Genomic DNA, 227092 nt, shown 5'->3' on the forward strand with positions numbered 1-227092 from the left:
CACACCGCCGACGTCTTCCTCGACGGGGTACGCATACCCGGCCGCTGCCTGCTCGGCGGACGAGACGCCCTGCTGGAACGCCTGGACCGGGCCCGCTCCGGTCAGCGGGTCACCGGACAGGCCGCGATGCGCACCTTCGAGCTGTCCCGACCCACCGTCGGCGCCCAGGCGCTCGGCGTGGCCCGGGCCGCTTACGAGTACGCCCTCGACTACGCGAAGGACCGGGTCCAGTTCGGACGCCCGATCATCGAGAACCAGGCGGTCGCGTTCGCGCTGGCCGACATGCGGATGGAGATCGACGCGGCGCGGCTGCTGGTCTGGCGGGCCTCGTGGATGGGCCGCAACAACCGCCCGTTCACAGCGGGCGAAGGGTCGATGTCCAAGCTCAAGGCCGGCGAGGTGGCGGTGTCGGTCACCGAGAAGGCAGTGCAACTGCTCGGCGGAGCCGGCTTCCTGCGTGACCACCCGGTCGAGCGCTGGTACCGGGACGCCAAGATCTACACCATCTTCGAGGGCACCTCGGAGATCCAACGACTGGTCATCTCCCGGGCGATCTCCGGGATGCAGATCCGCTGACCACCGTCGGCCCAGCCCCTCCTCGACCGGGGTCGGGCCGACGGTGGCCCGGATTCCACGATCTGTGCCGTCTTTGTCACCCCGCGCCGACGCCAACTGGGCCTTCAGCCGCGCCCAGTGCATGATCAAGGAAAGAAGCCCTGATGGACGGGCCGGCCGCCGCCCCGTCCGCGCACCACCCCGAGGAGGTCTGCGGCATGGACCTGCCGTTCATCGTTGCCACGCTGACCCGTCGCGGGCTGCTCACCCCCGGCAGCCCGGTCCGGGTCGCCTCGCAGCTCAACGCGTTGCGGACGTGGGGGTGGAGCCTGGCGGGCGAGCTACGCCAAGCAGCCGCCCGGGACCCGGGCCGTCCCGCCGTCATCGACGAGGACGGCGTCGAGCTGACCTACCACGACCTGCTCGACCGGGCCGAACGGATGGCCCGCTCGATGCGGGCCGGGCTCGGCGTACAGGCCGGCGACCGGATCGGCGTGCTCTGCCGCAACCACCACGGGCTGATCGAGACGATCGTCGCCGCCACAGTGCTCGGCGTCGACGCGGTACTGGTCAACACCGGGCTCAGCGCCGCCCAGCTGGGCACCGTCGCCGAGGAGCAGCGGCTGCGGCTCCTCGTGCACGACGACGAGTTCGCCGAGCGGGTCCTCGGCCTCCCCGCCGAGCTGCCCCGGCTCGACGAACGCGCCCGCGAGGAGTTGGTGGCCGGGGCGTTGCCGGGTGACCTGCACCCGCCCGAGCGCGACGGCCGGATCATCGTGCTCACCTCCGGCACCACCGGTACGCCCAAGGGCGCCCGCCGGCCGACGCCCAGCGGCTTCGGCCCACTGGTGTCCATCATCGACCGCATTCCCCTGCACGCCCGGGACCGGGTGATGATCGCCGCGCCGATCTTCCACACCTGGGGATTCGCCGCCCTTCAGGTCTGCCTGGCACTACGGGCCACCATCGTGCTGCACCGCCGCTTCGACCCGGCCGTCACGCTCGCCGCCCTGACCGCGCACCGGTGCGACGCGCTCTTCGCCGTACCGGTGATGGTGCAGCGGCTGCTGGAGGTGCCGCCGCCGGACCCCCGCCCCACGCTCACTGTCGTCGCGGTCAGCGGCTCGGCCCTGCCCGGCGGGCTGGCCCCCAAGTTCATGGACGTGTACGGAGACGTCCTCTACAACCTCTACGGCTCCACCGAGGTCTCCTGGGCCTCCATCGCCGCCCCGCAGGACCTGCGTCAGGCACCCACCACCGCTGGCCGTCCACCCCACGGCACCCGGCTGGAGCTGCTCGACGACGACGGCCAACCCGTACCGGACGGACGGGTCGGGCGGATCTTCGTCGGCAACGAGATGCTCTTCGAGGGCTACACCTCAGGTGCCAGCCGGGAAACCCACGACGGCCTGCTCGACACCGGCGACCTCGGCCGACTCAACGCCGACGGGCTGCTCTTCGTCGACGGCCGGGCCGACGACATGATCGTCTCTGGCGGCGAGAACCTCTTCCCGTCCGAGGTGGAGGACCTGCTCGCGCAACTGCCACAGGTCCGCGAGGCGGCCGTGATCGGCGTGCCCGACCCCGAGTACGGTCAGCGCCTCTCCGCGTTCCTCGCCCTGCACCCCGGCGAGACCCTCGACCCCGAGGCGGTCCGCGAGTACGTCCGGCACTTCCTGGCCCGGTTCAGCGTCCCCCGAGACGTGATCTTCGTGAAGTACCTGCCCCGCAACGCCACCGGCAAGGTGCTCACCCGAGAACTGCGCCGCTACTACGGCTGACGGTGGCGAGGCGCGTCGCTCACGGAAACCCGACCACCGGCCGGGGGTTGCCTGAGGTCAGCCGGGAATCGTGATCCGATCCTCGATCGCGGCGGCGGCGATGTCGGTGCGGTGCTGCGAGCCGGCCAACTCCACCCCGTCCACCAGCGCGTACGCGGCGTCCCGCGCGGCGGCCAGGTCGGGGCCGGTGGCCGTACCGCAGAGGACCCGGCCGCCGGCGGAGAGCAACGCGCCGTCGCTGGCCCGGCGGGCGGTGCCCGCGTGGATGATGCCCGGACGGTCCGCACCGGTGATCACGTCGCCGGTGCGCGGCGCAGCCGGATAACCCGCCGAGGCGAGGACCACTGTCACGGCGCTGCCGTCCCGCCACCGCAGCGGCGGGTGCTCGGCCAACTTGCCGGTCGCCGCGGCATGAAGCAGCCCACCCAGCGGGGTCTCCAGCAGCGCGAGCACCACCTGGGTCTCCGGGTCACCGAAGCGCGCGTTGAACTCGATCACCCGAGGGCCGGCGGCGGTGATCGCGAGCCCGACGTAGAGCAGGCCGGCGAACGGGGTGCCCCGGCGACGCATCTCCGCGAGCGTCGGGTGGACCACGTCGCGCATGACGTCGTCGACCAGGCCGGGCGGGGTCCAGGCCAGCGGCGCGTACGCCCCCATGCCACCGGTGTTCGGCCCGGTGTCGCCGTCACCGAGCCGCTTGAAGTCCTGAGCCGGCACCAGCGGCAACGCCGCCTCGCCGTCGGTGACCACGAAGAGGCTGACCTCCGGGCCGTCGAGGAACTCCTCGACCACGACACGTCCACACTCGTTGGCGTGCGCCAACGCGGCGACCCGGTCACCGGTCACCACCACGCCCTTGCCGGCGGCGAGCCCGTCGTCCTTCACCACGTACGGCGCGCCGAACTCGTCCAGCGCCCGGGCGGTGCTCTCCTCGTCCGCGCAGACGTACGCGCGGGCGGTCGGCACGCCGGCGGCAGTCATCGCGTCCTTGGCGAACGCCTTGGAGCCCTCCAGCTGGGCTGCCGCGCCGGATGGACCGAACACGGCGATGCCCTTGGCTCGTACCGCATCGGCGACCCCGGCGACCAGTGGCGCCTCGGGCCCGACCACCACCAGGTCAGCCGCCACCTCCACGGCCAACGCCGCCACCGCGGCCGGATCTGTCGGAGTGACCGCTCGCAGCTCAGCCACGCCAGCGATCCCCGGATTACCCGGCGCCGCGACAACCGCAGAAACCCCCGAGTCCGCCACCAACCCGAGCGCAAGCGCATGCTCGCGCCCACCACCACCCACCAAGAGAACCCGCACGCCCGAGATCCTACTGTCCCCCCACCGAGCCCCGTTGATCCCCGTAGGGGCCTCGGTGATCAAGAGGTTTGCGTCAGCGGTGGACTCGTTCTTGACGGGAACCTCTTGATCACCTTCGCTGGGCGACCGCGATTGCTTGGCGGACCGCGTGGGGGATGTAGGTGGGGTGGAGGGTGTCCTGCCAGGTGAAACGGAGGATGGTCCAGCCGGCGTTGACCAGGCGGTTCTGGCGACGGCGATCGGCGTAGACGGCCTCCGGGGCACCGTGCGCGTCTCGGCCGTCCGCTTCGGCGATCAGCCTTGGGCCGCGCCAGCCCAGGTCGCCAATTCCGAGCAGATAGCCGTCATCGTCGCGCACTTCCAACTGCAGCGTGTCCGGGGGCACCCGGCCGTCCACGCACCGCAGCCGGCTACGCGTCTCCAGTGGCGACTGCGCCCGCCCGTCCGCCTCGGCGAGACACGCGCGTGCCATGACCGCGCCCCGACGTCCCCGGATCAGGTTCGGGATGGCCGCCAGGTGTGCCGGACCGATGCGGCCCCGGTTGAGAGCTGAGTCGAGGACCGAGATCGCTGGATAACGATCAACCCGAAGGATGACGTCTGAGACGGTGCGAAGCGGAGAGGTCACCGGGATGCCCGCAACCTTGACGATGTCGCCGGGACCGACGGTCACCTGATGCACCGTCAACCACGGCACCGGAGGGCGCTGGGGTCGGGGTTGATCGACTGGCACCGAGACGTGGACCTGGCCTGTCCGCCGAAGGCCCGCGATGCCGTGCAACTCCAACGCGGAGTCCAAGACAGCGAAGGCGCCTGGGCCGAGGCTCATGGCCGCAGCGCGGATTCGCGCCCGTCGACGCGTCGAATCACTCAACTCCGCTTCTGGAACGAAGCATCCACGGAGAACCCGCTGCCACCTGCCGGAACGGTGTAACTGTCGGACCTGGTCCCTGGTCAGGCCAGCATTCAATGCCTGATCCAGGGTGACCATGCCGTCCTGCCCGGCCGCAATGTGACGAAGAAGTTGATGTGCGTCCACACCAACACCCTGCCCACCCGCCCCACCCGAGCGAAGCCCCTGTGGACAACCCGCAAACCCCTGTGGACAACCCCCTGATCGCCTCGTTGATCAAGAGCTTTAGGTCAATCTCGCGGGGGAATCTGACGCAAACTTCTTGATCACCGAGGCGATCGGGCGAAGGAGGGTGGGGTGGGGTGGGGTGGGGTGGGGTGGGGTGGGGTTAGGGGAGGAGGGGGTGGAGGACTACGTTTTCTTCTCGGCCTGGGCCTACGCCTACGACGCTCACCCTCGTGTTGCAGAGTTCTTCGACCCTCGCGATGTAGCGGCGGGCGTTCTCCGGGAGGTCGTCAATGGTGCGGGCCTTGGTGATGTCCTCCCACCAGCCGTCGAGTTCCTCGAAGACGGGCTTGGCGTGGTGGAAGTCCGTCTGGCTCATCGGCATGTCGTCGACCCGGACGCCGTTGATCTCGTAGCCGACGCAGATCGGCACCTTGGGCAGGCCGGTGAGCACGTCCAGCTTGGTGATGACCAGGTCGGTGACGCCGTTCAGGCGGCAGGCGTACCGGGCGACGACCGCGTCGAACCACCCGCACCGGCGCTCCCGCCCGGTGGTGGTGCCGTACTCCGCGCCGATCTTGCGCAGGTGGTCACCGTTGGCGTCGAACAGCTCGGTCGGGAACGGCCCGGCACCCACCCGTGTGGTGTACGCCTTGCTCACCGCGATGACCTTGTTGATCGCGGTCGGCGGGATGCCCGCGCCGACGCAGGCGCCACCGGCGGTCGGGTTCGACGAGGTCACGAAGGGGTAGGTGCCGTGGTCCATGTCGAGCATGGTGGCCTGGGCGCCTTCCAGCAGCACCGTCTCGCCCCGGTCCAGGGCGTCCCAGAGCATCGCCCGGGTCTCCGCGATGTACGGCTTGAGCCGTTCCGCGTACGCCAGGTACTCCTCGACGGTCGCCTCAAGGTCGATCGCCTTGCGGTTGTAGACCTTGAACAGGATCTGGTTCTTCTCGCGCAGCGCGAGTTCCAGCTTCTTGCGCAGGATGCCCGGGTCGAGCAGGTCCTGGAGGCGGATGCCGATCCGGGCGACCTTGTCGCCGTACGCCGGGCCGATGCCGCGGCCGGTGGTGCCGATCCGGGACGAGCCGAGGTAGCGCTCGATGACCCGGTCCAGCGCCCGGTGGTGCGGCATGATCAGGTGCGCGTCACCGGAGATCCGCAGCCGGGACACGTCGACGCCGCGCTCCGCCAAGCCGTCGATCTCGGCGAGCAGCACCTTCGGGTCGACCACCACACCGTTGCCGATGACGATCATCGCGTCCGGCGAGAGCGCGCCGGACGGCATCAGGTGCAGCGCGTACTTCTGGCCGTCCGGGGTGATCACCGTGTGCCCGGCGTTGTTGCCGCCGGAGTAGCGCACGACGTAGTCGACCCGCTCACCCAGCAGGTCGGTAACCTTGCCCTTGCCCTCGTCGCCCCACTGAGCGCCGAGGAGCACGATCGCTGGCATCTTTTCCGCCTCCAGAAGGCTCGGGTGCCAGGTGGCGACCGTTCGGCGAGCCCGGGGTGTCAGGTTAACAAGTAGTGACGGCGTGGCCGGCAGGGGTCGCGTCGAGAGGCAGGAGGCTCCTTCCGTGTACGACGTGGTGCTGCTCACCCTCGGTTCGGAGCGGGACGCTCCCGGGGGCTGTGGCAGCGGCGGGGCCTGCTGCGGCGGCGCGACCGGGGCCGACACCGCCCCGACGAGCCAGACCGACACCGGCCAGGCCGACAGCAGCCAGACCGACACCGGCCAGGCCAGCAGCAGCCAGACCGACTCCGGCCAGGCGAACACCGATCAGGCCAGCAGCGGCCAGACCGACACCGGGCAGTGCGCGACGGAACGGCCACGGGTGCCGGTGCTGGCCTGCGCCGACGCGCTGAACGCCCGGGGTGCCCGGGTGGAGACGGTCACCGCCCGCTCCGACGCGGAGATCGACGCGGTGCTGGCCCGGCTCGACGGCCCGGCCCGCCCGGACGGCCTCACCTGGCCGGACCCGGACAGTAAGACCCGGCTGGTCGTCGCCACGGCCAGCGACGGGCAGTTGCGCGCCGTGCTGCGCCGGCTGGTCAAGCGGTACGCCCCGGCTCCGAGCAAGCGCCCGGCGGATCTGCCCGGCAACCGGACCCTGCCGGACCTGCCGCCGGTGGCCGTACTTCCGCTCGACGCGGCCCGTGGCGGCACCCACCGGGACCTGGCCGCGCAGCTCGGGCTGCCCCGTGACCCGGCGGCGGTGGCCGCCGCGGTGCTGGACGGCACGCCGCGCCGGTTGGACCTGCTGCGCAACGACGGCGGCTCGGTGACCCTGGACGGCGCGCTCCTCGGCGCGGCCGACGACGCCGGCCGGCCGCTGCACTGGCGCGCCCGGGTGGAGGTCGACGACACCATCCTCACTGACGGTGCGGAACCGCTGCTGGCCTGCGCGGTCGGCAACGCCGGCGGGTACGCGACGCTCAACGACGTGACGCTGCTGACCGCGCCGGACCCGGCCGACGGCCAGGTCGAGGTCGCGGTGGCCGTGCCGGTGGTCGTCCGCTCGGCGTGGGGGCGCAAGCGGGTACGCCTCGAAGTTCGGCGGGCCCGTGGGCGGGCGGTGTCGGTACTGCCCAGGGAGAGCAAGGTGCCGTACCTCGACGATGGTGTCGAGGGCGAGCTGACCCGTAAGCGTTCCTGGTGGGTCGAACCGGGCGCCTGGGCGGTCTGGTCGATCTGACCTCGACCGCACCGACCGGCCGACCTGCCTGCGCCGATCGGCCCTGTTGGGCGATTGGGCCTATCCTCGCAGGAGGACTGGGGAGGGCCGTAATGGACGAGAACGCCGACCGGGCGCAGGTGCCCGGCCAGCAGCCGGTGCCGGAGCGGGACGTCGAACCACTCTGGCCGCCAGATCCGGGCGACCGGGGCGCGGTGCCGCCGTGGGCTGCGGTCGCCGAGCAGCGGGGTGGGCCGTCGTCGGTCACACCACCGGTCACGCCACCGGTGGCCGCGCCGCCGATCGGGCGACCGCCGGTTCCCGGCCAGCCCGGCGCTGCGGCCCAGTCGCCGCCCTCGCCGTCGGACTACCCGTCGCTCACCGGCGCCGTCCCGGCGCCCGGGGGGTGGGGGCCCAGCGGCCCGTCCGGCACGGGGTCGGGTTGGGCGCCGGCGCAGCCGAGTTGGCCGCCGCCGACCGGCCCGGCCGCCGCGTCACCGCCCGCTCCGCCAGTGACCGGTGCCCAGCCGACGCCGCCTTCGAGCGGCCCCGGGAGCAACGGTGGGCCAGCTGGCGCCGGCATCCCGGCTGCCGCTGCGACACCGAGCACCACCTCCGCGCCGAGGGACGGCCGTGCCGCCGCGAGCGACGCGGGCAGTGCCGCGCCCGATGCGGCCAGCCAGGCCGGCGAGGCGGCGCAGGTACAACCCGGCGATCGGGGTCCGACCGCCGCGCCGATCACCCCGGGCGCCGTCGACCTGAACCTGCCGTTCACCCTGGACCAGCCGACCGCCGCCGCCGACCGCCCCGGCGCATCGGCACCCGCCGACCGCCCCACCACGGCCGCAGCCACCGACCGGCCCATAACAGCGGCCGCCGCGTCCGCCGCCAGACCGAACGCCACCGACAGCCCGACGGCCGCCGGCCCCGCGCCGGCAGACTCCTCGGCCGCAGCCCTCGCGGCGGCCGGGCCGGCACCGCAGCCCGGTGGGCCCGTGCCCCAGGCTGGCGGGCCGACACCACAGACTGGCCGGCCGACACCACAAAATGGCGGGCCGACACCACAGAATGGCGGGCCGACACCACAAATTGGCGGGACCGCGCCGCAGGCTGGTGGGCCCGCACCACAGCCCGGCCAGCCGGTGCAGCAGGCTGGCGGGCCCGCTGCGGACGGGCCGGCAGACGGGCCGGCGCGGCCGATTGCCGAGTCGCCGTGGGCGTACCCGCCGCAACGCCCGGCCGGACCGGCCGCGCCCGCTCAGGACGAGGCCGGCGCGACGCCTCCGATTCCGCCTCCGCCAGTCGTCCCGCACGCCGGTCCCGCGCAGGCACACCCCGGGCACCCGTTCACCCCGACCATCCCCGGCCAGGCCGGCCCGGCGCAGATTCCGCCGCCGCCGGACGTGACGCAGTTCAGCAACCCACAGCACGGCCTTGCCGCACCGCAGCACGCTCCCGGGCAGGCCGGGGCGCCGACCCCACCGCCCGGGCCGTTCCCGCCCTCGCCGGGTTGGTACCCGCCGCCCTGGCAGCAGGGCTCGCCCGGCGGCACGCCCGGGCAGCCGCACCAGGAGGCCGACGGGGTGACCCGGATGCCGGCCCCCGCGTACCCGGACGCGACGGCGTACCCGGACGCGAGCTGGACACCGGACACCACCGCCGCGCCGACCGCCGAGGACTTCGCCCGACGCCGCCAGGTTCGACCCGCCGACCCGGTGGCGACCATGGGTGTACGCGCGGTGGTCAACAAGATGGGCCTGCTCCGGCTCTCTCCGGGGCGGCACGAGCAGGAGCTCAAGCGGGACATCGAGATGGTGCGTCGCAACTTCGGCGGCCTGCGGCAGGTGACAGTGGTCAATCCGAAGGGCGGCGCCGGTAAGACGGTGGCCATTCTGCTGCTCGCGATGACGTTCGGTCAGAAGCGCGGCGGCTACGTGCTGGCCTGGGACAACAACGAGACCCAGGGCACCCTCGGGATGCGCGCGCAGCAGGACTTCCACTCCCGCACGGTGCGGGACATGCTGCGTGACCTCGGGCAGTTCCAGGGCGCGCACGGGCGGGTCGGCGACCTGTCGCAGTACGTCCGCTCGCAGGGCGAGGGGATGTTCGACGTCCTGGCCTCGGACGAGTCGGCCACCGGTGGCGAGATGTTGACGGCTGCCGCGTTCGCCGAGATCCGTGAGGTGGTCAGCCGGTTCTACAAGTTGATCTTCGTGGACACCGGGAACAACGTCCGGGCGCAGAACTGGCAGGCGTCGATGGATGCCACCGACCAGTTGGTGGTCACCATGTCGGCCCGTAACGACTCCGCCGAGACTGCCGCCCGGATGCTCGACCACCTGGAGCAGAGCGGCCGGCAACGGCTGGTCCGCCAGGCAGTGACGGTGGTGTCGATGCCACCGTCCCGCAAGGAGATCGACCTGCCGGCCATCCAGGAGCACTTCGCGGCCCGCACCCGGGCGGTGCTGCTGGCCCCGTACGAGCGGCTCATCGACAGCGGCGAGCCGATCCGGTACGGCGGGCTCTCCTCGGCCACCCGGGACGCCTGGCTGAAGATCGCCGCCGCGGTCGCCGAAGGGTTGTAACCCGCCGACGGCCGGCCCGATGTCGGGCCGGCCGCCGGGGCGGGGTCAGTTGCTCGCCAGCGCGTCCGCCGCTTCCGGGTCGCAGTCGCGCAGGAACTGGGCACAGCGGGCCGCCTCGTCGGCCTCGCCGATCTCGTCCGCGGCGCGGGACAGCACGTAGAGGCAGCGGAGAAAGCCCCGGTTGGGCTCGTGTGACCACGGCACCGGGCCGTGCCCCTTCCAACCACTGCGGCGCAGCTGGTCAAGGCCCCGGTGGTAGCCGGTGCGGGCGTACGCGTACGCCGTCACCACCTGGCCCTGCGCGAACGCCCGCGCCGCGAGCTCCGCCCAGGCCGCGCTGTAGGTCGGGAAGCCGGCCGCCACGTTGGCGTACGCCTCATCGGTGCCGGCCTCGTCGGCGGCGGCCAGGGCGGCGTCGGCCTCGTCGTTCACGGGCAGGCGGGTGGCCGGTGGCTCTGGCAAAAGGTTCTGCATCGCCCCATTCAACCCGCTGGACAGGGCGACACGCGAGCGGGTCGGCCGACGTGTCCCGCTGAACGGCTGAGGAGTTGGTCACGCCTGCGGCCTATGCCGCTGCCTGGTGTTTTCCACTACAACTAATGGTCCGGAGCCTCCCCAGGAACCGGTTATGCAGGAGCCCGGTGGCCACGACCACCGGGCTCCTGTCGGTTCCACCCCTGGCCCGAGGTTTGACCGGCCCCGGTGGAGGGGCAGGATGGCCGGGTGCCGACTCCACCTCCCGCGGACGTCATCGAGCCGCACCTGCACGCCGGTGAGATCCAGACCCGCGCCGAGTTCGACCAACAGCTGACCACCGGTCGGCTGACCGGGCTGACCGTGCAGGGCCTGCGGCTCGACCTCGCGCCGGTGCCCGACCTGACCAGCGTCGACGTCGCCGGCACCCTCTTCGTCGGTTGCCGGTTCGCGTCCCGGGACGTGGGCGCCGACCTGGTCCGGCGTGGCGCGAACGTGGTGCCGCCGTTCTCCGGGTTGCCGTACCCGACCCAGCCGACGCACCTCTACACCCCGGACGACCTGGCCGCCGGGTTCGCCGAGGGCGGGTTCACCGGGATGTACGACACCCGGGTGTACGACCACTACCGGGCGCACGGCGGCGCGTTGCCGGACGTAAAGGAGGCGCTGGGTCAGCGGCTGCACGACCACGGCGTGGACAACGCGCTGACCGACGCCACCCGGGTCTGGCTGGCCGCACACGGGCCGCAGTCGGTGGTGGGCATCATGGGCGGGCACGCGGTGCGGCGCGGCAGTCCCGCGTACCGGATGGCGGCCGTGCTGGGTTGGGAGCTGGCGCGGGCCGACCGGCTGGTGGTGACCGGCGGCGGCCCGGGTGTGATGGAGGCCGCGAACCTCGGCGCCTACCTGGCGGACCGGCCGGCGAGCGATGTGACGGCCGCGATCGACCTGCTGGCCACCGCCCCCGACTTCACCGACCACCACCGGTACACGGCCACGGCGCTGACGGTCCGCGAGCGCTACGCGGGGGTGCCCCGGCAACGTGGCGACGACCTGGGCTGGGCGCGTGCGGGTGGTCTGGCCATCCCGACCTGGCTGTACGGGCACGAGCCGGCGAACCTGTTTGCCGGGCGGATCGCGAAGTACTTCTCGAACGCGATCCGGGAGGACACCATCCTGCGGCTCGCCCGGGGCGGCATCGTCTTCGCGCCCGGGCGGGCGGGCACGGTGCAGGAGGTGTTCCAGGCGGCCACCAAGACCTACTACGGCACCGACGGGGCCAGCGGCGCGTACATCTTCCTGGACCGCGACTACTGGACGGTCGAGCTCCCGGTGGAGGCGCTGTTGCGCCCGCTGCTGGCCGCGTCCTCGTTCGGTGACCTGTCGTCGACGATCCACCTGACCGACGACGTTCGCGAGGCCGTACGCCTGCTGACGACCTGACGACGACGGCCGGCGCCCCAGGTGGGGAGCCGGCCGTCGGTGGGACGTCGTTACCTGGTCATCGTGGTGCCGGTCGAGCGCAGGTGCTCGCAGGCCTCGACGACCCGGGCGGCCAGGCCGGCCTCGGCGGCCTTGCCCCAGGCGCGCGGGTCGTACTGCTTCTTGTTGCCGACCTCGCCGTCGATCTTCAGCACGCCGTCGTAGTTGCGGAGCATGTGGTCCGCGACGGGGCGGGTGAAGGCGTACTGGGTGTCGGTGTCGATGTTCATCTTCACCACGCCGTAGTCCAGAGCCTCGCGGATCTCGCTCAGCAGGGAGCCCGAGCCGCCGTGGAAGACCAGGCTGAGCGGCTTGTCCTTGCCGTACTTGGCGCCGACCGCCTCCTGGATCTGGTTGAGGATCTCCGGGCGCAGCTTGACGTTGCCCGGCTTGTAGACGCCGTGCACGTTGCCGAAGGTCAGCGCCGCCATGTAGCGGCCCTTCTCGCCGAGGCCGAGCGCCTCGACCATGGCCAGGCCGTCATCGGTGGTGGTGTAGAGCTTGTCGTTGATGGCGTTCTCGACGCCGTCCTCCTCGCCACCGACGACGCCGACCTCGATCTCAAGGACGATCTTGGCCTTGGCGGCCTCGTCGAGCAGCTGCGCGGCGATCTCAAGGTTCTCCGCGACCGGCACGGCCGAGCCGTCCCACATGTGCGACTGGTACAGCGGCTCCTCGCCGCGCTTCACCCGCTCCTGCGAGATGCCCATCAGCGGACGGACGAACTTGTCCAGCTTGTCCTTCGGGCAGTGGTCGGTGTGCAGGGCGATGTTGACCGAGTACTTCTTGGCGACCTCGTGCGCGTACGCGGCGAACGCGACCGCGCCGGTGACCATGTCCTTGATCGAGGGGCCGGAGAGGTATTCGGCGCCACCGGTGGAGACCTGGATGATGCCGTCGCTCTCCGCGTCGGCGAAACCCTTGAGCGCCGCGTTCAGCGTCTGGGAGGAGGTCACGTTGATCGCGGGGTACGCGTACCGGCCAGCCTTGGCGCGGTCCAGCATCTCCGCGTAAGCCTCGGGGGAAGCGATGGGCATGTGATGTGCTCCTTACTTACCACTCTCGGCCGTGCTGGCCGCTGTTCTTCATTTGTGCGCCGGACCGCGCTGTCCTCCGCCCCGAAGTATCCCGTAGGTGAGGTGCGCCGGAACAACCGACCCGGGTGCTGGCAGTTCACCGCCGGTCCAGGTTGTCCGGCACGATGACGCTGATCAGCCAGGTCACCACGGTCATCACGATGGCTCCCCAGAACGCCGGCCAGAATCCGTCCACCTGGAACGGCAGGTCGAGCCCGCGGGCGATCCGGTCGGTGAGCAGGAACAGCAACGCGTTGACCACCAGCGCGAACAGGCCCAGGGTCAGCAGGTAGAACACACAACCGACGACCCGGATCACCGGCTTGAGCACCGCGTTGATCACGCCGAAGATCAGGGCTACCACGATCAGGGTGAGGACGGTGTTGCCACCCGAGCGACCGTGCACGTCGACACCGGGGACGATCAGCGTGGTTATCCACAACGCGACTGCGGTGATCGCCAGTCTGATGAGGAAGCCCACGGCACCATCCTGGCACCGGGTCGCGTCGCCGAGGGCTGATTCCGCCTACTCCGCTTCCGGGCGGTGCGCCGGCCCAACCCGTACGGTGGGTGGAAACCGTGCCCCGAGCCCCCCGGGAGGGATGATGGGTCAGCCCGACGAGGACTTCACCCCCGGCGACCACCTCGCGCCCGACGAACGCGACCCCGAGGCGGACCCGGCCGACGCGGTCGAGCAGGCCACCATCGCCGGCCCGGCCGACGTCGACAGTGAGCCGCACCGCGGCCTGGAGGTCGACGACTGGGACGCGATGGAGCAGGCCCGGGTGGTCACCGGGGACGAGGACGACTACCGCTGACTCCGTCGCGGGGTCAGCTGCCCGTTGCGACACTGGTGCTCAGCCGTTCGGGTCATTAGACAAATATCGATCCGACGGGGGGTTACCGAAGGAGTCCGGGCGTCCCTAGGTTGGACGAGCGCCACCTGTACCCCCACGGGAGGACCCCAATGCTCAAGCACTCGCTCCGCTGGCTGACCGGGCTCGGCGCCACAGGCGCGTTGATCGCCGCCTCCGCCGCCCCCGCCGTCGCCGCACCCACGATCGAGCCCTACTTCCAGGACGCCACCCTGGCCGTCGGCTCGGAAGCGACCATCCGCGGCCTGTTGCTGTACGCCGACGAGCCGACGGTCCTCACCGACGTCTCCGTGCGGTACGACTACCGCTCTCTGGCCAACAAGATCACTGTGACTCCTGCCGACGGTCAGGAGTGCACCGCGCCGGAGCCGGGCGTTCTCGTCTGCACGGAACCCTCCGATGTCGTCCTGTACGAGATGCCGCCGCTCGGCAGCGGGATCTACCGCAACGGGGCCAAGCGGGTGCACCTCGGCCTCACCGAAGATGCGCAGCTCGGCGACTCCGGCGACGTAGCGGTCAGCTTCCAGGCGGCCGGCGGGCGGCGCGGCAGCTACACCTCCCGGGTCCGGGTCGGCGAGGGGGTCGACCTGGCCGGCGGGCCGTTCACCAGCCTCTCCGCCAAGCCGGGTGGGAAGTTCACGGTACCGCTGGTCGTGGCAAACGCCGGCGACAAGACCGTCAACGGATTCGTCGCGGTCTTCGACCTCCCCTACTCGATCCGAACCAAGGACCGGTTCAGCAACTGCCGCTACTCCGACGACCACCTCGTCTCCTGCCAGTTCGACGAGGACATCCCGGTGGGTACCGGGCTGGCCACCACGCTGAACCTCGAACTCGCCAAGGACACCTACGCGCCGGCCAACCACTCCGGCTACGCCCAGTTCATGACCACTGCCGACTTCGAGGACCTGACCCGGGTGCGGGCGGCCGTCGGCGCACAGGCGGCCACCCCCGGCGGCGGCCCGAAACTGACTCTGGCCGAGGCACCCGGCAGGGTGCGGCAGGCCGACCAGACCGACGTCGGCCCGGGTTACGACTACACCGGGTGGACCATCAAGGCCACCGGCAGGAACGGCACCGACCTCGCGGCGATCGGCGCCACGCTCAAGGGCACTGTCGGCGCCGTCGTCACGGCGACCGTCGGCTTCCGGAACAACGGCCCGGCGACGCTCGACCGAACGAACGGAGACTTCGAGGCCGCCACCCACACCGACGTCGAGCTACCGCCGGGCACCACCGCCGTCGAGGTCCCCGCCAACTGCTGGTTGCGGCAGGACACCACCCGCACGTACCTGTGCGCCTCGGAGATGCTCCTGGTGGCCGGGCAGACCTACACCATGAAGTTCCGGCTGCGCATCGACAAGGTCATCCCCAACGCCCGGGGCGCGGTGCGGGTCAACGCGCCGTGCGAGTGCCCCGCCGGCGGCGGCTTCCAGGACGAAATCAAACCGGCCAACGACAGGGCCACCATCGTGGTCAACGCGGCCCAGGGCGGCGGGGGCCAAGGCGACGGCGATGGAGGCGGTGGCGGCGGTTCGCTGCCCATCACCGGCGCCCCCACCGACCTGATCGCCGGCATCGGCGCCCTGCTACTCGTCACCGGTGTGGGCTGCTACCTGCTCGCCCGACGCCAAGGCAGCCGCTTCGCCGCCTGATTGGATCCGCTCGCTCGACCGACGCAGTTGAGCTGGACCCGGACCATGGTCTCCTGGACCAGATCCTGGGCCTGGTGTGGTTCGCCGGTCAGCATCACCGCGTACCGCAGTAGCGGGGCCAGCCGCGTGTCCGCGAACTCCTCGTACGTCACCGCACCTCCCGAGGGCTCCTGCCTCAGATGACGGAGGCGGACCGACCGAACATTGCGGTGACTCTGATCAACCTTTTGGTTCGTCTTGCTCAGCGGGTGGCTTTGGGGGCTGCAGTCAGCCTTAGCAATTCCTTAAGATCCGCAGGCTCCACCTGATCCCCCAACTGGAGGAACCCCCCTCATGCTCACCCACTCCACCCGGCGTTGGCTCGCCGGACTGGGCGTAGCAGGCGCGTTCGTCGCCGCAGCCGCCAGCCCGGCCGTCGCCGCCAAGGAGGCGCCCATCGAACTGGGCGTCTATTTCAGCGACACCACAATTGCCGCAGGGTCCGAAGGCAAGATCGACTCCCCCCTCCTGTTCGCCTCCGAGCCGGTGGTGGTCGAAGGCCTCACTGTCACCTACGACTACCGGGACCTGAGCGGTGTCGTCCAGGTCAAGCCCGAATCGTCGAGCTTCGACTGCAAGTCGCCGGAGGCCGGTGTTCTGGTCTGCACCGACCCCTTCGAGATCGGTCTCGAGGAGTGGGCCTTCGGCGGCCTCTTCGAGGTGGCCCTGACGCCGGCCGCGAAGGCTGCCGACGGCGACACCGGCAACCTCAAGGTCACGGTCAGCGCCGAGGGCCTCGCTCCGGCCAGCCACACCGCCAAGCTGCGGATCGGCGAGGGCGTCGACCTGGCCGCCCCGGGCGAGGAGACCAACATCTCGTCCGCTCCTGGCGGCACGTTCAGCGCTCCGCTGACGCTCAGCAACGCTGGCAAGACCGCCGCCAAGGGAGCGGTCGCGGTCTTCGACCTGGACTACGCGATCCGCCCCGAGAAGCAGTACAGCAACTGCACCTACGAGGACGGTCACCTGCGGACCTGCGCCTTCGACGAGGTAACCGCCGCCGGAGCGGCCCGCTCGGTTTCGCTGTCCTACGTGCTCGGCAAGGACACCTACGCGCCGGGCAGCGAGTACGGCTACTACAACTGGATGACGATCGCCGAGTTCGAGGACTTCAACTCCTACCTCGAGGCCGGGGGCATCTCGGTTGGGAAGCCCGGCAACGGTCCGGTCCTGAGCCTTCCGGAGGTCCCGTCCAAGATGGGGGCGCGCGGCTTCCAGGCTGACACCGACCCGATGAACAACTGGTCCGGCATGTCCGTCAAGGTCACCGGCAAGAACGGCACGGACCTGGTGGCGGCCGGCGGCCAGCTGACCGGCAAGGCCGGCGACGTGGTCATGGCCTCCGTCGGAGTTCGCAACGACGGACCGGCCGCGCTTGACTTCGGTCGCTCGGGCACGCCGGTCACCAAGATTGACATCGCCGTTCCGGAGGGCACCACCGCAGTCGAGGTTCCCGAGTTCTGCGCGCCGCTCGACGGCGACCAGCAGGACTGGGAGAACGCCGGCAAGCCGGGCGCGAAGCTCTACCGCTGCTACCCGGACATCTTCATCGGTGTCGGCGAGAAGCAGCTGGTCGACATCGGCCTCCGGATCGACAAGGTGATCGCAAACGCGGCGGGCACCGTCACCATCAACGCCAAGTGCGAGTGCGAGGGCTTCACCGACGACCTGAAGCCGGCCAACGACGTCGCCAAGATCCTGGTCAACGCGGCCGGCGGCACGGGCGGTGGCGACGGCGACGGCGACGGCGACGGCGGCTCGCTGCCGATCACCGGTCAGTCCACCGGGCTGATCGCCGGCCTCGGCGCGCTGCTGCTCGCCGCGGGCGTCGGCGGCTACCTGGTGGCCAAGCGCCGCCGGACCCGCTTCGTCGCCTGACCCACCCCGCACCACCGGTGCCCCGTCGACCACCACGGTCGGCGGGGCACCGTCGTTGGACCCCACGGCGCGGGCGGGTGGTGACGGGCCGGTCCGGCGCGGCCGAAACCTTGGGCTTCGGTACCCTTTGTGGCCGTGGACACAGCTGAGAAGACCCGCGCTCTCGTGGAGAGCGTCGCCCTGAACCCGCTCGATCCCAAGGACCTGTTGCAGACCTTCGGGCTGATCGGCGTGTGGGTGATCCTCTTCGCCGAGACCGGCCTGCTGGTGGGCTTCTTCTTCCCGGGTGACTCGCTGCTGTTCCTCGCCGGGGTCGCCTCGTCACCGGTGGCGGACGCGATCTTCGGCGACGGCACCCGCCTCTCCCTTGCCGGCCTGCTGATCGGTGGTCCGATCTGCGCGATCGTCGGCGCACAGCTGGGGCACTGGCTCGGCGCGCGGTACGGCCGGCCGATGTTCGAGCGGCCGAACTCCCGGCTCTTCAAGAAGGAGTACGTGGAGAAGGCCGAGTACTACTTCCAGAAGTTCGGCCCGGCGAAGGCCGTCGTGCTCGCGCGCTTCATTCCGATCGTCCGGACGTTCCTCAACCCGGTCGCGGGCGCGCTCGGCATGCCGGCCAAGAAGTTCCTGCTCTGGAACATCGTCGGCGCGGTGCTCTGGGTGGACGGCATCCTGCTGATCGGCTACCTACTTGCCGAGCAGATCTACCAGGCCATCGGCGACAAGATCGACCACTACATCCTGCCGGTGGTGGCCCTGATCATTCTGATCTCGGTGCTGCCGATCTTCTTCGAGTTCCTGCGCGACCGGCGGGCTCGTAAGCGCGGCGAGGCGGTCGCGGTGGTCGCGGCGGCCAGTGCCGCCGGCGCCGTGGAGGCGGCCCGCGAGGCGTTCGACCACGACGGGCACCAGCACGGCCGTCAGCGCCCGGAGCACGGTCAGGACCGTTGAGCGGTACGACGACGGCCGGCCCCCTGGTGAGGGGGTCGGCCGTCGGCATGTCGAGCCCGGCCTCCGGCGGTGCGGCCGGGGACGAGCAGGTATCAACCCCCGGTGGCGCCACCCCTGGCTCGCCACCGGACCGCCGCCCCGGCTCGGGACGGCGTGCAGTGCCTACGTCAGCGGGCCTTCTTGGTGGCCCGCTTACGCGGCGGGGTCAGCAGGTCGGCGATCGTGGCGATCGCACTCGGGACCAGGCTGTAGTAGGCCCAGACACCGCGCTTCTCCCGCTGCAACAAGCCAGCCTCGGTGAGGATACGCAGGTGATGACTGACCGTCGGCTGAGAGAGGCCGAGCGGCGCCGTCAGGTCACAGACGCACGCCTCGCCCTCGGGGGCCGACTGGATCAGGCTGAGCAGCCGCAACCGAGCAGGATCAGCAAGGGCCTTGAGGACCCCGGCGAGACGCTCGGCATCGGCACGTTCGATCGGCTCGCCGTTTAGCGGCGAGATCTGAGGCATAGTCATTTCGGCCAACGCAGTTCCCACGTATTCCATCCTTCCACCAGCAGCATCGATCCGCCTGCATATCAGCAGATCCGAATCGGCAGACTTTTACGCCACAAGGCCGAGGTCAGCCAACGTATAGGCCGCCCGGTACGGCAATCCGGCGGCTCGCACCGCGTCGCCGGCGCCTCGATCAACAATAACCACCACGCCCACGACTTCCGCCCCGGCCTCGCGAAGCGCTTCGACAGCGGTCAAAACACTTCCGCCCGTCGTGGATGTGTCCTCCACCGCCAACACTCGGCGGCCAGCCACCTCCGGTCCCTCGATCCGCCGCTGAAGACCGTGAGCCTTGCCCGCCTTGCGCACCACAAAGGCGTCCAGAGCCCGGCCGGTCGGAGCGGCGGCGTGCAGCATCGAGAGCGCGACAGGGTCCGCGCCCAGGGTGAGGCCCCCGACGGCGTCGAACTCCCAGTCGGCGGTGAGGTCGAGCATCACCCGGCCGACCAGAGGAGCGGCCTGGTGATGGAGCGTGACGCGGCGCAGATCCACGTACCAGTCTGCCTCGCGCCCCGACGAGAGCACGACCCGTCCGTGGACGACAGCCAGGTCGGTAATGAATTTACGCAGGTCGTCGTGGTCCCCCATGGCGATAGAGGTTACTGCGCAACTCTGAACGCTGCGTGCGGGGTCCACCCTGATCAGCCCTCAGGGGAACCGATGACTGGCGATGTTCGACTACGCTCAGCAACTGGCCCGACAGCGGCGCGCCAACGCCGTCCCACCACTCGCTGGGGTTCGGCGGGCCGGTCGAAGCTCAGCGCTCGTCGCGACCGATCCGGCCGCGGGTGTCCCGAGCGACCGCCTGGAGCAGCCACCGCGGCGCGTGTCGCATGCCTGCGACGACCACCTTGTACTTCCACGCCGGGATGCTGACCATCTTGCCTTTGCGCAGGTCACGCAGGGCTTCGTCCACCACATCCTCGGCCCGCAGCCACAGCCACTCCGGCGTCTTGGACATGTTGATGCCAGCCCGCTGATGGAATTCGGTGCGCGTGTAGCCGGGGCAGAGAGCCATCACCTGAACGCCGAACGGCCGCGCCGACTGCCCGACGGACTCACTGAAGTTGGTGACCCACGCCTTGCTGGCGGAGTACGTCGATCCGGGCATGGCCGTACCGAAACCGGCGACCGAAGAGACATTTATCACTGCCCCATTTCGCCGTTCAGTCATCGGTCGCAGCGCCGCCAGGGTCAACCGCATGACCGCGTGCACGTTGAGTCGCAACAGTCGTGCCTCGTCCTCAGCAGTCGAGCGCAGGAACGGTTTGTTCAGGCTGATCCCCGCATTGTTGACCAGCAGGTGCACCGGGCTGCCGTCGGCGAGCCGCTGTTCCACGATGGCGCAGCCGTCGTCGGTGGACAGATCCGCCGGGATCGTCTCCACCTCGCGTCCGTACGTGGAACCCAGCTCGGTGGCCAATTCGGTAAGCCGCGCCGCGTCGCGGGCAACGAGCACCAGGTGCCAGCCGTCGGCGGCCAGTCGTCGCGTGAACGCCGCGCCGATGCCGGCGGTGGCCCCGGTGATCAGGGCTCGGCGCTCGGCAGTCGTGGGGTCGAGCGTCACGGAGTGGTCCTCACCTGGGCGGGAACGGGGGCGTATGCGGCCCCGACGGGGGCTGGTGCGGGGCGGGCGTGAACATGGGCGGTGCGGTTGGCGCCGTCGAGCGGTGGCGGCCGAACCAGCTGTTCGCCGTCGGCAGCGCCAGCAGCGTAGCTACTACAAGGTAACCGAGCGCCTGTGCGACGGAAAGCCCGGCGTTGAGCGGGATCCACCAGGACGGGTACGCGTCGCCGATCAGACCCAGCAACTCGGCGAGAGCCTGCTCGCCGGAGCCCAGTTGCAGTGGCGCGGACCGTTCGCCGACGACAACCGCGACGCTGCAGCAGCCGGCCAGCAGGCCGAGCCCGCTGACCACCCAGGTCGCCACCCGGACACCGTTGCGACCGGTCAGCAGCCCGAGGGCCAGGCCGGCGAGCAGCGGCGCGGAGAGCACCGCAACCACCGCGGACAGCACCGCTGACGCGCGGAGCAGAGTCACCACGTCGTCGATCTGCTCCGGGCTCGCCGAGGTGTCGCGGGCGGCGGAGCGGAACGCGTCGACCGTCCCGCCCAGCACCACCAGGTCGGCCACTGCGTACGCGAGCGCGGCTACAGCCATCACCAACAGCACTGTCGCGGCCGACAGGACGGCGGCGGGCCGGCGGGCCGGTGCCGATTCCGGGTACGACACGACGAATCCCTCCGGTAGGCGTCGGGTTGCAACCTACTCGGAGGGATCGTCGGCGTCGTGCTTATCGAGCCGTCAGCTGGTCGGCGGCGGGGTTGACCCGGGCCGATCCGTGGGCGGCGTGTCGTCCGGCCGGTTCGCGGCCGGTGGCGGCGGGTAGCTCGGCTCCCCACTCGACGGATAACCCGGCTCACCCGATGCCTGCGGGTAGCCCGGCTGGCCGGGCGCCTGCGGGTTACCCGGGTAGCTGGCGCCCGGGGTCGGCGGCTCCCAGCCCGCGGTGGGCTTGCGGAAGAACGGGTTCGCCTTCGGCAGCGCCAGCAGGACCAGCGCCGCGATCAGCGCGATCAGGCTGAGCACGCCGAGCAGGAGGCTGACCGGAGTGACCCAGGAGGGCAGGGCCTCCTCCAGGCGACGCTGGATCTCCTCCGGGCTCGGCCCGTCGCCGGTAGTCCCGCCACCGGTGTTGAAACCGCCGGCCGCGTTGCTGAGCAGGCCACCGCCCACGCAGCAGACCATGATGCCGCCGACGATCCAGGTGGTGATCCGGGCGCCGTTGCGGCCCTGGTTGTTGAACAGGGCCAGCACGCCCAGCACGACCGCGAGCAGCAGCAGGACGATGCTCCCGCCGATGCCGATGACGGCGAAGACGTCGGCCACCTGTTCACCGTCGGTGGCGCTGCCCTCGTACGCCGCACGGAGCGCGTCCCGCGTCTTGCTGAAGGTGCTGAGCGTGATGATCAGACTGATCACCTGGAGTGCCAGGAACAGGAAGAGCAGGTAACTGGAAATCGACACAATGGATGGCCGCTGACGGGCCGGCGTGCTCTGGGAATCGACCACGATTCTCCTTCCCTAAGATCGCGCCCACACCGTATCGACAACCGGCCAGTTCGGCATGCCGTGACGAGCCCGGCGCGTCCGCCCGGTCCGGCTCAGCGGGCCTCAGGCACGGGGCGGGCGGATCGTCAGGTCGGCGGGGTCGAGCAGGTCTCCGCGGGCGACCCGCCAGCCCTCTTCGCCGTACGCCTCGAAGGAGAGCCGCGCGGCGCCACCGGACTGGTAGTCGTGGTAGCGCATCGTCCCGGTCGACGGCAACTCGGTCTCTCCGGTGGCGGTGTAACGCGCCTGCCCGGTCTCGGCCCAGGTGTAGCGCCGCCCGCCGAGTTCGATGGTCGGGGCGCCCGGAGTGACGGTGGCGCCCGGCTCGGCGGTCCAGAGCACCAGCTCGAGTTCGGGGCCGTCCTCCACGGAGAGCCGGTGGCGGGTGCCGGAGTCGTCGTCGAGGAGGTGCTGCACCCAGCTCCAGTCGCCCTCGATTAGGCGGATCGTGGCGCTCACCGCGTACTCCCGCTCGCGGATCCGCACGCGGTCGCCAGGAGTCAGGCGGAGCGGGCCGTCGCGCGGCGGCTCGGCCGGCCGGCCGTCGGGCCGGCCCGTCGCCCGCCGGCGGGCCCGCCCGACGACCCCGACCACCGCGACTACGGCAACAGCCGCCACCAGGCACGTCACAAGCGCGTCCACCCGACCACCTCCCCAGGTACGTCGGCGCAGACGGTAACAACCCTCGGCACCAGGAAGGCCCGCGCTGTGGCCGACAGCTCAGCTAACGGAGGCCGTCGGGTCCGTCCTCGGGTGGCGTCGTCGGCGGGCCGGTCGGACGCGGCGCGGTGGCCGGTGGGCTCACGGCTCGCAACGTACGGCGCGGCGTCGGCGACCGGCACAACCAATCGGACAGCAACGACCGACGATTGGATCATGCTGCGGCGAGCCGCCGACTGGCGTAGGTGCCCAGGGTTTCGCGATCCATCACACAGCCGACAAAGGTGGTGAATTCGCTCGGGTCGTCCCGCAGCGACGTCCAGGCCGCTCGGGCCGCCTCCGGGTCGACCCGCTCCAACAGCGTGGCCGCGTACGCCCGGCCGGCGGGTGTGCCGTCGGCCAGCACCCGGTCGAGCTGGCGGCGTACCTCCTCGGGGTGGTCGCTGAGGGCGGCCTCGACCCGGTGGTACGCCTCGGTCACCGGCAACAGCGTGCCCGCGATCCCCACCCCACCAAAAGCCAGCGTGTCAGCCGCCACCAACTCGTCGACGGCCGCGGCCAATTCGCGCTCCCAAGCCTTCCGCATCCCAAACATGCCTCCACCCTTTCCCCGTCCGCACCCACTCCACCCCGTTAATCAAGAGGTTTGCGCCATGAGCGGACTCTCTCCTGACACAGCCGCCTTCTTCAGGCGCCAGGTGGTGGGGGTCAGTAGCCGCGCCACTCTGCGCGGGCATAGTCGAGGACCCTCGGTTGGAGCAGGGTGCTGGGGGGCACGTTCAGGCGGGCGCGGTCGGCGGGAAAGGCCGCCGCCGCCCGCAGCACGTCCGGGTCGAGGAAACGCAGCCGGGGCGCGTCGGCCGGCAGTTCCAGCACCGGCGGGACGGTTCCCGCCGTGGCGAGCAGGAAACCCCAGTCGCCGAAGGACGGTACGTCGACGTGGTACGGCACTGTGGCGAAGCCGGCTTCCCGCACCGACGCATCGATCGACCAGTATGAGCGGGGCGCGAAGTACGGCGAGCCGGACTGCACCACCAGCCGTCCCTGCTCCGCGAGCACCGACCTGATCAGCGCGTAGAACTCGACGGTGTAGAGCTTGGCGGTGGCCGTCTCGTCCGGGTCGGGCAGGTCGGCGACCACCACGTCGAAGCGCTCGGCGGCGGTGCGCAGCCAGCCGAACGCGTCAGTGTTCAGCACCCGTACGCGGGGGTCGTCGAGCGAGCCGCCGTTGAGCGCCCGCAGCTGCGGCACGGTGCTGGCCAGCGCCACCACCGCCGGGTCGAGGTCGACCACTGTCACCCGACGGACGTCCGGGTATCGCAGGATCTCCCGGACGGCGAGGCCGTCGCCGGCACCGAGAACCAGTACGTCGCCGCGCGGGCCGCCCATCGCCGGATGCACCAGCGCCTCGTGGTAGCGGTACTCGTCGACCGAGCTGAACTGGAGATCACCGTTGAGGAACAACCGCAGGTCGGTGTCGGCGTGGCCGACCTCCCGCACCGACCGGGTCAGCACGATCTCCTGGTACCGGGAGCGTTCGGCGTACACCACGGGGTCCCGGTAGAGCTGCTGCCGGGCGGTCACCTCGAAGTCGGCGGCGGTCACCCAGGCGTACCCCAGGCAGAGCGCGACCACGACAGAGCCGGCGCCGAGGACGAGCCGGGCCCGGCGGCTCAGCTCCCTTCGGAACACCGTGCAGACCAGGGCGAGACCGGCCACCGCGTTCACCGCGCCGACCACCAGAGCACCCTTGAGCTGGCCGAAGACGGGGATCAACAGGAACGGGAAGGCGAGCCCGCCGAGCAGCGCGCCGACGTAGTCGGCGGCGAACAGGTCGGCCACCGCACTGCCGGCGGCCTGCTCGCGGATGCGCTGCAGCATCACCATCAGCAGCGGAATCTCCGCGCCGATCAGCAGGCCCAGCACGAAGGCGGTGCCGACCAGCGCCGGGCCGTACAGGTCGAGCCAGGCGAAGGCGGCGTAGAGGCCGAGCACGGACAGACCACCGAGCAGGGCCAGGGTCAGTTCGATCACCGCGAACGCAGCGGCGGCCCGGGGCTGCAACGGCTTCGCGACCAGCGCGCCGACCCCCATCGCGAAAACCATCACGCCGAGCACGATCGACGCCTGCCCGATGGTGTCGCCGATCAGGTAGCTGCCGAGCGCGACCAGGGCCAGCTCGTAGACCAGCCCGCAGGCGGCGCAGACGAAGACCGCGACCAGCACCGCCGCGCGGGCCAGCCGCCAGTGCGGCCGGGCCTCGGTGCCGCCGTCGAGCACCGGCGGCGCCCCGGTGCTCATGACTGCCCCGGGTACGGCCGGCTGGCACCGCCCGGTCGCGGTCCCCCGGTCATCAGAGGATCGCGGCGGCGATGATCGCGCCGGTGGCCAGGTGCACCACTGCCGACACCCACACGGCGGGGTGCGGCTCCGGGTCGACCAGCAGCTCGCCGAGCCGGCCCGGGGTCACCGCGTCGAGCAGCAGGAACGCGGCGGCCATGATGACCAGACCGACGATCCCGTACGCCGCCGCGCCGACCAGCCCCAGGGCGAAGTCGTCGTCGCTGGCGACGATCGCCGCGACCACGATGGTGCCGACGCCGAGCAGGTTGGACGCGAGCAGCAGCGCCGCGTTGCGGTTACGCTCGGTCCAGATCAGTTCGTGGAGCCTGCCAGGAGTGGTCAGGTCGACCAGCGCGTAGCCGACGCCCATGAGGACGACGCCGACCGCGCCGAAGGCGAGGGTGGCCAGCAGGTCGGTGACGAGGTTCTGCACGGAGGGGCTCCAGGTGAAGGGTCGGGCGTCGGGCTACTTGCCGGCGCCGGGGCCGCCGCCCCGAACGCTGCTGCCGCGTCCCCAGCCCCAGTACGACCCGACGGTCGAGTGGTAGCGGGGGTGAGCGGTGTCCATGTCCTCGAGCAGGATCACCGAGCCGGCGGCGATCGGCAGGATCACCACCGAGTCGTCGTCGTAGCGCAGGTAGACGCCGCTGCCGTCGGCGTACCGGTCGGACGGCTTCCACGCGTCGGTCAGTTCCTTGGCGACAGTGGCCGGTGACTTGGACGAGGTGTACGCGGTCGCTTCCCGGCCGATGTCCCGGCTGGCCGCTCGCGAATACTTGTCCTGCACGTAGGCGCGCGGGGAGAAGGTGCCGTTGACAAGCGCGAAGGTCGCGACCAGCACGCCGACCACGGCGGCCGCCGCGCCCACCACGAACCAGCGTCGGTACGTCATCGCAGTGCCACCACCGTCTCGGTCAGGACCAGCTCATTGGTCTGGGGGTACGCGTGCCAGGTACGCCAGCCGACCGACCGGTGCGGCAGGTCGGTGCGCACGGCCAGCGCGGTGACCGCGTCCGGGTCACCGGGAAAGACTCCGACCAGGGCGTACGGGTCGTCGGCCAGGTCGGCGCGGAGCCCGGCGATCCGGGTGTGCAAATCACCGTCGGTGGGGCGCAGCACGCTGGCGGTGAAGCGGTAGCCGCCCGCCTCGTCGTGCAGGGCGCCGGGTAGGTGCGGCGGTCGACCAGGCAGGCAGGCGACCGTCTCGGTGAGTCCGGCCGCACCGCCGGGTTCGGCCAGCACTACCTGGTGGGACGCGCCGAGCAGGCGCAGCCGCAGCCGGACGTCCCCGGGCAGCGTGAGGTCGCGGACGTGCAGCGCGGGCCGCTCCGGGCCGCCGAGTGCCAGGCTCAGGTCGGCGGCGCAGGTGTCGACGTACTGGGTGTGGAGGCTCACCAACACGTCAGCTGGCCTCCGGCCCGGCCTGCGGGTACACCATCACGTCGGCGCGGTGCAACTGCTCGCCCCGGGCGACCTCCCAGCCGGCCTGGCCGTACGCCTCGAAGGAAAGCCGTTCGCCGCCCTGGGCCCGGTAGTCGTGGTATCGAAGGGTGCCACTGGGGTCGAGGCCGGTGCTGCCGGTGGCCGTGAAGCAGGCCTGACCGGACTCCTCCGAGGCGTAGCGGCGGCCGGCAAAGTCGAGGGTGGACGCACCCGGGGTGATCGTGGCGGCCGGCTCGGCGGTCCACAGCACCAGCTCCAGGTCCGGGTCCTCCTCCACGGAGAGCCAGCGCTTGTCGCCCTCGACGGTGTCCAGCAGGTGCTCGGCCCAGCTCCAGCCGCCCTCATTCAGATGCACCGAGCCCCGGACCGCGTACGACACCCGGCGGATCTCGACGATGTCGCCGGGCTTGAGCCTGCGCGGGTCGCCGCGGAGCGCGTCACTGTCGGTGTCCCGGAACGGGTCTACGGGTGCCGCCGGTCGGGCGGCAGTACGGCCCTTGCGTACCGCCACCACCGCCACCACGACCCCGGCGACTCCGATCAGACACCCCAGCGTCGTCACCAGGTAAGCCACGGGACCGTTCATGCCGACCACCTCCCAAGTGCGTCGGCGGGAACGGTAACAACCCCGCGCACCTGGAGAAACACATCATTGTCTGGTGATACGGCAGCTACGGAGCGTCCCGGTGGGGCGCCGGTGGGGGCGCAGAACGGGTCGGGCCGACCCCGCCTGCGAGGCGGGATCGGCCCGGGTGCGACGGATCAGGCGGCGGTTACGGAGAGGGTGTTGGTTTCGGTGGCGCGGTCCACCTTCACCGTTTCGCCGTCGCGGATCTGGCCGGACAGGAGGGCCTTCGCCAGTTGGTCTCCGATTGCGGTCTGGACCAGGCGACGGAGCGGTCGCGCACCGTAGATCGGGTCGTAGCCGTGCTCGGCCAGCCACTGACGGGCGGACTCGGCGACGTCCAGTGCCAGTCGGCGGTCCGCAAGACGGTTTCGCATCCGGTCCAGCTGGATGTCGACGATGGAGCGCAGGTCGTCCCCGCGCAGCGAGGCGAAGACCACGATGTCGTCCAGCCGGTTGAGGAACTCCGGCTTGAAGTGCGACCGGACCACGGCCAGCACACCCTCCCGGCGCTGCTCGTCGGCGAGCGTCAGGTCGCTGATCACCGACGACCCGAGGTTGGACGTGAGGATCAGGATCGCGTTGCGGAAGTCCACAGTGCGGCCCTGGCCGTCGGTGAGCCGGCCGTCGTCGAGCACCTGGAGCAGCACGTCGAAGACGTCCGGGTGGGCCTTCTCCACCTCGTCCAGCAGCACCACCGAGTACGGCCGTCGGCGCACCGCCTCGGTGAGCTGACCACCCTCGTTGTAACCGACGTAGCCGGGCGGGGCACCGACCAGGCGAGCGACCGAGTGCTTCTCGCCGTACTCGCTCATGTCGATGCGGACCATGGCCCGCTCGTCGTCGAAGAGGAACTCGGCGAGAGCCTTGGCCAGCTCGGTCTTGCCGACGCCGGTGGGGCCGAGGAAGAGGAAGCTGCCGGTCGGGCGATCCGGGTCGGCGATACCGGCCCGGGCACGGCGTACCGCGTCGGAAACCGCGCCGACCGCTTCGGCCTGGCCGACCACCCGGCCGCCCAGCGACTCCTCCATCCGCAGCAGCTTGGCCGTCTCACCCTCCAGCAGGCGGCCGGCGGGGATGCCGGTCCAGGAGGCGACCACCGCGGCGATGTCGTCCGCGCCGACCTCCTCCTTGAGCATCGCGCCGTCGGCCTGGAGCTGGGCCAGCTCCTCCTCGGCCTGCTTCAGCTCGACCTTCAGGGCGGGAATCCGGCCGTAGCGCAGCTCGGCGGCGCGTTCCAGCTCGCCGTCCCGCTCCGCCCGCTCGGCCTCACCGCCGAGGCGTTCCAACTCCTCCTTGGCGGTGGAGAGCTTGGTGATGTGGCTCTTCTCCGTCTGCCAGCGTTCGGAGAGCACTGTGAGCTGCTCGCGCTTGTCGGCCAACTCCTTGCGGAGCCGCTCCAACCGCTGGGCCGAGGCGGCGTCCGGCTCCTTGGCCAGGGCCATCTCCTCGATCTCCAACCGGCGGACCGCCCGCTCGATCTCGTCCACCTCGACCGGACGGGAGTCGATCTCCATCCGGAGCCGGGACGCGGACTCGTCGACCAGGTCGATCGCCTTGTCCGGCAGGAACCGGTCGGTGATGTAACGGTCGGACAGCGTCGCGGCGGCCACCAGCGCGGCGTCGGTGATCCGTACGCCGTGGTGGACCTCGTAGCGCTCCTTGAGCCCGCGCAGGATGCCGATGGTGTCCTCGATGGTGGGCTCACCGACCAGCACCGGCTGGAAACGGCGCTCCAGCGCCGGGTCCTTCTCGATGTGCTCGCGGTACTCGTCCAACGTGGTGGCGCCCACCATCCGCAGCTCACCACGGGCCAGCATCGGCTTGAGCATGTTGCCGGCGTCCATCGAGCCCTCGCCCTTGCCGGCGCCGACGACGGTGTGCAGCTCGTCGAGGAAGGTGATGACCTGCCCGTTGGAGTTCTTGATCTCCTCCAGGACGGACTTCAGTCGCTCCTCGAACTGGCCGCGGTACTGCGCGCCGGCGACCATCGCGCCGAGGTCCAGCGAGATCAGCTTCTTGTCGCGCAGGGACTCGGGCACGTCGCCGGTGACGATCCGCTGGGCCAGGCCCTCGACGATCGCGGTCTTGCCGACGCCGGGCTCACCGATCAGCACCGGGTTGTTCTTGGTACGCCGCGAGAGCACCTGGATGACCCGACGGATCTCGGAGTCCCGGCCGATGACCGGGTCGATCTTGCCGTCCCGGGCGCTGGCGGTGAGGTCGACGCCGTACTTGGTGAGAGCCTGGTAGGTCTGCTCGGGGTCGGCGGTGGTGACCCGACGGTCCCCACCGCGAACGGTCGGGAAGGCGGCGACCAAAGCCTCCTCGGTTGCACCGGCGGTCTTCAGCGCGCCGGACACCGCTCCGCCCACCCGGGCCAGGCCGGCGAGCAGGTGCTCGGTGGAGGTGTACTCGTCGCCCAGCGGCCGGGCGATCTGCTCGGCGGCGCCGATGGCGTTGACGAACTCCCGAGCCAACGTCGGCTCGGCGATGCTGGAGCCGCGGGCGGCCGGCAGGTTGTCGACCGCGCGCTGGGCGGCCTGGCGCAGCTCGGTCGGGTCGGCCCCGACGGCGCGCAGCAGGCCGGTGGCGGTCGAGCCGTCGGTGTCCAGGAGTGACAGGAGCAGGTGCCACGGCTCCACCGTGGCGTGACCACGCTGGTTGGCCAGCGCGACAGCGCCCGTGATGGTTTCGCGGCTCTTGGTGGTGAGTCTTTCGGTGTTCATGGGCTCCCCCGGATCGGCGTTGTCCATTGGGTTGGACACAACCAGAGTTGAGCGTATTCCGCTCAACCTTAGCGCGTGACGCCCGTCACTCCCGGCGCCGCCACCGCCAGTCGAACTCGCCGGCCGCCGGGGGCGGGCCGGGCAGCGGGTCCGCGTCCGGCACCGACGACAGGCCGGCCAGCAGGACCGCGAGCTGCCGGCGGCGCAGTTGGCGGGTCCGCTCCGGATCGGGTACGCGGACCGCGGCGCACGCCTCCAACAACAACCCCAGATCGTGTACGACAGCGTCGGGGCGGAGCCGCCCGCTGGCGTGGGCCCGATCGAACAGGGCGGTGGCCAACTCACCGGCGCGCATCGCGTCCCGGCCCATCTCCTCGGTCGGGGTGAAGGTGCCGGCCAGGTGGACGGTGAGCGAGTGCACGTCGGCGTCGACCACCCGGGCCAGGAAATCGGTGAACGCGGCCCAGTCGTCCGGCTCGGCGAGGGCGGTCTCGGCCTCCGCGACGTACCGGCGCAGCCCGTCGTGGCAGAGCTGACGCAGCAGGTCCTCCTTGCCCGCGTACCGCCGGTAGAGCGCGCTGATGCCGACGCCGGCGCGTTCGGCGACGGCGGCGATCGGGGCCTTCGGGTCGTCGAGGAAGACGGCGCGGGCGGCTTCGAGGATCACCTCGTCGTTGCGGGCGGCCTGGGCGCGGCGACCGCCCAGCGTCTTGCCGGAAGTCGTTGACATGCCCTCAGCCTAACAGTGGAACGGATCGTTCCGGTCTGATATCGTGATTGCAGAACGAAACATTCCGTTCCGAAGGAGTTCCGGCATGAGCGACACCGCGATCCGCCCGTTCCGCGTCGAGATCCCGCAGACCGCCCTCGACGATTTGGCCGACCGGCTGGGCCGCACCATCTGGCCCGCCCACCTGACCGGCACCGGCGACTCGTACGGGATGAGCACCGACCGGGTGCGCGCCCTCGTCGACCGGTGGCGGGGCGAGTTCGACTGGCGTGCCGTCGAGGCCCGCCTGAACGCTCACCCGCAGTTCGTCACCGAGATCGACGGCGAGCGGATCCACTTCCTGCACGTCCGGTCGTCCCGGCCGGACGCCACAGCCCTGGTGCTCACCCACGGCTGGCCCGGCTCGGTGCTGGAGTACCTCGACGTGATCGCCCCGCTCACCGAGCCGACCGACCCGGACGCGCCGGCCTTCCACGTGGTCGTCCCGTCACTGCCGGGCTTCGGCTTCTCCGGCCCGACCCGCGGCGCCGGCTGGAACCGGTTCCGCATCGCCCGCGCCTGGGCCGAGCTGATGGACCGCCTGGGGTACGCCAGCTACGGCGCAGTCGGCAACGACGCAGGCTCGATGATCGCGCCGGAGCTGGGCCGGGTCGATCCGGAGCGGGTGCTCGGCGTACACGTCACCCAGCTCTTCTCGTTCCCCTCCGGCGACCCGGCCGAGTTCGCCGGGCTCTCCGAGGCCGACCAGGCGGCGCTCGGGCACCTCCAGTGGTTCTACGAGAACAAGTTCTCCTTCAATCAGGTGCACAGTCAGCAGCCGCAGACCCTGGCGTTCGCGCTGGCCGACTCGCCGGTGGGGCTGCTCGCCTGGAACGCCCAGCTCTTCGACGAGAGCCTGGACGCCGACTTCATCCTGGCCAACGTGACGCTCTACTGGTTCACCGGCACGGCCGCCTCGGCGATCCGGCTCTACTGGGAGGACGCGCACGCCGGCGAGCCGCCGACCGAGCCGACCACCGCTCCGACCGCGCTGGCCATGTTCCCCGGCGACTTCCAGTCCATCCGCCGCTTCGCCGAGCGGGACCACGCGAACATCGTCCGGTGGACGGCGTACGAGGCCGACGTCGACGGCCGGGGGAGACGTCGGCGGCCACTACGCAGCCCACCAGGCCACCGAGGTGCTGGTCACCGACATCCGCGAGTTCTTCGCCAGCCTCCGCTGACCCGAATTGACCGGTGCCCGCTCCGCTCGACCGGGGCGGGCACCGACCGCTTGATCCACTCGACTTTCAGAAAGTCGCGGTATCCGCACCGCCAGGACACCGCGACATCTTGAAAACCGAGTCGATCACGGTGGACGGCTCTCTCCTAGGGGCTGTCCGTCCAAGATCTGCGCTCTGTTCACGAAGCGGTAGCCTTGGAGGGTGCGAGTACGTGTCGAGCAGACCGCCTTACCCGGGATCGGGGTACGTCACGATCTGGTGACGGAGTCTGGACGCCGCCTGGGCGTCGTTTCCCACCGCAACGGCCGCCGTGATCTCGTCCTCTACGATCCCGACGACCCCGACGCGTGCCAGGCCGACATTCCGCTGACCGACGACGAGGCCGAAGCTCTGGCCGACATCCTCGGCGCGTCGCTGATGCTCGGCCAGCTCTCCGGGCTCCGCGAGCAGGCCGCCGGTCTGCTCACCGAGCAGATCGCCATCACGGCCGGTTCCCCGTACGTCAACCGGAGGCTCGGCGACACCAAGGCGCGTACCCGCACCAGCGCCTCCATCGTGGCGGTGCTGCGCGAAGGCGAAGTCATCGTCTCGCCACTCCCCTCCTTCCGCTTCGCGGCCGGCGACGTGGTGGTCGTTGTCGGGACCCGTAGGGGTCTCGACGGCGTGTCCGCCATCCTCGCCGACAGTGACCCGGACGGCTGAGGCGGATGCACGATTCCACCACTCTGCTCGTCGAAGTCGGCGCGCTGCTGCTGCTTCTTGGCGTCCTCGGTCGGCTGAGCCGCCGGGTAGGTCTGTCACCAATCCCTCTCTACCTGCTCGCCGGGCTGGCCTTCGGGCACGGCGGGCTACTCCCGCTGGGTGCCAGCGAGGAATTCTTCGCGGTGGGCGCCGAGATCGGCGTCATCCTGCTGCTGGTGATGCTCGGCCTGGAGTACTCGGCCAACGAACTGGTCGGCAACCTCCGGTCGGCGGCCCCGGCAGGGCTGATCGACGGCGTGTTCAACGCGCTGCCCGGCGCGGCCTTCGCCCTGCTGCTCGGCTGGGACTGGGTCGCCGCCCTGGTCCTCGGCGGCATCACCTGGGTCTCCTCCTCCGGCGTGATCGCCAAGGTCCTCGCCGACCTGGGACGGCTCGGTAACCGGGAAACCCCGGTGATCCTCTCGGTCCTCGTGATCGAGGACCTGGCGATGGCGCTCTACCTGCCGCTGGTCACCGCCGTCCTGGCCGGCACCGGCCTGCTCGGTGGCGGCATCGCACTCGCCGTCGCGGTGGGCACGGTGCTGCTCGTGCTGGTGGTCGCCATCCGGTACGGCCACCTCATCTCCTCTGCCCTGTCGGCGAAGGACCCGGAGGCGCTGCTGCTCGGCGTACTCGGTCTGACCCTGCTGATCGCCGGGCTCGCGGCGAAGCTCCAGGTGTCGGCGGCGGTCGGCGCGTTCCTGGTCGGCATCGCGCTCTCCGGCCCGGTGGCGCACCACGCGACCGAGTTGCTCTCGCCGCTGCGGGACCTGTTCGCGGCGGTGTTCTTCGTCTTCTTCGGCCTGGTCACCGACCCACGGGACATCCCGCCGGTGCTGCTGCCGGCGCTCGCGTTGGCAGTGGTCACCATGGCGACGAAGACCCTCACCGGTTACCTCGCCGCCCGCCGGGTCGGCATCGCGGAACCCGGTCGATGGCGGGCCGGCCTGGCACTCGTACCGCGAGGTGAGTTCTCCATCGTCATCGCCGGGCTCGCGGTCGCCGCCGGAAGTGTCGAGCCGCGGTTGGCAGCGCTGGCCGCGACGTACGTTCTGATCACCGTGGTGACCGGGCCGATCCTGGCCCGACTGCCCGACTTCCCGTGGTTCAAGCGGTGGCTGCGCAACCGCGCGGCGGCCCAGCGGCAGGAGCGGATTCCGGTCGCCGACTCACTCCACTGAGCTCCACCTGAACGCCGCGGCTGCGTGGGTCGCACCCTCGCGACGGTGGAAGACGCTGGCCACATCGACCAACTGGTCTTCATCGGGTCGCGCCGCGAAGAGTGCGACGTCCTCGTGCCACAGGGGCATCATCGGCCGCGCTGTCGATGCAATGGACCCGCCCATGCCAACGGTTGCGGAATTGCTCCCGACGGGGACTACCGCAGCACCCGACGGCGGGTTACCGTTTCGCCCCAGCAGCCACGGTCCGCAGGCAGCGTTGCCAGACGCGGGCGAGAGCGGAAGGTTGGCCGGTGAGCGTGCAGGAGTCGACGTTCCACGGCTTCGCCAACCCCGTCGATCCGACTCCGGCGGAGTTGCGAGCTTGGGCGTACAAGCCCGATTCGGTGCCGTTGGCCTCGATGCCACCCGACTGGGACCTGCTGGTCTCCGGCGACCGACTGGTGTTGACGCTCTTCGAGTTAGCCATGGATCCCACCTGCCCGGCCCGACGTTTCGCGCTGCACTGCCTCTACATCTACGCGGCCGACGGCATCCGGACGAACTTCCGCGCCCACCCCAAGCGCCGCTTCCGCAAGCTCGTCGAACAGGCCGAGCGGGACGGCGACGACCTGATGAGGATCTGGGCGCACAACGGCCGGGTGCTACTGGCCCGACCCGAGCTCTTCGTCTATCGGGACTGGTGCGAGGGCGGCCTGGTCCGCGAAAACCGCCGCCTCGGCTGAACTGGATCGACCCGTTCATTGCGTCGATCTTGCACTTTCTGTCCCGACCTATTACACGAAGCTACACATTTCGTCATCCCTAAGTGCAAGATCGCCGCGCCCCGAACGGGCCGGGACCCCCCGTGGGTCCCGGCCCGCACGTCGGTCACCGGTCAGTCCTGCTTGCGTTCCGTCTCGGCTCGGCCCCGTTCGCCGGCACGGTCGCCGTCTTCGGCGAACCGGCCCGCGATGATCCGGTCCCGGTAGGTCCCCTCGGCGACCTTGTCGAACTTCTCGCGGACGGTCTCGGCCAGGTTCTCCAACCGGTCCTCCGTCTGCTGGGCCATCTTCTTCGCCGGCTCCGCCATCGCTCCCCCTCGCCATGCCGGTAGGTCCGGATTAAGCCGATTGGACCCTTATCGACAGGCTAACCGAAGCGGCCCGGACCGCGCCGGGAATCCAGCGCGGTCCGGGCCGAGAAGACAGATCCGGGTGAGCGGCAGGTCAGCGATCGGGCGTGCGGCGGGGGCGCCACACCACCAGGGCGGTGGACGTGCGGTTGGTCGGCACCAGATCCCGGCCCGGGAAGCGGGCCAGCGACTCCAGCTCCGCCACCCGGCGGTACGCGGCGTCCAGCTCCGCCTCCAGCCGAGCCACCCGCTGCTGCGCCTGCTCCAGCAGCCGCTCCAGCCCGATGATCCGCTTGACGCCGGCCAGGTTGATCCCGTCGTCCTGGCTGAGCCGCTGCACCTCGCGCAGCAGCACCACGTCGCGGACGCTGTAGCGGCGCCCGCCACCAGCCGCCCGGCCGGGCTGCACCAGCCCCAGTCGGTCGTACTGGCGCAGGGTCTGTGGGTGCATCCCCGCCATCCGCGCCGCAACCGAGATCATCAGCACCTTGGCCTCGTAGGCAGGGTCGCCCGAACCGAGGAACTCGCCCGACATCCCGCTCACCTCCGCGTCCATTCCACCGGACTAACTGGCTCGACGCACCCGTGCGTCGAGATGTTCCCGGGCCGCCGGCGGGGTCTGCTCGGCGAACGACTCCAGCGCCGTGCGCGCCTCGTCCGACAACCGGGCCGGCACCACCACGTCCAGCGTGACAAGCAGGTCACCGGCCTGCCCGTCGCGGCGGACCACACCCTTGCCCCGGGCCCGCAGCACCCGCCCGCTCGGCGTCCCCGGCGGAACCCGCAGGGTCACCGCGCCGTCGAGCGTGGGCACCTTCAGGTCCGTGCCGAGCACGGCCTCCGCGAAGGTGACCGGCACGGTCAGCGTCAGGTCGTCTCCGGTACGCCCAAACAACTCGTCCGGCCGAACCTTGACGTGCACGAAGAGGTCGCCGGCCGGGCCGCCGCGCTCGCCCGGCTCGCCGCGCCCGGCCAGCCGGATGCGTTGACCGTCGGCCACACCGGCCGGGAAGCGCACGTTCATGGTGCGGGTCTTGGTGACACCGCCGCTGCCGTGGCACTCCGGGCACTTCTCCTCGACCACGGTGCCGACGCCCTGGCAGTTGCGGCACGGCTCGGAGAAGCTGAACGACCCCTGGTTGCGGGTGGTCACGCCGGCACCATGACAGACCGGGCAGGTACTCGGCTGGGTGCCGGGCTTGGCCCCGTTGCCGTGGCAGGTGTCACAGACTCCGGGCGCGCGCAGCGTCAGGGGCAGCGTCACTCCACGCACCGCGTCGCCGAAGTCCAGCGCCACCTCGGTCTCGACGTCCCGGCCACGGGCCGGACCGCGTGGTGCGGCCTGCCCACCGGCCTGACCGCCGCTGAAGATCGAGCTGAACAGGTCCTGGAAGCCGGCGCCGCCGAAGCGACGATCGCCGCCCCCGCCGCCGCCGAACATGTCGGAGACGTCGAACGGCATGCCGCCCGGCTGACCCCCACCCCGGGCGTTGCGACGGAACGCGCCCGAGCCGAAGAGCGAACGCATCTCGTCGTACTCGCGACGGCGGCCGCTGTCCGACAGCACGTTGTACGCCTCGGACGCGGCTTTGAACCGCTCCTCGGCCTTCAGGTCGCCCGGGTTGTGGTCCGGGTGCGACTCCCGGGCCACCTTGCGGTACGCCTTCTTGATGTCATCCGCGGAGGCGGCCTTGTCCACGCCGAGCACGGCGTAGAAGTCCTTCTCGATCCAGTCCTTCGAACTCACCGGTCCACCTCCTTCCGACCCTGGTGGCCCGGCCGTCCCGCCCACCGCTGAGCGGTGGGCGGGACGGCCCGGTCACTGTCTGGCACTATTCCGGATCCGCGACCGCGACCAGCGCGGGGCGCAGCAGCCGCTCACCGAGCTGGTAGCCGCGTCGCATGACCTGTACGCAGGTCGGCTCGCTGACGTCGGCCGAGGTCTGGTGCGCGACCGCCTCGTGCCGGGTCGGATCGAACGGGTCGCCCTGCTCGCCGAAGGCGTTCAGGCCGAACTTGCCCAGCGCGGTGGTGAGTTGTTCCGCCACCGTGCCGAACGGCCCGACCAGGTCGCCGTGTTCCCGGGCCCGGTCCAGGTCGTCCAGGATCGGCAGCAGCGCGGCCAGTATCGAGCCGGTCGCCTGCTCCTGTACGAGGCTGCGGTCTCGGTCGACCCGCTTGCGGTAGTTGGCGTACTCCGCCGACACCCGCTGCAGATCCCTGGTCCGCTCGTCGAGCTCGGCCCGGAGCGCCTCCAACTCGGCGCCGAGCGAGGTGCCCGCGCCGCCGCCGTCCACCGGCTGCGCCGGGGCGTCCACCACCGGCGGACCGGACGGCTCCGGCCCGTCGGTGGAGTTGACCTCGACCTCGATCTCGTCGACCACGACCTCGGCGTCCTCGACCAGGCCCTCGGCCGGCACACCGGTCTCCGCGTCGGTGGCGGTCCCCTCCGGCTCGGCGGTGTCGACGAGCTTGCGGTTGTTGCGGATGACGACCCGCTCCCCGTCGCCGGTCGGCTCCGTGGTCGCGGAGCCACCCGGCGTCGACCCGGTGTCGCCCGGGTCGGCGGCTCGTGGCTTCTGCGTCATGCGGCTACCTCATCCCCTTCGCGGTGGAAACGTGTCGGAGGCCGACGGTCACTTCTTGCCGTCCTCGTCCACGATTTCCGCGTCGACCACGTCGTCGGCGCCGCCGGCCTGCGCGCCGGTCGCACCGGTCGCACCGGTCGCACCCGGGCCGGGCTCGCCACCCGGCTGCTGACCCTGCTCGGCCTGAGACGAGTAGAGCAGCGAACCGGCCTGCTGGGAGACCTGAGCGAGCTTCTCGTGCGCCGACTTGATCTTCTCGATGTCCTGACCGCCGAGGGCGCCACGCAGCTCACCGAGCGCCTCGTTGAGCTGCTCGCGGTTCTCGCTGGGCAGCTTGTCGCCGCTCTCGGCGAGGAACTTCTCGGTCTGCCACTGGAGCGCCTCGGCCACGTTGCGGGTCTCGGCGTCGTCGCGGCGGCGCTTGTCCTCCTCCGCGTGCTCCTCGGCGTCCCGGCGCATCCGCTCGATGTCGTCCTTCGGCAGCGAGGAGCCGCCGGTGATCGTCATCTTCTGTTCCTTGCCGGTGCCCAGGTCCTTGGCGTGCACGTTGACGATGCCGTTGGCGTCGATGTCGAAGGCGACCTCGATCTGCGGCACACCACGCGGCGCCGGCGGGAGGCCGGTCAGCTCGAAGGTGCCGAGCTTCTTGTTGTACGCCGCGATCTCCCGCTCACCCTGGAACACCTGGATCAGCACCGACGGCTGGTTGTCGTCCGCCGTGGTGAAGACCTCGGAACGCTTGGTCGGGATGGTGGTGTTGCGCTCGATCAGCTTGGTGAAGATGCCGCCCTTGGTCTCGATGCCCAGGCTCAGCGGGGTCACGTCGAGCAGCAGGACGTCCTTGACCTCACCCTTGAGCACACCGGCCTGGAGGGCGGCGCCGACGGCGACCACCTCGTCCGGGTTGACGCCCTTGTTGGGGTCGCGACCGGTGAGCTGCTTGACCAGGTCGGTCACGGCGGGCATCCGGGTCGAACCGCCGACCAGGATCACGTGCTCGACGTCGGAGATCTTGATCCCGGCGTCCTTCACTGCCTGCTCGAACGGGCCCTTGCACCGGTCCAGCAGGTCCTGCGTCATCCGCTGGAACTCGGCGCGGCTGAGCGTCACGTCGAGGTGCAGCGGGCCGGCCGCGCCGGCGGTGATGTACGGCAGGTTGATGTTGGTGGTGGTGGCGGCGGACAGCTCGATCTTGGCCTTCTCGGCGGCCTCGCGGAGCCGCTGGAGGGCCATCTTGTCCTGGCTGAGATCGATGCCGTGCTCACCACGGAACGTCTTGACCAGGTGGTCGATGATCCGCTGGTCCCAGTCGTCGCCACCGAGCTGGTTGTCACCGCTGGTGGACTTGACCTCGACGACGCCCTCGGCAAGCTCCAGCAGCGACACGTCGAAGGTGCCACCGCCGAGGTCGAAGACCAGGACGGTCTGCTCCTTGGAGCCCTTGTCCAGCCCGTACGCCAGGGCGGCCGCGGTCGGCTCGTTGACGATCCGCAGCACGTTGAAGCCGGCGATCTCACCGGCCTCCTTCGTGGCCTGGCGCTGGCTGTCGTTGAAGTAGGCCGGAACGGTGATCACCGCGTCGGTGATCTGCTCTCCCAGGTACGCCTCCGCGTCCCGCTTGAGCTTCATCAGCGTCCGGGCCGAGATCTCCTGCGGGGTGTACTTCTTGCCGTCGATGTCGACGGACCAGTTCGTGCCGACCTCGCGCTTGACCGAACGGATCGTCCGATCCGGGTTGGTAACCGCTTGGCGCTTGGCGACCTCACCGACGAGCACCTCGCCGTTGCGGGCGAACGCGACGATCGAAGGAGTCGTCCGCGACCCCTCAGCGTTGGCGATGACGGTGGGCTCACCGCCCTCGAGAACGCTGACGCAGGAGTTCGTCGTGCCGAGGTCGATACCGACCGCACGTGCCATCTTCGCTTCCTCGCTTCGTAAGGTTGTGCAGGTGACGGGCGTCGCCCGTGGGCTGCTGGCGAGCACCGCCCGCAGCGGGCCCCACCACAAGTTGAGTGAACTTGACTCAATAGTGCCACGCGTTGGCCAATCGTCAAGTTGACTTGAGTCAACCCGACGCAACCCAGCCGTTATTACCGTCCGGTTGTCTTCCCTTGCATCGGTCGGGCACGCTTTAGCGGTGACGACGCACGGCGATCCCGCCACCCGTTCCGGTGCGCCCGCCGTCGCAGCCCGCGCCGACCCGCCGGACGCCGCGGAGGAGCCGCCCGCCACCACCGGGGACGACAGCCTCCCCGGCGCACTGTCGGGCCTCCGGGAGGCGATCGGCGCGACCCGGTATCCCCTCGCGCTGCCCTCTGCCAACTCTGCCCGGCACACCGCCACCGCACTCACCGACCAACTCGACGACTACCTGCTGCCCCGGCTCGCCCGGTTGGACGCCCCACTGCTCGTGGTGGTCGGCGGCTCCACCGGCGCGGGTAAGTCGACCCTGGTCAACAGCCTGGTCAAGGCCCGGGTCAGTGCCGCCGGCGTGCTCCGGCCGACCACCCGCTCCCCGGTGCTGGTCTGCAACCCGTCGGACGCGGCCTGGTTCCGGCAGGGTGACCTCCTGCCCGGGCTGACCCGCACCACCGAGCCGAGCGGCGATCCGCGCGCCCTGCACCTCGTCACCGCCCCGGCCCTGCCCGCCGGGCTGGCCTTCCTCGACGCGCCCGACATCGACTCGGTCGTCGACGCCAACCGGGCGCTCGCCACCCAACTGCTGGCCGCCGCCGATCTGTGGCTCTTCGTCACCACCGCCGCCCGGTACGCCGACGCGGTGCCCTGGGAGCTGCTGCGCAGTGCCCGGGCGCGCGGCGCGGTGATCGCCATGGTGCTGGACCGGGTGCCCGCCGAGGCCACCGACGAGATCGCCGCGCACCTGACCGAGATGCTCACCGAGCAGGATCTCGGCCGGGCGCCGCTGTTCGTGTTGCCCGAGACCTGGGTCGACGGTCAGGGGCTGCTGCCCGAGGGAGTCACCGCCCCACTGGCCGACTGGTTCGCCCGGTTGGCCGCCGACGTGGACGCGCGGGCGGCGGTGGTCCGCCAGACCCTCGACGGGGCGCTGGCGGCACTCCATCCCACCGTGGAAGATCTGGCCGACGCCGCCGACGAACAGCTCGCCGCCGCCGACGGGCTGGACGAACGGGTCCGGGCCGCGTACCGGGGTGCCGAGCGCACCGTCGAGCAGGGGCTCCAGGACGGCCGGCTGCTCCGGGGTGAGGTGCTCGCCCGCTGGCAGGAGTTCGTCGGCACCGGCGAGCTGTTCCGCACGCTGGAGGCACGGATCGGCCGCCTGCGGGACCGGGTCGTGGCCGCCGTCACCGGTCGGCCGGCGCCCGCCGCCGAGCTGCGCAACGCCATCGAGTCGCAGCTGGTGACGCTGCTGCGCGGGGTGGCCTCGGAGGCTGCCGAATCCGCGTACACCGGGTGGAACGCACACCCGGCCGGCGCCGGGCTGCTCGACCCGGCGCTCGCCCACCCGAGCGACGACCTACCCGAACGCGCCGAGCGCATGGTCCGGGACTGGCAGCGCGGAGTGCTGGAGCTGGTCCGGGTCGAGGGCGGTGACAAGCGGTTCGTGGCCCGCACCGCCGCGTACGCGGTGAACGCCACCGGGCTGGCCGTGATGATCGCCGTCTTCGCCTCCACCGCGTTCATCCCGACCGGGCTGGAGCTGGCCACCGGGGCCGGCACCACTGTCGCCGCGCAGGCCGTCCTCCAGGCGATCTTCGGCGACCAGGCGGTGCGTACCCTCGCCGCCAAGGCCCGCACCGACCTGCTGGAGCGGGTGCGGACGCTGCTCGACACGGAGGCCGACCGGTTCTTGAGCCGTACCGCCGACGCACGCCCCGCCGAGGACGCCGGCGACGGGCTGCGCCGGGCCGCCGGCCGGGTCGAGCTGGCCCGGCACCGCAGCGGCCTGTCCGTCGCCGACGAGGAGGGTTCCCGGTGAGCAACATCGCCGGCCGGGTACGCGAGGTTTTCCGCGGGGATCAGCGGGTCGACGCCGACGCGCTGATCGCCCGCCTGGACGCGGTACGCCGGTTCCTGACCGCCGTGGACGGTCTGCTGCCGGACGCCGACCTGGTGCCCGCGCACACAGTGGTCGAACGGGCCGGCACCCGGCTCGCACTGTCCCGGGACCACACAGTGGTCGCCCTGGCCGGTGCCACGGGCAGCGGCAAGTCCAGCCTCTTCAACGCATTGGCCCAACTGGAACTCTCGCCGGTCGGGGTCCGCCGGCCGACCACCGGCGTCACCCACGCCTGCGTGTGGGGGCCTCTGGAGGGCGCCAACCATCTGCTCGACTGGATCGGCGTACTGCCCCGACACCGTTTCGTCCGGGAGAGCGCCCTGGACGCCGACGACGAGACGGCCCTGCACGGGCTGATCCTGCTCGACCTGCCCGACTTCGACTCCGTGCAGCGATCGCACCGGCTCGAGGTGGACCGACTCCTGGGCCTGGTCGACCAGGTGGTCTGGGTGGTCGACCCACAGAAGTACGCCGACCGGGTCATCCACGACAGCTACCTGCGCGAGTTCCACAGGCACCGCGAGGTGACAGTGGTCGTGCTCAACCAGGCCGACCGGCTGCCCCCGGCCGAGGTGCCCCGGGTCCTGGACGACCTGCGTCGGCTGCTCGACACGGACGGGCTGACCGGGGTGCCCCTGCTGGCCACCACCGCCATCGATCCGGCCGGGATGGTCGGGCTGCGCAACGCGCTGGAGCGCACTGTCGCCGAGCGGCAGGCCGCGTTGCGCCGGCTCGCGGGTGACGTCGACACTGTCGTCGCCGGCTTGGACGAGCTGGTCGGTTCGGCCCGGCCGGCGGACGGGCCGGACGACACAGCCGTCAACGGGCTGAACCGGGCGCTGGCCGGGGCGGCCGGGGTGCCGGCGGTGACCGAGGCCGTGGAGCGGGCGTACCGGCACCGGGCCGGCGCGGCCACCGGCTGGCCCGTGGTGCGGGGCTGGCGGCGGTTGCGGCCCGACCCGCTGCGTCGGCTGCACCTGCCCGGCCCGACCGGCGACCAGGCCGACCCGGCGGAGAGCCTGGTCGCGGCCACCTCGGTACCGGACCCGACGGCCGCCCAGCGCTCGGCGCTCGGCCTCGCCATCCGCGCGGTGGCCGACCGGGCCGCCGGTGACCTGCCCGCCGCCTGGCCCGGCGCGGTGACCTCCGCCGCCCGGTCCCGCCTCGGCGACCTGCCGGACGCCCTGGACCGCACGATCGCCGGCACCGACCTCGGCCTCGACCGTCGCCCGCTGTGGTGGCGGGTCGTCGGCGGTGTGCAGTGGTTGGTCACCCTCGCCGCCGTGGTCGGGCTGGGCTGGCTGGTGCTCGGCTACGCGCTGCGGGCGCTCGGCCTGCCCGCGCTGGACAACCCGATGGTCGGCCAGGTGCCGCTGCCGACCGTGCTGCTGCTCGGCGGCCTGCTGGCCGGGCTGCTGGTGGCGGCGTTGACCCGGCCGGTGGTGCGCTGGGCCGCCCGGCGCGCCCGGGCCCGGGCCGACCAGCGGCTGACGGCGCGGGTCGCCCAGGTGGGCGACGAGTACGTGCTGACACCGGTACGGATCGTGCTCGGCTCGTACGCGCAGGCACGCGACGCGCTGCGGGACGCCGCACGCCGCTGACGCTCCGCGCGGCTCGCTACCGCTCTGCGTACGCCTCAGGCGGCGTAGGGTCGGAGCATGGCCACGCCTCAGACCCCCTACGACGCGGTGCTGCACGCCGCACGCGACGTGACCAAGCTGGAGTCCGCCCTCGACGCCGAGATGCTCGGCAGCGCCCTGCTGGGCAGTGTCTACGCGATCGCGGAGACCGACCGCGACGCCGCCGTACGGGAGTTCGTCACCGGCTTCCTCGCCGCCACCGCCCGCCGCAGGGTCACGGCGGCGACCACCATCCGGCAGGTCTTCGCCACGCTCGTCCCGACCGCCGAGGGCACCGATCGGGTGCGCCCGGGCAGCCAGGCGCCCACCTGGACGGCCCAGCTCGGCCGGGTGCACCTCACCGGCACCTGGGCGTACGGAGACGTGTACGGCGACCAGACCTCCTACCTCGCGACCTTCGCCTACGACGACGAGTCGGGCGGCTCGGAGCACGCGTTGGTGGCCCTGGTGGACCACAACATCGGGATCACCAAGGACATTTTCGTGGGCGGGCCGGCCGAACGGATCCTGGACCAGGTCCGGCAGATGTGCGCCGACGACGAGCTAACCTGGTTCCGTACCGAAGATCCAGCCCGGTTCCGGGGCGAGGTGGCTCGCCATCTGGCGGTCACCGACGACCTGGGCGAGTTGCCCGGCGAGGGGTCACTCGCCACCGACCGAGCGTTGGTCGGGGCCAGGCTGGCGATACTGCCCACCGCGGCCGACCCGACCGGTCCGGCGGAGGTCGAGCCACTCTCCGCTGCCGAGCGCACCGACCTGGTCCGACGGTTCCTCGCCGCGCCGGAGGCCGCCCGCTTCGGGCTGGACGCCGTCGACGGCCCGGAGTTGGCCTCCCTGCACTTCTGCCTGAGCCTGCTGCTGGACCACTCGGCGAGCTTCCCGGACGCCGATCCGATGCGCTGGAGTCCCGCGGTGTCCGGGCTCTTCCTACTCGACTGGGTGCACCGCCGGGCCGTGCTGGACATGGACGACGCGGCGATGCTCCCCCGGGTGCTGCGGGCCTGGGCGCGGTACGCGTCGCGCCAGCGCGGGCTGCCTGAGGCGGCGGCGACGCGCACCGACGAGGCGATCGAGGAGATGGTGCCGGAGTTCGCCCGCCTCTACTCGACCGGTGAGCGGCGCAGCGCGGCCACCGCCGCGGTGGCGCAACTGATGGCCGACGGGGTTGACCCGGACGACCCGGCCGCGCTGGACGCGTGGATCGAGGCGAACCGCCACCGCCTCGCCGACGACGGCGCGTGACGGCGTCGGAGGGTGGGCGGCTACGAGCCGCCCACCCGGGGCGGGTCAGCACAGCGGACCCTGGATCGGGCTAGCGCAGCAGGCCGAAGATCACGGCGGCGATCAGGGCGCCGAGCGCAGCTCCGGTCAGCACCTGCGCCACCGTGTGGTCCCGCAGCCGTACCCGGGACCAGCCGACCACCGCCAGCAGCGGTACGGCGACGACCAGCCGCGTCCCGAAGGTCAGCATCAGGATGACCAGCGTGCCGGCGGCCACCGCCGAGTGGATCGACATCTTCCACCAGTGGCTGACCGACACAGCGACGACGAGGCCGACGAGGCCGGACACCGCCAGTGCCAGCACCGGGCGGGGCGCGCCGAGCACGGCGAGAAGGGCGAGCCCCGCCGCGACCGAACCGAGGCCGACCAACAGCGGCGCCCGGCGCTGCTCCCGGCGGCCGACGTGGTGGTCGGTGAGCCGGCCACGGCGTACCCCGCCGACGATGTAGGCGAACGGAATGCCGGTGACGAAGAGAGTGGCGAGCAGACCCCAGACGAGGCCCTGACCGGGGCGGCTGGCGCTGTGCCAGCTCACCGTGATGATCAGCAGCGACACGAGCACCGCCGGGGCGGTCACCTCGGTGACCAGCCGGGCGATCCGCAACCCCGGGCCGGGCCTGGTGGTGACCGGGCGGGGTTCCGCACCGCCGCCCACGCCGCCCCCTCCGGTACGCGCCTACCGCCGGACGCCGCCGGACGGGCCGCGCCTGATCGTCACCGTACCGTCGGAGACACCGCCGGGTACGTCGGTCCGGCCAGTGGCACCGGGCTGACGCGGGGCTTCGAGGCGACGGCCGACGGCGACGGGACCGCCGGGCTGGGTCGGCGGGTCGGTATCGCGGGCGGCGTGGGTGTGGGGGCCGGGACGGACCGGGTGCTGGTCGGCACGGCGGTCGCGGTCGCGTCGTCGGTCGGCGTGGGTGTCGGCCCCAGCGTCGGGTCCAGCGTGGGCGTCGGGTCCACCGTCAGGGTCGGGCTCGGATCGGGATCGGCCGAGTCGGTCGGGTCCGGGTCGGTCGGGTCCGGGCCCGGCGGATCGGTCGGGTCCGGGTCGGTGGGGTCCGGGCCCGGCGGATCGGTGGGGTCCGGGTCGGTGGGGTCCGGGCCTGGCGGATCGGTCGGGTCGGGGTCGGTCGGGGGTGGCGGAACGACGGGCGGGGGTACCGGCGGCGAGGTGCTCCGCGTCGGTCTCGGTGCCACCGGCGGGGCGGTCGTCCGCCGGGCGGGCCCGGGGTCGGCAGCGGCGGAGCCTTCCCGTGGACGCGACGGAGCGGCCGGCAGCCAGCCGCTGGTCGGGCCGACGCTGGGTGTGCCGAGCGGGGGAAGCGGTGGTTGGGTGGTCACCGGCATTGGGATCACCACCGGCCCGACGGACGGGGTCGGCATGAACGGGGTGCTGCTGTCCGGTAGGGCGGTGCTGCCCGGGGTGGCCGAGCCCGCGCTGATCGCGGCGAGGATGGGCATCGACGCCGTGCCGGCCAGCAGCGCGACGGTGAGCAGGTAACCGCGGGAGGGGCCACCCGCGCCGGGGGCCCGGTGGACACCGACCACCCGGCGATAGCCGCCAGCCGACCGGTGCCGACCAAGCGCTGGTGTGCCGGGACCGTCACCTGGCTCGTACACCGCACACCCCTAGTCGTCGGCCGTCGGAGGACATGGATGGACGCCGCCCGGGGGCAAAAACCCGACAAACAACCCGATAGGCGCGATCCTGCGGGAATCAGCCTCGCCCAGTCACAGTGGGTCAGCCAACCTCCACCGCGTGTCGACACGCGGTGCTGCCCGAACGGTGACGAATCGTGCCGCAACGCATGGGAAACGCGGGCCGGCATGATGGCGACAAACGGCGTCAAAGCAGGGGCGGCCGGATTGCGGAGGCAGGCGTACTGTGGGCGCGCTCACCTGCTCTGCGAATATGGAGCACGACGGCAACGCAGCCGTGACCTCCGCGCACCCTCGCGGCAGGCGCGGTTGAGCGCCGGCGCTCCCGATCCGGGTTCGGCCAGAACCCGGATCACGCCGTGCGGCAACCCCCACCGGGGCTAGGCGCGGCCGCCAGGAACCGGTCCGGCAGCAGCCGGGCAGGCGCACGAGTTGCGCGGCCGGGTGACCCCCCGGTGCCGACGCAGACACGACAGGGAGAGACCGATGGCAAAGGGCGACCCCGGGGGCACCACCCGCAGCAGGCGGGCTGCATCCCGCTCCAGAAAGGGCGCGGCCGGCGACCCCGCGCTGGTGCAGCTACTCACCCCCGACGGCGAGCGGATCGACAGCGCCACCGGGCCGGACGGCACCGAGTACCGCGTCGACTTCACCGACGAGGAATACCGCGGTCTCTACCGGGACCTGGTGCTGGTCCGGAAGCTGGACGCCGAGGCGACCGCTCTCCAGCGTCAGGGCGAGCTGGGCCTCTGGGCCAGCCTGCTCGGCCAGGAGGCCGCCCAGGTCGGCTCCGGGCGGGCGCTGCGTACCCAGGACATGGCCTTCCCGACCTACCGGGAGCACGGCGTCCTCTACTGCCGGGGCATCGACCCGATCATGCCGCTCGGCCTGTTCCGCGGCGTCGACCAGGGCGGCTGGGACCCGAACGAGTTCAAGTTCAACATGTACACCATCGTCATCGGCGCGCAGACCCTGCATGCGACCGGCTACGCGATGGGGATCACCATCGACGGCAAGACCGGCACCGACGACGGCGAGGCGGCGATCGCCTACTTCGGCGACGGCGCCACCAGCCAGGGCGACGTGAACGAGGCGTTCGTCTGGGCCAGCGTGTTCAACGCGCCGCTGGTCTTCTTCTGCCAGAACAACCAGTACGCGATCTCCGAGCCGCTGGAGCGGCAGACCCGTGTCCCGCTCTACCAGCGGGCCGCCGGCTTCGGCTTCCCAGGCGTACGGGTGGACGGCAACGACGTGCTCGCCACGTACGCGGTCACCCGCACCGCGCTGGACAACGCCCGCCTCGGGCAGGGCCCGAGCCTGATCGAGGCGTACACCTACCGGATGGGTGCGCACACCACCTCCGACGACCCGACCCGCTACCGCATTGCCAGCGAGGTCGAGGCGTGGCAGGCCAAGGACCCGATCGCCCGGGTCAAGGCCTTCCTGGAGAAGCAGCAGATCGCCGACGCGGGCTTCTTCGCCGAGGTCGACGAGCAGGCCCGCCGCGAGTCGGTGCACCTGCGCGAGCGGGTGCTCGAGATGCCGAACCCGGAGCCGGTGACGATGTTCGACCACGTCTACCCCAACGGGTCTCCGCTGCTCGACGAGCAGCGCGCGAAGTTCAGCCGCTACATGGAGTCGTTCGAGGGGAGCGCCCACTGATGGCCACGGAGACGCTCACCATCGGCAAGGCCCTCAACACCGGTCTGCGCCGCGCCCTGGAGAACGACCCCAAGGTCATCATCATGGGCGAGGACGTCGGCAAGCTCGGCGGCGTCTTCCGGATCACCGACGGTCTCCAGAAGGACTTCGGCGACCAGCGGGTGATCGACACCCCGTTGGCCGAGTCCGGCATCATCGGCACCGCTGTCGGTCTGGCCATCCGCGGCTACCGGCCGGTCTGTGAGATCCAGTTCGACGGCTTCGTCTACCCCGCGTACGACCAGATCGTGTCGCAGGTGGCGAAGATGCACTACCGCTCGGGGGGCAGGCTCAGCATCCCCATGGTGATCCGGATCCCGTTCGGCGGCGGCATCGGCGCTGTCGAGCACCACTCCGAGTCGCCGGAGGCGTACTTCGCGCACACCGCCGGCCTGAAAGTGGTGACCTGCTCCAACCCGCAGGACGCGTACGTGATGATCCAGCAGGCCATCGCCTCGGACGACCCGATCGTCTTCCTGGAGCCCAAGCGGCGCTACTGGGAGAAGGGCCAGGTCGACCTGGACGCGCCGCTGTCCGACGCGTACCCCCTGCACTCGGCCCGGGTCGTGCGGCCCGGCACCGACGTCACCGTGCTGGCCTACGGCCCGATGGTGCGGACCTGCCTGGAGGCGGCGACCGCCGCCGCCGAGGACGGCCGGGAGCTGGAGGTCATCGACCTGCGCTCGCTCTCGCCGCTGGACCTGACCGCGGCGTACGAGTCGGTGAAGCGCACCGGCCGTGCGGTCGTGGTGCACGAGGCACCGTCCAACATCGGCCTCGGCGCCGAGTTGGCCGCCCGGATCACCGAGGAGTGCTTCTACTCCCTGGAGTCGCCCGTGCTGCGGGTGACCGGCTTCGACACCCCCTACCCGGCCGCCCGGGTGGAGGAGGAGTACCTACCCGACCTCGACCGGGTGCTCGATGCCGTCGACCGCACCTTCGGCTGGTGAGCGACATGTCCCGGATCAAGACGTTCAACCTGCCCGACCTGGGCGAGGGGCTGACCGAGGGCGAGATCCTGGCCTGGCTGGTCAAGGTCGGCGACACCATCGAGCTGAACCAGCCGATCGTCGAGGTGGAGACGGCGAAGGCGGCCGTGGAGATCCCGGCGAAGTGGGCCGGCCAGGTGCAGGCGATCCACCACCCGGAGGGCACCACTGTCGAGGTCGGTACGCCGATCATCGCGATCGACACCGACCCGGGTGCCGGGCCGCTGGAGGCGCAGTCGACCACGGCCACGCCCAGCGGCGATCTGCCCACCCCGTCGGCTGCCTCGCTGGCGGCGGTGGAGGTGGCACCGGCCGAGGGCATGATCGAGCCCGGCCTGATCGGCGGTGCGGCCCCGGGCGGGCGGACGGCGGTGCTGGTCGGCTACGGCCCGCGTACCACCGCCGCGAAGCGCCGCCCCCGCAAGGGAGCGGTCCCGGCGCAGGCCGTGGCGCCGGTCACCACCCCTGCTGGGGTCGATCATGGAGTTGTGGTGGGTGACAAACCAGCCGCCACCTCCACGATTCCGGCACCAGAGGTCCATGATCGACGCGGTGGGGCGAGTGGCGGCGGGGCGGTGCTGGCCAAGCCGCCGGTGCGCAAGCTCGCCAAGGATCTCGGGGTCGACCTTGGCACGTTGACCGGGTCGGGGCCGCTTGGCTCGATCACCCGGGAGGACGTGCAGCAGGCGGCGAGCGGTGCGAGCGTGGTGGTTGCCGAGCCGATCGCGGCGACGACAGCGCCCAGCTTCGGCGCGGACCGGGAGCAGCGCATCCCGGTCAAGGGCGTCCGCAAGCTGACCGCCGAGAACATGTCCCGCTCGGCGTTCACCGCCCCGCACGTGACGGAGTTCCTGACCGTCGACGTGACCCGGGCGATGAAGGCCCTGGACCGGCTGCGTGGCCGGCGGGAGTGGCGCGACGTACGGGTCTCGCCGCTACTGCTGGTGGCGAAGGCGGTGCTGCTGGCGGTGCAACGGCATCCAATGGTCAACTCGACCTGGGCGGGCGACGAGATCGTGGTCAAGGAGTACGTCAACCTCGGCATCGCGGCGGCCACCGAGCGCGGTCTGATCGTGCCGAACGTCAAGGACGCCGGCCGGCTCTCGCTACGGGAGTTGGCGGACGCGCTGACCGACCTGGTGCAGACGGCGAAGTCCGGCCGCACCTCGCCGGCGGCCATGTCCGGCGGCACCCTGACCATCACCAACGTCGGCGTGTTCGGGGTGGACACCGGCACACCGATCCTGCCGCCGGGCGAGTCCGCGATCCTGGCCTTCGGCGCGGTGCGGGAGATGCCCTGGGTGCACAAGGGCAAGGTCAAGGTTCGCCAGGTCACCACGCTGGGGCTGAGCTTCGACCACCGGATCATCGACGGTGAGCTGGGCTCGAAGTTCCTGCGGGACGTCGGGGACTTCCTCACGGATCCGGAGGCGGCGCTGCTCGCCTGGACCTGATCGTTCGAACGCCAGCCACGGCCGGTGTGCCACGGGTTAACGCCCGGCACACCGGCCGTGTCCGTTGGGCGACGAAACCATCGGCCAGGTGGCCTGTTGACCTTTGATTGTTAGGCAGGTGTCCCAGCTCACCTAATAATCGATGGAAGTTCGCCGGCTTCTGCTGTTGAATAGAGGCATCAGGGGCTGACAACCGAATAGCTAGGGGGACCCACCAATGAGCATGATCGAGCGAATCCGCAACCACCGCGACGCGACCCGCCGCGCCCGTGCCATCGAGCACGCGCTGCGCTCGGCGAACTCGCCGGCGGTTCGCGAGGAGATCCTCGTCATCGCCCAGCGTCACATGAGCTGACGCTCCACGACATTCCTCACCTCCTCCAGATCGATGGCCCACCCGGCCCACCGGGTGGGCCATCGGCGTTTCCCAACCACCACCACCGGGATTCCGCCCTGCCGCAGCGCCCGGTACGGTGGGCTTCGGTCGCCGCCCGCCGACCCGGCAGAGGCCGAGCCGACAAAGCTGCTCGACATCAACCGGCCACGGTGAGTGACGGCCAGTGCTCCTTGGACGTGTCGTGCCACCACCCGATACCGTGCGGGGAGCCGGCACAGCGGTACGCCGGTGACGCCGGCAGCCACGCCGAGGAGACCGATCGGCACCGGCGAGCCGACATGTGATGGAGGAGGCGCACCCATGACGTCCGAGGGCCCGCACCGCCCCGGCCAAGAGCCGGACGAGGTGTCACCGGGCGCCGGCGGACCGGCGCCGTACGGCGACCGCCCGGCGCAGCCGGACAACGGCCAGAACGCCGCCGGCCCCGACCTGGGCTGGGCACCCCCGCCCCCGACGCGGCCCAGCCCGTCGACGCCGGCATGGGCGACCCAGTCCGAGCAGCCGCCGGCCCCCGCCTGGGGTGCCGCCGCCGCTGGGCAGCCCAACGACCCGGCGCAGCCCGCCTGGGCCGCCGGCGGTGGCGCGAGCGAGCCGCCGCAGCAGCAGCCCGGCGCGTGGCCCGGCAACGACAGCACGCCGGCCCCGGCGCAGCCCGACCCCTGGGCCGCGCAGCAGCAGGGCTGGACGCCCGCCGAGCAGGGCGCACCCGCACCGGCCTGGACCCCGAACACCCCCGCTGAGCAGCCGGACTGGGTTCAGGCGCAGCCAGCCGCACGGGGTGCCGCGCAGGTTCCCCCGGCCACCGCCGCCTGGCCCGCCCAGGAGGACCCGGCCAGCGGCTGGGGCGGCGCGGCGCAGGCCAGCCCGCCCCCCGCCGACTGGCGGGCGACCGAATCTCCGCAATCCGATGCACCGCAGGCCGCCGGCTGGTCCGGCGGCGGCCAGCAGGACCAGGCCGCTGGCAACGGCGGCTGGCCCGCCGGCGCCGCCCGCGACGACCAGCCGGTGTGGACGCCGGCGGAGCAGTCGCCACCGACCTGGGGCCAGCCCGCCGAAGCGACCGAGCAGCCCGCCCCCGGCTGGGGTCAGGCCGCCCAGCCGAACCCGACCCGTGGCGCCGCCCAGGTCCCGGCCCCGACGACGAACTGGCCCGCGCAGGACGATCCGGCCAACTCCGGCGGGTGGGCCGCGCAGCAGCAGCAGGCGCAGCCCGCACTGTGGAACGACGGCAGCGACGCGCGGCAGGACCAGCCCGCGCGGCCGGCCGCCTGGGGTGAGGCCGAGGGCCGTCCGCAGCAGCCCGACTGGGTGCTCTCCCAACCGGAGCAGCCGACCGAGCGGCCGGAGCAGGCAGGGTGGACCCCGGCAGAGCCGAGCAACCTCCCCGCCCGCGCCAGCGCCAGCGTGCCCACCAGCGGCGGTGCGCCCAACTGGGCCAACGGACCGGACAACGCCGCCCAGGGCAACTCCGGCGGCGTGCCGGAGGTCGAGCCGTGGGCCCCCGGTGAGGTGTGGGGTCGCGCGGAGGCCGAGGCTTCCGCCCAGTCCCGCGGCGGTTGGGAGGCGGACCGAGGCGACGAGGCACCGGCCTACCAGCCCGGGCCCGCGCCGGGCATCTCCCCGGCCAACGCGGTGCCGCTGCCCCCGCAGGAGCAGCGCGTCCCGGGTGCCAGCCTGGCTGCCGTTCCGCCGGCCGACTACGCGCCCCAGGCCCAGTTCGCACCGATCCCCGAGCAGCCCGCCTACGCCGAGCGGGAGACCCCGGACGCCGCCGCCGCCCAGTACGGTGGCCGCCCCGAGGACGTCTCCGCGAGCGGCGCTGTGGTGCCCGCCCCGCGTACCTCTCCGGAGTCCGGAGCGGGCCGCGCGGTCGTACCGGTGTCGGACGCCGAGTCGGCAGCTGGCGCAGCGGCCCGGGCCACGGCGAGCGCTTCGGTGCCGCTGGCCAGCCGGGTGATGCCCCCGACCGACCAGGCCATCCGACCGACCGGCACGGCCACCCCGCAACCCCGGGTGTACGGCCGTCCGGCACGATCGGAGCCGGAGGCCGAGCCGGAGCCGGAGGCGTTCCAGGGCGACTCGGGCGCCGAGCGCCAGGGTGCTCCGGAGTGGCAGAACGACGCGCCACGGCAGGCCACGCCCGACTGGCAGCACGAGGGGCAGCGACAGATCGCTCCCGACTGGCAGAACGAGGCGCAGCGGCAGCAGTCCGCACCCGACTGGCAGAACGAGGCGCAGCGGCAGGCTGGGCCCGGCTGGGGCAGCGAGTCCCCGGCCGATCCGCGCTTCGACGACCGGCAGCCCGCACCGAACGCGTTCAACGAGGCCCCGTCGGCGCCGCCGGCGTTCCCGCCGGGTGTGCCGTCCTTCGTCGACGCCCCGGGCAACAACAGGCCGGTGAACGGCACCCGCCCGCACTCCGGTGCCGAGCCGCCGGCGGACCAGTTCGGCGGCCCCGGGTCGCCTGCCGCCGGTGCCGCCACTGTGAACGGGGCGGCGACCTTCGGTGCGCCGAACTTCGGTGGGCCGGGCTCCGGCGCGCCGGGCTTCGGTGGGCCGGCGACCGAACCGGCGCCGGGCGGCGGCTTCCCGCCGTCGTTCCCGCCACCGCCGCAGCCCGCGCCGTCCTGGGGCCAGGAGGCCGGCCAGGCGGACCAGGGCCGGTTCGACTCGTTCAAGCCGGACGCCGACGAGCCGAAGGTGGAGCCACCGACGCCGAAGGTACGCAACGGCAGGGTGCTGGCCGCGGTGCTGATCGCCGCGATGCTCATCCTGGCGGTGCCGCTCGGCCTGCTGCTGCTGCTCGGCAAGGTCGGCGGGAACGACACGCCGGCCTTCGACCCGGCGGTCGGCACCTGCGTGAAGCAGTCCGGGCAGGGCGGCGCCTCGGCGGCGGACTGCGGCGAGGCGGGCGCGTTCACGATCGTCTCGAAGGTGGACGCCAAGGAGAAGTGCACCGACACGACGCAGCCCCACGTGGTGCTGCCGGGTGAGGGCACCAACCGGGTGCTCTGCCTGAAGCCGGCCACGAAGTAGCTGCACCGCCGGCGGGGTCACGGGCAACCGTGACCCCGCCGTCGTCGTACCCGCGCCTTCTGCGTCGGGCAGAATTTGGTAGTGGAACGTGAGCTGGCGGCGGCGCTGGAGCCGATCTTGTCCGATCTTGGGAAGCCTGGCGGGGTGCAGCCCGATCTTCGCGATGAGCCGTGGCGAGAGGAACCACAGACCGCCAGTGCCTTCCTCTACGCCCCGGACGGTTCCGGCCGAGGGATCTCGATCGACCTCGGCCTACCCACCGTGACACAGGTCGTCGCGCTCGCCGACCAGGTTCAGGAGTGGGCAGTGGAGGCACTGTGGTCACTGCGCCGTGCCACCAACTGGCCGCCCTGTCCCCAGCATCCCGAGAGCCACCCCTTGGCAGCGGTAGTGCGCGCCGACCGAGCGGTCTGGATCTGTCCCACAGTTGGGACCGAGATCAGCGAGATTGGGACGTTAACTAGCTAGGGCCTATGGCGGAGTAGTTGGCCTTGGCGTCTCCCGCCAGCGCGCCGCGATCCTGGTTGACCGCCCTGACTTTCCGCCCCCGATGGAGACGTTGACCGTCGGCCGCATCTGGGACGGAGCCCAGGTCCGCGAGTACGCCGCGAAGCGCCGGGAACGCAACGAAGGCGGCGCAGGCTAGGACGCTTGTCATACGGGTCACGGCGGCTGGGCCCACGGGGCGTGGCAGGCTGGCAGGCATGGGAACGACAGCGCGTGTACGTGCCCCCGAGCTACGGGGCCGGCAGTGGCTCAACACCGGCGGCCGGAATCTCACTTTGCAGGACCTTCGCGGCAAGATCGTCATTGCGGATTTTTGGACGTTCTGTTGTATCAACTGCCTGCACGTGCTCGATGAGCTGCGCCCGCTGGAGGAGAAGTACGGCGACGTGCTCGTCGTGATCGGCGTGCACTCGCCGAAGTTCGAGCATGAGAAGGACGCCGACGCGCTCGCCGCCGCGGTGGAGCGGTACGGGGTGCACCACCCCGTACTCGACGATCCTGAGCTGGACATGTGGCAGCAGTACGCGGCCCGGGCCTGGCCGACCCTGTCGGTGATCGACCCCGAGGGTTACGTGGTGGCCACCATGGCCGGCGAGGGGCACGCCGAGGGGCTGGCCCGACTGATCGACGAGTTGATCGCCACCCACGAGGCCAAGGGCACCCTGCACCGGGGGAACGGCCCGTACGTCCCGCCGCCGGCACCGGAGACCGCGCTGCGCTTCCCGGGCAAGGCGGCGCTGCTGCCCAACGGCAACGTGCTGGTCTCGGACTCGGCCCGGCACTCAGTGGTCGAGGTCGACCGGGACGGCGAGACGCCGGTGCGTCGGATCGGCTCGGGTGAGCGGGGCCGGGCGGACGGGTCGGCCGAGGCGGCGACGTTCTCCGAACCGCAGGGAGTGTGTCTGCTGCCCACGCACGTCGCCGAGGTGGCCGGCTACGACCTCGTGGTGGCCGACACGGTCAACCACCTGCTCCGCGGCGTACGGCTGGAGTCCGGCGAGGTGGTCACCGTGGCCGGCAGTGGGCGGCAGTGGCGCGCCGAGGTCGACGACCACGCCCACGACGCGTTCGCCGTCGACCTCTCGTCGCCGTGGGACCTGGCCTGGTACGACGACAAGCTGATCATCGCGATGGCCGGCATCCACCAGCTCTGGTGGTTCGACCCGATCAAGCGGACCGCCGGCATGTACGCCGGCACCACAGTGGAGGCGTTGCGCGACGGCCCGCTGGCCGAGGCGTGGATGGCGCAGCCGTCGGGGCTCTCCACCTCCGCCGACGGCACCCGGCTCTGGGTGGCCGACAGCGAGTCCAGCGCCGTCCGGTACGTCGAGAACGGCGTGCTGGGCACCGCCGTCGGGCAGGGCCTGTTCGACTTCGGGCACGTGGACGGTCCGGCGGAGTCGGCGCTGCTCCAGCACCCGCTGGGCGTGTGCGCGCTGCCGGACGGCTCGGTGCTGATCGCGGACACGTACAACGGCGCGGTGCGCCGCTTCGACCCGGCCAGCAACCAGGTCTCCACCGTCGCCGACGGGTTGGCAGAGCCGAGCGACCTGGTGCTCACCCCGTCCGGTGAGGTGCTGGTGGTCGAGTCCGCCGCGCACCGGTTGACCCGGCTCGCCCCCGGTGCCCTGTCGGCGGCGGGTGCCAGCACTGTGGACGGGCCCCGGCACCGCACCGAGCGCAAGCCGACGGACGTCGCCGCTGGCGAGGTCACCCTGGACATCGTCTTCACCCCGGCGCCGGGGCAGAAGCTGGACGAGACGTACGGGCCGTCGACCCGGTTGATGGTCTCCGCGTCCCCGCCGGAACTGCTGGTGGACGGTGCCGGCACGGGCACCGAGCTGTCCCGCCGGCTGGTGCTCAACGGCGAGGTCACCGCGGGGGTGCTTCAGGTGACCGCGCAGGCGGCGACCTGTGACGCGGACGTCGAGCACGCGGCGTGCCACCTGACCCGGCAGGACTGGGGCGTACCGGTCCGGGTGGTCGACGGAGCGGTGACCCGGCTGCCGCTGGTGCTTCGCGGCCTGGACGCCTGACGCCGATCGGAGGGGCCCGCCGGGCCCCTCCGATCAGGCGAACGGGGCCACTGTGATGTCGGCGTCGATCAGGGTGGCGCGGACGAGTTCGGCGGCGGAGACCGCGCCCGGGGTGTCGCCGTGCACGCAGATCGAGTCGACCGAGCACGGGATGACGGTGCCGTCGACCGCCACCACGCTGCGTTCGGTGGCCATCCGCGCCGCCCGTTCGGCGACCTGCTCGGGGTCGGTGATCACCGCGCCGGGGGTGCCGCGCGGCACCAGCGCCCCGTTGGGCTGGTAGGCGCGGTCGGCGAACGCCTCGGCAACCACCGGCAGGCCCGCGCCCACGGCGAGTTGGGCGAGCGTCGAACCGGGAAGGCAGAGTACGGGCAGCTCGGGGTCGTAACCGCTGACGGCGGCGACCACCGCCGCCGCCTGGGACTCCTCGGTGCTGGCCGCGTGGTAGAGCGCGCCGTGCGGCTTGAGGTAGCGGACCCGGGTGCGGAACAACCGGCAGAACGCGTCCAGCGCCCCCAACTGGTAGGTCACCTCGTCGCGTAGCTCGGCGAAGTCGTACGCGATGTGCCGTCGGCCGAAGCCGGCCAGGTCCCGGTAGCCGACCTGCGCGCCCACCGCGACCCCGCGGCGCGCGGCGCCCTCGCAGACCCGCCGCATGGTGGACGGGTCGCCGCCGTGGAAGCCGCAGGCGACGTTGGCGGAGGTGACGAGGCTCAGCAGCGCCTCGTCGTCGCCGAGTCGCCAGATGCCGAATCCCTCGCCCAGGTCAGCGTTGAGGTCCATGGAATCTGACGGTAGTACCTGGCCGGGCCTGCGCGAGCGGGGTCACGTCGGTGACCACCCCGATGACGGGGTATCCACCGGTGGTCGGATGGTCCGCGAGGAAGATCAGGGGTTGTCCGTCCGCCGGCACCTGCACCGCGCCGAGCACGATGCCCTCGCTGGGGAGTTCGCCGGCCACCGCGCGGGGTAGCGCCGCGCCGGCGAGCCGCGCGCCGACCCGGTTGCTCACCGGGCTGATGGTGTACGCGCTGCCGAAGAGCCGGTCGAACGCGGTCGGCGTGAACCAGTCCCCGCGAGGACCGGGGCCCAGCGTGAGGTGCAGCTCTTCAGGCGGCGTGGGGCACACGGTCAGGTCCACCGGTGCGGGGGTGCCGACCGGATCACCGAGCGGCAGCAGGTCACCGTCCCGCAGCCGAGGCGGGCCGAGCCCGGAGAGGGTGTCGGTGGCCCGGCTACCGAGCACCGGTGACACGTCGATGCCGCCCGCCACCGCCAGCCAACTCCGTACGCCCCGTCGGGCGGGACCGATCCGCAGCACCGTCCCGGCCGGCACGGTGAGCGGGCGTCCGGTGTCACCGGGTCGGGCACCCGCCTGGACGGGGACCTCGGCGCCGGTGACCGCCACCGTGGCGGCACGGGCCAGCCGCAGGGTGCAGCCGGTCAGGGTGATCTCCAGGCCGGCCGCGTGCTCCGGATTGCCGACCAGTCGGTTGGCCAACCGCAGGGCACCCGGGTCGAGGGCGCCGGACCGGGGTACGCCCAGGTGCGCCCAGCCGGGCCGGCCCAGGTCCTGCACTGTGGTGAGCGCACCGGCGCGGAGCACCTCGATGGTGGCCGGGTGGGTCACGCCATCACGATCCGGACCGTGGTTCCCGGACCGAGTCGGGCCGGCGGGTCGGCGGCCACGTCGAACAGCACCAGGTCGGTCCGACCGACCAGCAACCAGCCGCCCGGGGAAGCGCCCGGGTAGATGCCGGCGTACGGGCCGGCCAACGCGACCGAGCCGGCCGGCACCCGGGGACGGGGCGTGGCCAGCCGGGGCAGCGCCAACTCGGCGGGCAGCCCGGTCAGGTAGGGGAATCCGGGGGCGAAGCCGCAGAAGGCAACCCGGAACCGGGTGCTGGTCAACCGGTGCCGCACTGCCGGCACGTCCACGCTCCAGTGCTCCGCCACCACCGGCAGGTCCGGCCCGTCGAAGGTGACCGGTACGACCACGTCCGCGGCGCCGTCGGCTTCGGCTGTGGTGTTGTGGGCGTCGGCGTGGGCTTTGGCTTCGGTCTCGGCGTGGGCTTTGTCGTGGGCGTGGGCTTTGGCGTCGGCCTGGTTGGGGCGGGTGATCGCGGCGGTGACGGCGGACGTCCATCGGGTCAACTGCTCGGCCGTGATGGTCGGGTCGGGCAGTCCGTCGAGCAGCACGGTCCGGGCCGCCGGCACGATCTCCACGGCGATCAGGTCGCCCCGCTCCCGACGCCGCCACAGCTCGGCCCGCCACGCTTCGACAAACGCGGCCTCCGGGATGTCGGCCACGGCTTCGGCGGTGTCGGCGGGGGCGGTGCAGTCGAGTAGCAGGGCGTGCGCCCCGACGGGTCGGATCCGCATCCGATCATCCTCGCCGATGTCGTGCCGATCCGGTGTTCACGTTGACGGTGCCGGGTGTCACCAACGCCACTACTTGCAAGTAACCTACGGTGCCGTAACCTAATTGGGTGACCACCTCCGCCCCGCTTCGCCTGAAGCCGGTCGACATCGGTAAGCCCCGGATGCGCGGCTGGCTACACACGTACGCCTTCTTCGTCGCCGTGGTCTGCGGCATCGTGCTCTGCTCGATCGCCGCCACCCGGCCGGGGTGGGCACCCCTGGTGAGCTGCCTCATCTACAGCCTGACGGTCTGCGGGCTCTTCGGCACGAGCGCGCTGTACCACCGTCGTGTGTGGTCAGAGCGCGGCTACCAGGTGATGCGCCGCATGGACCACTCGATGATCTTCGTGTTCATCGCCGGCACGTACACACCACTCTGCGCGATGCTGCTCGCGCCCCGGCCGGCCACAGTGATGCTGGCCCTGGTCTGGGGCGGCGCACTGGCCGGCGTGGCGGTCAAGGTGATCTGGCCGCACGCGCCGCGCTGGGTGTCCGCACCGCTCTACCTGGCGCTGGGCTGGGTGGCGGTGGCCATGCTGCCGGAGATCCTGCACGGGGGCGGCGTCGCGGCACTGGTGCTTCTGATCGTCGGTGGGGCGATCTACAGCATTGGCGCGGTCTTCTACGCGTTGCGCCGACCCGATCCGTGGCCGACCGTCTTCGGCCACCACGAGTTCTTCCACGCCTGCACGCTGCTGGCGGCTCTCTGTCACCACATCGCGATCTACTTCGCGCTGTTCGCCTGACCCAGACGGCCAGGACGCAGGGCGCGGCCCGAAACAGCCACGACGCAGGCGCGGCACGAAACGGCCACGGCGCAGGCGTCCGGCGAACACAGTCCGGCGCGAGGGCAGCCGGCCTCCTGGTCCCGGCAACGCCGCTCGCCGGGAACGCCATGGCGGCAGCCGCCATGATCGTGCTCAATGGATGATGTAGTGGCTTCGCTCGCCCCCGAAGGCCCTATTTCCTGGATCGAGCACGATCTTCGGCCGATCACCGTTCCCGGGATCGGGCCCGTCCTCAAGATCCGCACAACTTCGGGGAAACTGCTGCCTCGACGCGCCGCCAGGCAGCAGTTTCCCCGGAAGTGCGCGGATCTTGGCAGGGGTAGCGGGGTGCCGGCGGTCCCGTCGCACACGCACCAGCTGGGCGCACACAAGCTGGGCGCAGACGCGCGCCGGGGCCCCGCGACGCTGCGGGACCCCGGAGTGTGTGGGCGAGGATCAGACGGGTCGACCCGGCCGACGCACCTCGCGGTACTCCTGCACGACCTGGTTGTCCTGGACCGGCACGACCCGGTCGGCCACCACGCGCTCCTCGCGTACCGGCGCTGCCGCCACCGGGCGGCGGCGGCTGTTCCAGAAGTAGAGGGTGGTGAGCAGGCCGGCGACGCCGGCGAGCATCAGCACCCAGCCGACCACTGCCAGGTCCAGCCAGCCCAGGTCGGCCTCCACTGCGAAAGCGAAGATCGCGCCTAATGCGATCAAGAAGATGCTGCCACCAATGCCCATGTCTCGCTCCTCGGCTCTAACCTGGCGTACGTCGCGCCGCGGCCGTCGGTAGGGGTGCGGCATCCATCGACTTACCCAGGCACGGAGATCGCCAATCGGGCAAGCTGGGGGCATGACGGACGTCGACCCCGACACACGCACACTGGTGTTGCTCCGGCACGCGAAGGCCGAGCAGGGCAGCGACGCGGCGGACGACGCGGAGCGGCCGCTGAGCGCACGCGGAAACGCCGACGCGGCTGCGGCCGGGGCCTGGTTGGCGCACCATGGACTGCTGCCCGACATGGTGATCTGCTCGACGGCCCGACGCACCCGGCAGACCTGGCACGGGGTGGCGATGGGGATGACCGGCTCGCCGCCGGAGGGTGGCCCGACCGGTCCTCGCCCGACCGTCCGCTATGAGCCGGGTGCGTACGACGCGCACCCCGAGGAGTTGTTGTCGCTGGTCCGCACGGTTGACCCAGCGGCCCGTACGGCGCTGCTCATTGCCCACAATCCCGGCATCTCGCTGCTCTCCGCGCTCCTCGATCCCGAGGGAGTGGACGACGAGGGTTTGCGCACCGCCGAGCTGGCGGTGCACCGCTGCCCGCCAAGCTGGATGGAGTTGAACAGGGCGGGCGCGCCGCTCACGGATCGGCACACCGCACGCGACTGAGCCACCCGCCGATCCGACGGGTGGCTCAGGGGTGGGCGTTGTGCGGGGATCAGGACGGCGGCGCGGTTGGTGGCGGCGGGTCCGGCGGTGGCGGCATCATCGCCGTCGGATGAGACAGCCGGTTCTCCTCCACGATGAGGGTTCGAGCCCGCTTGCGTCGGTCCTGCCAGAACCAGACCGTGGTCAGCAGTACGGCCAGCCCGGCCAGGATGAACACCCAGCCGACCGCCCGTACGTCGATCCACCAGACGTTGGCTCTCAGCGCGAAGGTCAGGATCGCGCCGATCGCGATGAGAAAAATGCCGCTTCCTACACCCATGTGCGCTGCACTCCCCCGTGCGGTGGCTCTGGGCGTTCCCTTTCGAGGTCACGCGACGGTTACCCGCCACGCCAGCGGCATACCCGACCGGGCTCGGCCAATACGTGCCGTGGCCAGGGTGAGACGGCGACGGCCGGCGGGGCAGAAGCCCCACCGGCCGTTGCGGTGCCGGGCGGTGCGACCCGGAACCGTCAAACGTGCCGTGGCACCGAACCTAGAAGGCCTCCTCCGGGAGGTCCATGATGTCGAGGTCGGCACCCTCGATGATCCGCCGGTCGGCACCGATGCGGGGCAGCACCTCACGGGCGAAGAAGCGGGCAGCGGCCACCTTGCCGGTGTAGAACGCCTTGTCGCTGGCGGAGACCTCGCCGGCCAGCGCCTTCAGTGCCACCTCGGCCTGCCGCTGAAGCAGCCATGCGACCACCAGGTCGCCGATCGCCAGCAGGAACCGCCGGCTGCTCAGCCCGACCTTGTAGAGCGCGCGGGTGTCGCCGCCCTGCGCCTCGCCCAGCCAGCCGGTCAGCACACCGAGGATGTTCTGGATCTCGGCCAGCGCCTTGCCGAGCGCCTGCCGCTCCTCCTTGAGTTGGCCGTTGCCCGCCTCGGAGGAGATGAACTCCTGGATCTCGCCGGAGACCGCGAGCAGCGCCTTGCCGTTGTCCCGAACGATCTTGCGGAAGATCAGGTCGAGGCTCTGGATGGCGGTGGTGCCCTCGTACAGGGTGTCAATCTTGGCGTCGCGGACGTACTGCTCCAGCGGGTAGTCCTGGAGGAACCCGGAGCCGCCGAAGGTCTGCAGGGCCTCGTGCCCGAGCAGTTCGTACGCCCGCTCCGAACCGACGCCCTTGACCAGCGGCAGCAGCAGGTCGTTGACCCGCTTGGCCAGCTTGGTGGCCTTCTCGTCGCCGGCAGCCTCGGCCAGCGCGACCTTGTCCTGCCAGGTGGCGGTGTAGAGGACCAGAGCGCGAAGACCCTCGGCGTACGACTTCTGCAGCAGCAGCGAGCGGCGCACGTCCGGGTGGTGGGTGATGGTGACCCGGGGGGCGGTCTTGTCCGCCTGCTGGATCAGGTCGGCGCCCTGCACCCGGTTCTTCGCGTACTCGAGGGCATTGAGGTAACCGGTGGAGAGGGTGGCGATGGCCTTGGTGCCGACCATCATCCGGGCGTACTCAATGATCATGAACATCTGCCGGATGCCGTCGTGCTTGTCGCCCAGCAGCCAACCCTTGGCCGGTACGCCGTGCTCGCCGAAGGTCACCTCGCAGGTGTTGGAAACCTTCAGGCCCATCTTGTGCTCGACGTTGGTGGCGTAGACGCCGTTGCGCTCGCCCAGCTCACCGGTGGTCTCGTCGAAGTGGAACTTGGGCACCACGAAGAGCGACAGGCCCTTGGTGCCGGGGCCACCGACACCCTCCACGCCGACCGGACGCGCCAGCACGTAGTGCACGATGTTGTCGCTCAGGTCGTGCTCACCCGAGGTGATGAAGCGCTTCACACCCTCGATGTGCCAGGTGCCGTCGGGCTGCTGGATCGCCCGGGTGCGCCCCGCGCCAACGTCCGAGCCGGCATCCGGCTCGGTGAGCACCATCGTGGAGCCCCACTGCTTGTCGATGAAGAGCCTGGCCCACTTCTTCTGCCGCTCGTTGCCCTCGACGTGCAGCACGTGCGCGAAGGACGGGCCGGAGGCGTACATCCAGACCGGCGCGTTCGAGCCGAGCACCAGCTCGGCGAGCGCCCACCAGAGGGCGCGTGGCGCGTTGGTGCCGCCGAGCGCCGGCGGCAGGTCCAGGCGCCAGAACTCGGAGTCCATGAATGCCTGGTAGGACTTCTTGAACGATTCCGGCAGCGGCGCGGTGTGCGTCGCCGGGTCGAAGACCGGCGGATTGCGGTCACTGTCCGTGTAGCTGGCAGCCAGATCCTCGCGGGCGAGGCGGTCGACCTCAGCGAGGAAGCTGCGGGCGGTGTCGGTGTCGAGATCCGAGTACGGCTCCTGGCCGAACGCCCGGTCCGCCCCGAAGACCTCGAACAGGTTGAACTCGAGATCCCGGAGGTTGCTCTTGTAGTGGGTCATGCTCGCTGGCCCCGCTTCCGGACAGGTGTTACCGATCAGTAACCCCGACTGTATTACTCGCGGGTAGGCAGCGACAAGCGGATCACCCAAGTGACGGCGATTACACACCTGCGGGCCCGGTCGGCCGCTCAGCTCTCGGCGGCGCCGACCTCCCAGCTCGGGACGGCGACGGCCGCGCCGGTACGGGCACCCACGTACTCCATCAGGACCAGCGCGATGTCGTCGTCGAGCCGACCGTGCACCCACTCGACCAGGGCGGTCTCCAGCGATGCCAGCCCGTCGGCGACAGTTCCATGGCCGAGCAGTCGCCAGGCCCGATCGGCGGTCGGGAAGAACTCACCGTCCCGTCGCGCCTCGCCGAGACCGTCGGTGAACAGCAGCAGCCGGTCCCCGGGCTCCAGGCGTTCGACCCGGGGGCGGACCACCGGCATGAACCCGAGCGGAGGTGCCGGGGCCGGCGGTTCCAGCGGGATCACCGCACCCCGGCGTAACAGCAGCGGTGGCGGATGCCCGCAGTTGACGATCGTGAGGGTGCCGCCGCGCTCCTCGACCAGTGCCGCCGTGACGAAGTCCTCGTCGCCGACGTTGCGGGCTACCGCGCGGTCCAGGTCGGCGACGACGGCCCGCAGGTCGGCCCGCTCGTACGCCACGTGCCGGTAGGAACCGAGGACGATGCTGGCCAGCCGGACCGCGTCCAGACCCTTGCCCCGCACGTCACCGATGATCATGCGGACGCCGTAGGGCGTGTCGATCGCCTCGTACAGGTCGCCGCCGATCTCGGCCGTCGCGGTGGAGGAGATGTAGCGTCCCGCGACCGAGAGCGTGCCGACCTGCGGCCCGAGTGGGCGCAACACCGCCTGCTGGGCCACCGCGGCGAGCTTGGTCAGCTCGACGATCCGCTCGGCCTGCCGCTGGCGAACCCAGGCCACCGCCACGGCCATCCCGGTGACGAGCGCGACCGCGACAACGCTGACCGAGGTGGCCAACGAGACCTTCGGCGCGACCAGCGCGAAGCCGGTGCCGATCACTGTCGCCGCGACGCCCACCCCCAGGACCACCAGCCAGGACGCCAGGGCGGCGGCGAGAACCGGCGCGGCCGCCAGGAGCGCGACGTAGTGCACCTTGCGGCCGTCCGCCGCCTCCACCGCCGAGACGATCGCGAGCAGGACGAGGGCCGCGCCGAGGCCGGCGCGGGATCCGGGGCTCAGCGGGCGACGGCCCGACTGGAGGAGTCGCGTGGGTACGAGGGACAGTTTGCCTGATCCACGTGAACCGGTGAATGAACCTGACCCGTCGTCCGAGGAGGTTCTGTCCGGCCGGCCCAGTCGGCCGGCCGAATCGGCGTCGCCGGTCCCGCTCAGCCGAGGACCTCGTAGCGGACGGTGAGCGCGCCAACGTCGACCGAGGCGATGGTGGCGAAGGCGGCCCGGGAGAGGTCCAGGCAGCGGCCGTCGATGAACGGGCCCCGGTCGTTGATCCGCACCGTCACCGACTTGCCGTTGGCCGGGTTGGTCACCCGGACCTTGGTATTGAACGGCAGTGTCTTGTGCGCGGCGGTCAGCGCATCGGGGTTGAACGACTCGCCGTTGGCGGTGAGCTGCCCGTCGGAGTAGAACGAGGCGCCGCACGAACCGCTCTCCAGCACCTTCGCCGCGGCCGTGGTCTTCTTGGCGGTCGGCTTCGGCTTCGGCGACGAGGTGCGCTCCTTGCTCCGAGAGGCGGCCTGCTGCGACCGGGTCGCCGACGGGCTGGCGGTCACGCTGGGCGAGGCGCTGACGCTCGGGGTGACGGCCGGGGATCTGGGGGTGAGGCTGCTCGCGGCGGTGGTCGGGGCGAGGTCGAGAGCCACCTGCCCCGACTGGTCGGGGCCGGAGACCAGCTGCACGGCGCCCACCGTGCCTCCGACGGCGAGGGCGACGCCGACCGCCGCGGTGGCCACGATGCCCGCCGGGGAGGAGAAGATGCGGGTACGGGAGTGCTTGCCTGCCACCGGCCCGGTCCTTTCGTCGTCTGAACAAACCGGGTCGGACCGTAACGAGAGAAGCACTTCCGAAGTCAACGTGATCATGGTGGTATGCCCGTATTTACCCAGATACGTGTAGCCGATCATCCGACCCCGAGTGGGCCGGGTGGCCCGGGTGCCGCCACACCCGCCGCCCGTGCCGCAGGATGAGCGGATGCCCGCCGATCTGACCGAACGCCTGGCCGCCCTGTTCCAGTGGATCGACCCCGGCCCGAACACCAGTCACCTGGTCAGCGACATCTCCGGTTGGTGGCGGGACCCGGCGGTGCTGGCCAAGCTGGGGCCGGCCCTGGTGGCGCCGTACCGGGCCGCCCGACCCACTGTGGTGCTCGCGCCGGCCGTCACCGGGCTGCTGCTCGGGCCGTTGGCCGCCACCGCCCTCGGGGTCGGCTTCGTGGCCGCCCACAAGCCCGGTGACGGGCGACTGCCGGCCGGGCCACTCACCTGGGCGCAGAGCCCACCGGACTACCGGGGCCGACGGGTGGACCTCGCCGTACGGGAGCGACACCTCGGCCCCGACGACCGGGTGCTGGTGGTGGACGACTGGGTGCGTACCGGCGCGCAGCTACACGCCCTCTACGACATCTGCGCCGATCGAGGCGCCGAGGTGCTGGGCACCGCCGTGTTGGTCGTGGACTGCTCCCCCGAGGTCGCGGCCGACCTACGGATCACCGGCCTGATCGACGCCGAGGATCTGCCCTCTTGACCTGAAGCGAGGTTCAACACCGACGATCGGCGCATGGGCGACGGAGTTCTCGATGAGGCGTACGAGCGGCTGCACCGCACCGGCCCCGAATACCAGGGCTGGCTGTCCAACCACGGGCCGATGGCCGTCGAGGCGCTGGTCCGACACGGGCACCCGCACCGGGTGCACCGTTGGCTCGACGACTACCTTGGCCGCCTCGACGAGTTGCCCCGAGGGCTGCACCCGATCGACGACTGGCGGTCGGCGCTGGGCGATCCGAAGCGCGCCGGTGACTGGCTGGCCTACTTCGACCGGCAACTGCGCGAACACCCGTGGCGCGCGGTGCTCGGCACCTGGTGGCCTCGGCTGCTGCCGGGCATCGCCGCCGGCGCCACGCACGGTGTGATCCGCGTCGGGCACGCCGTACGCGCACTCGACCCGGACGAGGAGAACCGACAGCGGCTCACCGAGTTGGGCCAGGCCCTCGGCTACTGGGCGGCCCGGTGGCAGCCGATCCCCGGCACCGACCGGCTGCTCACCGGCGAAACGGACCAGCCAGGCGCCGACGACAACGACGTGGCGGCCGCGCTGGCCGGGCTGCCCCGGATCGACGACCAGACCGGTGGCGTCCGGGATCGGCTGGAGCAGTTGCCGGGCGTACCCCGATGGGAGTCGGCACTCACGACGCTGCGCCCCGTGCGGAGCCCGGCCGAGGCGGAGCGCGGGCTCACTGCGCTGGTGCACCGGGCCGGCCTGGACTACCTGCGCTTCGGACACGCCGCGCCGGTCATGCTGGTGCACGCCGTCACCGCGCCGACCGCCGTGCTGCGTACCCTGCCGGCACTGGACCGGGGTCTGTGGGCGCCGAGCCTCGCCGCGGCCTGGGCCGCGACGGCGGCCATGACCTCCGTGTACGCCCCAGCCAACGGCATCGCGCCACCCACAGTGACCCCCGCGACGCCGGCGGAGGTCTTCGCCCGCGCGGCCCGCCACGGCGACGAGCACGTGGTCAAGCTCGCCGACGCGATCCTCGACGCGTACGCGACCAGTGCTGACGAGCGGCTTCTCACCGCACCCGGCTACGCCGGCCAACTGATCTGAGCGGGGTATTGCGGCGGCGACCCCGACCGCGCTGGCCTAGCCTCGGCAGGATGTGGCCTCGGATCGGTGAACTGCGCGCCCTCGCCCTCGGCACCCCCGGCGAGTTGCGGTCAACCCTCAACACCCTGGTGCTGGCGGGTGTGAAGACCGCGACGGCCGGCCGGCTCGCCGAGTACGCGGAAGAAGGCGAGGAACTGGAGCACGTCGGCGAACGCCTGGCCCTGGTCGACGACGACAACGCCCTGGCCGGCGTCGTGGAGATCACCGGCGTCGAGGTGGTCCGCTTCGCCGACGTGCCCTGGGACTTCGCCCACGCCGAGGGCGAGGGTGACCGCTCGATCGAGGAGTGGCGGGCCGGGCACTCGACCTACTGGGCGCGGCTCGGCACGCCGGTCGACGGCGACACCCCGATCGTCTGCCTGCGCTTCCGCCTGGTTTCCGGTGGCCAGGGCGGTGTGGCCAGCGGCGACCTCGGCACCTGACCGCCGCCCCGGCCGGCTCGGTGTGGCGGCCTCAGCCGCGTAGTTGTGGCAGCAACCGCGTCGCCACGTCCACCAGGATGGCCTCGTCACCGGCGTACCAACTGCTGGCGCGCGGCCAGTGCGTCACCACGTCGGTGAAGCCCAACTCGGCGGCCCTGCCGACCTGATCGGCGAAGAACTGTGCGCTGCTGAGCGAGAAGACCGGCGCCGCGTCCAGCGAGAGGTAGCGGTCCAGAGTGGCCGGGTCGCGGCCGGCCTCGTCCAGGGTCCGGTCCATCCGCGCGGACAGCGCCGACACACTGGCCCACCAGCCCGCCAGGTCGTTGTCGTCACCGGTGCCGGTGGTCACCCAGCCCTGACCGAAGCGTGCCACCAACCGCATCGACCGTGGCCCGTTGGCGGCCACCACGAACGGCACCCGAGGCTGCTGCACGCAGCCGGGGTTGTTGCGGGCATCCACCGCGGCGAACCAGTCGCCACGCCAGGTGGTGCCGTCCTCCCGCAGGATCAGGTCCAACAACTCGGTGAACTCGGCGAACCGGTCGACCCGCTGACGCGGCGGCAGCGTCTCACCACCCAGCACCGCCGAGTCGAAGCCGATGCCACCCGCTCCCAGACCGAGCAGCAGGCGGCCGCCGGAGACGTCGTCCACGGTGGTGATCTGCCGGGCGAACGCGGCCGGGTGCCGGAAGTTCGGCGACGCCACGAGGGTGCCCAGTCGAATCCGCGAGGTCACCGTGGCGGCCGCGGTCAGCGTGGCCATCGAGTCGAACCACGGGCCGTCGACCAGGTCACGCCAACCCAGGTGGTCGTATGTCCAGGCGTGGTCGAAGCCCCACTCGTCGACCTGCCGCCAGCGACGCTGCGACTCCGCCCACCGCTGGTCCGGCAGGATCACGATGCCAATCCGCATGATCGCCACCCTAGTCGGGCCGGACATCCGCGCCCTAGCGTCACGTCCATGCAGGGGACCGGGCCAGCGGCCGGAACACCTTCGCCGACCGGAAGTCCTAGATCCACCGTTGCGGCCAGCCCGTACCCTCCGGGGATGCCCACCGAAGGAGCTGCTGCTGACCGCGTATCCCCGGATCGCCGGGCGCGTCGGGTCCGCATGATCCGCACGGTGGCGTTGCTGGTCGGGGTGCTCGTCCCGTCCCTCGTTCTCCGCGAGCTGATCGAGGCCCGGTTCGGCCGCGGGCCGCTCGCGGACCTCAGCGCGGTCGCGCTGCCGATGGCGGCGACCGCGTGGCTGGCGCCGTACGCCTCCTATCGGCGACGCGACGCCCTGCTCTGGCTGGTCGGCCCGGGCCTCTACTTCTTCGCGGTGATCGCCTGGCGGGTGGCCCTCGCGCCCTACCGGGACTGGAGCCCCCGCCCGGAGGAAAGGGCCCGGATGCGCTGGTCACGCGACCCGGAACACGCCGGGACCTGGTACCTGACCGAGCCAATGAGTGGCACGCGTCACACTTCTTCCCGGTAGGGACATCGCGTTCGGCTCCGACCCCTCGGGGAGCGGCACCCAGGCGGGGTGTCGCCCGAGGAGAGGACCAGAGCGCGATGACGAAGGTGACCGCACAACTGTCGGTGTCGGTGGACGGCTTCTACGCCGGCCCACAGTTCGACGGGAACGGCAACTGGATGGACTCGGCGGAGAGCGCAAAGTTCTTCCGGGTCACCCGGTGGGCGACCGAGGCGGCGGCCTGGCGGGAACGGCAGGGCTTTGCCGGCGGGGAGCAGGACACCAACTCCGAGGTGATCGCCGAGTCGTTCGGCGCGGCCGGCGCGTACGTGATGGGGCGCCGGATGGCCGACGGGGGTGAGATCCCCTGGGGTGAGGAGCCGCCGTTTCGCGCACCGGTCTTCGTCGTCACCCACCGCCCCCGCCAGCGGCTGCTGAGGGGAGGGGGCACCAGCTTCACCTACGTCACCGATGGCGTGGCCAGTGCCGTCGAGCAGGCGCGCGCCGTGGCCGGCGGCAAGGACGTCGCAGTGGCCGGAGGCGGCAGCCTGGTGCGGCAGGTGCTCAAGGCCGGTCTACTCGACGAGTTGGAGCTGCACGTCGTACCGGTCGTGCTCGGCACCGGCCTGCGGCTCTTCGACGCGGACCTCGACCTGGGCGACCGGGAGGGGATCGAGCTGTCGCCGACCCGCGTCCTTGCCACCCCACAGGTGACCCACATCCGGTACGCGGTGCGCGGCCGCGCACCGCTCGTGCTCGACGACCGGGGCAGCGGAGGCGGCCCGACGGTGACCGCGAACTGAATCACGGCCCATTCGAAGGAAGGAGGAGACACCATGGCGCAACTGTTGCGGGTGCAGTGCTTCAACGTTTCGCGCGACGGATTCGGGACCGGAGAAGGGCAGAGCCTGGAACGGCCCTTCGGTCACGCGGACCCCACCCCACTGTTCTCCTGGCGTGCTGCCACCGCCAGCTTCGTGTATCGCACCGAGCCGGGCGGCAGCCGTGGCCTGGACGACTACCTGACCCGCGACGCCGAGTGCAACATCGGCGCGGAAATTATGGGCCGCAACAAGTTCGGCCCCCAGCGCGGTCCCTGGAAGGACCATGAGTGGCAGGGCTGGTGGGGTGACAACCCGCCGTTTCACACGCCGGTCTTCGTGCTCACCCACCACGTGCGCCCGTCGTTCAGCCTGTCCGACACCACGTTCCACTTCCGCGATGTCAGCCCGCCCGAGGCACTGGCCGAGGCGAAGCAGGCAGCCGACGGTCGGGACGTACGCCTCGGTGGTGGGGTCGCCACCATCCGCGAGTTCATCGAGGCCGATCTGGTCGACACGATGCACATCGCCGTCGCGCCCGTCGACCTTCATCGGGGCGAGCGGCTGTGGGCCAGCCCCGACGAACTGCTCGACCGCTTCCACCTCGAGTCGGTGCCCAGCCCCAGCGGAGTCACCCATCTTCTGTTCTGGAGGCGATGACCGACCTCCTCCCCGGCACTGTCGTCTAGAGCCGGGCCAGCACCAGCAACCGGTTGCCGTCGGGGTCGGTGACCCGCGCGGACCGCTCGCCCCAGGGCTGGTCGACCGGCTCCTCGGTGACTGTCGCCCCACCCGTGCGCAGCGCGCCCACGGCTGCGTCGCAGTCGTCGGCGTAGACGCACAACTCCCAGCGGTGCGAGTCGGCCGGCCCGCCAGCCTCCGGGTTGGCGGCCAGGCCGAGCTCGCTGCCGCCCAGCCGCAGAGCGACGAACTCCGGGGCACCCTCGTCCGGGAACCGGTAGGTCAGCTCGAAGCCGAGCACGTCCCGGTAGAACGTGATCAGTCGTGGCAGGTCAGGTGTCGTCACGATCGGAAAGGCTTCGGTGAACACGGACCACCTCCAAGCCGGACCCTAGCCGGTGCGAGGTCCGGCAGGAACTACCACGGTCGATCCCCGGGCACCATGTCGAGTTCCATGTCCGGCCAGGGCGGGCGGCGGCGTACGGCAATGCCATTGATCTTGATCTGCTCGACGCCCGGCGACGGCCGTGGGGGAAGCGCGTCGCCGAGAGGTGGCCGGTGCGCTACCGCGAGTCGCTGGAGCCGGACCATGACTTCGATCTGATCGTGCTGAGCGTGCAGCACTACGGCTTCGCGGAGGCCGCGGCCTTCCTGGGACCGCGCGTGGGGAAGGCCAGCGTGCTCATCTTCAACAACCTGTGGGTCGAGCCGCTGACCGCTACCGAACACCTTCCCGCCGATCAGGTGGCCTGGGGCTTTCCCGCGGTTTCGGCGACGACGGTGTGCTGCATGGGGCTCTGCTGCCCGTGGTCTTCGTCGGCACTCTCGACCGGCCGCCGACCGAGCGCGAGCGGGCCGTGCGTCAGGTGTTTCGCGAGGCGGGGTTCAGGCTCCAGGAGAACTCCGACTTCCGTGGTTGGCTGTCGATCCACTTCGTTCAGATCTGCGGCGGCACCGCAGCGAGCTACTTCCTTTCACTGCGCCCGTCTGGCTGGCAGCACCGGCGATGGCCTGGCTGTTCAGGCACTTCCCGCCGATGCGCCTGGTCATGGAGGCCCACGCCAACCCCGAGGAACTGCGCGCGGTCTGCCGCGACACCCTGGCGGAGGCACGCAGGCTGGGCATGGAGGTGGCCCGACTGGAGGCGGCCGAGCCCTACTTCGCCGCCCAGAGAACGAACTAGGCATCCACGCGCTCGTGCTGAAACGCCTCAGGCGTGCGCGTTCACAGCGGCCCGAAATCAGATGCGTACGGGCTCGCGCACCTGTTGGATCTCGACATGAAGCATGAGCTTGTTCGTCCTCGGAAGGCACGCCCGGGGGATCACCTCGCGGTCCTCTCACCGTCCTTCGCTGCGGCCGGTGCCTATCCCGGAGTCCACGAGCAGGCCATGCGGCGGCTTGCTGACCTGACCGGCCTCGTTCCGGTCGAATATCCCACCACCCGCCAGGTGGGCGCGAGCGCGGCAGCGCGGGCGGCGGACATCAACGCCGCCTTCGCGGATCCCCAGGTACGCGGCATTCTCGCCGTCGTCGGCGGCGACGACCAGATCACGGTCATCCCCCACCTGGACGCCGACCTGGCCCGAGCCGACCCGAAGCCGTTCCTCGGCACCAGCGACAACACCAACCTGCACCACTGGCTCTGGGGCCTCGGCATCGCCAGTTTCTACGGCGGATCCTCCCAGGTGCACCTCGGCCCCGGGCCTGCCGTCGACGACATCCACGTCCGGTCGCTGCGAGCGGCACTACTCACCGGGGAACGGCTGGAGATCACCGACCCGGGTGAGTCCGAGGACATCGGCATCGACTGGGCGGACCCACAGGCGTTGAAGTCCTTCGGAGAGCGCGAACCGACGGAGCCGTGGAGCTGGTACGGGCCGTCCCGCGCAGTCACCGGCCCCACCTGGGGTGGCTGCCTGGAAGTCATCCAGTGGATCCTGACGGCGGGACGCTTCCCGTTCCCCCCGGAGGTCCTGCACGGCGGGGTGCTGATCATCGAGACGTCGGAGGAGCTTCTCCCCGCCCGCGAGGTCGGCTGGATCGTCCGATCACTGGGTGAACGCGGTCTCCTCAGCGCCATCGACGCGGTCCTGGTCGCCCGTCCGCCGGTCTCCGACCACACCCGTCGCCCCCCGGCCGCGGATCGGGCGCGCCTGCGCGAGCAGCAGCGCGACACTGTCGTCGACGTGGTGACCCGCTACAACCCCGAGGCGGTCGTCTGCGTCGGGGTCCCATTCGGCCACACCAGACCACAGTGGATCCTCCCCCATGGCGGCCCGGTCACCGTCGATGGTGTGGAACGCCGCATCTTCGCCGACTACCGATAGGGCCTGGCGGGGTGGAGGATCTTCGTCGTGCCTCCTCTGCCGCAACCCGACGACCTCGCATCGCTCGTGCTCCGAACCGACTTCACCGACGACAGCGCCTGGGAGGCCGTCAAGGAAGAGTTTCGCCGGTGGGAGTGCTGCTACAGCGCGACCTTCGTCGACGCCGCCGACGAGTCCGGAACGTACCGGGGCTTCGAGGGGAATTGACGACCGGGCGAAGCAGCGGCTGATGGCACGGTGCCTGACCGTTTGACCCTGAACGTCGAAGGCCCTGACGGGGACTCTCGTCCTGGCCAGGGCCTTCGCAGTGGAGCGGGTGACGGGAATCGAACCCGCACTGTCAGCTTGGGAAGCTGATGTTCTGCCATTGAACTACACCCGCAAGCGGCACCACTGTACCCGAGTCGTCGAGCCTCTGCACCCAGGTCCCCCCGCCGGCCGCAGGTGTCCGCGTACCGCACCGCCCGGGTTGATCCACTCGGCTTGCTGGAAGTCGGGGCATCCGGAGCGCCGGGACACCGCGACTTCATTGAAGTCGAGTTGATCACGCGGCCGGCGGGTCGGTGCGTACGCCCCGGTGCCGGCTCCGTTACGACGGAGCCGGCACCGATGATCTTCCGGCGGTGGTCAGGCGGCAGTGCACTGGACGTCACGGCTGAGGCGGGTCGGGCGCGCCTGCGGGACGGCGAGGGGCGAGGCCACCGCCGACGGGGCGTTTGGGTCGAGCCAGACCCGAACTGCCGGCCGACCGGGCGCGAGGCCCGGAATGCCAGCGATGTGCTGCTCGCGGCGGGTGAGCATGGCCACGTCGACGGTGAACTCGAAGAGCCGCCAGTCGACCTGCGGCTCGGCCCGGGCACTCTGCGCCAGCTGCGCCACCCGGACCGGATCGGTCACCGGACGGGCGCGCCCCGCCACGTACGCCTCGTCGTCGCTCTCCTCAGCAGGGAACGAGTGCAGCGCGTAACGGCCGTCACGTTCGAGGTCGCGGCGCTTGGGCGAGTCGATGATGAAGCAGAACAGCCCCTCGGCGGTGATGACCGGGGAGACCGGATGGACGCGGGGCCCGCCGTCGGCACGGACCGTGGCCAGATAGCCGAAGCCCGGCCCGTACTGCTGGAGGAGAACGCGGATCCCGTCGGCGAGTCGGGGCTCGTCGGCGGCGAATTCGGACCAGGAAGCCATGTGGGCATTCTATCGAACAAATGTACGAGCAGCGACCTCGACGCGCTGGTCACCGGCACCGAATCCGGCAACTTTTGGCAACGCGGCTATGGTGGTCCGATGCTGCTCTCCGACCGCGACCTGGTCTCCGAGATCAAGGCCGGCACGCTGGGCCTGGAGCCGTTCGAGCCCACTTTGGTCCAACCGTCCAGCATCGACGTCCGACTCGACCGGCTGTTCCGGGTCTTCAACAACCACCTCTACACCCACATCGATCCCGCCATGCAGCAGGACGACCTGACCTCGGCGGTCGAGGTCCCCGACGGCGAGCCGTTCGTGCTGCACCCGGGGGAGTTCGTGCTCGCCTCGACGCTGGAGGTCATCTCGCTGGGTGACCAGCTCGCCGGCCGACTGGAGGGCAAGAGCTCCCTGGGCCGGCTCGGGCTGCTCACGCACTCCACCGCCGGCTTCATCGACCCGGGCTTCTCCGGTCACGTGACGCTGGAACTCTCGAACGTGGCGAACCTGCCGATCACCCTGTGGCCGGGCATGAAGATCGGGCAGCTCTGCATCTTCCGGCTCTCCTCGCCGGCCGAGCACCCGTACGGCTCGGTGGTCTACGGCTCGCGCTACCAGGGCCAGCGGGGGCCGACACCCAGCCGCGCCTGGCAGCACTGGCGCACCTGGCCAACCCGCTGACGCCCACCCGCTAGGACCAGGACGACGAGGGCCCGCCGCGACGGATCGCGACGGGCCCTTCGGTCATCCGGGTCAGCCCGGGCGGCCGTAGCTGTGGATCGGGCCGTCGTCGACCTTCTTCATCTTGACCGGCTGACCGGCCTGCGAGGCGTGTACCACCCAGCCGCCGCCGACGTACATGCCGACGTGGTGGATGTCGCTGTAGTAGAAGACCAGGTCGCCGGGGCGGAGGTCACCCCTGCTGACGTTCTTGGTGACGCGGCTCTGCGCGGCGGCGTTGTGCGGCAGCGACACGCCAGCCTTCGCCCAGGCGGCCAGCATCAGCCCGGAGCAGTCGTACGAGTTCGGACCCTCGGCACCCCAGACGTAGGGCTTGCCGATCTGCGCGCAGGCGAACTTGACAGCCGTGCCCGCGGCGCCGCCGGGGTAGCTACCCGGGCAGGGGGCCGGGCGCAACGGACCGCCGCCGCCGCTGCCGTACACCTTGAGTCGCAGCTTCTGCAGGCGGTCGATCTCGTCGTTGATCTGCTTCTTCTTCGCCGCCAGCTGAGCCTCGGTGCGGGTCAGCTGGGCCACCATCTCGTCCAGCGGCGCCTTCTGCGCGGCCAACTGGTCGCGCAGGTCGGCCACCTGGCGCACGTCCTTCTGCTGGTTGTGCGCGAAGCGGTCGAGCATTTCGAGCTGGCCGACCACCTCGCTGGGCGACCGGCTGCCCAGCACGGCGTTGACGGTCGAGACGTTCTCGCCCTTGTAGGCGCGCACGGCCAGGGCGCTGACCTTGTCCATCGCGGCGTCGACCTGGCGCTCAAGCGGAGTGATGCGGGCGGCCAGTGCGTCGGCCTGCTTGCGCTTCGCGGCGAGGTCGGTGCGGGTGGCGTTGTGCCGTTCGATGATCGGTTCGAGCTTGTTCCAGTCGGCGTCGATCTGGCGCTCGATCTCGGCGACGGAGGGGTCGGCGTGGGCCGCCGTGGCACTGCCGGTCAGAACGACGGCGAGGCCGGCCAGCGCGGCGAGTGCGGTGGTGAAGCGGGACCAGCGTGGACGCGGCACGATCGACGCCGGGCCGGCTGACGCCGACCGCTCGGACGACGGCCGCGGGGCATGGAGTGCCACCGGGGTTCCGTACTCCTTCTTCCTGACCGCCTACCGGGTTAGCTGACGGGTTCGGGCGGGAAGTCGGCGCCCTACCGCAGTGGCTGCGGATTCACCCCGAGGGACCTGGGTCCCCGGTTCGTTCGGAAACGACTCGGCGGTGTCGGTCCGTTACCGCCCGGGCTGGGCGGAGCTGCTGTCGGGCCGACGAATGACCAGAGTAGAGACGCTTGTTACCGATCCGCAACCCGTGCGGCCGTGACACTCCGTACGGATTGGACGACGTGACCGACCGTGTGTGAAGAATTCTTTCCGCTTGCTTCGATAGATGGAAAGGTATTGACGTGACCTCCCGGACGGCGCGATGGTGACCTGACCTCACTTCGCGAGAATCTAGGGGGTTCGATGCACCATCCAACCCTGTCGACCGGCTGGCGTGCGCTGCTCGCCACCACCGTGGTCGCCGCCGCGACAACGGTGCCACTCTCGGTCGGCCCGGCCGCCGCCGCGCCCACCACCGACCGCCAGCAGCAGTACGCCGCCGCGGCCACCGAGTACGGGGTGCCGACCGTCGTGCTGCTCGGCGTCTCCTACCTGGAGTCGCGCTGGGACACCAACGCCGGCACACCGAGCACCAGTGGCGGCTACGGCCCGATGCACCTGACCGACGCGCGGCACGTCGCCGCCCTACCCGTACGCGGTCACCACGACGCCGGTGCCGAGGACCCACGCGGCGACGACTCCCGTCCCGCCCGGGCGCCCGCGCCCCGGCTGGTCGAGGCCCCCGCACCCTCCACCGCCGCGTTGCAGACCGTGGACGCCGCCGCCACGCTGACCGGCGTCACCCCCGAGGCACTGCGCACCGACGCGGGCCTCAACATCCGGGGTGGGGCCGCGCTGCTCAGCGCGTACCAGAGGGATCTGGGCGCGCCGGTCGGCGCCGGCACCGACCCGGCGGCCTGGTACGGCGCGGTGGCCCGCTACTCCGGCGCGGACAGCGCCGACGCCGCGGCGGCCTTCGCCGACGAGGTCTTCACCACCATCGGCGCGGGCCAGTCCCGGGTGACCGACGACGGCCAGCGGGTCACCCTGCCGGCTCGCGCGGTGCGGCCCGAGCGTTCCTGGTTGGACCGGCTGGGCCTGCGCCGCCTGGCCCGCCCGGACGGGGTGGAGTGCCCCCGCACCATCTCCTGCGAGTGGATCCCGGCGCCCTACGAGGCGTTCGGCGACGGGGACTACGGCAACCACGACCTCTCCGACCGACCCGCGCGGCAGAAAATCGAGTACATCGTCATTCACGACACCGAGGCGAGTTGGGCGACGACCCTGCAACTCGTCCAGGATCCGACCTACGTGAGCTGGCACTACTCGCTGCGCTCCGTCGACGGGCACATCGCCCAGCACGTGTTGACCAAGGACGTCGGCTGGCACGCCGGCAACTGGTACGTCAACGCGAAGTCGATCGGGCTGGAACACGAGGGCTTCGCGGCACAGGGGACCTGGTACACCGAGGCGATGTACCGGACCTCGGCGAAGCTGGTCCGGCACCTGGCGCTGCGGCTGGGCATCCCACTGGACCGTCAACACATCATCGGCCACGACAACGTCCCCGGCACCATCGCCTCGACAGTGCGGGGAATGCACTGGGATCCGGGCCCGTACTGGGACTGGACGCACTACTTCGACCTGCTGCACGCCCCTCGACTGGACACCGGCACCCCGGCCACCGGGCTGGTCCGGATCGACCCGGACTACGCCACCAACCAGCCGGCGTTCACCGGCTGCGTCACAGCGGGTGTGCCGTGCGCGCCGCGCGGCTCCTCGGCGGTCGTGCTGCGCAGCGCACCGTCCGCGGACGCGCCGCTGGTCAACGACATCGCGCTCCGCCCGGACGGCACCCCGAACACGATGGCCGTGTCGGACCACGGGGCCCGGGCATCCGCCGGGCAGACGTACGCGCTGGCCGGGCGGCAGGGCGACTGGACGGCGATCTGGTACCTCGGGCAGCGGGCCTGGTTCCACAACCCGCCGTCCGCGCCGACCGCCAGTTGGACCGTCGGCGTGGTGGCCACGCCGAAGCCCGGCCGGGCCACCATTCCGGTCTACGGACGGGCGTACCCGGAGCAGTCGGCGTACCCGGACGGGGTGCCATACCAGACGATCTCGCCACTCCAGTACACCCTGGCCGCCGGGCAACGGTACGCCGTCGGCGCGGTGCTGGCCGGCGAGTACTACCGGGCCAGCACGTTCGACGGCTCGTCACCCGGCGACTGGACGGTGATTCGCGGCAAGAACCGCTACGCGCAGATCCAGTTCGGCCACCGGATCATGTACGTCGACCTCGCCGACGTACAGCTGTTGCCGTCCCCGTTGGGCGCGCCCCGCTGACAACCACGACGGCCCCCGGTCGGTGACCGGGGGCCGTCGTGTCGCGCGAGGTGGATCAGCCGGGTCTGCGGAACCCGGCGACGGGCATTGTGTTGATGCTGGAAACCTGCACCGGCTTACCGGCACGTGGCGCGTGCACCATCTGGTTGTTACCCAGATACAGCCCGACGTGACTCAGGCCCGAGAAGAAGAAGACCAGGTCACCGGGGCGGGCATCGCCTCGCGAGATGGCCTTGCCCTCGTTCCACTGGTCACCCGTGTGGTGGGTGAGGTAGATCCCGGCCGCCTTGTAGGCGTACTGGGTCAGCCCCGAGCAGTCGAACGAGTTCGGGCCGGTGGCACCCCAGACGTACGGCTTGCCGACCTTGCCGCAGGCGGTCCTGATCGCGGTACGGGCCGCCGCGCTGACCACCCCGTTGATGGTCGGGCAGGCCGCGGTCTTGACGGTCGTCTTGGGCATCGACGCCTCGAGCTGCTTGATCTCGCCGTCGATCTGCTTCTTCTTCGCCGCCAACTCGTTCTGCTGCTTGGTCTGGGTGACGATCAGCGCGTCCAGCTTCTGCTTCTCGCCGTCGTACTTGGCCCGCACGGCCAGCACACCCTCGACCTCCTTGCGCTCCTGCGAAGCGAGCCGGTCGAGGATGGTGAGCTGCTCGGTGAGCGTGTCCGGCTTGGCGCTGACCAGGAGCGCGCCGATGTCGTGCGACGGGCCGGAGATGTAGTAGCGGGACGCGAGGTCGCCGACCCGGTTGAGCGCCAGCTCGCTCTGCAGCGCCAGCGGCTCGATCTTCTTCTGCAGGTTCGCCGACTTCTGCCGGTTGACCTTCAGCTGCGCCCGGACCTTGTTGTACTGCTCGATGGTGGGCTCCAACTGCTCCCACTTCTTGTCGATCTGCGCCTCGATCTCGTCGACCGTGGGCGCGGCATGTGCCGGCGCGGTCAGCAGACCGGCGCCGACCGCCGCGGCGGCGACCAGGATCAACACCCGGTGCGCGACGCGACGCAGGCCACCAGAGCGAGCAGACGCGTTCAGGTCGTGACGATGAGGGGGCATGGTTGCCACCGGCACCGACTCCTTTGCAACCGACCGCCGGGCGCCTCGCGTGAGGGAAGGGCCGAGGCAGACGACCCACAGCGGTCGGTGCCCCACATTAGGGAAGCTGCGGGCGGTAATCAAGGCGAGCGCGGTAACCATCACTGTCGTGCAACCGCTTGCACACCAAGGGTATTGGTCCATCACCCAACGATTGCGGTCAATACATCGTCAAGAGTGACCACACCGAGTGGGCGCCGCCCGTCACTGACCAGCACCATGTGCCGCCGTTCGCGACGCATCGCCAGCAGCAGGTCGGCCAGCGTACGCTCCGGCGGCACCACCGCCAGCGGCCGGTAGACGTCGGCCGGCACTGGGGACCGGCGACCCTGCCCGGCGTATCCGAGCACGTCCTTGACGTGCACAAAGCCGAGCACCCGACGGGTCGACCGCTGCACCACCGGGAACCGGGACCGGCCGGTCCGGGTCGCCAGCACCTCCAGTGACGCCGGCGAGACGTCCTCGGCCACCGTCACCACCGTCGACCACGGTTGCAGCGCGTCCGCCGCCGTCCGGGCGTGCAGGGCCAGCGCGCCGGTGATCCGGGCGTGCTGCTCCGCGTCGAGCAGCCCCTCGGTCCGCGCCTGGGAGACCAAACCGGCCAACTCCTCGGCGGTGAACACCGTCTTCACCGCCTCGGACGCCTCGATCCGCCAGAACGCGAGCACCCGCCGGGCCGCCCATTTCATCGCGAGCAACAACGGTTTGGTGGCCACACAGAATGCCAGCATCGCCGGGCCGAGCCAGAGCGCGGAGACCTCCGGACCGGCAAGCGTGATGTTCTTCGGCACCATTTCACCGACGACCGTGTGCAGAAAGACCACCACGCCCAGTGCCAGCACGAACGCCACCGGGTGCACCGCCCGCTCCGGGAGGCCGGCCGCGTGGAACGGCGGCTCCAGCAGGTGAGCCAGGGCCGGTTCGGCGATCGCGCCCAGACCCAACGAGCAGACCGTGATGCCGAGCTGCGCGCCAGCGATCATCAGCGGGATCTGGTTCATCGCCGACAACGCCCAGCGGGCGCGTTTCGAACCGGCGACCAGCGGCTCGATCACCGTCCGGCGGGACGCGATGAGCGCGAACTCGCTGCCCACGAAGAACCCGTTGCCGAGCAGCAGCAGCACGGTCACCAGCAGCTCAGTCATCGTCGTCCGGATCCGCCGGGCGCAACACCCGAACCTGCTCGATCCGGTGCCGCTCCACCTCGACCACTGTGAACTCCCAGCCGTCCGTCTCGACCGTCTCGCCGGCGAGCGGGATGTGCCCGAGCTGGGCCATCAGGAACCCGGCCAGGGTCTCGTACGGCCCCTCGGGCAGCCGGAAGCCGGTCTGCTCGGCCAACTCGTCGGAGCGGAGCACACCGTCGACCAGCACTGTGCGCTCACCGCCCGGCACTGTCAGCTCGGCCGACCCGTGGTCGTCCACGCTCGCCGGGTCGAACTCGTCGGCGATCTCTCCGACCAACTCCTCGACGAGGTCCTCGACGGTCACCACGCCGTCCGTGCCGCCGTACTCGTCGACCACGATGGCCAGGTCGGCCCCGGCCGCCTTCAGCGCGGCCAGGACACCGTCCAGGTTCAGGCTCTCCGGCACGTACACCGGCTCGCGGGCCACCGAGCCGACCCGGGTCGACGCGCGGTCGGCCAGCGGCACCCCCAGCGCGTCGGGCACACCGGCCACACCGGTCACCAGGTCCAGGGTCTCCTCGTACACGGGGAACCGGGTCCGCCCGGTCCGCCGCGACTCCTCCAGCAGCTCCGCCACTGTGGCGGTGGCCCGTAGCGCTACCACGTCCACCCTGGGGGTCATCGCCTCCGCGGCCCGTTTGTCACCGAAGCGGATGGTGCGGCGAAGCAGCATCGCGGTGTCGGTGGGCAGCGCGCCGGCCCGCGCCGAGATGCCCGCCAGCAGGCCCAACTCCTCCGGCGAGCGGGCGCTTGCCAACTCCTCCTGCGGCTCCACGCCGAGCGCCCGGACCAGTCGGTTCGCCGAGCCGTTCAACCCCCGGATCACCCAGCCGAACGTCCGGGAGAAGGTGTGCATCGGGCCGGCCGTGGCCAGCGCCGCCGGCATGGGCCGGGCCAGCGCCGCGTTCTTCGGCACCAACTCGCCGAAGAGCATGGAGATCAGCGTGGCCAGGGCCAACGCGAGGAACGGGGTGAGCCGCTCGGTGCTGTCTCCGGCCAGCGGGCGCAACAGCGGGGTGAAGAGCCGGGCCAGGGCCGGCTCGGCCAGGTAGCCGGTGAGCAGCGCGGTGATGGTGATGCCGAGCTGCGCCCCGGAGAGCTGGAAGGAGAGTTCACGCAGCGCTGTGCGTACCGTCAGGGCGGCCTGGTCGCCCGCGGCGGCCCGTCTGTCGATCTCCGCCCGGTCGACAGTGACCAGGGCGAACTCGGCCGCGACGAAGAACGCGTTGCCCGCGGTCAGGGCTACGAAGCCGACCAGGGGCAACAGCGTCGTCAAGAGTAGGCCGTCGATGTCGCCTCACCTCGGCGAGATTCTTGCACGACGGCGGCGGCCCTCAGGGGCCGCCGCCGTCGATGAACAGATCCCAGGGGTACGCGTCTCAGCCGCCGATCGGCGCGGTCTCCTTGCCACCCTGCGGCTGCTCGGGCTTGACCGAGCGGAGCAGCACGCTGGCCACGTCGATCACCTCGACCTGTTCGCCGGCACCCTTACCGTTGACCCCGTCGTTGAGCATGGTCGAGCAGAACGGGCAGCCGACCGCGACCGTCTTCGCGCCGGTGGCCATGGCCTCCTCGACGCGGTCCACGTTGATCCGCTTGCCGATCTTCTCTTCCATCCACATCCGGGCGCCGCCAGCTCCGCAGCAGAAGGAGCGTTCGCTGTTCCGCGGCATCTCGGTCAGATCGCCCGCGATGGCGTCGCCGAGCACCTCGCGGGGGGCCGCGAAGACGCGGTTGTGCCGACCCAGGTAGCAGGGGTCGTGGTAGGTGACGCCGCCGTCGACCGGCTGCACCGGCGTGAGCTTGCCGGTGGCGACCAGGTGCGCGAGCAGTTGGGTGTGGTGGACCACCTCGAACTCCCCGCCGAGCTGCCCGTACTCGTTGCCCAGGGTGTTGAAGCAGTGCGGGCAGGTCGCGACGATCTTGCGCTTGGCCTTGTCCCGGCCCTCGAACGCCTCGTTCAGCGTCTCCACGTTCTGCTGGGCGAGCATCTGGAAGACGAACTCGTTGCCGATCCGTCGCGCCGGGTCGCCGGAGCAGGTCTCGCCCTCGCCCAGGATCGCGAACTTCACGCCCGCCTCGTTGAGCAGCGTGGCCACCGCGCGGGTGGTCTTCTTGGCCCGGTCCTCGAACGCGCCGGCGCAGCCGACCCAGAACAGGTACTCGAAGTCGTCCACCTCGCCGACCCGGGGCACCTCGAAGTCCAGGCCCTTGGTCCAGTCCTCGCGGGTGTTCTGCGGGGCGCCCCACGGGTTGCCCTTGTTCTCCAGGTTGCGCAGCATCACCCCGGCCTCGGAGGGGAAGCTCGACTCGATCAGCACCTGGTAGCGGCGCATGTCGACGATGTGGTCGACGTGTTCGATGTCCACCGGGCACTGCTCGACGCAGGCGCCGCAGGTGGTGCAGGACCAGAGCACGTCCGGGTCGATGACACCGCCCTCCTCGGCGGTGCCGATCAACGGCTTGTCCGCCTCGGCGAGGGCCAGCACGTCCAGGTGGGCGAGCTGCGCCTGGGTGGCCTTCTCCTCGCCGGTCAGGTCCTTGCCGCCGCCGGCCAGCAGGTAGGGCGCCTTCGCGTACGCGTGGTCGCGCAGGCTGAGCACCAGCAGCTTCGGCGACAGGGGCTTGCCGGTGTTCCAGGCGGGGCACTGCGACTGGCAGCGACCGCACTCGGTGCAGGTGCTGAAGTCCAGGAGGCCCTTCCAGCTGAACTGCTCGACGTGGGCGACGCCGAACTGGTCCTTCTCCGGGTCCGCCTCCTCGAAGTCGAGCGGCTTGCCCTGGCTCGTCATCGGGCGCAGCGCGCCGAGACCGGAGCCGGCCGGCTTGGCCGGCTCCCGCTTGAAGAAGATGTTGGGGAATGCTAGGAAGCGGTGCCAGGCGACGCCCATCGTGACGTTCAGCGAGATGACGATCAGCCAGGTCATCGAGATGACGATCTTGATGAGTGCGGCGACGCTCGCCCCGTCCGACCAGTCGGGCAGCACCGCGCCGACCGCGTGGCTGACCGGCGTGGCCCAGAGCGGGTACTCGAAGTGGTCGGTGGCGACCTTGAAGCCGCGGATCAGCAGGCCGAAGATCAGGACCAGCAGCACGATCCACTCGACGAAGTAGCCCTGCCACATGGTCGAGCCGGTGAACCGGGACCGCCCACCCGGCCGGGTCGGCCGGTTGCGCAGTCGGATCACCATCAGCACCAGGATGCCGATCAGACCCAGCACGGTGATGATCTCGGTGGCCAGACCGAAAATCGTCAGGTGCCCGATGATCGGCAGCCCGCCGGTCGGGGTGACCACCTCGAAGTACGCCTCGAGCACCAGCAGCGACAGCACGATGAAACCGACCATCACGAACCAGTGCGCCGCACCGACCACGCCCCACTTGAGCATCCGGGTGTGGCCGGCGGTCTCCACCAGCATGGTCTTCGTACGGGCGCCCTTGTCGGAGAACCGCTCCGGAGCGGGTTGCCCGAGCCGGATGACGGCCGTCATCTTCATGACCGCACGTACCGCAAGCCACACCGCCACGGCGGTGATGGCGGCCGCGAGGATCGTGGTGACGATCTGGACGCTGCCCATCGAGTTGGCCTCCCCGGTCTGCTGCCTGATGACCTCGCTCCGCTCGGTCATGCAATGCAGCCTACGCGAAGGTTACCCAGCGGTAACGTGAGTCATCTCGCAGTAGGCCGCGCTGCCTGCGCACACCATAGGGGGCCCCGCCCGATCCCGCCGGGCAGGGGCTCGACGGGTGACGTGGGATCGCCGACGCGACGGTCGGACAGATCAGCGCCAGCGGGAGAGCAACGCCAGCGAGGCGACCATCGCACCGAAGCCGACGGCGAGGTTCCAGTAACCCCACGCCATGACCGGGTACTCCTGCTCGGACAGGTAGTAGAGCACCAGCCAGCCGATCCCGACGACGATCAAGGCGACCGCGGTGACCGGCAACCACACCGGGCTAGGCTTGCGCGACGACGCCGTCGTCGTCGGACGGACGTCCGTCGGCGGGGTGTACACCTTCTTCTTACGGACCTGAGACTTGGGCACGGCGCTCTCCAGAGGGGTGACGACCTCGTCCGGCCTGACAACCGGGCGCGAGGGCGACGGTCCATGGCCAATAATGTTCGAGAGCTAGCGTAGTCCCGATCGGCCGCCTGGACCACGAATGGGGTCAGGCCGGTGCATGGAGTGACCGAAAGAGGCGGGACTGTTCGCATCACCGGCCCGGCCGGCGCGGACCGATCCCCGACACGCGGAAGGAACGCTCGGTGGAGTACACATCCGGCGCAACCTCCTGGCAGAAGGTCCTCCGACGGGCCGCTGCCGGGCTGCTGCCCCGGCGACCGCGTCAGCGCCGTCCGGGCTGGTCGATCGGGGTGCCCCTGATCGCCGCGGCGGCCGGGTTGCTCTTCACCACCACCGCGACCACCGCGGGCGGTACCGCTCTCCGGGAGGACCGGCGACCCCAGCTCAACCAGCTCATCGAGGACCGACGCGAACAGGTGGCAGCCAGCGAACGCCGCGCCGCCGAGCTGCGCGGCGAGGTCGAGCAACGGACCAACACGCTGGCGGGCTCGGACGCCCCGATCAAGGCTCAGCAGAATCGTGCCCAGGGCAGCCTCCAGGACGCCGGGTTCACCGCCCTCAGCGGGCCCGGGGTCACCGTCGAGCTGAACGACGCGCCCCAGCTCGACCAGACGCAGTCGGACGCCAGCAACGACGACCTGGTGGTGCATCAGGGGGACGTGCAGGCGGTGGTCAACGCGCTCTGGGCCGGCGGAGCCGAGGCCATGTCAATCATGAATGTCCGCGTGCTCACCACCAGCGCGGTACGCTGCGTCGGTAACACCCTGCTACTTCACGGCCGGGTGTACTCCCCACCGTTCAAGATCGTAGCAATCGGCGATCCCGCTGCCCTCCAGCAGGCCCTCGCCAGCTCTCAGGGAGTCCGGTTGTTCAAGGACGCGGTCGACGACTACCAGCTTGGCTACAAGGAGACGGCCTCCACGGTGCGAGTTCCCGCATTCGAGGATTCCACCGCCCTGCGCTCGGCTACGGTGCCCAAGTGAGCGGGCCGGACGAGCGACGCGACGGGCGACACCGGGACCAGACCGACGAGCCGACCGCCTTCCTGCCCAAGTTCGACCGGCCCGAGTCGGCACCGGGCCGACCGACCCCGGCCGGCAACTGGCCCGAGCCGGTGCTGCACCCGCCGCGAGCCGAGCAGCCGCCGCCGAGCGCCACTCGACCCGAGCCGACCGGGGCCCCGGGCCGCCCGGGTGCCGAGGCGCCTCCGCCCTGGCCGGGCAGCACAACTGCCGGGTCGGGCTCACATGGCGGCGGCGGGCTTCCCCCCGCGACCACCCCCGGTCGACCGACCGCCAGCAACCAGGGCCCGGTTCGGCCCGCTGCCTCCGTTAACGCCCCGACCCGGCCCCCCGCGCCCAGCGCCGAGTCCACCCGGCCGACCGCGCCCAACGCCGCGCCGACCCGACCGCCGGGCACCGGCAACCCGCCGGGTGCCACACCGACCCGCCCGCCGGGTGCCGCGCCGAGCGGGTTGCCGATGCCGACCCGACCGGCAGCCTCCGGCACGCCGAGCCGGCCTGTCTCCTCCGGGCCCTCGACGCCGCCGCTGGCCGACTCGCCGACCGCGTACATTCCGCAGGTCACCGACCGCTCCGCCCGATCCACCGGCTCCCCGGCCACCCCGGTTTCCCCGGCCGCCCCCGACCGCGTCGCAGCGGCCGGGCCGGAAGGCTTCCCGTCCACCGGGCCCAGCCGGGTCCCGCCGACCGGGCCGGGCCGGGTCCCACCGAGCGCTGGCGGGGATCGCGGCGCGGACCCGGCCGCCACCGCGTTGATTCCGGCCGTGCCCGCCACTCCTGCCACCAGGCCGCCGACCATGGACTCGACCGCGTTGATGGGTGCCGTCCCCCGCACCGCCGTCCCGGATGAGCCGGCCGGCGCCAACCCCGCCGACCCTCCCCAACCCCGACGCGGCGAGCGGGTGGTGCAACTCCGGCCGCACCAGACCGGCGAGGGCTACAAGAGCGTCTACTCCGAGCTGACCCGCCCGTCGTTCGGCTCGCGACTGCGCACCGGCGTCCGCGTCACCGGCGAAATCCTGATCACCTTCGGCCTGGTGGTCCTGCTCTTCGCCGGCTACGAGGTCTGGGGCAAGTCGGCCATCGTCGACGCCCACCAGAACGACCTCAACAACGAGCTGGCCCAGGCGTGGGGCCCGACCGACGACCCCACTGTCGCCCCGTCGGTGGGCCCGAGCGTCAAACCCTCCCCACCGGTACGCGGCAAGCCGCTCGCGGGCCTCTACATCCCCAAGCTCGACAAGAACTGGGTTGTCGTCGAGGGGGTCACCCAGCAGGACATCCGCTTCGCCCCCGGCCACTACCCGACCAGCGCGCTCCCCGGTCAGGTCGGCAACTTCTCCGTCGCCGGCCACCGCAACCGGGCCACCTTCTGGCGGCTGGACGAGCTGGACGAGGGCGACCCGATCGTGGTCGAGAGCAAGACCGACTGGTACGTCTACCGGGTGTCGCAGTCCCGGATCGTCCGGCCGACCCAGGTCGAGGTGGTGGCGCCGGTGCCCGGCGAGCCGGACAAGAAGGCGACCAAACGGATGCTCACCCTCACCACGTGCAACCCGAAGTTCGACAACTACCAGCGCCTGATCATCCACGCCGAACTTGACCGCACCCAACCCAAGTCCGCGGGCCGTCCGGCGGAGCTGGGAGGCTGACGGAATGTACGCGTTCATCTGGCGCAAGCTGCCGTTCGGCGTGGTCGGGAAGTTGACCGGCTCGGTGCTCCTGGTGGCCGCCACAGTGGCCCTGCTGTGGTACGTCGCCTTCCCGTGGGCCGAGCCCCTGCTGCCCTTCGACGACGTGCAGGTCGAGTCCGGCGTACCCGCTGAGACTGGTGGCGGCGGCGACCCGGTGACCGGGGAAACGCCGGCCGGCGACGAGCACGAACTGCCGTACGACACCGACCAGAACAACCCAGCGCCTCCCTCCCCGAGCAGGTGACCATGCGCGTCCTGGTGATCGACAACTACGACTCCTTCGTCTTCAACCTCGTGCAATATCTGGGCCAGCTCGGCGTGGACTGCGAGGTCCGCCGCAACGACGAGATCAAGGTCGCCGAGGTGGGCACGGTTGGCGCCGACGGCATCCTGCTGTCGCCCGGGCCGGGCAGCCCGGACCGGGCCGGCATCTGCCTGGACGTCATCCGGGAGTACGCGGGCAAGCTGCCGATCTTCGGCGTCTGCCTCGGCCACCAGGCCATCGGTGAGGCGTTCGGGGCGACAGTGACGCGCGCCCCGGAGCTGCTGCACGGAAAGACCTCCGAGGTACGACACCACTCGGTCGGCGTACTCGCCGGTCTGCCCGACCCGTTCACCGCCACCCGGTACCACTCGCTCGCCGTGCTGCCCGAGACGCTCCCCGACGAGCTGGAGGTCACCGGCTGGACCGGCTCCGGCGTGGTGATGGCGATGCGGCACCGGACGCTGCCCATCGAGGGCGTCCAGTTCCACCCGGAGTCGGTGCTCACCGAGGGCGGTCACCTGATGCTGGCCAACTGGCTGGCCAGTTGCGGTCACCCCGAGGCGCTGGAGCGCGCACCAGCGCTGGCCGCCGAGGTGGACGCGCGTCGTCGGGCGGCTTTCGCCACCGCCTGAGGGGCCGGACGGTCAGGGCCCGGTCATTGGATCATCGGGACCCCGCACCGGCCGGGTCAGCCCCGCAGCGCGTTCTCGATCGCGGGGTCCGCTGGCGAGCGCACTGCGGGCGGGCGGCCGCGTACCGCGTCCCACGCCGCCTTGCCACTGGCGAAGTAGTCCCGAACCGACTTCTCGACGAGCAGGGCAGCGCCGCAACCGTCGCAGCGGGCGGTCACCCCGTCGACGTCGAGGCCGAGCTGCCGGCACAGCGTCACCGCCCGGGACAGGTGGTACGACTGGGTGACGATCAGGGCCCGCTCGACGCCGTACACCTCGCGCGCTCTCGCGCAGCTGTCGTAGGTGTCCAGGCCGAACCGGTCGGCCACCACCCGACGCCTGTCGACGCCGCGCTCGGCGAGGTACGTCGTCATCACCGCCGGCTCGTCGCCGGACGCCCCGCCGCCGTCGCCCGACACGAGAACGACAGTGGCCCGCCCGCTGGCCACCAGCTCGGCGGCGGTGTCCAGGCGGCCGGCGAGACGGTCCCCCGGCCGCTGCCGATCGGCCGCCACCTCGGTGCCGAGCACGATCACCACGTCGGCGGCCGGCGCGTCGGCGACGGCGTACACGTGGCCGCGTGCGGCGAGCGTCGTCCACAGCCACGGGAAACTGGCGAGCACCAGCACGACGAGGCCCGCGACGGCCAGCCGGCGGAGGCGTCGAGGCCACCGCCTTACCGCCCCAACCGGGGACGCTTCCGCCTCGGTCATGCCGATGCCCGCGGGTGGCCTAGTCCTGGGGCCGGCCCGGCGGGGGCGGGAACGGCAGACCGATGCCGCCCCCTGCGCCGGGAGTGGTCGGCGTGGTCGTCGGTGTGGCCGTCGGCGTGATCGTCGGCGTCGGGTCGGTTTCCGGCTCCGGCTGACTCACCTTGATGGTCACCCTGGTGCCGGTGGGCTTCTTCTCCTTGCCGTTCGGGCTCTGGTCGGTGACCTTCCCCGCCTCGGCAGCGGGCACCTCGGGCCCGTCCTGCACGACGACCACGAAGCCGCGGTCCTTGAGGAACCGGGTGGCGTCGTCCTGGCTCAACCCGACGACGTCCGGCACCTCGCGGACCTTGCCGTTCGAGACCGTGAGCGTGATCTTCGTGCCTTCGGGGACGCTCTCACCCTCGGGCGGGTCGACCTTGAGAACCTCGTCCTGGCTCGCCTCGTCGTCCACCGTCTTGATGTCGTACTTGAGCTTCGCCTCGGTGAGCCGGGCGATGGCGCTCTCCCGCTTGCTGCCCTTGAGCCCGGCCGGAACGCGCACCTCGGGCTTGCCGCCGCAGAGCTGAATGGTGACAGTATCGTTCTGCTTCACCTGGGCGGTCGGCACCGGACTCTGCTTGACGACCGTGCCCTCGGTGCAGTCACTGGCCAGCACCGGGTCGCCCACCTGAGCGGACAGACCGGCCTTCTGGATCTCGGCGATCGCCACGTCCCGGGCCTTGCCGGTGAGGGTGGGCACCGACTTCAGATCGCTGCCCTTCTGCTGGTCCCAGAGCAGGGCGGCGACCAGGGCGATCACCGCCAGCACGCCGACCGCGCTGAACATCGCGATCAGGAACGAGGACGCCTTGCGCTGACGGGGGTCGCCCACCCGGGCCGGGATCTGCCCGGTCTGCGGCCCACGGCCGGAAGGTGGATAGCCGCCCCCACCGCCGGCCGGGGCCATCGCCACCGTCTCCGCCTCGCGCAGCACCGGGGTGGCCAGCACGGGCCGGCCGGCGGCGGCGCGGAGCAGGTCGGCCCGCATCTCGCCGGCGCTCTGGTAGCGGTTGAGTGGGTTCTTCGACAGCGCCTTGAGCACGATCGCGTCGACGGCCGGGGTGACGTCCGGGTTGATGTCGCTCGGTGTCGGCGGCGTCTCCCGTACGTGCTGGTACGCGACGCTGACCGGGCTGTCCCCGACGAACGGCGGGTGCCCGCAGACCAGCTCGAAGAGCACGCAGCCACCCGCGTACACGTCGGAGCGGGCGTCGACGGCCTCGCCGCGTGCCTGCTCCGGGGAAAGATACTGGGCCGTGCCGATGACCGCGCTGGTCTGTGTCATGGTGGTCGCGCCGCTGGCCAGCGCCCGGGCGATGCCGAAGTCCATCACCTTGACCTGGCCGGTCTGGGTGAGCATCACGTTGCCGGGCTTGATGTCCCGGTGGATGATGCCGTGCCGGTGGCTGAACTCCAGTGCGGCGCACATGTCGGCGCAGATCTCCAGCGCGCGGCGCGGCTGGAGTCGCCCCTCGGCGCCGAGGACCTCCTTCAAGGTCCGCCCGTTGACGAACTCCATGACGATGAACGGCAGCGTCTCACCGGTCGGCGCGGTCTCCTCGCCAGTGTCGTAGACCGCCACGATGGCCGGGTGGTTGAGTGAGGCGGCGTTCTGCGCCTCCCGACGGAACCGCATCTGGAACGTCGCGTCCCGGGCGAGATCGGTGCGGAGCATTTTGATCGCGACGTCCCGACCGAGCCGGAGATCGCGACCACGGTGCACCTCGGCCATGCCGCCATAGCCGAGCAGCTCGCCGACCTGGTACCTGCCACCGAGCAGGCGGGCCTGCGCTGTCATCGCGTCTGTCGTCCTTCGCTCGTCGTCGCCCCGCCGTCGCCCGGCTGGAGTCGTACCTCTCGACGGTACGACGTCCGGGTCGGATCGTCGCGCCCGTCGAGTCGTAGCGCGCCGGACGCCACGGTGCGCGGCGTCAGCCCGGCGGATACACCGGCCTGCGACTGCTTCCGTAGGTTGTAGGAAATCACGCCAGAGCAGAGCAGGACCAGCACGGCCAGCAGGATGGCGAGAAGCACCATTCCAGGCCGGGACCGCTGGGGCTGGGGTGACGGCGTCGCCGGGCCGGCCTGCCGGGCGTACGCCGGCGGGTGTTCCTGCCGCGGCGGCCCGGACGGCACCGCTGCCGCACCGCGCGGGTAGCCGTTCGGTGCGCCCTGCGGCCGAGCGGGCTGGACGGCCGGCGCGACGGCGGTGGGGCGTGGTTGTTGGGCGGGTGCGATCGCTGTCGGCCTCGCTCCGGCCACCGGCGGGCGGGCAGTCGGCGGACGCATCTGGTGCGCCTGCGGCACCTGGGCCCGGCCGGGCGCGGCGGGTGAGGCGGGCGCCGCGGACACCGGCCCGGAGTTGGCCCCGGCCCGGGCCTGCTGGGAGAGCGCGGCCTTGAGCTGACGGGCGACCCCGGCGAGCGCGGCGGCGCTCGGCCAGCGGGCGGCCGGGTCCTTGGCCAACGCCCGTTCGACAAGGGCGCGCACCTGCGGAGGGATGTCGGACGGCAGTGGCCGGGGCGTCTCCCGGACGTGCCGCATCGCGATGTCGAGGGGGTTGTCGCCCTCGAACGGCCGCCGACCGGCCAGGCACTGGTAGGCGACCACGCCGAGGGCGTACACGTCGGACGCCGGGGTGGCCACGCCGCCGGTGGCCTGCTCCGGCGAGATGTACGAGGCGGTGCCGAGCACCGAACCGGCGGCGGTGAGCTGGCCGACCATGTCGGAGCGGGCGATGCCGAAGTCGGTGAGCACCAGCGTGCCGTTCGGCCGGACCAGCAGGTTGCCGGGCTTCACGTCGCGGTGCACGATGCCCTTCTCGTGCGCGGCGTGCAGCGCGTCCGCGGCCTGCGCGACGAGGGCCATCGTCCGCGCCGGGGTGAGCCGACCGACCCGACTCAGGGTGGACGACAGGGCGTCGCCCTCGACGTACTCCATGACCAGGAAGGCGATCTGCTGGTCGTTGCCGAAGTCGTAGACGTCCACCACGCCGGGATGGTTGATGGTGGCCATCGTGCGGGCCTCGTGGCGGAACCGCTCGCCGAAGTCCGGGTCGTCGAGCAGGGCGGGGAGCAGGCTCTTCACGGCGACCGTCCGGCCGAGCACCTGGTCGGTGCCGCGCCAGACATCGCCCATGCCGCCGCTGGCGATCCGCTCGTCGAGACGGTAGCGGTTGCCGAGCTGCACGCCGGGGCTGAGCATGTCAGCGACCCCCTGGGTCGGCGATGGCGGCCCGCATGATCTGACCCGCGATCCGAGCGGCCTCGCCACTACCACCGGGGCCGGCCTGCTCCAGCACCACGCAGACCGCGGAGACCGGGTTGCCGTTCTTGTCCAGGGCGAAGCCGATGAACCAGCCGTGGTCGGGCCGGTCCGGGGCGGACTGGGCGGTGCCGGTCTTGCCGCCGACCGTGTAGCCGTTGATCGCGGCCTTTCGCCCGGTGCCGTTCTGGACCACGCTGACCATCATCTCGCGCAGGTCGGCGGCGACCTGCGGCTCGACGGGCTGGCGCAGCTCCCGCGCCTTCGCGGTGTAGTAGCTGGTGGTCCGGTCCGGCGCGAGCAGCTGCCGCACCAGGTACGGCCGCATCTGACTGCCGTTGTGAGCGATCGCTCCAGCGATCATGGCGCCTTCGAGGGGCGTCATCCGAACGTTGTTCTGGCCGATCGAGGACTGGGCCAGCGCGGCCGGGTCGGTGCTGCCGTCCTGGTTCTGCATGGTCCCGGTCTGACTGGCCGCCGTGGGCAGGCCGCCCTCGCCGAGCTGGCCGACGGTCAGGTCCTCCTGCTCGAAACCGAACTGGCGGGCCTTCTCCTTGACAGTCTCGGCGCCGAGCCGCACACCGAGCTGGGCGAAGCCGGTGTTGCACGACTTGGTGACCGCCTCCAGCAGGGTGACCTGCCGAGTCGGGCAGATCGACGGATCGGCGTTGCGGATCGGGGTGCCCGAGGTGGGCGCGGTGTAGCTGGGACCGGCCGGGATCTGGGTGGTCTTGGTGACGCCGTTCTCCAGCGCCGCCGCCGCCACCACGATCTTGAAGGTGGAGCCCGGCGGCAGCGTCTCGGAGAGCGCCCGGTTCTTCAGCGGACCTTCCGGGTCCTTCTCCAGCTTGTTGTACGCCGCCGCTGCCTCGTTGGTGTCGTGGCTGGCCAGCGGGTTCGGGTCGAAGCTCGGCATGGAGACCAGCGCCTGGATGGCACCGGTACGCGGGTCGATGGCGATCGCCGCGCCCCGCTTCGCGCCCACCTCGTTGTTGCGCAGCTGGTCGTACGCCACGTCCTGGGCCCGCTTGGAGAGCGTGAGCAGCACGTTGCCGCCGCCGGTGTCGTCACCGGTGAACATGTCCTTCAACCGGTCACCGATCAGCTGGTCGCTGGTGCCGGCCAGGAAGTCGTTCTCCGACCGCTCGATGCCCTGGTCGGCCAGGTTGACCGGCTTGTAGCCGAGCACGTGCGCGTACTTGGCGCCGCTCGGGTAGGTGCGCTGGAACTTCAGCTTGCCGGTGGTCTCCTTGCTGGTGGCCAGCGCGGTGCCGCCAGCCTCGATGTTGCCGCGCTTGCGCTTGTAGTCGGCAACCTGGACCCGACCGTTGTAGTCGCTGGTCCGGTACTCGTCGGCCTTCTGGAACTGAATCCAGTTGAGGTTCGCGAAGAGCAGACCGAACAGGACCATGACGACGACGCCGACGCGGCGCAGGGGTGCGTTCACGGCTTGATCACCTCCGTGGGAGCACCGTGCAGCTGCTCTGGCGGGCCGCCGCTGGGACGGACCGCCTTGCCGCCGCCTCCACCGGTCACCGGCCGGCGGGCTCCGTCGGAGACCCGCAGCAGCACCGCGATGAGCAACCAGTTGGCCATCAGCGACGAGCCACCGGCGGACAGGAACGGGGTGGTCTGACCGGTCAGCGGGATGAGCTTGCTGATCCCGCCGACGATCACGAACACCTGAAGGCCGAGGGTGAACGCGAGACCGCCGGCGAGCAGCTTGCCGAACGAGTCCCGTACCGCGAGCGCGGCGCGCAGCCCTCGCTCCACGATCAGCAGATAAACGACAAGCAGCGCGGAGAGGCCGAAAAGCCCGAGCTCCTCGCCGATGCCGGCGAAGATGAAGTCGTTCTGCACCTCGGGCAGGATGTCCGGCTGGCCGCCGCCCGGCCCGGCGCCGAAGAGGCCGCCCGTGCCCAGGGCGAGCAGGCCCTGCACGAGTTGGTAGCCCTTGTCGGTCGGGTCGGCGAACGGGTCGAGCCAGATCTCCGCTCGGACGTAGAAGTTGGCGAACGGCCCGCCGACCGTCGAGCCGAGGACGTAGGCGAGGTACGCGCCGCCGAAGAAGAGGACCAGGCCGATCAGCAGCCAGCTGACCCGTTCGGTAGCGATGTAGAGGGTCACCACGAACATGCCGAAGTAGAGCAGCGAGGTGCCCAGGTCCTTCTCGAAGACCAGCACCAGGACGCTGATCAGCCAGACGCCGACCACCGGCCCGAGGTCGCGGCCACGCGGAAAGTCGATGCCGAGGAAGCGCCGGCTGGCCAGCGAGAGCACCTCACGCTTGCGCACCAGGTAGTAGGCGAAGAAGACCAGCAGCGCCAGCTTGGCGAACTCACCCGGCTGGATGGAGAAGCTGCCGACCCGGATCCACAGCTTCGCGCCGTTGATCTCGGAGATGCTCGACGGCAGCACCGCCGGGATCATCACCAGCACGATGCCGGCCAACCCCAGGGTGTACGCGTACCGCGAGATCGACCGATGGTCGCGCATGATCGCGAGCAGGCCGGCGGCGAGGATCACCGCCCCGAGCGTCCAGGCCAGCTGACGCCCGCCCTGCCCCGCGAAGATCGCCAGGCTCTCCCGCTCGGCCACCGGGGCGTCGCCCAGGTCGATCCGGCGCAGGAAGCCCACCCCGAGCCCGTTGAGCAGGGCCACCGCGGGCAGCAGCGCCGGGTCGGCGAACGGGGCCAGGAACCGGATGACCAGGTGCAGGCCGAGGAAGACCGCGCCGAGCGCGGCGGCCGGCATCCAGAAGTCCGGGGTGACCGTGTCCAGCAGGTTCGCCTCGACGGTCGCCCCGTACGCGGCCACCAGCACCATCGCGAGCAGCAGCAGGTACAGCTCGGCGTTGCGGCGCGACCGCGCCAGGCGTACGCCGGATTGCTCGCCCGCAGTGGCGGGCGAGGGTGCCGGTGTGGCCGCTACGGTCACGGGTGGAGTCCTCAGGATCTCAGCCGACGCTCACTCAGGAGACCGGCAGCCGGCCGGGTCGAGCGCCGGCGTGGCCGAGTCGGAGGGCGTGACGTCGGGTGTGGTGGTCGCGCCGGCCCCACCGAGAGCGGTGGTGGCACCGGCGGTCGGGCTTGCGCTGACAACCCCGTTGGGGGTCGGCGACGCGTTGGCGCTCGGGCTGCCGTTCGGGGTCGGCGTCGAGCCGACGGGGGTCGGCGTCGGCGTCGGGACCCCGGCGGCGGTCGGGTCGAGCGGGCAGAGCGGCTTCAGGTTGGGGTTGCTCGGCGTGTCGCTGGTCAGCTCGGCGAGCTGACGCTCGGCGTCCGGCTCACTCTTGGCCCGGATGCCGACCTTGACGGTGTCCTGTGCGGCGACAGTGAGGTCGTCCAGGCGGGTGCCGCTGCGGCGGTGCACGCTGGACAGGTCCATCCCGGCGATCTGACCCTGGACACCGCGGAAGACGGCGACCTGGCCCTCTTCGGTGGCTCCCACGTAGTACTGCCGCTGGGTGTAGGTCCAACCACCGAACGCCGCACCGCCCACGATCACCAGCAGGGCCAGCGCCATGGCGGCGGTCCGGACCGGGCGTCGCTTCGGCCGGTCGGCGTCATCGTCGGAGGCCGCCGGCTCCTCGGGCGCGGCCGGACGCGGCGCGGAGAGCGCCGAGGCCCGGGCGGCCGGAGTCGAGTCGTCGGCGGAGGTCGCCATGCCCCGGTCCCGGGCGGCGGCGCCGCCCACGATCGGGGTCGCCTCGACGATGTCCTGGTCCGTGGCGTCGGCGATGATCACCGTGATGTTGTCCGGCCCACCGCCGCGCAGCGCGAGCTGCACCAGCCGCTCGACGCACTGCTGCGGGTCGGTGTACTCCCGCAGGGTCTCGCCGATGGTTTCGGCGCTGACCACGCCCGAGAGGCCGTCGCTGCAGATCAGGTACCGATCGCCGGGCATGACCTGGCGGACCGAGTATTCCGGGTCGATGTCCCGACCGTCGAGGGCGCGGGTGAGCAGCGACCGCTGCGGGTGACTGCTCGCCTCCTCGGCGCTGATCCGGCCTTCGTCGACCAGCATCTGGACGTAGGTGTCGTCCTTGGTGATCTGCGCGAACTCGCCATTGCGCAGCAGGTAGGCCCGCGAGTCGCCGATGTGGACCATCCCCAGCTTGCTGCCGGTGAAGAGGGTCGCCGTCAGCGTGGTGCCCATCCCCTCCAGCTGTGGGTTGGCGTCCACCGTGTCGCGGAGTTGTTGGTTGGCGGTGCCCACGGCCGAACGCAACGCATCGACGAGAGCGTCCCCCGGGACGTCCTCGTCGAGCGGCGCCATGGCACCGATGACGATGTTGCTGGCGACGTCACCGGCGGCCATACCGCCCATGCCGTCGGCAACGGCGAGTAACCGCGGCCCGGCGTAGACGGAGTCTTGATTGCCGTCTCGGATCAGACCGCGGTCGCTGTGGGCCGCATAGCGCAGGGTCAGAGTCATGGCCGTAATTCGAGGGAAGTGCGGCCGATCCGGATCGGCACGCCGAGGGGGACGGGGGTTGGTCCGGAGACCTTAGCGCGATCGAGGTACGTGCCGTTAGTCGAGCCGAGGTCTTCGACGTACCACTGCCCGTCACGCGGCACGAGCCGGGCGTGTCGCGCGGAGGCGTAGTCGTCGGTGATGACCAGGGTGGAGTCCTCAGCCCGACCGATGGTGATCTGCGCTTCACCGAGAGTGATTTTGGTGCCGGCCAGCTGACCGGCCGTCACCACCAGTTGATGCGCCGCTCTGCCCCGTTTCACCTTCGCTGGCTTGGCCGCCTGCCCCGTCGAGGCGCCCACCGCGCGTGGCGCGGCCACCAGACGACCGGACCGGGCGCCCGCGAAGAGGTCCCGGCGGATCACACCGACCACCGTGAACACGAAGATCCACAGCAGGATCAGGAACCCGAACCGGGCAACGGTGATGACCAGTTCCGGCAAGGCGGGTCAGCCGTCCACGCGGAAGGTCAGCGTCGTCGTCCCGAGCTGGACCATGTCACCGGGGTTGAGCGCGACGGCGGAGACCCGCTGCCCGTTCACCATGGTGCCGTTGGTCGAACCCAGGTCGGTCAGCACGACCTGGCCCCCGTCGAAATCCAGCCGGGCGTGTCGCCGGGAGATGCCGACGTCGGGCAGACGCAGGTTGGCCTGGTCGCCGCGACCGATCACCGTCGACCCCATCTGGAGGGGGTAGGTGCGCCCGTCGCCGGAGACCAGCCGCACGTTGCGACCGCCACCGTGCCCGGGCGGCGGGCCGTAGCCACCGCCCTGGTCGTACGCGGGGTAGGCGGGCGGGCCGGCGTCGTAGCCGGGCGCCGACACCGGGGCGACCTCGCCGCCGGTGTAGACCTCGGCCGTGACACGGAACATGCCCGTGTCCAGACCCTCGCCTCGCTCGATCTCGACGATCACGTCGCCGTAGACCGTCCACGCCTGCTCGCCGATGAACTCCGCCTGCGACTGGGCCAACTCCTGGGCCAGCGCGGCGGCGTACGGCGCCAGCCGACTGTGGTCGAACGGCGAGAGATCGATCACGTAGCGGTTGGGCACCAACGTGCGCCCACCGGCCAGGATCGCCTTGTGCGCCTCGGCCTCCCGCTGCATGGCGTTGAGGATCTCCACGGGGTGGACCACCCCTTTGAAGACCTTGGCAAAGGCCCCTTCGACCAGGCCTTCCAGACGCTTCTCGAAGCGTTGCAGCACGCTCACCGGCTCCTCCTCGGGTCCCGAGGACATGATGGTATCCGGCCGGCGCGCGCGCAGCTCACACGCCGCTCGGCCGGCTGCTCTCGACCCGTTCGGAAGGGCCGGGACTGTCGTGCTAATCTTTCGTCCGCCACGAACGGTAATCGTTCGTGGCGAGCGCCAGGGACAGCGTAGTATTCCCGAGGCCCGTTGGAGACAGCGGGGCCGGGCGGCTAGAGTGTTCCGGGTTGTGCCACGGGGATGTGGCGGAATGGCAGACGCGCACGGTTCAGGTCCGTGTGCCCGAAAGGGCGTGGGGGTTCAACTCCCCCCATCCCCACCACCGACGAGGGCTCCGCTTCATGCGGGGCCCTTCCGTCATATCGGGGCGTGCTGGACGTCACGCTATGCTCCGATGGATTCTGCCTCCGATGGACCAGGAGTGGCGTGTGAGTGTCGCGTTGGTGACAGGGTCGGGCGGTCTGATCGGCTCCGAGGCGGTCCGGCATTTCGCCGGCCTCGGTCTGGATGTCGTCGGCGTCGACAACGACATGCGCCGGTACTTCTTCGGCGAGGACGGCTCCACCTCGTGGAGCCTGGAACGGCTCGGCCGTGATCTCGGTAACGCGTACACCCACTTCGCGGTGGACATCCGGGACCGGGACGGCCTGGAGCAGGTGTTCAAGAAGTACGGCTCGGACATTGCCGTGGTGATCCACAGCGCTGCCCAGCCGAGCCATGACTGGGCGGCCAAGGAGCCGTACACGGACTTCGACGTGAACGCCGGCGGCACGCTCAACATCCTGGAGAACACCCGCCGGCACGCGATCGACGCGCCGTTCATCCACTGCTCGACCAACAAGGTGTACGGCGACCGGCCCAACAGCCTGCCGCTCATCGAGCTGGAGACCCGGTACGAGCTGCCCGAGGACCACCGCTGGTACCAGGGCATCACCGAAGAGATGTCGATCGACCACTCGCTGCACTCGGTCTTCGGCGCATCCAAGGTCGCCGCGGACGTGATGGTCCAGGAGTACGGGCGCTACTTCGACATGAAGACCGCCTGCTTCCGGGGCGGCACGCTGACCGGCCCGGCGCACTCCGCAGCCGAGCTGCACGGGTTCCTGGCCTATCTGATGCGCTGCGTCATGGAGGGCCGGACGTACAACCTCTTCGGCTACAAGGGCAAGATGGTCCGGGACGCGATCCACTCGCACGACGTGCTGACCGCGTTCGAAGCGTTCTTCCGGGCCCCGCGATCCGCGGAGGTCTACAACCTCGGTGGCGGCCGGCACTCCAACACCTCGCACATCGAGGCGTTCCGGATCGCCGAGGAGATCACCGGCCGCGAGGCGCAGATCAACTACGTCGAGCAGAACCGCACCGGCGACCACCAGTGGTACGTGAGCAGCATGGCCCGGTTCGAGGCGCAGTATCCGGACTGGAAGATCACTTACGACGTGCCGATGATCCTGCGGGAAATCTACGAGGCCAACGTGGACAAGTGGGTGGCCCAGCCATGAGCGCCCGGACGAAGCGCAACGTGCTCGGCGTCCTGGTCGACGCCACCGACTACGCCACGGCGACCGACGCGGTGGTGACCGCGGCACACGAGCGGCGTCCCCTCGCGCTGACCGCGTTGGCCGTGCACGGTGTGATGACCGGGGTGCTCGACCCGGCGCACAACGCGCGGCTCAACTCCTTCGACGTGGTCACGCCGGACGGGCAGCCGGTGCGGTGGGCGCTCAACCTGCTGCACCACGCCGGGCTCAGCGACCGGGTGTACGGACCGACCCTGACCCTGCACGTGCTGTCGCGCTTCGCTGACGAGGGGCTACCGGTCTACCTGTACGGTTCGACCGAGGAGACCCTCGCCCGGTTGATCCCGGCCCTGGAGCAGATGTTCCCGGCGCTGAAGATCGCCGGGGTGGAGCCGTCCAAGTTCCGTGCCGTCCAGCCCGGTGAGGACGCCGAGATCGCCGACCGGATCCGGGCCAGTGGTGCCCGCTTGGTGCTGGTCGGGCTCGGCTGCCCGCGCCAGGAGGTCTTCGCGTACGCCATGCGGCCGCTGCTCGACATGCCGCTGATGGCGGTCGGCGCGGCCTTCGACTACCACGCCGGACTGCTGCGCCAGCCCCCGCCGTGGATGCAGCGCGCCGGTCTGGAGTGGTTCTGGCGCCTCGGTCTGGAGCCGAAGCGGCTCTGGCGCCGCTACGTCATCCTCAACCCGGCCTACCTGAGCCGGCTCGCCGCGCAGAAGATCGGCCTGTGGAAGGCCCGCCCGCCGGCCCCGGCCACCGAGCGGCCGGCCACCTTCTCGGTCTGACACCGATCCGTACGACGCGAGGCCCCACCCGGCGTGCCGGGTGGGGCCTCGCGGTCGTGGAAGACCGGTCAGACGGTCAGGGTCCAGGTGTTGATGTAGCCGGTGTCGGCTGAGTAGGTGTCCCGCACCTGGAGCCGCCAGATGCCGTCGGCGGCCTCACCGGACACGTTGGCCGTGTACGTGGCGTTCACGTTGTCGGCGCTGTCCGAGGTGCTGCTGTTCTTCAGCCGGTACGAGCTGCCGTCCGGGGCGAGCAGGTCGATGACCAGGTCACCGCGGTAGGTGTGCACGATGTTCACCGCCACGGTGGAGGCCGAGGAGGCGTTGCGACCGCAGCCGGAGATGGTGATCGAGCTGGTCACCGCCGAGCCGGCGTCCGGGATCGACACGTCGGTGCCGTTGGTGCCGGTGCAGCCGGTGGGCGGCGGCGGGGTGGTGCCGGTGCCCACGTAGAGCAACAGGTTCGGTGAGCCCGAGCCCGGGTTGCTCACCACGTTGGGGGTGGCGTTGGCCACCAGTTGGTTGCGGACCTGAGCCGGGGTCCAGCTCGGGTTGGCGCTGGCCACCAGGGCCGCCGCTCCGACCACGTGCGGGGTGGCCATCGAGGTGCCGCTGATGGTGTTGGTGGCGGTGTTGCTGTTGTACCAGGCCGAGGTGATCGACGAGCCGGGCGCGAAGATGTCCAGGCAGGTGCCGACGTTGGAGAACGACGACCGGGCGTCCGTGTTGGTCGTCGAGCCCACCGTGATGGCTTCCGTGGTACGCGCCGGCGAGGTGTTGCAGGCGTTCGCGCCGTTGTCGTTGCCGGCCGCCAGGCCGTACGTGACACCCGAGGCGATCGAGTTGCGGACGGCGTTGTCCAGCGAGCTGTTCGCGCCGCCGCCGAGGCTCATGTTCGCCACCGCCGGCTTGATCGCGTTCGCGGTGACCCAGTCGACGCCTCCGATCACACCCGCGTTGGTGCCACTGCCGGAGCAGTTCAGCACTCGTACGCCGACGAGTTGGACGCCCTTTGCCACCCCGTACGCGGACCCGCCGACAGTGCCGGCCACGTGCGTGCCGTGCCCGTTGCAGTCGTCGGCCGACCCGCCGTCCACCGCGTCGTAGCCGGAGGTGGCCCGGCCGCCGAAGTCGTTGTGGGAGAACCGGATGCCGGTGTCGATGATGTAGGCGTGCACGTTGCTCGCCGTGTTCGGGTAGGTGTAGGAGCTGTCCAACGGCCGGTTGCGCTGGTCGATCCGGTCGAGGCCCCAGGAGGGCGGGTTGGCCTGCGTGCCGGAGATCGAGACGGTGTGGTTCTGCTCGACGTACGCCACCGCCGGGTCGGCCGCGATCCGCGCCGCCGCGCTCGCATTCACAGTGACCTCGAAGCCGCGCAGCGCCGCACCGTAGGTGCGGGCCACAGTGCCGCCGTGGCGACCGGAGAGCCGCTTCGCGGTGTCGCCGACCCGGTCCCGGGCCACGGCGCTGTCCTTGAGTACGACGATGTAGCTGTCCGGCACGGCGGTGGCTCCGCCGGCAGCCCGAACCACACCCACGGGTTCGGCGGCCAGGGCTGGGGTACCGACGGCCAGGACGGTCGCCGCGGCCACCCCGATCAGTACGGACCTTCGTGGAAGACCCATTTCCTACCTCCCTCTGACCGGCAGTGGAACGTGACCACCGGTCCCAACCTCAATCGACACTCGCCGATCTAGCTGAGGGTAAGTCAGGCGCCGGGCAGTTGAACATGTCGAAACGGCCATAACCTTCGAGTGATGGCCCCCTACGGGCCCGGCGTCCGGGGCGAACGGGGGACACGCCCGGATTCGCCTCGCCGGGATTCGGGAAAGACTCTCGAACATGGAGAGTCAGCTCACCATCCTGCTCCCGGTCGCCGCCGTCTGGCTGGCCGCCGGCGTCGTTGCCGACGGCCTTCCCCGGCTGCGCAACACCCGCATGCTGCGCCGGCGTACCGGATGGTTGCTGGTGCTGGCCCTCACCGGCGTGGCGCTCACCGCGGCCGTGCTCGGCGGCGGGCTGTTCAGCGCCGGCACCGCGCCGGTCGACCGGGCCGCCGCCGGGCTCACAGTGGCCGCCGGCCCGGCGCTCGTGGCGACGGTCTGCTCGGTACGACGGATCCGCCGGCTGTGGGCCGGTGCGGGCGCGTTCGCCAGTGCCCCCGCCACTCCCGCGCCACACGGGCTGCGCGCCGCCGCGGCCCACCCGCTCGTCGGGCTGCCACTACAGGTCACCGCCCTGGCCACGGTGCCGGCGTTGATCGCCGCCGCCGGCGCCGACCTCGGAGCCGGACCCGGCGTCACCGGGCCGGCGATCACCGTGGGCGCGCTCGCGGTGATCGCCATCGGGGTCCGGCACGCGCTGCGCCACAACCGCTTCGCGGAGCGGGCCCAGCCCGCCGTCGCAGGGTCAACGCGGGCGGCTGGCGCTCTGCACGTATAGCAGCTCCAGGATCGACCTGGTCGCCTCGAACCAGCGGTCCAGCCAGTCCTGCGAGGGCACGGTGCCCTTCGGCGGCAACTCCATCAGCAGACCCCGCAGCAACGGGTGGTCCGCCAGGGACTGGGGCGGCTCCATCGGCCAGCCCGTCGGCGGGAACGACGGCTCGATCAGCGGGTTCGGGTCCAGTGAGGGCAGCGAGAGCGGAGGATCCGTCGTCTCGGAACAACCCTCACGCCCGCTCAACTCCTGGTCGGTCGAGACCACCTCGGTCAGAACCGTGTCCCGACGAGCGCCGCGATACTTGCCACCGAACCGCTCCGGCTTGGCCGGACCGGTGGTGAGGTTGTCTGAACCGATCGTCGTCATCCGTCTCGCCTACTCGCTCGGTTGCGGGTCGGTGCGGCGGGTCGTCGACCAGCGCCGTACCGACCGGTTCAACGAGACGGGGACGCTCTGGCGACGGGAATCCCGACGGAACCTCGCCGCCCCCGCCGCGGCGCGACCGTCAGCCGCGCCTACCCCGGACACGACAGAGTCCCCGTCCGGCGAACCGGACGGGGACTCAATTGACCAGTCGGTCAGACCGCGCCGAACACACCACCCCGGGTGCCGGCAACGAAGGAGTGCCAGTCACCCGGTGCGAAGACCAGGGCGGGGCCCGCCTTGTCCTTCGAGTCCCGCACTCCGACCGCCCCCGTCACGTACGCCACCTCCACGCAGTTGTCACAGTTCGGCCCGCTCTTCGAGCTCTTGAACCATGCTGCCTGCGTCAGGTCCACGGGGAACCCTTTGGTCGCCATTTCCACAACGGCTCCTCTGCCAGTTTTGCGATGTGTGCGACGGACTCCTCCGGACGTATGGCCGCAGCGCGGATGTGATCGAAGATGAAGCTGTACTTCTGTAGTTCGTCGCTCTTCTCGAGGAAGAGCCCACCCGTGGCGTTCTCCGCGTACACAACATCCGGATCACCGGGCTCAGGGAAGCTGAGGATCGTGAACGTGCCGTCCATGCCGGCATGCGCACCCACCTCGAAGGGCAGGATCTGCAGCGTCACGTTCGGCAACTCGGCCACCTCAACCAACCGCTTGAGTTGACCGCGCATCACCTCGTCCCCGCCCACCGGCCGACTTACCACCGCCTCATCGAGCACCACCCACAGATCGACCGGATCGTCCTGGGTCAATAACGACTGACGGCCCAAACGGACACGCACTCTTTGATGCACCTGATCGGCGGTGAAGTCCGGCCGAGCCGCACGGATCATGGCCCCGGCGTACTCCTCGGTCTCCAGAAGACCCGGAACGACCTGCTGTTCGTACGCCCGGATCGAACTGGCCGCCGCCTCCAGCCCGACGTACGCGCCGACGAGCACCGTGCTGTAGGGGTGCCACCAGCCCTTCTGGCGGGCCTCCCGGGCGATCTGCACGAGCTCGTCGCTCTCGGCGCCGACCACGCCGTAGATCCGCAGCATGTCCCGCACGTCGCGTGGGGTGGCCGTGGTGTGCCCGGTCTCGATCCGGGAGACCTTCGACGCCGAGCACTCCAACTGTTCGGCGACCACCTCGATGGTGATTCCGGCGGACTCCCGCTGGCGGCGCAGCTCGGCCCCGAGCCGCCGCCGTCTGATGGTGGGGCTGCGCCGCTCACTCATCGCGCAACCCGTGAGTCACTGGTCCCCGCCGCTGGCTGCTCGACCCCACTCGGGCTACCTCCGGTAACGCGCCACTGGGTGACACCCGCCGGGGGCGCGACCGTCGACCGGCGAGCGTTCGCGACGAAGGGGTGGTGCCGGTCCTCGGCCGGCCGCGACGGGCGAAACCGGCCCCCAGTCTGCCGCCCGGACGCGGATGGCTTCAAGAGGCCTTTCGCGCGACACGCTCACGTATCGGCAAAAGTCGACGTGCAACTTGCATGAAGCACGTTCCTGATGCAGTCTGTCCGTATGGCACGGATCACTCAGCGTCTCCGTTCGGTCCCTCGGAGTGGTGACCCCACCGCTGCGGGAAAGCCGGGCACGGCGCGGGCCCGGCCGACGACAACGCGACCTGCTCCGGGGTAAGGACCCCGCCGCTGCAAGCCGGCAAGCTGCGGCGGCGGGCGCGGTTCCCGGAAGCAACCGGGTGGTGGTCGGGTGGCGGCACGTCACCAGCGGGGTACGGCCCGACCACCGCCATCCGCACCACCGGTCCACGAGGCACGACCCCGTCACCGGCCGAGACGTCCCCCGTTCAGGCACCGCCGGCGCGACCGCCGGCCGATCCTCCCCAGGAGCCCATGTGCTTCCCCGCACCGGTGACGTACTGCACGTGACACGCGCGGCGAGTGTCCAGTTCCTCAGGCCGATCAAGTTCCGGGTGATCCGGGTGCTCGACTGGCCGACCTATGACGGCTGGCTCTGGCTCGACGGCTACGAGTTGAACGCCGCGGGCGACGCGGTCACCCGACGGTCGATCTTCGTCCAGCGGGAAGGGCTGCAGCAACTGCAGGCCGCCCCCGAACCCCGCCCGCACACCGTGCGGGCCCGCCGCCCGGTCGCGCGTACCCCGCTCCGGGTGGGCTGACCGGCCCGAACCGCCGCCGGTGGGCGTGCCGTCGCCATAGAATCGGTACGCCCACCCCGGCACCGTTCCACCCGCTCGTCCAGGACCCTGACCCTGGGATGGTCATGGTCAATCAGCCCGCCCTGCGGCGGCACCACCGCTCCCGTATCGCCTATGCCTTCGGACTCCTCGCCCTCCTCGGGGCGATGGCGACACTCCTGGTCCTCGTCCGCGACCCGGCGATGTCGTCCACCCGGCTGACCGCACCGGTGCCCGCGCCGGAGATCACCGTGCTCGACTCGGACCCGCCCACGGGCGACGGTCAGTCGGTCTACGAGGGACCCGGCTGGATCGACATCGGCTCCCCGGCCGACCACGCTGGTGGTGCCGACCCGACCGGGCCGGTGTCCGGCTCTGGTGCCGGCGGCCAGTCCGACGGCCGTCAGGAACTCACCGAAGCCGCTCCGGCCGGGCACAGCGCCACTGACATCCGCCGCTCCCTCTTCTGGTCCGGCATCTTCGGCCTCGCCATCTCGCTGGCCGGCATCGGCCTCGTCGGCACCCGCCGCCGGATGTGGTGACCAGCGGTCACGGCGTGCTTGTCACCGTGGGGCTCGGCGTGGTCGGGCTCGCCCCGGTCGGCGGCTCGGCCTGCGAGATGATCAACAACACCTCGTCGTCGGTCGACACCGACGTGCCCGCCTCCGGCTCGGTGCCCACCACCGTCCCGGGTGGCAGCTCCGACGGGCGGTACACCACCCGGTAGGCAAGGCCGAGCCGAGCCAACAGCCCCTCGGCGGTGGCCTGCGGCAGGCCGGCGAGCGGTGGCACCGGCAGTTCGTCCGGCACGTCCGTGGTCGGCGAACTGCTCGGCGACTCGCTGGTGGGCGCCGCCGACGTGGGGGCTGCGCTGGTCGGCGGGGTGCTGGGGGCACTTGTCGGCGGAGGGGACGGGGTGGGGTCCCGTTCGTTACGGTCGTCCTCCTGCTGGGCGAGCACCACCCAGAGCGCGCCCCCGAGCAGGGCGGCGAGCAGCAGTGCCAGTACGCCCCAGAGGATCGGCAACCACCACCGCCGACCACCCTGCTCCTCGACGTACCACTCACCGGCGGCGTCATCCGGTCGGGGCGAGCGCACCTCGGCCCGACCGGACCAGGCCGGCGGTATCGGCGCCGTCCGGTCGGCCGGCGGGCCCGGCCGGGTGCCGGCGGATCGGTCGATCGGCATGGTCTGGTCGGGCGACAGGTCGGGACGAGCCGGGACAGTCCGGTCGATCGGTGCCGTCTCGTCGGGTCCGTCGGCGGTGGGCCCGGTCGGGGCCGGCCGATCAGCGGCGGAGGGCAGGGGCCGGGTCCGGTCGTCGTCGTGCTCGCCGGCGGGCGGCTCCTGGCGGTCGTCGCTCATCGCACGTCCTTTCCCGAACCCGGACGGGCGTCTTGGCCCTCGACCGCCAACCTAGTCGCCCACACCGCCATCGGTGGGGATCAGCGTGCCGAGCCGCGCCGACTGTCGGCGGGACAGGACGGCGGTAGGCGCCAGCAGGCTCGGACCCGCCGGCCTGGAATCAGGGCGTGGGTTTCGCGGTCGGCTGGCTGTCGGAGCCGCACCAGATGCTGACCTGGTCGTTCCACCGGGCCGGGCCGTCCTCGGCGGGCTCCTGCCGGTTGACCTTCCCAGTGCGTCCGCTGACGTAGCGCGGGTAGAGGCCCTCGTCGACCAACTCGTCGGCGGCATCGGCGCAACTCCTGCCGACCACGTCCGGCACCTCGGCGGCCGGCGCCGGCCCGGCGACCTGCAGCTGCACGGTCGTCCCCCGGGCGACCGCGGTGCCCACGTCCGGTGTGGTGCTCTCGACCGTACGGCCGACGCCGCCACCGAAGACCAGCCGCCAACCGAGCCGCTGCTTGCGCAGCGTCTCCCGGGCCTGCTCGAAGTCGGTGCCGATCACCGGCGGCACGGTCAGGCCGGCCCCCTTGGTCGAGGTGGCGGAGGTCTGGACCGCCGACGGTGTCGGCCGGCCGCTGCTCGGTCGGGGTGCGGTGGCCCTACTGGTCGACGCGCCAGCCGTGGTCGCGACGGCCAGTGGATCACCAGAGGGTGCGTCGCCCTCGCCGGCCAGCAACCAGCCACCGGTCGCGCCCACGGCGGCGAGCAGCACCGCCGCCAACCCACCACCGAGCACGACGCTGGCCCGGCCCGGACCGCCACCCGCGGCACCCTGCTGGCCCGTGTTCGTATCCGTCATAACGCCCACCGCCTCATCACCGGCGACCGTACCGCCCGCCGCCCAATCCGCCGCACCGGCGGTCCATACCGGCGGGTCGTTGCGACTCGCCGCGCCGACGACGGGACGTTACGCTGCCCGGCATGGCCAGACAGGGCTGGGGAGTATCGATCGCGACGGCGATCGGGGTCGCTGCCGGCGCGGGTGCCGCACAACTGGGCTTCGGCTACGGGCTCGGCGTCATCACCTGGACGCCCACCGATGCCGGTGCGACCGACACAGCCTGGGCGGACGGCCTTGCCTGGGCCACGTGGCTCGCCGCCAGCTCGACGGTCCTCGGCGCGGTCTGCGCGCAGCGGCTGCACCAACGGAACGTCCCGGCGAAGACCGTGATCTCTCCGGAAACGTCGGCCGACGGTATTGCCCGCCACGAGGGCCCGCAGGTCGACGATCGGAGGCCGGCGCACGAGAGCCCGGTCGACGCGTCTCCGCCGGCCGTCGACACCGCCCGGCCGGAGGCGGTAGACACGCCACCACCGGTGGCTGAGCCGCCGGTCCACGACCGCGGTGCCCTGCTGCGCCGGGTGGCCCTCGCGCTTGGCGCCGGGCTGGGCGGGCTGGTCACGGTGCTGTTGATCGCGGTACCCGCGCGGGTCGCGACCGGCGCGGACACCGGCGCCCCGCAACGGACGGCCGCCGTACAGGCGACGCTGGGCATTCTGATCGGCGTCCTCGTCGCGATCTGGGCGCTTCGCTCCCGAGCCGCCGCTGTCAACGTGACCGCGACGGCCGCCTGGCTCTGGCTGCTCGCGGTGATCTCCGTGATCGACGGGGTACGCGTCGGACGAGGGCTGACCGGCGCGCAACTCGGTACCTGGCAGTTCGACCCGGACCACGCCCGGTACTGGATCGGGGGCCAGCTCTACTGGCCCGGTGCGCTGCTGGCACTGGTGCCCGCGCTGCTGATCGGCGTACTGGCCGCCCGGCGGTCCGCCCGCTCGGGCGGGCACCGCGTGGGTGCGGCGGCCTCCGGCGCGGCGGGCCCGGTGCTCGTCGCGCTCGCCTACCTGACCACCCTGCCGCACTGGTCGACGCTGGGTCCCGCGCAGCTGTCCACCCAGCTGATCGCCCCGTACGCGGTGATCGCCGGTATCGGCGGCTCGGTGCTGGCCGCCCGCCTCGGCGAGCGAAGCGAACGGAACCGCCCGGCCGAACAGAGCCGCTCGGCCGAACTGAGTGCGGTGCCTCGGGACACGGTGGCCGACCCGGCCCCGGTCGCCGAGACCGAGCCCGCGCCACCGGTCGCCGGCTCGACGGCCACAACCTCAGCCTCGACGGCCGGAACCGCGGCACGGCGCAGGAGGGCCGACGCCCCACCGCAGACGCCCCGGACGAGCTCGCTGCCGGGCGACGTCACCGCCGCACCACAGGTTCCCGCCCCGCGTACGGACCCGGACCTCGCGGATCCGGCCGGTCGTCCCACCGAAGCTACAGCGGCAGAGGATCTGACCCCCACCAGCCGGCGCACCCGAGCAGCCCGCCGCACCACGCGCCCCACCACCGACTGACTCCACCCACCCTGGCCCCCCACCCACCCTGTTGATCATGAAGTTGTTGCCACCTCGCCCGGCGTGTCATGGCAACTTCATGATCAAAGCGTTCGGGGGTGGGGGTGGGTCAGGTGGTTGGCCAGGTGTGGACGGGTTGGTTGGTGCGCTGGAGTTCGGCGTAGCGCTGGACCATGTGGTGTAGCGCGGCCGTCCGGTCCATGCCGTGGTGCCGCTCCGCCGCCCAGACCGCCTCGGTCTGCCAGGCGGCGCCGTTGCGGCCGGTACGGCAGCGCTGCTCGATGATGCCGAGCAGCCGGTCCCGCTGCGCCGGGGCGACACCGAACCCGTCCAGGCCGGTGGCGGCGGTGGGCAGCAGTTGGTCCAGGACCAGCTTGGTGACCGGCACGTCGCCGAGCCCGGGCCAGTGCAGCACGGCGTCGAGGCCACGTCGGGCGGCGGCGTGGAAGTTCTCCTCGGCGGAGCTGAAGGTCAGTTGACTCCAGATCGGGCGGTCGGCCTCGGCCAGACCGCGTACCAGCCCGAAGTAGAAGGCCGCGTTGGCCAGCATGTCCACCACCGTCGGACCAGCCGGCAGCACCCGGTTCTCCACCCGCAGGTGGGGGCGGCCGTTCATGATGTCGTAGACCGGACGGTTCCACCGGTAGACGGTGCCGTTGTGCAACCGCAACTCCCCGAGCTGTGGCACACCGCCGGCGTGCAGGACCTCCACCGGGTCCTCGTCCTCGCAGATCGGCAGCAGCGGCGGGAAGTATCGGACGTTCTCCTCGAACAGGTCGAAGATCGAGGTGATCCACCGTTCGCCGAACCACACCCGCGGCCGTACGCCCTGGGCCTTCAGCTCGTCCGGGCGGGTGTCGGTGGCCTGCTGAAACAGGGCGATCCGCGTTTCGGCCCACAGTTGGCGGCCGTACAGGAAGGGGCTGTTCGCCCCGACCGCCACCTGCACCCCGGCGATGGCCTGGGACGCGTTCCAGTAGTCGGCGAAGCTGTCCGGGGCGACCTGGAGGTGGAACTGGAGGCTCGTGCAGGCGGCCTCCGGGGCGATCGAGTCGGTGTGCGTGCGCAACTGCTCGACGCCGCGAATGTCCAGCTCGATGTCCTCGCCGCGGGCGCCGACGATCTGGTCGTTGAGCACCCGGTAACGCTCGTTGGTGGAGAGGTTGTCCTCGACCAGGTGCCCCTCGGTGAGGGTGGGCAGGATGCCGACCAGGACGATCTTCGCGTCGGACCTGGCGGCACGCTCGTCGGCCCTGGAGAGGCTGCCCCGCAGGTCGTGCTCGTAGTCGGCGAAGCCGGTGCCCTCGATCAGTCGGGGCTCGGCGTTGAGTTCCAGGTTGAACTGCCCCAACTCGGTCTGGAAGAGGGGGTCCGCGATGTCGGCGAGGATCTCCTCGTTGCGCATCGCCGGCTCGGCGGCCGAGTCGACCAGGTTGAGTTCGATCTCCAGGCCGGTCATCGGCCGATCGGCGTCGAAGCCGAAGTCGTCCAGCATCAGCGCGAAGACGTCCAGGCACCGCCGCACCTTCTGCCGATACCGGACGCGATCGTCCCGGGTGAAGGCGCCCTCTGAGACGTCCCTGCCCATGTGTCCTCCCGACGGCCGGCGCGGTCGGGATCCTGCCGTCCCGGAAGCGCTTTGTGAAGCATCCACGGTAAGAGCGCCCACTGACCGGGGCCAGAGGCCGCCGGCGGTGATCCGACGTCGACCGGGGCGGACGCGCTCGTGGCGCCATCTGTACCCCGTCGTCGACCGGCCGGACCCGATTGCGGTGCGAACAACCCGTGACAATTACCACCAGTGGGAACGGCGCAGGGCCCGCGCCGACGTGCGGCGCGGGCCCTGCGTACCGGATCGCCGGGAGGATCCCCCCTGCCCTCCGGCGATCCTCGGGGATCAGACCTGGCGGACGGCCTCGCCCTCGATCTCAATCTTGATCTTGCGGCTGACCAGCACGCCCCCGGTCTCCAGGGCGACGTTCCAGGTCAGGCCGAACTCCTCGCGGTCGATCTCGGTGCTCGCGGAGAAGCCGAAGATGTCCTGGCCGAACGGGCTGCGGCCGACACCCTCGAACTCGACCTCCAGCTCGACCGGGCGGGTGACGTCCTTGATGGTCAGCTCACCGGTGAGCACGAACTCGCTGCCGCGACGGGACTTGACGCCGGTGCTGCGGAACTCGAGCGTCGGGAACTTCTCGGCGTCCAGGAACTCGGGGCTGCGCAGGTGCGCGTCCCGGTCGGCCTGGGTGGTGTCGACGCTGGCAGCCTGAATGGTGGCGACGACCGACGACTGCAGCGGGTCCTCGGCGACGGTGATGGTGGCGGTCGCCTCGTTGAACTCACCGCGAACCTTGCTCACCATCATGTGCCGGGCAACGAAGCCGACCCGCTTGTGCGCCACGTCGAGCGCGTAGGTGCCGGCCGCCGGGATGGTGAGGCCGTCCCAGTCGCGGGTAACCGCATCGATGCTGCTGGTCATGCTGCTGTCCTCCAGGAGATTGTTTAGTAGCCCAACGACTGCTTCAGCAACTATAACTGCAACAACATTCCCCGTGTCAAGCACTGGTATGATGAACGGGTGACCAACGTCTTCGACGATCCCCGGATCACCGCCGTCGGCCTGCTCTTCGAGGCTCACGCCGGGCTGTCAGCCCGGTTCAACGCCCAACTCGAGGAGCACGGCCTCTCCGCGGTCGAGTTCGAGGTCATCACCCGACTGGCCCGCTCGCCGGGCAACCAACTACGCATGACCGACCTCGCCGCACAGACCTCCCTGTCGACCAGCGGAGTGACCCGTGTGGTGGACCGGATGGAGCGCGACGGGTTGCTCACCCGCCGGGCGTGCCCGAACGACCGACGCAGCTCGTACGCGGTGGTCACCGCCGCCGGGATGCAACGCCTGAACGAGACGCTGCCCGGGCATCTGCAGATGATCGAGCAGTGGTTCACCGGGCAGCTCGACCCCGAGGCGCTGGCGGCCCTCCTCGACGGGTTGCGGCGGGTCCGCGACGCAGCGCATCCGTGCGCCACCGCCGGCAGTGACGACGTCAGTCCGGAGCACGTCGCCGCCACCGACAACGCCACCCGACGGCACTGATCAGCACCCGCCGTCGGGCGGCGGCAGCGGCAGAAAGACCGGCAGAACTGACCCAGCCAAGCTGGAGGATTCGGTCCAAGCCGACTTTCTGCCACCGCACCGGTGGCAGGCTTCCTGCACCGGGGATCACCGGGGGGTGACGGCGCGGGCGATCAGCGAGGGGCAGCACCAAAGGGGGCTCTTCGCCCGCGCCACTCTCCCGTCGCGATCCGCTCGGGGAGAGCGCAGGCTACTGAGCCGGTCCGCCTCGGGCGGCGATCAGCGCGTAGAGCAGGCCCGACTCCTGCGGCAACAGCCGGATGCCGCCCTCCGCACAGACCCGGTCCAGTCGATCGAGCACCGACGGGTCCGCAGTGCTCGCAGCCAGCCCGACCAGCGCCTCCACCACGTCGCGGCGATCCTGCCCCGCATGGTCGGCGGCGGCCGCGAACCACTCGGCAGCCAACTCACGGTCGCCCCGGTGCAGCGCCAGGTTCCCCTCGATCAGCGCACAGAGCCCGGCCTCCGGCCCACCCCAGGCCAGCGCCGCGTCGTCCGAGCGCTGTCGCGGCACGGTCGGCCGGGCCGGCAGCGCCTCCATGCCCCCGGCACGCAACTCGGTCAACACCTCGGTTGCCTCGGCGGCCCGCCCGTCCTGGGCGAGCGCCAGCCCGACGGTCCCGAGCACCCGACGGCGACGCCCGGGATCACCCAGCTCGGACAGGGCCGCGATCGCCCGCCGGCCACGATCGATGGCGTCCGCGTACCAGCCCTCCAGTCGGGCGACCTCTGCTCGATTGGCCCAGCCCAACACCCGCAGTCGCTGCTCCCCACTCTCGGCGGCGAGCCGGTCCACCGCAGCGAGCCGGCGGCGGGCCGCAGCCAGATCGCCCACGCGGATCTCGTGCCAGGCGAGGCTGTTCTGGGCCACCGCCAGGTCCCGGGTCCGCCCGTTGCGGGCCGCCAACCGCAGCAGCGCCTCGGCCTGCTCGCGAGCCTCGTCCTGCCGCCCGACGGAGATCAGCAGGGTGCCGAGCACGTTTCGCGCCTCCAACTCCCCGGTGACGTCGCCGGCCTGCCGGAAGGTGTCCAACGCCGCACGGGCCGTCGACAACTCCTCGGCGCCCGCGCCGTGCTCCGCCGCGAGCCGGGCGACCCCGAGGGCGGCCCAGCCACGCAGAAGAGGATCGGCTTCGGCGGTCCGCGGGTCCGCCAGCAGCCGCCGCAACCACTGCCGCCCGACGACGTCGCGTCCGCGGAACCGCCACCAGCGGGCCAGGCAGGCCGCCAGCCGCAGCGCTGTCAACGGGTCGTCGGTAGCCGCGTGGGCCAACGACGAGCTGATGTCACTGCTCATCTCGTCCAGCCGGTGCACCGCGTCGGGTAACCGTGGGCCGATCAGGTCGGTGGCGGTCCGGGCCACCAGGCGCGCGATGACTTCCGCGTGCCGACGCCGGATACAGGTCAGCTCGCCTGCACCGGCCGCCTGCTCGACGGCGTAGTCACGGACCGCGTCGAGCAGCCGGAACCGGAACGACCCGGTTCCGCGTACGCTCAGCAGCCCCAACTCGACGAAGCGGTCCAACAGTGGAACCGGGTCGATCGCCACAGTGCCGTCCCGGTCGGCCTCGTCGGCGAGCATCTCCTCGGCCAACTCGACCGACCACCGGTTACCGAAGACGGCCAGTTGCCGCAGCGCGGCCTGTTCGTCCGACGCCAACAGGCGGTAGCTGAACGCCACCGCATCCCGCAGGGTGACGGCGACCGAGACCGCCGCACGGTTGTCGGGTCCGCTCGTCCGGCTGCTGAGCGCCTCCGGAGCGTCCCAGGCCGGGTGGGCGGACGCGTCGGCGGGAGTGGCCAGGTCGAGCACCCGGTCGCCGTACCGGTCGAGCAGTTCGGTGAGGTCGAGGAGCCGGCCACGGGCGGCCATCAGCTCGATGGCCAACGGCAGCCCTCCCAATCGGCGCACCAATGCGGCGAGCGCAGGCAGCTCAGCGGGGGTGGGCGGCTCCCGGCGGACCTGACCGAGCCGGGCGGTGAACAGCGCGACCGCCGGCCACGAGTCGAGCCCGGAGTGCTCGGCCTCCGGTGGTGGCACGTCGAGCGGCGCGACCGGCCAGACCCGCTCGGCGGGCAACCCGACCGGGTGCCGCCCGGTGACCAGCACCCGCAGCGAGGGCAGCGCGCCGATCAACCGGTGCACTGTCGCGGCCACCGGTCCCGGGGCGTGCTCCACCGCGTCCATCACCAGCAGCGCTGGCCGCCCGGCGAGCAGGGCCACGAGTTCGGACAGGCGCGCCACACCGAGCACGGACATCGAGGCGGCGAGCACGTCCGGACCGTCCGAGCCCTCACCGACCAGCACCCCGGCAACGCCGGCCGGGTGGGCGGGAGCCACCAGGTGCGCCACCGACGTGGCCAGGGCGGTCTTGCCGACGCCGGCCAACCCGACGAGGCTCACCACCCGGGGGCCCTGCTCCGCGGTCAGCATTCCGGCCAGCTCGGTGAGGTCCCGCTCCCGGCCGATCAACGCGACCGGCGGCGGGAGCGCGACCGGCGGGTCGGCCGGTGCGGTCGCCGACACGGCGCTGCCGCTGACCGCGAACGTCGTCGAGGTGGCGTCCGCGGGGGCCGGTTCGGCACCGGCGCCGCGGGCGGCGGTCAGGAACGCCGCCCGGCTGGCGCCGGTCAGCGCCAACGCCCCGGCGAGCAGCTCGATCGTGGTGCGTTGGGGCCGGCTCGACCGGCCGCGCTCCAGGTCACGCACCGTCCGCACACCCACCCCAGCCCGCGACGCCAGCTCGGCCTGGGTCAGGCCGGCGGCGCGTCGATGCCCGCGGAGCAGCTCCGGCAGAGTGGTGCGGCCAGCCGGGCTCCGTGACCGGTCATGATCCGGAGTCATGGGCACGAAGAGTACGGATGGACTCCGACCGTCGGCAGTCGAACGTCGGGCTACCGACGCCCGCTCGCCGAAACCCGACAGCCGTACGGACAGTCCGTCCGGGACGACCGGCCGATCAGTTCGGCTGGAGCAGTCAGAGACCCAGATCCCGAGCGATGATCATGCGCTGCACCTCACTGGTGCCCTCGCCGATCTCCAGGATCTTGGAGTCCCGCCAGAAGCGGGCAACCGGGTACTCGTTCATGAAGCCGTACCCGCCGTGGATCTGGGTGGCCTCCCGGGCGTTGTCCACAGCGATCGTGCTGGCGTGCAGTTTGGCGATGGCGGCCTGCCGCTTGAACGGCTCACCGGCCAGCATCCGCGCGGCGGCGTCGTAGTAGGCCAGGCGAGCGGTGTGGGCCTTCAGCTCCATGTCGGCGATCTTGAACTGGATCGCCTGGTTGGCGCCGATCGGCTGACCGAAGGCGTGCCGCTCCTTCGCGTACTTGATCGACTCGTCGACGCAGCCCTGCGCGAGGCCGACGGCGAGCGCGGCGATGGCGATCCGGCCCTCGTCGAGGATCCGCAGGAACTGCGCGAAACCCCGACCCCGGGCGCCGAGCAGGTTGGCGGCCGGCACCCGGCAGTCGTCGAAGGTCAGCTCGTGCGTGTCCGAGGCGGTCCAGCCCACCTTGGAGTACCCGGGTGCCACGGTGAACCCGGGCGTGCCGGTCGGCACGATGATCGTCGACAGCTCCTTGGAGCCGTCCGGGTTCGTGCCGGTCACCGCGGTGACCGTGACCATGGCCGTGATGTCGGTTCCCGAGTTGGTGATGAACGCCTTCGAACCGTTGATCACCCACTCGTCGCCGTCCAGCACCGCCCGGGTCTGCGTGCCGGCGGCGTCCGAGCCGGTGCCCGGCTCGGTCAGACCGAAGCCGGCCAGCGCCTCGCCGCTGAGCAGCCGGGGCAGCCAGGTCGCCTTCTGCTCCTCGGTGCCGAAACGGTAGATCGGCATCGCGCCCAGTGAGACCGCCGCCTCCAACGTGATGGCCACGCTGGAGTCGACCCGGGCCAACTCCTCCAGGGCCAGGCAGAGCGCGAAGTAGTCGCCGCCCATGCCGCCGTGCTCCTCGGCGAAGGGCAGACCGAACAGGCCCATCTTGCCCATCTGCCGGATCACCTCGTACGGGAAGGTGTGCTGCTCGTAGTGCTCGGCGATGACCGGGGCGATCACCTCGCGGGCGAATTCCCGCACGCTCTCGCGCAGCGCCGCTTGTTCGTCGGTGAGCCGGAAGTCCATCTCATCCTCCTGTAAGGACGGTCCGCCTCGGCGCTCGTGACGCCGGGGGCGGGTCGCTGTGCGGGCCCGAGTCGATGATCAGACCGGGGTGACGCCGTGCCGACGGCGGGAGAAGTGCCGATCCTTGGTACGCGCCGCCGCGAATCGACGGACCAGCTCGGTGCGCAGGTCGTGCGGCTCGACGATGGCGTCGACCACCAGCTCGCTGGCCAGCCGGACGACGTCGATGTCCCGCTCGTACTCGGCCCGTTTGGCGGCGACGAAGGCCGCCCGCTCGTCCTCGTCCGCAATCGCGGCGATCTTGTTGGCGTAGACCGCGTTCACGGCAGCCTCGGCGCCCATCACGGCGATCTTCGCGGTCGGCAGCGCGATCGTGGCGTCCGGCTCGAACCCGGGGCCGGCCATCGCGTACAGGCCCGCGCCGTACGCCTTGCGGACCACCACGCAGATCTTCGGCACTGTCGCCTCGGAGATAGCCGTGATCATCTTGGCGCCGTGACGGATGATGCCCTGCTTCTCCACCGCGCTGCCGACCATGAACCCGGGCACGTCGCTGAGGAACAGCAGCGGCACGTTGAACGCGTCGCAGAGCTGCACGAACCGGGTGGCCTTGTCGGCCGAGTCGACGAAGAGCACGCCGCCCTTGAACATCGAGTTGTTGCCGACCACACCGACGACCTGACCGTCGAGACGGCCGAAGCCGATGGTCAACTCCTTGGCCCAGAGCGCCTGGATCTCGAAGAACGAACCCTCGTCGAGCAGGCCCTTGACGTACCGCCGCATGTCGAACGCCTGCCGCTCGCTGGCCGGCACCAACGCGGCCAGGTCGGCCTTGGCTGGCGCGGCGACCGCCGGTGCGGTCGGCGGCGCCTGCGTCCAGTTCGCCGGCAGGTAAGACAGGTAGGTCTTCACGACGTCGAGCGCGTCGGCCTCGGTCTTGCAGAGGAAGTGCCCCACGCCGGATTCGGCGGTGTGCACCTTCGCCCCGCCCATCGCCTCCAGGGTGGTCTTCTCGCCGGTGACCATCTCGACCATCCGGTCGGAGCCGAGGTACATGCTGGCGTTGCCGTCGACCAGCGCCACCACGTCGCAGAACGCCGGGATGTACGCACCACCGGCGGCGCTCGGGCCGAACAGCGCGCAGACCTGTGGGATCGAACCCGAGGCGCGGACCTGGTTCCAGAAGATCTTGCCGGCGCCACGCCGACCGGGGAAGAGATCGACCTGGTCGGTGATCCGGGCGCCGGCCGAGTCGACCAGGTAGACCATCGGCACGCCGGCAGCGTACGCCCGCTCGATGATCCTGATGATCTTCTCGACGGTGCGGGCGCCCCAGCTGCCGGCCTTGACGGTGGAGTCGTTGGCCATCAGGCAGACCTGTCGGCCGTCGATCGTGGCGGTGCCGGTCACCACGCCGTCGGCGGGCAACCCCTCGGCGAGCGCGTTGGCGTAAAGGCCGTCCTCGACGAACGAGCCCTCGTCGACCAGGAGCGCGACCCGTTCACGGGCGAAGAGCTTGCCCTTGGCCGCGTTGGCCGCGTGGTACTTGTCCGCGCCGCCGGACCGGGCCCGCTTGCGCAGCTGCTCCAGTGCCTCACCGTCGAGCGTCACGCCGACTCCTCCGCCATACTGACCTGAACGATCGTTAGGCTAGCGCATCGGCGCGGTTGTCGGCGACCTACGAGCGAACCAGACAGCGAAGCCGAGAGCAAGACATTGAAAAACGTGAATGCATATCGCTAGGCTCCTGGCACCCCTCCTCCCAGATCGGAGTCAGCGATGACCTCACGACTCAATCGGCTCGCCGTCGCGTTGCTCGCGACGACACTCGCCACCCTCGGCATCACGGTCGCCAACCCGTCGCCCGCGTCCGCCGCCATGACCATCTGCTACAACACCAGCCAGGCGGGCAACTACGCCGGCACCGCCAACCAGGCCGCCTCGATCTGGAACAACGCCACCGTCAACCTGACGCTCTCCGCCAACTGCGGCTCCAACCTGCGCATCTACCAGATCACCGGCGGCGGCTCGTACGCCGTGCGGACCAGCCTCGGCAACGGCCGGGTCTACATCGACACCCAGCAGGCCGCCCAGTACAGCCCGCTGCGGATCATGACGCACGAGATCGGGCACATCCTCGGCCTGCCGGACAACTACAACGGAAACTGCGCCCTGCTGATGTCCGGCGGCAGCGCCGGCACCAGTTGCACCAACCCGTACCCGAGCAGCGCCGAGGCGAACCGGGTCAGCAACCTCTTCGCCGGCACGTTCAGCGCCACCGACCGCAGCGCGGACATCTTCCGCGACAGTTGGCCGAGCGCGCTCACCTCCGTGAGCTGATCGACCTGGCACGTGGAAGGGGCCGGCGCGTGCGCCGGCCCCTTCGTCGCGTCCTCAGCTCGGCAGCGGCGTCAGCCGGGTACGCGGACCGGCCCGCAGCACACCGGACGGCAGCTTCTTGCCGAGCAACTCCTCGGCCAACTCCGCCACCTCGATGAGCGCCGGCAGGTCGATGCCGGTGTCGATGCCCATGTCGTGCAGCATGTGCACGGCCTCCTCGGTGGCCAGGTTGCCGCTCGCTCCCGGCGCGTACGGGCAGCCACCGAGGCCACCGACGCTGGCGTCGAACTCGGTCACCCCCAGCTCCAACGCGGTCAGCAGGTTGGCCAGCGCCGTACCCCGGGTGTTGTGGAAGTGCAGCAGGACCGGCACGTGCGCGTTGCGGTCACGCACAGCGGTCAGCAGCTCGCGGACCCGACGTGGGGTGCCCATGCCGGTGGTGTCGCCGAACGCGACCCGGTCCGCGCCGTCGCGGACCACCCGGTCCACGATCCCGGCCACCCGCTGCGGGTCGATGTCCCCCTCGTACGGGCAGCCGAAGCTTGTCGCCACGATCACCTCGACCCGCGCGGACGCACCGTGCAGCAGGTCGATCAGCTCGGCGATGTCGTCCAGCGACTCGTCGGTGGACCGGTTGACGTTGCGCCGGTTGTGGGTGTCGCTGGCAGAGACCACCACCTCGATCTCGGTGAATCCGGCGGCGAGGGCCCGCTGGGCGCCCCGGGTGTTCGGCACCAGCGCGGAGTACCGCACCCCGTCGGCCCTCACCGCCCGCTGCCACACCTCGTCGGCGTCGGCCATCTGCGGGATCGCCTTGGGATGCACGAACGACACCGCCTCGATTCGGCGTACGCCGGTGCCGGAGAGGGCGTCGAGCAGCCGCACCTTGGCGTCGGTCGGGATCGGGTCCTCGTTCTGCAACCCGTCCCGCGGCCCAACCTCGCGGATCGAGACGGAATCTGGCAACTGGCTCATCGGTCACCTCGCTGTGACGTCGGGTGGGGACAGCATCTCGGCCGCTTTGCTCTGCTTGCCTGTCTGCGCCAGCTGGTCGTCCGGCCACCGGACAGCGCCCGGCGGCCGCTTGCCAATGCCCGCTGGCCGGCGGTCGGCGGTCGGCCCCGCTGGCCGGCGGCGGCCGGTGCGTATAGGTAAGCAGAGCAAAGGGGTGCCTACCAGTCTCTCCCCGCCGCCAGGGGAACCACGACCTGACCGGTCAGCGCATGCGGGAGACGATGCCAGTGTCGTAGGCGCCGGAGCGGAACTCCTCGTTCTCCAGCAACTCTGCGAAGAAGGGGACGTTGTTCTTCGGGCCGACGATCTGGAACGCGGCGACCGCACCCCCGGCGCGTTCGAGCACCTCTTCGCGGGTCGCGCCGCTGACGATCAGCTTGGCCAGCAGGCTGTCGTAGAACGGGGTGACCGTGTTGCCCTCGGTGTAGCCGGAATCCACCCGGACACCCTCGCCCGTCGGCTCCACCCACGTCCTGATCACACCCGGGCCGGGCAGGAAGCGCTTCGGGTCCTCCGCGTTGATCCGCATCTCGATGGCGTGCCCACTCGGGGTCAACGCGTCCGGGTCGAACGTCGGCGCCAGCCCGGAGGCCACCCGCAACTGCTCCTCGACCAGGTCGATGCCGTAGACGTACTCGGTCACCGGGTGCTCCACCTGCAACCGCGTGTTCATCTCCAGAAAGAAGAACTCGCCGGTGGCTGGGTCGAGCAGGCACTCCACAGTGCCCGCGTTGCGGTAGCCGACCGCCTCGCCGGCCCGCACCGCCGCTGCCAGGAGCCGGGATCGCAGCTCCGGCGAGACCGCCGGCGACGGGGACTCCTCGACCAGCTTCTGGTTGCGCCGCTGCACCGAGCACTCCCGCTCGCCGAGCGCCACCACCCGGCCATCGGCCAGGCCGAGAATCTGCACCTCGACGTGCCGTACCCGGGGAAAGTACCGCTCGATCAACACCGAACCGTCGCCGAACATCCGCTCGGCGAACGCGCGCACCTTGTCGTACTCGGTGCGCAGCGCGGCCTCGTCGACGGCGACGCCCATGCCCATGCCACCACCCCCGGCGGCGGCCTTGACCATCACCGGGTAGCCGATCTCGGCAGCGGCCGTCACCGCCGCGCCCAGGTCGGCGGCCGGCTCGGTGGTGCCCGGTGCGACCGGAACGCCGGCCGCCGCCATCAGGTTCCGGGCATTGATCTTGTCGCCCATCGCGGTGATCGCGTCCGCGTCAGGCCCGACCCAGATCAGGCCGCTCGCCTCGACGGTACGGGCGAACTCGGCATTCTCCGACAGAAAGCCGTACCCGGGGTGGATGGCCTGCGCGCCCGTCGACTTCGCGGCGGCGAGGATCGCCTCGGTGTTGCGGTAGCTCAGCGCCGGGTTCGGTGGGCCGACGAGGACCGCCTCGTCCGCCTCCGCGACGAACGGCAGGTCGGCATCGGCCTCCGAGTGCACAGCGATCACGCGGATACCGAGCCGCTTGGCGGTCCGGATGATCCGGCGGGCGATCTCACCCCGATTGGCGACCAGCAGTGACTCGATCATGTTTCCTCCCGGCGTCCGGATGGTGGGACGATGTCAGGGAATCATGACCGGCACGGTTCTGACGAGTCGGCTCAGGCGAGCAGCGCGGCCAGGGTCGCGCCGCGCAGCAGCTCGGCGCGGCGCCGCCGGTCCACCTCACCACCGAGGAACGGCGTCGAGTTCATCAGGCCGAACGCGGCGTGCGCGAGCACCCGCGCCTCACCGTCGGGCATCCCCGGGTGCAGCGCGGTGAGCACTGTCACCCACTCCTCGACGTAGAGCCGTTGCAGGCGACGAATCCGCCGCCGCGGCTCCTCGGGCAGGCGGTCCAGCTCGTGCAGGTGCAACGCGATCACCGCTGGGTTGGCCAGCGCGAACTCGACGTGGAAGTCGATCAGCGACTCCAGCACGCCGCGCGGGTCGTCCGAGCGCCCGGCGGCGCGTTCCCGCCCACCGGCCAGCAACCCCTCACTGACCGGAATCAGCGCGGCGGCCAGCATGGCTTCCTTGCCAGCGAAGTGGTGGTAGAGCGCCGGACCGGTGACCCCGGCGGCCGCGCCGATATCGTCCATCGACACGCCGTGATAACCACGCGCCGCGAACAGACCTACCGCGATCTCCAGGATCTCGTCCTTGCGGGACCTGCGCCGGCCCGCACCCGCCGCACCCCGTGCCTGCTGCTCCACCGTCACCGGGCAAGCCTAGACCGCGAGGAGCCCGCGATGGTTGCCGGTCAGTTCCGTCCGCCCCGGGCCGGGCCGCCCCTGACCTGGCCAGGGGCGGCCGGCGAGATCAGTCGTCCTCGTCCAGGTCATGCTCCGCGCGCAGCACGGCGGCTTCCGCGGGTCGATCGAGCAGATCCAGCGCCCTAGCCAGCAGCCAGGCCGTCTGGCGGACCTGCCGCGAGGCGGCCGGCAACCCACCGAGCACGCGACTCAGCAGCGGCTCCGCCTCGGCCGGCCGGTCCAGCCGCAGCAGCAGCTCACCGATCAGGGCCTCCACCTGGGCGGCCTCGCCGAACGCCTCGATCGAGCGCAACCGGTCCGGTACCCCGGTGAGCCGGCCCAGCCTCTTTGCCCGTTGGCTTGACCCTCGACCCGGTTGAACCGGCACGGTCGCCGGCATGACTTCCTCCGCTCTGGGCCGGGACTTCCGGCTCCTGTGGTCCGCGGCGGTCTCGTCCCGGTTCGGGGACGCGCTGCGCACCCCGGCACTGGCCCTGCTGGCCGCGACCGTGACCCGTGATCCGCGGATCGTCGCGGCGGTCACAGTGGCCGGGCAGTTGCCGCCACTGCTCTTCGGCCTGCTCGGCGGCGTGTACGCGGACCGCTGGGACCGCCGTCGGACGATGGCAGTGGTCGACGGGGTACGCGCGGCCCTGGTGGCGGCGCTGGCCGTGGTGGTGGCGCTCGACCGGGTCAGCGTCCCGGTGTTGCTGGCGGCGGCGTTCCTGCTCGCCACCCTTGGGACTCTCTTCGACTCCGCCTCGTTCGCGCTGCTCCCCGCGCTGGTGCCGCTGGACGCTCTGCCCCGGGCGAACGGCCGGCTCCAGGCAGGGTCCGCGGTCGCCGGTGGCTTCCTCGGGGCGCCCGCCGCCGGTGTCCTGTTCGCCGTCGCCCCGGCCCTTCCGTTCGCCCTCGACGCCGTCACCTTCGCGGCGGCCGCAGTGCTCGTGCTGGCCCTCAGCCCGCCTGCCGCCAACAGCCCGGCGACGGCACGGCGGCGGGGCTCGGTGTGGAGCGAGATCGTCGAGGGGCTGCGTTGGCTGCGGGCACACCCGACCCTGTGGCGGGTCACAGTGCTCACCGCCGCGAGCAACCTGGCGATCAGCGGAATCATGGCGGTGCTGGTGCTCTACGCGCTGGACGTGCTCCGGGTGCCCCCGGCCGGGTACGGGCTGTTCACCGCCGCCGCCATCGTCGGGGGCGTGACGGGGGCGCTCGGGGCGGGGCGGCTCGCCGCCCGGCTCGGCACGGTGCCGGCGCTGCGTGTGGTGCTGGCCGTGGAGACCGTGGCGCTGACCGGCTTCGCGCTGGCTCGGCATCCGGTGTCGGGCGGGATGGCGCTGGCCGTCTTCGCCGCCGGCACCGTGGTGTGGAACAGCCTGTGGGCGTCGTACGGGCAGCGGCAGGTACCGAGCAAACTGCTGGGCCGGGTCGGTGCGGCCCAGCGGATGGTCGGTCTGCTCACCGCACCGCTCGGGGCGGCGCTCGCCGGGCTGGCCGCCGCGGCGTACGGCACGGCGCCGGTGGCGGGCGCGGCGGCGGCGACGTTCGCGCTGGTCACCGTCGCCGCGTGGCGGACACTGCGACCGGCCGCGCCCGCTGTGTTGAGCCGCGCGGGCTAGCCCGGCGTCCGCTCCCGGTGCGACAGCCCGGACAGACGCAGCGCGATGCGTCGGCGGGCCGGTGGAACGGCACCGAGCAGCCGGAGCAGCACGTCGCGGGCGGGCCGACGAGCCGGGGAGACAGCGGCCATCCTGGTCAGCCCGGCGGCGAAGCTCAGCACGTCCTCGGCCATCGGCCGCTGCCGTGCGGTGTAGTCGTCGAGCAGCGTCTCTGGGCCGCCACCGAGCACGTCCGCCACCGCGGTGCCGAGCGCTACCGCGTCGCAGATGCCGAGGTTCATGCCCTGCCCACCGGCCGGGCTGTGCACGTGTCCGGCGTCGCCGGCCAGCAGCACCGGCCCGGCTCGGAAGGTGTCGGCGATCCGGTGGTGCACCCGGAACCGGGAGCCCCAGAGCACCTCGGTGACCCGGTCGGGTCGTCGCGCCGGGCCGCGCTCGTCGAGCAGCGCCTGGAGGTAGGCCGCATCCGGTTCGGCCGGGGCGCTGGCCACGGCGGCGACCAGCCGGACCACCCCACCGGGCAGTGGCGCCCAGACCAGCGGCCCGGAGCGGGCGAGGAAGAGCGCCGCCTCGTCGCGGGGCAGCACGCTGCGCACCCGCACGTCGGCGAGCACGAAGGACTCCTCGTCGCTGCTGCCGGTGAAGCCGATGCCGGCCAACTGTCGGACCGTGCTGTGCAGACCGTCCGCACCAACCACGAACCGGGCCCGCAGCGCCTCGTCGTCGACCTGCGCGAGCATGCCGTTCCCGCCGCGGCTCAGCCCGGTGAGCTGGCACGGCCGTCGTATGTGGACGCCAAGCTCCACCAGCTTGTCGGTGAGCACGGCCTCGGTGACCGCCTGGGAGACCAGCAGCGCGTAGGGGAAGCGGGACGGCAACTCGTGGAACGGCACCGACAGCAGCACCCGGTCCCGGTCGCGCACTGTGAAGCGCGGGGTCCGCACCGCCTGGGCGATCAGCGGTGCCGCGGCGCCGATCCGGTCCAGCACCTCCAGGGTGTACGCGTGCACGACGGCGGCGCGGGAGGTCGTCGGCGGCGCGGCCAACCGGTCCAGCACTGTCACCTCGACCCCGCGCCGGGCCAGCGTCAACGCGGTGGCGAGACCGGTGGGGCCGGCCCCCACCACCAGGACGTCGGTGCTCGTGGGCAGCATGGCCACCTCCAGGAACCGTTGCCAACATGTGTTGGCAAACACTTGTTGGCAACGCTAGGTCCCTCCTGATTGCGTGTCAACATTTGTTGGCCTACGGTCGTTGGCATGACCCCGTCCGCGCAGTCGACCCAGCCCCGCCGCTCCGACGCCACCCGGGCGGCGATCCTGCGAGCGGCCCGGGAACGGTTCGCAGCGGACGGCTACGAGCGCGCCACCATCCGGGCCATCGCCGCCGACGCCCGGATCGACCCGTCGATGGTGATGCGCTACTACGGCAGCAAGGAGGGGCTCTTCGCGGCGGCGGCCGAGTTCGACCTACGCCTGCCCGACCTGACCTCGGTGCCGCCCGCTCGACTCGGCGAGGTGCTGGTCCGGCACTTCCTCGCCCGCTGGGAGGGCGACGAGACCCTGGTGGCACTGCTGCGGGCCGCCAGCACCAACCCCGGCGCGGCCGAACGCATGCGCGGCATCTTCGCCGACCAGCTCACCGCCGCCGTGGCCACCTTCGGCAGCGACCCGGCGCTGACCGCCCGACGGGCCGGCCTGGTGGCCAGTCAGGTCCTCGGCCTCGCCTTCACCCGATACATCGTCCGCCTGCCGCCCATGGTGGACACCACGCCGGAAGAGCTGGTCGCCTGGATCGCGCCGACTCTCCAGCGCTATCTGACCGGAACGCCACCGAGCTGACCCAACCTTTTCCCACCTCCCGTGCGTCTGCCAGATGACGCGTACAACGCGACGGCCGGGAGGGGGGCGGATGGCGCCGAAGAGGGACGACGGACGCGACGGCTACCTCGCCTTCGTGGAGAACCATCAGCACCGGTTGCTCCGCGCGGCCTACCTGATCTGCGGCAACCGGCATCAGGCCGAAGACCTCCTCCAGGACGCGCTGCTGAAGCTGGCGCTGCGCTGGTCTTCGGTCCGCGACGGCGACCCCTCCGCGTACGTTCGCGCCATCCTCTACCGGGACTCGGTGTCGTGGTGGCGTCGCCGACGGCGGGAATGGCTCAGCGCCGCACCGCCGGACCAGGTGGCCCACGACCGTGACGGCGCGTTACGGCTGACGATGCACGACGCGCTGGGCCTGCTGCCACCGCGGCAGCGGGCCGTGCTGGTGTTGCGCTACTACGAGGACCTGACCGAGGTCGCCACAGCCGAGGCGCTCGGGGTGACCGTCGGCACCGTGAAGAGCCAGTGCCATGCGGCGCTGCGCCGACTCCGCGAGGTCGCCCCTGACCTCGCCCGCGATGCCCGACCGAGCCGAGGCTCGGCCGATCTGGCCAGCGGCCTGGAGGTGAACCCGTGAACGAGCAGGATCTGCGTCGACTGCTGACCGTCAGCGTCGAGGACGTGCTGCCCAGCCAGCCGGCCGCCGCCGGATGGGAGCGGGCTCGGCGGACCCGGCGTACCCGGAGGGCCGTCGGAGTGGTCGCCCTGGCCGTGGTGCTGGTCGGTGGTGGCACGGTGGCGGCGCTGCGACCGCCCACCGATCCGGCGCCGGTCCCTCCGGTCGGCCCCACGGTCACCCCGACCGTCGACCCCTCCCACGCGGGTCCGGTGCGGAAACCGCCCGCCGAGCTGACCTTCCCGCCCGATTCGTTGGCCAAGCTCGGCGACCCGGCGACAGTGCCGCTGTCCGAGCGACCGGTCCAGCGGGCACTGGCGCTGTTCCAGCCGCAGGACGAGGAGTACCACGCGAACGGCCCGGTCCGGGTGCTCGGCAACGACGGCGTGGTGCGCAGCCTCGATGTGGTGACGCTGGCACCGACCCGGGACGCGAGCGGCAACGAGGCGCCCGCGCTGAAGCCGGGGGTGTTGTCGCCGGACGGCCGGTCGGCAGCGTTCGCGCAGGCCAAAGAGCTGATCATGATCGACCTCACCACGGCTGCCGTCCGCCGGATACCGCTCGACGGCTACCTGGAGCAGGTGGTGTGGGCGCACGACCGGGTGCTGGTCGGGGGCGACGACCGGACGTACGCGGTGGACCGGGTCACCGGGGCGGCCAGCACGATCGACGTGTCGACCTGGGAGTTGATCGCACCCGACCCGGCCGCCGGCCGTGAAGCCCCGTTGATCGAGGTGTACGGCGTGCGGACCAGCCTGACGCTGCGCGGCCGGACCGCGCGGGAAGGCAAACTCCGCTCCGAACAGCCGGTCACCGGCGCGGCGCTGCCCTCGCCCTACCAGGTCAACGAGTTCTACGGCCGAGGCTGGCTGCACGGCGAGCGCCTGGCCAGGGCCGCCTGGATCACCAACAGCGAGATCGACGGTGCCGAGGGGGCGGCCGTGCTGGACGCGCGGACCGGCGCCGTGCTGCACCTGCTCGACCTGGGCCGAGACCGCAGCAAGGGCTGCTGCGAGGTGCTGGGCTGGGACAACAAGGGCGCGGTGCTACTCCGACTGGAACCGGCCGCCCTGGCGCGCTGGCACCCGGAGACCGGCGAGATCACCGGCATCGTCCGCGACCTGCGCGGCGTGTTCGCACTCGCTAGCTGAGAAAGGTCGCCTCGTCTCGACGTGATCGACTCGGGTTCATTGATATCGCGGTGTCCGAGCGAGCGGGACAGCCCGACACCAGGAAACCCGAGTCGATCACACGAGGATCTGGTCAGACGGCCAGGCCGCCGGGCTGGTCGCCCTTGACGACTGGTGCCCGGACCAGGTTGCCCCACTCGGTCCACGAGCCGTCGTAGTTGCGCACCTGCGGGTAGCCCAACAGGTGCCGCAGCACGAACCAGGTGTGGCTGGACCGCTCGCCGATCCGGCAGTACGCGATCACGTCATCGTCCGGGCTCAACCCGAGCTGGTCGGCGTAGATCGCCTTCAGCTCGTCGGCAGACTTGAACGTGCCGTCCTCGTTGGCGGCGGACTTCCACGGCTTGCTGAGCGCGCCCGGGATGTGTCCACCGCGCAGCGCGCCCTCCTGCGGGTAGTCCGGCATGTGCAGCATCTCGCCGGTGTACTCACCCGGCGACCGGACGTCGACAAGTGGCCGGCCGGAGGCGACGTGCGCCATGACCTGCTCACGGAAGGCCCGCAGCGGCGCGTCGTCGCGGAGCGGCACCGGGTAGTCGGCGCGCGGCCGAGCCGGCTTGTCCCGGGTCACCTCGCGTCCCTCGGCGATCCACTTCTGCCGGCCGCCGTCGAGCAGTCGCACATCGGCGTGACCGAAGAGCGTGAAGACCCAGAGGGCGTACGCGGCCCACCAGTTGAAGTTGTCGCCGTAGAAGACGACGGTGTCGCCCCGGCCGATGCCCTTCGCGGCGCACATCTCGGCGAAGCTCTTGGCGTCCAGGTAGTCCCGGGTCACCTGGTCGTTCAGATCCAGGTGCCAGTCGACCTTGACCGCACCGGGAATGTGACCGGACTCGTAGAGCAGCACGTCCTCGTCGGACTCGACGACGACGAGGCCCTCATCGCCCAGATGCTCGGCCAGCCACTCAGTGGTGACCAGCCGCTGCGGGTCCGCGTACGACTGGAGGCGGGGATCGGGATCGTTCGACACAGACATGATCCCCAAGGTACGCCGTTCAGGCGCGACGGTGGGCGATCCGACCAGCGACGACTGTCACCAGACAGGCCCCGTCGACGCCGTGAACCGCGAGGTCGGCCCGTCCGGCCGACCGCAGCGTCGGCGCCACGGCGGTGGCCAGCACCAGCAGGTCGCTGCGCTCGGCGGCGGCCCGCAGGGCGGGGTCTGTCAGGTGTTCCGCCAGCACCGTCGTCACGCCGGTACGCAGCAGCGCGTGCACCCGCTCACGCGGGGTCGGCGCGGGCGGCAGCGGACGGTCGTGCAGCAGACCCGGCCCCAGCGTTCCGGGCCAGCGGCGAACCCGGGCGTTGGCGTACGCCGAACTCAGCTCGGCCAGTGGGCCGACGGCCTCGATCCGGTCGCCACTGACCAGCACGGCGTGGTCGGGCAACGACTCGCCGTCCCGGTCGCGGCGCAGCAGGGCCGCCGTGTGCAGGGTGAGCATGCTCAGTCGACGAGTGGGCCGAGTTGCGGGCGCTTCGCCGTCACTGTGTCGCCGGAGGACCGACCGGTCAACCGCCGCTTCACCCAGGGGGCGAGGTACTGACCGGCCCACCGCAGGTCGGAAGCGCGGGCGGCCAGCCACGGTGACGGCGCCGGGTGCGGCGGAACCATCAGCCACTCCTCGTCGCAACCAACCCCGAGAGCGTTCAACACCTGCCCGGCGACCCGGCGATGCCCGGCCGGGGAGAGGTGCAGCCGGTCGGTGCTCCAGAGCATGGGGTTGAGAAACGTGTCGTCGGCGTACAGGTCGACCATGATGGCGCCGTGCCGCTCGGCGGTCTCACCGACCGCCTGGTTGAGCAGCTGCACCCGGGGGGCGACGAGGCGTTGACCGGGCAGTCGGGCCATCACGTCCGCGAACCGGAAGAGGAGCACGTCCGCGCCGCCCGAGCGCAGTTGCCGGACCACCTCGTCGAAGCGGGCGACCAGCGTGTCCGGGTCGAAGGTGCGCCGCAGCACGTCGTTGCCACCGGCCGCGAAACTGATCAGGTCCGGCTTCATCGCGACGGCGGAGGGCACCTGCTCGGCGACCACGCTGGGGAAGAGCCGGCCCCGGATGGCCAGGTTCGCGTACCGGAAGTCGGGCCCCGCGTCGGCGGCGAGCCGGGTCGCCACCAGGTCCGCCCAGCCCCGGAAGGTGCCGTCCGGGTACGCATCGTCCATACCCTCGGTGAAGCTGTCCCCGACCGCGACAAAACTGCGCCAGCGCACCCGCGCCTCCCTCACGCCACTCGTTGCCTGCGGCGACCAGTCTGTCACCGCAGCAACGCCCGGCACCGCCCCGAATCCACTACGTGTCGGAGGTCATTGCGCACACGACGGGCGGGACCGGCCACCCCCGTGAGTGGCCGGTCCCTCGTACCCGGTGACGCTGCACCGGGAGCTCAGCCCAGCAGACCACCCCACGGCTGGCCGGCGGGCACCGACCCGGTGGCCAGCACCCGGCCGCTGGCGGCGTACCGGACCAGCCGGTACGCCGGCGCGCCGTCGGCCGGCGTCGCCGCGTTGACCTGCACCACCAGACCGCCGTCGCCCAGGACGACCCCGTCGATGGCTTCGCCGTGCCCGGTCGGCTGCGTCCACGCCGAGTCCACCGGCGCCAACTCGGTGACGGCCCCGTTGGAGGCGTCGAGCCGGTAGTTGCGGAACCGCCAGCCGCAGCCACATCCCCCGGGGCTGGTCGTGTGGGCGCTGATCACCAGCGTCCGACCGTTGCCGGAGATCGCAGCCACCCCACCGATGACGAGGCCGGCGGGGATGCGCGGGCTGATCGAGCGCGTGTTGCCACGCTCGTTGCGGATGCGCACCGCCCGATCGGTGACCTGGGCGATCCATCCACCCGACACCGTCGGGCACTTCGCCTGGTGGGTGGCGAGCACCTTCCGCCCGGTCCCGTCGGCGTTGACCGCGATGAAGGTTATCTCCTTCTCCCGACCCAGGCCGTACAGCACCCGCCCGGAGTCGAGCCAGCTCGGCTCGCAGGTCTGCTGGCCCTGCGTCGGGATGACGTGCCGCTTCGTGCCGTCGAACCCGCTGATCACCAGCCGGCGGGCGGACGCTTCCACCCAGGCCGCCCGCCGACCGTCCGGCGAGACGGCGAGCGGGCCGCTGGCAGTGCCGTTCTGGAGACGACCCGAACGCACCACCTGCCACGTCCCAGCAGTGGTACGCCGCCAGATCCGGGCCGGGTCGTTCTGCTTCTGGCCGTACTCCTCGGCGGTGTACCAGGTCAGCTGCGGCCACTGCGTCGAGCCGACGGCCGGGCGGACCGGCGCGACAGCCGGTGCCGCATCCGGCACGGAGCCGCCCGTGCCGGCGGCTGAGGCGTCGCCGGCCGCGGGAGCGGCGGTGGTGGTACCGGTTTCGGCCGGCGTGGGCGCGGCCTTCGGGTCGGCGGTGCCGCAGGCAGCGGCACCGAACGCCAGGAGCAGCAGGGCGGCCGTACCGGCGAGCGCGCCAGAACGGCGGGCCGAGGCGGGACGGGTGGTGTGCTTGAACGGGCCGAGGTTCATCGTCTTAATCCTTTGTGGGGGCTTAACGTGCCTGACACCACCCAAGACGAGCCCCTGACCGTGGCGAGTTGCCGCCGCAGCGCGCTACTACCGGACAGTCGGATCCGCTCGCACCGGCAACCTTCTCCGCGGTTCACCGACGGTGATCAACACTGGCCCGACGGCCGTGCGCAGACGCAGAAAGGGCGGGCCACCCGAGGGTGACCCGCCCCTTCTCGCGCTGATCGTCAGTCGACGACGGCCAGGATCTGCTCGTTCTTCAGGCTCGCCGGCTCGGCGGTCTCGGAGATCTTCCTGCCGTCCTCGTCCACCAGCAGCACCGCGTACCCGCTGCCGGCCTGGACCCGCACGACCATCGACCCGTCCGACTGGAAGTAGACCTGCCGCAGGGTGCGCCCGCCCAGCGGCAAGGTGACCTGCTTGCCACTTCGGGTGTCGAGTACCGCGTTGGCCCACAGTTCCCGAGCGATGTCGCCGGACTCCTCGCCGGGCTTTCTCCGCAGCAGGGCGATCCGAGAGCCGTCCGAGGACAGGCTGGCAATGTCGTGGCTGAGCCAACTGTTCATGGAGAAGCCAGGGACAACCCGCTTCTTCGTGCCGTCCGGGGCATAGAGGGTGACCCCGAGGTCGACGGCCACGGCGATGGTCCGACCGTCCGCCGACCAGAGGGCGTGGCAGCCGCGGACTTGACCGGGCCACCAGGTGACGGTCCTCTTGTCGCTGCGGGTGTCCAGCACCCCGCGCCGAACGGACTCACCCATCCCCATCGCATCCATGAACAGCAGGTGCCGCCCATCCGGTGACCAGACCGGGGAACAGTCGCTTGCCACGTCCGAGCGCATTTCCTGCCTGTCGGTGCCGTCGGCGTCGGCGACGACGAGGGTGCTTTCGCTGTCGTCGCTCTCCACCCAGGCAACCCGGCGACCGTCCGGCGAAATGCTCGCATTGCCTTTCGCCGCCAACTCGGGCAGAGCCAGCAAACGCACCGGACTGTCACCCGGACGCCAGGACCGCAGATTCACCATCTCCTCGTCGGTCACACTGGCGGGGCCGTAGAAGAGCTTGCCGAACTGCACGGACGGGGTGTTCGTGCCCGTCCCGCCGCTGGGCGGGGCGCCGGGCGTGTCGCCGGCGCTGGTGGAGGGCGTCGGGGTGGGCGACTGCGTTGGCGTCGGCGTCGCGGTGACCGACGGGGTGTCAGCGGGCAGCGGGTTCGGGGACTGGTCCGGTCGGATGGCGAAGGCCGTGCCGGCCGCCGCGGCCACCAGCACCAGCGCGGCGGCCGACGTGGCCACCGCCCGTTGGATACCGAGCCGGCGGGACGTGCGCAACGTACGGTCCCGCAGGTCGACCGCTGTGACCTCGTCGGCCAGGGCGGTCAGGTCGAGCCGGAGGCGCTGATCGTTCATCGGGTACTCCCTTCCAGGACGTACAGCTCGGCGAGTTCGGGCGCGACGGCGCGCAGCCTGGCCAGTGACTTGGCCGTCTGGCTCTTCACGGTGCCGACCGTGACGCCGAGCAGGTCCGCCGCCTCCGCCTCGGTGCGGTCCTCGAAGAACCGCAGCACCAGCACGGCGCGTTGCTTCGGGGAGAGCTTCGCCAGTGCCGCCCGCAGGGTGAGCCGCAGACTGGTCTGGTGGGCGTGGTCCGGGGCCGAGTCGCCTCCGCGTGGCTCGGGCAGGTCGCCCGGCATCGACTCGGGTACCCGGCGCCGACGCCACCAGGACACCTGTAGGTGGTACATGGTCTTGCGGGTGTACGCCTCGGCGTTGCCGCTGTGGTGCAGGCGGCTCCAGGAGCGGTGGGTCCGGGCCAGGGCCGACTGGACGAGGTCCTCGGCCAGGTGCTGGTCGCCGGTGAGCAGGTAGGCCGAGCGCAGCAACGCCGGTGTGCGGGTACGGACGAACGAGTCGAACTCACTCAGCAGAGGGTCCACACGGGCCAATCCTTCAGGTCGGGTACGGGGGCTTGGTGTCCTTGCAGACGCCAGCAACGGCGCCGATGGTTGCCGGCGTCGGGTCCGGCTCGGATCGAAATGGATCGCTCATCCTGCCGCACCGGCCGTAGGCTGCGCGGATGCTGCTACGCATGTCGACCCTGTTGCTGCGGACCCTGCGCGAGGATCCGGCCGACGCGGAGGTGCCGAGCCATCGGCTGCTGCTGCGCGCCGGCTACATCCGTCGTGCCGCACCGGGCGGCTACACCTGGCTGCCGCTGGGCAAGCTGGTGCTGGATCGGATCACCGAGGTCGTCCGCGCCGAGCTGATCGCGATCGGCGACCAGGAGGTGCACTTCCCGGCGCTGTTGCCCGCCGAGCCGTACCGCACGAGCGGCCGGTGGACGGAGTACGGCGACGACATCTTCACCCTCGCCGACCGGCGCGGTGCCGAGCACCTGTTGGCGCCCACCCACGAGGAGATGGCGGCGCTGCTGGTCAAGGACCTGTTCACCTCGTACCGGGACTTCCCGGTGACGCTGTTCCAGGTGCAGACCAAGTTCCGCGACGAGGCGCGGCCGCGGGCCGGGTTGCTGCGCGGCCGGGAGTTCCTGATGAAGGACGCGTACTCCTTCGACCTGGACGAGGCGGGGCTGCGGGAGGCGTACGGGCGGCATCGCGCCGCGTACCAGCGGATCTTCGACCGGTTGGGGCTGGACTACACGGTGGTGCAGGCGATGTCCGGCGCGATGGGCGGCTCCGCGTCGGAGGAGTTCCTGGCGGCGACACCGGTCGGCGAGGACACCTTCGTCGGCTGCACCTCCTGCGACTTCGCGGCGAACACCGAGGCGGTGGCCACCCGGGTGCCGAGTGCCGGTGACCCGAGCGCGCAGCCGGCCGTCGAGGTGCACGACACTCCGGAGACTCCGACTATCGCGAGCCTGGTGGAGTTGGCCAACGCGCGCCGGTTGGGCGGTCGGGACGGCTGGACCGCCGCCGACACCCTGAAGAACGTCGTGTTGTCCGTTCGTCAGCCGGGTGTCGACCGGGCCGAGCTCCTGGTCGTCGGGTTGCCCGGTGATCGGGAGGTCGACCTGAAGCGGGTCGGTGCCGCACTGCACCCGGCCCAGGTGACCGTCTTCGAGGAGTGGGCCGAGCATCCGGAGCTGGTTCGCGGCTACATCGGCCCGCAACTGCTCGACAAGCTGGGCATCCGCTACCTGGTCGACCCTCGGGTGGTGACCGGGTCGGCCTGGCTGACCGGGGCGAACGAGCCCGGCCGACACGCGACCGACGTGGTGTGCGGACGGGACTTCACCCCCGACGGCACCGTCGAGGCGGCCGACGTCCGCGCCGGCGACCCCTGCCCGGAGTGCGAGGCGGGCGAGCTGACCATCCGGCGGGGCATCGAGATCGGGCACATCTTCCAGCTCGGCCGCCGCTTCACCGACGCCTTCGCGGTCGACGTGCTCGGGCCGGCCGGCAAGCCGGTTCGGCCGACAATGGGCTGCTACGGCATCGGGGTTTCCCGGGCGGTGGCGGCCGTCGCCGAGCAGCACCACGACGACCGGGGGCTGGTCTGGCCGGCGGCGGTCGCGCCGTGTGACGTACACCTGGTGGTTGCGGGAAAGGGCCCGCAGCTCGACGCGGCGCTGGAGCTCGGCGGGCGTCTCGCCGCCGCCGGCCTGCGGGTGCTCGTCGACGACCGCACGCACGTCTCGGCCGGGGTCAAGTTCACCGATGCCGAGCTGATCGGCATCCCCCGGGCCGTCGTGGTCGGCCGCCGGCTCGCCGAGGGGTACGTCGAGCTGCGCGAGCGGGTCAGCGACGGGCGCACCGAGCTGCCGCTGGACGGTCTGGTGGATCGACTCGTCCACGAGGTACGCCAGGAACGTGCGAGCCTGGTGTAGCTGCCGCGTCGCGGGGTAGTGCTGTCTGATCGGGTGGAAACGTCTTCGGAGGCTCTCATGACCGGTTACCGGGTCAGTGACGTGATGACCAAGCAGGTCGTGTACCTGCCGGCCGAGACCACCCTGGACGAGGCGGCCAGGGTGATGAAGGAGGCCGACATCGGTGATGTGGTGGTCACCGACGGCGCCAGCCTCGCCGGAATGCTCACCGACCGGGACATCGTGGTGCGGGCCGTGGCGGAGAACAGCTCCCCTGCGGCCACCACCATCGGCTCGATCGTCACCCGCGAGGTCGTCATGATCGAGCAGCACTGCACGGCGGGTGAGGCCGCGGCGCTCATGCGGGATCGGGGCATCCGACGCGTGCTGGTCTGTGACAGTGACCGCAAGCTGGTGGGGATCGTCTCCCTCGGCGACCTGGCCATGCAGCTCGACCCCACCAGCGCGCTCAGCGAGATCAGCGAGCAGTCGCCCACCGTGTGACCGGGACCCCGGCGCGACGGCGGTAGCCTCGACGCATGGCTGACATGCCGGCCCGACTGGCCGAGATCGTCGACGAGTTCGCCGCCGCGCCGCGCGACCTGGTGCTGGAGATGCTCCTGGAGTACGCGGACGTCATCCCGGCGCTGCCGGAGGGCGCTGCGGAGCGCCAGGGCATGGAGCAGGTGCCCGAGTGTCAGACGGCGTTCTTCCTGCGCGCCCGGGTGACCCCGGAGGGCACCGTGGAGACGCTCTTCGACTGCCCGCCGGAGGCGCCCACCACCCGGGCGTTCGCCGGGATCCTCGCCGAGGGGCTGGCGGGGGCGAGCGCCGAGCAGGTGCTGGCCGTGCCGGACGACCTCTATCAGCGGATGGGTCTGGCGCAGGCGATCAGCCCGCTGCGGATCCGTGGCGGCACGGCGATCCTGGGCCGTCTCAAGCGGCAGATCCGGGAACAACTTGGCTGACCGCGAGGTTGGCACCGATCATGGAGATCGAGATCTACGCGGACGTCATCTGCCCGTGGTGCTACATCGGCAAGCGCCGCCTGGATCAGGCCCTCGCCAGCTACGAGGGTGAGGTGACGGTCCGCTACCGGCCGTTCCAGCTCGACCCGTCGCCGGTGCCGCAGCCCCTGCCGCTGGTGGAGGCGCTGGCCGGCAAGTTCGGCGGCCCGGAGCGCGCCCGGCAGATGGTCGACCACGTGACCCAGGTCGCGGCGGCCGACGGGCTGCGGCTCGACTACGACCGCGCGGTGATCGCCAACACGTTCGAGGCGCACCGGCTGGTCTCCTGGGCGACCGACCAGGGCAGGGCGGCCGAGATGGTGGAGGCGCTCTACCAGGCGCACTTCAACCACGGGGTCGACGTCGGCTCGCGGGAGGCGCTGGCCACCCTGGCCGGCGAGATCGGCCTCGACGCGGCCGACGCGCGCCGGTTCCTCGACTCCGACGAACGCGTCGCCGACGTCGCCGCCGACCTGGCCACCGCCCGGGAGCTGGGCATCACCAGCGTGCCGACCTTCGTGCTGGCCGGGAAGTACGCGGTCTCCGGTGCGCAGGAGGCGCAGACGCTGCTCGCCGCGCTCGCCGAGGTCGAGCAGCGCGAGTCCGCAGCGCACTCACACTGAGTCACCGACGGCCGGGTGTCCGGCATCGATGATCACGATGTTTCACGTGCAACAACATCGATGCCGATGTCTGGTCAGACCGGCCTGGCCAGCCCTTCCACCACCTGGGCTCCCGGCAGCGCGCCCAACGCCGGCCCCGGCAGCGCTATCTTGCTGTGCCGTACGCCGGACCCGACGATCACGTGTGGTGTGGCGATGACCCGCGCGTCCACCAGGATCGGCCACTGCGCCGGCAGCCCGATCGGGGTGATGCCGCCGTACTCCATGCCGGTCAACTCGACAGCGTCGTCCATCGGGGCGAAACTCGCCTTGCGGACGTCCAGCGCCCGGCGGGCCACCCCGTTCACGTCCGCGCGGGTGGTGGCCAGGACGATGCAGGCCGCGTAGCGGACCACGCCCTCGCGCTTGCCCGCCACCACGACACAGTTGGCCGACACGTCCAACCCCACCTCGTACGCCGCGCAGAACGCCGCTGTGTCGGCGAGGTCGGCGTCGATCGGCGCGACCAGCACGTCGTTGACGTCCACCGGCGCGTTGGCCGGCCACTGCGCGATGGCCTCCGCGACCGGCGGGGCGAGTAGATCCAGGCGGGCGCGGGCCGGTTCAGTCTTCAGCGTTCCCATCACGGGTGCGATCCTCGCATCCGCGACGCTGAACCGCCCAGCGACTCCCCGACCCCCCGGTGACGCCACCGGCCCGGGCCGGATCGATCCGGTGCTCAACTGCCGGCGAGGAAGGCGTTGTCGCGCATGAAGGAGCGGTCGCGGGCAGCAGCCAACTCCTCCTCGCGCTGGGCCTTGGCCCGTTGCAGCTCCAAATCCTCGAACGCGTGCCGGACACCCAGCCGGATCACGCCGTAGAGGAAGACGAAGCCGAAGACGTAGAGGATCACAGTGGTGACGACAGCGAACATGGCGTCACGGTAAGACGAACGTGAACCGTTGTTGCTCTCATCTCCGACCGGTTCCCCCGTACGTGTCGGCCAGGTGGTCGGCCCAGGTACGCGCGCCCCGAGGCAGCGCCTCGGTGGCCAGACCACCGGCCCGCAGCTCACGACCGAGTCGGCCGGGAATCCGCACCGGCAGCAACGGTCGGCGCGAGCCTCGGGCCGCTCGCCACGCCCGGGCGGCCTCGTCGAAGCGGAGCACCTGCGGCCCACCCAGCTCCTCGATGCCGCCCAACGGGCCGGCGACCAGTCGGGCCGCCAGCCGCGCCGCCACCTCGCCCGGGTCGACCGGTTGGGCGAGCACCGCCCGGTCTCCGATCACCGGGCCCAGCCGCGCGCTGGCAGTCAGCATGTTGTCCAGGAACTGGGGAAACTGGGTGGCCCGCAGCACCGACCAGGGCACCGGACCGGCCGCGATCACCTGCTCGGCGGCGAGCTTGTGGCGGTAGTACGCGATCGGCACCCGGTCGACCCCGACTATCGAGATGTAGACGATGTGCCGCACGCCGGCCGTGCCGGCTGCCACCACCAGTCGGCGGGTGCCCAACACGTCCACCTGGTAGGTCTGCCGACCCCGAGGCGCGGACGCCAGGTGCAGTACGGCGTCCACCCCGGTCACCGCCTCGGTCAGCCCGTCCCCGGTGGCCAGGTCGGACACCACCCACTCCACGTCCGAGCCGGCGGGCGGCTGGTGGCCCGGACGCTGATCCCGTCGTCGCGCAACCGGCCCAGCACTGCCCGGCCCAGATTGCCAGATGCCCCGGTGACCAGAACCTTCATCTCGTCCTCCTGCGGACCCGTCCGACCCTTACCTCATGTCGACGAAACGACACGGCATCCCGTGACGGCGTGCGGCCGCTCACCTCGACCGGATCAGGTCCAACACGGTGAGCAGCGCGAAGAACGCGATCACGATCTCGTTGACGATCCAGGCGTGCCCCTCGGCCCACTCCCGCATCCGGGTCAGCACCCGCGAGGCCCTGCTCCCCAGCAGCAGCAACGCCAGCAGAGGCAGCGCGAGCAGGAGCACGGTGACCAACACGAACGGCACCAGGTGCCACCACGGCAGATCATGTCGGGCCACGCTCGCCCCGACGGTGGCCATGGTCAGGTCGTCGGTGGGCGTCGCCACGAAGAGCAGCGCACCCAGCCGCAGCGCCTGCGGCGGACCGGCATGCTCGATGCTCCCCAGCCAGCGCGGCGGTCCGGAGCGGTCCCGGCGGACCCAGATCAGCACGGCCAGGCACACCAGCAGGGCCAGCACCACCAGGTCGATGGCGGGGCCTCGATCGACCTTCCCGGCCACGGCGCTGGCGTCGGCGACCACTCCACCCACCAGCTTCGTCAACAGCCACGCCACCGTCACCCCGGCGGCGACCACCAGCCCCGCTCCGGCGAGGAAGCCCAGCGACGCCGCCCGGGGCCGATCCGACGAGGCCAGGAAGACCGCCACCACCAACTGCGTCCCGGCGACCATGACCACGGCGAGCGGCAGCACGGTCAGGAAGTTCATCGCCCGTCATCCTCCCGGCACGAGCAGGTGGGACGCGGCCGAATCCGCCGATCACCGGGCGGGTCGCGCACCCCCGTCCACCACGACCCGGCCGGCGAGCAGCGCCCCGAACAGCGCCAGCCCCGCGGTCACCACGAGCGTCGTCGTGTAGCTGGCCGGGCCCGGCGCACTTCCTGCCGCCAACACGGCCCCGGTCAGCGCGAGCACTGTCGCCGCGAAGAGGGAGTCGGTCAGTTGCAGTGACGAGCTGTTGCGGCCCTGCTCACCGGGCGCGGACAACTCCAGGGTGAGCACCGACAACGACGGATAGAGCAATCCCATGCCCAGACCGGCGATCGCCCAACCGGCTACGGCGACGGCCACCGGCAGCTCGGGCCGGACGGCCAGCGCCACCGTGGCGGTGCCGACGGTGATGCAGCTCAACCCGGCGCGCGGCAGGCTGGCCCGCGACGCCGGCACCGGGATCCGGCCCTGCAACCAGGAGCCCGCCGACCACGCCAGCGCTCCGACCGTGAGGACCAGCCCGGCCGCGGCCGGCGAGAGGCCCCGTTCCCGGGAGAGCATCAGCGGGATGACCACCTCGCTGCCGACGAAGGCCGCCGACGCCAGGCCACGCAGCCCCACGACTGTGGCCAGCCCTCGCGCGGCCCGGAGGAACCCCGCCGGCAGCAGGCGCGGGGCACAGACCAGTAGGCCGACCACGGCGAACGCGACCAGCACCAGGGCGGTGGCGCCGCGCTGCTGCCCCCCGATGTGCAGCAGTGCGGCACTCACCGCGGCCCCGCACGCCCAACCGATCCGCGCTGCCGCACCCGCAGGCGGGCTCGTTGCCGCACTGCGGGCCAGCGACCGCAGGCCGGGATGGATCAGCAACACCGCCGGCACGGCCACAGCCGGCACCGCCAGGAAGACCCACCGCCAGCCCAGGTACTGCACGATCAGGCCGGCAACCGCCGGCCCGACCAGCGACGGTACGACCCACGCCGCCGCGAACGCCGCGAAGATCCGCCGGTGCAGCTCCTGCGGGTACGCGTGCCCGACGATCACGTAGAGCGCCACCGAGAGCAGCCCGGAGCCGAAACCCTGCACGACCCGCCCGACGACCAGCGCGCTCATCACGGGGGCGGTCCCGGCGATCAGCAACCCGACCACGAACCAGGCGACGCCGTGCCACATCGGCCCCTTGGGACCCCGGGCGTCGCACCAGATGCCGGAGACCACCATGGCCAGCACACCGGTGGCGAACGGGCCACCGAACGCGATCCCGTAGAGCGCCAGCCCATCCAGGCTGCGCGCGACGGTCGGCATCGCCGTACCGACCGCCAACGCCTCGAACGCGAGGAGTGAGATCAGCGCGACGCTGCCCACCGTCATCGCGCGCAGCCGGGGTGCGAAGAGTCCGGGTGCGGCGGGTGTGGCGGTGACGGCTGTGCTCGGCATCGACCGAGCATGCGACTTCAACCCTGATTCAGGTCAACCGTCCGGTGACCCAGCTCTCGTCAGGCGTCCTGCAGCGCCTCCCCGACACCGCGCACCAGTCCGGAAAAATGCTGGTCTGCCAGCAGGTGACCGGCGGTGATCACCACAGCGATCGGCCACTCGATGACCTGTAGTGCGGCGAGCACTCCTAGCCCTGCGTAGTAGGCGACCTTGTCCGGTGGCGGCACCGCCACCTCACCCAGCATCGGCAGTTGCACCCGCCGGTTGTACATCTTGACGTTCTCCCGCGAACCGTTGAGATGTCGCGTCAGCGTGCTCATGCCGGCCTCCCCATGTCCGGTGATGGTCGTCGCGTTCCACGGCCCATCCCGTCCATGCGCCAGCGACGGCGCAAAATTCCGCCACTCAGGGGGCATAACGGATGGCAGGTCGGGAAGCCAGGCCGCCGGACGTGAGTGCGGTGGGAGGACGACATGGCCAAGGTCAGGACGAGCGGCAACAGGGAGCCGGGCCGGCGCCCGTCCAGCCGTACGCCTCGATGACGGCTGCGGGTCGCGCTGCTGGACGCATCCTGCCCTCCCTCGGTGTGCCGCACCTGGTCGAAGAGGCGTCCCGGTCGGTCAGCTCGGCTGCGGTCCGACTGGCCCGGACGGCCGGGCTGACGCGGCGTCGGGTCTGGTCCCGGCCGGGCCGGCACCACATCGAGGTGCACGGTGTCTGCCAGGACGGCGGAAACCGGCTGGCCCGTCAGGTGGAGGGCGCGCTGGAGCGGATGCCCGGGGTTGCCTGGGCCCGGGTCAACGCACCCTCCGGCCGGGTGGTGGTCGCCGTCCAGACCCCAGAGCCGACGTTGCGCGACCTGATCGCCACGATCGACCGCGTCGAGCGGACCTGCGACCACGAACCCGACCCGGAGATCCCACCGCCGCACCCACCGGAGGAAGGGCCGCGCAGCCCGCGCACCCTCGGCGCGCTCGCCTCGGACGCACTGGGCCTGACCATCTCGGCGGCCACCCGGATCCTGCCGTTCGCACCGCTGCCCGGTGAGGTGGCCGGCCTGCTCTCCGCAGTGGATCTCCAGCCGAAACTGCATGAGTTCATCGGCAAACGGCTGCGCTCCGACCCGCGCGCCGACATCCTGTTTCCGCTGGCCGAGGCGGTGGTGCAGGGCTTGACCGGCCGCTGGACGGGCATCATCCTGGACGGCGCCCAACGGGTCGTGCAGTGGGGTGAGGATCGGGCCCAACTCTCCGCCTGGGAGAAGGCCGAACCACGGCTGACCGGCGACGCCGAACGGGCCACCGCCCGCTGGCCGGTGATCGAACGCCCACGGCCGAAGCCGGACGGCCCGGTCGAGCGGTACATCAACCGCATGCTCGCCGCCGGCGCGGCCGCCGGCGCGGCGGCGGTGCCGTTCGCCGGGCCGAAGCGGGCCACCGCGCTGGGCCTGTCCGCGCTGCCGAAGGCGCCGGGCAGCGGCCGTGAGGGGTACGCGGCTCAGCTCGGCCGGATGCTCGCCCGGCGTGGTGTGATCGCGATGGACCGGAGTGTGCTGCGCGAACTGGACCGGATCGACACGCTCGTGCTCGACGCCGCCGTGCTCGGCTCGGACCGGGGCGTCCTGGCCGATCTGGCACCGGCGTCCGACGCGGACGTCGACCAGGTGGCCGAGCGGGCCTTCGCGTTGTTCGACCCGGACGACCCGGCCGCTTCCCGTACGGCGGACGGCTGGCGTCTCGGGCCGCTGGACCGGATGCCCGCTAACGATCCGGACGACATCCCGGAAGCGGCCCGGCTGCGCTCCGCCGGCGGCCAACTCCTCGGCCTCGCTCACGGCGACCGGCTCGCCGCCCTGTTGCGGGTCGAGCCGGAACCCGCGCCAGGCGTCGACGGCCTGCCCCCCGCCGCCAGACATGCCGGCCTGCGGCTGGTCGTCGCCGGCGGCGACGAGCAGCGGTACGGCTTCGCCGACGCGGTGCTCCCCGGCGGGGACCAGTTGGCCGAGTCGGTACGCGCTTTGCAGCGCGACGGCGCGGTGGTGATGCTGGTTTCCGCGGACCGGAAGGCGCTCGGCGCGTCCGACTGCGGTCTCGGGTTCGCCGCGCCGGAGGAGCTGCCGCCGTGGGGCGCGCACCTGCTGGTCGGTGCCGACCTGCGGGTGGTGGCGCTGGTGATCGAGGCGACCGGGGTGGCCCGGCGCACGGCCCGGCAGAACATCCGGCTGGCCATGGCCGGCACCGGTCTCGGGGCGCTGGGCGCGTTCACGGCCCCGCCAACCGAGCTGCCCGGCCGGTCGCTCGTCGCGGTGAACAGCGCGGCCGGGTTGGCCTTCGCGAACGGGGTCTGGCAGGCCCGCCGGTTGCACGACCAGTCGGACACTCCGGCGCCCGTGGCAACCGCCTGGCACCTGATGCCGGTCGGCACCGTGCTCGACCACCTGCGCTCAACCCCGGACGGTCTGGCCAGCGCCGAGGCGCAGCGCCGACGCCACGATTCCGGTGACAACGGCGGCGCCGCACCCGGAGGTGGTCTGCTGCGTGCCTTCGTGGACGAGTTGTCCAACCCGCTCACGCCGGTGCTGGCCGCCGGGGCGGTGCTCTCCGCGTCGTTCGGCTCACTGGTCGACGCCGCGCTGGTGGGCAGCGTGGTCGGTGGGTCCGCCCTGATCGGGGCGGTGCACGAGCGCAACACGCAGAGGTCGCTGGCGGAGCTGCTGTCGCGGTCGGCGGTGACCGCCCGGGTCCGCCGGGACGGTGCCGAGCAGGTTCTCGCCGCCGAAGACCTGGTCCTCGGGGACGTCATCGCCCTCGAACCGGGCGACTCGGTGCCTGCCGACTGCCGGGTGCTCGAATCGGTGGGCCTGGAGGCCGACGAGTCGTCGCTGACCGGTGAGTCGCTGCCGGTCGCCAAGTCCAACCGACCGGTGGTCGCCGCCGCCATCGCCGACCGACACTCGATGCTCTACGAGGGCACCACCGTCGCCGCCGGGCACGGCATCGCCGTGGTGGTGGCGACCGGCAACGACACCGAGGCTGGGCGCAGCCTGGCGTTGGTGCGGCAGGCACCCCCCACCAGCGGAGTGGAAACTCGGCTCGGCTCGTTGACCAGCGCCGCCATCCCGTTGGCGGCCGGTTCCGCGGTGGCGGTGGCCGGCGCCGGCCTGCTTCGAGGCGTACCCCTGGCGGAAACGGCGGCGACCGCCGCGAACCTCGCCGTGGCGTCGGTGCCGGAGGGGCTGCCGTTCCTGGTCAGCGCGGCGCAGCTGGCCGCGGCCCGGCGACTGGCCGAGCACGGCGCGTTGGTCCGCAACCCGCGCACCATCGAGGCGCTGGGCCGGGTGGATGTGCTCTGCTTCGACAAGACCGGCACCCTCACCGAGGGCCAGTTGCTGCTGGCCGGGGTCGGCGACAGCGTCGGCGACCGGTACGCCCCGCCGGACCGGTTGGACGACCGGCTCCGGATGACGCTGGCCGCGGCGCTGCGGGCCACCCCAGCAGCGAAGAATCCGGAGGAGTTGGCGTTGCAGACGGACCGGGCGGTCCGGCGGGGCGCCGGGGAGGCCGGGGTGGTGGAGCAGACCGGTGCCGCCGGCTGGCGGGCCGCCGGAGGGCTGCCGTTCGAGCCGTCCCGCGGCTACCACGCGAGCATCGGACAGACCGACGGTCACCTGTTGTTGAGCGTCAAGGGTGCTCCGGAGACGGTGCTGCCGCGCTGTTCGTCCCGACGCATGGACGGTCGTCAGGAGCCGCTGGACGACGCCGGCCGCGCGGAGCTGGAGCGGATGCTCGCCGACCGGGCCGGCGCGGGAAACCGGATCCTGGCCGTCGCGGAGTGCCCGGTGAACGACCCGAAGGTGACCGACGGGGACGTTCGAGGGCTGACCTTCGTGGGTTTTCTCGCCCTCGCGGACGGTGTCCGGGAGAGCGCCGCCCCGGCGGTACGCCGGATTCGCCAGGCCGGCGTTCACACCATCATGATCACTGGTGATCACCCGGCCACCGCCGAGGCGATCGCCGCCACCATCAGCGAGCACGACGAACAGCGGGTGGTCACCGCCGCTGAACTCGACCAACTGGACGACGACGCGCTCGCCGAGCGGTTGGCCAACACCGACGTGGTGGCCCGCTGCACCCCTGCCCACAAGGTGCGGATCATCCAGGCGTTGCAGAGGTGCGGGCGGACCGTGGCGATGACCGGCGACGGTGCCAACGACGCCCCGGCGATCCGGCTGGCCGACGTCGGCATCGCCCTCGGCCAACGGGGCACCCCGGCCGCCCGGGCCGCAGCCGACCTGGTGGTCACCGACGACCGGCTGGAAACCATCATCGCCACCCTGATCGAGGGGCGGGCCATGTGGTCGTCGGTGCGGCACGCGCTCAGCATCCTGGTCGGCGGCAACCTCGGCGAGATCGCGTTCAGTGTGCTCACCGCTGCGGCGACCGGCCGTTCCGCGCTCACCGGACGACAACTGCTGCTGGTCAACCTGCTCACCGACCTGGCGCCGGCGCTGGCCATCGCGGTCCGGCCACCCGCGTCGGACCGCACCGACGCGCTGCTGCGGGAGGGCCCGGACAAGGCGCTCGGCGAGAGCCTCACCAGGGAGATCGGGCTACGGGCGGCAGCCACCACGCTGGGCGCGACCGCGGGCTGGACGTTGGCCCGCTACACCGGACGCCGTCAGCGGGCCGGCACTGTCGCCCTGGTCTCCCTGGTCGGCACCCAACTCGGGCAGACCATCCTCGCCGGCGGCACCAGCCCGGCCGTGCTGGCCTCCACGGCGGCGTCACTGGGAGTCCTGGTCGTGGTGGTGCAGACCCCGGGGGTGAGTCAGTTCTTCGGCTGCACCCCGCTCGGGCCGGTGGGCTGGACCATCGGGGCCGGCTCGGCGCTCGGCGCGACCTTCGCCAACGGCGCGCTCACGAAGCTGATGGAACACCTCCCGGAGGCCCGTCCCAACCGGTCCGGCTCCGGTGCCGAGCCTACGGCGGACGGTGGTTCCGCCGACTGACCGGCGACGCCACTAGCGTGCCGGGAAGGCCTCCCGTGCCGGGCCCGGCTCGGCCCAGCAGTGGCCGCCCCGAAACTCGACGCCTGGGATGTCGTCGACGAGTCGGCTGATGTCCACGACGCTGGCCAGCGAGGCCGTCAGGTCGCCCCGCAACTCCGCAGCGGCCGTGTCGAGGTCGTCCTCCTCGGTGGACCAGTCGATCCCGGCAGATCGCAGATCGGCGACCGCGTGACCGGTCACAGCAGCCGGATCGGTGACCACCACGTCGACACGGCAGTACAGGTGCAGGATGACGGGCTCCGGCTGTTCGTCCACCCACGAATCATGGCGGGCGCGGTGCCAGGGGGAAAGCCGATTCCTCGGTGCTGGTGGTCCACCGAGCCACCAGCACCGACGCGGCTTCAGGCGGCGGCGATCACGTCCGTGGCCCGTAGGTCAGGCGGCGCAGGACGACCTCGGCAGGGCCGGGCTGCCGGCGTTTGTCGAGCTGACGGGCGATCAGAACGCTGGTGAGCCAGACGACCACCGCGATGATCAGACCGGCCACTGTGGGGCTGCCGGAGCGGTTGCCGAGGGCAAGCGTGAAGGGTGCCAGCAGGACGAGCCAGGCCACCGACTGGAAGAGGTAGCCCGACAGGGAGCGCTGGCCCAGGGCGGAGAGGGCGCCGACGACAGGGCCGTGCCGGGTGACCCGCATGGCGATCAAACCAAAAAGGGCCACGTAGCCCGGCCCGGCGAACATGCCGCTACCGCCGTGCAGCAGCAGGATCAAACTGGCCGCCGACTCGTCGACGTTCAGCCATCCGGCACTGAGCAGGGCAGCAGGTAGACCTCCGACGATGGCAGTGCCGAGGCCGAGGACGGCGGTCCACCGGAGCAGGGTCCGGTGCCGGGCCGGCTCTTCGAGGATGCGCCGGCGGGCGGCCCACATGCCCAGCCAGGCGATCATGATGAAGGGCAGGACGGTCAGCGTGTGCACCGGCCATTCGTCGAGGCGATCCAGCATGGCCGCGACGTAACCGGGGGCGGCGAGGGAGTCGACGTGGTCCGCCGGCAGCGGCACCGACCCACCCGATCCGCCGAGGATGCCGCGCAGCACCATGGCGCCGACGACCAGCATCTCGACCGCCGACAGCGCCCAGAGCACCAGCACGACGCGGTGGAACCTGTCGCCGCGGCGCAGCAGCAACAGGGTCATCGCGATCCCGACGATCCCGTACGCGCCGAGGAAGTCGCCGTAGTACAGCAACGCGGCGTGCGCGAACCCGAACACGACCAGCCAAAGGTTACGACGCAACAGCACGGCGCGGACCTGATTCGGGGTGGCACCGGAGGCGTCCTGGCGGGCGACGAGTTGGACGAGGCCGTAGCCGAACATCACGGCGAAGACCGGATAGCCGCGGGCATGGACGAGCTCGAAGAGCAGGAAGTTGAGGCCGCGATCGACGCCTTCCGGGGTGGCGTCGAGGCCCGGCTCGCCGGCGAAGACGACTCCGGCGACGTTGGCCAGCGCGATGATCAGCAGCATCGCTCCCCGGGCCAGGTCCGGCGCGAGGGCACGCTCGGCGCGCAGCACCGGCCCTCTCGAAGTCCGCAATGCGGTGTCGATGCCCATGGTCGTCTCCCCGTGACTCGGCTTTAGTTTCGGAGAGAAAGTATCATCCATACACTAATGCTGTCTGTCATGATGTGGACGTAACCTTCCGGGGCGAACGTGGGAGCCCATGACCAGCGACGATTTCGTTCCGGCGCCGCTGCGCCGGCTGTGGGGAATGTCAGAGTCGTCCCGTCTCGGACGGCCCGCGTCCCTCGACGTCAACGTGGTCGTCGCCGCCGCGGTGAAGATCGCCGACAGGGACGGGCTTGACGGGGTGACGCTTCCCAAGGTCGCCAAGAGTCTCGGCTTCACGAGCATGTCGCTCTACCGGCACGTCGGATCCAAGGACGAACTGCTCACCCTCATGGCCGACGCCGCACTGGGCCCACCGCCGGACATGGCCGCCCCCGACTGGCGGGAAGGGCTGCGCCGTTGGGCCTTCGCGCAGCGCGCGGTGTTCCAGCGTCGGCCGTGGCTGACGCGCGTGCCCGCCGCCGGACCCCCCTCCGGGCCACACCAGATCGCCTGGATGGAGGCCGCGCTGGCGATCATGTCCGGCACCCTCCTCGACTGGGCGCACAAGATCGGCGCGATGTCACTGATCAGCGGCTACGTGGTCCAGTCGGTACGGCAGTACAGCGAACTCGCCGAGGGCAGGGCCGACGGCCAGGGCCAGGCCGACGCCGAACGCGACTACGGCCGGGCGCTGGCGCGACTCGTCAACTCCGACCGCTTTCCCGAGACAGCCCGGCTGTTCTCCTCGACGCTGTTCGAGGCACCACCGTCCGACACCCCCGACGAGGCCATCGCCGACGCGGACTTCTCGCTCGGGCTGGAGTTGATCCTCGACGGCGTCGCGGTCCGGATCGCGCGCTCCGACCTCTGACCCGCACGCGTACTCTGCTCGGCCCGTCAGCAGCGCCGGGAGGTGAGCCGCATGCCTACGGCTCACCGGGGTACCGGAGCCGGAGGAGGTGGGCACGATGGCGGAGCAACCGCAGGTGACGTTCATTGGTACCGCGACGACGGTGCTGCGGATCGGCGGCTTCACCCTGTTGACCGACCCGAACTTCCTGCACCGGGGTCAGCGGGCGTACCTGGGCAAGGGTCTGTGGTCGCGCCGACGCACGGACCCGGCGCTGCGGATCGCCCAACTCCCAGAACTGGACGCGGTGGTCCTCTCTCACCTGCACGGCGACCACTTCGACCGGGTGGCCCGTCGGGAACTGGACCGCGAGCTGCCCATCGTCACCACCCCCGCGGCGGAGCGCAAGCTGCGCCGCTGGGGCTTCCAGGCCGCCCAGGGCCTGCCGACCTGGTCGTCCCGAGAGCTGCACCGCGACGGTACGACGCTACGGCTGACCTCGATGCCCGGGCAGCACGGCCCGGGCGCGCTGGACCTGCTGATGCCCGACGTGATGGGCACGATGATCGACGTGGAACGCTCCGGGCGGCGGGAGTTCCGGCTCTACGTCACCGGCGACACCCTCAACCGGCCGCTGCTCACCGCCATCCCCGAACGCTACCCGGACATCGACGCGATGCTGATCCACCTTGGCGGCACGAAGGTCGCCGGGATCCTGCTGACCATGGACGCCCGCCAGGGTGCGGACCTAGTGGAGCTGGTCCGTCCACAGCTGACCGTGCCGATCCACTACGACGACTACCCGGTCTTCCGCTCCCCGCTGGCGCACTTCGTCGACGAAGCCCGCCGCCGAGGTTGGGCACAGCAGGTACGCACCATCGCTCGCGGCGAGACCGTCCCGCTCACTCCGCCCGCCTGACCGCGCTGTGGGCTCCGGCGGCTCCCGGGCAGATGACAAAGAGCGGTATACCTCAGAGTCATATTCATACCCCAGAGTCATAACGCTGGCACCGCATACCTCGGCCCCCTTACCTGCCGGCAGGTCGCCGGAGTACGCGAATCGCCGCCTGCCGGCGAACCGGCGGCGGCGATCATTGACGGGCGCGAAGGTCAGCTTCGCTCGGAGATGGCCTCGATGAGGTCGCCGACCGGGCGCTCGGGGAGGGAACGGGCCACATCGGCCACCGCCACGATGCCCACCAGCTCGTGGCCATCGATCACCGGCAGCCGGCGTACCTTGTGCTGGCCCATGGTGCGCAGGATCTCGGCCGCGTCGTCGTCCGCGCCGATGGTCACCGCCTCACCCTGGGCCAGCTCACCGGCCGTCACGTTGGCCGGGTCGCGACCCTCGGCCAGCACCTTCACCACGATGTCGCGGTCGGTCAGCATGCCCTTGAGCCGGTTGTCGTCACCGCAGATCGGCAGAGCACCGACCCCCAACTCGGCCATCCGCTTCGCGGCCGAGTTCAGGTCGTCCTGCTCGCGGACACAGGTCACGTCGTTCGTCATGATCTCGCGTGCCGTAGGCATTGGTATGACACCTCACTTCCGGGGGTTGTTGCCGTTTCTCCTACCCCGGTCGGCGCCCGCCATGCCGCCCGCTGTGTGGTCACCGCTCGTCGGAGCGGAGAGGGCCCGTCGGCTAGCGTCACTGATCTGCATCGAAGCAATGTGGAGGCAAGGATGCCCGAACCAACTCGTGCGGTAAGGACTATGAGTGCGTCGCTGAAGCGATCGCCGCGACCGCCGGTTCCCGAACACGGAAGCCGTGAGTGCTGGTGGGCCGGAGGTACCACCATGCGAACCACACCGCCACGATCGCGGGCAACCCGTTACCGCTGACTTTGCCCAGCTCACGGGCACCGGGCGGTGCCCGATGAACCCGACCCGCTCGTCCAAACCGCCGGCGCGGTTCGCCAATGCGGAAGAGATCAACCCGTTCCAGCTCCTTCTCGATCTTCATGACCATGCCGTCGCTCGGACGCCGGAATCCGGACGCGTTGCCGTCCTGACGGAGCTGGCGTTGTCCGCTGCGGTGGTGTCCTGGTGGACTCGCTGGCAGCCCTCGACGATTCACTCCTCTCTACGGGCGGGCGCGGACCTGACGGACATCGCGAGAGCGACCGGTCTCGACGCGAGCGACGTCGCCCGGCGGTGGCGGCGATGGGCTGATATCCAGACGCGGCTGGACATTGGCGGACGTCCGTCCGTGGATCCCGTCGAGGTCCGGGCCATCGAACGTCGGCTCGGGCTGGGGGTGGTTCGATGACGCCGACCCGGCTTGCCCGAGACGTGAGCACGGTGGCGGTGGCCGGAATTGCTGCCTGGTCGTCGTGGAGTCGCATGGTCGCCGTGGCGTTGAGATTCGGTGAGCGTCCCGAGGTTGCCTACGTACTTCCGCTGTCGGTTGACGGGATGCTGGTTGTCGCGTCGGCGGCCATGGTCGAGGACCATCGCGCCGGTCGGAGGGTGCGCTGGTCGGCCCGGACGGCTTTCGCGGTTGGGGTGGCGGCCAGCGTGGCGGCGAACATCGCCGCCGCCGAGCCGAGCCTCGGCGCGCGGATCGTGGCGGCATGGCCAGCGGTCGCGCTGCTGCTGGTCGTAGAGGCCCCACGCAACGACCATCGAACGTCAGACGACGCCCGCCCGCGGCAACCGCTGGGCTTCGACGCTACGTCTGCGCTGCCACCGCAGTCGCGCCCGTCGGACTTCGCGACCGAGGCGAAGCAAGCTCAGCAGGCTAGGGGCGCCGACGGCCGGACGACGAGTCAGGTGGCGCCGCCCCTGCGGGGAACCGGGCGACGCAGGCAGATGACGGGGCGCGCGGAGCGGACGGCAGACGTCGTAGCCCGGCTGCGTGCCGAGCGTCCCCAGGCCAGCCTGGCGGAGTTGGCTCTGGCCGCAGGCGTGTCCGAACGTCATGTCCGACGCCTTGTGACGAAAAAGATTGTGGACGGACAGCCGGCAAAGAGCTCACCTTGACGTGCTGATGACCTTGGAGCGGCCTCCCAAAGTTCCGGTTCACCCCTCTCCGGCCTTACGAAATACGGCTTCGGGCTGCAACGGTCGGGACACGAAGAGTGGACCAAAGTCGCTACACTTCCCGGCTGTACCCAACGGCGACGGGGAGACGTGACGCGGTGCGCAAAGCGAATCTGGGCGTGTTCGGCGTAAGCCTGGGCGTCGTTGCCGCCACCATCGGCTGCGGAACCGCACCGGAGGCGCAACAGCCACCAGCCCAAGCGACCGCCAGCGCACCGAGCGAGCGGCCGACCTTCGACCCGCCGCGCACCTTCGACACGACTGATGCCACCTCGCTACCTGACAGCGCTTCGCTGTCGAAGATCAACCTGGGGGGACAACGCGTCGAGCCGCTACCAATGCGGCTCGAAGGGAAGCGCGTCTGGATCTCATCAGTGGACCGGTTGGAAATCGTTGACGTCACCTCCGGCACGGTCACCGGGACGCTGCGACCCGCGCACGAGCCTGCGCTGTCGCCGTCGACGCAGAACCCGTTCGTCGGCGGCAACCCCGCCCAACCGCCGGTGCTGGCCGACCTCAATGCGCAGCGCCGTGTGGTGACGGCTTTCGCCACCACCGCGCCTGGTCAAGGCACGACACCGCCGCGCCCGGTTATCGAAGTCCTCGCTGCTGATGTCGGCACCGGGCATGAGGCTCAACGCATCGAGATTGAGCCCAGTGACGACGACCAGCACACGTTAACCCGGAAGCACCCGGTCGTCGTCGGCGCGTACGGCCCCGTGGTCGTCGCCCAGGTCGGCACCGACACCGTTGCCGTGAACCTTGATGATCGACGCGAGGTCTGGCGCCGTCCGGACTTCGCCCTCGGAGCCGTCGCTGGCGATGTGGCGGTCGGTACTGACGCCAAGAACGCGGTGGCACGTGCGCTCGTCATCGACAGCGGTGCCGAGCGCTGGCATACCGGGCCGGCAGAGACGATCACCATTAAGCCGGGCAGTCCGAAAATCGTGACCGCGACCGGAGCATCGCGAGGACGCAAGCAGTTCTTCCGCCTCCTCGACGCCGCGACCGGCCGACTGCTGGACGAGTCAGCAGCCACCAGCAGCACTGCCTACAACATCACCTGCCTGCACGACGGCCGCAGCGTCACGATCTGCCAGAACCAACGCCAGGACTGGGCGGGCGCCTTCGACGACGGCGGGAAGTGGCTCTGGGAACTACCCGACAAGAAGGCAAACCGCATCGCCCCCACCGTCACGACCGCCTGGCACGGAGCTGTCTACGGCCGTACGGCGAACGGCCCCGTCATCGTCGACGCCCGCACCGGTGAGGACCGGGAAACCGCTCCCGGCCTCACACCGTGGCTCGTCAACGAACACGCCGCAGTCGCCAGCCCACCGGATGCCAGCGGCGGGGTGAAGCTCTACCGCGCCACCAGCTGACAGGTGTACGACCCGAGCCAGCCGTAGGTACTGCAGCCCTCGATGCCGTGGCTCAGCGATTGCCTTCGGTGCCCGTCAGTTCGTCTGTCCGGTCGGTAGATGCCGGCCGATGTAGCCGACATAGATCCGCCCGCTCTGCGCCGTATCGTCGTAATAGTGCATGCGAGGGCTGATCATCGCGAACTGAGCGATCTTGAAATGCGCACCCATGAAGACCTCGCCCGCCGCAATGACGGAGACCGGCACGGGTAGCACCCGCTTCCTCCAGAACGCCGGGTTGGTTCGAACCTCCTCGCTCTCGTCACGGGCGTGTCGTCGCGTCGGCCACTCGTGGCAGCCATCTGGAGTGTTCTCCAGGAAGCCATGCACGTCGCGAGCCGAGCGCCCGTCTACCTTCGCCGCTGCATAGTCCTGGAGCACCAACAACGCGTCCCAGGTCTTCGAAGCCCAGGCGCCCAGGGGGTCGTTGCTATCGAGTTCCTCAGCGCAGTCAGGATTGCCCGTGAACACGACGTGCTGGAGCCTTGGCAGCCAACGGAGCAAATCGCCGAAGCTGTCCGGCCGGGAGACGTCCGCTTCCGATGGCTGCGTCGTCCAGGCCACCTCTGCTTGCCCCATAGAGGCGAGCCGGTGGCGCAGCGTCCGTTCAGTCTCCGCAGACCGGGTCAGGCGGTCGACGACGTCCCTATTCTCGATCTGCTCATCATCCAGCTGCCATTTGACGTCGTGATAGGCCTTCTGCGTCTCATCGAGTTCGGCCTGGAGCTGCGCGAGTCGGGATGCGATGTCTTTCTGCGCCTCCTGCGATGAACGACCGACATCGATCAGGCGCACGATCTCGTCGATTCGGTCGACGGTCAGGTCATCGACCCCTACCTTGATCTTCAGGTAGTCCAGCAACATGCCTTGCTGCGCGCTGACGTCATCTTGTCGGCGATCGCTCTCTCGCGTCTCGACGGCCGACGCCTGGGGCTGCGACGGAACGAGCGATGGCCGCTTCGAACCGACATCGCCGAGCCGGTGCACCAGGATGTCGTCGGCGAGACGTTCCAGCATCCGGTGTACCCGTGCCACCGATGCGGGTAGCGGCTGTTCGAGAGCCTGAAGTTGGGCGTTGGATGCGAGGACTCTCGCGAGCCGGGGCTGTTCGTTGTCGTCGGCGATCCGTTCGGCGCTCAGCACTCGGTGCCGCAGTCCGTCGACGGCGGAGTCCGGTTGAACCTGAGAGCGATAGGTACGTAGCCGGCCGGGCAGTACGGCGTGGGCCTGGCCGAGCCGGGCGTTGAGTAACTGTGTGGCCTCCCCGTCCAGCACGTAGCACGAGGCCATGCCGATGGTGAACCGGGTCAGGTTGGCGATCCGGTTCGTCCATGGGACTGGAGGCAGCGAGTCGTCGTTGCCGGCGACGAAGACGACACCTCGCCGCTCGGTGTCGATGAGGGCTCGGTGGACCTCGTCGACTTCGTCTCCGCGGATGACGATTGGTCGCGTCGTGAGGCGTGCGGCACCGTCCCAGGCATCGATGATTTCGAGCATGGGCGCGAGAAAGCGGGGGGTGCCTGCGAGGCGGGGGCGGCTGCGTGAATCCTCGCTGTCGGGGTCGGGTGATTCAATGTCGATCCAGGCCCACGCCGCCCGCTCTTTCGCGTTGGGCGAGTGTACGGTCAGTTGGATGATCCACTGCCCGTCCGGCTTCGTTTCGACGATCCGTACGCGCGTTGATGTCGATCCATCCCGCCCCTCGTGCTGCAGCAGAAGGGCCCTGACGTTGTCGCCGATGGTCGCCCACCGATTCTCATGAAGCGCGAAAGGGTCCCAGCCCTTGGGGCCCGCTATCCAACGGTCGAGTTGTTCCCGTACCAGTGGCTGCAGATGATTCCGTTCGTGCTGGGTCGTGAACACAGACCTGAAACCGAGCATTTGCGCCATCCCGAGGGGTTAGAGGCGAGAGAGCTCCGCCGTACGCGTCGCCGCACTCGCTCGATGCGGCCCCGCTGACCTCCGCCTGCTACTCCAGCACCTGGCCTTGGTTCGGAAGCTGGAGTTGCAGCGGCGGTGTCGAGGTCGGCATCTGGACAAGGAGAGGTCAGTCCGCTTGCTTGTTGGTTACCGAGATGCGCCGTTGATCATGATGCGGATTCCAGGTCGTTGAGAAGCGCGTGTACAGGCGCCCAGCACATCCGCACCGTGTCCAGGTCGGGCACGAGCCCGTAGTCGATCTGGTGACGGGGGTGGACGAAGTTGCGATAGTCCCGGACCTTCTCCATGAAGTCCTTGGCGTCGGTCTGGACCCAATTCTTCCGATGCGCGTACTCGAGGAGCAGGTGAAGGCCCGCTCGTTCGGCCCGAACCCGTCGGCCGTTACGGTCGACCAGGCCGTTCCTGCGCACGGTCTCGTCGCGATCAGTCACCACGACGTGCAGCAGCCCTTCGACGAAGCTGCCGATGCCGATGATCGCCAGCGCGTAGGCCCCGTTGTTCTGGCAGATCGACGCTTCGTCGGCGCGCGCCATGAGGATGTCGACCGCCTTGCTGTTCCCAGTTAGGCGTCGCACCCGCTCGTGGAGGTCCGGCGGCGGCCCGTACAAGGGAACATCGCTACTCTGGCTGAGTTGACCGAGCACGGGGCGCCCGCCGATGTAGGTGATAGTGAGCTGTTCGGGAACCAGGAGGCGGTTCAGCTCTTGCGCGATCGGTTCGGCGGCCTCGACGCCGCCGTCGTACTCCAGCGGATCACCGATGCGACAGAGCAGCCGGTCGAGTGCGGCGGCATCGTCGGCATGGGAATTGAGTACTTCCGTCAGCCAGGGGATGCGCGGAGAGCCGTCGTACTGCGGTTCGCCAGGCCACCGGACCCGGTGCAGGAATCGCTCGATCTGCGTACCGGTCCGCTCGTAGGGACCGTCGACGTCGCAGATCAGGCGAGCGACGCGTTCCAGAGTGAGCGGGTCGAGGGCAATCATCAGGACACCTCCCGGTCGGCGCGCTGCTGCGCAATGTCGAGTGCTTCGGTCAGGCGCTGGAGGATGATTGAGCCCCGCTTACGGAAGCCGAGCTCGGTCATGGCCTCCTGGAGGCGCTCATCCCGATCACGCTGAAGCTGGTCGCTCACCAGCCAGGTGCAGATCTGTACCAGCTGTTCCCGCGTGTAGTCGGTGATCCGCAAACCGATCGGCACGTCGGGGCGTGGGCCACGGCGGGTCGCCGGCGGTGACGGTGGCTGAGCGGGCCGGCGGGCCGGCGGGCCGGGGTGGCTCCTCGCGGCGTGGTTGGCGCGGTCGACCGCCTGCTTCCAGCGGGCGACGAGCCGCGCTGTTTGGCCGGCTGGATCCACGTACCAGTCGGTCGACCAGACCCGGTGGAACTCCCACCCGAGTCGCTCCAGGTGCTGCTGGCGTAGCCGGTCCCGGTCCCGGGCGCTGTGTGCCTGGTGGTACGAATGACCGTCGGTCTCCACAGCGAGGACCATGCGGCCGGGCTGGTCTGGGTGGGCGAGGGCCAGGTCGATGCGGTAGCCGGAGACGCCCCACTGCGGCACGGCGTTGATGCCCTGCTGCTGGAGAGCCTTCAGCACGCTGCGTTCGAGGCCGTTTAGCTCGACCCCGGTGTGCTGTCGCGCGCCGAGGTCGCCGCCGAGGTCGACGAACTCCAGGTAGCGGCGGAGCAGTTCGGGTCCGCGGTTCCGTGTCGCCGCGGTCTGGTTCGGGTCCATATCGTGATGGGAGAAGGCGCTCACCACGGTCATCCGACTCCGCGCTCGAGTGACCGCGACGTTGAGGCGCCGCTCACCGCCCTCCTGGTTGAGCGGTCCGAAGCGCAGCGGAAGTCGGCCGTCTCGAGTCTTGGCGTAGCCGATGCTCAGGATGATGGCGTCCCGCTCGTCGCCCTGGACGTTTTCCAGGCTCTTGATGAAGAACCGCTGGCTCGCGGCCTGGTCCTGCGAGAAGAAGTCGTCGAGGTGCTCGTGCTCGCGGCGTCGGCTGCGCAGGGTCGCTTCAATCCGCAGGGCGTGCTTCTGCCCCATGGTGATGACGCCGAGGCTCTCGTCTGGTCGCTGCTCGGCGTGCTCGAGAATCAACTCAACCGCTCTGTTGACCTCCTCGGTTGATGAACCGCCCTGCCCGGGGGCGACACGGCCGTCCACCGTCTCCAAGCGCAGCGGACTGCCAACCTGAACGCCAGGGAACGTGACGAGGGACCGGTTGTAGATCTCGACGTTCGAGAATGCGATCAGACGCTCGTCTCGACTGCGGTAGTGCCAGGTCAAGCGGAACCGGTCTGAGATGAGGCCACCGAGGACGTCAAGAATGGACTCGTAGTCCTCGAGACTCTCGTCGCCGAGATCATCGTCTTCGCCAGCCGGGCTCTGCTGAACGAGGCGCCGGAAGAACGGCGTGGGTGGGAGCTGCTTCGGGTCGCCGGCCACGACGAGTTGAGTGCCACGCATGATCGAAGCGACCGCGTCGTGCGGCTCGATCTGGCTCGCCTCGTCAAAGATCACCACGTCGAACGACCGCTCGGCCGGCAGGATGCGGCTGACCACCAGTGGTGACATGGCCCAGCACGGGAAGGCGGCGAGGAGCACCTCCGGTGCGCTGCTGAGTAGCTTCCGAAGAGAGAGGTGCCGGCTCTTCTTCGCTGCCTCCCGCCGGACGAGGCCGTTCTGGTCGGGATAGGCGTCTCGGGCCTTCCGGAGGTTGACTGCGACGTTGCGGCGCACGTGCCGGGCGGCCATCTCAATGTGCCGGCTGTCCGCCACACGGAAGTCCTGGACCACTGCGGCATGCTGCTGCCCGACGAACTGACCGAGGTACGGGACCCGCATGCGCATCTCGTCGAGGACCACCTGCAACCAGGACCGCAGCAGCGTGGCGGCTGCCTCGTCGCTCGAGACCTGCCGGGTGGCCAGGTCATCGAGCATGCGGCTCAGTCCCAACGAGCGGAACAGCTGCTGCTGTTTGTTCAGGTCGGGCATCAGGAACAACGTCTCGCGGTCGGCGTTCAACTCGGCGAGAGTGTTGGTCGCGGTGGTGGTGGTTCCACGCTCAAGACCGTCGATTCGGGCACATGCCGCCACCGCGGCGAGGTGGTTCCGCACCTGGGTGAAGGACGACATGCACAGGTCGGCGCCGGCCAGAGCAGTGGGTGCGCTGTCCCGACGGCTGAGCTTCCGCCACCGCTCACGCTGGTCCACTGCAGCGACGAGGCCCCGGTACATCTCGGTTCGCTTCCGGGGAGCGGCCGGACAGGTTCGCCTCAGCTCGCGGCGCAGTTGGAACCGGCGGAAGATCCCGAGCGGCTCCGGCCGGCGCGGCCGGGATCGCCCTGGCGCTGTCGCGTAAAGGAAGTCGTCCAGATCCGGGCCGAAGACCTGCTCGCCGTAGCTGGCGATGGTGCGGTCGACCTCGCTGAGCAGGTCGAACAGGTCCCTCCAGGCAGCGAGGTCGTCCGGTACGTCCAGCCCCGCCCGGTCGACCAAGTTCCGGATCTGGCGCTGTGCGCCCTGCAGGGCACCGGACGCGAGTTCGTCGAGATGCACCAGCACCTTGCCGACATCGTCTGGGGTGCGGATGGCAGCCTTCGCCCACGGCGACTCCCCGCGCCAGATCCTCAGGCCGCCACGATCCACGAACGTCCGAAGGTCCTCCCGCGCGGACTCGAGCCTCGATCGGTCGAGATTCCGCAGCTCGGATGCGCGCAGGTTGTAGCCGCTGACGTCGCAAGTCGGAAGCGCGAGGAGCTGCTCGATGACCTGAAAAGCGCTCGCCCCCCAGGGTTGCCGTACCTCGTGCAGCTCGGCCGGATGCCGTTTTGCTGCGGCCCGGCGGCTCTGTAGGCGGCGGTGCAGTTCGTCGGTGTCGACGGGTGGTTCGGTGCCGGCTTGGGTAAGGACGTTGGCGATGCGCTGGGCGACCTGCCGCTTGCTGATCTTGCGGTCATGCAGGTCGAATACCAGGTTGTCGAGCCCGACGTCGCCAAGGCGGTTCATCACCGCTTCGATGGCAGCCCGCTTCTCGGAGACGAACAGCACGCTGCGGCCCATCGCGGCCATGTACGCGATGATGTTCGCGATCGTCTGGCTCTTACCCGTGCCGGGTGGACCCTCGATGACCACATGCCGGCCGGACAGCACCGCGTCGATCGCTGACTGCTGAGAGGAGTCCGCGTCGTGGACCAAGAACTCCTTGGCCGGATCGATCCGATCGGTACTGGAGCTGGACCCCTGAGCTTGCTCAGTGCGCAGCTGTTGCCGAGCGTCGCGGTCGCCCGCCATTGCGCCGATCACCGGATGTGATGCGAGCAGCTCGGCCGAGTTGCGCAGGTCCTCGACCATGGGCAGCTTGTCGAAGCTGAAGACGCCGGCAACCACCGCGGGCTCGAGCCTGAGAGACAGGCCGCTGGGCGCGGCGGCCTCGGCGATCAGCTCGTATGCAGCACTGAGCTGCTGGTCCGGGTCAGCGATCTCAGACAACATCGCGCTCAGCTTGTCGCCAAGGGCGCTGATGTCCGCCTCCACGCCGTACTGCCGTTCTAGCGCGTAAAGGAGAACGGGATTGATCTCGGGTAATTCCGGCAGCTCCAGCGTGAAGTCGTTCTCGGTCGCCGTTCTGCTGTCCAGCGCAAGCTGCTGCAGGATCAGTGGTGCCCGCAGCGGTTGCATCGGCACGGAGCCGCGGGTGTAGGGACCGACCATGCAGAGCAGGCCGCGGGTCACCCAACCGGCCTGGATGCCCTGTTCCTCCTCCAACTCGACCAGCTTCCGGCGGAGGCTGCGGGCAGTGTTGCAGGCGGTGTTGTGCCGGTCCTGGTCCGGGAACAGTGTCCGCAGGCGAACTTTCTGCCCCCGGAGCAGGTCAGCGACCACGCCGGGAGCCGCGTCAGTGAGATCGAGGGTGGTGGTCTGTCGCTCCTTGGAGTAGAGCAGCGTGTTGCGTGGGCCGAAGTCGATCAATTGGTCCGCCCACCGGCCAGCGGCCTGTTCAACGAGGTGGAGTACATCCGGTTGGGTCAACAGCATCTCGTCTCCAAGTCAGTCGACGTACACCAGTGCTGATCCGCCGGGCCGTCGGCCCGAGGCAAAGCCCTCCAGGATAGGGCGCAAGGCACGTTCATCTATGCATCGGATTTCCGACACCGACGTCATCGGGACGACCCCACTCAGTAACCTCGACCTCCTCGCCTGAAGTACCGTCGTGCCCTGTCGGCTCATCGAGCAGGCCGGGACGTTGCAGCGCCGGGGCGCGGCTCGGCGCAGATTGACGCCAACTCGCACAGGTGCTGCGTGGCGCGGGGAGAGGCCGTAGCAGGCGATTTTCGCCGAAACTGGGCCCTCGATGCATCAATAAAGGAAGCCAGGCGTCAGCGGGAAACGACGGCCGGCGGCTTCGGCGGCTCCTGTGCGCGGAGGAAGTTGGTGGCATCGACGGTGGCGCTGATTAGGGCGCACGTCGTCGCGGTGAGGGCGAACCAGAACGCCACGGTGCTCTTCCAGTCCTCGTCCTCGTCGCCTCCGCTGCCGGCGTGTCACCACGCCACGTACGACGCCTCATCGCCACCGAACCCACGAGCACCGACACCGACACCGACGACAAGCTCGGGAGGAAAGGCATGATCAGCACCTGGCACAGGAACACCAAAACAACAGGTCGCCGCCCGCGCATCAGTAGTTGACACGTTCGACGACCGCCTGATCGGGATCCGCTCCGCCGGCCAGTTCGCGAAACTGATGAGCTGGGCGCCCCTCCGACACTTCGATCACCGCCGCTACCGAAGTTGTGGCAGCGGCACGACTACCCAGCCGCTGCTGCCCTCCCAACGGACCCGGATCTCGCTCATCTCCGGCAGTTCGCCTGCGGTGATCACCCAAAATCCAACCGACTGGCCCGGGTTGAACCGCGACGCCTTCGACGTCTGATGCTCAGTCAGCCGCATCAGCCCGCCGTCGCCATCGATCTCGACCGACACAGCCGGCTCCGTGCCCACGTTGCGCAGCGGGTAGCTGTTCGGCCCGCAAGGCAGGACGATGAGTTCCACCGTGATGGTGGAACGTTCACGGTGCGTTAGCGGAGAACCCTGATCGCGTTGACCACAGGGTTCTTGGTCGTTCCGGCAGAGGCCGGGGCTGCATGCTATGCCGGGTCGTCAGGCAGGTCGGACGGCGTGACGTCGATCTTGTGGGTCAGCAGGGCGTCCAACAGCGCCGCGCGCGCGGTCTGGGCTCGAGCCACCTCGTCCGACGTCGCTCGCACCTGCCGGTCGATGGTATCCATCGTGTCGGCGATCTCCTTCTGCGTGTCAGGCAGCGGAACCGGAACGGTCAACCGCTCGAGCGCGTCTTTGGAGACCCGAACGACCTTGGTGTTCGAGATAACGGCCGGCAGCTGCGCACGAAACCCAGGAGACGCGAACACGTAGGACACAAACCGGGGCTCCAGCTCGTGTTCGAAGATGTACGCGTCGTCATGCACGGCCACGTCTTCTTCGCCGAGCCAGGCAACAGCCTTCAGCACCCCGTCGAAGTTCTCGCTGGTGCCGGCGATCACGAGGTCACCCGGTGTGGCGAACCGTAGTTTGGGGCGCATCCCCTCCGGCAGCCAGGAGTGGACCTCGTCGGTGTGCGCGCCGAAGTCCGTGTGGATTTGCGAGTAGTGGATGCAGCCAATGCCGCTGTCGACATAGTCCGACTTGATGAATCGCTTACCCCGAGTCACGGAGCCGAGTTTGCCTATCGGCTTGTCGGTCCACGAGTCATCCCGTCGCCGCAACAGCTCGTCGAGCAGGGCCGTCCGGGCTGCCGCTACGGCTTCCACCTCGGCCAGCAACGCGTTGATGACGGTGTCGACAGCGGTGATGACCTCGAGGATGCGCCCCTGCACCTCCAGCGGCGGACAAGCGACCTCCAGCCGAAGGAAGTCGGCCTCCTTCAGCCGGTTCCGGCTCACGGCAGCTGATCCAGACGACAGGCTTAGTGCCTTGGCCGCGAAGACAGGCGACGAGCAGTAGAGGGCGAGGAACTCGGGGGTGGCCTGCGCGGTGTCCACCTCGAACTGGGGGAACTCATTCGAGACCACGACTCCGTCGTAGTCGTCCGTGACGACCGCGAACGACTGCTTCCAGGCAAACAGCCGGTTGTAGATCAGCAGGCCCGGCTTCAGCGCGTAGCACTTCCCCTTGACTGCGGAGCCCTTGCGCTCCTCGCGCACAAACAGACCGTCGCCGTACCAGCGCACGCCCGCGAATCGAACGGTGTCGTCGTCGTCAGGCGTGACCTGTTCCGGAACGTGCTGGGTGACCAGCCGCTCAAGAGGAACAGAGTGCCACTCAGTCATCGAAGCCGCCGATGCCTGCGGCCGACAGCACCGCCGCCATCGCCGCCTGGGCTTCCTCGCGGACAGCACGCGCTTCCTGCCAGTCGGCGATCGCCGTGTCCAGGTCGTGCGACTGCGTCTGCGGCCAAGGGTTCTGCCGGACGCCGCGCGGCATGAACCGGCCGGCATCGTCGAAGACCGGCGTGCGCCAGGACCGGGCCTCTCGGTCTTCCAAACCGTCACGGATGGCGCGCTGGACGTTCGCGGCGATGCCGCCCCAGCGGCCGGTGTCCCGGCGTCCGTGCGCGAGCTGCACCTCGTGCCCGTCGTCCTCCATATCGACGAAAGTCACGAGGGCGTCATGGTCGTGACCGTTGCTCGTCTTGATGAAGCCGAAGATCGACGTCTTCACACCGCGCTTCTGCTCGAAGAAGAGCTGCTGGGGCATGTCGATGACGAAGTCGAGGCGAGCACGCTCGAGGATCGCGAGAGAGGCCTTCTGGTTCGAGTTCTTCGACAGCGTGTTGTTCGGCATGATGATGACCAGCCGACCGCCCTCTTCGAGATACTCAATCGCCGACATCGTGAAGTTGATCGGGTTGTCGTTCTCGTACGGCGGGTTGATGACGCACTTGGTCGACTTCAGGCCCTTGATGTAATCGCGGAACTTCTCATCCCGCTTGGCCACCGCGAACGACTTGCCGCGCGTGATGAGCGAATCGCGGTAGAGCAGGTTCGACCGGCCGTCGCCATGGAGAAACATGTTCGAGCAGGCGAGAGCGAACAGAATTGCGTCCAGCTCCAGCCCGATCAGCTGGTGCTCGTGGATGCGCTCGATCTTCTGCTCGTCGCCGTGGGCCTTGTCGACGAGTTGCTCCATAGCGTCCATAAGGAAGCCGCCGGAGCCCATGCAGGTGTCAAGGGCGACATCATCGCGCTCCAGCCGGGCCAGACCGACCATGAAGGTCTTGATGTGGTCGGGCGTCAGGATGATGTTCTTGTTGTCCATCTTGCCGGCGCGCGACAGGAAGATCTTGTACGCGCGGCCAAGGATGTCCCGCTTCACCGAGCGCTTGGACGGCTGGTGCACCCGCTCGTCAATCTCGCCGATGATTTCCTTATACTCGTTGAGCGGGATGTCGACGGTCTTCACGAACGCGAAGCGGTCGCGCCAGTCGATCTGCTTCGACTCGGAGTTGACCTTCTTCTCCAGCTGACGGGTGACAGCTTCGACAATCTGATCGTTGAGATACCTGGCCCCGACCAGCCGGTCGTCCTCGGGCTTGCCGACCGACTTATAGACGTTGCGGAACGGCTCGTCGTCGAGCGCGATCATCAGCGCCGAGAAGAACAGCGAGCGCTCGGTGTCCCGCACCCGCGAGTCCCGGTGGAACCGCTCGTTGAGCCGCCGCAGGAAGCGCCGCAGCTCGGTGTCGGAGAGCGGATCGCCGATGGCCGCAGCTTCGTAGCGGTTGGCGAGCGCTTTCAGGCTTACCAGGCTCTGCATGCCTTCGAGCTCTTCAATCTCGTCGCTGTCGCCTTTGCGCAGCAGATGCGTGACACGCAGGCTCTTGAGGGTCTGGCCGGAGACGGCGATGCCGACGATGTCGGTGTGGGGAACAGCGTTGTTGGTCATGTAGCTGCGCAATTCGGTCAGGGCAGCGGCGTGATCCGACCGCGGCCCGGGCTCGCCGGACTTGGCCTCGACGACGATGAGCCACGAGCCCATGTCTTTAAAGAAGTCCGGGAAGCCGTCGTCGGTCGACCCCTTGCGTTTGGACCGGAAGCCGAACTTCCTCGGGATGTCACGCTTCTCGACGAACGTCGAGGCCCCGTAGAACTCGCGGAACAGGTTCTCCGTGGTGCTCTCTGCCATGGCCAGCTCCTACTTCTTCCCCTCACACGTTGAAGCGGAACATAGAGCCGCTGCCCTGCCACCAGCTGCAACGGCACCCACTCCGGCTCACACGGCGCCTGAGCTTCGCACGACTAGTCACTAATCGACAACGTTTGAGAGAGTCCTGTGTCCCCTGTGCGCCCCCCGCGCGCGTGCCTGATCCCTCCTGGCCAATGATCACCGAAACTTATCGCACCTGGTTCGCGCGGCGGCTCCGTACCCCAGACAGGCAAACTCGTCCTGTCGTGATATTCCTCTGCGCGAACTGTCAGAGGGCGGCCAAGCCGCCGGGTCGGCCGGACCGAGCGGCGAGCGCTGACGCCCGAGGAAGCCAAGACGCTGTTGTCGGTGCTGACCGGGGACCGGTTGGAGTCGTTGTTCGTCCTGGCGCTGGCGACCGGGCTGAACTGCTGGGCCTGCGGTGGTCAGATGTCGACCTGCCGGGAAGGGCGCTGTTCGTTCGGCAGATGCTCCAACGGACGGATCGCGGGTTGGAGTTCGTGCCACCGAAGACGCACCGGTCAGCCCGCCCGCTGCCGCTGTCGGCGTTGGCCGTCCGGGCGTTGGAGGCACAGCGCGTACGCCAGGCCAAGGATCGGCTCGCCGCCGGGGAGGTGTGGTCGGATCTGGGCCTGGTCTTCGCCAGCACCATCGGCACCGCGATTGAGCCGCGGAACGCCAACCGGCGCTTCGAGCAGCTGCGCGCGGCGGCGGGGCTGGATTGGCTGCACCTGCACGACCTGCGGCACGCCTCCGCCACGTTCATGCTCGACCAGGGCGAGGAGCTGCGGACGGTGATGGAGCTGCTTGGGCACTCCACGATCCGGATGACGGCCGACACCTACGGCCACGTTCTGCCGGCGCGGGCCCGTCAGGCTGCCTCGGCCATTGACCGGATTCTCGGCCAAGAGGGGACGGCGTGACCGGCTTGGCTGTACGAATGGCTGTACTCGGACCGAGATCAACCGAAGAAAGTGGTGGTGGAGCCCAGGGGACTCGAACCCCTAACCCCTGCCTTGCAAAGGCAGTGCTCTGCCAGTTGAGCTAGGGCCCCGTGGGTGGACCTTGGCGACGACCGCTCGTCGCCGGGCCGAGCGTCAGCGCAGGTCGGGCGCGGTGGTCGCCTCGTGCCACAGGGCACGCTCGTCGTTCGACGCCTTGATCTTGTTGAACACGACGGCGGCCACACCGACGACGCCAGCCAGAATCAGCAGCTTCTTGAACATGGGGCGACCCCTCGCGCTCGACTACCGTCGGACGACATGCGGTGGGGCTAGATGGAATCGAACCATCGACCTCAGAGTTATCAGCTCTGCGCTCTAACCGACTGAGCTATAGCCCCGCGTTGCGACGAGCAAGATTAACCCATCCGCTCCGCCGGCCCCAAATCGGGGTCCGAGCTTGCGAGCCGGGCCCGTCGCCGCCTGCAAAACCTACCCGAGTACGGGACGCCGGAGCGACCGCATTAAGCGGTGCCCCGGCGTCCCGGTCACTCAGTCCCGCTCGGCGAGCGTCAGCTCGATCCCGCCGACCAGGTCGGCGCAGACGTTGTAGACGAACGCGCCCAGGGTGGCCAGCGCGGTGAACAGCACCACGTTGACCAGGCCAATCAGCGCCGAGCTGAGAATCACGCCCTTGGCGGTGATCTGGAAGCCGCTGGTGCTCTGGCCGCCGCCGGCGTTGACCAGGTCACTCAGGCTCTCGTTGACGCTCTGGAACACACCCATCGCGTCCAGCGCCAGGTAGAGCACCGAGGTGGCGACCACCACGACGATGAAGAGCACCACCGACACCGCGAATGCGAACTTCATCACGGACCACGGGTCGATCCGCTTGAGGTTCAGCCGGGCCCGGCGCGGTCCGCGGGAGGCGGCCGAGCTGACCGACGTACGCGCCGCACGCACCGCGTCACCGACGCGGGCTGCGCCGACGGCCGACGCGTTGCCGATCCCCGGTGGCAGGCCACCGCCGCTGGCCGGGCGACCGGCGGTGGCGGACGTACGCGCCGCTTCCGGCTGCGGCTGGGTCATCCCGGGTGTGATCCGCGGCTGGGTGCCGGTGGACCCGGTTGACGCCGCCTGACCGGGCCGGAGACCGATCGGCTGGGTGGTCGCCGGACGTGCCGAGGGTGCCGCCGCCGGACCCGGAGGATTGGCGGCGGCCGGCGTCGGTGCCTCGGCGCTGGGCGTCTCGGTCTTGTCGCTGGACTCGCCATCTTCGCCTGGCTGTTCCGGCGGCGGTGTCATACCTGGAGCCCTGGTGAACTTCGGGGCAGGCGCGTCGGCGGGGACCGTCGCCCGGCCCACGGCCGCGCGGCCGGTCGCTGGTGTGCCGCCCTTGGCGGCCTCCTCGTCGACCGGTTTGGCCGAGGTCCCCGAGTTCCCCGACTTCGCCTGTGTCTCCGTCATTCAACTAGTCCTGTTCGTCAGGCTCGTCGGCATTGCGAGCAATCGCCACGATAGTCACGCCGTCCGGGAGGTCCATCAGCTTGACCCCCATTGTGTTCCGGTCACGCGTACGCCGTACAGGCTTCACCGGAGTCCGAATGACACCACCGTTGCTGGTGATCGCGAACAGCTCGTCATCCGGATCGATCACCACCGCGCCAACCAGACCACCACGCCGTTCGGTGATCTTTGCAGTCAACACGCCCTTACCTCCCCGGCCCTGCACCGGGTATTCCTCGATCGGGGTTCGCTTCGCGTATCCCCCGTTCGTGGCCACCAGAACGTCCAAACCTTCCCGCACGACTTCCATGGCGAGCAGGACGTCGTCGTCCGTGAAGCGCATGCCGATCACACCCGAGGTGGCCCGGCCCATCGGCCGCAGCGCCTCGTCCGAGGCGTTGAACCGGATCGCCTGTGCCTTCTTCGAGACCAGCAGCAGGTCGTTCTCCGGCCCAACCAGGGCAGCACCGACCAGCTCGTCCTCATCGCGCAGGTTGATCGCGATGATGCCGCCGGTACGGTTGGAGTCGAACTCCTCGAGCCGCGTCTTCTTCACCAGGCCGTTCTTCGTGGCCAGTACCAGATAGGGGGCTACCTGGTAGTTCGGGATCTCAATGATCTGCGCGATCTGCTCGTCGGGTAGGAAGGCGAGCAGATTGGCCACGTGTTGGCCCTTGGCTACCCTACTGGCCTCCGGCAACTCGTACGCCTTGGCCCGGTAGACGCGGCCCTTGTTCGTGAAGAACAAGATCCAGTCGTGGGTCGAGCAGACGAAGAAGTGGCTGACGATGTCGTCCTGCCGCAGCGTGGCGCCACTGACGCCCTTACCGCCGCGCCGCTGCGAGCGGTACAGATCGACCTTGGTCCGCTTGGCGTACCCGGTGCGGGTGATCGTGACGACCACGTCCTCGCGGGCGATGAGGTCCTCCATCGAGACCTCGCCGTCGAACGGGATGATCTGCGTCCGCCGGTCGTCGCCCCACTTGGTGACGATCTCGCCCAGCTCCTCCGAGACGATCTTCCGCTGCCGCTCGGGCTTGGCGAGGATGTCCTTGAGGTCGGCGATCTCGATCTCGAGCTTCGCCAGGTCGTCGATGATCCGCTGCCGCTCCAGGGCGGCCAGCCGGCGCAGCTGCATGTCCAGGATCGCGGTCGCCTGGATCTCGTCGATCTCGAGCAGCCGGATCAGGCCCTGCCGGGCGTCGTCCACTGTCGGCGAGCGCCGGATCAGGGCGATCACCTCGTCCAGCGCGTCCAGCGCCTTGCCCAGGCCGCGCAGGATGTGTGCCCGCTCCTCGGCCTTGCGCAGCCGGAACGCCGTCCGCCGGCGGATCACGTCGATCTGGTGCTCGACGTAGTAGCGGATGAACTGGGCCAGGTTGAGCGTGCGCGGCACCCCGTCGACCAGGGCCAGCATGTTGGCGCCGAAGGTCTCCTGGAGCTGGGTGTGCTTGTAGAGGTTGTTCAGCACGACCTTCGCGACGGCATCGCGCTTGAGCACCAGCACGATTCGCATGCCGGTACGCCCGGAAGACTCGTCGCGGATGTCGGCGATCCCGGCGAGCTTGCCCTCCTTGATCAGCTCGGCGATGCGCTCGGCGAGGTTGTCCGGGTTGACCTGGTAGGGCAGCTCGCTGACGACCAGGCAGGGCCGGCCCCGCTTGTCCTCCTCGACCTCCACCACTGCGCGCATCCGGATCGAGCCGCGACCGGTGCGGTACGCGTCCTGGATCGCGGTGGTGCCGACGATCAGGCCGTGGGTCGGGAAGTCCGGGCCCTTGACGATGCCGAGCAGGGCTTCGAGGGTGGTCTCCTCGTCCTCCTCCGGGTGCTCCAGGCACCACTGCACCGCCGCGCCGATCTCCCGCAGGTTGTGCGGCGGGATCTTGGTGGCCATGCCGACCGCGATGCCCTCGGAGCCGTTCACCAGGAGGTTGGGGATCCGCGACGGCAGGATGGTGGGCTCCTTGGCCCGGCCGTCGTAGTTGTCCTGCAGGTCGACGGTGTCCTCGTCGATGTCCCGCAGCATCTCCATGGCGAGGGGGTCGAGCTTGCACTCGGTGTATCGCATGGCGGCGGCCGGGTCGTTACCCGGGGAGCCGAAGTTGCCGTTGCCGTCGACCAGCGGGTACCGCAGCGACCAGGGCTGTGCCATCCGGACCAACGCGTCGTAGATCGCCGAGTCGCCGTGCGGGTGGAACTGACCCATCACGTCGCCGACGACCCGGGAGCACTTCACGTAGCCGCGGTCCGGCCGGTAGCCGGAGTCGAACATCGCGTAGAGGATCTTGCGGTGGACCGGCTTGAGGCCGTCCCGGACGTCCGGCAGCGCGCGACCGACGATGACGCTCATCGCGTAGTCGAGGTAGGAGCGCTGCATCTCCACCTCGAGCCCGACCGGTTCGATCCGGTCGTGCGCGACCACCGCGGCGATGGCCTCGGCGGGGACCTCGGGCTCGTTCGGTGTGGACTCGGGAGAATCGGTCACTGTATACCCTTATCAGACTCAGAGTCGTTTTCGTGCTGTGGATAACCGCTGTGGATAGAGGTCAAGCTGTGGATAACTCTGTGGACCGGTGAGTCGGCCGGGCACTGCCCGGCCGACCCACCGCAGCCCGTCAGATGTCCAGGAACCGCACGTCCTTGGCGTTGCGCTGGATGAACGACCGGCGCGCCTCGACGTCCTCACCCATCAGCACACTGAACAACTCGTCGGCGGTCGCCGCGTCGTCGAGAGTGACCTGACGCAGGGTGCGCGTCGCCGGGTTCATAGTGGTTTCCCACAGCTCGGGATAGTTCATCTCGCCGAGGCCCTTGAAGCGCTGGATGTCATCCGGCTTGGCGTTCGGCTTCTTCTGCTGGCGCAGCGCGATCAGACCGTCCCGCTCGCGGTCGGAGTACGCGTACTGGGCGTCGTCGCCCTTCTTGTTCCACTTGATCTTGTAAAGCGGCGGGGCGGCCAAATAGACGTGCCCCATCTCGACCAGCGGACGCATGAAGCGGAACAGCAGGGTGAGCAGCAGCGTCTGGATGTGCTGGCCGTCGACGTCCGCGTCGGCCATCAGCACCACCTTGTGGTACCGCAGCTTCTCCATGTCGAAGTCGTCGTGGATGCCGGTGCCCAGCGCGGTGATCAGCGCCTGGACCTCGTTGTTCTTCAGCACCCGGTCGATTCGGGCCTTCTCCACGTTGAGGATCTTGCCGCGGATCGGCAGGATCGCCTGGGTCCGTGGGTCGCGACCCTGCTTCGCCGAGCCGCCGGCCGAGTCACCCTCGACGATGAACACCTCGGACTCGCGGGGGTCGGTCGACTGGCAGTCGGCCAGCTTGCCCGGCATCGAGCCGGACTCCAGCAGCGACTTGCGCCGGGCCAGCTTGCGCGCCTGCTGGGCGGCGATCCGGGCGCGGGCCGCCTGGGACGCCTTCGTGATGATCATCTTGGCCTCGGCCGGGTTGCGGTCGAACCAGTCGACCAGACGGTCGTTGCAGACCCGCTGCACGAAGCTCTTCACCGGGGTGTTGCCCAGCTTGGTCTTGGTCTGACCCTCGAACTGCGGGTTGGCCAGCTTGACCGAGATGATCGCCGCGAGCCCTTCGCGGATGTCCTCGCCGGAAAGCTTCTCGTCGCCCTTGAGCAGCTTCTTGTCGGTGCCGTACCGGTTGACCACGCTGGTCAGCGCGGACCGGAAGCCCTCCTCGTGGGTGCCACCCTCGTGGGTGTTGATCGTGTTGGCGAAGGTGTAGACCGACTCGCCGTACGACTCGTTCCACTGCATGGCGATCTCGAGGGACATGCCCTCCTCTTCGGCCTCGAACTCGACCACGGTCTTGTGGATCGGGCTCTTCGAGGCGTTGAGGTGCCGGACGAAGTCCGCAATGCCGCCCTCGTAATAGAAGGTCACCTCGCGCTGCCGGCCGTCCTCCTCCTCGGCCACCCGCTCGTCGAGCAGGTGGATGCGCAGGGCGCGGTTGAGGAAGGCCATCTCCTGCAGGCGTCGGTAGATGGTCTGGAAGTCGAAGTCGACGGTCTCGAAGACGTCGGGGTCGGGCCAGAAGGAAACTGCCGAGCCGGTGCGGTCGGTGGCCTCGCCCTTCTCCAGCGGGCTCGGCTTGGAGTTGGTGTAGTGCTGCCGCCACACGGAGCCGGACTTGTGGATCTCGACGAACATCTTGGTGGAGAGCGCGTTGACCACGGAGACACCGACGCCGTGCAGACCGCCGGAGACCGCGTACGCCTTGCCGTCGAACTTGCCACCCGCGTGCAGGATGGTCAACGCGACCTCGACACCGGGCTTCTTGAGCTTCGGGTGGAGGTCGACCGGGAAACCACGGCCGTTGTCGGTGACCCGGACGCCGCCGTCGGCGAGCAGCACCACGTCGATGGTGTCGCAGTATCCGGCCAGCGCCTCGTCGACCGCGTTGTCGACGACCTCCCAGACGAGGTGGTGCAGACCGCGCTCGCCGGTGGACCCGATATACATACCGGGCCGCTTGCGAACCGCCTCCAGCCCCTCGAGAACGGTGATCGACTCTGCGCCGTACTCCTGCTTGTCCTGCGCTGCCACCCTCGGCCACTTTCTCGCGTCAGCCGCGCCGGTAGGGCGCGTCGGGCGCGGGTTCGGCGGACAGGACGCGACGTCGGCGCGCGGACCGGCGCCGGAGACCTCCGGACAGCGGGTCGAACGCGCCGGTCGCCGCGGTTGCCCGCGGATCGCGATCGGCTCGACCCGACGTGGAGAATGAATCTGGGCCCACCGGCCCCGTCCCACTCCCGCACCGGGTCTTCGTCTCACCGTCAATCCTACTGTGCGCGGAGGACAGAACCACCACTCGGCACCCTCAGCGAGGCGGCTGAGAAGTCCATAGCCGGCAGAACCCCGTCGCCCACGACTCCCCCCACACGCCAAGCCCTGATCGCACGCGCCGCCCCGGAACGGGTTGACCCGCGGCCGGGCGGGTCGGGGGTCGCGGCCGAAGCGTCCGTGCCGTACGTTTGCGGCGCCCCGGAACCAGCCTTGATCTTTACCGGTTGGAACCGGGACGATCGACCCGATCGACCCGACACGTGCTCTCTAAGAGGTGACAGATGGGGCTGGACAACGTCGCGGTGCACTGGCCGCGGACCGGCCGCTTCTACGATCCGGTCGCGCCGGCCGAGTTCGTCGACTTCGGCGAGATCGTCGACCTGCCGCGCATCTCCGCGCCGACCGCGGCGCTGGCCGAGCTGATCGCGAAGACCGGCACCATCCGGGCGACCGCGTACACCGAGCTGGTGGATCTGCTGCTCGGCCTCGAAGGTGTGTTGTACGCCACAGACGCCGCCGCAGAGGACGAGGACCCGGTGATCGACCCGGACGGCTGCTCCTGGATCGCGAGCGGCATCGAGCGCTTCGTGGCCGCGCACCGCGCGACCGGCGAGGCGGTCACCTTCGAGTCGGTGAGCACCGTGCTGCGCTCCCTGCTCGGCGACGGTCGGTTGGCCGAGCAGCAGCTGCGCTGGCTGGAGAGCCGGCTCGACGCGCTGCGCGACGAGCGCGGTGACCCGCCGCAGTGGAACTTCACCTGCGCCGAGTTGGGCGTGCTGGCCGCGTTCTACCGGCGCTGCGCCGAGCGCGGGTTCGCCGTCTACGCCGACGCCTGAGCCGCCGCGTCAGGCTCCGGGGCGGCCGGTCGGTTGGCGGCCGAGATCAGCTGCGTGAGCACCGCGTGCAGGTGTTGCAGGTCCTCGACGGGCAGCCCGAGGCGCTCCACGATCGCGGCCGGGATCAGCTCGGCCTGACTCCGCAGCGCGGCACCGCTGGCGGTGAGGGTGACGGCGAGGCTGCGCTCGTCGCCCGGGTCGCGTTCCCGGCGCAGGTAGCCGGCCGCCTCCAGCCGCTTGAGCAGGGGCGACAGCGTGCCCGGGTCGAGCTGGAGCAGGCGACTGAGGTCGCGACCGGACAACGGTGCGTGTTGCCAGAGCGCCAACATCACCAGGTACTGCGGGTGGGTCAGCCCCATCGGCTCCAGCAGCGGCCGGTAGACGGCCACCACGCTGCGCGCGGCGACCGAGAGGGCGAAGCAGACCTGCTGCTCCAGGGCCAGCGGGTCGACGCCGTCCGGTCGTTCGCTCATCGGTTGCCCTCTCTCCGCACGGTGACTATCGTACCGATCATTGGTACACCAACCATTGGTGCCCCAAAGGTCTGCTCGTGCGACGGGCGAGAACCGGCGAGGCGACGCGGGGAAAGAGGCGGCAGATGAGCGAGGACGGCGCGATCACCAGGGCCCCGGGCGAGGGCGGCCGATTGATGCGTTGGGCCTTCAGGCACCTCGCCGGGCCGGCTGAAGGTGTGCAGGGCGCGGTGCAGGGCGGCTCGGCCGAGGCCCGCGAGGCGTGGAAACGTGACCTGGCCGAGCGCAAGCGCTTCACCCAGGAGCAGCGGGAACGCAAGCGGGCCGCCCGCGAGGCCGACCGGCGCGGCTGAACGGCCCGCTCAGCCGTACGTGTCGCGCGGACCCCGGCCGCGTACCCGGCGTGGGCCCTTCCCCCAGGAGGGCGCGGCCGGGCCGTGAATGTGCAGCTTGCGCACCACGTTGTGCCCGACCTCACTGGCGATCTGCTTGAGCAGCGAGCCGGCGAGCAGCCGCAGCTGGGTGGCCCAGGCGGTCGAGCGCGCCTCCACTGTCAGCTCGCCGTTCTCCAACTTCACCGGTCGGCTGTTCTGCGCGACCTCCGCGCCGACGACCCGCTCCCAGGCGCCGAACACGGTGGCCTCGGCCGCTGGCTGCTGCCAGCCGCGCGCCTTCACCAGCCGGTTGAGCACGGCGCTGAGCGGCTGCGGATCGCGCGGGTCGGGGCCGGGGCCGGAGTAGCCGCGCAACCGCCGCCCCGAGCCGCCGGCAGCGTCGCCGCCGCCGGGGGCACGTCGGGCACGGGCCGCAGCCTGCCGTCGGGACAGCGCCGCGTCGAGCACCGCTCGGGCCAGCTCCGGCCCGCTGGCGGCCGCCGCCGGCTCACCGCCCGCCGATCCCTCCGCTGCCTTCGGGGTACGCGCAGCAGGGCTGTCGCCGGCCGCTGGTCGATCGGTGCCTGGCTTATCCGACACGGCGTACCGTCCCTTCGCCGACCTGGTAGCGGGTGCCGCGCAGGGCGGCCGGCACATCGTCGTCCACCGCGCAGGTGACCAGCAGCTGACTCGCCCCGCCGACCAGCTCCGCCAACCGCTCCCGGCGGCCGGTGTCCAACTCCGCGAAGACGTCGTCGAGCACCAGCACTGGCTCAATGCCGTCGGCGCGCAACAGGTCGTACCCGGCCAGCCGCAACGCGAGGGCGAACGACCACGACTCGCCGTGGCTCGCGTACCCCTTGGCGGGCAGTGGGCCGAGGCTCAGCGCCAACTCGTCGCGGTGTGGGCCAACCAGGGTGGTGCCCCGCTCGATCTCGGCGGAGCGGGACGCGGCCAGGGCCGCCGTCAGCGCCTCGGCCAGCGCGGCCCGATCGGTGGTCGGCTCGGCCAGCTCGATCGAGGGCCGGTAGGTGATGCTCGCCGCACCCCGACCGGCGGCCACCGCGTCGTACGCCTTGGCCACGTGCGGGGTGAGCGCGGCCACCAGCTCCAGGCGGCCGGCGAGCAGCTCCGCCCCGTGCTGGGCCAGGTGGGTGTCCCAGACCGCGAGGGTGCCGAGGTCGCCACCCCGGGACCCACCGGTCTTGCGGGCCAGGTACGCGGTGCGCAGCAGGGCGTTGCGCTGCTTGACGACCCGCTCGTAGTCGGCCCGCACGCCCGCGAACCGGGGCTGCCGGTTGACCAGCAGATCGTCCAGGTAGCGGCGGCGCTCGGCCGGGTCGCCCCGGACCAGCTCAAGATCTTCCGGGGCGAAGAGCACCAGCCGGAGCGCCCCGAGCACGTCCCGGGCCCGCCGCGCCGGTGAGCGGCCCAGTCGGGCCCGGTTGGCCTTGCCCGGCACGATTTCCAGCTCGACCAGGAGTTCGCGGCCGTCGTGCACCACCGCGCAGCGGATCACCGCGGACGTGGCGCCCATCCGGACCAGAGGCGCGTCGGTGGCGACCCGGTGCGAGTCCAGAGTCGCCACGTAGCCCAGCGCCTCGACGAGGTTGGTCTTGCCGACGCCGTTGGCGCCGATCAGGACGTTCGCTCCCGGCTGGAGGTCGACGGCCACCCGCTCGTACGAGCGGAAGTCGACCAGTTCCAGCCGATGAACGTACACAGGTTGTGGATACCGCTCAGCGCTTGTGGACGGCGTGGCCACCGAACTGCTGACGCAGCGCGGAGACGGCCTTCATGGCGGGCGAGTCGTCCTGCCGCGAGGCGAACCGCGCGAACAGCGAGGCGGTGATGACGTTCAGCGGCACCGCCAGTCGGACCGCCTCGTCGACCGTCCACCGGCCCTCGCCCGTGTCCTCGGTGTAGCCGCTCAGGTCGGCCAGCTCCGGGTCCTCGTCGAGCGCCCGGTCGAGCAGGTCGAGCAGCCAGGAACGGACGACGGTGCCCTCCCGCCAGGACTTGATGACGCCCGGCACGTTGGTCACCAGCTCCGAGGCGGCCATCAGCTCGTAGCCCTCGGCGTAGGCGTGCATCAGGCCGTACTCGATGCCGTTGTGCACCATCTTCGAGTAGTGCCCGGCACCGACGGGGCCGGCGTGCACGAAGCCGAACTCACCCTCCGGCTTGAGCGCGTTGAAGATCGGCATCAGGCGGTCCACGTGCTCCTGGGCGCCACCGACCATCAGCCCGTAGCCGTTCTGCCGGCCCCAGACGCCGCCGGAGACCCCGACGTCCAGGTAGCCGATGCCCCGCTGGTTGAGCCGCTCCGCGCGGGGCGCGTCGTCGCTGAAGCGCGAGTTGCCGCCGTCGATGATGATGTCGCCCTCGCCAAGCACCTCGGCGAGCTCGTCGATCGTGGCGTCGGTGACACCGGCGGGCACCATGACCCAGACGGCGCGCGGCGACTCAAGCTTCTCTGCCAGGCCGGCGAGGGTCGTGACGTCGCTGATCTGCGCGTTGTGGTCGAAGCCGACCACCTCGTGCCCGGCCGAACGCAACCGCTCCCGCATGTTGCCGCCCATACGGCCGAGTCCTACCAGGCCGAGCTGCATGTGTTTCTACCTCCGTGGATCTGGGTGTTGCTGGGCGCGATCAGCGCGAGACGCGGATCGGCATGATGAGGTACCGGTACCCCGGAATGACCTCGCCATCCTCGCCAGCGGGAGAGATCACCGCGGGCTTGAAGGCGTCGACGAAGGAGAGCACGGCCGTCTGAGCGCCCAGGTTTGCCAGACCGTCGATGAGGTACTGCGGGTTGAAGCCGATGGTCAGTGGTTCACCGGTGAAGGTGGCCTCCATCGCCTCGCTGGCCCGTGCCTCCTCGGAACCGCCGGCCTCGACCACCAGGCCGTCGGCGCTGAAGCTGAGCAGCACCGGGGTGGTCCGTTCGGCGACCAGCGCGACCCGCTTGACCACCTCGATCAGCGTGCTGACCGACACCCGGGCCGCGGCGTTGTGCGCGGCCGGGAAGAGCGACCGCACCGGCGGGTAGTTGGCGCCGTCGAGCAGCCGGCTGGTGGTACGTCGGGTGCCGCCGGCGAGGCCGACCATGCCCTCGCCCGCAGCGCCCTGGGCGAGGGCGAGCGTGACCTCGCCGCCCAGCGGGCCGAGGGCCTTGGCGGTGTCGTTCAGGGTGCGGGCCGGCACCAGGGCGTTGATGCTCACCTCGGGGTCGTCCGGCCGCCACTGGATCTCGCGCAGCGCCAACCGGTAACGGTCGGTGGCGAGCATCGACAGGGTGTCACCCGACAGCTCGACGCGAACGCCGGTCATCATCGGCAGCGTCTCGTCGCGACCGGCGGCGATGGCCACCTGGGCCACCGCGGTGGCGAACGCCGCGGCGTCGACAGTGCCGGCGCTCTGCGGCATCTCGGGCAGCGCGGGGTAATCCTCCACCGGCATGGTGGGCAGGGTGAACCGGGCGCTGCCGCAGACCAACTCGAGGTGCGCGCCGACCGCGGCGATGTCCACCGGCTTGGCCGGCAACGCCTTGGTGATCTCGGCGAGCAGGCGGCCGGAGACGAGCGCGGCGCCGTCGGCGTCGCCCTGCACCTCGACGGTCACCTGACTGGAGACCTCGTAGTCGAACCCGGAGACCCGCAGGTTGCCGTCGGTGACGCGGAGCATCACCCCGGCGAGCACCGGTACGGATGGCCGGTTGGGCAGGCTCTTCGCGGTCCACGCCACAGCCTCGGCGAGCGCGTCGCGCTCCACTCGGAACTTCATCAATGCCTCCGCGTCGACGTCAGCGACAACTCTCTCATGCCGACCGCTGCCTACCGTCCCGCCCGACCGTGCGGGTACCCATCGCACCTTAGGGCGCGGGGACATCGGCTGTGCGCCCGACCCCATGGATCGTGTCGATGCTGACCGGCTGATCCGACAGCGTTCGGCACGATCCACAGAAAGCCCAACGGTGATGATTGGTTTTTGTTCTCTTAGAAGAGATAACTCATCGTCTTCATCGCACCTGTGCAAACTGTGGAAAACCGAGGTCTGCGCAGGTCAGACAGGTTATCCACCGGTGATTTAGCTGTGGAGAACCGGGGGTACAACCGGCTCGTGTGTCCACAGCCCGGCGACGTCGGCCGGTTGTCCACCGTTGTCCACCGGTTGTCCACCGGTAATCCACCGACTTTCTCCCCAAGCCTGTGGATCGCGGGGAAGATCACCATTGCCGTCATCCCCAGAACCTTCAACAGCTCGTACACAGGTTGATGATGATCGGTGGATAACCTGACGGTCGTCCCCAGGCGTCCACAGCTTCGTACACAGGGTTTCTCCACAGCCTGTGGGTAACTGGCGGAGGACGGACCGTAGTTATCCACCGACGGTGGATAACGAGCTGTGGACAACGAGTGGGGATCGAGGCGGTCACGGCCTCAATGCTGTGGTCTCCACCATGTCGAGAGTCCAGCTGACTGACCCAAAAAGAACGCCCGACCGGAGATCCGATCGGGCGTGTCCTGCGGCTGTGCACCGCGCGACGGCGGCCGTACGCCTCAGCTGTTCTGCTTGATGCGGTTGGTCAGCTCGGCGATCTGGTTGTACAACGAGCGGCGTTCCGCCATCTGCTGACGAATCTTGCGGTCGGCGTGCATCACGGTGGTGTGGTCCCGGCCACCGAACGCCTGCCCGATCCGGGGCAGCGACAGCTCGGTCAACTCCCGACACAGGTACATGGCCACCTGACGGGCGTTGACCAGCACCCGGGACCTGGACTGGCCGCGCAGGTCCTCCAGGCTCACCCCGAAGTAGTCAGCGGTCGAGGCCATGATCTGGTCAGCGTTGATCTCCGGACCGGCGCCGTCGGGCATGAAGTCCCGAAGCACCTCCTCGGCCAGCGACAGCTCGACTGTCGACCGGGTCAGGCTGGCGAACGCGGTCACCCGGATCAGCGCGCCCTCCAGCTCCCGGATCGAGTTCGACACCCGGGAGGCGATGAACTCCAACACGTCCGGTGGGGCGTACATCCGCTCCTGCGCTGCCTTCTTCTGCAGGATCGCGATCCGGGTCTCCAGATCCGGCGGCTGGATGTCGGCCAGCAGCCCCCACTCGAACCGGGTTCGCATCCGGTCCTCGAGGGTCGCGAGCTGGCGCGGCGACCGGTCAGAGGTGATCACGATCTGCTTGTTGGCGTTGTGCAGCGTGTTGAAGGTGTGGAAGAACTCCTCCTGGGTGCGCTCGCGGTTCTCCAGGAACTGGATGTCGTCGATCAACAGAATGTCGACGTCGCGGTAGCGCCGCTGGAACGCGCTGGTCTTGTCGTCCCGGAGCGAGTTGATGAAGTCGTTGGTGAATTCTTCGGTCGATACGTACCGGACCGAGCGGGCGTTGCCCAGCGTGGTGGCGTAATGCCCGATGGCGTGCAACAGGTGCGTCTTGCCCAACCCGGAGTGCCCGTAGATGAACAGCGGGTTGTACGCCTTGGCCGGTGACTCCGCCACCGCCACGCTCGCCGCGTGGGCGAAGCGGTTGGACGAGCCGATGACGAACGTCTCAAACATGTACTTCGGGTTGAGCCGGTTGCCGCCGGTGTCGGCACCGGGCAACCGACGGTCGTCGCGGCCACCGGTCCGATGGTCCACAGCGCTGCGGCCCGGCCCGCTGTCCGTTCCGCTGTCCCGGGGCAGCGAGCGGATCACGTGCTGGTCGCGCGGTGACGCCGAGTCGTCCCGGTAGCGGGGCTCGTAGGGCCGGGTGTCGGGGCCGGACGGGTCCAGGCGGGCGGCCTGCTCGTCGTAGCCGCGCCGGTCCGGACCCGGCCGGGAGGGCCGCAGAGGCTCCGCGAAGGAGGCGCTGAACAGCGCCTCCTGCCCGTCCCTGCTGGCGGGAATCAACCCCGCGCGATGCCCCTCCACGGGAGGCGCGAGCGGCGGACCCGCCGGCGCGGGTGGCGGAGAAAGATCGGGGGTACGCGGCGCGGGTGACTGCTCAGGGATCATCGCGTCGGCGGACGGTCGAGCGCCCTGGTCGTCCTCGAACGGCGCGACGCCCGGGCCGTCGATGTCGAGCTGCCCGGTCTCCGGGGCGCTGCGGTAGACGGTGCCGGCCGGTCGGCCGGTCGCGTCCTCGGCCACCCGGACGGTGACAGCGACCTGGATCGGTCGGCCGAGCCGGCGGGTGAGCGCCTCGGTGATCGCCGGTCGCAGCCGTGACTCGATCACGTCGCGGGTGAACGCGTCCGGAACGGAGAGCAGTGCGGTGTCCTCGACGATCGCTCGCAGCCGGGTCAGTCGGAGATAGGCACGCTGCTGGGCGGAGATGATCTCGTCGGCGAGCTCGTCGGTCGCCGCTAACCACACTGCGGCAAGGTCGGTCGTACCGGCCACCGTCGTGCCACCCCCTCGCTTCTGCTCCCGGCCGCCGCTGTCTGCCAGCCGGCCGTCCCGGGCCCGCCGCGTTCGCGGGTGGAACAACACCCACCCGGACGGTCGACCGGTGGTCATCCACAAGTTATCCACAGCCTGTGTACCGACCGATTGTGGCCGCCGCCGGACGCGGGTGGGACCTGCCCCTGCCTGAACGGGCGCTGAAGCGGGTTCACCGTGCCGAACGATTCACTGCCATGTCCGGTCTTGCCTGCGCGACGACCGGAGCTTCCGACGCTCACCGCAATCGGGCACGGTAACAGCGTTGTCCCTGCGCCATCAACCGGCGACGCGGCGGCGCCCTTGTCGGCATCAGCGAAAACCGCCCTTCGGCCTCGGGCGCGTCCCGTTGTCCCCTGCTCGGGGTGTTTGACGGTCATTGCCCCCCTGCGTAGGCTGGAACGGCTGCTTTCTCGCCCTCTGCTAGGGTGATGGGTGCTTGCTGTCCGCGGTCGCATCCCCGCATCGCCGAGGTCCCGCTCCGCCGGACAGCACCGATCGTGGGCCACCGTCGAGGTGGCCTGGACCACCACACGACCCCGGCGATCCCGTCGCGCGGGGCGCGTACGAAAACGGAGAGCCTGACGTGAGCAAGCGCACCTACCAGCCGAACAACCGCCGGCGCGCGAAGACCCACGGCTTCCGGCTGCGCATGCGCACCCGTGCCGGCCGTGCCATCCTGTCGAGCCGTCGCGCCAAGGGTCGCACCACCCTGTCGGCCTGAGCCGACCGGGCCGGTCCAGGGGACGTGGGCAGTCGTGCTGGCCGCCGCACAGCGACTGCGGCGCAGCACTGACTTCGCCGCAGCGGTCCGCGGTGGCCGACGCGCCGGACGTGGCGCCGTCGTGGTCCACCTGACCGTGCCGGTGACCGTCGACCCCAGCACACCGACCTCGCCGGAGCCGGTACGGGACAACAGTGCGGAGCAGTCGTCCGTGCCGTCCCGTGCCGGCTTCGTCGTGTCCAAGGCGGTCGGTAACGCGGTGACCCGTAACCGGGTCCAGCGCCGACTGCGGGCGCTGGTCCGGGAACGGTTGACCGACCTGCCCGCCGGCAGCACCCTGGTCGTCCGGGCGCTCCCCGCCGCGGCGCAGGCGTCGTACCCTCGGCTCGCCACCGACCTGGACGCCGCCATCGCGGTCGCCCGCTCGCCGCGCGAACGGCGGCCCCGATGAGCGGCACCGAGCAGGGCAGCCCACGGCCGTCGACAACCGGTGCCAAGGTGCTGATCGCGCCCATCATCGCGTACCGTCGGTGGATAAGTCCGGCACTGCCGGCTCGCTGTCGGTTCTACCCGTCGTGCAGTGCGTACGCCCAGGAGGCGGTCGTTCGGCACGGCGCGCTCCGGGGAGCCGTGCTGGCGGCCCGGCGGTTGTTGCGCTGCCACCCCTTTCACCCTGGTGGATATGACCCGGTGCCGGAGCCGGGCGGCCGCCGTCGTGCTGATGTGACTGGAGCCCCGAATTGAGTCTGAGTCTCGACTGGATCTACTACGCGATTTCGTGGATCCTGCTGACCTGGCACTCTGCCTGGGACGCCATCGGGGTGCCCGTCGGCGCGGTGATCGGCACCAACTTCGCCTGGATCCTGTCCATCATCTTCCTGGTGGTCACCGTCCGGGTGATCCTGTTCCCGGTCTTCGTCAAGCAGATCAAGTCTCAGCGGGCGATGCAGGCGCTTCAGCCCAAGGTCAAGGAGCTTCAGGAGAAGCACAAGGGTGACCGGGAGACGCTCCAGAAAGAAATGATGGAGCTCTACAAGAAGGAGAAGGCCAACCCGCTGATGGGTTGCCTTCCGATGTTCCTTCAGATCCCGGTCTTCCTGGGCCTCTTCCACGTGCTGCGCCGGCTCGACCCGGACAAGCAGAACAAGACCCTCTACGGCTGGACCGTCGACCAGTTCCAGAGCGCCTCGCAGGCGAAGCTCTTCACCGCCCCGATCGCCGGCAAGTTCGGCTCCACGGCCGACGAGCTGGCCAGCCTCGGCGCCAACGGCAGCACCGTGAAGATCATTGCCGGTGTCCTGGTCCTGGTCATGATCGCCACCACCTACCTGACCAGCCGGCAGATGATCCTCAAGACCGGCTGGGCCGAGGACCCGCAGCAGCGGATGATCCAGCGACTGATGCTCTACGGCATCCCCGCGTCGCTGCTGATCTCCGGCGCGATCTTCCCGATCGGCGTCATCATCTACTGGGTCACCAACAACCTCTTCACCCTTGGCCAGCAGCAGTGGGTGCTGCGGAAGTTCCCGCCGCCGGTGACCCCCAAGAAGGCCGTCGCGCCCGCCGCCAGCCGTAACCCGGTGCAGCCCGCCAAGTCCGGTGGCCTGTTCGGTCGCGGCAAGACTGCTCCGCCGGCACCGGTCAAGGCGGCCGCGCCCAAGGTGGCCGGGCCGAAGCCGGGCGCCAAGCCGGTGAACAACCCGAAGAAGAGCCGCCCCGCCAAGCGGCAGGGCTGACCTGCGAGGGCCGCCGCCGGATCACCGGCGGCGGCCCGTTCCGCACCGCGCAGCCGCCGTACGGCCGGCGCCGGGCGGAACCGACCGCGCACCGCGCGGCCACGGGCGACACTGCCCGTACAGACGTGCCTGTGGGCACCGGCGACCTCCCGCCGGCCCCGGGAAACCAGTCGGACCCGACGGTCCGGCCGAGCGAGTACGGAGATGAGACCGTGACCGAGACCAGCATCCCCCGCGCTGAGCAGTCCCTGGACGAGGAGGAGACCGCCACGCTCGCGGTGGACGGCGACGACACCGAAGCCGACGACACCGAGGCGGACGACGACACCGACACCGCCGCTGGCACCCGGGTGAAGAAGGCTGTGGGCGAGGGCGACCTGTTCCGGCAGAGCGAGATCGCCGCCGACTACGTCGAGGGCCTGCTCGACATCCTCGACTACGACGGCGACATCGACGAGCTGGTCGCCGCCGGCCGTCCGATGGTCGAGGTGGTCGGCGAGCGGCTGCAGAATCTGGTCGGTCAGCGCGGGGCCACCCTGGAGGCGCTCCAGGAACTGACCCGCCTTGCCGTCTTCCGGCAGACCGGTACGCCGAGCCGTCTGTTGCTCGACGTCGGTGGCTACCGGGCGAACCGCCGTAAGGAACTCGCCGCGGTCGCCAAGAACGCCGTCGAGAAGGTCAAGGAGTACGGCGAGCCGGTCCGTCTGGAGGCGATGTCCGCGTTCGAGCGCAAGTGCGTGCACGACGTGGTCAACGCCATGTCCGGCGTGGCGAGCGAGTCCGAGGGTGTGGAGCCGAACCGGCGCATCGTCGTACGGCCGGCGGACTGACCGGGTGACCCACGACGACATCACGGCCGACGCCGTGTCCGGCCCGGGCGGCACGCCGCCCGGGCCGTCCGCTGTCCGCCCCGCCACCGTCGACGCCGATGCTGAATCGACCGGGCGTGACACCGCCCCGTCACCGGCCGACGCGGCGTTGCCGCCCGAACTGGCCCCGGCCGCGCTCACCCTCTTCGGTGACCGTCTCGACCTGGCCGCCGCGTACGCCGAACTGCTGGCCACCGACGGGGTGGTCCGCGGCCTGATCGGCCCCCGGGAGGCACCCCGCATCTGGGATCGGCACCTGCTCAACTGCGCCGCTGTCGCCGAGCGGATCCCGTCCGGCGCGACGGTGCTCGACGTCGGCTCCGGCGCCGGTCTGCCGGGCCTCGTGCTGGCCATCGCCCGTCCCGACCTCACCGTCACCCTGATCGAGCCGCTGGCCCGGCGGACGTCCTTCCTGATCGAGGTCGTCGAGCGACTGGGTCTGGCCAGGTCGGTGCGGGTGTTCCGTGGCCGGGCCGACGAGGCGGCCAGCGGGTCGGGCGGCCGGGAGCCGATCAGCGGAGACGTGGTGACCGCGCGCGCGGTCGCGCCCCTGGATCGACTCGCGGGCTGGAGCCTTCCCCTGGCGGTTCGCGGTGGCCGACTGCTGGCGCTCAAGGGCTCGTCCGCCGCAGCCGAGATCGAGGAGCACGCCGAGGTGGTCGCGCGACTCGGCGGCGGGGAGCCGACCGTGCAGCTCTGCGGCGTCGGGGTGATCGATCCGCCCACCACGGTCGTGGAGATCGTGCGCGAGCGGATGATCGGCCCGGCCCGCCCGGCGGCCAAGAAGCGCGCCCGGGGTGGACGCTCCCGCCGAGGTTGACACTTCGCGCCATCGGGCTTCCGGCCGGTGGGTTGCCTCGTTGTACGGGTACGGATGGACGAGGGGATGAGAACCCGACGTGGACCGGCCGCGCCCGTCCGCCGTAGGCTGACCGCGCGTCGATAGTGTGGAGCGGGTGACGGACGTCGCGGGTCTCCGACCGCTCCCGCGGGCCGTACGCTCCGGGTTGCGGGCGTGGATGCGGCCAAGTTGACCGGGGCGCGGACCGACCATCCGAAGCGGGCAGGGATGACAGGTGCATGACGACGGCAGGTACGACGATCCACGCGTGACCGGGTCGACCAGCGATCCCGTTTCACGTGAAACCGACTACCCGAGCTGGTCGCCCGGCGCGACCGGGCCATCGACCCGACCGACCGACAGCGATCCTCCGACAGCACTGGACCCACCGTCGGGGGCCGGGCGACCGGACAGCTCGGCCACTCCGCAGCCGGCGGGTGTCCGTCGGACGCCGGAGGCGTCGAGTCGACCGGTCAACGCCGCCGAGGTGCGGTCGACCTCGGGTCGCCGAAACACCTCCGCTGCGGTTCGCTTCGAGCCGGCCGTCCCGCACCAACCCACCGCGGCGGCCGCTCGGGACGCCGCGCCGGTGGTCGCCGACGCACCGGTCGCTTCGACCGAGTCGTTGGCCGCCGTGGCGGCCGATCCCACGTACGTTTCACGTGAAACCCCGACGCGCGAAGAGGATGACCCACCGTTGGCTATGGAGGCGATGCGCGCCGTGCAGATCCTGAATCCCAGTGGCGAGGTGACCATGCCTCGACCGGACCGGACCCGGGTCATGTGCGTCGCCAACCAGAAGGGTGGCGTGGGAAAGACCACCACCACCGTCAACCTTGCGGTGGCGCTCGCCCTGCACGGCAACCGGGTGCTCGTGGTCGACCTCGACCCGCAGGGCAACGCCTCGACCGGGCTCAACGTCCCACACCACACCGGAATCCCCGACGTGTACGACTGCCTGATCAACAGCGTGCCGCTGGCCGAGGTGGCACAGGCGGTCGAGGGCATCCCCAACCTCTGGTGCGTACCCGCGACCATCGACCTGGCCGGCGCGGAGATCGAGCTGGTGTCGGTGGTGGCCCGGGAGTCGCGTCTGGATCGGGCGATCGCCGCCTACCCGGGCGAGTTCGACTACGTCTTCATCGACTGCCCGCCCTCGCTCGGCCTGCTCACGGTCAACGCTCTGGTCGCCGCGCAGGAGGTGCTTATCCCGATCCAGTGCGAGTACTACGCGCTGGAGGGGCTCAACCAGCTGATCAACAACATCAACCTGGTACGCCAGCACCTCAACCCGAAGCTCGATGTCTCCACCATCCTGCTGACCATGTACGACCGTCGCACGCGGTTGGCCGACGCGGTCGAGCAGGACGTCCGGAACCACTTCGGCGACAAGGTTCTCCAGGCGGTCATCCCCCGCAACGTCCGGGTCTCCGAGGCGCCGAGCTACGGCCAGTCGGTGATGACCTACGATCCCGGTTCGCGGGGTGCCACGAGTTACTTCGAGGCCGCCCAGGAGATCGCCGAGCGAGGCGTCAAGGAGCCGGTGGGCCGGAATGCGTAGTGCGGACGAATCGCTGGGAGGCGTGGCATGAAGAACCGTCCTCGGGGCGGTCTGGGTAGGGGCCTGGGGGCGCTGATCCCGACCGGGCCGGCGCCGGGTGCCGCTGGCACCGCGACGGTCGAGCCGGAGAACGAGCACCTGGACGACGCGGGCACCGTCGCTGTCGCCCCGGTGCCGGCCGGATCGCCAGTCCGTGAGCCGGAACCCGTACTGAGTCCGGTTCCCGGTGCTCGATTCGCCGAGATCCCGGTCGACGCGATCATGCCCAACCCGAAGCAACCCCGCCAGGTCTTCGATGAGGAGGCGCTGGAGGAGTTGAAGACCTCGATCCAGGAGGTCGGCTTCCTTCAGCCCATCGTCGTTCGGCAGCTCGACGACGAGAAGTACGAACTGGTGATGGGCGAGCGGCGCTGGCGGGCCGCCCAGGCGGTGGGGCGGGAGAGCATTCCGGCGATCGTCCGGGACACCCGTGACGACGCGATGCTCCGCGACGCCCTGCTGGAGAACATTCACCGGGCGAACCTGAACCCATTGGAAGAGGCCGCCGCCTACCAGCAACTGCTGGAGGAGTTCGGGGCCACCCACGAAGAGTTGGCCCGCCGGATCGGCCGGAGTCGCCCGCAGATCTCCAACACGATCCGACTGCTGAACCTGCCCGCACAGGTCCAGCGCCGGGTTGCCGCCGGCATCCTGTCGGCGGGGCACGCCCGCGCCCTGCTGAGCCTCGACGAGGCGGAAGCGCAGGAACAGCTGGCCCTGCGGATCGTGGCTGAGGGACTGTCGGTTCGGGCGACCGAGGAGATCGTGGCCTTGGCACTCAACGACGGGCCGGCGAAGGGTCAGGCAGCGAAGCGCCGACCCAAGGCGCACGCGCCGGCCCTGACCGATCTCGCCGATCGGCTGTCCGACCGGTTCGACACCCGAGTCAAGGTGGACATCGGCCGGAGCAAGGGCAAGATCACCATCGAGTTCGCGACGGTGGACGACCTTGAGCGGATCGTCGGGATCATCGGTGTGCAACAGGAGGAGAGCGGGGAGGACTGACCCCGCCCGCCCGCCTACGGCCGCGCTACCCGAACGGGGGCGCGGCCGTGCTGCATCCCGGGGTCGTCGCGGTTTCACGTGAAACAGACGGCGGCCCTAGTCTCGACCTCGGCTTGTGGCGTGGCGGACGCAGCGGCGGGCGGCGGACGCGGTGCCGAGCGGCTGGCGGCGGCCGCTGGGGTGAGTACAGGCACCGAGTGGACCTCTACACGCGTCGTAGAAGGCTCCGGGATGGTCCACTCGGCCCGCACCACCCCCTGCGCCGATCAAGGCGCCAGCGAGCCGCTGAGTGGCGCGAACCGACGTCTCCGTGGTCATCCGCAGGCGGGCCGAGCCTCTCGATCGCGGTCAGTCTGGTGGAACGACCTCGCAGCGACCTTGGTGGGAGTCCGCCGGATCGCCGGGCCTCCGCGCCGCCGGGCCGCCGCGCCGCCGGGCCTCCGCGCCGCCGGGCCGCCGCGCCGCCGGGCCGCCGCGCCGCCGGGCCGCCGCGCCGCCGGATCGCTGGACCGTAGACCATTGCGAGCCCGGCCCCGGACCGGCGGATCGCGTTTCCTGCCCGCGCTGTTTCACGTGAAACCAGATCGCGGCTCTTGCTGGCACCGATCGGAAGCCCTGGGGTCGACGGCCAAGCGGAGTCGCCCCCCTCTCAGACGCTCGACGTCGGTACTGCGGTTCGATCTCTCCGTCCTTCGGTGTCCAGAGCATCCGGGCATCCGGGCGTCCAGGCCGCGCGGGCCGAGGTCTGCCGACACGACCCGCGAACGAGCCAAGCCGTCACCGCGGACGTGTGCCAACTGAGCCAGCGGGCGGTCGTCGGAGGCTGGTTACCGCACCGGCGGTGGCATGCGGTGCCGATCGGAGCGCACCCGTCCGATTTCCTCCCCGCCAGCCATCAACACCGCCGGTTTGGCGGTTCGCGGACAACGACCGACTGGCCGAAAAGTTATCCACACCGGTTGTCCACAGGCACCCCCCGTTTCACGTGAAACAGCGCGTGGGAGCGGGTGTGAGCCTGTGGATGACGGCCTGTGTTCAGGATCTCGGCAGCCTGTGGATATCGCCTCTCGGTGCCTGCGCGACCACGCGAGCCCGGTTGACGACGGGTACCGATCCGGTGGCCCCGGACCCGCTCGAACAGGTAGGGACAGCGGTGCCAGACTCGGTTAGGGTCAGCGTCGTGCACGACACCCCTCCCTCAGTCCCGGACTTCACCCAGTGGCCGTCATTTCCCTTCGAGGGTGACCTCCACGTGAAGCAACTCGATGATCCGGTCCCGGTCGAACCGCCCCGGAAGGGCGAGGGTCTCCGGGAATGCACCGCCTGCAACGCACCCGACGACGCCTACATCTGGGTGGGCGAGCGGTGGCGGGTCCGCGCCATGGACCGGCCCACCGGCCTGCCCATGGTGCTCATCCTGGAATCGCGTACCCACCTCGACCTCGGCGACCTGCCGAACCTGCTGGCCGCCGAGCTGGGGGTGATGACCGTACGTCTGGAGCGGGCCATCCGGTCGCTCGACGGCGTGGCGCGGGTGCACGTCAATCGCTGGGGCGACGGCTCGGCTCATCTGCACATGTGGTTCCTCGCCCGCCCGTACGGCCGCCTTCAGTTGCGGGGCACGTTCCTGTCCCTGTGGGACTCGATCCTGCCGCCGATCTCCGAGGCACAGTGGCGGGAAAATTTGGCGCTCGTCGCGGCCTGGCTCGCCGAGTTCGGCGGCCGCCCACTCGCCGAGCCACCCCGCATCCAGTGGCAGGCGCCGTCCAGTCTGCTGGCCCAGTCCGCTGCCGCGGACGCCGCTGCGGCAGCGGAGGCTGCCTCCGCGGCAGCAGCCGGGACGGAGGCGGTCTCGGTCATCGAGGCGGCAGAGGAGATCCCGGAACCAGCGCTCGACTCCACTCCTGATCCGACCGACGCCGGCAGCGGGCCCCGGGCCGAACCGGTTGTCGAGCCGGACGCCGGTTCCGGCTCAACGACGACCACCGTCACCGACCGCGCGGCCGAACCCGCCCGGTCGGTCACGGTCAGCGGTCCGGCGGCTGAACCCGCTCGGACGGCATCCGTCACCAATCTGTCCGGCATCCCGGCCTCCGGCACCCGGGACTCCACCGCCGCAGCATTCGGCGGCGCAGCATCCGGCCGCGCCGCCACGACGGCTACCGACGGACTCCACGTCGACCCGGCGGAGGCGCCCACCGACGGACCTCAGGTCGTCGACCCGGCGGAGGCGTCCACCGACAGGCCCCACGTCGGTCCGGTGAGCGGAAGCGCCGACGAGGCTGGCTCCGCCAACCCGGCCGCGTCCGACCTGGTCTCCGGGGGTGCCTCCGGAGAGGCCGTCAGCAGGACCGCCCCCGAGAAGGGCGCCGGCATTGCGGGCACGGCCGCGCGCACCAACGGCAGCGACACACCCGACGTACGCGCGACCCACTGATCGGGAACCGACCATGAGGTTGACCCGGACAGGCCAACCTCATGGTCGTCCGGCGGGTGGTCCGCTGGGCCGAACGGGTTGGCGGGTAGGTCAGTGCTTGGTGAGGCGGGCGGCTGCTCGGGCGACCAGGGTGCCGAGGAGTCGGCCGAAGTCCAGCCCGGCCGCCTGCACGGCGAGCGGAAGCAGTGACGTCTCCGTCATCCCTGGCGAGACGTTGACCTCCAGCACGTGCGGCTGACCGGCTGCGTCCACGATCACGTCCACGCGGGAGAGATCCCGTAGACCGAGCGCGGTGTGCGCGGCGAGGGCCACGTCAGCGACCGTGGCGGCAACCTCCGGGTCCAGCCGCGCCGGGGCGTGCCAGGTGGTCCGCCCCGCGGTGTAGCGGGCGGCGTAGTCGTACACGCCGTTGCGCGGCACGATCTCCACCGGCGGCAGTGCCTGCGGGCCGTCGCCGAGGTCGACGACGGAGACTGCCACATCCATCCCCGGCACGTACCGCTCGACGAGCGCCGTGGAGTAGTACGCGAAGCAGCCGACCATCGCGGCGGGCAGCGCGGCGGCGTCCCGGACCACCGCCCCGCCCAGCCCGGACCCGCCCTGCGCCGGCTTCACCATCAGGGGCACGCCCAGACGGTCGACGATCCGGTCCAGGACGGCGACCGCGCCGAGCTCGGAGAAACGATCGTGCGGGAGCGCCACCCAGTCGGGGGTGGGGATGCCGGCCTCGCGGAGCACCGCCTTGGCCGAGGGCTTGTCCCAGGCGACCCGGGAGGCCCGAGCGTCGCAGCCGACGTACGGGACGTTGCACAGATCCAGCACCCCGCGCAGTGAGCCGTCCTCGCCGGTCGCCCCGTGCAGTGCGATCACCACCGCGTCCGGCGGGTCGGCCGCGAGTGCCGGTAGCAGCGCCACGTCCGCGTCTCGCAGTTCGGCCTCCACCCCGACGGCGCGCAGCGCGTCGAGCACCCGACGACCGGAGCGCAGCGACACGTCCCGTTCGTAGGAGAGCCCACCGGCGAGCACCACGACGCGCAGGTCGGCCGAGATGGCGGAATCGGTCACGAGGAGGTGCTCGGCGGTCGTACCCATGCCGGCATCATGCCAAGTCTGGCCCGGGCACGTCGGAGCCGGCCCGGCCGCGTCGGCCGGCGGCACCACCCACGGCACCGAAGACCCGGCGCATCGCGATTTCCTGCTCCATCACACCGGCCAGCCGGCGGACGCCCTCGCGGATCCGCTCCGGCGGCGGGAAGCTGAAGTTGAGCCGCATGGCGTCGGTGCCGGTGCCGTCGGCGTAGAAGCCGGTGCCGGGAACGTAGGCGACCCGGGCGGCGACCGCTCGCGGCATCATGGCCTTCGAGTCGAGCCCGTCGGGCAGGCTGGCCCACACGAAGAGACCGCCGGCCGGGGTGGTCCAGCTGGTGCCCTCGGGCATCAGGTCGGCCATCGCGTCGAGCAGGGCGTCACGGCGTTCCCGGTAGACCTCGCGATAGACCTTGAGCTGCTGCCGCCAGGGCATCGTGCTCAGGTAGGTGGCCACCGCGGCCTGGGCGAAACCGCTGGGGCAGAGGATCTGCGCCTCGCTGGCGATGACCAGTTTGTCGCGGACCGCGTGCGGCGCCAGGATCCAGCCGACCCGCAGCCCGGGGGCGAAGGTCTTGGAGAAGGTGCTGAGGTAGAAGACGCCGTCGCGGCGGCGGGCCCGCAGGGGGGCCGGCGCCTCACCCTCGAACCCCAGTTGGCCGTACGGGTCGTCCTCGACGACGAGCAGGCCGGCGCGCTCGCAGATGTCGAGCACCCGTTCCCGGCGCTCCTCGCTGAGCGTCACGCCGGTCGGGTTCTGGTAGGTGGGGATCGTGTAGAGGAACTTGACCCGCTGGCCCGCGCGGGCCAGGTCGGCGATGGTCGTCTCCAGCGCCTCCGGGATCAGCCCGTCCGCATCCATCGGTACGTGGACGACCTGCGCCTGGGCGGCCTGAAACACGCCTAGCGCACCGACGTACGTCGGCCCCTCGGCGAGCACCACGTCACCGGGGTCGAGGAAGAGCCGGGCCACCAGGTCCAGTGCCTGCTGCCCGCCCACGGTGACCACGACGTCCTCCGGGGAGGCGCCGCACGCGGCGTCGATCCCGGAGAGCGACATCACCTCGCAGATCCGCTCGCGCAGCTCGAGGGTGCCCTGACCAATGCCGTACTGAAGAGTGGTCACGCCGTGCTCGGAACCGAGCCGGCCAAGCATCTCGCCGACCGCGTCCAGCGGAAGGGCAGCGATGTACGGTGCGCCACCGGCGAGCGAGACGACCTCCGGACGACTGGCCACCGCGAACAATGCTCGGATCTCGGAGGCGGTCATCCCGCGTACCCGCCGGGCGTACCGGTCGGTGTAGTCGTCGAGTGTCGTGCCGGTCATGACCTCACCTCGATCGCTGCTCGAGTGGCTCCCGCCCCGGGTACCCCGCACACCGCTGACCATGGCGGCGGACACACCGATTGTCGATCCTAGTCCGCCAGAGTCGTGCTACCGCCGTGCCGAGGCAGATCGACCACATGGCGGACCGTCCCCGGCGTCCCCCACTGGGGTGGGTATCTGCGCGTCCCCTCCCGTATCGCCGATCGGCGGCGTACGATCGCTCGTCGGGGGCAGGAAGGCGGCGCTGTCGTTCCATGCCGGTCTCACCACCGAGCCTATTGTGGGGATGCGCCATATGTCGCGACGTCTGGTCAGCCTGACCCTCGACACGTTGGAAGACCTCCCGCGCCCGTGCCGGCAGTGCGTCTACTGGGAGCTCGATCCGGTCTCCGCGGACCGGGCCTGCGCCGCTGGCGATCCGGGCCTGGAGAAGGAGGCGTGGGTCTCCCAGACGCTGCTGGAGTGGGGTTCCTGCGGCAAACTCGCGTATGTCGACGGCATGCCGGCCGGCTTCGTGATGTACGCCCCGCCCGCCTACGTGCCCCGTTCGATGGCGTTCCCGACCTCACCGGTCTCCGCGGACGCGGCACTGCTGATGACGGCCAACGTGGTGGCCGCGTTCTCCGGTGGCGGGTTGGGCCGGATGCTGGTGCAGGGTGTCGCCCGGGATCTGACCAAGCGTGGGATCAAGGCGATCGAGGCGTTCGGCGACGCCAAGTTCGGCGACGCCGACGACCCCGCCGGCGGTTGCGTCGCCCCGGTCGATTTCTTCCTCTCCGTGGGCTTCAAGACCGTGCGTCCGCATCCGCGCTTCCCTCGGTTGCGTCTTGAGCTGCGTACGGCGCTGAGCTGGAAGTCCGACGTCGAGTACGCGCTGGAGAAGCTGCTCGGGTCGATGAGCCCGGAGACCCTGCTCCGGCCGGTCCGTCCGGCCCCGGCCACCCGCTCCACCAACGGCTGACGCCGGGCGCCGAATCAGTCCACCACCGTGCCGGCCGTCACCACGGCACGCAGTTCGCTGACGTCGAGCGATCCGGTCGGGACGTCTCGTTCGATCGGGTAGTACATCCGCTGCACCGCGGCCACGATCGCGTCCACCACCCGGTCCCGGAACCGGGGGTCGACAAGGTGGGCGCGGTCCGTCGGCGAGGTGAGGTAGCCGACCTCGACCCGGACGGCGGGCATCCGCGTCAGTCGCAGCAACTCCCACGTCTTGGCGTGCGTACGGCAGTCCCGCAGCCCGGTGCGGGCGACGATCTCCCGCTGCACCAGCCCGGCCAGGCGTTCACCGGTCGCCGAGGTGACCCCGTTGTCGGTGCCGTAGTGGTAGGTCGCGACGCCCTCCGCATCCGGGTTGGCGTGGCCGTCCAGGTGCAGCGAGATGAACACGTCGGCGCCGAGCGAGTTGGCGAGCAGGGCCCGGTCGGTGTCCGGCAGGCAACTGTCGGGCGACGGGCCCCGGGTGAGCTGCACCCGCACCCCGGAGGCGGCGAGTCGCCCCTCCAGTCGGCTGGCCAGGTCGTGCACCAGGTCCGCCTCGGTCCAGCGGAGCGAGCCGTCGGGCACCACCATCCCGGGGTCGGTGCCGCCGTGCCCCGGGTCGATGACGACCGTCTTGCCGACCAACGCCGGCCCGGACTGCCGGATCGCGTCGGATTCGCGGAGCCACTGCGGGCGGCCGCCGACCACCTTGCGGCCGATCCGGCGGAGCGCGTTCATGGTGTGTGGGCCGCAGGAGCCGTCCGGGGTGAGCCCGACCTCACGCTGGAACTGGGCCACCGCCCGCGATGTCCGGACGCCGTAGATGGCGTCCGCGCGGCCCACGTCGTACCCCATCTCCAGCAGTCGCTCCTGTAGCGACCGGACATCCTCGCCGGTGAGTGGCTCGGGGACCGCGTGGTAAAGGGTGCGGGCGCCGAGCCGCCAGCGGGCGGCATCCAGGGCGCGCCAGGTCTCCGCGCCGACCCGGCCGTCCACACTGAGCCCCCGCGACTGCTGGAACGCGCGCACCGCCCGCTCGGTGTCGAGGTCGAACTCGTCGGTGTGCGGGCCGGCGGCGGCCAGTAGCTCGAGGCCGGTCAGGATGGTACGGATCTCCGTGACCGCGGGTCCCCGGTCACCGGGTCGGATCGGACGCACGCACGACCCCCTCTGCACGACGCTGGCTGGCCGGGCGGCCCAGGCTTGAGGCTATGCGTTCCGGGGCGGCGAGGTGGCTGGGGCCGAGAAATACGTCGGCGGTGCGGCCGAGAAGACGCCGAACCCCGCACCCGGCGAGCGGGTACGGGGTTCGGTTGACGTTTCTGCTGGTCAGAGGGCCGATTCGATGAGCCGGACCAGCTCGCCCTTCGGCTTGGCACCGGCGATCGACTGCACCGGCTGGCCGTTCTTGAAGACGGTGAGCGTCGGCACCGACATCACCCGGTAGGCCCGAGCGGTCTCCGGGTTCTCGTCGATGTTGAGCTTGACGATGGTGACCTGGTCACCCATCTCCCGGGCGATCTCCTCGAGCAGCGGCGACACCTTGCGGCACGGCCCGCACCACTCCGCCCAGAAGTCCACCAGCACCGGCTTGTCGGCCTGCAGCACGTCAGCGACGAAGCTCTTGTCGGTGACCGCCTTGGTTGTTCCCACTATGCCCCTCCTCCGGGATGTGTTCCTTGTTTCAGCTGAGCGTCGCGATGAACCGCTCGGCGTCGAGCGCGGCGGCACAACCGGTGCCGGCCGCGGTGATCGCCTGACGGTAGGTGTGGTCGACCACGTCGCCGGCGGCGAAGACACCGGGCACGTTGGTGCGGGTGCTCGGGGCGTGGACCTTCACGTAGCCCTCGTCGTCCAGCTCGACCTGGCCCTGGAACAGCTCGCTGCGAGGGTCGTGACCGATGGCGACGAAGACGCCGGTCACGTCCATCACCTTGGTCTCGCCGGTGTGCACGTTGCGGACGCGAACACCGGTGACCTTGCCGTCCTCGCCGAGGATCTCCTCGACGGTGCTGTTCCACTCGACCTTGATCTTCTCGTTGCTCAGCGCCCGGTCGGCCATGATCTTGCTGGCCCGGAACGAGTCGCGGCGGTGGATGATGGTCACCGACTCCGCGAAGCGGGTGAGGAAGGTGGCCTCCTCCATCGCCGAGTCGCCGCCGCCGACGACCACGATCTGCTGGTTGCGGAAGAAGAAGCCGTCACAGGTGGCACACGCGGAGACGCCGTGGCCCAGGAACTCCTGCTCACCGGGCACGCCCAGCGGACGCCAGGCCGAACCGGTGGAGAGAATGATGGATCGCGCCCGGTAGGCGGTCTCGCCAACCCAGACGGTGCTCACCGCGCCGGAGCCGGCGTCGCCAGTGTCCACCAGCTCGACCCGGGTCACGTCGTCGGTGAGGAACTCGGCGCCGAACCGCTCGGCCTGCTTGCGCATGTTGTCCATCAGCTCGGGGCCGAGGATGCCGTCAGCGAAGCCGGGGAAGTTTTCCACCTCGGTCGTGGTCATCAGCGCGCCACCGGACTGCACGCCCTCAATGATCAGCGGCTTCAGGTTGGCACGTGCGGCGTAGACCGCTGCTGTGTAGCCGGCCGGCCCGGAGCCGATGATGATCAGGTTGCGGACCTCGTCCACTGCCGTCTCCCGAGTTGTGTGTGTTCGGCGTCGGCGCGAGCACCGATGCTGATCCGAGTCGCCGACGCCTGGGTGGGGCCGGCAGCTGACTTCCAGAACGTCATCGTACGAACCGGGGATTCCCGAGCCGGGCATCCGGTGGGTCAGGTCACGTGGGGAACCATCGTGCCATTGACCGTGGATTCACTCTACCCGCGCCGAATACCGGCTGTCCGAGCCGGACCCAGGCACTCCGCACTCCGGGCCACTCACCCAGGCCCACCGGGCGCCGGTCGCGTCGGTGAAGTGGATGACCAGCGCCTGATCGCCCTGGAACCGCGCGTAGTCGATCACCTCGACCACCAGTGGGGCAGATCCGTGCTCCGTCGCGACGCTGGCCAGACAGCTGGTCAGTGCGGCCTCGTCGGTCAGCCGGGCCAGCTGGTCCGACCCGTCGGGAGAGGGACGGCGCCCGCCCTCGGCATCCACCTCCGGCTGCTCGCCCGGGGTGTTGCCGGTCGCCCGGCTGGCAGCCGGTGTGCTTGGCGCGGCAGTGCCGTAGGCGTTGCCGAGGGTCTGCGGGGTGTAGTTCGTACCACTGCGCAGTGCCGGCCCTGTGGTGCGGGCCGTCCCGGCCCCCGCGACGCCCTCCGGCGCGCTGGCCGGCTGGTTCATGGCGTTTGTGGGACCGGAGTCGTCCGACGCCCGCATCGAGAGCTGGTTGAGGCCCAGCGCGACGGCGATGACGGCGATCGCGGCGGCGGCCACGGGTGCGCCACGGCGGGCCCAGCCGCGCTGGCGGCGGCCCGGACCGGTGGACGCCTGGCGCCCCGACCCGCCGGGCGTGGGCATGGGAGGCCGGCGACCGGCCCCGCCCTGCGCCGGTACGACCAACGGCGTCGCGGCGTCGGCGGGTGCCTCCTCGGTCGAGGTGTCGGTCGGCTCCGCGGAGGCCAACGCGGCCAGGAGGCGGTCGGTGATCGCCGACGGCATCTCCGGGGACGGCTCGGCCCAGCGGGTCAGGTCCGTCCGAACCTCGGTCAAGGCGGGGGCCAGCAGCGCGTACGCCTCGGCCCAGGAAGGGTCCGCGGCGACCAGGTGGGCGACCTCGTCCTGCTGCGGAGTGCCGTCCAACGCCCCGCCGAGGTAGTCAGCGAGGAGGTCGACGTCGACCTCCCGGAACCCCTCGGTCGTCACGTGTCCTCCTGGTTGGCGTCCCGCCGGTATCGACCTGACCCCGATCCGACGCCCTCCACCGGGCCGGGGTTCCCCGGCGTGACGCCGGGCACGCCCGTGATCGGGGCGGTGGGGTCCGGTCGGGCCGAAGGCGTCGCGACGGCGGCGGGGCGCAGATGCCCGAGCAGCACAGCCAGCCGCGCCCGGCCCCGGGCACACCGGCTCTTCACCGTGCCCTCGGCGACGCCGAGGATGCGGGCGACCTCGGCGACCGGATAGCCCTGTACGTCGACCAGCACCAGCGCGGCGCGTTGCTCAAGGGGCAGCGCGGCGAGCGCCTCGCGGACCACCAGCGCGGTGTCGTGGTCCACTACCGGTGCCGCCGGTTCAGGCCCGCCGGTGCCCGATCCGTCGTCGGCCCGGTTGCCGTCCGGCAGCGGCACGGTGGGGTGCGCCTGCCGGCGTCGGATTCGATCCAGGCAGGCGTTGACCACGATCCGGTGCAGCCAGGTGGTGACGGCGGAGTCGCCGCGGAAGCGGGCCGCCGCCCGATGCGCCGACAGCAGGGCGTCCTGGAGTGCGTCGGCTGCCTCCTCGCGGTCGCCGAGCGTCCGCAGGGCCACCGCCCACAACCGGTCCCGGTGCCGGTGGAACAGTTCGGTGAAGGCGTCCCGGTCTCCGGCGACGTGCGCGCGCAGCAGCTCCAGGTCTCTTGTGGCGGCGCGCTCGTCCATCACCGCGTCCAGTGCGTGCGACGCCCGGATCGTGGTGCCCAGCTCACGACCCCTGGACCGTAATCTCCTGCACCCCCAGCTTGAACCCACCCTCGGCCGGAGCCAACTCGGTGATCCAGAACAGCAGGTACTGGTATTTCTGGTCGGCGTCGAAGCCGTTGAAGGTCATTGTGGTGCCGTCGTGGTCCTCGAACGGCTGGCCGATGGCGGTCTTGTAGCTCGCGACCAACTGCTTGTCACCGCTGGAGCTGGACGGCGGGTTGGTGGTGCCGGCGAACAGCTGGGCGGACGCGTTGGTGGCCGACAGCACTGCCTGCACCGACTTGACGGTGTGCGGCTGGCCGAGGTCGATCCAGACGCCCATGCCCTTCTTCAGGTTGCCGAAGTTGGGCCGGTCCCGGTAGGTCTCGGTCTCCCAGCCCTTGTCCTCGTCACCGTCGATGACCTTCTGGGCGCCGTCGACCTCACTGCGGTCCTTGCTGTCCGGGTCGATGATCCGGACGTCCTTCACTGTCAGCTTGCGGGCCGTCGCGGCGGCCGGGGTGGCGTCGCCGGCCGGCGCACTGGAGGTCGGCGCGGCGATCGGATTGGACTGCGGGTCCTCGTCGTCGCCGCCCAACGCGATGATCCCGATCAGCAGACCGACCAGGGCGACGGCCAGCAGACCAGCGATGCCGACGGCGACCTTGCGACCCCCGGCCGCGGCCAGCGGCGACGGCTCTTCCCCGGTTTCGGCGGCGAACCGCAGCGGCCCGCTGTTGTCGAGGTAGTGCTCATCCTCGGCCGGCACGTCCAGTCGCGCCAGTTCCGCGGCGAGCACGTCGGAGGACGGCGGCGCGATCTCGGCGTCGAGCAGGTCCATGGTCAGGTCGTCCAGGTACGCCGGAACGCCCGCCCGAACCTGGCGCGGTGCCGCGATGGCACCCCCGGCGTCCCGAACAGCGTCCGGGATGGCGGCGCGGCCGTGGCCGGCGGTGGCCCCGTGCAGTGGTGCCTCGGCGTGTGGCCAGGAGCCGGTCAGCGCGAAGTAGAGGACCCCGCCGACTGCACGGATGTCGTTCTCCTGGCTGTCGGCGCCGTCGGTGCGGGCGTCGGCCAGGACCACCCGGCCCTCATCACTGATCATGACCGTGCCGGGGTGGACGTTGCCGTGCACCATGCCGGTGGCGTGCACCGCGGCGAGCGCGCTCGCGACGGCGTTGCCGATCGCGGTGGCCCGAGCCGGGTCCAGGGGGCCGTCGGTCGCCAGGTCCCGTAGGGACTGCCCGTCGACCCACTCGCGCACCACGTACGCCCGGTCGGCCTCGTCGATCGCGTCGTAGACGCCGACCAGGTTGGGGTGGATGACCCGGCTGGCCGCGACGGCGGCCTGAAGCATCTCGGTGGCGGAGTCGCCACCCGGGTAACGCAGCACCACGGCAACGGGACGGCGCAGGATGACATCGACCCCGCGCCAGACCAGCCGACCCGCACTGTCGTTGTTGATGTGCTCAACCAGTTCGTACCGCTCGGCGAGGACTTCACCGGCCGTGGGAGCACCGAAGGTCATGACCGGAGGAGCGCTTTCGTCCGCCTCCTGACCCTCGCCGACCTGGGTCACCCGTCCTCCCTCGGTGATCGTGTCGATCGATGAACCCGAACTGCTGGGCATGTGGCTTCCCGCTCTGCCGTTGAAGGAACCGGCCGACCGGTGTCGACGCCCAGCGTCGGCCCCTGCCGTACCCGTCGAGAGCGACCTTACCCGGGTTGCCCGTCTCTCCGACATGTCATCTTCCCGCCGTACCTGGCGGGGTTCTGGCTGTCGAAGAGCTCGTCCGGTTACGACCGTTGTCAGCCACGTTGCTGGCACATGTACTAGCTAATCTACGGCTTCACCGCAAGTGACCGACGCCGGGGCTGGGCTGGCGTGGCGCTCGCGCTGCCTCGTACGTTCCCACCGATCGGGCTGTCACCCTCAGCCGTACGGTTGGTTATCCACAGGCCGAAGCGGTGGTTGACCGGCGAATCGCGGAGTTATCCACAGGTACATCCCCAGCCTGGTGATCCGTAGTCACGGTCCGTACGAATGTCAACTTGTTGTAATCGGACGCTGTCGTTCAGCGACCGAGGCGGCGGCGAACCATGCCGACCACCTCGGTGATCTCCCCGATCCGCAGCAGCATGGCCAGACCCAGGTAGGTCCCGCCGATCACCACGCCACCGATCACGAGCTGTACGACTGCCTGGATCCAACTTGGCCTGTCGCCGCCGGGCAGAAGACTCACGACGAGGAGGCCGACAAGGGCGGCCCCCAACGCGGCGACCGCCACTCGGCCGAGCGTGCGCAGGATGGCGCCCATCCCGATCCGGCCTACGCGGGGCCGCAGCAGCCACGCGGAGGCGAAGGCGGCAGCCAGGTAGGACACGGCGTTGCCGATCATCATCCCGGCCGCAGCGAAGTGGGCGGCGAAGGCGACATAGAGCACCACCTGCACGCCGATCCGCAGGGCGACCACCGGGATGTTGATCAGGGCCGGGGTGCGGGTGTCCGGCAGGGCGTAGAAGGCGAAGGTGAAGAGCTGGCTGATCGCGAACGGCACCAGTGCCAGCGCCGCCAGGAGCAGCACCAGCGACGTGTCCGCCGCGTTCTCGTCGGTGAACGCGCCGTAGCGGAACAGCGTCACGGCCAGCGGAGTCGCCAGTACCGCGTAGCAGACCGCGATTGGGGCGAGCACCGCCGAGACGGTGCGCGTGCCCCGGGAAAGGTCGGCGGCGACGTCGGAGTACCGGCCGTCGGCGGCGGCCGCGCTCATCCGGGGCATCAGTGCAGTGATGATCGATACGGCGATGATGCCGTGCGCCATCATCAGCAGCAGGAACACGTTGTTGTAGATCAGCGGGCCGGCAGCGTTCTCCTTGCCGGCCCGGTTCAGCAGGTTGAACAGCACGATCAGGCCGACCTGGCTCACCGCGACGTAGCAGAACATCCAGCCGCCGAGACGCCCCAGCTCCCGTAGCCCGAGGGTGCGGAAGTCGAACCGGAACTTCCACCGGAAGCCGACCTTGCGCAACGCCGGTAGGAGGCCGGCGGCCTGGATCGCGACGCCGAGCAGGGTGCCGCCACCGATCAGCAGAATCCGGCCGGTGGTCATGTCCTCCGGCTTGACGATCTTCGCGCCGAAGATCGCGATGTACAGGCCCGCGGTGGCGATCACCACGATGTTGTTCAGGATCGGTGCCCACATCGGCGCGGCGAAGTGCCCCCGGGTGTTGAGCACCGCGCTGATCAGCGCACTGAGACCGGTGAAGAAGATCATCGGCAACATCAGGTACGACAGTGCCTTGACCAGGTCCCGGAAGTCTTCGCCGGTGTTTTCGCCGGCGTAGAGCTTGGTCAGCAGTCCGGCCGACAGCACGGCCAGCAGGGCCGCCCCCGCCAGGGTCAGCACCGCGAGGGTCAGCAGCCGCTGGGCGTACGCCTGTCCGCCGTCGGTGTCGACCCTGCGCCGACGGACCAGTACCGGGATCAACACGCTGGTGAGGATGCCGCCGAGCAGGAACTCGTAGACCATTCCGGGCAGGATCTGCGCGGTGGTGTACGCGTCACCCACCAGCGCCCCACCCAGCGCGGCGGTCAACGCCAACGTGCGCAGGAAGCCGGTACCCCGGCTGACCAGGCTGCCGATCGCCATCACCGCGCTGTTGGTCGCCGCGCTCGCCTCGCCCACCTGCTCCTGCGGCGGCGCAGTCGACTCCATGGCCGGCTGGTTCAGCGGCTCGGCGGAGATGAAGGTGGCGCCGTCCCCGGGACGGGCGCCGGGGCTGCCATCGTTCGCGGCGTTGGCGCTGCGGTAGAGCCCGCCGCTCATCTCCAGCCTCCCAGGGGTACGTCGAGTCGGACACCGACCCGCACGCCACAGACCATAGTCAACCCCCACCCGTTACCCGCGCCCGGCGGATCGGATCACACCCCGGCCCGATAAGCTGGCGATCCCATGTCCGAAGCCTCCGCTCCTCACGCCGCCGACCGCCGCGAACTCACCGCCGCGCAGCGCAACGCCGTCGCCGAACTGCTCCGGGTGTCCCCGGTCGCCGACGAGTTGGGCCGCCGCTTCGTCCGCGCCGGTCACGAGTTGCACCTGGTGGGCGGTTCGGTGCGGGATGCCCTGCTCGGTCGACTCGGGGATGACCTCGACTTCTGCACCGACGCGCACCCCGACGAGACCCTGCGGATCATCAAGGGCTGGGCCGAGTCGATCTGGGAGACCGGTCGGGAGTTCGGCACCATCGGCGCTCAGCGCGACGGCCTCCGACTGGAGATCACCACCTTCCGTGCGGAGTCGTACGACCAGGTCAGCCGCAACCCGGTGGTGGTGTACGGCACCAGCCTCGACGAGGACCTGAAGCGGCGCGACTTCACGATCAACGCGATGGCGGTCAGCCTGCCGGACCACCGGTTCACCGACCCGCATGGTGGGCTGGACGATCTCTCGGCCAAGGTGATCCGTACCCCGAGCACGCCGGGTGAGTCGTTCGGCGACGACCCGCTGCGGATGCTGCGGGCCGCCCGGTTCGCCGCCCAGCTGCGCTTCGCCGTGCACCCGGACGTGCACCTGGCGATGACCGAGATGGCCGCCGACCTGGACCGGATCACCGCCGAGCGGATCCGCGACGAGTTCACCAAGCTGCTCTGCGGCACGGACCCGATCACCGGGCTGCGGCTGCTTGTCGACACCGGGCTGGCCGAGCGGTTCCTGCCGGAGCTGACCGGCCTGAAGCTGGAGATCGACGAGCACGCCCAGCACAAGGACGTCTACGAGCACACGTTGACGGTCGTCGAGAACGCGGTCTCCTACGAGGAGGAGGGCTGCGACTTCATCCTGCGGATGGCCGCCCTCCTGCACGACGTGGGCAAGCCGGCGACGAAGGCGGTCGGGTCCGACGGCCGGGTCAGCTTCCACCACCACGAGGTGGTCGGCGGCCGGCTGACCAAGGCCCGGATGAAGGCGATGCGCTACCCCAAGGACGTCACCGCGCAGGTGACCGCGCTGGTCGCGCTGCACCTGCGCTTCTACGGGTACGGACGGGGCGAGTGGACCGACTCGGCGGTGCGCCGCTACGTCGCCGACGCCGGTGACCTGCTGCCCCGACTGCACAAGCTGACCCGCTCCGACTGCACGACCCGCAACCGGCGCAAGGCCGCCCAGCTCGCGGCCGACTACGACGCGCTGGAGGATCGAATCGCCCGGATCGCGGCCGAGGAGGACCTGGCGCGGGTTCGACCCGACCTGGACGGCAACGCGATCATGGAGCTGCTCGGCGTACCGCCGGGGCCGGTGGTCGGACGGGCCTGGAAGCACCTCAAGGAGCAACGCCTCGAGCACGGCCCGCTGGATCGCGACGCCGCCGAGGCGGAGCTGCTGCGCTGGGCCCGCGCCGAGGGCATCGTCGGCTGACGCGCTCAACTTCGATGCTGGTCACGTAACGCGATCTGCGGTGAGGTGGCGGGAGCCGTCACCCCAGGACGTGGCCGACGGCGATGCACAGCTGTCCGGTCGACGACGAAACGCCAGCGGATCGACCGAATGGCTGAGGTGTAGCGCTTTCATCGTCGTCCATGATGGCTGGGCGTCCGTCGGCTACCGGTGCACTGACACACCGCCGCCGACCCCACCGCCCGTCCGGCCGTCCGGATTGGACGGGCGACGACCAAACGGGGAGATCACCTAGTGAAACGCCGTGGCGTGATACGCCGCTCGGCGGTGGCGAGCCTTGCTCTCGCCTCCGCAACCCTCATCGTCACCGCTGCGACCGGTGGGGCCGCCATGGCCGAACCGACCGCTCCGTTGGCACCGAAGCCCGCAAGCAAGTTGACCGCTCCCAAGCAGGACGGCCGGGTGGCCAAGGCCAAGCCCGCCGAGGTCGTGCCGGGTCGCTACATCGTGGTCCTCAAGGACAAGAAGACCACCCCCGCCAAGATCAAGGCTGCCGCTTCGGCTCTGGCCAAGGAGAACGGCGGCAGCGTCCGTCAGCTGTACAGCAGCGCCGTCAACGGCTACTCCGCCGCCATGAGCGCGAAGCAGGCCGGCCGGCTGGCCGCCAACCCGGATGTCGCATCCGTGGAGCCGGTGGTCCGCTTCCACAAGAGCGGAACGCAGAGCGCGCCCCCCTCCTGGGGCTTGGACCGGATCGATCAGGTTTCGCCCAAGCCGAGTGGCAGCTACACCTACCCCACCACCGGTGCCGGGGTGAAGGCGTACATCATCGACACCGGCATCGACATCAACCACAGCGACTTCGGTGGCCGTGCCTCCTACGGCTACGACGCGATCGACCGCGACAATGTGGCGCAGGACTGCAACGGTCACGGCACGCACGTGGCGGGCACCGTCGGCGGCACGAAGTACGGCGTGGCCAAGAACGTCAACCTGGTTGCCGTCCGGGTCCTCGACTGCGACGGTGCTGGCACCACCGAGGAGGTCCTGGCCGGGATCGACTGGGTGACCGCCAACGCGCAGAAGCCTGCCGTGGTCAACATGAGCCTCGGCGGGCCGGAGGACCCGGCGATCTCCAACGCGGTCAGCAACTCCATCGCCACCGGTCTCACCTACGCGGTGGCCGCCGGCAACGAAGCGGACGATGCCTGCTCGTACACCCCGGCCGAAGTGTCGGCGGCGATCACCGTCGGAGCCACCGACAGGATCGACCGTCGGGCCTCGACCGAATACTTCGATTCGAACTACGGCCCGTGTGTCGACGTCTGGGCTCCGGGCGTGGACATCGTCTCGGCGGCAAGCGGGACCACCAACGGGTCGGTGGCCTTCAGCGGGACCTCGATGGCGGCGCCGCACGTGGCCGGAGCCGCTGCGCTGCTGCTTCAGTCGAACCCGACGTGGTCCCCGTCGCAGGTGCGCAACACGATCGTGACCCGAGGGCTCGCTGGCGCAGTGCTTAACCCGCAGGGCGGGGTGGATCGTCTGCTCAACGTCGCGTCGGCCCTCTCTCCCGCGCGCACCTCGCACGGCCTGCTGGCGCGCTCCAACGGCTATTTCGTCTCGGCTGACGGTGCGGGCAGCAAGCCACTGGCCGCCGTCGGCCCGGTGCTGGGCGGCTGGGAGAAGCTCGACATCGTCGACGCCGGCAACGGCCTGGTCGCACTGCGGGCGAACGTCAACGGTAAGTACGTCAGCGCCACCGGTGCCGGCAGCAAGCCACTGATCGCCACTGCCGCGACGGTGAGCACCTGGGAGAGGTTCCAGCTGGTTCACCAGACTGACGGCACGGTGAGCCTGAAGGCCACTGTCAACAACAAGTACGTCAGTGCGCCCAGCAACGGTGGTCCGCTGATTGCCAGCGCGGCGAACGCCAGCACCTGGGAGAAGTTCGACCTCGAGACGAACCTGATCGTCAGCTTCAAATCGGCCGCCAGTGGCAAGTACGTCTCCGCTGACGGTGCCGGAAGCAAGCCGTTGATCCCGATCGCCGCGACGGTGAGCACCTGGGAGAAGTTCGAGCTGTTCGATCTGGACTACTACGGCTACTTCGGCCTGCGTTCGTTGGCCAACGGCAAGTTCGTCTCGGCCACCAGTGCCGGCTCGAAGCCGATGGTTGCCTCCGCCCCCGGGATCGATGCCTGGGAGGCCTTCACCTTCTGGCACCGCGGTGTCGGGGCCACGGACGGATCGGGCTGGATCTACGCGAACGTCGACGGGCAGGCGGTCAGTGCCGGCAGCGCCGGCACCAGCCAGCTGATCCCGAACAAGGACTTCGACTTCTGGAGCCCGGACTTCGGCCTCTCGGCGGGCGAGCGCTTCGTCATGAACCTCGCCTGAACCAACCACGGAATTACCACCGGCGCCCGCCGGCACCCCTCCCTCGGGAGGCGGTGCCGGCGGGCGCCGGCCATTAGTGGCTAATCCGTGCGGCCAGAGCCCTGACTGTCGGCCTGTCCGTCGCGCTCAGCGCGAGACGGTGCTGCCGTCCACAGTGTCGACCCCGGTGACCGGCGCGGTGGCGTCGGTGCGTCCGGCACCGAGCCGTGCCAGCAGGCCGGGCAGGTCGATCCCGGTGAGATCACTGCCGAGCTGGAGGCCCTGGGCCACGTTGCCGGCCACCGACTTGGTGAGCGACGACGCGCCGTCGGTGGAGATGACTGTCATCTTGTCGATCGCCCCGATCGGCGCGCTGGCCGCCTCGACGACCTGCGGCAGCACCTTGACCAGCAGGTCCAGTACGGCCGCCTCTCCGTACGCGGCGAACGCCTCGGCCTTGCGCGCCATCGCGTCGGCCTCGGCCTCACCCTTGGCGAGGATGGCCGCGGCCTCGGCCTGGCCCTCTCGCTCCACCGCCTCGGCGATGGCGGAGCGTCGCCGCTGCTCGGCCTCACCCTCCTTGGCACCCTCGATGGCGTTGGCCTCGGCGAGCGCGGCCCGCCGGGCCCGCTCACCCTCACCGGTGAGGCGGGCCTGCTCGGCGGAGGCCTGCGCGGCGGCGATGACGGACTGGCGCTGCGCGTCGGCGTGCAGCACCGCCGCGTTGCGGGACGCCTCGGCCTCCTGCTCCACCTTGTACCGGGCCGCGTCGGCCGGCTTGCGAACCTCGGTGTCGAGTTGGCGCTGCTTGAGTTCGGCGTTGCGCTCGGCCACCTTCTGCTGTTCGGAGAGGATCGCCTGGTCCCGCTCAGCCTGGGCGAGCGGTCCGGCCGCCGCGGACTTCGCCTTCGCCGCGTCGATCTCGGCCTGGATGCCGGCCTGCTTGAGGGCCAGGTTACGGTTCGCCTCGGCGATGGCCTCCTCGGCGAGCAGCCGCTCCTGCTCGGCCTGCTGCCGGGCCCGGGCCTCGGCGATCGCCGCGTCCTTGAGCACCCGGGCGGCCTCGGGTCGGCCGAGGTCCTGAAGGTAGGAGCCTTCGGCGAGGATGTCCTGGAGCTGGAAGGTGTCCAACACCAGACCCTGGTTGGTCATCGAGTGCTCGGCCTCCTCGGCGACCGCGCTGGCGAACGCCGCCCGGTCCCGGATGACCTCCTCGACGGTGAGCCGGCCGACGATCGAGCGCAGCGCGCCGGCAAGCACCTCCCGGGTGAAGTTGTCGATTTCGTCCTGCTGGTGCAGGAACCGTTGTGCGGCGGCCCGGATCGCGTCCTCGGTGCCCCCGACCTTGACGATCGCCACGCCGTGCAGGTCGGCGCGGATGCCCTGCTTGCTGACGGCGCCCCGGATGCCGACGTCGATCCGTCGGCTGGACAGGTCGAGCGACTGGAGCTTCTGCACCACCGGCAGCACGAAGACCGAGGCGCCCAGCACGACCTTCTGCCCGGAGTTGTCGGTGGACCGCCCACCGTCGGCGGTCTGCGTGGTGCGGCCCTTGCGACCGGTGACGATGAACGCCTCGTTCGGGCCGGCCACCTTGATCCGGGAGAGCACGAAGAGCACCAGGATGAGCGCGAGGAGGACCGCGCCGCCGATGGCGATGAGTAGGGCCATATGAGGAGTCCCGTCTATGAGGGGGAGGTCAGTAGGTTTCTACGTGCACGCTGGTCTCGCTGAGCGCCTGCACGACGAAGACCTGGGCGCCGATCGGGATCGGCTGGTCCGCGCGGGCGCTGAGCTTGACCGGTTGGCCGGCGAGGCGAATTCGGACCTCGCCGTACCCGTTGGCCGGCACCGGGGTGACGACCAGGCCGAGCGCGCCGACCATGTCGTCGCGGGTGGGGGTGGGGTCGGTGCGCATGTTCCGCGCCGCCCGACTCAGCCGGGACGCCAGCCAGGCGGTGGGCGCGGCTGCGAGCACGCCGCCGGCCACCGCCCCGACGACCATGCCAGGTGTACGCGCACCGAGCAGTTCGTTGACGATGGCCGCGCCGAACCCGAACGCCCCGGCGAAGCCGGCGACTGTCTCGATCGAGATCGGCCCGTCCACGTCGGCGTGCCCGAACTGGAACAGCTCGGTGCCGAGCAGGGCGAGCGCGAGCACACCGATGCCCGCCCCGCCGATGATCAGAAAGATGAGCGTCCCCGTTGCCACGACCTTGACGGTATCGACGCCGCGCAACGCCGAATGGCCTGGCGGGGCCCGAAGATGATCTACCGATGCTTGTCGGGAGTGGCGCTCAGCCCGACGCCGGCGGCCGGGCCGGCAAGAGAGTCCGCGTCGGGGAGAATAGGTGGATGCGCTGGGCCGTGCTCGACTCACCGATCGGTGAGTTCTCCGTCGCCACCGACGGCACGAGCGTCCGCGGTGCCCATTTCGGCCGGCTCGAGGCGGCCACCAACGAGCCCGTTGACGCGCTGTCCCGGCAGGCCGTCGACGAGCTGCGGGCGTACTTCGCCGGTGAGCTGACCGCGTTCACCGTCCCGGTGTCGGCGCCGCGCGGCTCTGACTTCGAGCGCGCCGTGTGGCGGGAGATGACGCGTATCCCGTACGGGGAGACGCTGACGTATGGCGAGGTGGCGCGCCTGGTCGGCGATCCCGGAGCGGCACGGGCGGTGGGAGTGGCCTGCAACCGCAACCCGGTCCCGGTGATCGTGCCCTGTCACCGGATCGTCGGCGCGGGCGGCAAGCTGGTCGGCTTCGGTGGGGGCCTGCCCCGCAAGGTCAAGTTGTTGGAGCTGGAGGCCGGTGTCGCGCTGCGACACGCCTGGTCCTGACCCGTCCCGCGGCGGACGTCCGGGTCATATCTCGATTGTCGATAGCCTCGCTGCCACCCGTGGTCCCGAAAACGGTGGCGGTGACCAGCGGGACAGCTCTCGTACCCCGGAACCCCGACCCACGCGGAAGGGCCGGGTCCGCACGGACCCGGCCCTTCCACATGCTTGGTGATTCAGCGCGTCAGCGCGTGACCTCACCGGCGATGAACTCCTCGACGGCCTGGTGGGCGTCGTGGTCGGCGTACTGCACCGGCGGGGACTTCATGAAGTACGACGAGGCCGACAGGATCGGGCCGCCGATCTTCCGGTCCAGGGCGATCTTCGCGGCCCGGACCGCGTCGATGATGACGCCGGCCGAGTTCGGAGAGTCCCACACCTCGAGCTTGAGCTCCGCCATGAGCGGGGTGTCACCGAACGAGCGGCCCTCCAGGCGGATGTACGCCCACTTGCGGTCGTCCAGCCACGGCACGTGGTCCGACGGGCCGATGTGCACGTCGCTCTTGCTCATCTCGTGCGGGATCTGCGAGGTGACCGACTGGGTCTTCGAGATCTTCTTCGAGACCAGCCGCTTGCGCTCCAGCATGTTCATGAAGTCCATGTTGCCGCCGAAGTTGAGCTGGTACGTGCGCAGCAGCTCGACGCCGCGGTCCTCGAAGAGCTTCGCGAGGGCACGGTGCACGATGGTGGCGCCGACCTGGCTCTTGATGTCGTCACCGACGATCGGCAGGCCCGCGTCCTCGAACTTCTTGGCCCACTCGGGGTCGGAGGCGATGAAGACCGGCAGGGCGTTGACGAACGCGCAGCCGGCGTCGATCGCGGCCTGGGCGTAGAACTTGGCGGCCTGCTCGGAGCCGACCGGCAGGTAGCAGACGACGACGTCGACCTGCGCGTCGCGCAGCGCCTGCGCCACGTCGACCGGGGTGGCGTCCGACTCCTCGACGATCTCGCGGTAGTACTGGCCCAGACCGTCGAAGGTCGGACCGCGCTGCACGCTGACGCCGGTCGGCGGCACGTCGCAGAGCTTGATGGTGTTGTTCTCGCTGGCGACGATCGCCTCCGCGAGGTCCATGCCCACCTTCTTGGCGTCCACGTCGAATGCCGCGACGAACTCCACGGCGTTGACGTGGTAGTCGCCGAAGGCGACGTGCATGAGACCCGGGACGCGGTCGTTCGGGTTGGCGTTCCGGTAGTACTCGACGCCCTGAACCAGGGACGAGGCGCAGTTACCCACACCGACGATGGCGACGCGGACGGAGCCCATAGCGTCTGCCTCCTTCTTTTCTGTCACGGCCGCTCATTCCTGGTCTCTCCAGGCGGAGGCGGGCTGTTGTCTTCTCGTCGGCCGCCGGCTGTCCCGATGTTCGGGACCGTCGGGGCTCGGCCGGAGCGCTCGTTGGCGATGAGCTCCTCCAGCCAGCGGACCTCGCGCTCACAGGCATCAAGGCCGTGGCGCTGCAGTTCCAGCGTGTAAGCGTCGAGGCGCTCGGCCGCCCGGCCCAGCACGTCACGAAGCCCTTCGCGACGCTCCTCGATCTTGCGGCGGCGACCCTCCAAAATACGCAGTCGGGTCGCCTGGTCGGTCCGGGCGAAGAACGCGAAATGCACCCCGAAGCCCGTGTCGTCGTACGTCTCGGGCCCGGCCTGTGCGATCAGCTGGGCGAAGCGTTCCTTGCCTTCCGCGGTGATTTTGTAGACCACCCGACCTCGTCGGCTGGTCAGCGCGGGAACCTCCTCGGCTGTGGCGGGTGTCTCAGCAGCCTCGGTGATCCATCCCGCCGCCTGGAGCCTGCGTAGCGTGGGATAGAGCGAGCCGTAGCTGATCGCCGCCCGGATCGCGCCGAGTTTGGCGGTCAGCTCCTTGCGCAGCTCATAGCCGTGCATCGGAGACTCCTGCAGGAGGCCGAGGATGGCGAACTCGAGCACTGGCCACCCTCTCTTTACCCTCCGGCGCGGAGTGGTAACCGCCGCGATGTATCGGACCGATACATCGCACGTTAGCGGGTCGTGCGGGCCGGGGCAAACCCCCGTTTCGAGATGCTGTTGTCACGGATTGTGAGCGTGGTCGCCTGGTCGGGCCGGACCGCGTACCCTTCTCCGCATGCGTACGCAGCGCCAGGTCGTCGACTACTCGCTTCAGAAGCGAGCAGTGCTGCGTGAGCTCCTGGCCGGACGAGTCGGCACGTACGATGTCTGCGACGCGTCGCCGTACCTGAAGAACGCCGCTCGGTTCCACGGTGAGCCGACCGACCGGCGCTGCCCGATCTGCCGCAGCGAAAACCTGACCCTGGTCCACTACATTTACGGTGACGAACTCAAGCAGTCCGCCGGCCAGGCTCGGACACTGGCTGAGTTGCCCGTGCTGGCGATGACGCTGCGTGAGTTCCAGGTCTTCGTGGTGGAGGTGTGCCTCGGTTGTGACTGGAACCATCTCGTCGAGCAGTACCTGCTCGGCCGGGACGGTCTGACCGGCGACAGCGACGGCACCAGCGAGCAGGACGCGGCGGGCGCCGAAGGCGCCGGCCGGCGGAGGCGAGAGGCGCAACGGTGATCTCAGCTGGTTGTACCGGCCCCGGGGCCGTAGGCGAAACCCGGGACGGTCGACCGCTTGTTGGTCCGATTGGCCCGATTGATACGGCAATGACCCCGGTCGGCTGGCACCCCCGTGCCGGTGCCCCGGGTGAAGCAACTCACGGCAACCCGGTGGCGGCGCAGCCGCGCCCCACCGCGACCGGCAGGGTGTGAGGAATGAACTCGTACGGCGATCCCAGTTCTGCGCGCGGACGGACCCAGCACTCGGGCCCAGACGGTGACCTTGGGCCGGGCGCGGACGACGCGTACCGCAGACCCGGCGGTGATTCCGGCGGGAGCGGCTGGTCAGCCTCGGACCGAGGCACGGCAACCCCAGGGCGGGCCTCGGTGACGCCGCGGGCTGTCGGTGGTCGCGCCACTGTCGGCGGTTCCGCCTCGGTGCCGCCGCGTGGCGGCGCGGCCGCCGGGTCCGCCTCGGTGGGTCCGGCAGCGAACGGCCGGTCCGGTCGAGCCTCGGTGCCGGTGTCGCCGGCACCGGGAGTGGCCGCTGGCCGCGCTGGCGCCGGTCGGGCCTCGGTGCCCGTCTCCCCGGCGCCGGGCGCGCCGGCGGGTCGGGCCGCTGTCGGTGCCGCCGCCGTCGGTGCGGCCTCGGTCGGCAGCGCTCCGGCGGGCCGGGCCAGCGTCGGCTCCGCGTCGGTCGGTGGTCGTGCGGCGGTCGCCCGGGCGAGCGTCTCACCGGTCTCCGGTGGGCCGGGCGGCCCAGGGGGTCCCGGTGGCCCGGGCGGTCCCGGTCGGGGCGGCCGTGGTCCGGGTGACTCGGGCGCCGCGCGGGCGAAGAAGCGCAAGCGGATGAACCTGCTGATCGCCGGGTTCGCCGTCTTCATCATGCTCGCCGGCATCGGCGTGGTCGGGTTCACCTACTACTCGACCAGCGTGGTGCTTCCGGACGAGATCACTCCGCCGCAGGCGACCACCCTGTACGCCTTCGACAACAAGACGATCATCGCCAAGGTGGGCGATCAGAACCGAACCCTGGTCACCATCGACCAGATTCCGGAGTACGTGCAGAACGCGGTTGCCGCGGCCGAGGACCGCAACTTCTACCGCCACTCCGGGGTGGACTACAAGGGCATTGCCCGCGCCGGCTGGAACAATCTCTCCGGCGGCGACAAGCAGGGTGCCTCCACCATCACCCAGCAGTACGCGCGCAACGCCTACGACAACCTGAAGGACGACACGTACGCCCGGAAGGTGAAGGAGGCGATCTTCGCCTCCAAGCTCAACGACGAGTACACGAAGCCGCAGATCATGCAGCACTACCTCAACGTGATCTACTTCGGTCGGGGTGCCTACGGCATTGAGGCCGCGGCGCAGACCTACTTCGGAAAGTCGGTGGGCAAGCTCAATCCCGCCGAGGGTGCCGTCCTCGCGGCTCTGATCAAGCAGCCAGAACCCAGCTCCACCCACCAGGGGTACGACCCGGCGATCAACCCGACCGCGGCCCAGGATCGCTGGACCTACGTGATCGAGGGCATGGTCAAGGAGGGCTGGCTAGGTGTGCCCGGCAAGGAACCGCGTCCTGCTGAGTACCCGATGAAGGCCATCAAGGCCCCGAAGAAGGGCGGCATCGGCGTCGACTTCGGCGTCGACACCCCGTACGGCAATGTCATCAACTACGTCCGGCAAGAGATGCGGGACAGGGGCATCTGCGTCGAGAAGGACACGGAGGTGACAGATGCCAAGCCGCTGTGTTCCCAGGCGCTGATGGCCGGCGGTTATCGGATCCGCACCACAGTGGACACCAAGATGCAGGCGGCGGCGGTCGAGACCGCCCAGCGCAAGTCCAAGGGCTCCGAGTTGGCCGGTGAGCCAAGCAACATCATGGCCGCGGTGGTGGCGATCGACCCCACCAACGGTCGGGTCGTCGCGTACTACGGCGGTGACAACGGCACCGGCACCGACTATGCCGGCAAGAACACCGACTCCAGCGGTGCGATCAGCGGCGGTCACTCGCCAGGTTCAAGCTTCAAGATCTACACCCTGGCCGCCGCGCTCAAGGAGAAGAAGGCGCTCGAGTCTCGCTGGAAGGGCAAGGCCTTCAAGCCGGAAGGCACCTTCAAGGTCAGCAACGCGGGCGACGACAACCCCGACTGCGGTAACTCCTGCACACTCCGGGTGTCCACGCTCAAGTCCCTGAACGTGCCGTTCTACTACGTCACCGAGGAGATCGGCGCGGACAAGGTCGTCGACATGGCCAAGCAGGCCGGCGTCACCACCATGTGGCGCACTGACACCAACCCGGCCAAGGCCTACGACCTGACCAAGACCGACCCGAAGGACATCACGCCGGAGCCGTTCTTCAACGTCGTCGGCTACGGCCAGTACCCGATCACGGTGCTGGACCACGCCAACGGCGTTGCCACCTTCGCCAACGGGGGCGTCTACAACAAGGCGCACTTCCTCTACTCGGTCGAGAAGCAGAACCCGAACACCGGTAAGTGGGACAAGATCTACAGCGAGAAGCTCGACTCGAAGCGGAGAATCGACAAGGGCGTCGTGGACGACGTGACGTCCGTGCTGAAGGACTACCCGGCCGCCGTCAACCACCGGCTCGACGATGGTCGCAAGGCGGCCTCCAAGACCGGCACCTGGGAACTCAAGGACAACAGCAAGGACAACGGCGACGCCTGGATGATCGGTTACACGCCACAGCTGGCCACCGCGGTGTGGGTGGGCAACGTGAGAGACCGGAAGCCACTCATCCTCAAGGATGGCCGTAAGGTCAGTGGTGGAAACCTCCCGGGCGACATCTGGGAGCGGTTCATGGACGAGGCGCTGAAGGGCAAACCGAAGGTCGACTTCCCGCCGGCGGCGAACGTCGGCGATCCGGATTCCGGAAACGGTGAAGCCCCGCCACCCCCGCCGCCGCCGCCGCCCACCCCGGGGGGTCAGCCCGGCCAGGGCACCCCCTGTAACCCGCTGATCGACATCTTCTGCAACCCCGGCGGTAACAACCCTGGGGGCAATCCCGGCGGTAACCCGGGAGGCAATCCCGGCGGTAACCCAGGAGGCAATCCCGGCGGCGGCGGAACCGGTGGTGGCGGCGGAGGACTGTTGGCCGGCCTGCCACCCAACCGAGACTGACCCGCACCAGCACACGCCGCCGCCGGCGGGACGACCTGTCCCAGCCGGCGGCGGTGTTTTCGTACCCGGAACTCCGCGCCGGGACGGGACGGGCACCCCTGTCGTACGGCAGGATGCCTCTTCATGAGCACCCAGTCGACGCCCGGCATCGACGACGCCGGAACCACCGATCACCCGTCCCGCTCCGACGGGTTCGTCCGCGGCATCTCCAGCGTGATCGGCGGGCCCCTGGGCGACCACGCGACAGCGCTGGACCGGCCGGCCGGTCGGGAGCGTCGCTTCTGGACCGCCGTGCGGATCGTGCTGGCGTTGGCGTGCCTCACGCTCGCGCTGCACTGGGTGCAGAAATCGCCCTGCCAGGACGGCGCCTGGCAGAACAACGTCCAGTACACCCGGTTCTGCTACACCGACGTTCTCGCCCTCTACTACGCCGAAGGGCTCAACGAGGGCAAGGTGCCCTACCGCGACCACCCGGTCGAGTACCCGGTGCTGACCGGCTACTTCATGGGGGCGCTGGGCCTGCCGGTGCACGCAATCGGTGACGGCGACCCGAGCATCAACCAGGGCCAGTGGTTCTACAACCTGAACGCGCTGGTGCTGGGCGCGCTCGCGGTGGCCACGGTGGCGGTGATCCTGGCGTTGCGCCGCCGACGACCCTGGGACGCGGCGATGTTCGCACTCGCCCCGGCGCTGGTGCTCACCGCAACCGTCAACTGGGACCTGCTCGCCATCGGGCTGGCCGCCTTCGGCCTGCTGGCCTGGGCTCGAAAACGACCTGCGGTGGCCGGAGTGCTGCTCGGGTTGGCCGGCGCGGCGAAACTCTGGCCGCTCTTCCTGCTCGGGCCGATCCTCATCCTGGCGCTACGGGCCGACCGGGTTCGTGCCGCGCTCACCGCCATCGGGACGGCGATCGCGGCCGTGGTGCTTGTCAACCTGCCGGCCGCCCGCGCGTACCCGGAGAACTGGGACCGGTTCTTCGAGCTGAACACCACCCGGCCGATCGACTGGGGCACGCTCTGGTACATCGGGCGCTACCTGGACGGCAAGGTCGGCAACGACCCCGCCAACCTCGGCCCGTTCGAGTGGCTCAACGCCAACATCCCGACCCTCAACACCGTCTCGTACGCGCTGTTCGGGCTGGCCTGCCTCGGCATCGCCGTGCTGGCGCTGCGGGCGCCGCGCCGACCGCGGCTGGGTCAGCTCGCCTTCCTGGTGGTGGCGGCGTTCCTCATCTTCAGCAAGGTCTGGTCGCAGCAGTTCGTCCTCTGGCTGCTCCCCCTGGTGGTGCTGGCCCGGCCGAAGTGGGGCGCGTTCCTGGCCTGGCAGATCGCCGAGGTCTGCTACTTCGTCGCCTTCTACGGGGAACTGCTCGGCGCGGCAACCAGCCGTCCGGTCTTCCCGGAGGGGGTGTTCGTGCTGGCCTCGACGCTGCGACTGGCCACTGTGGTGGTGCTCTGCGTGTTCGTCGTCAAGGAGATCCTGCACCCCGAGCAGGACGCGGTGCGGGCCACCTACCCGGACGACCCGGACGGTGGCGTTCTCGACGGCGCCCCGGACGCCCCCTGGACAGACCGCTGGCGCCACCCTGCGAGAAGCGAGCCCTCCGTCGAACCCATCACCACCTGACCCCTTAGGCCGAACGCGGCCCGGACCAGGTCAGGGTTTTCGGGGGAGCCCGCCCGGCGCAGGGATCAAGCCTGACCGCCCGGAGCCGGGTGGGCTCCCCCGAAAACCCGCCCTAAAGCTTCACAGGCGATAGACGACAGCGTCGCCGACGTCCTGCCGGCTGATGCCGAGTGACTCAACCGGCGCGTCGATGCTGATCTCCCACGGTGTGCCGGCCACCTGACCGCGCAGCAGCACCACCGTGCGGACGCCGAGCGTGCGCAGGTAGTCGACGCTCGTCTGGTCCGGGAACGACTGGCTCACCCGACGGACGTCGTCGAGCTGGCGCGGGGTGAAGCCGCTACCGCCGTTGACCACGTCCGGGAACCCGCTGGTCGACCAGAGCATCACGTGCTGGTCCAGGCTTTGATTGCTGGGCAGCACCAGCAGCGGACCCTCCGCCGAACGCATCGCCGCCGGTTGGGTCGGCACCACCGGGTGTGGGGTGGTGTTCAGGCCCTCGACGGTGACCAGCAGCAACGGCAGCAGGGTGGCCATCCGCAGCCACGGCCCCGGCCACGACGGAATCCGTTGCGCTGTCAACTCGCGGACCCGGTCGGTGAGCGCGGTGACCGCGCCCGCCGCGAGCAGGCCGAGCAACAACGTGGTCCAGAGCATCAACCGCCCGGGGGTACGCAGCCCGCTCCAGCCCGGCAGGTGCTCGAAGAGGGGCACGTAGGTGAAGGTGCCGTCGAAGAAACGGGTGCCCATCGCGAAGGCCATCGTCAGCAGCACCCCGGCGAGCAGCAGCAGTCGGTGCCGCAGCCGCCAGACCGAGAACAACAACCCGCCCGCGGCGAGCGCGTAGAGCACGAAACCCGGCAGCAGGGTCATCTCCGGGTGCCACGGCAGCGCTGCCCGGGCACCCTCGTGCAGCCCACCCCAGATCCGCGACTCCCCGGGCGCCGTCACGAAGCCCGACGCCGGCGGCGAGAAGAGGCCGATGTCGGCGATGGTGCGCTCGGCGTACGGGTGCAGCTCGGTCACCTTGAAGAACGGGAACGCCATCAGCAGACCGACACCGGCGAACAACACCCCGCCGAGCACATCGGCGGCGAACAACCGGCGACCGAACGGGACGGCCTGCCCGGTGCGCAGCCGCCGGGCGAAGAACAGCACGGCAGTGACCAGCACCGCCCCGGCCAGGAAGTACGCGAATGGCAGCCCGATGCCGAAGCCGAGGCTGAGTTGCCAGGCCGCCACCAGCCAACCGGCGTAGACCCAACCGTCATGCCGGCGCTCCGGCCGGTAGCCGTGTCGGAGGGACCACCCGTGCCCGCGCGCCAACATCGCCAGCGCCAGCGGAATGCCCCCGTTGGAGAGCACGTGCAGGTGCCCGGCCTGGGCCAGCAGCCACGGCGCGTAGGTGTAGCTCACCCCCGCGACGGCCGCACCGATCCGGCCGGCCCCGAGCTGTCGGGCCAGCGCGTACGCCCCGAGCGTGGCGAGCGCGTGCGCCAGCACGAACATGATGTTGTAGCGCAGCACGGCGTCCTCGGGACCGCTGCCGAGCATCCCGGCCGGGGCGTACCCGAGCAGGGTGTCGGAGAACGCGAAGCTCCACAGCTCGGGGAAGAACGTGTTGGACTGCCACAGCCGCGCCGGGTCGGCCAGCAGGATGTGCCCGGACCAGGCCATCTGCCAGGCTTGCAGGCTCGGGTCCCAGTAGTCCTGGGGGAGGGTGTAGCGCGGATAGCGCAGCGTCGGCCAGGTCATCAACACGGCCAGTGCCAACGCGCCGAGGGCGGCCAGGGTCCACTCGTGGATCAGGAATCGACCGACCGCCCGACCCACCCGACTGAAGATGGAGGGCTTCGGCTCAGGGGCGGAGGCGAACGCCTCCCAACGCTCCGGGCCGACCGGCTTGGCCTCGCTGTCGGCCTTGTCCTTACCGTCGGTGCCGTCCGCCTTCGCGTCCTTGGCCGGTTCGCCGTCCTTGGCCGGTTCGCCGTCCTTGGCCGGTTCGCCGTCCTTGGCCGGTTCGCCGTCCTTGGCCGGTTCGCCGTCCTTGGCCGGTTCGCTGTCCTTGGCTGGTTTGCTGTCCTTGATCGCGGCGCTGTCCTTGATCGCGGCGCTGTCCTTGGCCGCGCCACCCACCGTGCTGCTGTCCTCGGCCGGGTCGCTGTCCTTGGATACGTCCGTGCCCCTGGTAGTGCTGCCACTGGCCGCGGTGCCGCCCTCGGCGGCATCCTGCTTGGCCGCGGCGTTCTGCTGGGTGGGGGTGCCGGCCGCGGCCGTGGCGGGGGGTTGACTCTCGGCGGCCGCGCCGGTGGCGGTGGGCCGGGCGTTGCCGGTCCCGGGCTGTCCGCTCGTCATGCTGCCGCGCTCTCCGCTCCGAGCTGCTCACGCAGAAAGTCGATGTCGGCGGCCTGGCCGGTCACACCGCCCGGTGTCTCGACGACCACCGGCGCGCCAGCCGCCCGGATCACCGCCACCACCAACTCCGGGTCGATCGTCCCGCCGCCCAGGTTGTCGTGTCGGTCCTGACCGGAGTTGAACGCGCCCTTGGAATTGTTGGCGTGCACCAGATCGATCCGCCCGGTGATCGCCTTGACCCGGTCGACCAGACCGAGCAGCTCCTCACCGCCCGCGTACGCGTGGCAGGTGTCCAGGCAGAAGCCGACCTCGTAGTCACCGATGGCGTCCCAGAGTCGGGCGAGCGCGTCCAGCCGTCGGGCGCAGGCGTTGTCGCCGCCGGCGGTGTTCTCGATCAGGACCGGTACGCCGAAGCCGCCGGAGTCCGCCGCGTACGCGAAGGTCTTGCGCCAGTTGTCGAAGCCGACGGCCAGGTCGTCGCCGGCGTTGACGTGCCCGCCGTGGACGATCAGGCCCTTGGCACCGATGGCGGCGGCAGCGTTGGCGTGCCCGAGCAGCAGCTTGCGGCTCGGGATCCGGATGCGGTTGTTGAGCGTGGCCACGTTGATGACATACGGCGCGTGCACGTAGAGGTCGACCTCGGCGGCGCGCAGCCGCTCGGCATCTTCGCGAGGCTTGGGCGCCTTCCAACCCTGTGGGTCGGCGAGGAAGAACTGCACGGTCTCGGCGGACCGGGCGGCCGCCTCCGCCAGCGGGTCGGTCGAGTCGACGTGGGCTCCGATACGCATGCGAGCGAGCCTACGTCGCGACCCCGACCGGCGAGGCGACGGCCGGGGCGGTGTCGCGTCACCGGAGGGACCGACGATCGTTGATGGGTGTGAACCGGCGACCAGTATCCCGGTGCCGCCAGCGGCGCGAGCGTCGCACACGGCGACCGGCGGTCGACGGCCGACAGCGAGGTCACCCCCGCGGCGCGGCCCGGCGCAGCGGGGGCGACCCCACCGCACACCAGTACCGAGCGACGACGAATCTCGGAAAATTGTGCTTTTTCCCCCGACAAGGTACGAGTGCTGTTGTACCGTCAGATAACAACACGATAAAGCTCCGCGGGGCGTCTTCGGTCCAACCTCATCGGTGTGGTCGTTCCTCCCCAGGTCCCACCCAAGGAATGCGGACCGGACGCCCCGCGGCCTCGTAGACGGGGGTCCACCACCGACCGATTGACGGTCGGACGGTGGGCCCCCGTCGGCTCGTCCGGGTCCGGACCCGACCACCCCGGGCATGATCGTTGGGACCGGGTATCCTGGTCAGGTTGTCCGCGTCCGGCCGGGTTCCCTCGGCGCGTGCGGGCAGCGACACAAGACCTCCTGCCACGGAAGGACCGTGGCCGCTTAGCCCACAGGAGGTGAGCACGTCTTGCGTCACTACGAACTAATGGTCATCCTCGACTCCAGCCTCGAGGAGCGCACCGTCGCACCGTCGCTCGACACGTACCTGAACGTGATTCGGACCGCGGGTGGCTCGGTTGAGAAGACCGACGTGTGGGGCCGTCGGCGCCTCGCGTACGAGATCAACAAGAAGGCCGAAGGCATCTACGCCGTCATCGACCTGCAGGCCACGCCTGCTGCGGTGGCCGAGCTGGACCGTCAGCTCCGGCTCAACGAGTCCGTGCTGCGCACCAAGGTCATCCGACCGGAAATGCGCTAGAGCATCCAACCCCGGTTCGTCCGGATCAGCCTCCGCGACTCTGTCGTACGGCTCTGCGAGCCTGTACGACGAGACGCTGAGTGCGCGAGGAGATGGTCATGGCAGGAGACACCACCATCACGGTCATCGGCAATCTGACCGATGACCCCGAGTTGCGGTTCACCCCCTCCGGGGCTGCGGTCGCCAAGTTCCGAGTCGCTTCGACGCCCCGTTTCATGGACAAGGCGTCGAACGAATGGAAGGACGGCGAGCCGCTGTTCCTCGCATGCACCGTGTGGCGGCAGGCCGCCGAGCACGTCGCCGAGTCGCTGCAGCGTGGCGCTCGGGTGATCGTGTCGGGCCGGCTGCGTCAGCGGTCGTACGAGACCCGCGAGGGTGAGAAGCGCACTGTCATCGAGCTTGAGGTCGACGAGATCGGCCCGTCGCTGCGCTACGCCACGGCGAAGGTGCAGAAGATGTCCCGCTCCGGCGGTGGCGGCGGCGGCTTCGGTGGCGGCGGTGGCGGTGGCAACCAGGGCGGCGGCGGAGGCAACTTCGACGACCCCTGGGCTTCGGCTGCACCCTCTCCCGCGCGTGCCGGTTCGGGCGCCAATTTTGACGAGGAGCCACCGTTCTAATGGCGCCTAGCGCTCGCGATCGCAAACCAGGAGCACGTGCAACGGCCAAGGCTGCGGCACTGCGCAAGCCCAAGAAGAAGGTGAACCCGCTCGACAAGGACGGGATCGCCTACATCGATTACAAGGACACCGCGCTGCTGCGCAAGTTCATCTCCGATCGCGGCAAGATCCGCGCTCGTCGGGTGACCGGCGTGACCTCGCAGCAGCAGCGGCAGATCGCCCGTGCGGTCAAGAACGCCCGTGAGATGGCGCTCCTGCCATACACGGCCACCACCCGCTGAGAGGAGGCACCGATATGAAGATCATCCTGACTCAGGAAGTGTCCGGCCTCGGTGCCCCGGGCGACATCGTCGAGGTCAAGAACGGCTACGGCCGTAACTACCTGCTGCCGCAGGGCTTCGCGATCGCCTGGACCAAGGGCGCGGAAAAGCAGGTCACGGTCATCAAGCGGGCCCGTGGGGCCCGCGAGATCCGCGACCTCGACCACGCCAACGAGGTCAAGGCTCAGCTCGAGGGTCTCAAGGTCAACCTGAAGGTCCGCGCCGGCGACGGCGGACGGCTCTTCGGCTCGGTCACTCCGGCCGAGATCGTGGACGCCGTCAAGGCGGCCAGCGGCCCGGTCCTCGACCGGCGTCGGCTGGAGGTGCCCGGTCACATCAAGTCGACCGGCACCTACCCGGTGAAGATCAAGCTGCACCCCGAGGTGACCGCAGCGTTCAACCTGAACGTCGTTCAGGGCTGACGTCCGCAACACCACCACGAGGGCCCGCACCGAGCGATCGGTGCGGGCCCTCGTGCGTACGTCTGCACCTCCCGGGCCAAGATGGTCGCCGCCGGGCATGCCCGACCCGCCGTGCAGCGGGGCCCCGACCTGCCTCCCCGCCCAGCGCAGTCCCCGCCCAGCGCAGTCCCCGGCCAGCGCAGGCCCCGACCCGACGCCGGCCCCGGCCCGCCGACGGGTCACCCGATGGGTTGGCCCGTCACCGCGCTGATGAGCACCGTGGAGAGGCCACCGCCCACCACCGCAGCGGCAACCGCGATGGTCGCCGAGCGCCATGTCGTACCCACCCGCCGCAGCAGCGCCGCCACCACCAGGCTGCTCACCAAAGCCAGACCGAAGCGCGGCGAACCGGCCAGAAGTGACTCCAGCGCGCGGGACCGGGCGGACTCACACCCGCCCCCGCTGATGTCGGTCACACAACCAGCCGGCGCCTGGCTGTCCAACGTCAGCAGCCAAACGAAGATCAGCATCGCCGGCACCAGGTAACAGGCCGCCGTGTACAGCAGAGGCCGGACGGACCCACCCGGATCCGGGTCCAACAGGTCGTCCTCCAGACGCCGCGCCCAGGCACCCGTGGCCGCCGACTCGACCCGTCGACGTACCGACGCCGTTCCCACCGCCGGCCGGTCCGCCCGACGCCGGGGCGTACCCGGACGCGGCGCGCCCGGACGCGGCGCAGGCGCGCTGCGCGGCCGTGGGGCGGTGTATCCCACCACCGGAGACCGGGGCGCCGACGTCGTCGGATCCATCCAACGCGGGTCGTCATCGGCCAACCGAGTGCCGGACCAGAACCCGTCATCCCGGCTCGGCCACCCCTCGGCCGCCACCGAGCGATCGGAGCGCGGCGCCAGCGTGCGGTCCCACTGGTCGTCCTCGATCGCGGACCGCTCCCACTGGCCGGTGCGGTCCGACCGCTCCCAGCCACCGACGCTCTCCACCGCCGACCACTGCCCGCTCAGGTCCCCGCCGTCCGCGCCAGCTGACGGCGGCCACGCGTGCACGCCCGAGGCGTCCCACGGGTCCACCGCAGGCGGGTAGGACGGTTCGGGCTCCGCCACCCGGTCCGATCCGCGGGCCCACGGGTCGGCCGCCGGACGGGACCAGGACTCCTCCGCCGCGCGGCGGCTTCGCCGGCTGGGGCGGCTCGGCTCCTGGTCCGGCACCTGCTCGCTCCTGGCGGACTCCGGCTCCCCGCCCGACCAGATCACCTGCGGACGGCCAACGGGCGCGCGGCGAGGACGCCGGTCCGAGACAGTGCCGGAGACCGGCTCGTCCTCCCCGGCATCGGCCCGGCGGCGGCCGGCGTACCCCTGGTCCTGCGGCCGGTCGAGCGTCCACTCTCGGGTGTGGTCCGAGTCTGGCGCCGGGCCGATCGCTGCCTGCTCCCGCCGCCGCGGCTCGCTGCCCCGCCACCGACCACTCGACGACTCGGCGGACCGTCGGCCTGCCCCGGAGACCGGCCGCTCGGGCTCGTCCTCGTCGTCCGGTGCCGCGTGTCGACCACCGCCGTCCGCGTGCCGGACCCCTGACTCCAGCGCCCACCGGGGCAGGTAGGCGTCGACAGGCTCGTCCTGGCCGCGGTCCAACGCACGCCGCCGGCTGGAGGTGCGGTAGCGCCCGTCCTCGTCGTACGGATCAACCGGAACGGACGCCGCGCGCTCACCCCACGAGGCGGTTGGCTGGCGCTCGCGCGGGCTGCCATCGCCGCGTCCCCAGTCCCGGTAATTCACGGCCGGAGTGTGACCCTTCTGAACCGAAAGCGGAATCCGCTGTCCAGGTGTAGCCGTTCGCTGGAGATAGTACGGGACGATCGTGTCACAGGCCCGACCGAAATATTCTCCTCCACAGGCTGGGGAGAAGGTTTGCGCAGGTCAACGACTTATGGCCGAGAATTCCCCAATGGTTATCCACAGGCTGTGCACACGCTGCGCACATGCTGTCCACCGGGATCCACAGGTTGTCCCGAGGCTCGTCCACCGGCGTTGTTGAGTCTCTGACCTCGAGGTCCGTATGGTTGGCCCTCGACCGCCGGCGATGGCCCCCGATCGACCGGCCCGGTCGGAGGAGAAGTGTCGTACCCCAGCGGTAGAGCTGGGGTTGGATCCGGCGCAGTGGAGGGGGGACCCGTGTCGGTCACCGACGACATGCGGGCAGAGCCACGCTCCGGCGGAGGCCAGTCACCCGCACAGCGGGATGGCCAGTTCGACAAGACCCCGCCCCAGGACGTCGCGGCCGAGCAGTGCGTCCTCGGCGGCATGCTGCTCTCCAAGGACGCCATCGCCGACGTCGTCGAGATCCTCAAGACCAACGACTTCTACCGGCCGGTGCACGCCACCATCTTCGACATCATCCTCGACATCTACGGCCGGGGTGAGCCGGCCGACTCGATCACGGTCGCGGCGGCGCTCGCCGACTCCGGGGATCTGGTACGCATCGGTGGCGCGCCGTACCTGCACACACTCATCGCCAGCGTGCCCACCGCCGCCAACGCCGCCTACTACGCCCGGATCGTCAGCGAGCGGGCGGTGCTACGCCGACTGGTCGAGGCCGGCACGAAGATCGTGCAGCTGGGCTACGGCACCGCCAGCGGCGGCAGCCGCGACGTGGACGACGTCGTCGACCTCGCCCAGCAGGCCGTCTACGACGTCACCGAACGGCGGGTCAGCGAGGACTTCGCGGTTCTGGCCGACATGTTGCAGCCGACGCTCGACGAGATCGAGGCGGTGGGAGCGACCGGCGGCATGATGACCGGCGTGCCGACCGGCTTCAGCGACCTGGACCGACTGCTCAACGGCCTGCACGCCGGACAGTTGATCATCGTGGCCGGAAGGCCTGGTCTGGGCAAGGCGCTCGCGCTCGACACCCCACTGCCGACCCCGGATGGCTGGACCACCATGGGCGAGGTCAAGGCGGGCGACCAGCTACTGGCTGCGGACGGCTCTCCGACCACGGTTACACACGCGTTCGACGTGATGCACGACCGTCCCTGCTACGAGGTCGAGTTCTCGGACGGCACCGTCATAGTGGCGGACGCTGAGCATCTGTGGAAGACGACCACGCGGGCGATCCGGCGGCAGGAACCGGCGCGGCAGAGGCGGCACTGGCCCGAATCGTCGCTGCCCAACGTGCGTACGGCACATGAGCGGCTGAGCTCCCTGGGGAACCAGCCGATCACGCTCTTCGACACGACTGAGCAGGTTGGGCCGGAGTTCCGGCATGTCCTGCACACCGTCGCCCGTGAGGTCGGGTCGGTTGGCCGGATCAGGCGTCCCATCGTCCGCAGCGGCAAGCCACAGAACTGGACCGCACCGGGCTATCCGGCCGGTCCGCTTCTGGGCACGCTTCTTCGACGAGCCGAGCGGGAGGTCAATGCCGGCAGCCGGGCCGACCACGACGGCGTTGTCACCACCGCCCAGATCGCGGCCACGCTACGTACTGACACCGCCCAGCGACGGCTCAACCATGCCGTACGCAACTGCGCTCCCATCCAACTCCCGGACCGTGAGCTGCTGGTCCCGCCCTACACCCTGGGAACATGGCTCGGTGACGGGCACAGCGACGCCAGCCGCTTCACCACGGCAGATCCGGAGATGGTCGCGCACGTCGAGGCGGACGGCTTCGTCGTGCGGCCCAGCGGGCCGATGGTCTACACCATTCTGCTGCAGCCCACGTCCGCTGCTCCGGGGAACGGTGTCTGCGTGGACTGTGGCGTTTCCACCAGGGCGTTGCGTGAAAATCCAGCGACGAGGACGTGTGCCGACTGCCGTCACCGGAACGGTTCCTTCGTTGGGCTGTTGCGTCAGGTCGGGGTAGCGGGGAACAAGCACATCCCGGGCGTCTATCTGCGCGCCTCCGAGGCTCAGCGCAGGGCGTTGCTCGCTGGGCTGATGGACACCGATGGGACCGTCGCCCCCTCCGGCAACTTGCAGTACACGTCGACCTCGAAGCGGCTGGCTGATGACGTACGCGAACTCATCGTCAGCCTCGGCTACCGCTGCACGGTCAACGCGAAGCCGGCGCGCGGCCGCACCCCCGAGTCGTCGATCGCGTACACGCTGAACTTCTCCACGCCGGATGTCATCTTCCGGCTCAGGCGGAAGCAGGATGCACACGCCGAACGCCGCCGCACCACCTCCGACGTTCGAACGACCTCGCGGTTCATCGTCGACGTACGGCCGGTCCCCAGCGTTCCGGTGCGGTGCGTGACCGTCGACAACGACGAACACCTGTACCTGGCCAGCCGGGCGATGATCCCTACCCACAACAGCACGGCTAGCATGGACTTTGCCCGAAATGCTGCTATTCGCGCCAACCAGGCGGCAGCCATCTTCTCGCTGGAAATGAGCAAGGTCGAGATCGTCATGCGGCTGCTCTCCGCTGAGGCGCGGGTGCCGCTGCACGTGCTGCGCAGCGGTCAGCTCTCCGACGACGACTGGACCAAGCTGGCCCGGTGCATGGGTGAGATCAGCGAGGCGCCGCTCTTCGTCGACGACACGCCGAGCATGAACCTGATGGAGATCCGGGCCAAGGCTCGGCGGCTCAAGCAGCGGCACGACCTCAAAATGATCGTTGTCGACTATCTCCAGCTGATGACCTCACCGAAGCGCACCGAGAGTCGTCAGCAGGAGGTCGCGGACCTGTCCCGTGGTCTCAAGCTGTTGGCCAAGGAGGTCGAGTGTCCGGTGATCGCTGTCAGTCAGCTGAACCGTGGCCCAGAGCAGCGGACCGACAAGCGACCTCAGTTGTCCGATTTGCGCGAATCAGGATCAATTGAGCAAGATGCCGACGTTGTCATCCTTCTGCACCGCGACGACTACTACGACAAGGAGTCGCCGCGAGCCGGGGAGGCGGATTTCATTGTTGCTAAACATCGAAATGGACCGACCGACACTGTGACCGTTGCGGCCCAGTTGCACCTGTCCCGCTTCGTCGACATGGCCATCGGCTGACCGACGCGGCAACCGTCGTTCGTCAGCCGAGCAGTGGGAACCAACCCGCCGACTCACCCAGTTCCAGCCGGTCCCGGTCGGTCAGCGGTACGCGCCCGGTGGCTTTCAGCAGGAAGTCGTGGTCGTCCCACGCGCTGGGTCGAACGGTGTCGTCGCTGAGCAGGCCGTCCATCGTCGCTACCGCGACGCGTACCGCCAGTGGGCCGGGCGGCGGCGCGTCGGGCAGTTCCAGCGTCAGGTCCAGGTGGTGGACGGCGGCCTCGGTGGTCAGGGTGGCGAGGAAATCCGGTACGCGCAGCACGTGTCCCTGGGTGGTCACGTACCCCTCGGGGTCGGCTGACGTGGCGGCGCGGACCGCCGCCGGCGCGGTGTCCCGCCAGAGCTCGACGATCCCGGTCGGGCGGTCGAAGGCGGCAGCCGATCGGCGGACCCGCCAGGCGTGTCGGGCGGCCTCGTCGTCGCTGCCGGGAAAGTCACGCCAGTAGCTCACGTCGTCGACGTCGGCGGGGCCGTCGACGGGGCTGGCCAGTGTGACGAGCGCCCGCTGGGCGTCGCCGAGCACGTGCAGGAGCAGGTCGGCGACGAGCCACCCCCGGCAGCGGGTGGCTCGTTGCAGGCCGGCATCGTCCAGTCGACCGACCACCGCGGTGATCCCGTCGTACGCCTGGGCCAGCGCCTCGTCCGGTCGGATCGCGGTCATGCGATTCAGCCTCGCACGAAGCATCGCGCCCGCCAACGATCAGTGGCCCGGGTGGTGTGCCCGGGCCGACGCGTGATCGACCCGGGCGGGAGGTCGGCCTGGGATCAGCCGAACATCTCGTCGAGGAAGCCCTTGCGCTTCTTCTGCCGGTAGTGGCCGTGGTAGCCGTGGTGTTGCTGCTGCTGGTGGCCGTAGGCCGGCTGCGGCGGGTAGCCGTGGGCGGGCGGGGGCGGCGGCGGGACGGCGCCGTAACCGGGCTGGTGCGGCGGGGGCGGCGGGGGCGGGTAGCCGGCCGGCTGCTGCGCGGGCTGCCCTGGCGCGCCGCCGGTCTGTTGGCGGCTCCAGTTGGCCTCCGCCTCGAACAGCTTCTCCAGCTCGCCGCGGTCCAGGAAGATGCCTCGGCACTCCCCGCACTGGTCGATGACGACGCCGCTGCGCTCGTACTGGCGCATTTCTCCGTGACACTTGGGACAGGTCAGGCTACTCATCGCCCGACGGTACCTGGTGGACCTATGCAGTTGCTGTGAGCGCCTCGGTGACTTCTTCGTCGGACACCTCGTGGAAATCGTCGTAGTAGACGCTGACCGCGCCGAAGTCCGCCGGGCGTTGCGCGCAGATGACCTGGTCGGCCTCGGCGGCGAGCAGTTCGTACGCCTCCTGCGCGCCGACCGGCACCGCGACCACGACGCGGTGTGCCCCGAGTTGGCGGACGACCTCGACGGCGACGCGGGCGGTTGCGCCGGTGGCGAGGCCATCGTCGACGATCACGGCCGTCCGCCCGGTGAGGTCCAGCTGTGGGCGGTCGCCCCGGTAGAGCCGTTCCCGGCGTTCCAGTTCGGCTTGCTCCCGATGGCGGACCTCGGCGATGTCGTCGCTGCTGAGTCGGCTGGCCACCGCGTCGTTGAGCACCTGGACACCGCCCGGCCCGAGTGCGCCGAAGGCGACCTCCCGGGCCCACGGCATGCCGAGCTTGCGGACGACCAGCACGTCCAGTGGTGCGCCGAGGCGTTCGGCGACGACCCGGGCGACCGGCACGCCGCCACGGACGAGGCCCAGGACGACGACGTCCGGGTCGCCGACGAGTGCGGTGAGTCGTTCGGAGAGCACCCGGCCGGCGTCGGCCCGGTCGCGGTAGGTGGTCATGCCTTCAGGTTTACGCCCTGACGCGCCGTTCCGCTCGGAAGTTACGCCGAAGTGGCCCGACCGGACCCCTCATCGGCAACCGCCGCGGTCGGTGTGTCGCCCGGGCGGTGCAGGGCGGGAGCCCAGGTCAGCAGGGCCAGCGGGTACAGCAGGTAACCGAAGCGGGTCGAGGGCATCAGGGCGATGGCGGCGAGCAGCCCGTACCCGCAGATGAGCGCGGTGGCGACGGCGGTGCGGGGCGGGCGGCGGGCGAGCCGGACGGCGATGGCCACTCCGGCGGCGACCAGCAGCCCAGCGGCGATCAGCCGGCCGGCGGGTAGCGCGCTGGCGATCAGGTAGCCGGGGAACGGGGACTGTGCGGGGCTGGTGACCAGCCCGTGGCCGAGGGGAAAACGCAGCACGTTCTCGGTGAGGGCGTCGCGGTCCACCAGCAGCGCCGGCAGTAGTGCGGCGATGGGCAGGCCGATGGCGCCGACAGCGACTCGGGTGCCGGCGCGTCGGGTCAGGCCCCAGACGATCAGGACCAGGGCGACCGGCCAGGCGAACAGCTTCAGCGCGCCGGCGAGCCCGACCGCGAGGCCGGCCCGGCCGGGTCGGTCGACGGCGGCGAACGCGAGGGCCAGCAGGCAGAGCGCGAGTACGGGTAGGTCGTCGCCGCCGGTGGCGAGGGTGAGGGCACAGATCGGCAGTACGGTGGCGGCCTGCACGCCGCGCAGCAGGGCGGCGTCCCGCCGGTGGGCCGCGGCGATGGTGGCCTGGCCGGCGGTGGCCTGGCCGGCGGTGGCCTGGCCGGCGGTGGCCGGTGTTCTGCGCAGGGCGGCCACGGCCAGGGCGAGCGCCAGCGCGGTGCCCACCGCGAACCAGACCCGGGAGTCGGTCCACCAGGTGTCGAGCAGCGCCCTGGGCAGCCCGAACATCGCCATGCCGGGCTGGTACGGGGTGTAGCCCATCAGTTGCTCGCCCGGTGGCAGTGCGGCGATCGCGTCGGGTCCGAGGTATGGCGTGCCGTGTTCCAGGAGGCGGCTGCCGGCCTGCTCCACGACCAGCACCTCCTCCTGGGCCCGGTCGGTGCGCCCACCGGCCCGGTCGATGCTCTGCCAGGCCAGGGGCAGCAGTGTGGTGGTCGCCCAGGCGAGGCCGGTGACCGCCCAGCGGGCTGGCAGACCGATCAGCCGGGAGGTTGGAGAGCGTCGACGCAGCAGAAGTTGGGCGATCACCGTCAGCGTTGCGAGCAGGTAACCGACGGCGGCGACCGCGCCCCAGGCGCGGTGCGGCAGCAGGGTGGACGTGACCGCGGTGATCGCGGCGAAGGTGGCCGACACGGCGTAGAGGCCCAGGTCGAGGGCGAGTCCGCCAGCGGCGTTGTCGAGCGTGCGCCAGTGCCAGCGAC

General features: G+C 70.6%; 205 protein-coding genes, 4 tRNA genes, 2 pseudogenes and 1 riboswitch (2 of these 212 only partly in view). Of the genes and pseudogenes, 87 read left to right on the forward strand and 124 right to left on the reverse strand.

Annotated elements, in window-relative coordinates; all coding sequences use genetic code 11:
• Window positions 1-576, forward strand: the 3' end of a protein-coding gene (locus ACIA47_RS09615; protein ID WP_396706857.1) for an acyl-CoA dehydrogenase family protein. Its footprint begins 639 nt before the window's first position; only the last 576 of its 1215 coding nucleotides appear in the window; its start codon lies off the left edge, out of view; the stop codon is at window positions 574-576.
• A gap of 197 nt (window positions 577-773) precedes the next feature.
• Window positions 774-2336: an AMP-binding protein gene (locus ACIA47_RS09620; RefSeq protein ID WP_396707349.1), complete on the forward strand. Its 1563-nt coding sequence runs from the start codon at window positions 774-776 to the stop codon at window positions 2334-2336.
• 57 nt (window positions 2337-2393) lie between these two features.
• On the opposite strand, the gene purD is transcribed toward ACIA47_RS09620, so the two are convergent.
• The 4 genes and pseudogenes from purD to ACIA47_RS09640 all read right to left on the reverse strand — a co-directional run bounded on the left by purD (window position 2394) and on the right by ACIA47_RS09640 (window position 6175).
• Window positions 2394-3644: a phosphoribosylamine--glycine ligase gene (gene purD / locus ACIA47_RS09625; RefSeq protein ID WP_396706859.1), complete on the reverse strand. Its 1251-nt coding sequence runs from the start codon at window positions 3642-3644 to the stop codon at window positions 2394-2396.
• A 109-nt stretch (window positions 3645-3753) separates the two neighbouring features.
• A complete protein-coding gene (locus ACIA47_RS09630) occupies window positions 3754-4317 on the reverse strand; it encodes a hypothetical protein (RefSeq protein WP_396707369.1) in 564 nt (187 codons plus the stop codon).
• A gap of 225 nt (window positions 4318-4542) precedes the next feature.
• Window positions 4543-4683 (reverse strand): annotated as a pseudogene (locus ACIA47_RS09635) (type IV toxin-antitoxin system AbiEi family antitoxin domain-containing protein); the annotation flags it as partial.
• A 202-nt stretch (window positions 4684-4885) separates the two neighbouring features.
• Window positions 4886-6175 carry an adenylosuccinate synthase gene (locus ACIA47_RS09640; protein WP_124853304.1) on the reverse strand — a complete coding sequence of 430 codons (1290 nt, stop codon included), beginning with the start codon at window positions 6173-6175 and terminating at the stop codon, window positions 4886-4888.
• A 124-nt stretch (window positions 6176-6299) separates the two neighbouring features.
• On the opposite strand from ACIA47_RS09640, the gene ACIA47_RS09645 reads away from it, so the two are divergent.
• Together ACIA47_RS09645 and ACIA47_RS09650 are read left to right on the forward strand one after the other, a co-directional pair.
• On the forward strand, window positions 6300-7418 hold the full coding sequence (locus ACIA47_RS09645) for a diacylglycerol kinase family protein (protein WP_396706861.1): 1119 nt from the start codon (window positions 6300-6302) through the stop codon (window positions 7416-7418).
• Between the two features lie 716 nt (window positions 7419-8134).
• A complete protein-coding gene (locus tag ACIA47_RS09650) occupies window positions 8135-9982 on the forward strand; it encodes a chromosome partitioning protein (RefSeq protein WP_396707351.1) in 1848 nt (615 codons plus the stop codon).
• A gap of 45 nt (window positions 9983-10027) precedes the next feature.
• Here ACIA47_RS09650 and ACIA47_RS09655 read toward each other — a convergent pair whose 3' ends face one another.
• Window positions 10028-10456 carry a DUF3151 domain-containing protein gene (locus ACIA47_RS09655; protein WP_091396135.1) on the reverse strand — a complete coding sequence of 143 codons (429 nt, stop codon included), beginning with the start codon at window positions 10454-10456 and terminating at the stop codon, window positions 10028-10030.
• A gap of 249 nt (window positions 10457-10705) precedes the next feature.
• Between ACIA47_RS09655 and ACIA47_RS09660 the strand changes: the two genes are divergently transcribed.
• Complete coding sequence (locus tag ACIA47_RS09660) at window positions 10706-11899, forward strand: LOG family protein (protein WP_396706864.1); 1194 nt, start codon at window positions 10706-10708, stop codon at window positions 11897-11899.
• Window positions 11900-11949: 50 nt separating this feature from the next.
• Here the strand turns inward: ACIA47_RS09660 and fbaA are convergent, their stop codons facing one another.
• Together fbaA and ACIA47_RS09670 are read right to left on the reverse strand one after the other, a co-directional pair.
• The gene (gene fbaA, locus ACIA47_RS09665) at window positions 11950-12975 is read right to left on the reverse strand and encodes a class II fructose-bisphosphate aldolase (protein WP_396706866.1); all 1026 of its coding nucleotides are present in this window, start codon (window positions 12973-12975) and stop codon (window positions 11950-11952) included.
• 136 nt (window positions 12976-13111) lie between these two features.
• Window positions 13112-13495 (reverse strand): phage holin family protein, encoded by a 384-nt coding sequence (locus ACIA47_RS09670; RefSeq protein WP_030491363.1) that lies wholly within the window; start codon window positions 13493-13495, stop codon window positions 13112-13114.
• Window positions 13496-13619: 124 nt separating this feature from the next.
• Here ACIA47_RS09670 and ACIA47_RS09675 point away from each other — a divergent pair, with 124 nt between their 5' ends.
• Together ACIA47_RS09675 and ACIA47_RS09680 are read left to right on the forward strand one after the other, a co-directional pair.
• Window positions 13620-13832: a hypothetical protein gene (locus ACIA47_RS09675; protein WP_396706868.1), complete on the forward strand. Its 213-nt coding sequence runs from the start codon at window positions 13620-13622 to the stop codon at window positions 13830-13832.
• Between the two features lie 149 nt (window positions 13833-13981).
• A complete protein-coding gene (locus ACIA47_RS09680; RefSeq protein WP_396706870.1) occupies window positions 13982-15544 on the forward strand; it encodes an LPXTG cell wall anchor domain-containing protein in 1563 nt (520 codons plus the stop codon).
• Here the strand turns inward: ACIA47_RS09680 and ACIA47_RS09685 are convergent.
• Entirely contained in the window at window positions 15502-15696 is a 195-nt protein-coding gene (locus ACIA47_RS09685; protein ID WP_396706872.1) for a hypothetical protein, read from the reverse strand. The genes ACIA47_RS09680 and ACIA47_RS09685 overlap by 43 nt on opposite strands.
• Before the next feature lie 181 nt (window positions 15697-15877).
• On the opposite strand from ACIA47_RS09685, the gene ACIA47_RS09690 reads away from it, so the two are divergent.
• Both ACIA47_RS09690 and ACIA47_RS09695 read left to right on the forward strand, forming a co-directional pair.
• Window positions 15878-17461, forward strand: a complete 1584-nt coding sequence (locus ACIA47_RS09690) for an LPXTG cell wall anchor domain-containing protein (RefSeq protein ID WP_396706874.1) — start codon at window positions 15878-15880, stop codon at window positions 17459-17461.
• A gap of 129 nt (window positions 17462-17590) precedes the next feature.
• Entirely contained in the window at window positions 17591-18412 is an 822-nt protein-coding gene (locus ACIA47_RS09695; RefSeq protein WP_363694770.1) for a DedA family protein, read from the forward strand.
• 167 nt (window positions 18413-18579) lie between these two features.
• Here the strand turns inward: ACIA47_RS09695 and ACIA47_RS09700 are convergent, their stop codons facing one another.
• The 14 genes from ACIA47_RS09700 to ACIA47_RS09765 form a co-directional block, all read right to left on the reverse strand.
• Window positions 18580-18957, reverse strand: a complete 378-nt coding sequence (locus ACIA47_RS09700) for a helix-turn-helix transcriptional regulator (RefSeq protein ID WP_030332125.1) — start codon at window positions 18955-18957, stop codon at window positions 18580-18582.
• A 57-nt stretch (window positions 18958-19014) separates the two neighbouring features.
• Entirely contained in the window at window positions 19015-19554 is a 540-nt protein-coding gene (gene pyrE / locus ACIA47_RS09705) for an orotate phosphoribosyltransferase (protein ID WP_366631586.1), read from the reverse strand.
• Window positions 19555-19723: 169 nt separating this feature from the next.
• On the reverse strand, window positions 19724-20533 hold the full coding sequence (locus ACIA47_RS09710; RefSeq protein WP_396706877.1) for an SDR family NAD(P)-dependent oxidoreductase: 810 nt from the start codon (window positions 20531-20533) through the stop codon (window positions 19724-19726).
• Window positions 20534-20543: 10 nt separating this feature from the next.
• On the reverse strand, window positions 20544-21200 hold the full coding sequence (locus ACIA47_RS09715; protein WP_396706879.1) for a hypothetical protein: 657 nt from the start codon (window positions 21198-21200) through the stop codon (window positions 20544-20546).
• Between the two features lie 72 nt (window positions 21201-21272).
• Window positions 21273-22040 (reverse strand): hypothetical protein, encoded by a 768-nt coding sequence (locus ACIA47_RS09720; protein ID WP_396706881.1) that lies wholly within the window; start codon window positions 22038-22040, stop codon window positions 21273-21275.
• A gap of 102 nt (window positions 22041-22142) precedes the next feature.
• Complete coding sequence (locus ACIA47_RS09725; RefSeq protein WP_396706883.1) at window positions 22143-22721, reverse strand: DUF4178 domain-containing protein; 579 nt, start codon at window positions 22719-22721, stop codon at window positions 22143-22145.
• 232 nt (window positions 22722-22953) lie between these two features.
• Window positions 22954-23325 (reverse strand): hypothetical protein, encoded by a 372-nt coding sequence (locus ACIA47_RS09730; RefSeq protein WP_396706885.1) that lies wholly within the window; start codon window positions 23323-23325, stop codon window positions 22954-22956.
• Window positions 23326-23447: 122 nt separating this feature from the next.
• Entirely contained in the window at window positions 23448-25040 is a 1593-nt protein-coding gene (locus ACIA47_RS09735) for a polyamine aminopropyltransferase (protein ID WP_396706887.1), read from the reverse strand.
• A gap of 52 nt (window positions 25041-25092) precedes the next feature.
• On the reverse strand, window positions 25093-25515 hold the full coding sequence (locus ACIA47_RS09740; protein ID WP_203122926.1) for a DUF350 domain-containing protein: 423 nt from the start codon (window positions 25513-25515) through the stop codon (window positions 25093-25095).
• Window positions 25516-25548: 33 nt separating this feature from the next.
• A complete protein-coding gene (locus tag ACIA47_RS09745; protein WP_396706889.1) occupies window positions 25549-25974 on the reverse strand; it encodes a DUF4247 domain-containing protein in 426 nt (141 codons plus the stop codon).
• Window positions 25971-26483: a DUF2617 family protein gene (locus tag ACIA47_RS09750; protein ID WP_396706891.1), complete on the reverse strand. Its 513-nt coding sequence runs from the start codon at window positions 26481-26483 to the stop codon at window positions 25971-25973. The genes ACIA47_RS09745 and ACIA47_RS09750 overlap by 4 nt, the downstream gene beginning before the upstream one ends.
• Window position 26484: 1 nt before the next feature.
• Window positions 26485-27111, reverse strand: a complete 627-nt coding sequence (locus tag ACIA47_RS09755; RefSeq protein ID WP_396706893.1) for a DUF4178 domain-containing protein — start codon at window positions 27109-27111, stop codon at window positions 26485-26487.
• A 176-nt stretch (window positions 27112-27287) separates the two neighbouring features.
• Entirely contained in the window at window positions 27288-29879 is a 2592-nt protein-coding gene (gene clpB / locus ACIA47_RS09760; protein ID WP_396706895.1) for an ATP-dependent chaperone ClpB, read from the reverse strand.
• An 85-nt stretch (window positions 29880-29964) separates the two neighbouring features.
• On the reverse strand, window positions 29965-30609 hold the full coding sequence (locus tag ACIA47_RS09765; protein WP_396706897.1) for a TetR/AcrR family transcriptional regulator: 645 nt from the start codon (window positions 30607-30609) through the stop codon (window positions 29965-29967).
• Between the two features lie 85 nt (window positions 30610-30694).
• On the opposite strand from ACIA47_RS09765, the gene ACIA47_RS09770 reads away from it, so the two are divergent.
• From ACIA47_RS09770 to ACIA47_RS09785, 4 genes are all read left to right on the forward strand, one after another.
• Window positions 30695-31945 carry an epoxide hydrolase family protein gene (locus ACIA47_RS09770; RefSeq protein ID WP_396706899.1) on the forward strand — a complete coding sequence of 417 codons (1251 nt, stop codon included), beginning with the start codon at window positions 30695-30697 and terminating at the stop codon, window positions 31943-31945.
• A gap of 88 nt (window positions 31946-32033) precedes the next feature.
• Window positions 32034-32534 carry a cation:proton antiporter regulatory subunit gene (locus ACIA47_RS09775; RefSeq protein WP_203122910.1) on the forward strand — a complete coding sequence of 167 codons (501 nt, stop codon included), beginning with the start codon at window positions 32034-32036 and terminating at the stop codon, window positions 32532-32534.
• 5 nt (window positions 32535-32539) lie between these two features.
• The gene (locus ACIA47_RS09780; protein WP_203122909.1) at window positions 32540-33754 is read left to right on the forward strand and encodes a cation:proton antiporter; all 1215 of its coding nucleotides are present in this window, start codon (window positions 32540-32542) and stop codon (window positions 33752-33754) included.
• A 293-nt stretch (window positions 33755-34047) separates the two neighbouring features.
• Window positions 34048-34479: a hypothetical protein gene (locus ACIA47_RS09785; protein WP_196920473.1), complete on the forward strand. Its 432-nt coding sequence runs from the start codon at window positions 34048-34050 to the stop codon at window positions 34477-34479.
• Between the two features lie 152 nt (window positions 34480-34631).
• Here the strand turns inward: ACIA47_RS09785 and ACIA47_RS09790 are convergent, their stop codons facing one another.
• From ACIA47_RS09790 to dnaK, 5 genes are all read right to left on the reverse strand, one after another.
• Window positions 34632-34826: a hypothetical protein gene (locus ACIA47_RS09790; protein WP_203122908.1), complete on the reverse strand. Its 195-nt coding sequence runs from the start codon at window positions 34824-34826 to the stop codon at window positions 34632-34634.
• 136 nt (window positions 34827-34962) lie between these two features.
• A complete protein-coding gene (locus tag ACIA47_RS09795) occupies window positions 34963-35403 on the reverse strand; it encodes a heat shock protein transcriptional repressor HspR (RefSeq protein ID WP_030332087.1) in 441 nt (146 codons plus the stop codon).
• Window positions 35404-35433: 30 nt separating this feature from the next.
• Entirely contained in the window at window positions 35434-36615 is a 1182-nt protein-coding gene (gene dnaJ / locus ACIA47_RS09800; protein ID WP_203122907.1) for a molecular chaperone DnaJ, read from the reverse strand.
• 85 nt (window positions 36616-36700) lie between these two features.
• Window positions 36701-37456, reverse strand: coding sequence for a nucleotide exchange factor GrpE (gene grpE / locus ACIA47_RS09805; RefSeq protein WP_203122906.1), 756 nt, complete (start codon window positions 37454-37456; stop codon window positions 36701-36703).
• Between the two features lie 48 nt (window positions 37457-37504).
• Window positions 37505-39373 (reverse strand): molecular chaperone DnaK, encoded by a 1869-nt coding sequence (dnaK, locus tag ACIA47_RS09810; RefSeq protein WP_396706902.1) that lies wholly within the window; start codon window positions 39371-39373, stop codon window positions 37505-37507.
• Between the two features lie 220 nt (window positions 39374-39593).
• Between dnaK and ACIA47_RS09815 the strand changes: the two genes are divergently transcribed.
• Genes ACIA47_RS09815 through ACIA47_RS09825 form a run of 3 tightly spaced genes read left to right on the forward strand, consistent with a single transcriptional unit; the run spans window position 39594 to window position 44377 of the window.
• Window positions 39594-41414: an ABC transporter gene (locus ACIA47_RS09815; RefSeq protein WP_396706904.1), complete on the forward strand. Its 1821-nt coding sequence runs from the start codon at window positions 39594-39596 to the stop codon at window positions 41412-41414.
• Window positions 41411-43096 carry a GTPase gene (locus ACIA47_RS09820; protein WP_396706906.1) on the forward strand — a complete coding sequence of 562 codons (1686 nt, stop codon included), beginning with the start codon at window positions 41411-41413 and terminating at the stop codon, window positions 43094-43096. Before ACIA47_RS09815 ends, ACIA47_RS09820 begins: the two co-directional genes overlap by 4 nt.
• Window positions 43097-43153: 57 nt before the next feature.
• Window positions 43154-44377, forward strand: coding sequence for a hypothetical protein (locus ACIA47_RS09825; protein WP_396706908.1), 1224 nt, complete (start codon window positions 43154-43156; stop codon window positions 44375-44377).
• A 70-nt stretch (window positions 44378-44447) separates the two neighbouring features.
• Here the strand turns inward: ACIA47_RS09825 and ACIA47_RS09830 are convergent, their stop codons facing one another.
• Complete coding sequence (locus ACIA47_RS09830) at window positions 44448-45071, reverse strand: phosphatase PAP2 family protein (RefSeq protein ID WP_396706910.1); 624 nt, start codon at window positions 45069-45071, stop codon at window positions 44448-44450.
• 59 nt (window positions 45072-45130) lie between these two features.
• Window positions 45131-46039: a hypothetical protein gene (locus ACIA47_RS09835; protein ID WP_396706912.1), complete on the reverse strand. Its 909-nt coding sequence runs from the start codon at window positions 46037-46039 to the stop codon at window positions 45131-45133.
• Between the two features lie 525 nt (window positions 46040-46564).
• Between ACIA47_RS09835 and pdhA the strand changes: the two genes are divergently transcribed.
• From pdhA to ACIA47_RS09870, 7 genes are all read left to right on the forward strand, one after another.
• Window positions 46565-47740, forward strand: a complete 1176-nt coding sequence (gene pdhA / locus ACIA47_RS09840; protein WP_396706914.1) for a pyruvate dehydrogenase (acetyl-transferring) E1 component subunit alpha — start codon at window positions 46565-46567, stop codon at window positions 47738-47740.
• A complete protein-coding gene (locus ACIA47_RS09845; RefSeq protein WP_396706916.1) occupies window positions 47740-48729 on the forward strand; it encodes an alpha-ketoacid dehydrogenase subunit beta in 990 nt (329 codons plus the stop codon). Before pdhA ends, ACIA47_RS09845 begins: the two co-directional genes overlap by 1 nt.
• 5 nt (window positions 48730-48734) lie before the next feature.
• Window positions 48735-50222: a dihydrolipoamide acetyltransferase family protein gene (locus ACIA47_RS09850; protein WP_396707353.1), complete on the forward strand. Its 1488-nt coding sequence runs from the start codon at window positions 48735-48737 to the stop codon at window positions 50220-50222.
• Between the two features lie 217 nt (window positions 50223-50439).
• Window positions 50440-50577, forward strand: coding sequence for a hypothetical protein (locus tag ACIA47_RS09855; RefSeq protein ID WP_165435866.1), 138 nt, complete (start codon window positions 50440-50442; stop codon window positions 50575-50577).
• Window positions 50578-50919: 342 nt separating this feature from the next.
• Window positions 50920-53655 (forward strand): hypothetical protein, encoded by a 2736-nt coding sequence (locus ACIA47_RS09860; RefSeq protein WP_396706918.1) that lies wholly within the window; start codon window positions 50920-50922, stop codon window positions 53653-53655.
• A gap of 81 nt (window positions 53656-53736) precedes the next feature.
• Window positions 53737-54123, forward strand: a complete 387-nt coding sequence (locus ACIA47_RS09865) for a hypothetical protein (RefSeq protein WP_396706920.1) — start codon at window positions 53737-53739, stop codon at window positions 54121-54123.
• A 236-nt stretch (window positions 54124-54359) separates the two neighbouring features.
• Window positions 54360-56198: an NHL domain-containing thioredoxin family protein gene (locus ACIA47_RS09870; RefSeq protein ID WP_396706922.1), complete on the forward strand. Its 1839-nt coding sequence runs from the start codon at window positions 54360-54362 to the stop codon at window positions 56196-56198.
• A gap of 33 nt (window positions 56199-56231) precedes the next feature.
• Here the strand turns inward: ACIA47_RS09870 and ACIA47_RS09875 are convergent, their stop codons facing one another.
• Genes ACIA47_RS09875 through ACIA47_RS09885 form a run of 3 tightly spaced genes read right to left on the reverse strand, consistent with a single transcriptional unit; the run spans window position 56232 to window position 58580 of the window.
• Window positions 56232-56981, reverse strand: a complete 750-nt coding sequence (locus ACIA47_RS09875) for a 5-oxoprolinase subunit PxpA (protein ID WP_203120616.1) — start codon at window positions 56979-56981, stop codon at window positions 56232-56234.
• Complete coding sequence (locus tag ACIA47_RS09880) at window positions 56965-57927, reverse strand: biotin-dependent carboxyltransferase family protein (RefSeq protein ID WP_396707355.1); 963 nt, start codon at window positions 57925-57927, stop codon at window positions 56965-56967. Before ACIA47_RS09880 ends, ACIA47_RS09875 begins: the two co-directional genes overlap by 17 nt.
• A complete protein-coding gene (locus tag ACIA47_RS09885; protein ID WP_396706925.1) occupies window positions 57825-58580 on the reverse strand; it encodes an allophanate hydrolase subunit 1 in 756 nt (251 codons plus the stop codon). The genes ACIA47_RS09880 and ACIA47_RS09885 overlap by 103 nt, the downstream gene beginning before the upstream one ends.
• A gap of 107 nt (window positions 58581-58687) precedes the next feature.
• Between ACIA47_RS09885 and ACIA47_RS09890 the strand changes: the two genes are divergently transcribed.
• Complete coding sequence (locus ACIA47_RS09890) at window positions 58688-59365, forward strand: hemolysin III family protein (protein ID WP_203120619.1); 678 nt, start codon at window positions 58688-58690, stop codon at window positions 59363-59365.
• 477 nt (window positions 59366-59842) lie between these two features.
• On the opposite strand, the gene ACIA47_RS09895 is transcribed toward ACIA47_RS09890, so the two are convergent.
• Window positions 59843-60130, reverse strand: a complete 288-nt coding sequence (locus tag ACIA47_RS09895) for a DUF6458 family protein (RefSeq protein WP_203120620.1) — start codon at window positions 60128-60130, stop codon at window positions 59843-59845.
• A 112-nt stretch (window positions 60131-60242) separates the two neighbouring features.
• On the opposite strand from ACIA47_RS09895, the gene ACIA47_RS09900 reads away from it, so the two are divergent.
• On the forward strand, window positions 60243-60782 hold the full coding sequence (locus ACIA47_RS09900) for a SixA phosphatase family protein (RefSeq protein WP_396706928.1): 540 nt from the start codon (window positions 60243-60245) through the stop codon (window positions 60780-60782).
• 49 nt (window positions 60783-60831) lie between these two features.
• Here the strand turns inward: ACIA47_RS09900 and ACIA47_RS09905 are convergent, their stop codons facing one another.
• The 4 genes from ACIA47_RS09905 to ACIA47_RS09920 all read right to left on the reverse strand — a co-directional run bounded on the left by ACIA47_RS09905 (window position 60832) and on the right by ACIA47_RS09920 (window position 65162).
• Window positions 60832-61101, reverse strand: a complete 270-nt coding sequence (locus ACIA47_RS09905; protein ID WP_030487564.1) for a DUF6458 family protein — start codon at window positions 61099-61101, stop codon at window positions 60832-60834.
• A 214-nt stretch (window positions 61102-61315) separates the two neighbouring features.
• On the reverse strand, window positions 61316-63172 hold the full coding sequence (locus ACIA47_RS09910) for an acyl-CoA dehydrogenase (protein ID WP_203120622.1): 1857 nt from the start codon (window positions 63170-63172) through the stop codon (window positions 61316-61318).
• Window positions 63173-63300: 128 nt separating this feature from the next.
• On the reverse strand, window positions 63301-64425 hold the full coding sequence (locus ACIA47_RS09915) for a PP2C family protein-serine/threonine phosphatase (RefSeq protein ID WP_203120638.1): 1125 nt from the start codon (window positions 64423-64425) through the stop codon (window positions 63301-63303).
• Between the two features lie 104 nt (window positions 64426-64529).
• On the reverse strand, window positions 64530-65162 hold the full coding sequence (locus ACIA47_RS09920) for a septal ring lytic transglycosylase RlpA family protein (protein WP_396706930.1): 633 nt from the start codon (window positions 65160-65162) through the stop codon (window positions 64530-64532).
• Between the two features lie 187 nt (window positions 65163-65349).
• On the opposite strand from ACIA47_RS09920, the gene ACIA47_RS09925 reads away from it, so the two are divergent.
• The 3 genes from ACIA47_RS09925 to ACIA47_RS09935 are packed head-to-tail and all read left to right on the forward strand — an operon-like array spanning window position 65350 to window position 67463.
• Window positions 65350-65901: a phosphoribosyltransferase family protein gene (locus ACIA47_RS09925; RefSeq protein WP_203120624.1), complete on the forward strand. Its 552-nt coding sequence runs from the start codon at window positions 65350-65352 to the stop codon at window positions 65899-65901.
• A 33-nt stretch (window positions 65902-65934) separates the two neighbouring features.
• Entirely contained in the window at window positions 65935-66981 is a 1047-nt protein-coding gene (locus tag ACIA47_RS09930; RefSeq protein ID WP_203120625.1) for a questin oxidase family protein, read from the forward strand.
• A gap of 50 nt (window positions 66982-67031) precedes the next feature.
• Window positions 67032-67463 (forward strand): ASCH domain-containing protein, encoded by a 432-nt coding sequence (locus ACIA47_RS09935; protein ID WP_203120626.1) that lies wholly within the window; start codon window positions 67032-67034, stop codon window positions 67461-67463.
• A 31-nt stretch (window positions 67464-67494) separates the two neighbouring features.
• Here ACIA47_RS09935 and ACIA47_RS09940 read toward each other — a convergent pair whose 3' ends face one another.
• Window positions 67495-68403, reverse strand: a complete 909-nt coding sequence (locus ACIA47_RS09940) for an LLM class flavin-dependent oxidoreductase (protein WP_203120627.1) — start codon at window positions 68401-68403, stop codon at window positions 67495-67497.
• A 108-nt stretch (window positions 68404-68511) separates the two neighbouring features.
• On the opposite strand from ACIA47_RS09940, the gene ACIA47_RS09945 reads away from it, so the two are divergent.
• The 3 genes from ACIA47_RS09945 (at window position 68512) to ACIA47_RS09955 (ending at window position 70403) form a co-directional block, all read left to right on the forward strand.
• Complete coding sequence (locus tag ACIA47_RS09945) at window positions 68512-68943, forward strand: hypothetical protein (protein WP_396706933.1); 432 nt, start codon at window positions 68512-68514, stop codon at window positions 68941-68943.
• A gap of 77 nt (window positions 68944-69020) precedes the next feature.
• On the forward strand, window positions 69021-69725 hold the full coding sequence (locus ACIA47_RS09950; protein WP_396706935.1) for a dihydrofolate reductase family protein: 705 nt from the start codon (window positions 69021-69023) through the stop codon (window positions 69723-69725).
• Window positions 69726-69758: 33 nt separating this feature from the next.
• The gene (locus tag ACIA47_RS09955; RefSeq protein WP_203120629.1) at window positions 69759-70403 is read left to right on the forward strand and encodes a dihydrofolate reductase family protein; all 645 of its coding nucleotides are present in this window, start codon (window positions 69759-69761) and stop codon (window positions 70401-70403) included.
• A 25-nt stretch (window positions 70404-70428) separates the two neighbouring features.
• Here the strand turns inward: ACIA47_RS09955 and ACIA47_RS09960 are convergent, their stop codons facing one another.
• Complete coding sequence (locus tag ACIA47_RS09960; protein WP_396706939.1) at window positions 70429-70770, reverse strand: VOC family protein; 342 nt, start codon at window positions 70768-70770, stop codon at window positions 70429-70431.
• A gap of 660 nt (window positions 70771-71430) precedes the next feature.
• Between ACIA47_RS09960 and ACIA47_RS09965 the strand changes: the two genes are divergently transcribed.
• The 3 genes from ACIA47_RS09965 to ACIA47_RS09975 all read left to right on the forward strand — a co-directional run bounded on the left by ACIA47_RS09965 (window position 71431) and on the right by ACIA47_RS09975 (window position 72960).
• A complete protein-coding gene (locus ACIA47_RS09965; RefSeq protein ID WP_396706941.1) occupies window positions 71431-71607 on the forward strand; it encodes a hypothetical protein in 177 nt (58 codons plus the stop codon).
• Between the two features lie 207 nt (window positions 71608-71814).
• Window positions 71815-72753 carry an LD-carboxypeptidase gene (locus tag ACIA47_RS09970; protein ID WP_396706943.1) on the forward strand — a complete coding sequence of 313 codons (939 nt, stop codon included), beginning with the start codon at window positions 71815-71817 and terminating at the stop codon, window positions 72751-72753.
• A gap of 27 nt (window positions 72754-72780) precedes the next feature.
• On the forward strand, window positions 72781-72960 hold the full coding sequence (locus tag ACIA47_RS09975) for a hypothetical protein (RefSeq protein ID WP_396706945.1): 180 nt from the start codon (window positions 72781-72783) through the stop codon (window positions 72958-72960).
• Between the two features lie 101 nt (window positions 72961-73061).
• On the opposite strand, the gene ACIA47_RS09980 is transcribed toward ACIA47_RS09975, so the two are convergent.
• Window positions 73062-73135, reverse strand: a tRNA-Gly gene (locus ACIA47_RS09980).
• 245 nt (window positions 73136-73380) lie between these two features.
• Window positions 73381-73938 (reverse strand): pyridoxamine 5'-phosphate oxidase family protein, encoded by a 558-nt coding sequence (locus ACIA47_RS09985; RefSeq protein ID WP_203120633.1) that lies wholly within the window; start codon window positions 73936-73938, stop codon window positions 73381-73383.
• Window positions 73939-74037: 99 nt separating this feature from the next.
• Between ACIA47_RS09985 and dcd the strand changes: the two genes are divergently transcribed.
• Window positions 74038-74616 carry a dCTP deaminase gene (gene dcd, locus ACIA47_RS09990; protein WP_030332009.1) on the forward strand — a complete coding sequence of 193 codons (579 nt, stop codon included), beginning with the start codon at window positions 74038-74040 and terminating at the stop codon, window positions 74614-74616.
• Between the two features lie 72 nt (window positions 74617-74688).
• Here dcd and ACIA47_RS09995 read toward each other — a convergent pair whose 3' ends face one another.
• Window positions 74689-75729 (reverse strand): NlpC/P60 family protein, encoded by a 1041-nt coding sequence (locus ACIA47_RS09995; protein WP_203120634.1) that lies wholly within the window; start codon window positions 75727-75729, stop codon window positions 74689-74691.
• Window positions 75730-75742: 13 nt separating this feature from the next.
• Window positions 75743-75878, reverse strand: a riboswitch (cyclic di-AMP (ydaO/yuaA leader).
• Window positions 75879-76113: 235 nt separating this feature from the next.
• Between ACIA47_RS09995 and ACIA47_RS10000 the strand changes: the two genes are divergently transcribed.
• A complete protein-coding gene (locus ACIA47_RS10000; protein ID WP_396706949.1) occupies window positions 76114-78096 on the forward strand; it encodes an N-acetylmuramoyl-L-alanine amidase in 1983 nt (660 codons plus the stop codon).
• A gap of 55 nt (window positions 78097-78151) precedes the next feature.
• Here ACIA47_RS10000 and ACIA47_RS10005 read toward each other — a convergent pair whose 3' ends face one another.
• The 5 genes from ACIA47_RS10005 to ACIA47_RS10025 form a co-directional block, all read right to left on the reverse strand.
• Window positions 78152-79165 (reverse strand): NlpC/P60 family protein, encoded by a 1014-nt coding sequence (locus ACIA47_RS10005; RefSeq protein WP_396706952.1) that lies wholly within the window; start codon window positions 79163-79165, stop codon window positions 78152-78154.
• 167 nt (window positions 79166-79332) lie between these two features.
• Window positions 79333-80334 (reverse strand): hemolysin family protein, encoded by a 1002-nt coding sequence (locus ACIA47_RS10010; RefSeq protein WP_396706954.1) that lies wholly within the window; start codon window positions 80332-80334, stop codon window positions 79333-79335.
• Window positions 80327-81652: a hemolysin family protein gene (locus ACIA47_RS10015; RefSeq protein ID WP_238410867.1), complete on the reverse strand. Its 1326-nt coding sequence runs from the start codon at window positions 81650-81652 to the stop codon at window positions 80327-80329. Before ACIA47_RS10015 ends, ACIA47_RS10010 begins: the two co-directional genes overlap by 8 nt.
• Before the next feature lie 103 nt (window positions 81653-81755).
• Complete coding sequence (locus ACIA47_RS10020; RefSeq protein WP_203120640.1) at window positions 81756-83954, reverse strand: (Fe-S)-binding protein; 2199 nt, start codon at window positions 83952-83954, stop codon at window positions 81756-81758.
• Window positions 83955-84158: 204 nt separating this feature from the next.
• Window positions 84159-84422 carry a cell division protein CrgA gene (locus ACIA47_RS10025; protein ID WP_030331997.1) on the reverse strand — a complete coding sequence of 88 codons (264 nt, stop codon included), beginning with the start codon at window positions 84420-84422 and terminating at the stop codon, window positions 84159-84161.
• Window positions 84423-84643: 221 nt separating this feature from the next.
• Between ACIA47_RS10025 and ACIA47_RS10030 the strand changes: the two genes are divergently transcribed.
• From ACIA47_RS10030 to ACIA47_RS10045, 4 genes are read left to right on the forward strand one after another with little or no spacing between them, the layout of a single operon-like run.
• Window positions 84644-85444, forward strand: coding sequence for a DUF881 domain-containing protein (locus tag ACIA47_RS10030; protein WP_203120637.1), 801 nt, complete (start codon window positions 84644-84646; stop codon window positions 85442-85444).
• The gene (locus ACIA47_RS10035; RefSeq protein ID WP_396706957.1) at window positions 85441-87135 is read left to right on the forward strand and encodes a class E sortase; all 1695 of its coding nucleotides are present in this window, start codon (window positions 85441-85443) and stop codon (window positions 87133-87135) included. The genes ACIA47_RS10030 and ACIA47_RS10035 overlap by 4 nt, the downstream gene beginning before the upstream one ends.
• A gap of 4 nt (window positions 87136-87139) precedes the next feature.
• Window positions 87140-87421: a hypothetical protein gene (locus tag ACIA47_RS10040; RefSeq protein ID WP_238687886.1), complete on the forward strand. Its 282-nt coding sequence runs from the start codon at window positions 87140-87142 to the stop codon at window positions 87419-87421.
• Between the two features lie 2 nt (window positions 87422-87423).
• Complete coding sequence (locus tag ACIA47_RS10045) at window positions 87424-88074, forward strand: aminodeoxychorismate/anthranilate synthase component II (protein ID WP_396706959.1); 651 nt, start codon at window positions 87424-87426, stop codon at window positions 88072-88074.
• A 56-nt stretch (window positions 88075-88130) separates the two neighbouring features.
• On the opposite strand, the gene ACIA47_RS10050 is transcribed toward ACIA47_RS10045, so the two are convergent.
• The 8 genes from ACIA47_RS10050 to ACIA47_RS10085 are packed head-to-tail and all read right to left on the reverse strand — an operon-like array spanning window position 88131 to window position 97843.
• Window positions 88131-88826, reverse strand: a complete 696-nt coding sequence (locus ACIA47_RS10050) for a vancomycin high temperature exclusion protein (protein ID WP_396706961.1) — start codon at window positions 88824-88826, stop codon at window positions 88131-88133.
• A gap of 19 nt (window positions 88827-88845) precedes the next feature.
• Window positions 88846-90663, reverse strand: coding sequence for a Stk1 family PASTA domain-containing Ser/Thr kinase (gene pknB / locus ACIA47_RS10055; RefSeq protein WP_396706963.1), 1818 nt, complete (start codon window positions 90661-90663; stop codon window positions 88846-88848).
• A complete protein-coding gene (locus tag ACIA47_RS10060) occupies window positions 90660-92069 on the reverse strand; it encodes a protein kinase (RefSeq protein WP_396706965.1) in 1410 nt (469 codons plus the stop codon). Before ACIA47_RS10060 ends, pknB begins: the two co-directional genes overlap by 4 nt.
• 1 nt (window position 92070) lies before the next feature.
• Window positions 92071-93576 (reverse strand): peptidoglycan D,D-transpeptidase FtsI family protein, encoded by a 1506-nt coding sequence (locus tag ACIA47_RS10065; protein WP_396706967.1) that lies wholly within the window; start codon window positions 93574-93576, stop codon window positions 92071-92073.
• Complete coding sequence (locus tag ACIA47_RS10070) at window positions 93573-95066, reverse strand: FtsW/RodA/SpoVE family cell cycle protein (RefSeq protein ID WP_203126371.1); 1494 nt, start codon at window positions 95064-95066, stop codon at window positions 93573-93575. The genes ACIA47_RS10065 and ACIA47_RS10070 overlap by 4 nt, the downstream gene beginning before the upstream one ends.
• Window positions 95067-95096: 30 nt before the next feature.
• A complete protein-coding gene (locus ACIA47_RS10075) occupies window positions 95097-96566 on the reverse strand; it encodes a protein phosphatase 2C domain-containing protein (protein WP_396706969.1) in 1470 nt (489 codons plus the stop codon).
• Window positions 96563-97048 (reverse strand): FHA domain-containing protein, encoded by a 486-nt coding sequence (locus tag ACIA47_RS10080; protein WP_196928900.1) that lies wholly within the window; start codon window positions 97046-97048, stop codon window positions 96563-96565. The genes ACIA47_RS10075 and ACIA47_RS10080 overlap by 4 nt, the downstream gene beginning before the upstream one ends.
• 6 nt (window positions 97049-97054) lie before the next feature.
• Window positions 97055-97843: a DUF3662 and FHA domain-containing protein gene (locus tag ACIA47_RS10085; protein WP_007454122.1), complete on the reverse strand. Its 789-nt coding sequence runs from the start codon at window positions 97841-97843 to the stop codon at window positions 97055-97057.
• 206 nt (window positions 97844-98049) lie between these two features.
• Here ACIA47_RS10085 and ACIA47_RS10090 point away from each other — a divergent pair.
• From ACIA47_RS10090 to ACIA47_RS10100, 3 genes are all read left to right on the forward strand, one after another.
• Window positions 98050-98135: transfer RNA gene (locus ACIA47_RS10090), tRNA-Leu, on the forward strand.
• A gap of 64 nt (window positions 98136-98199) precedes the next feature.
• A complete protein-coding gene (locus tag ACIA47_RS10095; protein WP_203126373.1) occupies window positions 98200-99315 on the forward strand; it encodes an NAD-dependent epimerase/dehydratase family protein in 1116 nt (371 codons plus the stop codon).
• Window positions 99312-100118 (forward strand): WecB/TagA/CpsF family glycosyltransferase, encoded by an 807-nt coding sequence (locus ACIA47_RS10100; RefSeq protein ID WP_203126375.1) that lies wholly within the window; start codon window positions 99312-99314, stop codon window positions 100116-100118. Before ACIA47_RS10095 ends, ACIA47_RS10100 begins: the two co-directional genes overlap by 4 nt.
• A 68-nt stretch (window positions 100119-100186) precedes the next feature.
• On the opposite strand, the gene ACIA47_RS10105 is transcribed toward ACIA47_RS10100, so the two are convergent.
• Window positions 100187-101743, reverse strand: a complete 1557-nt coding sequence (locus ACIA47_RS10105; RefSeq protein ID WP_203126377.1) for a S8 family serine peptidase — start codon at window positions 101741-101743, stop codon at window positions 100187-100189.
• Window positions 101744-101960: 217 nt separating this feature from the next.
• Here ACIA47_RS10105 and ACIA47_RS10110 point away from each other — a divergent pair, with 217 nt between their 5' ends.
• Window positions 101961-102560, forward strand: coding sequence for a hypothetical protein (locus ACIA47_RS10110; protein ID WP_396706973.1), 600 nt, complete (start codon window positions 101961-101963; stop codon window positions 102558-102560).
• On the opposite strand, the gene ACIA47_RS10115 is transcribed toward ACIA47_RS10110, so the two are convergent.
• From ACIA47_RS10115 to ACIA47_RS10125, 3 genes are all read right to left on the reverse strand, one after another.
• Window positions 102528-102926, reverse strand: coding sequence for a hypothetical protein (locus ACIA47_RS10115; RefSeq protein ID WP_396706975.1), 399 nt, complete (start codon window positions 102924-102926; stop codon window positions 102528-102530). The genes ACIA47_RS10110 and ACIA47_RS10115 overlap by 33 nt on opposite strands.
• A 212-nt stretch (window positions 102927-103138) precedes the next feature.
• Window positions 103139-103360: a DUF397 domain-containing protein gene (locus tag ACIA47_RS10120; protein WP_091396369.1), complete on the reverse strand. Its 222-nt coding sequence runs from the start codon at window positions 103358-103360 to the stop codon at window positions 103139-103141.
• On the reverse strand, window positions 103330-104211 hold the full coding sequence (locus ACIA47_RS10125) for a helix-turn-helix transcriptional regulator (protein WP_091396372.1): 882 nt from the start codon (window positions 104209-104211) through the stop codon (window positions 103330-103332). The genes ACIA47_RS10120 and ACIA47_RS10125 overlap by 31 nt, the downstream gene beginning before the upstream one ends.
• 625 nt (window positions 104212-104836) lie before the next feature.
• Here ACIA47_RS10125 and ACIA47_RS10130 point away from each other — a divergent pair.
• Together ACIA47_RS10130 and ACIA47_RS10135 are read left to right on the forward strand one after the other, a co-directional pair.
• Complete coding sequence (locus ACIA47_RS10130) at window positions 104837-105121, forward strand: hypothetical protein (RefSeq protein ID WP_091396374.1); 285 nt, start codon at window positions 104837-104839, stop codon at window positions 105119-105121.
• 98 nt (window positions 105122-105219) lie between these two features.
• Window positions 105220-105681 (forward strand): hypothetical protein, encoded by a 462-nt coding sequence (locus ACIA47_RS10135; protein WP_203122582.1) that lies wholly within the window; start codon window positions 105220-105222, stop codon window positions 105679-105681.
• Between the two features lie 7 nt (window positions 105682-105688).
• Here the strand turns inward: ACIA47_RS10135 and ACIA47_RS10140 are convergent, their stop codons facing one another.
• Together ACIA47_RS10140 and ACIA47_RS10145 are read right to left on the reverse strand one after the other, a co-directional pair.
• Window positions 105689-106504 (reverse strand): PASTA domain-containing protein, encoded by an 816-nt coding sequence (locus ACIA47_RS10140; protein WP_396706978.1) that lies wholly within the window; start codon window positions 106502-106504, stop codon window positions 105689-105691.
• Window positions 106505-106664: 160 nt separating this feature from the next.
• A complete protein-coding gene (locus ACIA47_RS10145) occupies window positions 106665-107345 on the reverse strand; it encodes a PASTA domain-containing protein (RefSeq protein ID WP_203122584.1) in 681 nt (226 codons plus the stop codon).
• A 122-nt stretch (window positions 107346-107467) separates the two neighbouring features.
• Here ACIA47_RS10145 and ACIA47_RS10150 point away from each other — a divergent pair, with 122 nt between their 5' ends.
• Entirely contained in the window at window positions 107468-108892 is a 1425-nt protein-coding gene (locus tag ACIA47_RS10150) for a hypothetical protein (protein ID WP_396706980.1), read from the forward strand.
• Between the two features lie 109 nt (window positions 108893-109001).
• On the opposite strand, the gene ACIA47_RS10155 is transcribed toward ACIA47_RS10150, so the two are convergent.
• On the reverse strand, window positions 109002-110480 hold the full coding sequence (locus tag ACIA47_RS10155) for a glutamate--cysteine ligase (protein WP_112583970.1): 1479 nt from the start codon (window positions 110478-110480) through the stop codon (window positions 109002-109004).
• A 309-nt stretch (window positions 110481-110789) separates the two neighbouring features.
• A complete protein-coding gene (locus ACIA47_RS10160) occupies window positions 110790-111371 on the reverse strand; it encodes a YceI family protein (RefSeq protein ID WP_203122586.1) in 582 nt (193 codons plus the stop codon).
• 99 nt (window positions 111372-111470) lie between these two features.
• Here ACIA47_RS10160 and ACIA47_RS10165 point away from each other — a divergent pair, with 99 nt between their 5' ends.
• On the forward strand, window positions 111471-111989 hold the full coding sequence (locus tag ACIA47_RS10165; protein WP_203122588.1) for a MarR family transcriptional regulator: 519 nt from the start codon (window positions 111471-111473) through the stop codon (window positions 111987-111989).
• Window positions 111990-112218: 229 nt separating this feature from the next.
• On the opposite strand, the gene ACIA47_RS10170 is transcribed toward ACIA47_RS10165, so the two are convergent.
• The 3 genes from ACIA47_RS10170 to ACIA47_RS10180 form a co-directional block, all read right to left on the reverse strand.
• Window positions 112219-114873, reverse strand: coding sequence for an ATP-binding protein (locus ACIA47_RS10170; protein ID WP_396706983.1), 2655 nt, complete (start codon window positions 114871-114873; stop codon window positions 112219-112221).
• A gap of 133 nt (window positions 114874-115006) precedes the next feature.
• Window positions 115007-116155 carry an acyl-CoA dehydrogenase family protein gene (locus tag ACIA47_RS10175; protein WP_112583966.1) on the reverse strand — a complete coding sequence of 383 codons (1149 nt, stop codon included), beginning with the start codon at window positions 116153-116155 and terminating at the stop codon, window positions 115007-115009.
• 78 nt (window positions 116156-116233) lie between these two features.
• Complete coding sequence (locus tag ACIA47_RS10180) at window positions 116234-117766, reverse strand: acyl-CoA carboxylase subunit beta (protein ID WP_396706985.1); 1533 nt, start codon at window positions 117764-117766, stop codon at window positions 116234-116236.
• A gap of 168 nt (window positions 117767-117934) precedes the next feature.
• On the opposite strand from ACIA47_RS10180, the gene ACIA47_RS10185 reads away from it, so the two are divergent.
• A complete protein-coding gene (locus ACIA47_RS10185; protein WP_203122590.1) occupies window positions 117935-118495 on the forward strand; it encodes a snapalysin family zinc-dependent metalloprotease in 561 nt (186 codons plus the stop codon).
• A 54-nt stretch (window positions 118496-118549) separates the two neighbouring features.
• Here the strand turns inward: ACIA47_RS10185 and ACIA47_RS10190 are convergent, their stop codons facing one another.
• The 4 genes from ACIA47_RS10190 to ACIA47_RS10205 form a co-directional block, all read right to left on the reverse strand.
• The gene (locus tag ACIA47_RS10190) at window positions 118550-119470 is read right to left on the reverse strand and encodes a hydroxymethylglutaryl-CoA lyase (protein ID WP_203122591.1); all 921 of its coding nucleotides are present in this window, start codon (window positions 119468-119470) and stop codon (window positions 118550-118552) included.
• Between the two features lie 241 nt (window positions 119471-119711).
• Window positions 119712-121049, reverse strand: a complete 1338-nt coding sequence (locus ACIA47_RS10195; protein ID WP_203122592.1) for a biotin carboxylase N-terminal domain-containing protein — start codon at window positions 121047-121049, stop codon at window positions 119712-119714.
• Window positions 121050-121120: 71 nt separating this feature from the next.
• Window positions 121121-121720: a TetR/AcrR family transcriptional regulator gene (locus ACIA47_RS10200; RefSeq protein ID WP_030331931.1), complete on the reverse strand. Its 600-nt coding sequence runs from the start codon at window positions 121718-121720 to the stop codon at window positions 121121-121123.
• Window positions 121721-121820: 100 nt separating this feature from the next.
• Entirely contained in the window at window positions 121821-122153 is a 333-nt protein-coding gene (locus tag ACIA47_RS10205; RefSeq protein ID WP_396706988.1) for a hypothetical protein, read from the reverse strand.
• Between ACIA47_RS10205 and ACIA47_RS10210 the strand changes: the two genes are divergently transcribed.
• Window positions 122152-123375 carry an MFS transporter gene (locus ACIA47_RS10210; protein ID WP_396706990.1) on the forward strand — a complete coding sequence of 408 codons (1224 nt, stop codon included), beginning with the start codon at window positions 122152-122154 and terminating at the stop codon, window positions 123373-123375. The two genes, ACIA47_RS10205 and ACIA47_RS10210, sit on opposite strands and share 2 nt — an antisense overlap.
• Here the strand turns inward: ACIA47_RS10210 and ACIA47_RS10215 are convergent.
• A complete protein-coding gene (locus tag ACIA47_RS10215; protein WP_396706992.1) occupies window positions 123372-124571 on the reverse strand; it encodes an FAD-dependent oxidoreductase in 1200 nt (399 codons plus the stop codon). The genes ACIA47_RS10210 and ACIA47_RS10215 overlap by 4 nt on opposite strands.
• A gap of 63 nt (window positions 124572-124634) precedes the next feature.
• Here ACIA47_RS10215 and ACIA47_RS10220 point away from each other — a divergent pair, with 63 nt between their 5' ends.
• The 3 genes from ACIA47_RS10220 (at window position 124635) to ACIA47_RS10230 (ending at window position 127025) form a co-directional block, all read left to right on the forward strand.
• On the forward strand, window positions 124635-125216 hold the full coding sequence (locus tag ACIA47_RS10220; protein ID WP_396706994.1) for a TetR family transcriptional regulator: 582 nt from the start codon (window positions 124635-124637) through the stop codon (window positions 125214-125216).
• A 70-nt stretch (window positions 125217-125286) separates the two neighbouring features.
• A complete protein-coding gene (locus ACIA47_RS10225; RefSeq protein ID WP_396706996.1) occupies window positions 125287-125835 on the forward strand; it encodes a SigE family RNA polymerase sigma factor in 549 nt (182 codons plus the stop codon).
• Complete coding sequence (locus ACIA47_RS10230) at window positions 125832-127025, forward strand: hypothetical protein (RefSeq protein ID WP_396706998.1); 1194 nt, start codon at window positions 125832-125834, stop codon at window positions 127023-127025. Before ACIA47_RS10225 ends, ACIA47_RS10230 begins: the two co-directional genes overlap by 4 nt.
• 112 nt (window positions 127026-127137) lie before the next feature.
• Here ACIA47_RS10230 and ACIA47_RS10235 read toward each other — a convergent pair whose 3' ends face one another.
• From ACIA47_RS10235 to ACIA47_RS10260, 6 genes are all read right to left on the reverse strand, one after another.
• A complete protein-coding gene (locus tag ACIA47_RS10235; RefSeq protein WP_396707000.1) occupies window positions 127138-128040 on the reverse strand; it encodes a sulfurtransferase in 903 nt (300 codons plus the stop codon).
• A 19-nt stretch (window positions 128041-128059) separates the two neighbouring features.
• Window positions 128060-128506 carry an imidazolonepropionase-like domain-containing protein gene (locus tag ACIA47_RS10240; RefSeq protein WP_396707002.1) on the reverse strand — a complete coding sequence of 149 codons (447 nt, stop codon included), beginning with the start codon at window positions 128504-128506 and terminating at the stop codon, window positions 128060-128062.
• Between the two features lie 2 nt (window positions 128507-128508).
• Window positions 128509-129276 carry an SGNH/GDSL hydrolase family protein gene (locus tag ACIA47_RS10245; RefSeq protein WP_112583954.1) on the reverse strand — a complete coding sequence of 256 codons (768 nt, stop codon included), beginning with the start codon at window positions 129274-129276 and terminating at the stop codon, window positions 128509-128511.
• Window positions 129277-129449: 173 nt separating this feature from the next.
• Window positions 129450-130577, reverse strand: a complete 1128-nt coding sequence (locus ACIA47_RS10250) for a hypothetical protein (protein WP_396707006.1) — start codon at window positions 130575-130577, stop codon at window positions 129450-129452.
• 227 nt (window positions 130578-130804) lie between these two features.
• The gene (locus ACIA47_RS10255; protein ID WP_396707008.1) at window positions 130805-131986 is read right to left on the reverse strand and encodes a TolB family protein; all 1182 of its coding nucleotides are present in this window, start codon (window positions 131984-131986) and stop codon (window positions 130805-130807) included.
• Window positions 131983-132513 (reverse strand): SigE family RNA polymerase sigma factor, encoded by a 531-nt coding sequence (locus ACIA47_RS10260; RefSeq protein WP_396707010.1) that lies wholly within the window; start codon window positions 132511-132513, stop codon window positions 131983-131985. Before ACIA47_RS10260 ends, ACIA47_RS10255 begins: the two co-directional genes overlap by 4 nt.
• A gap of 140 nt (window positions 132514-132653) precedes the next feature.
• Here ACIA47_RS10260 and ACIA47_RS10265 point away from each other — a divergent pair, with 140 nt between their 5' ends.
• From ACIA47_RS10265 to ACIA47_RS10280, 4 genes are read left to right on the forward strand one after another with little or no spacing between them, the layout of a single operon-like run.
• A complete protein-coding gene (locus ACIA47_RS10265) occupies window positions 132654-134423 on the forward strand; it encodes a proline--tRNA ligase (RefSeq protein ID WP_396707013.1) in 1770 nt (589 codons plus the stop codon).
• 57 nt (window positions 134424-134480) lie between these two features.
• Window positions 134481-134906 (forward strand): CBS domain-containing protein, encoded by a 426-nt coding sequence (locus ACIA47_RS10270; protein WP_030487636.1) that lies wholly within the window; start codon window positions 134481-134483, stop codon window positions 134904-134906.
• A gap of 35 nt (window positions 134907-134941) precedes the next feature.
• Window positions 134942-135370: a SufE family protein gene (locus ACIA47_RS10275; RefSeq protein WP_203121723.1), complete on the forward strand. Its 429-nt coding sequence runs from the start codon at window positions 134942-134944 to the stop codon at window positions 135368-135370.
• A gap of 20 nt (window positions 135371-135390) precedes the next feature.
• Window positions 135391-136032 (forward strand): DsbA family protein, encoded by a 642-nt coding sequence (locus ACIA47_RS10280; RefSeq protein ID WP_396707015.1) that lies wholly within the window; start codon window positions 135391-135393, stop codon window positions 136030-136032.
• Between the two features lie 74 nt (window positions 136033-136106).
• Here ACIA47_RS10280 and ACIA47_RS10285 read toward each other — a convergent pair whose 3' ends face one another.
• From ACIA47_RS10285 to ACIA47_RS10310, 6 genes are all read right to left on the reverse strand, one after another.
• Window positions 136107-136655 (reverse strand): YbaK/EbsC family protein, encoded by a 549-nt coding sequence (locus ACIA47_RS10285; RefSeq protein ID WP_203121722.1) that lies wholly within the window; start codon window positions 136653-136655, stop codon window positions 136107-136109.
• Between the two features lie 95 nt (window positions 136656-136750).
• On the reverse strand, window positions 136751-136945 hold the full coding sequence (locus ACIA47_RS10290; RefSeq protein WP_030331904.1) for a hypothetical protein: 195 nt from the start codon (window positions 136943-136945) through the stop codon (window positions 136751-136753).
• 37 nt (window positions 136946-136982) lie between these two features.
• Window positions 136983-137636 (reverse strand): SDR family oxidoreductase, encoded by a 654-nt coding sequence (locus ACIA47_RS10295; protein ID WP_396707018.1) that lies wholly within the window; start codon window positions 137634-137636, stop codon window positions 136983-136985.
• Between the two features lie 201 nt (window positions 137637-137837).
• Window positions 137838-138491, reverse strand: a complete 654-nt coding sequence (locus tag ACIA47_RS10300) for a GAP family protein (RefSeq protein ID WP_203121718.1) — start codon at window positions 138489-138491, stop codon at window positions 137838-137840.
• 51 nt (window positions 138492-138542) lie between these two features.
• Window positions 138543-139931: an MFS transporter gene (locus ACIA47_RS10305; RefSeq protein ID WP_396707020.1), complete on the reverse strand. Its 1389-nt coding sequence runs from the start codon at window positions 139929-139931 to the stop codon at window positions 138543-138545.
• A 59-nt stretch (window positions 139932-139990) separates the two neighbouring features.
• On the reverse strand, window positions 139991-140251 hold the full coding sequence (locus ACIA47_RS10310; protein WP_112583944.1) for a hypothetical protein: 261 nt from the start codon (window positions 140249-140251) through the stop codon (window positions 139991-139993).
• A gap of 218 nt (window positions 140252-140469) precedes the next feature.
• Between ACIA47_RS10310 and ACIA47_RS10315 the strand changes: the two genes are divergently transcribed.
• Window positions 140470-144939: an HAD-IC family P-type ATPase gene (locus ACIA47_RS10315; protein ID WP_396707358.1), complete on the forward strand. Its 4470-nt coding sequence runs from the start codon at window positions 140470-140472 to the stop codon at window positions 144937-144939.
• 12 nt (window positions 144940-144951) lie between these two features.
• Here the strand turns inward: ACIA47_RS10315 and ACIA47_RS10320 are convergent, their stop codons facing one another.
• Entirely contained in the window at window positions 144952-145254 is a 303-nt protein-coding gene (locus ACIA47_RS10320; RefSeq protein ID WP_396707022.1) for a hypothetical protein, read from the reverse strand.
• Between the two features lie 100 nt (window positions 145255-145354).
• Window positions 145355-146554: a DUF418 domain-containing protein gene (locus tag ACIA47_RS10325; protein WP_203121715.1), complete on the reverse strand. Its 1200-nt coding sequence runs from the start codon at window positions 146552-146554 to the stop codon at window positions 145355-145357.
• Between the two features lie 109 nt (window positions 146555-146663).
• On the opposite strand from ACIA47_RS10325, the gene ACIA47_RS10330 reads away from it, so the two are divergent.
• Together ACIA47_RS10330 and ACIA47_RS10335 are read left to right on the forward strand one after the other, a co-directional pair.
• Window positions 146664-147422 (forward strand): TetR/AcrR family transcriptional regulator, encoded by a 759-nt coding sequence (locus ACIA47_RS10330; protein WP_203121714.1) that lies wholly within the window; start codon window positions 146664-146666, stop codon window positions 147420-147422.
• A 97-nt stretch (window positions 147423-147519) separates the two neighbouring features.
• Window positions 147520-148320 carry an MBL fold metallo-hydrolase gene (locus tag ACIA47_RS10335; protein WP_396707024.1) on the forward strand — a complete coding sequence of 267 codons (801 nt, stop codon included), beginning with the start codon at window positions 147520-147522 and terminating at the stop codon, window positions 148318-148320.
• Between the two features lie 191 nt (window positions 148321-148511).
• On the opposite strand, the gene ACIA47_RS10340 is transcribed toward ACIA47_RS10335, so the two are convergent.
• Window positions 148512-148931: a CBS domain-containing protein gene (locus ACIA47_RS10340; RefSeq protein WP_396707026.1), complete on the reverse strand. Its 420-nt coding sequence runs from the start codon at window positions 148929-148931 to the stop codon at window positions 148512-148514.
• Window positions 148932-149277: 346 nt separating this feature from the next.
• Here ACIA47_RS10340 and ACIA47_RS10345 point away from each other — a divergent pair, with 346 nt between their 5' ends.
• The 3 genes from ACIA47_RS10345 (at window position 149278) to ACIA47_RS10355 (ending at window position 151825) form a co-directional block, all read left to right on the forward strand.
• The gene (locus tag ACIA47_RS10345; RefSeq protein ID WP_396707028.1) at window positions 149278-149670 is read left to right on the forward strand and encodes a hypothetical protein; all 393 of its coding nucleotides are present in this window, start codon (window positions 149278-149280) and stop codon (window positions 149668-149670) included.
• A complete protein-coding gene (locus tag ACIA47_RS10350) occupies window positions 149667-150383 on the forward strand; it encodes a DUF2637 domain-containing protein (protein ID WP_396707030.1) in 717 nt (238 codons plus the stop codon). The genes ACIA47_RS10345 and ACIA47_RS10350 overlap by 4 nt, the downstream gene beginning before the upstream one ends.
• A gap of 158 nt (window positions 150384-150541) precedes the next feature.
• The gene (locus ACIA47_RS10355; protein ID WP_396707032.1) at window positions 150542-151825 is read left to right on the forward strand and encodes a hypothetical protein; all 1284 of its coding nucleotides are present in this window, start codon (window positions 150542-150544) and stop codon (window positions 151823-151825) included.
• Window positions 151826-151900: 75 nt separating this feature from the next.
• Here the strand turns inward: ACIA47_RS10355 and ACIA47_RS10360 are convergent, their stop codons facing one another.
• From ACIA47_RS10360 to ACIA47_RS10385, 6 genes are all read right to left on the reverse strand, one after another.
• Entirely contained in the window at window positions 151901-153754 is a 1854-nt protein-coding gene (locus ACIA47_RS10360) for a hypothetical protein (RefSeq protein WP_396707034.1), read from the reverse strand.
• A gap of 197 nt (window positions 153755-153951) precedes the next feature.
• The gene (locus ACIA47_RS10365) at window positions 153952-154788 is read right to left on the reverse strand and encodes a hypothetical protein (RefSeq protein ID WP_396707036.1); all 837 of its coding nucleotides are present in this window, start codon (window positions 154786-154788) and stop codon (window positions 153952-153954) included.
• A complete protein-coding gene (locus tag ACIA47_RS10370) occupies window positions 154788-158843 on the reverse strand; it encodes an AAA domain-containing protein (RefSeq protein ID WP_396707038.1) in 4056 nt (1351 codons plus the stop codon). The genes ACIA47_RS10365 and ACIA47_RS10370 overlap by 1 nt, the downstream gene beginning before the upstream one ends.
• A gap of 746 nt (window positions 158844-159589) precedes the next feature.
• Window positions 159590-159859 (reverse strand): hypothetical protein, encoded by a 270-nt coding sequence (locus ACIA47_RS10375; protein WP_396707040.1) that lies wholly within the window; start codon window positions 159857-159859, stop codon window positions 159590-159592.
• A gap of 95 nt (window positions 159860-159954) precedes the next feature.
• Window positions 159955-161154 carry a restriction endonuclease subunit S gene (locus ACIA47_RS10380; RefSeq protein ID WP_396707042.1) on the reverse strand — a complete coding sequence of 400 codons (1200 nt, stop codon included), beginning with the start codon at window positions 161152-161154 and terminating at the stop codon, window positions 159955-159957.
• A complete protein-coding gene (locus ACIA47_RS10385) occupies window positions 161147-163009 on the reverse strand; it encodes a class I SAM-dependent DNA methyltransferase (RefSeq protein ID WP_396707044.1) in 1863 nt (620 codons plus the stop codon). Before ACIA47_RS10385 ends, ACIA47_RS10380 begins: the two co-directional genes overlap by 8 nt.
• Before the next feature lie 194 nt (window positions 163010-163203).
• Here ACIA47_RS10385 and ACIA47_RS10390 point away from each other — a divergent pair, with 194 nt between their 5' ends.
• Window positions 163204-163953: a site-specific integrase gene (locus ACIA47_RS10390; RefSeq protein ID WP_396707046.1), complete on the forward strand. Its 750-nt coding sequence runs from the start codon at window positions 163204-163206 to the stop codon at window positions 163951-163953.
• 55 nt (window positions 163954-164008) lie between these two features.
• Here ACIA47_RS10390 and ACIA47_RS10395 read toward each other — a convergent pair.
• From ACIA47_RS10395 to gyrB, 6 genes are all read right to left on the reverse strand, one after another.
• A tRNA-Ala gene (locus ACIA47_RS10395) sits at window positions 164009-164084 on the reverse strand.
• A gap of 43 nt (window positions 164085-164127) precedes the next feature.
• The gene (locus tag ACIA47_RS10400) at window positions 164128-164256 is read right to left on the reverse strand and encodes a DLW-39 family protein (protein WP_209444550.1); all 129 of its coding nucleotides are present in this window, start codon (window positions 164254-164256) and stop codon (window positions 164128-164130) included.
• A 42-nt stretch (window positions 164257-164298) separates the two neighbouring features.
• A tRNA-Ile gene (locus ACIA47_RS10405) sits at window positions 164299-164372 on the reverse strand.
• A 151-nt stretch (window positions 164373-164523) separates the two neighbouring features.
• On the reverse strand, window positions 164524-165438 hold the full coding sequence (locus ACIA47_RS10410) for a DUF3566 domain-containing protein (RefSeq protein WP_396707049.1): 915 nt from the start codon (window positions 165436-165438) through the stop codon (window positions 164524-164526).
• Window positions 165439-165442: 4 nt separating this feature from the next.
• The gene (gene gyrA, locus ACIA47_RS10415) at window positions 165443-167965 is read right to left on the reverse strand and encodes a DNA gyrase subunit A (protein WP_203122994.1); all 2523 of its coding nucleotides are present in this window, start codon (window positions 167963-167965) and stop codon (window positions 165443-165445) included.
• A gap of 130 nt (window positions 167966-168095) precedes the next feature.
• Window positions 168096-170042 carry a DNA topoisomerase (ATP-hydrolyzing) subunit B gene (gene gyrB / locus ACIA47_RS10420; RefSeq protein WP_203122992.1) on the reverse strand — a complete coding sequence of 649 codons (1947 nt, stop codon included), beginning with the start codon at window positions 170040-170042 and terminating at the stop codon, window positions 168096-168098.
• A gap of 521 nt (window positions 170043-170563) precedes the next feature.
• Between gyrB and ACIA47_RS10425 the strand changes: the two genes are divergently transcribed.
• Window positions 170564-171118, forward strand: a complete 555-nt coding sequence (locus tag ACIA47_RS10425) for a hypothetical protein (RefSeq protein WP_091396527.1) — start codon at window positions 170564-170566, stop codon at window positions 171116-171118.
• Here the strand turns inward: ACIA47_RS10425 and ACIA47_RS10430 are convergent.
• Entirely contained in the window at window positions 171103-171591 is a 489-nt protein-coding gene (locus ACIA47_RS10430) for a MarR family winged helix-turn-helix transcriptional regulator (protein ID WP_396707052.1), read from the reverse strand. The genes ACIA47_RS10425 and ACIA47_RS10430 overlap by 16 nt on opposite strands.
• 125 nt (window positions 171592-171716) lie before the next feature.
• On the opposite strand from ACIA47_RS10430, the gene ACIA47_RS10435 reads away from it, so the two are divergent.
• Entirely contained in the window at window positions 171717-171944 is a 228-nt protein-coding gene (locus ACIA47_RS10435) for a hypothetical protein (protein WP_203122988.1), read from the forward strand.
• A 9-nt stretch (window positions 171945-171953) separates the two neighbouring features.
• On the opposite strand, the gene ACIA47_RS10440 is transcribed toward ACIA47_RS10435, so the two are convergent.
• The 5 genes from ACIA47_RS10440 to dnaA all read right to left on the reverse strand — a co-directional run bounded on the left by ACIA47_RS10440 (window position 171954) and on the right by dnaA (window position 178357).
• Window positions 171954-172565 (reverse strand): DUF721 domain-containing protein, encoded by a 612-nt coding sequence (locus ACIA47_RS10440; protein WP_396707054.1) that lies wholly within the window; start codon window positions 172563-172565, stop codon window positions 171954-171956.
• Window positions 172555-173688: a DNA replication/repair protein RecF gene (recF, locus tag ACIA47_RS10445; RefSeq protein ID WP_112583934.1), complete on the reverse strand. Its 1134-nt coding sequence runs from the start codon at window positions 173686-173688 to the stop codon at window positions 172555-172557. The genes ACIA47_RS10440 and recF overlap by 11 nt, the downstream gene beginning before the upstream one ends.
• Window positions 173689-173704: 16 nt before the next feature.
• Window positions 173705-174577 carry a phosphogluconate dehydrogenase (NAD(+)-dependent, decarboxylating) gene (gnd, locus tag ACIA47_RS10450; RefSeq protein ID WP_203122499.1) on the reverse strand — a complete coding sequence of 291 codons (873 nt, stop codon included), beginning with the start codon at window positions 174575-174577 and terminating at the stop codon, window positions 173705-173707.
• A gap of 40 nt (window positions 174578-174617) precedes the next feature.
• On the reverse strand, window positions 174618-175751 hold the full coding sequence (dnaN, locus tag ACIA47_RS10455) for a DNA polymerase III subunit beta (protein ID WP_203122497.1): 1134 nt from the start codon (window positions 175749-175751) through the stop codon (window positions 174618-174620).
• A gap of 776 nt (window positions 175752-176527) precedes the next feature.
• Entirely contained in the window at window positions 176528-178357 is a 1830-nt protein-coding gene (gene dnaA / locus ACIA47_RS10460) for a chromosomal replication initiator protein DnaA (RefSeq protein WP_203122510.1), read from the reverse strand.
• A gap of 625 nt (window positions 178358-178982) precedes the next feature.
• On the opposite strand from dnaA, the gene rpmH reads away from it, so the two are divergent.
• From rpmH to ACIA47_RS10505, 9 genes and pseudogenes are all read left to right on the forward strand, one after another.
• Window positions 178983-179120: a 50S ribosomal protein L34 gene (gene rpmH / locus ACIA47_RS10465; protein ID WP_007453904.1), complete on the forward strand. Its 138-nt coding sequence runs from the start codon at window positions 178983-178985 to the stop codon at window positions 179118-179120.
• A gap of 34 nt (window positions 179121-179154) precedes the next feature.
• Window positions 179155-179571, forward strand: a complete 417-nt coding sequence (gene rnpA, locus ACIA47_RS10470; RefSeq protein WP_203122496.1) for a ribonuclease P protein component — start codon at window positions 179155-179157, stop codon at window positions 179569-179571.
• Window positions 179568-179864 (forward strand): membrane protein insertion efficiency factor YidD, encoded by a 297-nt coding sequence (gene yidD, locus ACIA47_RS10475; RefSeq protein WP_203122495.1) that lies wholly within the window; start codon window positions 179568-179570, stop codon window positions 179862-179864. Before rnpA ends, yidD begins: the two co-directional genes overlap by 4 nt.
• Window positions 179865-179866: 2 nt before the next feature.
• On the forward strand, window positions 179867-180856 hold the full coding sequence (gene yidC / locus ACIA47_RS10480) for a membrane protein insertase YidC (protein WP_203122507.1): 990 nt from the start codon (window positions 179867-179869) through the stop codon (window positions 180854-180856).
• A 212-nt stretch (window positions 180857-181068) separates the two neighbouring features.
• Window positions 181069-181686, forward strand: a complete 618-nt coding sequence (locus ACIA47_RS10485; RefSeq protein WP_091397533.1) for a R3H domain-containing nucleic acid-binding protein — start codon at window positions 181069-181071, stop codon at window positions 181684-181686.
• Window positions 181687-181834: 148 nt separating this feature from the next.
• A complete protein-coding gene (gene rsmG / locus ACIA47_RS10490) occupies window positions 181835-182545 on the forward strand; it encodes a 16S rRNA (guanine(527)-N(7))-methyltransferase RsmG (protein WP_396707361.1) in 711 nt (236 codons plus the stop codon).
• Between the two features lie 256 nt (window positions 182546-182801).
• Complete coding sequence (locus tag ACIA47_RS10495) at window positions 182802-184127, forward strand: AAA family ATPase (RefSeq protein WP_396707058.1); 1326 nt, start codon at window positions 182802-182804, stop codon at window positions 184125-184127.
• Between the two features lie 27 nt (window positions 184128-184154).
• A complete protein-coding gene (locus tag ACIA47_RS10500; RefSeq protein ID WP_203122493.1) occupies window positions 184155-185171 on the forward strand; it encodes a ParB/RepB/Spo0J family partition protein in 1017 nt (338 codons plus the stop codon).
• A gap of 1180 nt (window positions 185172-186351) precedes the next feature.
• Window positions 186352-187024, forward strand: a pseudogene (locus ACIA47_RS10505) (hypothetical protein); the annotation flags it as partial.
• 674 nt (window positions 187025-187698) lie between these two features.
• Here the strand turns inward: ACIA47_RS10505 and ACIA47_RS10510 are convergent.
• Entirely contained in the window at window positions 187699-188700 is a 1002-nt protein-coding gene (locus ACIA47_RS10510) for a D-alanine--D-alanine ligase (protein WP_396707061.1), read from the reverse strand.
• Window positions 188701-188707: 7 nt separating this feature from the next.
• Window positions 188708-190021 carry a PLP-dependent aminotransferase family protein gene (locus tag ACIA47_RS10515; protein ID WP_203122492.1) on the reverse strand — a complete coding sequence of 438 codons (1314 nt, stop codon included), beginning with the start codon at window positions 190019-190021 and terminating at the stop codon, window positions 188708-188710.
• 295 nt (window positions 190022-190316) lie between these two features.
• On the opposite strand from ACIA47_RS10515, the gene ACIA47_RS10520 reads away from it, so the two are divergent.
• On the forward strand, window positions 190317-190982 hold the full coding sequence (locus ACIA47_RS10520; protein ID WP_091396576.1) for a GNAT family N-acetyltransferase: 666 nt from the start codon (window positions 190317-190319) through the stop codon (window positions 190980-190982).
• A gap of 14 nt (window positions 190983-190996) precedes the next feature.
• Here ACIA47_RS10520 and ACIA47_RS10525 read toward each other — a convergent pair whose 3' ends face one another.
• The 7 genes from ACIA47_RS10525 to murJ form a co-directional block, all read right to left on the reverse strand.
• Window positions 190997-192160 (reverse strand): N-acetylmuramoyl-L-alanine amidase, encoded by a 1164-nt coding sequence (locus tag ACIA47_RS10525; protein WP_396707063.1) that lies wholly within the window; start codon window positions 192158-192160, stop codon window positions 190997-190999.
• A 171-nt stretch (window positions 192161-192331) separates the two neighbouring features.
• A complete protein-coding gene (gene trxA / locus ACIA47_RS10530) occupies window positions 192332-192655 on the reverse strand; it encodes a thioredoxin (RefSeq protein WP_030331849.1) in 324 nt (107 codons plus the stop codon).
• A 31-nt stretch (window positions 192656-192686) separates the two neighbouring features.
• Entirely contained in the window at window positions 192687-193637 is a 951-nt protein-coding gene (trxB, locus tag ACIA47_RS10535) for a thioredoxin-disulfide reductase (RefSeq protein WP_091396582.1), read from the reverse strand.
• A 183-nt stretch (window positions 193638-193820) separates the two neighbouring features.
• Entirely contained in the window at window positions 193821-194813 is a 993-nt protein-coding gene (locus tag ACIA47_RS10540) for a hypothetical protein (protein ID WP_396707066.1), read from the reverse strand.
• Window positions 194810-195526, reverse strand: coding sequence for an RNA polymerase sigma factor SigM (gene sigM, locus ACIA47_RS10545; protein WP_203123219.1), 717 nt, complete (start codon window positions 195524-195526; stop codon window positions 194810-194812). Before sigM ends, ACIA47_RS10540 begins: the two co-directional genes overlap by 4 nt.
• A 43-nt stretch (window positions 195527-195569) precedes the next feature.
• Window positions 195570-197177 (reverse strand): protein kinase family protein, encoded by a 1608-nt coding sequence (locus ACIA47_RS10550; protein ID WP_203123220.1) that lies wholly within the window; start codon window positions 197175-197177, stop codon window positions 195570-195572.
• Window positions 197178-197622: 445 nt separating this feature from the next.
• Window positions 197623-199374 carry a murein biosynthesis integral membrane protein MurJ gene (gene murJ / locus ACIA47_RS10555; protein ID WP_396707068.1) on the reverse strand — a complete coding sequence of 584 codons (1752 nt, stop codon included), beginning with the start codon at window positions 199372-199374 and terminating at the stop codon, window positions 197623-197625.
• 126 nt (window positions 199375-199500) lie between these two features.
• Between murJ and ACIA47_RS10560 the strand changes: the two genes are divergently transcribed.
• Window positions 199501-200961, forward strand: coding sequence for a CCA tRNA nucleotidyltransferase (locus tag ACIA47_RS10560; RefSeq protein ID WP_396707070.1), 1461 nt, complete (start codon window positions 199501-199503; stop codon window positions 200959-200961).
• A gap of 273 nt (window positions 200962-201234) precedes the next feature.
• Window positions 201235-203337: a S8 family serine peptidase gene (locus tag ACIA47_RS10565; protein ID WP_396707072.1), complete on the forward strand. Its 2103-nt coding sequence runs from the start codon at window positions 201235-201237 to the stop codon at window positions 203335-203337.
• 126 nt (window positions 203338-203463) lie between these two features.
• Here ACIA47_RS10565 and ACIA47_RS10570 read toward each other — a convergent pair whose 3' ends face one another.
• The gene (locus tag ACIA47_RS10570; RefSeq protein ID WP_396707074.1) at window positions 203464-204987 is read right to left on the reverse strand and encodes a flotillin family protein; all 1524 of its coding nucleotides are present in this window, start codon (window positions 204985-204987) and stop codon (window positions 203464-203466) included.
• A gap of 28 nt (window positions 204988-205015) precedes the next feature.
• Window positions 205016-205528: a hypothetical protein gene (locus tag ACIA47_RS10575; protein WP_396707076.1), complete on the reverse strand. Its 513-nt coding sequence runs from the start codon at window positions 205526-205528 to the stop codon at window positions 205016-205018.
• A gap of 143 nt (window positions 205529-205671) precedes the next feature.
• Here ACIA47_RS10575 and ACIA47_RS10580 point away from each other — a divergent pair, with 143 nt between their 5' ends.
• Complete coding sequence (locus ACIA47_RS10580) at window positions 205672-206151, forward strand: methylated-DNA--[protein]-cysteine S-methyltransferase (protein WP_396707078.1); 480 nt, start codon at window positions 205672-205674, stop codon at window positions 206149-206151.
• 181 nt (window positions 206152-206332) lie between these two features.
• On the opposite strand, the gene ACIA47_RS10585 is transcribed toward ACIA47_RS10580, so the two are convergent.
• Together ACIA47_RS10585 and ACIA47_RS10590 are read right to left on the reverse strand one after the other, a co-directional pair.
• The gene (locus tag ACIA47_RS10585) at window positions 206333-207412 is read right to left on the reverse strand and encodes an inositol-3-phosphate synthase (protein WP_124860420.1); all 1080 of its coding nucleotides are present in this window, start codon (window positions 207410-207412) and stop codon (window positions 206333-206335) included.
• 23 nt (window positions 207413-207435) lie between these two features.
• Window positions 207436-208074 carry a PadR family transcriptional regulator gene (locus tag ACIA47_RS10590; RefSeq protein ID WP_030331823.1) on the reverse strand — a complete coding sequence of 213 codons (639 nt, stop codon included), beginning with the start codon at window positions 208072-208074 and terminating at the stop codon, window positions 207436-207438.
• Window positions 208075-208249: 175 nt separating this feature from the next.
• Between ACIA47_RS10590 and ACIA47_RS10595 the strand changes: the two genes are divergently transcribed.
• The 3 genes from ACIA47_RS10595 to ACIA47_RS10605 all read left to right on the forward strand — a co-directional run bounded on the left by ACIA47_RS10595 (window position 208250) and on the right by ACIA47_RS10605 (window position 213450).
• Window positions 208250-208699: a DUF5318 domain-containing protein gene (locus tag ACIA47_RS10595; RefSeq protein WP_355004535.1), complete on the forward strand. Its 450-nt coding sequence runs from the start codon at window positions 208250-208252 to the stop codon at window positions 208697-208699.
• Window positions 208700-208896: 197 nt separating this feature from the next.
• Window positions 208897-211824, forward strand: coding sequence for a transglycosylase domain-containing protein (locus ACIA47_RS10600; protein ID WP_396707081.1), 2928 nt, complete (start codon window positions 208897-208899; stop codon window positions 211822-211824).
• 123 nt (window positions 211825-211947) lie between these two features.
• Window positions 211948-213450 (forward strand): glycosyltransferase family 87 protein, encoded by a 1503-nt coding sequence (locus ACIA47_RS10605; RefSeq protein WP_396707083.1) that lies wholly within the window; start codon window positions 211948-211950, stop codon window positions 213448-213450.
• Between the two features lie 120 nt (window positions 213451-213570).
• On the opposite strand, the gene ACIA47_RS10610 is transcribed toward ACIA47_RS10605, so the two are convergent.
• Together ACIA47_RS10610 and ACIA47_RS10615 are read right to left on the reverse strand one after the other, a co-directional pair.
• Entirely contained in the window at window positions 213571-215805 is a 2235-nt protein-coding gene (locus tag ACIA47_RS10610) for a hypothetical protein (RefSeq protein ID WP_396707085.1), read from the reverse strand.
• Complete coding sequence (locus tag ACIA47_RS10615) at window positions 215802-216593, reverse strand: deoxyribonuclease IV (RefSeq protein ID WP_203124454.1); 792 nt, start codon at window positions 216591-216593, stop codon at window positions 215802-215804. The genes ACIA47_RS10610 and ACIA47_RS10615 overlap by 4 nt, the downstream gene beginning before the upstream one ends.
• A gap of 628 nt (window positions 216594-217221) precedes the next feature.
• Here ACIA47_RS10615 and rpsF point away from each other — a divergent pair.
• The 4 genes from rpsF (at window position 217222) to rplI (ending at window position 218871) form a co-directional block, all read left to right on the forward strand.
• On the forward strand, window positions 217222-217512 hold the full coding sequence (gene rpsF / locus ACIA47_RS10620) for a 30S ribosomal protein S6 (RefSeq protein ID WP_036391391.1): 291 nt from the start codon (window positions 217222-217224) through the stop codon (window positions 217510-217512).
• 80 nt (window positions 217513-217592) lie between these two features.
• Window positions 217593-218129 carry a single-stranded DNA-binding protein gene (locus ACIA47_RS10625; RefSeq protein ID WP_181518404.1) on the forward strand — a complete coding sequence of 179 codons (537 nt, stop codon included), beginning with the start codon at window positions 217593-217595 and terminating at the stop codon, window positions 218127-218129.
• Window positions 218129-218410: a 30S ribosomal protein S18 gene (gene rpsR / locus ACIA47_RS10630; RefSeq protein WP_051723758.1), complete on the forward strand. Its 282-nt coding sequence runs from the start codon at window positions 218129-218131 to the stop codon at window positions 218408-218410. The genes ACIA47_RS10625 and rpsR overlap by 1 nt, the downstream gene beginning before the upstream one ends.
• 14 nt (window positions 218411-218424) lie before the next feature.
• Window positions 218425-218871 carry a 50S ribosomal protein L9 gene (gene rplI, locus ACIA47_RS10635; protein ID WP_112583905.1) on the forward strand — a complete coding sequence of 149 codons (447 nt, stop codon included), beginning with the start codon at window positions 218425-218427 and terminating at the stop codon, window positions 218869-218871.
• A gap of 218 nt (window positions 218872-219089) precedes the next feature.
• On the opposite strand, the gene ACIA47_RS10640 is transcribed toward rplI, so the two are convergent.
• Window positions 219090-220640 (reverse strand): hypothetical protein, encoded by a 1551-nt coding sequence (locus tag ACIA47_RS10640; RefSeq protein ID WP_396707088.1) that lies wholly within the window; start codon window positions 220638-220640, stop codon window positions 219090-219092.
• Window positions 220641-221021: 381 nt separating this feature from the next.
• Here ACIA47_RS10640 and dnaB point away from each other — a divergent pair, with 381 nt between their 5' ends.
• On the forward strand, window positions 221022-223859 hold the full coding sequence (gene dnaB, locus ACIA47_RS10645) for a replicative DNA helicase (protein ID WP_396707090.1): 2838 nt from the start codon (window positions 221022-221024) through the stop codon (window positions 223857-223859).
• A 22-nt stretch (window positions 223860-223881) separates the two neighbouring features.
• Here dnaB and ACIA47_RS10650 read toward each other — a convergent pair whose 3' ends face one another.
• The 4 genes from ACIA47_RS10650 to ACIA47_RS10665 all read right to left on the reverse strand — a co-directional run.
• Window positions 223882-224559, reverse strand: coding sequence for a maleylpyruvate isomerase N-terminal domain-containing protein (locus tag ACIA47_RS10650; protein WP_396707092.1), 678 nt, complete (start codon window positions 224557-224559; stop codon window positions 223882-223884).
• Between the two features lie 104 nt (window positions 224560-224663).
• Window positions 224664-225047, reverse strand: a complete 384-nt coding sequence (locus ACIA47_RS10655) for a zf-TFIIB domain-containing protein (RefSeq protein ID WP_091396643.1) — start codon at window positions 225045-225047, stop codon at window positions 224664-224666.
• A gap of 22 nt (window positions 225048-225069) precedes the next feature.
• A complete protein-coding gene (locus ACIA47_RS10660) occupies window positions 225070-225702 on the reverse strand; it encodes a phosphoribosyltransferase (protein ID WP_203125906.1) in 633 nt (210 codons plus the stop codon).
• A 41-nt stretch (window positions 225703-225743) separates the two neighbouring features.
• Window positions 225744-227092, reverse strand: the 3' portion of a protein-coding gene (locus ACIA47_RS10665) for a glycosyltransferase 87 family protein (RefSeq protein WP_396707094.1). Its footprint extends 31 nt past the window's final position; only the last 1349 of its 1380 coding nucleotides appear in the window; the start codon falls outside the window, past its right edge; its stop codon occupies window positions 225744-225746.

It is taken from the genome of Micromonospora sp. NPDC051227 (genome assembly GCF_044455385.1).
Classification (GTDB): domain Bacteria; phylum Actinomycetota; class Actinomycetes; order Mycobacteriales; family Micromonosporaceae; genus Micromonospora.

What these genes read in the sequence shown, in the direction of transcription:
- ACIA47_RS09620 (WP_396707349.1), top strand. Translation starts at nt 774, where the DNA reads ATGGACCTGCCGTTCATCGTTGCCACGCTGACCCGTCGCGGGCTGCTC.
- ACIA47_RS09640 (WP_124853304.1), bottom strand. Translation starts at nt 6,175, where the DNA reads ATGCCAGCGATCGTGCTCCTCGGCGCTCAGTGGGGCGACGAGGGCAAG.
- ACIA47_RS09655 (WP_091396135.1), bottom strand. Translation starts at nt 10,456, where the DNA reads ATGCAGAACCTTTTGCCAGAGCCACCGGCCACCCGCCTGCCCGTGAAC.
- fbaA (WP_396706866.1), bottom strand. Translation starts at nt 12,975, where the DNA reads ATGCCCATCGCTTCCCCCGAGGCTTACGCGGAGATGCTGGACCGCGCC.
- ACIA47_RS09675 (WP_396706868.1), top strand. Translation starts at nt 13,620, where the DNA reads ATGGGTCAGCCCGACGAGGACTTCACCCCCGGCGACCACCTCGCGCCC.
- ACIA47_RS09680 (WP_396706870.1), top strand. Translation starts at nt 13,982, where the DNA reads ATGCTCAAGCACTCGCTCCGCTGGCTGACCGGGCTCGGCGCCACAGGC.
- ACIA47_RS09690 (WP_396706874.1), top strand. Translation starts at nt 15,878, where the DNA reads ATGCTCACCCACTCCACCCGGCGTTGGCTCGCCGGACTGGGCGTAGCA.
- ACIA47_RS09700 (WP_030332125.1), bottom strand. Translation starts at nt 18,957, where the DNA reads ATGGAATACGTGGGAACTGCGTTGGCCGAAATGACTATGCCTCAGATC.
- pyrE (WP_366631586.1), bottom strand. Translation starts at nt 19,554, where the DNA reads ATGGGGGACCACGACGACCTGCGTAAATTCATTACCGACCTGGCTGTC.
- ACIA47_RS09730 (WP_396706885.1), bottom strand. Translation starts at nt 23,325, where the DNA reads ATGCGGAAGGCTTGGGAGCGCGAATTGGCCGCGGCCGTCGACGAGTTG.
- ACIA47_RS09735 (WP_396706887.1), bottom strand. Translation starts at nt 25,040, where the DNA reads ATGAGCACCGGGGCGCCGCCGGTGCTCGACGGCGGCACCGAGGCCCGG.
- ACIA47_RS09745 (WP_396706889.1), bottom strand. Translation starts at nt 25,974, where the DNA reads ATGACGTACCGACGCTGGTTCGTGGTGGGCGCGGCGGCCGCCGTGGTC.
- ACIA47_RS09755 (WP_396706893.1), bottom strand. Translation starts at nt 27,111, where the DNA reads ATGAACGGTCCCGTGGCTTACCTGGTGACGACGCTGGGGTGTCTGATC.
- clpB (WP_396706895.1), bottom strand. Translation starts at nt 29,879, where the DNA reads ATGAACACCGAAAGACTCACCACCAAGAGCCGCGAAACCATCACGGGC.
- ACIA47_RS09765 (WP_396706897.1), bottom strand. Translation starts at nt 30,609, where the DNA reads ATGTCAACGACTTCCGGCAAGACGCTGGGCGGTCGCCGCGCCCAGGCC.
- ACIA47_RS09770 (WP_396706899.1), top strand. Translation starts at nt 30,695, where the DNA reads ATGAGCGACACCGCGATCCGCCCGTTCCGCGTCGAGATCCCGCAGACC.
- ACIA47_RS09780 (WP_203122909.1), top strand. Translation starts at nt 32,540, where the DNA reads ATGCACGATTCCACCACTCTGCTCGTCGAAGTCGGCGCGCTGCTGCTG.
- ACIA47_RS09790 (WP_203122908.1), bottom strand. Translation starts at nt 34,826, where the DNA reads ATGGCGGAGCCGGCGAAGAAGATGGCCCAGCAGACGGAGGACCGGTTG.
- ACIA47_RS09795 (WP_030332087.1), bottom strand. Translation starts at nt 35,403, where the DNA reads ATGTCGGGCGAGTTCCTCGGTTCGGGCGACCCTGCCTACGAGGCCAAG.
- grpE (WP_203122906.1), bottom strand. Translation starts at nt 37,456, where the DNA reads ATGACGCAGAAGCCACGAGCCGCCGACCCGGGCGACACCGGGTCGACG.
- dnaK (WP_396706902.1), bottom strand. Translation starts at nt 39,373, where the DNA reads ATGGCACGTGCGGTCGGTATCGACCTCGGCACGACGAACTCCTGCGTC.
- ACIA47_RS09825 (WP_396706908.1), top strand. Translation starts at nt 43,154, where the DNA reads ATGGCCACGCCTCAGACCCCCTACGACGCGGTGCTGCACGCCGCACGC.
- pdhA (WP_396706914.1), top strand. Translation starts at nt 46,565, where the DNA reads ATGGCAAAGGGCGACCCCGGGGGCACCACCCGCAGCAGGCGGGCTGCA.
- ACIA47_RS09845 (WP_396706916.1), top strand. Translation starts at nt 47,740, where the DNA reads ATGGCCACGGAGACGCTCACCATCGGCAAGGCCCTCAACACCGGTCTG.
- ACIA47_RS09850 (WP_396707353.1), top strand. Translation starts at nt 48,735, where the DNA reads ATGTCCCGGATCAAGACGTTCAACCTGCCCGACCTGGGCGAGGGGCTG.
- ACIA47_RS09855 (WP_165435866.1), top strand. Translation starts at nt 50,440, where the DNA reads ATGAGCATGATCGAGCGAATCCGCAACCACCGCGACGCGACCCGCCGC.
- ACIA47_RS09860 (WP_396706918.1), top strand. Translation starts at nt 50,920, where the DNA reads ATGACGTCCGAGGGCCCGCACCGCCCCGGCCAAGAGCCGGACGAGGTG.
- ACIA47_RS09870 (WP_396706922.1), top strand. Translation starts at nt 54,360, where the DNA reads ATGGGAACGACAGCGCGTGTACGTGCCCCCGAGCTACGGGGCCGGCAG.
- ACIA47_RS09875 (WP_203120616.1), bottom strand. Translation starts at nt 56,981, where the DNA reads ATGGACCTCAACGCTGACCTGGGCGAGGGATTCGGCATCTGGCGACTC.
- ACIA47_RS09885 (WP_396706925.1), bottom strand. Translation starts at nt 58,580, where the DNA reads ATGCGGATCCGACCCGTCGGGGCGCACGCCCTGCTACTCGACTGCACC.
- ACIA47_RS09895 (WP_203120620.1), bottom strand. Translation starts at nt 60,130, where the DNA reads ATGGGCATTGGTGGCAGCATCTTCTTGATCGCATTAGGCGCGATCTTC.
- ACIA47_RS09900 (WP_396706928.1), top strand. Translation starts at nt 60,243, where the DNA reads ATGACGGACGTCGACCCCGACACACGCACACTGGTGTTGCTCCGGCAC.
- ACIA47_RS09905 (WP_030487564.1), bottom strand. Translation starts at nt 61,101, where the DNA reads ATGGGTGTAGGAAGCGGCATTTTTCTCATCGCGATCGGCGCGATCCTG.
- ACIA47_RS09910 (WP_203120622.1), bottom strand. Translation starts at nt 63,172, where the DNA reads ATGACCCACTACAAGAGCAACCTCCGGGATCTCGAGTTCAACCTGTTC.
- ACIA47_RS09925 (WP_203120624.1), top strand. Translation starts at nt 65,350, where the DNA reads ATGCCCGCCGATCTGACCGAACGCCTGGCCGCCCTGTTCCAGTGGATC.
- ACIA47_RS09930 (WP_203120625.1), top strand. Translation starts at nt 65,935, where the DNA reads ATGGGCGACGGAGTTCTCGATGAGGCGTACGAGCGGCTGCACCGCACC.
- ACIA47_RS09935 (WP_203120626.1), top strand. Translation starts at nt 67,032, where the DNA reads ATGTGGCCTCGGATCGGTGAACTGCGCGCCCTCGCCCTCGGCACCCCC.
- ACIA47_RS09940 (WP_203120627.1), bottom strand. Translation starts at nt 68,403, where the DNA reads ATGTCCGGCCCGACTAGGGTGGCGATCATGCGGATTGGCATCGTGATC.
- ACIA47_RS09945 (WP_396706933.1), top strand. Translation starts at nt 68,512, where the DNA reads ATGCCCACCGAAGGAGCTGCTGCTGACCGCGTATCCCCGGATCGCCGG.
- ACIA47_RS09950 (WP_396706935.1), top strand. Translation starts at nt 69,021, where the DNA reads ATGACGAAGGTGACCGCACAACTGTCGGTGTCGGTGGACGGCTTCTAC.
- ACIA47_RS09955 (WP_203120629.1), top strand. Translation starts at nt 69,759, where the DNA reads ATGGCGCAACTGTTGCGGGTGCAGTGCTTCAACGTTTCGCGCGACGGA.
- ACIA47_RS09965 (WP_396706941.1), top strand. Translation starts at nt 71,431, where the DNA reads ATGGCCTGGCTGTTCAGGCACTTCCCGCCGATGCGCCTGGTCATGGAG.
- ACIA47_RS09970 (WP_396706943.1), top strand. Translation starts at nt 71,815, where the DNA reads ATGCGGCGGCTTGCTGACCTGACCGGCCTCGTTCCGGTCGAATATCCC.
- ACIA47_RS09985 (WP_203120633.1), bottom strand. Translation starts at nt 73,938, where the DNA reads ATGGCTTCCTGGTCCGAATTCGCCGCCGACGAGCCCCGACTCGCCGAC.
- dcd (WP_030332009.1), top strand. Translation starts at nt 74,038, where the DNA reads ATGCTGCTCTCCGACCGCGACCTGGTCTCCGAGATCAAGGCCGGCACG.
- ACIA47_RS10000 (WP_396706949.1), top strand. Translation starts at nt 76,114, where the DNA reads ATGCACCATCCAACCCTGTCGACCGGCTGGCGTGCGCTGCTCGCCACC.
- ACIA47_RS10010 (WP_396706954.1), bottom strand. Translation starts at nt 80,334, where the DNA reads ATGACTGAGCTGCTGGTGACCGTGCTGCTGCTGCTCGGCAACGGGTTC.
- ACIA47_RS10020 (WP_203120640.1), bottom strand. Translation starts at nt 83,954, where the DNA reads ATGGGCAGCGTCCAGATCGTCACCACGATCCTCGCGGCCGCCATCACC.
- ACIA47_RS10040 (WP_238687886.1), top strand. Translation starts at nt 87,140, where the DNA reads ATGTACGCGTTCATCTGGCGCAAGCTGCCGTTCGGCGTGGTCGGGAAG.
- ACIA47_RS10045 (WP_396706959.1), top strand. Translation starts at nt 87,424, where the DNA reads ATGCGCGTCCTGGTGATCGACAACTACGACTCCTTCGTCTTCAACCTC.
- ACIA47_RS10050 (WP_396706961.1), bottom strand. Translation starts at nt 88,826, where the DNA reads ATGACCGAGGCGGAAGCGTCCCCGGTTGGGGCGGTAAGGCGGTGGCCT.
- pknB (WP_396706963.1), bottom strand. Translation starts at nt 90,663, where the DNA reads ATGACAGCGCAGGCCCGCCTGCTCGGTGGCAGGTACCAGGTCGGCGAG.
- ACIA47_RS10060 (WP_396706965.1), bottom strand. Translation starts at nt 92,069, where the DNA reads ATGCTCAGCCCCGGCGTGCAGCTCGGCAACCGCTACCGTCTCGACGAG.
- ACIA47_RS10075 (WP_396706969.1), bottom strand. Translation starts at nt 96,566, where the DNA reads ATGACTCTGACCCTGCGCTATGCGGCCCACAGCGACCGCGGTCTGATC.
- ACIA47_RS10085 (WP_007454122.1), bottom strand. Translation starts at nt 97,843, where the DNA reads ATGTCCTCGGGACCCGAGGAGGAGCCGGTGAGCGTGCTGCAACGCTTC.
- ACIA47_RS10095 (WP_203126373.1), top strand. Translation starts at nt 98,200, where the DNA reads ATGCTCCGATGGATTCTGCCTCCGATGGACCAGGAGTGGCGTGTGAGT.
- ACIA47_RS10100 (WP_203126375.1), top strand. Translation starts at nt 99,312, where the DNA reads ATGAGCGCCCGGACGAAGCGCAACGTGCTCGGCGTCCTGGTCGACGCC.
- ACIA47_RS10105 (WP_203126377.1), bottom strand. Translation starts at nt 101,743, where the DNA reads ATGGGTCTTCCACGAAGGTCCGTACTGATCGGGGTGGCCGCGGCGACC.
- ACIA47_RS10110 (WP_396706973.1), top strand. Translation starts at nt 101,961, where the DNA reads ATGGAGAGTCAGCTCACCATCCTGCTCCCGGTCGCCGCCGTCTGGCTG.
- ACIA47_RS10115 (WP_396706975.1), bottom strand. Translation starts at nt 102,926, where the DNA reads ATGACGACGATCGGTTCAGACAACCTCACCACCGGTCCGGCCAAGCCG.
- ACIA47_RS10120 (WP_091396369.1), bottom strand. Translation starts at nt 103,360, where the DNA reads ATGGCGACCAAAGGGTTCCCCGTGGACCTGACGCAGGCAGCATGGTTC.
- ACIA47_RS10125 (WP_091396372.1), bottom strand. Translation starts at nt 104,211, where the DNA reads ATGAGTGAGCGGCGCAGCCCCACCATCAGACGGCGGCGGCTCGGGGCC.
- ACIA47_RS10135 (WP_203122582.1), top strand. Translation starts at nt 105,220, where the DNA reads ATGGTCATGGTCAATCAGCCCGCCCTGCGGCGGCACCACCGCTCCCGT.
- ACIA47_RS10140 (WP_396706978.1), bottom strand. Translation starts at nt 106,504, where the DNA reads ATGAGCGACGACCGCCAGGAGCCGCCCGCCGGCGAGCACGACGACGAC.
- ACIA47_RS10145 (WP_203122584.1), bottom strand. Translation starts at nt 107,345, where the DNA reads ATGACGGATACGAACACGGGCCAGCAGGGTGCCGCGGGTGGCGGTCCG.
- ACIA47_RS10150 (WP_396706980.1), top strand. Translation starts at nt 107,468, where the DNA reads ATGGCCAGACAGGGCTGGGGAGTATCGATCGCGACGGCGATCGGGGTC.
- ACIA47_RS10155 (WP_112583970.1), bottom strand. Translation starts at nt 110,480, where the DNA reads ATGGGCAGGGACGTCTCAGAGGGCGCCTTCACCCGGGACGATCGCGTC.
- ACIA47_RS10160 (WP_203122586.1), bottom strand. Translation starts at nt 111,371, where the DNA reads ATGACCAGCAGCATCGATGCGGTTACCCGCGACTGGGACGGCCTCACC.
- ACIA47_RS10170 (WP_396706983.1), bottom strand. Translation starts at nt 114,873, where the DNA reads ATGACTCCGGATCATGACCGGTCACGGAGCCCGGCTGGCCGCACCACT.
- ACIA47_RS10175 (WP_112583966.1), bottom strand. Translation starts at nt 116,155, where the DNA reads ATGGACTTCCGGCTCACCGACGAACAAGCGGCGCTGCGCGAGAGCGTG.
- ACIA47_RS10185 (WP_203122590.1), top strand. Translation starts at nt 117,935, where the DNA reads ATGACCTCACGACTCAATCGGCTCGCCGTCGCGTTGCTCGCGACGACA.
- ACIA47_RS10190 (WP_203122591.1), bottom strand. Translation starts at nt 119,470, where the DNA reads ATGAGCCAGTTGCCAGATTCCGTCTCGATCCGCGAGGTTGGGCCGCGG.
- ACIA47_RS10195 (WP_203122592.1), bottom strand. Translation starts at nt 121,049, where the DNA reads ATGATCGAGTCACTGCTGGTCGCCAATCGGGGTGAGATCGCCCGCCGG.
- ACIA47_RS10210 (WP_396706990.1), top strand. Translation starts at nt 122,152, where the DNA reads ATGACTTCCTCCGCTCTGGGCCGGGACTTCCGGCTCCTGTGGTCCGCG.
- ACIA47_RS10205 (WP_396706988.1), bottom strand. Translation starts at nt 122,153, where the DNA reads ATGCCGGCGACCGTGCCGGTTCAACCGGGTCGAGGGTCAAGCCAACGG.
- ACIA47_RS10220 (WP_396706994.1), top strand. Translation starts at nt 124,635, where the DNA reads ATGACCCCGTCCGCGCAGTCGACCCAGCCCCGCCGCTCCGACGCCACC.
- ACIA47_RS10225 (WP_396706996.1), top strand. Translation starts at nt 125,287, where the DNA reads ATGGCGCCGAAGAGGGACGACGGACGCGACGGCTACCTCGCCTTCGTG.
- ACIA47_RS10235 (WP_396707000.1), bottom strand. Translation starts at nt 128,040, where the DNA reads ATGTCTGTGTCGAACGATCCCGATCCCCGCCTCCAGTCGTACGCGGAC.
- ACIA47_RS10240 (WP_396707002.1), bottom strand. Translation starts at nt 128,506, where the DNA reads ATGCTCACCCTGCACACGGCGGCCCTGCTGCGCCGCGACCGGGACGGC.
- ACIA47_RS10250 (WP_396707006.1), bottom strand. Translation starts at nt 130,577, where the DNA reads ATGAACCTCGGCCCGTTCAAGCACACCACCCGTCCCGCCTCGGCCCGC.
- ACIA47_RS10255 (WP_396707008.1), bottom strand. Translation starts at nt 131,986, where the DNA reads ATGAACGATCAGCGCCTCCGGCTCGACCTGACCGCCCTGGCCGACGAG.
- ACIA47_RS10265 (WP_396707013.1), top strand. Translation starts at nt 132,654, where the DNA reads ATGCTGCTACGCATGTCGACCCTGTTGCTGCGGACCCTGCGCGAGGAT.
- ACIA47_RS10270 (WP_030487636.1), top strand. Translation starts at nt 134,481, where the DNA reads ATGACCGGTTACCGGGTCAGTGACGTGATGACCAAGCAGGTCGTGTAC.
- ACIA47_RS10275 (WP_203121723.1), top strand. Translation starts at nt 134,942, where the DNA reads ATGGCTGACATGCCGGCCCGACTGGCCGAGATCGTCGACGAGTTCGCC.
- ACIA47_RS10280 (WP_396707015.1), top strand. Translation starts at nt 135,391, where the DNA reads ATGGAGATCGAGATCTACGCGGACGTCATCTGCCCGTGGTGCTACATC.
- ACIA47_RS10285 (WP_203121722.1), bottom strand. Translation starts at nt 136,655, where the DNA reads ATGGGAACGCTGAAGACTGAACCGGCCCGCGCCCGCCTGGATCTACTC.
- ACIA47_RS10290 (WP_030331904.1), bottom strand. Translation starts at nt 136,945, where the DNA reads ATGTTCGCTGTCGTCACCACTGTGATCCTCTACGTCTTCGGCTTCGTC.
- ACIA47_RS10300 (WP_203121718.1), bottom strand. Translation starts at nt 138,491, where the DNA reads ATGAACTTCCTGACCGTGCTGCCGCTCGCCGTGGTCATGGTCGCCGGG.
- ACIA47_RS10305 (WP_396707020.1), bottom strand. Translation starts at nt 139,931, where the DNA reads ATGCCGAGCACAGCCGTCACCGCCACACCCGCCGCACCCGGACTCTTC.
- ACIA47_RS10310 (WP_112583944.1), bottom strand. Translation starts at nt 140,251, where the DNA reads ATGAGCACGCTGACGCGACATCTCAACGGTTCGCGGGAGAACGTCAAG.
- ACIA47_RS10315 (WP_396707358.1), top strand. Translation starts at nt 140,470, where the DNA reads ATGACGGCTGCGGGTCGCGCTGCTGGACGCATCCTGCCCTCCCTCGGT.
- ACIA47_RS10325 (WP_203121715.1), bottom strand. Translation starts at nt 146,554, where the DNA reads ATGGGCATCGACACCGCATTGCGGACTTCGAGAGGGCCGGTGCTGCGC.
- ACIA47_RS10330 (WP_203121714.1), top strand. Translation starts at nt 146,664, where the DNA reads ATGACCAGCGACGATTTCGTTCCGGCGCCGCTGCGCCGGCTGTGGGGA.
- ACIA47_RS10335 (WP_396707024.1), top strand. Translation starts at nt 147,520, where the DNA reads ATGGCGGAGCAACCGCAGGTGACGTTCATTGGTACCGCGACGACGGTG.
- ACIA47_RS10340 (WP_396707026.1), bottom strand. Translation starts at nt 148,931, where the DNA reads ATGCCTACGGCACGCGAGATCATGACGAACGACGTGACCTGTGTCCGC.
- ACIA47_RS10345 (WP_396707028.1), top strand. Translation starts at nt 149,278, where the DNA reads ATGAACCCGACCCGCTCGTCCAAACCGCCGGCGCGGTTCGCCAATGCG.
- ACIA47_RS10350 (WP_396707030.1), top strand. Translation starts at nt 149,667, where the DNA reads ATGACGCCGACCCGGCTTGCCCGAGACGTGAGCACGGTGGCGGTGGCC.
- ACIA47_RS10360 (WP_396707034.1), bottom strand. Translation starts at nt 153,754, where the DNA reads ATGGCGCAAATGCTCGGTTTCAGGTCTGTGTTCACGACCCAGCACGAA.
- ACIA47_RS10365 (WP_396707036.1), bottom strand. Translation starts at nt 154,788, where the DNA reads ATGATTGCCCTCGACCCGCTCACTCTGGAACGCGTCGCTCGCCTGATC.
- ACIA47_RS10370 (WP_396707038.1), bottom strand. Translation starts at nt 158,843, where the DNA reads ATGCTGTTGACCCAACCGGATGTACTCCACCTCGTTGAACAGGCCGCT.
- ACIA47_RS10380 (WP_396707042.1), bottom strand. Translation starts at nt 161,154, where the DNA reads ATGACTGAGTGGCACTCTGTTCCTCTTGAGCGGCTGGTCACCCAGCAC.
- ACIA47_RS10385 (WP_396707044.1), bottom strand. Translation starts at nt 163,009, where the DNA reads ATGGCAGAGAGCACCACGGAGAACCTGTTCCGCGAGTTCTACGGGGCC.
- ACIA47_RS10390 (WP_396707046.1), top strand. Translation starts at nt 163,204, where the DNA reads ATGATCACCGAAACTTATCGCACCTGGTTCGCGCGGCGGCTCCGTACC.
- ACIA47_RS10400 (WP_209444550.1), bottom strand. Translation starts at nt 164,256, where the DNA reads ATGTTCAAGAAGCTGCTGATTCTGGCTGGCGTCGTCGGTGTGGCCGCC.
- ACIA47_RS10410 (WP_396707049.1), bottom strand. Translation starts at nt 165,438, where the DNA reads ATGACGGAGACACAGGCGAAGTCGGGGAACTCGGGGACCTCGGCCAAA.
- ACIA47_RS10425 (WP_091396527.1), top strand. Translation starts at nt 170,564, where the DNA reads ATGGGGCTGGACAACGTCGCGGTGCACTGGCCGCGGACCGGCCGCTTC.
- ACIA47_RS10430 (WP_396707052.1), bottom strand. Translation starts at nt 171,591, where the DNA reads ATGAGCGAACGACCGGACGGCGTCGACCCGCTGGCCCTGGAGCAGCAG.
- ACIA47_RS10435 (WP_203122988.1), top strand. Translation starts at nt 171,717, where the DNA reads ATGAGCGAGGACGGCGCGATCACCAGGGCCCCGGGCGAGGGCGGCCGA.
- gnd (WP_203122499.1), bottom strand. Translation starts at nt 174,577, where the DNA reads ATGCAGCTCGGCCTGGTAGGACTCGGCCGTATGGGCGGCAACATGCGG.
- dnaN (WP_203122497.1), bottom strand. Translation starts at nt 175,751, where the DNA reads ATGAAGTTCCGAGTGGAGCGCGACGCGCTCGCCGAGGCTGTGGCGTGG.
- yidD (WP_203122495.1), top strand. Translation starts at nt 179,568, where the DNA reads ATGAGCGGCACCGAGCAGGGCAGCCCACGGCCGTCGACAACCGGTGCC.
- ACIA47_RS10500 (WP_203122493.1), top strand. Translation starts at nt 184,155, where the DNA reads ATGAAGAACCGTCCTCGGGGCGGTCTGGGTAGGGGCCTGGGGGCGCTG.
- ACIA47_RS10510 (WP_396707061.1), bottom strand. Translation starts at nt 188,700, where the DNA reads ATGGGTACGACCGCCGAGCACCTCCTCGTGACCGATTCCGCCATCTCG.
- ACIA47_RS10515 (WP_203122492.1), bottom strand. Translation starts at nt 190,021, where the DNA reads ATGACCGGCACGACACTCGACGACTACACCGACCGGTACGCCCGGCGG.
- ACIA47_RS10520 (WP_091396576.1), top strand. Translation starts at nt 190,317, where the DNA reads ATGTCGCGACGTCTGGTCAGCCTGACCCTCGACACGTTGGAAGACCTC.
- sigM (WP_203123219.1), bottom strand. Translation starts at nt 195,526, where the DNA reads ATGGACGAGCGCGCCGCCACAAGAGACCTGGAGCTGCTGCGCGCGCAC.
- ACIA47_RS10550 (WP_203123220.1), bottom strand. Translation starts at nt 197,177, where the DNA reads ATGCCCAGCAGTTCGGGTTCATCGATCGACACGATCACCGAGGGAGGA.
- murJ (WP_396707068.1), bottom strand. Translation starts at nt 199,374, where the DNA reads ATGAGCGGCGGGCTCTACCGCAGCGCCAACGCCGCGAACGATGGCAGC.
- ACIA47_RS10560 (WP_396707070.1), top strand. Translation starts at nt 199,501, where the DNA reads ATGTCCGAAGCCTCCGCTCCTCACGCCGCCGACCGCCGCGAACTCACC.
- ACIA47_RS10570 (WP_396707074.1), bottom strand. Translation starts at nt 204,987, where the DNA reads ATGGCCCTACTCATCGCCATCGGCGGCGCGGTCCTCCTCGCGCTCATC.
- ACIA47_RS10580 (WP_396707078.1), top strand. Translation starts at nt 205,672, where the DNA reads ATGCGCTGGGCCGTGCTCGACTCACCGATCGGTGAGTTCTCCGTCGCC.
- ACIA47_RS10585 (WP_124860420.1), bottom strand. Translation starts at nt 207,412, where the DNA reads ATGGGCTCCGTCCGCGTCGCCATCGTCGGTGTGGGTAACTGCGCCTCG.
- ACIA47_RS10595 (WP_355004535.1), top strand. Translation starts at nt 208,250, where the DNA reads ATGCGTACGCAGCGCCAGGTCGTCGACTACTCGCTTCAGAAGCGAGCA.
- ACIA47_RS10600 (WP_396707081.1), top strand. Translation starts at nt 208,897, where the DNA reads ATGAACTCGTACGGCGATCCCAGTTCTGCGCGCGGACGGACCCAGCAC.
- ACIA47_RS10605 (WP_396707083.1), top strand. Translation starts at nt 211,948, where the DNA reads ATGAGCACCCAGTCGACGCCCGGCATCGACGACGCCGGAACCACCGAT.
- ACIA47_RS10610 (WP_396707085.1), bottom strand. Translation starts at nt 215,805, where the DNA reads ATGACGAGCGGACAGCCCGGGACCGGCAACGCCCGGCCCACCGCCACC.
- ACIA47_RS10615 (WP_203124454.1), bottom strand. Translation starts at nt 216,593, where the DNA reads ATGCGTATCGGAGCCCACGTCGACTCGACCGACCCGCTGGCGGAGGCG.
- rpsR (WP_051723758.1), top strand. Translation starts at nt 218,129, where the DNA reads ATGGCGCCTAGCGCTCGCGATCGCAAACCAGGAGCACGTGCAACGGCC.
- rplI (WP_112583905.1), top strand. Translation starts at nt 218,425, where the DNA reads ATGAAGATCATCCTGACTCAGGAAGTGTCCGGCCTCGGTGCCCCGGGC.
- ACIA47_RS10650 (WP_396707092.1), bottom strand. Translation starts at nt 224,559, where the DNA reads ATGACCGCGATCCGACCGGACGAGGCGCTGGCCCAGGCGTACGACGGG.
- ACIA47_RS10655 (WP_091396643.1), bottom strand. Translation starts at nt 225,047, where the DNA reads ATGAGTAGCCTGACCTGTCCCAAGTGTCACGGAGAAATGCGCCAGTAC.
- ACIA47_RS10660 (WP_203125906.1), bottom strand. Translation starts at nt 225,702, where the DNA reads ATGACCACCTACCGCGACCGGGCCGACGCCGGCCGGGTGCTCTCCGAA.